General features: G+C 72.7%; 207 protein-coding genes (2 of these 207 cut by a window edge). 114 read left to right on the top strand and 93 right to left on the bottom strand.

Going from position 1 to position 223248, the window contains the following annotated elements; translation table 11 throughout:
- On the bottom strand, nt 1-763 hold the beginning of the coding sequence (locus J3A75_RS28880; protein ID WP_107645313.1) for a DEAD/DEAH box helicase. Its footprint begins 2579 nt before the window's first position; only the first 763 of its 3342 coding nucleotides appear in the window; it begins with the start codon at nt 761-763; the stop codon falls past the left edge of the window.
- Nucleotides 764-1101: 338 nt separating this feature from the next.
- On the opposite strand from J3A75_RS28880, the gene J3A75_RS28875 reads away from it, so the two are divergent.
- Together J3A75_RS28875 and J3A75_RS28870 are read left to right on the top strand one after the other, a co-directional pair.
- On the top strand, nt 1102-3942 hold the full coding sequence (locus tag J3A75_RS28875; RefSeq protein ID WP_012321307.1) for a PAS domain-containing protein: 2841 nt from the start codon (nt 1102-1104) through the stop codon (nt 3940-3942).
- A gap of 101 nt (nt 3943-4043) precedes the next feature.
- The gene (locus tag J3A75_RS28870; RefSeq protein ID WP_012321306.1) at nt 4044-4349 is read left to right on the top strand and encodes a hypothetical protein; all 306 of its coding nucleotides are present in this window, start codon (nt 4044-4046) and stop codon (nt 4347-4349) included.
- 155 nt (nt 4350-4504) lie between these two features.
- Here the strand turns inward: J3A75_RS28870 and J3A75_RS28865 are convergent, their stop codons facing one another.
- Nucleotides 4505-5569, bottom strand: a complete 1065-nt coding sequence (locus J3A75_RS28865; RefSeq protein ID WP_012321305.1) for a DUF2891 domain-containing protein — start codon at nt 5567-5569, stop codon at nt 4505-4507.
- A 213-nt stretch (nt 5570-5782) separates the two neighbouring features.
- On the opposite strand from J3A75_RS28865, the gene J3A75_RS28860 reads away from it, so the two are divergent.
- Nucleotides 5783-6550 carry a CDP-diacylglycerol diphosphatase gene (locus tag J3A75_RS28860; RefSeq protein WP_024828819.1) on the top strand — a complete coding sequence of 256 codons (768 nt, stop codon included), beginning with the start codon at nt 5783-5785 and terminating at the stop codon, nt 6548-6550.
- A 10-nt stretch (nt 6551-6560) separates the two neighbouring features.
- Here J3A75_RS28860 and J3A75_RS28855 read toward each other — a convergent pair whose 3' ends face one another.
- Nucleotides 6561-7088 (bottom strand): ATPase AAA, encoded by a 528-nt coding sequence (locus tag J3A75_RS28855; protein ID WP_012321303.1) that lies wholly within the window; start codon nt 7086-7088, stop codon nt 6561-6563.
- 29 nt (nt 7089-7117) lie between these two features.
- Nucleotides 7118-8020 carry a LysR family transcriptional regulator gene (locus tag J3A75_RS28850; RefSeq protein ID WP_024828820.1) on the bottom strand — a complete coding sequence of 301 codons (903 nt, stop codon included), beginning with the start codon at nt 8018-8020 and terminating at the stop codon, nt 7118-7120.
- 170 nt (nt 8021-8190) lie between these two features.
- Between J3A75_RS28850 and J3A75_RS28845 the strand changes: the two genes are divergently transcribed.
- From J3A75_RS28845 to J3A75_RS28820, 6 genes are all read left to right on the top strand, one after another.
- Nucleotides 8191-9723, top strand: a complete 1533-nt coding sequence (locus tag J3A75_RS28845) for an ABC transporter substrate-binding protein (protein ID WP_071000144.1) — start codon at nt 8191-8193, stop codon at nt 9721-9723.
- Nucleotides 9724-9914: 191 nt separating this feature from the next.
- A complete protein-coding gene (locus tag J3A75_RS28840) occupies nt 9915-10832 on the top strand; it encodes an ABC transporter permease (protein ID WP_012321300.1) in 918 nt (305 codons plus the stop codon).
- A 10-nt stretch (nt 10833-10842) separates the two neighbouring features.
- A complete protein-coding gene (locus J3A75_RS28835; protein WP_071000143.1) occupies nt 10843-11778 on the top strand; it encodes an ABC transporter permease in 936 nt (311 codons plus the stop codon).
- Between the two features lie 60 nt (nt 11779-11838).
- Nucleotides 11839-13260, top strand: coding sequence for a M20 family metallopeptidase (locus J3A75_RS28830; RefSeq protein WP_043074570.1), 1422 nt, complete (start codon nt 11839-11841; stop codon nt 13258-13260).
- A gap of 4 nt (nt 13261-13264) precedes the next feature.
- On the top strand, nt 13265-14869 hold the full coding sequence (locus J3A75_RS28825; protein WP_043074580.1) for an ABC transporter ATP-binding protein: 1605 nt from the start codon (nt 13265-13267) through the stop codon (nt 14867-14869).
- 188 nt (nt 14870-15057) lie between these two features.
- Nucleotides 15058-15408, top strand: coding sequence for a hypothetical protein (locus J3A75_RS28820; protein ID WP_012321296.1), 351 nt, complete (start codon nt 15058-15060; stop codon nt 15406-15408).
- Here the strand turns inward: J3A75_RS28820 and J3A75_RS28815 are convergent.
- The 11 genes from J3A75_RS28815 to J3A75_RS28765 all read right to left on the bottom strand — a co-directional run bounded on the left by J3A75_RS28815 (nt 15381) and on the right by J3A75_RS28765 (nt 28116).
- Nucleotides 15381-15833 (bottom strand): MucR family transcriptional regulator, encoded by a 453-nt coding sequence (locus J3A75_RS28815; protein ID WP_012321295.1) that lies wholly within the window; start codon nt 15831-15833, stop codon nt 15381-15383. The two genes, J3A75_RS28820 and J3A75_RS28815, sit on opposite strands and share 28 nt — an antisense overlap.
- A 227-nt stretch (nt 15834-16060) precedes the next feature.
- Nucleotides 16061-17149 (bottom strand): YeiH family protein, encoded by a 1089-nt coding sequence (locus tag J3A75_RS28810; RefSeq protein ID WP_024828824.1) that lies wholly within the window; start codon nt 17147-17149, stop codon nt 16061-16063.
- Nucleotides 17150-17360: 211 nt separating this feature from the next.
- Nucleotides 17361-18287 carry an ABC transporter permease gene (locus J3A75_RS28805; protein WP_012321293.1) on the bottom strand — a complete coding sequence of 309 codons (927 nt, stop codon included), beginning with the start codon at nt 18285-18287 and terminating at the stop codon, nt 17361-17363.
- Nucleotides 18280-19050 (bottom strand): ABC transporter ATP-binding protein, encoded by a 771-nt coding sequence (locus tag J3A75_RS28800; RefSeq protein WP_012321292.1) that lies wholly within the window; start codon nt 19048-19050, stop codon nt 18280-18282. The genes J3A75_RS28805 and J3A75_RS28800 overlap by 8 nt, the downstream gene beginning before the upstream one ends.
- Nucleotides 19051-19207: 157 nt before the next feature.
- Nucleotides 19208-20347 carry an amidohydrolase/deacetylase family metallohydrolase gene (locus tag J3A75_RS28795; RefSeq protein ID WP_012321291.1) on the bottom strand — a complete coding sequence of 380 codons (1140 nt, stop codon included), beginning with the start codon at nt 20345-20347 and terminating at the stop codon, nt 19208-19210.
- Nucleotides 20348-20480: 133 nt separating this feature from the next.
- On the bottom strand, nt 20481-21497 hold the full coding sequence (locus J3A75_RS28790) for an ABC transporter ATP-binding protein (protein WP_012321290.1): 1017 nt from the start codon (nt 21495-21497) through the stop codon (nt 20481-20483).
- A complete protein-coding gene (locus tag J3A75_RS28785) occupies nt 21494-22504 on the bottom strand; it encodes an ABC transporter ATP-binding protein (RefSeq protein ID WP_029358647.1) in 1011 nt (336 codons plus the stop codon). The genes J3A75_RS28790 and J3A75_RS28785 overlap by 4 nt, the downstream gene beginning before the upstream one ends.
- Nucleotides 22505-22515: 11 nt before the next feature.
- Entirely contained in the window at nt 22516-23490 is a 975-nt protein-coding gene (locus tag J3A75_RS28780) for an ABC transporter permease (RefSeq protein ID WP_012321288.1), read from the bottom strand.
- Nucleotides 23487-24428 (bottom strand): ABC transporter permease, encoded by a 942-nt coding sequence (locus J3A75_RS28775; RefSeq protein WP_012321287.1) that lies wholly within the window; start codon nt 24426-24428, stop codon nt 23487-23489. The genes J3A75_RS28780 and J3A75_RS28775 overlap by 4 nt, the downstream gene beginning before the upstream one ends.
- 317 nt (nt 24429-24745) lie before the next feature.
- Nucleotides 24746-26332 (bottom strand): ABC transporter substrate-binding protein, encoded by a 1587-nt coding sequence (locus tag J3A75_RS28770; protein ID WP_012321286.1) that lies wholly within the window; start codon nt 26330-26332, stop codon nt 24746-24748.
- 506 nt (nt 26333-26838) lie between these two features.
- Nucleotides 26839-28116: a polyhydroxyalkanoate depolymerase gene (locus tag J3A75_RS28765; RefSeq protein ID WP_024828827.1), complete on the bottom strand. Its 1278-nt coding sequence runs from the start codon at nt 28114-28116 to the stop codon at nt 26839-26841.
- Between the two features lie 272 nt (nt 28117-28388).
- Here J3A75_RS28765 and J3A75_RS28760 point away from each other — a divergent pair, with 272 nt between their 5' ends.
- The 5 genes from J3A75_RS28760 to purQ all read left to right on the top strand — a co-directional run bounded on the left by J3A75_RS28760 (nt 28389) and on the right by purQ (nt 31877).
- The gene (locus J3A75_RS28760; RefSeq protein ID WP_012321284.1) at nt 28389-29780 is read left to right on the top strand and encodes an ActS/PrrB/RegB family redox-sensitive histidine kinase; all 1392 of its coding nucleotides are present in this window, start codon (nt 28389-28391) and stop codon (nt 29778-29780) included.
- Nucleotides 29781-29826: 46 nt separating this feature from the next.
- Nucleotides 29827-30426 carry an ActR/PrrA/RegA family redox response regulator transcription factor gene (locus J3A75_RS28755; RefSeq protein WP_029358650.1) on the top strand — a complete coding sequence of 200 codons (600 nt, stop codon included), beginning with the start codon at nt 29827-29829 and terminating at the stop codon, nt 30424-30426.
- 114 nt (nt 30427-30540) lie between these two features.
- Nucleotides 30541-30780, top strand: a complete 240-nt coding sequence (locus J3A75_RS28750; protein WP_012321282.1) for a hypothetical protein — start codon at nt 30541-30543, stop codon at nt 30778-30780.
- Nucleotides 30781-30957: 177 nt separating this feature from the next.
- Nucleotides 30958-31197 carry a phosphoribosylformylglycinamidine synthase subunit PurS gene (purS, locus tag J3A75_RS28745; RefSeq protein WP_012321281.1) on the top strand — a complete coding sequence of 80 codons (240 nt, stop codon included), beginning with the start codon at nt 30958-30960 and terminating at the stop codon, nt 31195-31197.
- Nucleotides 31197-31877, top strand: coding sequence for a phosphoribosylformylglycinamidine synthase subunit PurQ (purQ, locus tag J3A75_RS28740; RefSeq protein ID WP_012321280.1), 681 nt, complete (start codon nt 31197-31199; stop codon nt 31875-31877). Before purS ends, purQ begins: the two co-directional genes overlap by 1 nt.
- Nucleotides 31878-32348: 471 nt before the next feature.
- On the opposite strand, the gene J3A75_RS28735 is transcribed toward purQ, so the two are convergent.
- The 5 genes from J3A75_RS28735 to J3A75_RS28715 form a co-directional block, all read right to left on the bottom strand.
- Nucleotides 32349-34781, bottom strand: coding sequence for a penicillin-binding protein 1A (locus J3A75_RS28735; protein WP_071000141.1), 2433 nt, complete (start codon nt 34779-34781; stop codon nt 32349-32351).
- A gap of 170 nt (nt 34782-34951) precedes the next feature.
- Nucleotides 34952-36211 carry an N-acetylmuramoyl-L-alanine amidase gene (locus tag J3A75_RS28730; protein ID WP_058607190.1) on the bottom strand — a complete coding sequence of 420 codons (1260 nt, stop codon included), beginning with the start codon at nt 36209-36211 and terminating at the stop codon, nt 34952-34954.
- Between the two features lie 136 nt (nt 36212-36347).
- Complete coding sequence (locus J3A75_RS28725) at nt 36348-36911, bottom strand: hypothetical protein (protein WP_071000140.1); 564 nt, start codon at nt 36909-36911, stop codon at nt 36348-36350.
- 193 nt (nt 36912-37104) lie between these two features.
- Nucleotides 37105-37461 carry a phasin gene (locus J3A75_RS28720; RefSeq protein WP_012321276.1) on the bottom strand — a complete coding sequence of 119 codons (357 nt, stop codon included), beginning with the start codon at nt 37459-37461 and terminating at the stop codon, nt 37105-37107.
- Between the two features lie 339 nt (nt 37462-37800).
- Nucleotides 37801-39063: a glycosyltransferase gene (locus tag J3A75_RS28715; protein WP_071000139.1), complete on the bottom strand. Its 1263-nt coding sequence runs from the start codon at nt 39061-39063 to the stop codon at nt 37801-37803.
- A 123-nt stretch (nt 39064-39186) separates the two neighbouring features.
- On the opposite strand from J3A75_RS28715, the gene J3A75_RS28710 reads away from it, so the two are divergent.
- Both J3A75_RS28710 and J3A75_RS28705 read left to right on the top strand, forming a co-directional pair.
- A complete protein-coding gene (locus J3A75_RS28710; protein WP_024828832.1) occupies nt 39187-40452 on the top strand; it encodes a glycosyltransferase family 4 protein in 1266 nt (421 codons plus the stop codon).
- A gap of 114 nt (nt 40453-40566) precedes the next feature.
- The gene (locus J3A75_RS28705; RefSeq protein ID WP_012321273.1) at nt 40567-40743 is read left to right on the top strand and encodes a hypothetical protein; all 177 of its coding nucleotides are present in this window, start codon (nt 40567-40569) and stop codon (nt 40741-40743) included.
- Nucleotides 40744-40773: 30 nt separating this feature from the next.
- Here the strand turns inward: J3A75_RS28705 and J3A75_RS28700 are convergent, their stop codons facing one another.
- From J3A75_RS28700 to J3A75_RS28680, 5 genes are all read right to left on the bottom strand, one after another.
- On the bottom strand, nt 40774-43263 hold the full coding sequence (locus J3A75_RS28700) for a putative bifunctional diguanylate cyclase/phosphodiesterase (RefSeq protein WP_024828833.1): 2490 nt from the start codon (nt 43261-43263) through the stop codon (nt 40774-40776).
- Nucleotides 43264-43357: 94 nt separating this feature from the next.
- Complete coding sequence (locus J3A75_RS28695) at nt 43358-45040, bottom strand: acyl-CoA dehydrogenase family protein (RefSeq protein WP_029358655.1); 1683 nt, start codon at nt 45038-45040, stop codon at nt 43358-43360.
- A 232-nt stretch (nt 45041-45272) separates the two neighbouring features.
- Nucleotides 45273-45479 carry a hypothetical protein gene (locus J3A75_RS28690; protein ID WP_012321270.1) on the bottom strand — a complete coding sequence of 69 codons (207 nt, stop codon included), beginning with the start codon at nt 45477-45479 and terminating at the stop codon, nt 45273-45275.
- 117 nt (nt 45480-45596) lie between these two features.
- Nucleotides 45597-47147 (bottom strand): FAD-dependent oxidoreductase, encoded by a 1551-nt coding sequence (locus tag J3A75_RS28685; protein WP_012321269.1) that lies wholly within the window; start codon nt 47145-47147, stop codon nt 45597-45599.
- A gap of 113 nt (nt 47148-47260) precedes the next feature.
- Nucleotides 47261-48169 (bottom strand): DMT family transporter, encoded by a 909-nt coding sequence (locus tag J3A75_RS28680; protein ID WP_012321268.1) that lies wholly within the window; start codon nt 48167-48169, stop codon nt 47261-47263.
- Nucleotides 48170-48453: 284 nt separating this feature from the next.
- Between J3A75_RS28680 and J3A75_RS28675 the strand changes: the two genes are divergently transcribed.
- A complete protein-coding gene (locus J3A75_RS28675) occupies nt 48454-49341 on the top strand; it encodes a YihY/virulence factor BrkB family protein (protein WP_012321267.1) in 888 nt (295 codons plus the stop codon).
- Between the two features lie 99 nt (nt 49342-49440).
- Here the strand turns inward: J3A75_RS28675 and J3A75_RS28670 are convergent, their stop codons facing one another.
- Together J3A75_RS28670 and J3A75_RS28665 are read right to left on the bottom strand one after the other, a co-directional pair.
- Nucleotides 49441-51216 carry a glucan ABC transporter ATP-binding protein/ permease gene (locus tag J3A75_RS28670; RefSeq protein ID WP_012321266.1) on the bottom strand — a complete coding sequence of 592 codons (1776 nt, stop codon included), beginning with the start codon at nt 51214-51216 and terminating at the stop codon, nt 49441-49443.
- A gap of 466 nt (nt 51217-51682) precedes the next feature.
- Nucleotides 51683-52162 (bottom strand): CAP domain-containing protein, encoded by a 480-nt coding sequence (locus J3A75_RS28665; RefSeq protein WP_059409031.1) that lies wholly within the window; start codon nt 52160-52162, stop codon nt 51683-51685.
- A gap of 186 nt (nt 52163-52348) precedes the next feature.
- Between J3A75_RS28665 and J3A75_RS28660 the strand changes: the two genes are divergently transcribed.
- On the top strand, nt 52349-53458 hold the full coding sequence (locus J3A75_RS28660; RefSeq protein ID WP_012321264.1) for a GGDEF domain-containing protein: 1110 nt from the start codon (nt 52349-52351) through the stop codon (nt 53456-53458).
- Here J3A75_RS28660 and J3A75_RS28655 read toward each other — a convergent pair.
- Nucleotides 53411-56143: a DUF3772 domain-containing protein gene (locus J3A75_RS28655; protein WP_043074558.1), complete on the bottom strand. Its 2733-nt coding sequence runs from the start codon at nt 56141-56143 to the stop codon at nt 53411-53413. The genes J3A75_RS28660 and J3A75_RS28655 overlap by 48 nt on opposite strands.
- A gap of 509 nt (nt 56144-56652) precedes the next feature.
- Here J3A75_RS28655 and J3A75_RS28650 point away from each other — a divergent pair.
- A complete protein-coding gene (locus J3A75_RS28650) occupies nt 56653-57201 on the top strand; it encodes an HNH endonuclease (protein WP_012321262.1) in 549 nt (182 codons plus the stop codon).
- A 16-nt stretch (nt 57202-57217) separates the two neighbouring features.
- Here the strand turns inward: J3A75_RS28650 and J3A75_RS28645 are convergent, their stop codons facing one another.
- From J3A75_RS28645 to J3A75_RS28635, 3 genes are all read right to left on the bottom strand, one after another.
- The gene (locus J3A75_RS28645; protein WP_029358663.1) at nt 57218-57460 is read right to left on the bottom strand and encodes a hypothetical protein; all 243 of its coding nucleotides are present in this window, start codon (nt 57458-57460) and stop codon (nt 57218-57220) included.
- 31 nt (nt 57461-57491) lie between these two features.
- A complete protein-coding gene (locus tag J3A75_RS28640; protein ID WP_024828840.1) occupies nt 57492-58436 on the bottom strand; it encodes an outer membrane protein in 945 nt (314 codons plus the stop codon).
- Nucleotides 58437-58700: 264 nt separating this feature from the next.
- Complete coding sequence (locus J3A75_RS28635) at nt 58701-59693, bottom strand: outer membrane protein (protein WP_012321259.1); 993 nt, start codon at nt 59691-59693, stop codon at nt 58701-58703.
- Nucleotides 59694-59970: 277 nt separating this feature from the next.
- On the opposite strand from J3A75_RS28635, the gene J3A75_RS28630 reads away from it, so the two are divergent.
- The gene (locus J3A75_RS28630; protein ID WP_012321258.1) at nt 59971-60312 is read left to right on the top strand and encodes an MmcQ/YjbR family DNA-binding protein; all 342 of its coding nucleotides are present in this window, start codon (nt 59971-59973) and stop codon (nt 60310-60312) included.
- A 98-nt stretch (nt 60313-60410) separates the two neighbouring features.
- On the opposite strand, the gene glmM is transcribed toward J3A75_RS28630, so the two are convergent.
- The 6 genes from glmM to pal all read right to left on the bottom strand — a co-directional run bounded on the left by glmM (nt 60411) and on the right by pal (nt 67768).
- The gene (gene glmM / locus J3A75_RS28625) at nt 60411-61751 is read right to left on the bottom strand and encodes a phosphoglucosamine mutase (RefSeq protein ID WP_024828841.1); all 1341 of its coding nucleotides are present in this window, start codon (nt 61749-61751) and stop codon (nt 60411-60413) included.
- 69 nt (nt 61752-61820) lie between these two features.
- A complete protein-coding gene (locus tag J3A75_RS28620) occupies nt 61821-62633 on the bottom strand; it encodes a sulfite exporter TauE/SafE family protein (RefSeq protein ID WP_071000138.1) in 813 nt (270 codons plus the stop codon).
- A 405-nt stretch (nt 62634-63038) separates the two neighbouring features.
- Entirely contained in the window at nt 63039-64961 is a 1923-nt protein-coding gene (gene ftsH, locus J3A75_RS28615; protein ID WP_012321255.1) for an ATP-dependent zinc metalloprotease FtsH, read from the bottom strand.
- Between the two features lie 48 nt (nt 64962-65009).
- Nucleotides 65010-66047: a tRNA lysidine(34) synthetase TilS gene (tilS, locus tag J3A75_RS28610; protein WP_043343195.1), complete on the bottom strand. Its 1038-nt coding sequence runs from the start codon at nt 66045-66047 to the stop codon at nt 65010-65012.
- Nucleotides 66048-66136: 89 nt separating this feature from the next.
- Entirely contained in the window at nt 66137-67126 is a 990-nt protein-coding gene (gene ybgF / locus J3A75_RS28605) for a tol-pal system protein YbgF (protein ID WP_012321253.1), read from the bottom strand.
- A 147-nt stretch (nt 67127-67273) separates the two neighbouring features.
- Nucleotides 67274-67768 (bottom strand): peptidoglycan-associated lipoprotein Pal, encoded by a 495-nt coding sequence (gene pal / locus J3A75_RS28600; RefSeq protein WP_012321252.1) that lies wholly within the window; start codon nt 67766-67768, stop codon nt 67274-67276.
- 351 nt (nt 67769-68119) lie between these two features.
- On the opposite strand from pal, the gene J3A75_RS28595 reads away from it, so the two are divergent.
- A complete protein-coding gene (locus tag J3A75_RS28595; RefSeq protein WP_012321251.1) occupies nt 68120-68524 on the top strand; it encodes a response regulator in 405 nt (134 codons plus the stop codon).
- A 116-nt stretch (nt 68525-68640) separates the two neighbouring features.
- Here J3A75_RS28595 and J3A75_RS28590 read toward each other — a convergent pair whose 3' ends face one another.
- Nucleotides 68641-69675: a WcbI family polysaccharide biosynthesis putative acetyltransferase gene (locus tag J3A75_RS28590; protein ID WP_012321250.1), complete on the bottom strand. Its 1035-nt coding sequence runs from the start codon at nt 69673-69675 to the stop codon at nt 68641-68643.
- 74 nt (nt 69676-69749) lie between these two features.
- On the opposite strand from J3A75_RS28590, the gene J3A75_RS28585 reads away from it, so the two are divergent.
- From J3A75_RS28585 to J3A75_RS28575, 3 genes are all read left to right on the top strand, one after another.
- Nucleotides 69750-70817 (top strand): GSCFA domain-containing protein, encoded by a 1068-nt coding sequence (locus J3A75_RS28585; RefSeq protein ID WP_059409034.1) that lies wholly within the window; start codon nt 69750-69752, stop codon nt 70815-70817.
- 93 nt (nt 70818-70910) lie between these two features.
- Entirely contained in the window at nt 70911-71510 is a 600-nt protein-coding gene (locus J3A75_RS28580) for a nitroreductase family protein (protein WP_012321248.1), read from the top strand.
- 145 nt (nt 71511-71655) lie between these two features.
- On the top strand, nt 71656-72453 hold the full coding sequence (locus J3A75_RS28575) for an SHOCT domain-containing protein (protein WP_209650848.1): 798 nt from the start codon (nt 71656-71658) through the stop codon (nt 72451-72453).
- Between the two features lie 90 nt (nt 72454-72543).
- Here J3A75_RS28575 and J3A75_RS28570 read toward each other — a convergent pair whose 3' ends face one another.
- Nucleotides 72544-73569, bottom strand: a complete 1026-nt coding sequence (locus J3A75_RS28570; RefSeq protein WP_012321246.1) for an SIS domain-containing protein — start codon at nt 73567-73569, stop codon at nt 72544-72546.
- A 216-nt stretch (nt 73570-73785) separates the two neighbouring features.
- Here J3A75_RS28570 and J3A75_RS28565 point away from each other — a divergent pair, with 216 nt between their 5' ends.
- Nucleotides 73786-75219 (top strand): FAD-linked oxidase C-terminal domain-containing protein, encoded by a 1434-nt coding sequence (locus J3A75_RS28565; protein ID WP_024828845.1) that lies wholly within the window; start codon nt 73786-73788, stop codon nt 75217-75219.
- Between the two features lie 161 nt (nt 75220-75380).
- On the opposite strand, the gene J3A75_RS28560 is transcribed toward J3A75_RS28565, so the two are convergent.
- The 4 genes from J3A75_RS28560 to J3A75_RS28545 all read right to left on the bottom strand — a co-directional run bounded on the left by J3A75_RS28560 (nt 75381) and on the right by J3A75_RS28545 (nt 79425).
- Nucleotides 75381-75920 (bottom strand): MucR family transcriptional regulator, encoded by a 540-nt coding sequence (locus J3A75_RS28560; RefSeq protein ID WP_012321244.1) that lies wholly within the window; start codon nt 75918-75920, stop codon nt 75381-75383.
- Nucleotides 75921-76313: 393 nt separating this feature from the next.
- On the bottom strand, nt 76314-77534 hold the full coding sequence (locus J3A75_RS28555) for an ABC transporter permease (RefSeq protein WP_024828846.1): 1221 nt from the start codon (nt 77532-77534) through the stop codon (nt 76314-76316).
- 97 nt (nt 77535-77631) lie between these two features.
- A complete protein-coding gene (locus J3A75_RS28550) occupies nt 77632-78126 on the bottom strand; it encodes a DUF4112 domain-containing protein (RefSeq protein ID WP_012321242.1) in 495 nt (164 codons plus the stop codon).
- Nucleotides 78127-78255: 129 nt separating this feature from the next.
- A complete protein-coding gene (locus tag J3A75_RS28545; protein ID WP_209650847.1) occupies nt 78256-79425 on the bottom strand; it encodes an aminotransferase in 1170 nt (389 codons plus the stop codon).
- 335 nt (nt 79426-79760) lie between these two features.
- On the opposite strand from J3A75_RS28545, the gene J3A75_RS28540 reads away from it, so the two are divergent.
- The 5 genes from J3A75_RS28540 (at nt 79761) to J3A75_RS28520 (ending at nt 90161) form a co-directional block, all read left to right on the top strand.
- Complete coding sequence (locus J3A75_RS28540; RefSeq protein ID WP_164891353.1) at nt 79761-79937, top strand: hypothetical protein; 177 nt, start codon at nt 79761-79763, stop codon at nt 79935-79937.
- A 298-nt stretch (nt 79938-80235) separates the two neighbouring features.
- Nucleotides 80236-81618 carry an MdtA/MuxA family multidrug efflux RND transporter periplasmic adaptor subunit gene (locus J3A75_RS28535; protein WP_012321239.1) on the top strand — a complete coding sequence of 461 codons (1383 nt, stop codon included), beginning with the start codon at nt 80236-80238 and terminating at the stop codon, nt 81616-81618.
- Nucleotides 81619-81862: 244 nt separating this feature from the next.
- Nucleotides 81863-84988 carry an MdtB/MuxB family multidrug efflux RND transporter permease subunit gene (locus J3A75_RS28530; RefSeq protein ID WP_071000136.1) on the top strand — a complete coding sequence of 1042 codons (3126 nt, stop codon included), beginning with the start codon at nt 81863-81865 and terminating at the stop codon, nt 84986-84988.
- Complete coding sequence (locus tag J3A75_RS28525; protein ID WP_071000135.1) at nt 84985-88455, top strand: efflux RND transporter permease subunit; 3471 nt, start codon at nt 84985-84987, stop codon at nt 88453-88455. The genes J3A75_RS28530 and J3A75_RS28525 overlap by 4 nt, the downstream gene beginning before the upstream one ends.
- A gap of 170 nt (nt 88456-88625) precedes the next feature.
- Complete coding sequence (locus J3A75_RS28520) at nt 88626-90161, top strand: efflux transporter outer membrane subunit (protein ID WP_209650846.1); 1536 nt, start codon at nt 88626-88628, stop codon at nt 90159-90161.
- 214 nt (nt 90162-90375) lie between these two features.
- Here the strand turns inward: J3A75_RS28520 and J3A75_RS28515 are convergent, their stop codons facing one another.
- Nucleotides 90376-90729: a hypothetical protein gene (locus tag J3A75_RS28515; RefSeq protein WP_199825809.1), complete on the bottom strand. Its 354-nt coding sequence runs from the start codon at nt 90727-90729 to the stop codon at nt 90376-90378.
- A gap of 68 nt (nt 90730-90797) precedes the next feature.
- On the opposite strand from J3A75_RS28515, the gene zwf reads away from it, so the two are divergent.
- A complete protein-coding gene (gene zwf, locus J3A75_RS28510) occupies nt 90798-92324 on the top strand; it encodes a glucose-6-phosphate dehydrogenase (protein ID WP_209650845.1) in 1527 nt (508 codons plus the stop codon).
- Nucleotides 92325-92577: 253 nt separating this feature from the next.
- Here the strand turns inward: zwf and J3A75_RS28505 are convergent, their stop codons facing one another.
- The 3 genes from J3A75_RS28505 to J3A75_RS28495 form a co-directional block, all read right to left on the bottom strand.
- A complete protein-coding gene (locus J3A75_RS28505) occupies nt 92578-93543 on the bottom strand; it encodes a homoserine kinase (protein WP_024828854.1) in 966 nt (321 codons plus the stop codon).
- Between the two features lie 119 nt (nt 93544-93662).
- A complete protein-coding gene (gene ispH, locus J3A75_RS28500) occupies nt 93663-94664 on the bottom strand; it encodes a 4-hydroxy-3-methylbut-2-enyl diphosphate reductase (RefSeq protein WP_012321233.1) in 1002 nt (333 codons plus the stop codon).
- A 136-nt stretch (nt 94665-94800) separates the two neighbouring features.
- Complete coding sequence (locus tag J3A75_RS28495; RefSeq protein WP_063111479.1) at nt 94801-95661, bottom strand: C40 family peptidase; 861 nt, start codon at nt 95659-95661, stop codon at nt 94801-94803.
- Nucleotides 95662-95963: 302 nt separating this feature from the next.
- Between J3A75_RS28495 and J3A75_RS28490 the strand changes: the two genes are divergently transcribed.
- Nucleotides 95964-96296, top strand: a complete 333-nt coding sequence (locus J3A75_RS28490) for a hypothetical protein (RefSeq protein WP_024828856.1) — start codon at nt 95964-95966, stop codon at nt 96294-96296.
- Between the two features lie 79 nt (nt 96297-96375).
- Here the strand turns inward: J3A75_RS28490 and J3A75_RS28485 are convergent, their stop codons facing one another.
- The gene (locus J3A75_RS28485) at nt 96376-97086 is read right to left on the bottom strand and encodes an MgtC/SapB family protein (protein ID WP_053622597.1); all 711 of its coding nucleotides are present in this window, start codon (nt 97084-97086) and stop codon (nt 96376-96378) included.
- Nucleotides 97087-97319: 233 nt separating this feature from the next.
- Between J3A75_RS28485 and J3A75_RS28480 the strand changes: the two genes are divergently transcribed.
- The 9 genes from J3A75_RS28480 to J3A75_RS28440 all read left to right on the top strand — a co-directional run bounded on the left by J3A75_RS28480 (nt 97320) and on the right by J3A75_RS28440 (nt 105510).
- A complete protein-coding gene (locus tag J3A75_RS28480) occupies nt 97320-98357 on the top strand; it encodes an AAA family ATPase (protein ID WP_024828857.1) in 1038 nt (345 codons plus the stop codon).
- 146 nt (nt 98358-98503) lie between these two features.
- Nucleotides 98504-99397: a DUF58 domain-containing protein gene (locus J3A75_RS28475; RefSeq protein ID WP_083374497.1), complete on the top strand. Its 894-nt coding sequence runs from the start codon at nt 98504-98506 to the stop codon at nt 99395-99397.
- Nucleotides 99398-99433: 36 nt separating this feature from the next.
- Nucleotides 99434-99913 (top strand): DUF4381 family protein, encoded by a 480-nt coding sequence (locus J3A75_RS28470; RefSeq protein WP_059410085.1) that lies wholly within the window; start codon nt 99434-99436, stop codon nt 99911-99913.
- Nucleotides 99910-100947, top strand: a complete 1038-nt coding sequence (locus tag J3A75_RS28465; protein ID WP_012321226.1) for a VWA domain-containing protein — start codon at nt 99910-99912, stop codon at nt 100945-100947. Before J3A75_RS28470 ends, J3A75_RS28465 begins: the two co-directional genes overlap by 4 nt.
- Nucleotides 100948-101116: 169 nt before the next feature.
- On the top strand, nt 101117-102046 hold the full coding sequence (locus tag J3A75_RS28460; protein WP_012321225.1) for a VWA domain-containing protein: 930 nt from the start codon (nt 101117-101119) through the stop codon (nt 102044-102046).
- A 13-nt stretch (nt 102047-102059) separates the two neighbouring features.
- Nucleotides 102060-102980 (top strand): tetratricopeptide repeat protein, encoded by a 921-nt coding sequence (locus tag J3A75_RS28455; RefSeq protein WP_012321224.1) that lies wholly within the window; start codon nt 102060-102062, stop codon nt 102978-102980.
- Nucleotides 102974-104257, top strand: coding sequence for a BatD family protein (locus J3A75_RS28450; RefSeq protein WP_024828861.1), 1284 nt, complete (start codon nt 102974-102976; stop codon nt 104255-104257). The genes J3A75_RS28455 and J3A75_RS28450 overlap by 7 nt, the downstream gene beginning before the upstream one ends.
- A 96-nt stretch (nt 104258-104353) precedes the next feature.
- Nucleotides 104354-104821: an EF-hand domain-containing protein gene (locus J3A75_RS28445; protein WP_071000134.1), complete on the top strand. Its 468-nt coding sequence runs from the start codon at nt 104354-104356 to the stop codon at nt 104819-104821.
- 179 nt (nt 104822-105000) lie between these two features.
- The gene (locus tag J3A75_RS28440; RefSeq protein ID WP_012321221.1) at nt 105001-105510 is read left to right on the top strand and encodes a hypothetical protein; all 510 of its coding nucleotides are present in this window, start codon (nt 105001-105003) and stop codon (nt 105508-105510) included.
- 76 nt (nt 105511-105586) lie between these two features.
- On the opposite strand, the gene J3A75_RS28435 is transcribed toward J3A75_RS28440, so the two are convergent.
- Nucleotides 105587-106417, bottom strand: coding sequence for a pyruvate, water dikinase regulatory protein (locus tag J3A75_RS28435; RefSeq protein ID WP_012321220.1), 831 nt, complete (start codon nt 106415-106417; stop codon nt 105587-105589).
- A gap of 499 nt (nt 106418-106916) precedes the next feature.
- Here J3A75_RS28435 and J3A75_RS28430 point away from each other — a divergent pair, with 499 nt between their 5' ends.
- The 3 genes from J3A75_RS28430 to J3A75_RS28420 all read left to right on the top strand — a co-directional run bounded on the left by J3A75_RS28430 (nt 106917) and on the right by J3A75_RS28420 (nt 109022).
- Nucleotides 106917-108083 (top strand): uroporphyrinogen decarboxylase, encoded by a 1167-nt coding sequence (locus tag J3A75_RS28430; RefSeq protein ID WP_043074547.1) that lies wholly within the window; start codon nt 106917-106919, stop codon nt 108081-108083.
- Between the two features lie 10 nt (nt 108084-108093).
- On the top strand, nt 108094-108525 hold the full coding sequence (gene hemJ, locus J3A75_RS28425) for a protoporphyrinogen oxidase HemJ (protein WP_012321218.1): 432 nt from the start codon (nt 108094-108096) through the stop codon (nt 108523-108525).
- Between the two features lie 143 nt (nt 108526-108668).
- Nucleotides 108669-109022 carry a lysozyme inhibitor LprI family protein gene (locus tag J3A75_RS28420; RefSeq protein ID WP_083374403.1) on the top strand — a complete coding sequence of 118 codons (354 nt, stop codon included), beginning with the start codon at nt 108669-108671 and terminating at the stop codon, nt 109020-109022.
- A 34-nt stretch (nt 109023-109056) separates the two neighbouring features.
- On the opposite strand, the gene J3A75_RS28415 is transcribed toward J3A75_RS28420, so the two are convergent.
- From J3A75_RS28415 to hisS, 6 genes are all read right to left on the bottom strand, one after another.
- Entirely contained in the window at nt 109057-109761 is a 705-nt protein-coding gene (locus J3A75_RS28415) for an aspartate/glutamate racemase family protein (RefSeq protein WP_063110122.1), read from the bottom strand.
- A 107-nt stretch (nt 109762-109868) separates the two neighbouring features.
- Entirely contained in the window at nt 109869-110720 is an 852-nt protein-coding gene (locus J3A75_RS28410) for a LysR family transcriptional regulator (RefSeq protein ID WP_071000133.1), read from the bottom strand.
- A 12-nt stretch (nt 110721-110732) separates the two neighbouring features.
- Nucleotides 110733-111725: an ATP phosphoribosyltransferase gene (gene hisG, locus J3A75_RS28405; RefSeq protein WP_071000132.1), complete on the bottom strand. Its 993-nt coding sequence runs from the start codon at nt 111723-111725 to the stop codon at nt 110733-110735.
- Nucleotides 111722-112864, bottom strand: coding sequence for an ATP phosphoribosyltransferase regulatory subunit (locus J3A75_RS28400; RefSeq protein WP_012321213.1), 1143 nt, complete (start codon nt 112862-112864; stop codon nt 111722-111724). Before J3A75_RS28400 ends, hisG begins: the two co-directional genes overlap by 4 nt.
- Nucleotides 112865-113052: 188 nt before the next feature.
- Nucleotides 113053-113295, bottom strand: coding sequence for a hypothetical protein (locus tag J3A75_RS28395; RefSeq protein ID WP_012321212.1), 243 nt, complete (start codon nt 113293-113295; stop codon nt 113053-113055).
- 92 nt (nt 113296-113387) lie between these two features.
- Complete coding sequence (gene hisS, locus J3A75_RS28390) at nt 113388-114935, bottom strand: histidine--tRNA ligase (RefSeq protein ID WP_209650844.1); 1548 nt, start codon at nt 114933-114935, stop codon at nt 113388-113390.
- 121 nt (nt 114936-115056) lie between these two features.
- Here hisS and J3A75_RS37125 point away from each other — a divergent pair, with 121 nt between their 5' ends.
- On the top strand, nt 115057-115185 hold the full coding sequence (locus tag J3A75_RS37125) for a hypothetical protein (RefSeq protein ID WP_281068141.1): 129 nt from the start codon (nt 115057-115059) through the stop codon (nt 115183-115185).
- A 102-nt stretch (nt 115186-115287) separates the two neighbouring features.
- On the opposite strand, the gene J3A75_RS28385 is transcribed toward J3A75_RS37125, so the two are convergent.
- On the bottom strand, nt 115288-115791 hold the full coding sequence (locus tag J3A75_RS28385) for a DUF3429 domain-containing protein (RefSeq protein WP_012321210.1): 504 nt from the start codon (nt 115789-115791) through the stop codon (nt 115288-115290).
- Between the two features lie 424 nt (nt 115792-116215).
- On the opposite strand from J3A75_RS28385, the gene rho reads away from it, so the two are divergent.
- The 12 genes from rho (at nt 116216) to J3A75_RS28325 (ending at nt 127157) form a co-directional block, all read left to right on the top strand.
- The gene (rho, locus tag J3A75_RS28380) at nt 116216-117580 is read left to right on the top strand and encodes a transcription termination factor Rho (RefSeq protein WP_024828867.1); all 1365 of its coding nucleotides are present in this window, start codon (nt 116216-116218) and stop codon (nt 117578-117580) included.
- 413 nt (nt 117581-117993) lie between these two features.
- Nucleotides 117994-118605, top strand: coding sequence for a Maf family protein (locus tag J3A75_RS28375; protein WP_012321208.1), 612 nt, complete (start codon nt 117994-117996; stop codon nt 118603-118605).
- Nucleotides 118606-118616: 11 nt separating this feature from the next.
- Entirely contained in the window at nt 118617-119618 is a 1002-nt protein-coding gene (locus J3A75_RS28370) for a cation diffusion facilitator family transporter (RefSeq protein WP_024828868.1), read from the top strand.
- Nucleotides 119615-120463, top strand: coding sequence for a shikimate dehydrogenase (locus J3A75_RS28365; RefSeq protein WP_058606572.1), 849 nt, complete (start codon nt 119615-119617; stop codon nt 120461-120463). The genes J3A75_RS28370 and J3A75_RS28365 overlap by 4 nt, the downstream gene beginning before the upstream one ends.
- Nucleotides 120460-121098, top strand: a complete 639-nt coding sequence (coaE, locus tag J3A75_RS28360; RefSeq protein ID WP_012321205.1) for a dephospho-CoA kinase — start codon at nt 120460-120462, stop codon at nt 121096-121098. Before J3A75_RS28365 ends, coaE begins: the two co-directional genes overlap by 4 nt.
- A gap of 57 nt (nt 121099-121155) precedes the next feature.
- Nucleotides 121156-121380, top strand: coding sequence for a hypothetical protein (locus tag J3A75_RS28355; RefSeq protein WP_245295827.1), 225 nt, complete (start codon nt 121156-121158; stop codon nt 121378-121380).
- 106 nt (nt 121381-121486) lie between these two features.
- The gene (dnaQ, locus tag J3A75_RS28350; RefSeq protein WP_029360283.1) at nt 121487-122209 is read left to right on the top strand and encodes a DNA polymerase III subunit epsilon; all 723 of its coding nucleotides are present in this window, start codon (nt 121487-121489) and stop codon (nt 122207-122209) included.
- Nucleotides 122210-122398: 189 nt separating this feature from the next.
- A complete protein-coding gene (locus tag J3A75_RS28345; RefSeq protein WP_012321202.1) occupies nt 122399-123610 on the top strand; it encodes an alpha/beta hydrolase family esterase in 1212 nt (403 codons plus the stop codon).
- A gap of 115 nt (nt 123611-123725) precedes the next feature.
- Entirely contained in the window at nt 123726-124616 is an 891-nt protein-coding gene (locus J3A75_RS28340) for a TIGR01459 family HAD-type hydrolase (protein WP_012321201.1), read from the top strand.
- A gap of 234 nt (nt 124617-124850) precedes the next feature.
- Nucleotides 124851-125249 carry a DUF350 domain-containing protein gene (locus tag J3A75_RS28335; RefSeq protein WP_071000130.1) on the top strand — a complete coding sequence of 133 codons (399 nt, stop codon included), beginning with the start codon at nt 124851-124853 and terminating at the stop codon, nt 125247-125249.
- Nucleotides 125250-125256: 7 nt separating this feature from the next.
- A complete protein-coding gene (locus J3A75_RS28330) occupies nt 125257-125997 on the top strand; it encodes a DUF1190 domain-containing protein (RefSeq protein ID WP_024828872.1) in 741 nt (246 codons plus the stop codon).
- Nucleotides 125997-127157, top strand: a complete 1161-nt coding sequence (locus tag J3A75_RS28325) for a glutathionylspermidine synthase family protein (protein ID WP_209650843.1) — start codon at nt 125997-125999, stop codon at nt 127155-127157. Before J3A75_RS28330 ends, J3A75_RS28325 begins: the two co-directional genes overlap by 1 nt.
- 31 nt (nt 127158-127188) lie before the next feature.
- Here J3A75_RS28325 and J3A75_RS28320 read toward each other — a convergent pair whose 3' ends face one another.
- Entirely contained in the window at nt 127189-127785 is a 597-nt protein-coding gene (locus J3A75_RS28320) for a hypothetical protein (RefSeq protein WP_071000129.1), read from the bottom strand.
- Between the two features lie 357 nt (nt 127786-128142).
- Between J3A75_RS28320 and J3A75_RS28315 the strand changes: the two genes are divergently transcribed.
- Nucleotides 128143-129096, top strand: coding sequence for a YiiG family protein (locus J3A75_RS28315; RefSeq protein WP_071000128.1), 954 nt, complete (start codon nt 128143-128145; stop codon nt 129094-129096).
- Between the two features lie 28 nt (nt 129097-129124).
- Here J3A75_RS28315 and J3A75_RS28310 read toward each other — a convergent pair whose 3' ends face one another.
- The 3 genes from J3A75_RS28310 to J3A75_RS28300 form a co-directional block, all read right to left on the bottom strand.
- Nucleotides 129125-129964, bottom strand: coding sequence for a hypothetical protein (locus J3A75_RS28310; protein ID WP_159392771.1), 840 nt, complete (start codon nt 129962-129964; stop codon nt 129125-129127).
- An 8-nt stretch (nt 129965-129972) separates the two neighbouring features.
- A complete protein-coding gene (locus J3A75_RS28305) occupies nt 129973-130440 on the bottom strand; it encodes a hypothetical protein (protein ID WP_024828875.1) in 468 nt (155 codons plus the stop codon).
- A 143-nt stretch (nt 130441-130583) separates the two neighbouring features.
- Nucleotides 130584-131654: a DUF4424 domain-containing protein gene (locus tag J3A75_RS28300; RefSeq protein WP_083374402.1), complete on the bottom strand. Its 1071-nt coding sequence runs from the start codon at nt 131652-131654 to the stop codon at nt 130584-130586.
- Between the two features lie 644 nt (nt 131655-132298).
- Here J3A75_RS28300 and J3A75_RS28295 point away from each other — a divergent pair.
- From J3A75_RS28295 to J3A75_RS28260, 8 genes are all read left to right on the top strand, one after another.
- Nucleotides 132299-132877, top strand: coding sequence for a peroxidase-related enzyme (locus J3A75_RS28295; protein ID WP_071000126.1), 579 nt, complete (start codon nt 132299-132301; stop codon nt 132875-132877).
- A gap of 321 nt (nt 132878-133198) precedes the next feature.
- Nucleotides 133199-135454 carry an ATP-binding protein gene (locus J3A75_RS28290; protein ID WP_029360296.1) on the top strand — a complete coding sequence of 752 codons (2256 nt, stop codon included), beginning with the start codon at nt 133199-133201 and terminating at the stop codon, nt 135452-135454.
- The gene (locus J3A75_RS28285) at nt 135454-135915 is read left to right on the top strand and encodes a response regulator (protein WP_012321190.1); all 462 of its coding nucleotides are present in this window, start codon (nt 135454-135456) and stop codon (nt 135913-135915) included. Before J3A75_RS28290 ends, J3A75_RS28285 begins: the two co-directional genes overlap by 1 nt.
- The gene (locus tag J3A75_RS28280) at nt 135912-137639 is read left to right on the top strand and encodes a hybrid sensor histidine kinase/response regulator (RefSeq protein WP_071000125.1); all 1728 of its coding nucleotides are present in this window, start codon (nt 135912-135914) and stop codon (nt 137637-137639) included. The genes J3A75_RS28285 and J3A75_RS28280 overlap by 4 nt, the downstream gene beginning before the upstream one ends.
- A 216-nt stretch (nt 137640-137855) precedes the next feature.
- Nucleotides 137856-141086 (top strand): PAS domain-containing protein, encoded by a 3231-nt coding sequence (locus tag J3A75_RS28275; RefSeq protein ID WP_209650842.1) that lies wholly within the window; start codon nt 137856-137858, stop codon nt 141084-141086.
- Between the two features lie 131 nt (nt 141087-141217).
- Nucleotides 141218-141823: an SOUL family heme-binding protein gene (locus tag J3A75_RS28270; RefSeq protein WP_071000123.1), complete on the top strand. Its 606-nt coding sequence runs from the start codon at nt 141218-141220 to the stop codon at nt 141821-141823.
- A 255-nt stretch (nt 141824-142078) separates the two neighbouring features.
- Entirely contained in the window at nt 142079-144685 is a 2607-nt protein-coding gene (locus J3A75_RS28265; protein ID WP_071000122.1) for a TonB-dependent receptor, read from the top strand.
- A 209-nt stretch (nt 144686-144894) separates the two neighbouring features.
- Nucleotides 144895-145125, top strand: a complete 231-nt coding sequence (locus tag J3A75_RS28260) for a DUF6894 family protein (RefSeq protein ID WP_024828882.1) — start codon at nt 144895-144897, stop codon at nt 145123-145125.
- Nucleotides 145126-145157: 32 nt separating this feature from the next.
- On the opposite strand, the gene paoC is transcribed toward J3A75_RS28260, so the two are convergent.
- From paoC to J3A75_RS28230, 6 genes are all read right to left on the bottom strand, one after another.
- Nucleotides 145158-147377, bottom strand: coding sequence for an aldehyde oxidoreductase molybdenum-binding subunit PaoC (gene paoC, locus J3A75_RS28255; RefSeq protein WP_012321184.1), 2220 nt, complete (start codon nt 147375-147377; stop codon nt 145158-145160).
- A 3-nt stretch (nt 147378-147380) separates the two neighbouring features.
- Nucleotides 147381-148331 (bottom strand): FAD binding domain-containing protein, encoded by a 951-nt coding sequence (locus tag J3A75_RS28250; RefSeq protein WP_012321183.1) that lies wholly within the window; start codon nt 148329-148331, stop codon nt 147381-147383.
- On the bottom strand, nt 148328-148903 hold the full coding sequence (gene paoA / locus J3A75_RS28245; protein WP_012321182.1) for an aldehyde dehydrogenase iron-sulfur subunit PaoA: 576 nt from the start codon (nt 148901-148903) through the stop codon (nt 148328-148330). The genes J3A75_RS28250 and paoA overlap by 4 nt, the downstream gene beginning before the upstream one ends.
- 268 nt (nt 148904-149171) lie before the next feature.
- Nucleotides 149172-149369, bottom strand: coding sequence for a hypothetical protein (locus tag J3A75_RS28240; protein WP_012321181.1), 198 nt, complete (start codon nt 149367-149369; stop codon nt 149172-149174).
- Between the two features lie 141 nt (nt 149370-149510).
- The gene (locus J3A75_RS37120; protein WP_053622615.1) at nt 149511-151979 is read right to left on the bottom strand and encodes an EAL domain-containing protein; all 2469 of its coding nucleotides are present in this window, start codon (nt 151977-151979) and stop codon (nt 149511-149513) included.
- A gap of 139 nt (nt 151980-152118) precedes the next feature.
- The gene (locus tag J3A75_RS28230) at nt 152119-152586 is read right to left on the bottom strand and encodes an NUDIX hydrolase (RefSeq protein WP_024828885.1); all 468 of its coding nucleotides are present in this window, start codon (nt 152584-152586) and stop codon (nt 152119-152121) included.
- 245 nt (nt 152587-152831) lie between these two features.
- Between J3A75_RS28230 and J3A75_RS28225 the strand changes: the two genes are divergently transcribed.
- Both J3A75_RS28225 and J3A75_RS28220 read left to right on the top strand, forming a co-directional pair.
- The gene (locus J3A75_RS28225) at nt 152832-153305 is read left to right on the top strand and encodes a CYTH domain-containing protein (RefSeq protein WP_071000121.1); all 474 of its coding nucleotides are present in this window, start codon (nt 152832-152834) and stop codon (nt 153303-153305) included.
- 64 nt (nt 153306-153369) lie between these two features.
- Nucleotides 153370-153618: a hypothetical protein gene (locus J3A75_RS28220; protein ID WP_012321177.1), complete on the top strand. Its 249-nt coding sequence runs from the start codon at nt 153370-153372 to the stop codon at nt 153616-153618.
- 42 nt (nt 153619-153660) lie between these two features.
- On the opposite strand, the gene J3A75_RS28215 is transcribed toward J3A75_RS28220, so the two are convergent.
- The 3 genes from J3A75_RS28215 to J3A75_RS28205 form a co-directional block, all read right to left on the bottom strand.
- Nucleotides 153661-154257 carry a hypothetical protein gene (locus tag J3A75_RS28215; protein WP_012321176.1) on the bottom strand — a complete coding sequence of 199 codons (597 nt, stop codon included), beginning with the start codon at nt 154255-154257 and terminating at the stop codon, nt 153661-153663.
- Nucleotides 154258-154502: 245 nt separating this feature from the next.
- The gene (locus tag J3A75_RS28210) at nt 154503-154748 is read right to left on the bottom strand and encodes a hypothetical protein (RefSeq protein WP_012321175.1); all 246 of its coding nucleotides are present in this window, start codon (nt 154746-154748) and stop codon (nt 154503-154505) included.
- A 240-nt stretch (nt 154749-154988) separates the two neighbouring features.
- Nucleotides 154989-155597: a PAS domain-containing protein gene (locus J3A75_RS28205; protein WP_012321174.1), complete on the bottom strand. Its 609-nt coding sequence runs from the start codon at nt 155595-155597 to the stop codon at nt 154989-154991.
- 170 nt (nt 155598-155767) lie between these two features.
- On the opposite strand from J3A75_RS28205, the gene J3A75_RS28200 reads away from it, so the two are divergent.
- The 5 genes from J3A75_RS28200 to J3A75_RS28180 all read left to right on the top strand — a co-directional run bounded on the left by J3A75_RS28200 (nt 155768) and on the right by J3A75_RS28180 (nt 160199).
- The gene (locus J3A75_RS28200; RefSeq protein ID WP_012321173.1) at nt 155768-156073 is read left to right on the top strand and encodes a hypothetical protein; all 306 of its coding nucleotides are present in this window, start codon (nt 155768-155770) and stop codon (nt 156071-156073) included.
- 84 nt (nt 156074-156157) lie between these two features.
- Entirely contained in the window at nt 156158-157729 is a 1572-nt protein-coding gene (locus J3A75_RS28195) for an ABC transporter substrate-binding protein (RefSeq protein ID WP_043074531.1), read from the top strand.
- Nucleotides 157730-158127: 398 nt separating this feature from the next.
- Complete coding sequence (locus tag J3A75_RS28190) at nt 158128-159450, top strand: MFS transporter (protein ID WP_012321171.1); 1323 nt, start codon at nt 158128-158130, stop codon at nt 159448-159450.
- A 131-nt stretch (nt 159451-159581) separates the two neighbouring features.
- Nucleotides 159582-159761, top strand: coding sequence for a hypothetical protein (locus J3A75_RS28185; RefSeq protein ID WP_012321170.1), 180 nt, complete (start codon nt 159582-159584; stop codon nt 159759-159761).
- A gap of 24 nt (nt 159762-159785) precedes the next feature.
- On the top strand, nt 159786-160199 hold the full coding sequence (locus J3A75_RS28180) for a VOC family protein (protein ID WP_012321169.1): 414 nt from the start codon (nt 159786-159788) through the stop codon (nt 160197-160199).
- Nucleotides 160200-160318: 119 nt separating this feature from the next.
- Here J3A75_RS28180 and J3A75_RS28175 read toward each other — a convergent pair whose 3' ends face one another.
- The gene (locus J3A75_RS28175) at nt 160319-161155 is read right to left on the bottom strand and encodes an outer membrane protein (protein ID WP_012321168.1); all 837 of its coding nucleotides are present in this window, start codon (nt 161153-161155) and stop codon (nt 160319-160321) included.
- 425 nt (nt 161156-161580) lie between these two features.
- Between J3A75_RS28175 and J3A75_RS28170 the strand changes: the two genes are divergently transcribed.
- The 4 genes from J3A75_RS28170 to J3A75_RS28155 all read left to right on the top strand — a co-directional run bounded on the left by J3A75_RS28170 (nt 161581) and on the right by J3A75_RS28155 (nt 163547).
- Complete coding sequence (locus J3A75_RS28170; protein ID WP_053622247.1) at nt 161581-162075, top strand: GAF domain-containing protein; 495 nt, start codon at nt 161581-161583, stop codon at nt 162073-162075.
- Between the two features lie 116 nt (nt 162076-162191).
- On the top strand, nt 162192-162341 hold the full coding sequence (locus J3A75_RS28165; protein WP_012321166.1) for a hypothetical protein: 150 nt from the start codon (nt 162192-162194) through the stop codon (nt 162339-162341).
- 209 nt (nt 162342-162550) lie between these two features.
- The gene (locus J3A75_RS28160; protein WP_012321165.1) at nt 162551-162775 is read left to right on the top strand and encodes a hypothetical protein; all 225 of its coding nucleotides are present in this window, start codon (nt 162551-162553) and stop codon (nt 162773-162775) included.
- A 316-nt stretch (nt 162776-163091) separates the two neighbouring features.
- Nucleotides 163092-163547: a MucR family transcriptional regulator gene (locus J3A75_RS28155; protein ID WP_012321163.1), complete on the top strand. Its 456-nt coding sequence runs from the start codon at nt 163092-163094 to the stop codon at nt 163545-163547.
- Nucleotides 163548-163642: 95 nt separating this feature from the next.
- Here the strand turns inward: J3A75_RS28155 and J3A75_RS28150 are convergent, their stop codons facing one another.
- Nucleotides 163643-163846, bottom strand: coding sequence for a hypothetical protein (locus J3A75_RS28150; protein WP_308631011.1), 204 nt, complete (start codon nt 163844-163846; stop codon nt 163643-163645).
- Between the two features lie 176 nt (nt 163847-164022).
- On the opposite strand from J3A75_RS28150, the gene J3A75_RS28145 reads away from it, so the two are divergent.
- Together J3A75_RS28145 and J3A75_RS28140 are read left to right on the top strand one after the other, a co-directional pair.
- The gene (locus J3A75_RS28145; RefSeq protein ID WP_012321161.1) at nt 164023-164271 is read left to right on the top strand and encodes a DUF6894 family protein; all 249 of its coding nucleotides are present in this window, start codon (nt 164023-164025) and stop codon (nt 164269-164271) included.
- Nucleotides 164272-164300: 29 nt separating this feature from the next.
- Nucleotides 164301-164579 (top strand): hypothetical protein, encoded by a 279-nt coding sequence (locus J3A75_RS28140; RefSeq protein ID WP_012321160.1) that lies wholly within the window; start codon nt 164301-164303, stop codon nt 164577-164579.
- A 9-nt stretch (nt 164580-164588) separates the two neighbouring features.
- On the opposite strand, the gene J3A75_RS37115 is transcribed toward J3A75_RS28140, so the two are convergent.
- Complete coding sequence (locus J3A75_RS37115; protein ID WP_012321159.1) at nt 164589-164717, bottom strand: hypothetical protein; 129 nt, start codon at nt 164715-164717, stop codon at nt 164589-164591.
- A 205-nt stretch (nt 164718-164922) separates the two neighbouring features.
- Here J3A75_RS37115 and J3A75_RS28135 point away from each other — a divergent pair, with 205 nt between their 5' ends.
- The 4 genes from J3A75_RS28135 to J3A75_RS28120 all read left to right on the top strand — a co-directional run bounded on the left by J3A75_RS28135 (nt 164923) and on the right by J3A75_RS28120 (nt 168194).
- Nucleotides 164923-165453 (top strand): DUF3016 domain-containing protein, encoded by a 531-nt coding sequence (locus tag J3A75_RS28135; RefSeq protein WP_024828892.1) that lies wholly within the window; start codon nt 164923-164925, stop codon nt 165451-165453.
- A 193-nt stretch (nt 165454-165646) separates the two neighbouring features.
- The gene (locus J3A75_RS28130; protein WP_071000120.1) at nt 165647-166141 is read left to right on the top strand and encodes a ferritin-like domain-containing protein; all 495 of its coding nucleotides are present in this window, start codon (nt 165647-165649) and stop codon (nt 166139-166141) included.
- A 200-nt stretch (nt 166142-166341) separates the two neighbouring features.
- Nucleotides 166342-167832: a sensor histidine kinase gene (locus tag J3A75_RS28125; RefSeq protein ID WP_029361269.1), complete on the top strand. Its 1491-nt coding sequence runs from the start codon at nt 166342-166344 to the stop codon at nt 167830-167832.
- Nucleotides 167829-168194: a response regulator gene (locus tag J3A75_RS28120; protein WP_012321155.1), complete on the top strand. Its 366-nt coding sequence runs from the start codon at nt 167829-167831 to the stop codon at nt 168192-168194. Before J3A75_RS28125 ends, J3A75_RS28120 begins: the two co-directional genes overlap by 4 nt.
- A 155-nt stretch (nt 168195-168349) precedes the next feature.
- On the opposite strand, the gene J3A75_RS28115 is transcribed toward J3A75_RS28120, so the two are convergent.
- Entirely contained in the window at nt 168350-168547 is a 198-nt protein-coding gene (locus tag J3A75_RS28115; RefSeq protein WP_024828895.1) for a hypothetical protein, read from the bottom strand.
- Between the two features lie 48 nt (nt 168548-168595).
- The gene (locus J3A75_RS28110) at nt 168596-172288 is read right to left on the bottom strand and encodes a S8 family serine peptidase (protein ID WP_245372198.1); all 3693 of its coding nucleotides are present in this window, start codon (nt 172286-172288) and stop codon (nt 168596-168598) included.
- 22 nt (nt 172289-172310) lie between these two features.
- Between J3A75_RS28110 and J3A75_RS36705 the strand changes: the two genes are divergently transcribed.
- The 3 genes from J3A75_RS36705 to J3A75_RS28100 all read left to right on the top strand — a co-directional run bounded on the left by J3A75_RS36705 (nt 172311) and on the right by J3A75_RS28100 (nt 175297).
- Nucleotides 172311-172646 (top strand): hypothetical protein, encoded by a 336-nt coding sequence (locus J3A75_RS36705; RefSeq protein ID WP_245295988.1) that lies wholly within the window; start codon nt 172311-172313, stop codon nt 172644-172646.
- Between the two features lie 403 nt (nt 172647-173049).
- Nucleotides 173050-174105 carry a helix-turn-helix domain-containing protein gene (locus tag J3A75_RS28105; RefSeq protein WP_071000118.1) on the top strand — a complete coding sequence of 352 codons (1056 nt, stop codon included), beginning with the start codon at nt 173050-173052 and terminating at the stop codon, nt 174103-174105.
- Nucleotide 174106: 1 nt separating this feature from the next.
- The gene (locus J3A75_RS28100; RefSeq protein WP_071000117.1) at nt 174107-175297 is read left to right on the top strand and encodes a transporter substrate-binding domain-containing protein; all 1191 of its coding nucleotides are present in this window, start codon (nt 174107-174109) and stop codon (nt 175295-175297) included.
- A gap of 26 nt (nt 175298-175323) precedes the next feature.
- Here J3A75_RS28100 and J3A75_RS28095 read toward each other — a convergent pair whose 3' ends face one another.
- The 6 genes from J3A75_RS28095 to J3A75_RS28070 all read right to left on the bottom strand — a co-directional run bounded on the left by J3A75_RS28095 (nt 175324) and on the right by J3A75_RS28070 (nt 181989).
- A complete protein-coding gene (locus J3A75_RS28095; protein ID WP_063111824.1) occupies nt 175324-176697 on the bottom strand; it encodes an LLM class flavin-dependent oxidoreductase in 1374 nt (457 codons plus the stop codon).
- Entirely contained in the window at nt 176697-177935 is a 1239-nt protein-coding gene (locus J3A75_RS28090; RefSeq protein WP_024828899.1) for an SfnB family sulfur acquisition oxidoreductase, read from the bottom strand. Before J3A75_RS28090 ends, J3A75_RS28095 begins: the two co-directional genes overlap by 1 nt.
- A 10-nt stretch (nt 177936-177945) precedes the next feature.
- Nucleotides 177946-179214, bottom strand: a complete 1269-nt coding sequence (locus tag J3A75_RS28085) for an SfnB family sulfur acquisition oxidoreductase (protein ID WP_029361047.1) — start codon at nt 179212-179214, stop codon at nt 177946-177948.
- A gap of 100 nt (nt 179215-179314) precedes the next feature.
- Nucleotides 179315-179968, bottom strand: a complete 654-nt coding sequence (locus tag J3A75_RS28080) for a methionine ABC transporter permease (RefSeq protein ID WP_012321147.1) — start codon at nt 179966-179968, stop codon at nt 179315-179317.
- A 66-nt stretch (nt 179969-180034) separates the two neighbouring features.
- Nucleotides 180035-181189 carry a methionine ABC transporter ATP-binding protein gene (locus tag J3A75_RS28075; RefSeq protein ID WP_012321146.1) on the bottom strand — a complete coding sequence of 385 codons (1155 nt, stop codon included), beginning with the start codon at nt 181187-181189 and terminating at the stop codon, nt 180035-180037.
- On the bottom strand, nt 181189-181989 hold the full coding sequence (locus tag J3A75_RS28070; RefSeq protein WP_012321145.1) for a MetQ/NlpA family ABC transporter substrate-binding protein: 801 nt from the start codon (nt 181987-181989) through the stop codon (nt 181189-181191). Before J3A75_RS28070 ends, J3A75_RS28075 begins: the two co-directional genes overlap by 1 nt.
- 561 nt (nt 181990-182550) lie before the next feature.
- On the opposite strand from J3A75_RS28070, the gene J3A75_RS28065 reads away from it, so the two are divergent.
- The 7 genes from J3A75_RS28065 to J3A75_RS28035 all read left to right on the top strand — a co-directional run bounded on the left by J3A75_RS28065 (nt 182551) and on the right by J3A75_RS28035 (nt 189769).
- Nucleotides 182551-182766, top strand: coding sequence for a hypothetical protein (locus tag J3A75_RS28065; RefSeq protein WP_071000737.1), 216 nt, complete (start codon nt 182551-182553; stop codon nt 182764-182766).
- A 279-nt stretch (nt 182767-183045) separates the two neighbouring features.
- Nucleotides 183046-184269: a metallophosphoesterase family protein gene (locus J3A75_RS28060; RefSeq protein WP_029361051.1), complete on the top strand. Its 1224-nt coding sequence runs from the start codon at nt 183046-183048 to the stop codon at nt 184267-184269.
- A gap of 67 nt (nt 184270-184336) precedes the next feature.
- Nucleotides 184337-185605: an arsenic transporter gene (locus tag J3A75_RS28055; protein WP_029361052.1), complete on the top strand. Its 1269-nt coding sequence runs from the start codon at nt 184337-184339 to the stop codon at nt 185603-185605.
- Between the two features lie 34 nt (nt 185606-185639).
- Nucleotides 185640-186599 carry a DMT family transporter gene (locus tag J3A75_RS28050; protein ID WP_071000116.1) on the top strand — a complete coding sequence of 320 codons (960 nt, stop codon included), beginning with the start codon at nt 185640-185642 and terminating at the stop codon, nt 186597-186599.
- Nucleotides 186600-186611: 12 nt separating this feature from the next.
- Nucleotides 186612-188009: a TAXI family TRAP transporter solute-binding subunit gene (locus J3A75_RS28045; RefSeq protein ID WP_012321140.1), complete on the top strand. Its 1398-nt coding sequence runs from the start codon at nt 186612-186614 to the stop codon at nt 188007-188009.
- Between the two features lies 1 nt (nt 188010).
- The gene (locus J3A75_RS28040; RefSeq protein WP_012321139.1) at nt 188011-189417 is read left to right on the top strand and encodes a CHASE3 domain-containing protein; all 1407 of its coding nucleotides are present in this window, start codon (nt 188011-188013) and stop codon (nt 189415-189417) included.
- Nucleotides 189418-189529: 112 nt separating this feature from the next.
- Nucleotides 189530-189769 carry a hypothetical protein gene (locus tag J3A75_RS28035; RefSeq protein WP_012321138.1) on the top strand — a complete coding sequence of 80 codons (240 nt, stop codon included), beginning with the start codon at nt 189530-189532 and terminating at the stop codon, nt 189767-189769.
- 42 nt (nt 189770-189811) lie between these two features.
- On the opposite strand, the gene J3A75_RS28030 is transcribed toward J3A75_RS28035, so the two are convergent.
- From J3A75_RS28030 to J3A75_RS28005, 6 genes are all read right to left on the bottom strand, one after another.
- Nucleotides 189812-190129, bottom strand: coding sequence for a sulfite:cytochrome C oxidoreductase subunit B (locus J3A75_RS28030; protein ID WP_012321137.1), 318 nt, complete (start codon nt 190127-190129; stop codon nt 189812-189814).
- 23 nt (nt 190130-190152) lie between these two features.
- Complete coding sequence (locus tag J3A75_RS28025; protein ID WP_012321136.1) at nt 190153-191361, bottom strand: molybdopterin-dependent oxidoreductase; 1209 nt, start codon at nt 191359-191361, stop codon at nt 190153-190155.
- 98 nt (nt 191362-191459) lie between these two features.
- Nucleotides 191460-192413, bottom strand: coding sequence for an NAD(P)-dependent oxidoreductase (locus J3A75_RS28020; protein ID WP_209650840.1), 954 nt, complete (start codon nt 192411-192413; stop codon nt 191460-191462).
- Between the two features lie 88 nt (nt 192414-192501).
- On the bottom strand, nt 192502-195000 hold the full coding sequence (locus tag J3A75_RS28015) for a putative bifunctional diguanylate cyclase/phosphodiesterase (protein ID WP_029361435.1): 2499 nt from the start codon (nt 194998-195000) through the stop codon (nt 192502-192504).
- Nucleotides 194990-196411, bottom strand: a complete 1422-nt coding sequence (locus J3A75_RS28010) for a cytochrome P450 (RefSeq protein WP_029361436.1) — start codon at nt 196409-196411, stop codon at nt 194990-194992. Before J3A75_RS28010 ends, J3A75_RS28015 begins: the two co-directional genes overlap by 11 nt.
- A gap of 155 nt (nt 196412-196566) precedes the next feature.
- Complete coding sequence (locus tag J3A75_RS28005) at nt 196567-197421, bottom strand: trypsin-like serine peptidase (protein WP_076730125.1); 855 nt, start codon at nt 197419-197421, stop codon at nt 196567-196569.
- A gap of 368 nt (nt 197422-197789) precedes the next feature.
- Between J3A75_RS28005 and J3A75_RS28000 the strand changes: the two genes are divergently transcribed.
- The 14 genes from J3A75_RS28000 (at nt 197790) to J3A75_RS27935 (ending at nt 210343) form a co-directional block, all read left to right on the top strand.
- Complete coding sequence (locus J3A75_RS28000) at nt 197790-199673, top strand: methanol/ethanol family PQQ-dependent dehydrogenase (protein ID WP_012321131.1); 1884 nt, start codon at nt 197790-197792, stop codon at nt 199671-199673.
- A gap of 159 nt (nt 199674-199832) precedes the next feature.
- A complete protein-coding gene (gene moxJ / locus J3A75_RS27995; protein ID WP_024828912.1) occupies nt 199833-200741 on the top strand; it encodes a methanol oxidation system protein MoxJ in 909 nt (302 codons plus the stop codon).
- A 133-nt stretch (nt 200742-200874) separates the two neighbouring features.
- Complete coding sequence (gene moxG / locus J3A75_RS27990; protein WP_071000113.1) at nt 200875-201462, top strand: cytochrome c(L), periplasmic; 588 nt, start codon at nt 200875-200877, stop codon at nt 201460-201462.
- A gap of 86 nt (nt 201463-201548) precedes the next feature.
- A complete protein-coding gene (locus J3A75_RS27985; protein WP_012321128.1) occupies nt 201549-201839 on the top strand; it encodes a methanol dehydrogenase [cytochrome c] subunit in 291 nt (96 codons plus the stop codon).
- A 147-nt stretch (nt 201840-201986) separates the two neighbouring features.
- The gene (locus J3A75_RS27980; protein ID WP_024828913.1) at nt 201987-203018 is read left to right on the top strand and encodes an AAA family ATPase; all 1032 of its coding nucleotides are present in this window, start codon (nt 201987-201989) and stop codon (nt 203016-203018) included.
- The gene (locus J3A75_RS27975; RefSeq protein WP_071000736.1) at nt 203015-203869 is read left to right on the top strand and encodes a DUF58 domain-containing protein; all 855 of its coding nucleotides are present in this window, start codon (nt 203015-203017) and stop codon (nt 203867-203869) included. The genes J3A75_RS27980 and J3A75_RS27975 overlap by 4 nt, the downstream gene beginning before the upstream one ends.
- A 2-nt stretch (nt 203870-203871) precedes the next feature.
- Nucleotides 203872-204825, top strand: a complete 954-nt coding sequence (locus tag J3A75_RS27970; protein ID WP_012321125.1) for a hypothetical protein — start codon at nt 203872-203874, stop codon at nt 204823-204825.
- A gap of 4 nt (nt 204826-204829) precedes the next feature.
- Nucleotides 204830-205909, top strand: coding sequence for a vWA domain-containing protein (locus J3A75_RS27965; protein ID WP_071000112.1), 1080 nt, complete (start codon nt 204830-204832; stop codon nt 205907-205909).
- Nucleotides 205906-206535 carry an MxaK protein gene (locus J3A75_RS27960; RefSeq protein WP_071000111.1) on the top strand — a complete coding sequence of 210 codons (630 nt, stop codon included), beginning with the start codon at nt 205906-205908 and terminating at the stop codon, nt 206533-206535. The genes J3A75_RS27965 and J3A75_RS27960 overlap by 4 nt, the downstream gene beginning before the upstream one ends.
- On the top strand, nt 206532-207599 hold the full coding sequence (locus tag J3A75_RS27955; RefSeq protein WP_071000110.1) for a vWA domain-containing protein: 1068 nt from the start codon (nt 206532-206534) through the stop codon (nt 207597-207599). The genes J3A75_RS27960 and J3A75_RS27955 overlap by 4 nt, the downstream gene beginning before the upstream one ends.
- A 2-nt stretch (nt 207600-207601) precedes the next feature.
- Nucleotides 207602-208156 (top strand): SRPBCC family protein, encoded by a 555-nt coding sequence (locus J3A75_RS27950; RefSeq protein ID WP_029359226.1) that lies wholly within the window; start codon nt 207602-207604, stop codon nt 208154-208156.
- An 8-nt stretch (nt 208157-208164) separates the two neighbouring features.
- Entirely contained in the window at nt 208165-209118 is a 954-nt protein-coding gene (locus J3A75_RS27945) for a YncE family protein (RefSeq protein ID WP_071000109.1), read from the top strand.
- Nucleotides 209115-209654 (top strand): MxaH protein, encoded by a 540-nt coding sequence (locus tag J3A75_RS27940; RefSeq protein WP_071000108.1) that lies wholly within the window; start codon nt 209115-209117, stop codon nt 209652-209654. Before J3A75_RS27945 ends, J3A75_RS27940 begins: the two co-directional genes overlap by 4 nt.
- Complete coding sequence (locus J3A75_RS27935; protein ID WP_012321118.1) at nt 209651-210343, top strand: response regulator transcription factor; 693 nt, start codon at nt 209651-209653, stop codon at nt 210341-210343. The genes J3A75_RS27940 and J3A75_RS27935 overlap by 4 nt, the downstream gene beginning before the upstream one ends.
- Before the next feature lie 38 nt (nt 210344-210381).
- Here the strand turns inward: J3A75_RS27935 and J3A75_RS27930 are convergent, their stop codons facing one another.
- Nucleotides 210382-210792 (bottom strand): hypothetical protein, encoded by a 411-nt coding sequence (locus J3A75_RS27930; RefSeq protein ID WP_058607828.1) that lies wholly within the window; start codon nt 210790-210792, stop codon nt 210382-210384.
- Nucleotides 210793-210887: 95 nt separating this feature from the next.
- Here J3A75_RS27930 and J3A75_RS27925 point away from each other — a divergent pair, with 95 nt between their 5' ends.
- Complete coding sequence (locus J3A75_RS27925; protein WP_012321116.1) at nt 210888-211184, top strand: hypothetical protein; 297 nt, start codon at nt 210888-210890, stop codon at nt 211182-211184.
- Nucleotides 211185-211199: 15 nt separating this feature from the next.
- On the opposite strand, the gene J3A75_RS27920 is transcribed toward J3A75_RS27925, so the two are convergent.
- Nucleotides 211200-211556 (bottom strand): VOC family protein, encoded by a 357-nt coding sequence (locus J3A75_RS27920; protein WP_012321115.1) that lies wholly within the window; start codon nt 211554-211556, stop codon nt 211200-211202.
- 248 nt (nt 211557-211804) lie between these two features.
- Here J3A75_RS27920 and J3A75_RS27915 point away from each other — a divergent pair, with 248 nt between their 5' ends.
- The gene (locus J3A75_RS27915) at nt 211805-213916 is read left to right on the top strand and encodes a putative bifunctional diguanylate cyclase/phosphodiesterase (protein WP_012321114.1); all 2112 of its coding nucleotides are present in this window, start codon (nt 211805-211807) and stop codon (nt 213914-213916) included.
- A gap of 535 nt (nt 213917-214451) precedes the next feature.
- On the opposite strand, the gene J3A75_RS27910 is transcribed toward J3A75_RS27915, so the two are convergent.
- On the bottom strand, nt 214452-215285 hold the full coding sequence (locus J3A75_RS27910) for an outer membrane protein (RefSeq protein WP_071000107.1): 834 nt from the start codon (nt 215283-215285) through the stop codon (nt 214452-214454).
- Nucleotides 215286-215775: 490 nt separating this feature from the next.
- On the opposite strand from J3A75_RS27910, the gene J3A75_RS27905 reads away from it, so the two are divergent.
- Both J3A75_RS27905 and J3A75_RS27900 read left to right on the top strand, forming a co-directional pair.
- Nucleotides 215776-217296, top strand: coding sequence for a formyl transferase (locus tag J3A75_RS27905; protein WP_071000106.1), 1521 nt, complete (start codon nt 215776-215778; stop codon nt 217294-217296).
- Nucleotides 217297-217380: 84 nt separating this feature from the next.
- Nucleotides 217381-217542, top strand: coding sequence for a YqaE/Pmp3 family membrane protein (locus J3A75_RS27900; protein WP_012321110.1), 162 nt, complete (start codon nt 217381-217383; stop codon nt 217540-217542).
- A gap of 717 nt (nt 217543-218259) precedes the next feature.
- On the opposite strand, the gene J3A75_RS27895 is transcribed toward J3A75_RS27900, so the two are convergent.
- Nucleotides 218260-218868, bottom strand: a complete 609-nt coding sequence (locus J3A75_RS27895; RefSeq protein ID WP_024828921.1) for a glutathione S-transferase family protein — start codon at nt 218866-218868, stop codon at nt 218260-218262.
- 96 nt (nt 218869-218964) lie between these two features.
- Between J3A75_RS27895 and J3A75_RS27890 the strand changes: the two genes are divergently transcribed.
- Complete coding sequence (locus tag J3A75_RS27890) at nt 218965-219711, top strand: helix-turn-helix transcriptional regulator (RefSeq protein ID WP_012321106.1); 747 nt, start codon at nt 218965-218967, stop codon at nt 219709-219711.
- Nucleotides 219712-219766: 55 nt separating this feature from the next.
- Here J3A75_RS27890 and J3A75_RS27885 read toward each other — a convergent pair whose 3' ends face one another.
- The 3 genes from J3A75_RS27885 to J3A75_RS37420 form a co-directional block, all read right to left on the bottom strand.
- Entirely contained in the window at nt 219767-220249 is a 483-nt protein-coding gene (locus J3A75_RS27885; RefSeq protein WP_209650839.1) for a hypothetical protein, read from the bottom strand.
- A gap of 857 nt (nt 220250-221106) precedes the next feature.
- The gene (locus tag J3A75_RS27880; RefSeq protein ID WP_012321104.1) at nt 221107-221316 is read right to left on the bottom strand and encodes a hypothetical protein; all 210 of its coding nucleotides are present in this window, start codon (nt 221314-221316) and stop codon (nt 221107-221109) included.
- 698 nt (nt 221317-222014) lie between these two features.
- Entirely contained in the window at nt 222015-222281 is a 267-nt protein-coding gene (locus J3A75_RS37420; RefSeq protein WP_076730035.1) for a GCG_CRPN prefix-to-repeats domain-containing protein, read from the bottom strand.
- Nucleotides 222282-222631: 350 nt separating this feature from the next.
- Between J3A75_RS37420 and J3A75_RS27875 the strand changes: the two genes are divergently transcribed.
- Both J3A75_RS27875 and J3A75_RS27870 read left to right on the top strand, forming a co-directional pair.
- A complete protein-coding gene (locus J3A75_RS27875) occupies nt 222632-222883 on the top strand; it encodes a hypothetical protein (RefSeq protein WP_024828924.1) in 252 nt (83 codons plus the stop codon).
- 216 nt (nt 222884-223099) lie between these two features.
- Nucleotides 223100-223248, top strand: partial view of a hypothetical protein gene (locus tag J3A75_RS27870; RefSeq protein WP_012321102.1) — the beginning only. The gene runs 205 nt beyond the window's last position; 149 of the gene's 354 nt are visible here — the first part of the coding sequence; it begins with the start codon at nt 223100-223102; the stop codon falls past the right edge of the window.

The raw sequence follows: 223248 nt of genomic DNA, 5'->3' as shown, positions 1-223248 counted from the left end.
GCGCCTCGGGCACGTAGTCGAGGAGCGTCACGAGGCGCGGGTAGTAGCGGTCCAGGCGGTGCTCCTGCCCGGTGAACGGCTCGAAGCTCTGGCCGGAACCGGGCTCCAGGATGATCTCGGTGGCCGGGTCGATGACGAGTTCGTCGGCCTCCGCCACCGAGCGCTGCGAGATCGGGTCGTAGGAGCGGATCGCGGTGACGCGGCCCTCCGCGTGTTCGATCCGGCACGGCCGCGGCGCGGCGGCGGGGAACACCTCCACGGTGCGCCCGCGGACGGCGATCTCGCCCGGCTCGTCGACCCGCTCGTCGAGGATGTAGCCGAGGCGCTTGAGGTCGGCGGTGGCGGCCGCGACGTCGAGGGGGTCGCCGACCCGGAGCGTCACGCGGGCCGAGGCCCAGGTCTCCGGCGGCGGCACGCGCTGCACGAGGGCGGGGGCGGTCGTCAGAACGAAGTCCGGCAGCGCGTTCCGGTCGGTCAGCCAGCGCATCACGGCGGCCCGGGCGCCCATCGTCGCCCGCGACGGCGAGGCGTGGTCGAAGGGCAGGCAGTCCCACTCGGGATAGACCGCGACCCGCGCGTCGGGCTCCAGCGCCCGCAGGGTCGCGGCGAGATCCTCGAGGCGGCGGGCGTCCCGGGCGACGTGCACCACCGGCCCCGGCCCCTCGGCGAAGGCCAGGAGCGCGACCGCCAGGGCGCCGGTGGGCATCAGCGGCGCGTCCTCCAGCCCCTGCTGGGCGCCCGCCTTCGTCCTGCGCTTGGCCATGCCTGATCCGAACCCATCCCGTGTGAGCCGGCAACGCCGCACCCGCCCCGCGGGCTCCCGACCGCGGCGATCCGATCCACAAGGGCCGCGCGGCGCCCGCCGGATCGCGTCGCGCGGCTCCGACGGGCGCCGCAGGACGAGATCCCGGCAGGTGCCCGAAGCCCGGTCGGCCGCACCGGCAAGACTTGGACGGCGACCGTGAAACCGCGCCGCCGCCGACAATTTGAGATGAATGTCGAGTATTGGACGAACGCGGAATGCTTGCGCTGGTCCCGCCGTCGGACGCGTGATGCAGAGTTTCACTAGGGAGAAGCGGGAGCGTAGGCTATGACGACCCCGTGTCGCCGAACGAGACAATACCCCGCCCGTCGGGTTTCGAGCCCCGGCATCCCCAGCGGCTCGCCGCCTTGCGCGCCTACGCGATCCTCGATACGCCACCGGAGCGCGCGTTCGACGAGATCGCCGAGATGGCCGCCCAGGCCTGCGGCACGCCGATGGCCCACATCAACTTCGTCGACGCCGACCGGCAGTGGATCAAGGCCGCGTTCGGCCACGCCGCCCGGACGATGCCGCTCGATTTCGGCTTCTGCACCGAGGCCATGCGCGCGGACGGCGTCCTCGTGCTGCCCGATCTGGCCGCGGAGCCGGAGAGCGCCGCCAACCCCCTCGTGACCGGCGAACCGCACCTGCGCTTCTACGCCGGCGTGCCCCTTGTGACGCCGGACGGCTGGGCGATCGGGACGCTCTGCGTCCTCGACCGCGTCCCGCGCACGCTCACCGACCAGCAGCGCTTCATCCTGATGGCGCTCGCCCGGACGGTGATGACGCAGCTGGAATCCCGGAACGCCGAGGCGGCCCTGCGCCGGAACGAGGAGCGCTACCGCTCGCTGTTCACCTTCATCGATGCCGGCTTCTGCCTCATCGAGGTGAAGTTCGCCGACGGCGACCGGCCCGTCGACTACCGCTTCCTGGAGGTCAACCCCGCTTTCGAGCGGCAGACCGGCCTGCGGGAGGCGGTGGGCCGCTGGATGCGGGACCTCGCCCCCGACCACGAGCAGCACTGGTTCGACCTCTACGGCCGGGTCGCCCTGACCGGCGAGCCGGTCCGGTTCGAGCAGGCCGCCGCGGCGCTGGGCCGCTGGTACGACGTGCACGCCTACCGGGTCGACGGGCCGGCGCGGAACCGCGTCGCGATCCTGTTCAACGACATCACCGAGCGCCGCCGGGGCGAGAACGCGCTGCGGGCCCGCGAGGCGGAGCTCCGGCTGGTCGCGGACGCGATGCCGGTCCTGATCGCCTTCATCGACCGCGACCTGACCTACCGGTTCGCGAACGCCGCCTACGAGACCTGGACCGGCCAGACCCCCGACGCCGTCGTCGGGCGGACCGTTCGCGACCTCCTCGGCCCCGGCGCGTTCGAGGCCCGACGCGCCGGCATCGAGCGGGCGCTCGCCGGTCAGGAGGTCCGCGAGGAGTGGGCCTGGACCTTCCCGAACGGGCAGGCCCGGATCGCCGACACCCGCTACCTCCCGCGCCGCGGACCGGACGGAAGCGTCGACGGGTTCTACGTCTTCGCCCACGACGTCTCCGAGCGGAAGCGGAACGAGGTCCTGCTCCAGTCCCGGGCGGAGCACCTGGAGGCGCAGGTCGCCGCCCAGACCCGCGACCGCGACCGGGTCTGGACGCTGTCGCCGGTGCTGAAGCTCGTCTCGGACCGGACCGGGCAGGTCCAGTCGGTGAACCCCTCGTGGAGCCGGGCGCTCGGCTGGTCCGAGGCCGAGACGATCGGGCGGGCGGCCCTGGACTTCCTCGCCCCCACCGAGCGCGCGGCGGCGGAGGCGGCGCTGCGCCCGCTCTGCGCGGACAGCCGGGTCGAGGATGTGGAACTGTCGTGCCTGACCCGCGCCGGCGACCGGCGGCGGGTGCTCTGGACCGTCGTGCCGGAGGACGGGCTGTTCTACGGCTTCGGGCGCGACATCACCGAGCAGCGCCAGGCCGAGGAGGCCCTGCGCCAGTCCCAGAAGCTCGAGGCCATCGGCCAGCTCACCGGCGGGGTGGCGCACGACTTCAACAACCTCCTGACCATCATCCGATCCTCCGTGGAGTTCCTGCGCCGGCCGGAGCTGGCCGAGGAGCGCCGGCGCCGCTACCTCGACGCCGTCTCCGACACGGTCGACCGGGCGGCCAAGCTCACCGGCCAGCTCCTCGCCTTCGCCCGGCGCCAGGCGCTGAAGCCCCAGGTGTTCGACATCGGCGCGCGCCTGCGCAGCATCGCCGACATGCTCGACTCGGTCACCGGCGCGCGCATCCGCGTCACCATCGACCTGCCGGAGACACCCCGCTACGTGCGCGCCGACGAGAGCCAGTTCGAGACCGCGCTGATCAACATGGCGGTCAACGCCCGCGACGCCATGGACGGGGAAGGGTCACTGATCCTGCGGCTGGAGGGCGACAGCCCGATGCCGCCGATCCGCGGGCATGCCGGCGCGACGGGGCCGTTCGTGGCCGTGCGGGTCTCCGACACCGGCGCCGGCATCCCCGACGCGGATCTGGGGCGGATCTTCGAGCCGTTCTTCACCACCAAGGAGGTCGGCAAGGGCACCGGCCTCGGCCTCAGCCAGGTGATCGGCTTCGCCAAGCAGTCGGGCGGCGACATCGACGTGGCGAGCGCGCTCGGCCACGGCACGACCTTCTCGCTCTACCTGCCGCAGGTCGAGGCCCCCGCCGCGCCGTCCGAGGCCGACCGCGCGTCCGACCGGGCGGCGGAGCCGCGGCGGGGCCTGTGCATCCTCGTCGTGGAGGACAATCTCGGGGTCGGGCGCTTCTGCACCCAGATCCTGGAGGATCTGGGCCACGCGCCGGTCTGGGCGAAATCCGCCGAGGAGGCGCTGGCCGAGCTCGACCGGGCGCCGGACCGGTTCGACGTGGTCTTCTCCGACGTGGTCATGCCGGGGATGGGCGGCTTCGCCCTCGCCCGGCAGCTCCGGACCCACCGTCCCGACCTGCCGGTGGTGCTGACGTCGGGCTACAGCCACGTCCTCGCCAAGGACGACGCCCACGGCTTCGCCCTCGTGCGCAAGCCCTACTCGGCCGAGCAGCTCGCCCAGATCCTCTACGAGACGGCGCAGCGGGGGCGGCAGCCGGCCTCCCGGGCCCGACCCGCCGTCGGCTCCGATTAACAGACTTCGCTAGAATTCATCCGCGGTCTGGACGGCAATATTCCCGCGGATCCGATCCGGCTGTAGTCTATCGCCCATCGACCGCCGGGGCCTCGACCGCCATGCCGCTGACCGGACGTTTTTGGTTCCGCCGGACCTGGACCGGCAAGCTGATCCTGCTCGTCGAGGAGGAGCGCGGGCGCTGGTTCCGGCGCCGCCTCGGCCGCACCCTGCGCTGGCGCGACGCGCGGCTGCTCGACCTCGCCGAGGGGCCGCTGCGGGGGCTGATGACGTTGGAGCGGACCTACCGCGCCGAGTTCGGCCCCGGCGAGCCGCGCCGCCCCGCCGGCCTCGCGGCGGTCCCGGCCGGGCTGGCCCTGGCGCGCGGCGGACCGGAGCCAGGAACAAGGCCGCCCCTGTCGGGTTGACGGGAGGCAACACAGCGACGGCGTCGCTGTGTTGCAGCCCCTCGTGGGCGTTTCCTCCCTAGACTTCCGGACCGTTCTCCCCGGGGACGGTCCTTTTTTTGCTGTCCACCGCCAGTGCTCGACGGAGCCCGCGACGGACAGTTCTCAAGAATCTCTCAGAAAGTCTTCCCGCCGCCCTGGGTGTCGCCCGCGACGGCCTCGAGGGCCAGCAGCGCGAAGGTCGCGAGCCAGTGCTCGCCCATGTAGTCGCCGGTGACGTGCGGGAGGCCCGCCGCGAGGTGCGCCTCCGCGGCCGCGCGGAGTGGCGGCCGGCGGGGATCGTCCGGACCGAGGGACGCGGCGAGCGCGCGGAAGCACCACGCGCGGCTGAGGTTCAGCCCGTCGAGATGGGCGATCTTCCCGTCCGAGCGGTCGGTCACGCGGGCCGGGCGGAACAGGGTCGCCGGCCGGGACGCCGCGAGACCGGGCAGGAACCGGTCGAACCAGGGCGCGAAGCGCGCGGGCGGCAGCAGGCGGCGCATGCACTCCGCCTCGATCAGCGCCGAGGAGAGGAAGTCGTCGCCGCTAGGCTCGCCCCAGGCCGGGCAATCCGCGTCGTCCCCGTACCAGCGGACGGCGGTGTCGCGCAGCAGGGCAATCAGCGCGGCATCCCCGGCGCCCTCCGCGTAATCGGCCGCCAGGCGCAGCGCGAAGGCGGTGTTGAAGTGGGTCCCGACCCGCACCGGGTAGGTCGCCACCGGCAGGAACTCCGCGAATCGACCGACGATCAGCCCGGCCAGCGGCGCCAGGGCCTCGGACCAGCGGCGCTCCGGGAGCGCGGAGAGTTCGTCGGCGAGCTTCAGGAGCCAGCCCCAGCCGTAGGGCCGCTCGAATCCCCGGGCGGTCGGGGCGGCGAAGTAGGCGCATTCCCCCGCCACCGTCCCGGGGGTCAGCTGCGCGTCGAACCGGGCGCGGATCGCCGCGGCCTGCGGGCCGTCCGGGAACAGCCGCAGCACCCGCGCCAGCAGCCACGTGCCGTGGACGCAGGAATGCCAATCGTAGCTGCCGTGGAAGGCCGGGTGCAGGGCCGCGGGGGTGCGGGCATCGGCCGGCCCGGCCAGGACGTGCCCCGGCTTGTTCGGATACTCGCGGCCGACATGGCCGAGGGCGACGGCGGCGAAGCGCGCGGCGAGGTCGGGGGTGAGCGAAGGGGTGAGCGTCGGGGTGAGCGCGGGCGTCATCGCGGCATTCCGGCGGGGACTTGGCTGGGACTTGGCGGGGACTTGGCGGAGGCTTGGCGGAGGCTTGGCTGAGACTTGGCGGGGACTCTGCGACCGCCGGCATAGCGGGTTTCCCGGTGCGGCGTCAGGGCCCGCGGATCCTTTGCCGGCGCGGCCCCGGATCGGCTATCGCGGAGGGCCGGGCCGGACGCGCCGGCCTCACCGGGAGTCCCCATGCGCCGCGCGCCGCCCGCCGCCCTCCTCGTCGCGGCCCTGTCGGCCGCCGCGGCACCGGCCACCGCCGCGCCGGACCCGAGCCGCGACGTCCTGTGGGCGGCCCTGAAGACCTGCGTGCTCGCCAAGCGGCTCGCCAACCGGACCTTCCCGTGCCTCTCGGTCGATCTCGGGGACGGGACGCGGCCGGGCTCGGCGGTCCTGCGCGCGCCCGGCGAGCCGACCCACAGCGTCGTCATGCCGACCGACACCGTGCCGGGCCTGGAGGCGCCGGTCCTGCGCGGGCCGCGGGGTGCGGCCTACTGGCGGGCGGCCCTGGCGGCGCGGCCGCTCGTGTCGGACGCGCTGAAGGGGAGGCTCACCCCCGCGGAGGTCGGGCTCGCGGTCAACTCGGCCCGGGGCCGCAGCCAGGACCAGCTCCACATCCACCTCGACTGCCTGAAGCCGAGCGTGCTGAAGGCCGTCCGGGCGCACGGCCGGCAGGTGCGCCACACCTGGAGCCGCTTCCCGGTGCCGCTGGCCGGCGACCGCTACTACGCCCTGCGCGTGCCGGAGGCGGAGGCCGCGCAGTTCAACCCGTTCGCGGCCCTTCACACCCTGCCGGGCGCCCGGCCCGACCTGCACCGGACGAGCTTCGCGGCGCTCGCCACGCCCCCCGGCGATCCCGAGCCGGGCTACATCCTGCTGGCCTACCGGGCGCCGAGCGCCAGCGCCGAGGACGTGATGGACCATAGCTGCGCCGTCGCGGCCGCCCGGGGCGGCGCCTGAGCGGTCCGGGTCACCGGCTCAGCCCCTCCGCGCGGTAGAAGCCGGCCAGGGCGGCCCCCGTGGCCAGCCGGATCTTGGGCAGGGCGATGCGGTCGAACAGGGCCGCGTCGCGCGCGCGGTTCCCGCGTTCGGTGACGGCGATGTGGCGGATCATCGCCCATTTCACGCTGTCCCGGCCGCCGTCGAGGACGCCAGGCCGGTCACGCACGAACCACGACCGGCGCAGGTAGCGGATCAGGCCGGTGGCGGTCGGGACGTCGAGGAGGATCACGCCCGTCGCCCGCGCCAGACGCTGCGGCAGGCACCGGGCGTAGGTGCCGTCCATGACCCAGCGGGGCTCGCGGATCGCCGCGTCGTGCAGGGCCTGGAACTCCGCGAAGGGCCGCGGCTCCCAGTCGGTGCCCGGCCGGTGGTACAGCCGGTCGAGGTGGACCGGCGGCAGGCCGCGCGCCCGCGCGACGGCGACCGCCAGGGTGGACTTGCCGCTGTTCGACGGTCCCAGGATGCAGAGCCGCGGGCCGAGCGCGTCGAGGGTCACGGCGGCGTCACGGCGGCGTCACGGCGGCGTCACGGCGACCGCGGCGGCGGCAGCGCGTCGAGCAGCTGGCGCAGGAACGCCCGCACCGCCCGGGGCAGCCGCCGGTCGCGCATGGCCTGGACCTTGATGCCGCGGGCGAGGCTCGCCCGGGACTGGATCGGCAGGCTGACCAGCTCGTTGAGGCGCAGGGGCGTCCGGACCGACAGGGCCGACATCAGCGCCAGCCCGCGCGACCGCCGCACGAAGGGCAGCAGCGCCGAGAGCTTGTTGGCGGTCAGCACGGGCTCGACCGTGAGGCCCTCGTGCGCGCAGGCGGCGTCGAAGACCTGCCGCAGGGTCGTGTCCCGGGTCGGCAGGGCGACGGGATAGTGCAGCAGGTCGACGAGGCGCAGGGCCGGTGCCCGCGCGAGGGGGTGGTCGGGGGCGGCCAGCGCCAGCATGTCGACCTGCCCGTCGTAGAGAACCTCGACCTGCGCGGTTGGCGTCAGCGCGAAGGTGATCCCGAGATCGGCATCCCCCGCCGCGACCGTCTGGGTGACCTGGGCCGGGGGCTGGACCGTGACCTCGAAGCGGATGCCGGGATGGTCGGCGTGGAAGGCCGCGATCGCGTTCGGCACGATGTCGAGGGAGAAGCCCTCGGAGCAGGCGACCCGGATCAGCCCGCGGGCGAGCCCTTCGAGCTCCCGGATCTCGGTGACCACCTGCTCGGAGCGGATCAGCACCTGATGGGCGTGCTGCGCCAGGAGCTCCCCGGCCGGGCTCGGCACCATGCCGCGCGGGCGCCGCTCGAACAGCACGCAGTCGAGTTCGGCCTCGAGGTTGGCGATCTGCCGGCTGATCGCCGAGGCCGCGACGTTGAGCTGGGCCGAGGCCGCCGCGATCGAGCCGGTGCGGGCCACGGCCAGGAAGTAGCGCAGGCCCGTGCTCTGCATTATCGTGCTCGATACGCTGTATGGTGCCGCGCACATTGCCGATACGGCAACGCAGCACTCGCCAAATTCTACTTGTTGCGATCCCAGATGCACAACACCATGGCAGGGTGAAAAACGCGGCACCCGCGGAACCGTCCGCCGGGCCTGTCCGCCGCGCCGTCGGAGCCTGCATGCCGCTACGGACTCTCACCCGGGCCGCCACCCTGGCCGCCTCGCTCGCCGCACTGATGGCCGCGCACCCGGCGCTCGCCGGCAAGGCCGACGACACGCTGGTCTACGCCTCCGACAGCGAGCCCGAGAACGTCAGCCCGTACCACAACAGCGCCCGCGAGGGCGTGATCCTGGCCCGGAACTGCTGGGACACGCTGCTGTACCGGGATCCCAAGGACGGCACCTACAAGCCGATGCTGGCGACCGCCTGGACCTGGGTGGACGACACGACCCTCGACCTCACGATCCGCGAGGGCGTGGTCTTCCACAACGGCGACCCGCTCGGGCCGGAGGACGTGGCCTTCACGTTCAACTACGTGCTGACGCCCGAGGCGCGCACGGTCACCCGCCAGAACGTCGACTGGATGAAGTCGGTGGAGGTGACCGGCCCGCACAGCGTGCGCATCCACCTCAAGGCGCCGTTCCCGGCCGCGCTCGAGTACCTCGCCGGCCCGACCCCGATCTTCCCGGCGAACTACTTCAAGAAGGTCGGCCTCGACGGCTTCGCCAAGGCGCCGGTCGGCAGCGGACCCTACCGGATCACCAAGGTCGACAGCGGCCGCGGCGTCAGCATGGAGCGGTTCGACAAGTACTGGGCGGAGAGCCCTCTGGGTAAGCCGAAGATCGGCAAGCTGCAGTTCCGCGTCATCCCGGACGGCGAGAGCCGGATGGCCGAGCTGATGACCGGCGGCGTCGACTGGATCTGGCGGGTGCCGAGCGACCAGGCCGAGCAGCTGCGCGCCGCGCCCAACATCACGGTCCTCAATTCCGAGACGATGCGGGTCGGCTTCCTGCAGTTCGACACGCTCGGTCGCGCCAAGGAGAACTCGCCGCTCAAGGACGTGCGCGTCCGGCAGGCGATCTCCTACGCCATCGACCGCAAGGCGATGGTCGACAACCTCGTGCGCGGCGCCTCCCGGGTGATGAACGCGCTGTGCTTCGTCGACCAGTTCGGCTGCACCGACCAGGGGGTGATGCGCTACCCCTACGATCCGGCCAAGGCCAAGGCGCTGCTCAAGGAAGCCGGCTACGGAAACGGCTTCGAGATCGACCTCGGCGCCTATCGCGAGCGCGACTACGCCGAGGCGGTGATCGGCTATCTCGGCGCCGTCGGCATCAAGGCGCGGCTCAACTACCTGCGCTACGCGGCGTTCCGGGACGCGCTGCGGGCCGGCAAGACCTCGATCGGCTACCAGACCTGGGGCTCGTTCTCGGTGCTGGACGTCTCGGCCTTCGACGGGGTGTATTTCCGCGGTGGCGAGGAGGATCTGACCAAGGATCCGCAGGTAATCGCGGATCTGCAGAAGGGCGACGGCTCGACCGACCCGGAGACGCGCAAGGCCGCCTACGCCAAGGCGCTCCAGCGGATCGCCGCGGAAGCCTACGCGCTGCCGATGTTCTCCTACTCGACCAACTACGCCTTCACGTCGGACCTCAACTTCACCGCCCAGCCCGACGAGGTGCCGCGCTTCTACGCGGCGTCGTGGAAGTGACGGCGGTGGCCGCGGCGCGCCGAGCCCCCTCTCCCGTGCGGGAGCGGGTTGGGGTGAGGGGCCCGGTCAGTCCGGAGAGGTCGCATCCCTCACCCTGTCCCTCTCCCGCACGGGAGAGGGGACCCGCGATCGGTCCGGATGCCGTGAGCGCCGACCGATCCGTCTCCGATCGCCACGAAGGAGCCTGAGCCATGCTGGCCTTCACGGTCCGGCGCGTGCTGGTCGCCCTGGCGGTGGCCGTCACCGTCTCGGTGGCGAGCTTCCTGCTCCTCCACCTCTCGGGCGACCTCGCCACCGCCATCGCCGGCCCGGAGGCCACGGGCCCCCAGATCGCGCAGATCCGCCGGGATTACGGCCTCGACCAGCCGCTGCTGACCCAGTTCCTCACCTGGGGCTGGCGGGCGCTGCACCTCGATTTCGGCAACTCCTTCTATTTCCGCGAGAGCGTGATCGACCTGCTGGCCGCCCGCCTGCCGATCACCCTCTACCTCGGCATCATCGCGCTGGCCGTCGCGCTGTTCGTGGCGATCCCGCTCGGCGTCGTCGCCGCCGTGAAGCGGGACACGTGGATCGACCGGACGGCACTGGCCGTCTCGGTGCTCGGCCAGGCGATGCCGAGCTTCTGGTTCGGCCTGACGCTGATCCTGATCTTCTCCGTCAATCTCCGCTGGCTGCCGGTCTCCGGCAACGCCACGTGGAAGAACTTCGTCCTGCCCGCGGTGGCGCTCGGCTACTACGCGATGCCGGCGGTGATGCGCCTCACCCGCAACGGCATGCTGGAGGTGCTGGCCTCCGACTACGTCCGCACCGCCCGTGCCAAGGGGCTGCCGCCCCGGAAGATCCTGGTCCGGCACGCGCTGCGCAACGCCGTGATCCCGGTGATCGCCCTGTCGGCGGTGCAGTTCGGCTTCATGCTCGGCGGCTCGATCGTGATCGAGGCGGTGTTCTCGCTCCAGGGCCTCGGGCAGCTCGCCTGGGAATCCATCGCCCGCAACGACTTCCCCGTCGTCCAGGCGATCGTGCTGGTGCTCGCCATGATCTACATCGGCCTGACGCTCGCCGCCGACCTCCTGAACGCCTTCCTCGACCCGCGCCTGCGCCAGTCGTGAGGATCCGCCGATGAGCCTCCCCCCCGACACGGCGGCGCTCGCCGCCCCGGCCCTGCCCACGGACGCGCCGGTCGCGCTGGCGCCGGTCCCCTCCCCCACCCGCCTGATCCTGCGGCGGGGCCTGCGCCACACCGGCTTCCTGATCGGCGCCGGGATCCTCGGGCTGATCGTGCTGGCGGCGCTCGCCGCCCCGCTCATCGCGCCCCACGACCCCTACGCGCAGGACGTGTCCCGCCGCCTGATCCCGCCGGTCTGGCAGGCCAAGGGCACCTGGGCGCACGTGCTCGGCACCGACAAGCTCGGCCGCGACTACCTGAGCCGCCTGCTCTACGGCGGCCAGATCTCCCTCCTGATCGGGCTCTCGGCGGCGCTGATCTCCGGGCTGATCGGCACGACGCTGGGGCTCTGCGCCGGCTATTTCGGCGGCTGGGTCGACTCGGTGGTGAGCTACATCGTCACCACGCGGCTCGCCATGCCGGTGGTGCTGGTGGCGCTGGCCATGGCGGCGCTGGTCGGCGGCTCGCTCAAGGTGGTGGTGCTGGTGCTGGGCTTCCTGCTCTGGGACCGCTTCGCCGTGGTGACCCGGGCCGCCACCCAGCAGATCCGCAACCAGGATTTCGTCTCGGCCGCCCGCGCCGCGGGGCTCACGGACCTGCGGATCATCCGCCAGGAGATCCTGCCCAACATCATGAACGCCCTGATCGTCGTGGCGACCCTGGAGATGGCCCACGCGATCCTGCTGGAGGCCGCCCTGTCGTTCCTCGGGCTCGGCGTGCAGCCGCCCCTGCCCTCCTGGGGCCTGATGATCGCCGAGGGCAAGCAGTACATGTTCTTCCAGCCCTGGGTGATCACCATCCCGGGCGTGGCGCTCCTCCTGCTCGTGCTGGCGATCAATCTCCTGGGCGACGGCCTGCGCGACATCACGGCGCCCGAGGCGCGCAATTGACGCCTCCGCCGGGCCAGAGCCGGCCGGCAGATTAACGAAATGTTTCACGGGAAACACACCATGACGCGAGACGCCGCCATCGCGCGCGCCACGGAGGCCTTCGACTCGGGCGCGTTCCTCGCGCTCCTGCGAGAGGCGGTGGCGATGCCCACCGAGAGCCAGGCCCCCGGCCAGGAAGCGGCGCTCCGCGCCTATCTCGACGCCTTCATCGCGCCCCTCGTCGCCCGCCTCGGCTTCGAGACCCCGGAAATCTTCCCGAACCCGGACGGGGTGCACGGCCCGTTCCTGATCGCCGAGCGGCACGAGGGCGCGGACCTGCCGACCGTGCTGATCTACGGCCACGGCGACACGGTGCGGGGCTATCCCGAGCAGTGGCGGGAAGGGCTCGGGCCCTGGGAGATCGTGGTCGAGGGCGACCGCTGGTACGGACGCGGCACCGCCGACAACAAGGGCCAGCACGTCCTCAACCTCGCCGCCCTGGAGCAGGTGATCGCGGCCCGCGAGGGCCATCTCGGCTTCAACGTGAAGCTGCTGATCGAGATGGGCGAGGAATCGGGCTCCCCGGGCCTGCGGCCGTTCTGCCGGGAGCAGGCCGAGTCCCTGCGCTCCGACGTGCTGATCGCCTCGGACGGCCCCCGCCTCAACGGCGAGCGCCCGACCCTCTTCCTGGGCTCCCGCGGCGCCTACAATTTCGAGCTGAGCCTGAACCTGCGCGAGGGCCCGCACCATTCCGGCAACTGGGGCGGCCTGCTGCGCAACCCCGGCACGGTGCTGGCCTCGGCGATCGCCTCGATGGTCGACGCGCGGGGCAGCATCCTGGTGGACGCCCTGCGGCCGCCGCCGATCCCCGAGGGCGTGCGCGCGGCTTTGGCCGACATCCGCGTCGGCGAGGACCCGACCGCGCCCACGATCGATTCCGACTGGGGCGAGCCGGGCCTCACCCCGGCCGAGCGGGTCTTCGCCTGGAACACGCTGGAGGTGCTGGCCTTCAAGACCGGCGATCCGGACGGCCCGCTCAACGCCGTGCCGCCCCACGCCAAGGCGACCCTGCAGCTGCGCTTCGTGGTCGGCACCGACTGGCAGAACCTGATCCGGAACGTGCGCGCCCATCTCGACGCGCACGGCTTCCCGATGATCGAGGTCAGGCCGGCCCGCGCCGCCGAGGTGTTCCAGGCGACGCGGCTGCCGGTGGAGGATCCCTGGGTCGAGTGGGCGCTCCAGTCGATCGAGGCGAGCTCCGGCAAGAAGCCGGCGCTGCTGCCCAATCTCGGCGGCTCGCTGCCGAACGACGCCTTCTCGGAGATCTTAGGGTTGCCGACCCTCTGGGTGCCGCATTCCTACCCGGCCTGCCGCCAGCACGGGCCCGACGAGCACATGCTCGCCTCCGGCACCCGCGAGGGTCTGGCGATCATGGCCGGGCTGTTCTGGGATCTCGGGCAGGATGGCCCGGACATCCTCCGCCGCCGCGAAGCGAGGGCCTGACACGATGAGCGAGCCGGTCGTCCGCATCCGCGATCTGACGATCGCGCTCCCCAAGGGCGCCGACCGCCCGCACGCGGTCGAGGGCCTGAACCTCGACCTCGAGGCCGGGAAGATCCTGTGCGTGGTCGGGGAATCGGGCTCGGGCAAGTCGATGAGCGCCTACGCGCTCACCGGCCTCCTGCCCCGGGCCCTGAAGCCGACGGCCGGCACGATCCTGTTCGAGGGGCGGGACCTCCTGACCCTCGACGAGCCGGCGTGGCGGTCCCTCCGCGGCCGGCGCATCGCCATGGTGTTCCAGGAGCCGATGACGGCGCTGAACCCGGTGATGCGGATCGGCGACCAGATCGCCGAGATGTTCGAGGCGCACAACCTGCTCACCCGCAGCGAGCGCTGGGCCCGGGCGGTGGCGCTGGCCACGGAGGTCGGTCTGCCGAACCCCGAGGAGGCGGTCCGGGCCTACCCGCACCAGCTCTCCGGCGGCCAGCGACAGCGGGCGATGATCGCCATGGCGCTGGCGCTGGAGCCCTCGGTGCTGGTCGCCGACGAGCCGACCACGGCGCTCGACGTCACCACCCAGGCCCAGATCCTCCGGCTGATCCGCGACCTGCAGCGGAAGCGCGGGATGAGCGTCCTGTTCATCACCCACGATTTCGGCGTCGTGGCGGAGATCGCCGACCACGTGGCGGTGCTCCAGCGCGGGCGGCTCGTCGAGTCCGGCACGGCCGAAGCGGTGCTGCGCAACCCCCAGGCGCCCTACACCAAGGCGCTGCTCGCAGCCGTCCCGAGCCTGACGCCGCCGGCGCGCCCTCCGCTCGCGGCGGCCCCGGTCGCCCTGTCGGTCGCCGGCCTGTCGAAGACCTATGCCGGGCGCTCCGGCCTGTTCGGCAAGCCGCGGGTCGTGGCGGCGGTCAGGCAAGTCTCGTTCGATGTCCGCCGCGGCGAGACATTGGGGATCGTGGGCGAATCCGGCTCGGGCAAGTCGACCACGGCGCGGCTCGCGATCCGGCTGATCGAGCCCGACGGCGGCACGGTGCGCCTGGGTGACCTCGACTACACGGCGCTCAAGAGCGGCGCGCTGCGCGACAAGCGCAGCCGCATCCAGATGATCTTCCAGGACCCGTTCGCGTCGCTGAACCCGCGCCGCACCGTGGAGCAGATCATCACGGCGGGGCCGATCGCCCACGGGGTCCCGGCCGCGGAGGCGCGGGAGCGGGCGCGGAGCCTCCTCGACCTCGTCGGTCTCGATCCGAAGGCCGCTGCCCGCTACCCCAACGCCTTCTCGGGCGGCCAGCGCCAGCGCATCGGCATCGCCCGGGCGCTCGCCATGGAGCCGGACGTGCTGGTGGCCGACGAGGCGGTCTCGGCCCTGGACGTCTCGGTCCAGCGGCAGGTGCTGGATCTCCTGGAGGACCTGAAGCAGCGCCTGTCGCTGGCGATGCTGTTCATCACCCACGACCTGCGGGTGGCCGCCACGATCTGCGACCGGATCGCCGTGATGCACCGCGGCGCCATCGTGGAGATGCGGGGCACCGCGGACCTGTTCGCCGCGCCGGAGCACGCCTACACCCGCACCCTGCTCGCCGCGGTGCCGGGGGCGCACGCGCCCTGAGCCGTGCCGGCCCCGGATAGGCCAATCTGGGACGCAGAGACAAGTTTTTTGGACGGGACTGCCCTGTCCGGATCCTGCGAGTTCAGTAGGATAGCGCCGTTGTCGAGGGTGGAGCACCCCGGCGGATCTACGGCTGCACCCGCTATCCGTCCCCGCCCGCACCTCGCACGGGGACAGGGTTATCGAGCGTGTCGATCTCAGACAAGACCGACGACATCCGGCCGAACCGCAAGCGCAGCGAGGCGGATCTGCCGCCGGTGCTGCGCCGCGGGCGCGAGCACCGGATCGTGCGCTGGATCGGCGCCGCCAACCGCAAGGCACAGCGCTCCGCGGAGGACACCGCGCCCGCCTCCGCGGACAACCGCGTGATCAAGCTGAGCTGGGCCGACACGTTCGGCCGCCCGAGCCGGGCCGAGCCCGGCCGGCCCGCTCCGGGCCCCGCACAGGTGCTGCCGTTCCAGGGGCGCCGGAGCGAGACCGCGCCGCGCTCGACCCGGCGCCGCGCCGCCGATCAGCCGCCGGTGCCCGTCCTGCGCTGATCGACGCGCCCGCCGGGCACACCGAGGCCGATCGCCTTCGCGAGGGCGGAGCGCTGCGCGGCGTAGCCCGGCGCGGTCATCGGGTAATCGTCCGGCAGGCCGTAGCGCTCGCGGTACCGCTCCGGCGTCAGGCCGTGGGCGGTGAGGTGGCGTTTCAGGGTCTTGTAGGTCCGGCCGTCGATGAAGCTGACGATGCCGTCCTCCTGGACCGACTTGCGGATCTGGGCCGGCGTCGGCCGCTCCACGGCCGGCTCGGCGGCCGCCGCGGGCGGCTGCCCGTCGAGGGCCGCCAGGGCCGCGTGCACGCTCGCCATCAGCTCCGGCAGGGCCGTCGGCGGAACGGAATTGTTCGAGACGTAGGCGGCGACGATCTCGCCCACCAGCGTGACCAACCTGAGGCTGTTCTCGGGATTCTTTTCAGGCACTGCGGGAGTCCACACAAAGCTTTCGACGACGGTGCCCGCGGTTCCAAAGCAAAAACCGCGTATGTGTCAAGACGGTCTTGACAGAGAGTCGATCTCCCAAATCGCTTCACGGTGCGGGACGGCCGGCTCGCCGGCGCGAAAGGCCTCGGTCACCTGCACAAAGGTGCCAATCGAAGGCCGGTTACAGGGGTCGGGGGCCCGCGCGGCGGGAAATACCGCGCGCGGCGTCAGCCGATCCCGAGGGCGCGGATCAGGGTGAGGCTGAGGGCGATCAGGACCGCCAGGGAGGCGGTGACCGCGAGGGTGACCCGGCCGCCGACCCGGGCCAGGACACGGACGTCGACCCCGAGGCCGAGGGCGGCCATGGACAGGACCGTGAGCACGCCGGCGAGCTGGGTCAGCGGCTTCACCGCCGGGTCCGGGACAAGGCCCAGGGAGCGCAGGGTGGCCAGCGCCAGGAAGCCGAGGATGAACCAGGGCACCAGCTTGGTGAAGCCCGGACGGGACGGCGCCGGCGGCGCCCCCGCCGCCTGCGGCAGACGCGGGGCGATCAGCGAGAACACCACCACGACGGGGCCGAGCATCAGCACGCGCACCAGCTTGACCAGGGTGCCGACCTGGGTCGACAGCAGGCTCACCGGCACGGTCGCGGCCAGGACCTGCGGCACCGCGTAGACGGTCAGCCCCGCCAGCACCCCGTACTGGTTGTCGGTCATGCCGGCGAGGGGCACGAACAGCGGCAGCCCGAGCACCATCAGCACGCCCAGGACGGCGGTGAACGCGATGGCGGCGGCGATGTCCTTCGCCTCCGCGCCGATCACGGGCGCCACCGCGGCGATGGCCGAGTTGCCGCAGATGGCGTTGCCGCAGGCCACCAAGATCGCCATCCGGGCCGGCAGCCCGAGCGCCCGGCAGATCGCCACGCTGGCGGCGATGCCGAGCACCACGGTTCCGACGATGCCGGCCAGCAGCGCCGGGCCCGAGGCGAGGATCGCCCCGAGGCTCAGGGAGGCGCCGAGCAGCACCACGGCGACCTCGAGGAGCTGCTTGGCCGAGAAGGCGATGCCGGTGCGGAACTGCGCCGGGGGTGTCCAGGCGGTTCGCACCGCGATCCCGATCAGGATCGCCAGGACCAGGGCCTCGATATAGGGGTGGCCGGCGACCCGCTCCTCCACCGCCTGCGCGGCCATCGCCACCGCGGTGATCGCCGCGCACAGCCCGATCCCGGGCAGGACCGAGGCGGCCGTGTCCGACCGGCCGCCCCGGTCGGAGCGCGCCGGCGTCGGGGCCGTCTTGGAGGGGGCTTCAGGACTCACGGGATCGGGCTCCGGGGATCGTCGGCGGAGCCTATAGGAAGAAAACGTTCGCCGCACCCGCGCAACAGAGAAGTTCGATCTCTATTCGAGTGCCATGCGAGAAGACACATCTCGGCGTCCGCCGGAGACAGCGACAGGCCGAGCGCTGCCGGAGCGCTCCGCGTCCCCCCGCGGCGACGCGGGCCGGTGTCGCGCACCGGCCCGCCCCCGCTCAGGCCTGCATGCCCCAGCGCTGGACGGTGCGCCGCTCGATCGTCTGGAAGATCAGGTTCTCGACCACGAGGCCGATCAGGATCACGGTGAGCAGCCCGGCGAACACGTTCGGGATGTCGAGCATGTTCTTGTTCTCGAAGATGAACCAGCCGAGGCCGCCCGCCCCGGACGACACGCCGAAGACCAGCTCGGCGGCGATCAGGGTGCGCCACGCGAAGGCCCAGCCGACCTTCAGGCCGGTGAGGATCGAGGGGAAGGCCGCCGGGATCAGGATCTTGCCGATCAGCCGCGGGCCCGAGAGCCCGTAATTGCGCCCGACCATCTTGAGCGTGCGGCTGACCGACAGGAAGCCCGAATGGGTGTTGAGCGCGATCGCCCAGGTCACCGAGTGGACCAGCACGAAGATCAGGCTGCCGTTGCCCAGGCCGAACCAGATCAGCGCCAGGGGCAGCAGCGCGATCGCCGGCAGCGGGTTGAACATCGACGTCAGGGTCTCGAGGAGGTCGGTCCCGATCCGCGACGCGATGGCGACGCCGGTGAGCAGGGTCGCCAGGGCGACGCCGGCGGCGTAGCCCATGAGCAGCACCTTCAGCGAGCTCCAGGCCCGGGCCGGGAGCGTGCCGTCCGCGATGCCCCGGACGAAGGCCTCCACGGTCGCCGAGAAGGTCGGGAACAGGAGGTCGTTGTCGAGGTAGCGCCCGTAGGCCTCCCAGATCCCGGCGAGGAGCACGAGGATCACGACCTTGCGCAGCCAGGCCTGGTTGTAGAGCCGCTCGGCGACCGACAGCGGCTTCTCCACCACGGTGGCGCCGTGGGCGTGGCCGGTCTCGCGCACGATCTCGGGCCGGCCGGACGGCGGCAGGGGCGACAGGCGCGGCGCGGGGCCGGCCAGCGGGGGGCCGCTCAGGGCTTGCGCGCTAGACATTCTCCGCCTCCTGGATCTCTTCCGAGAACAGCATGTGCTGGATCCGGCCCTCGAGCTGCAGCGCCGCCTCCGGCGTTTCGGCGCTGTTGAGCTCGGCCTTCACCTCGCCGGGATGGGGCGAGAGCAGCAGGATGCGCGAGCCGACCTTGATCGCCTCGGGGATCGAGTGGGTGACGAACAGGACGGTGAAGCGCGTGCCCTCCCACAGCATCAGCAGCTCGTCCTGCATGCGCCGCCGGGTGAGCGCGTCGAGCGCCGCGAAGGGCTCGTCCATCAGCAGGATGTCGGGCTCCATCGCCATGCCGCGGGCGATGGCGACGCGCTGCTTCATGCCGCCCGACAGGGTGTGGGGGTAGCTGTCGGCGAACTTCGTGAGGTTGACCTTGTCGATGTAGAGGTTGGCCCGGTCCAGGGCCTCGCGACCTCTCAGCCGGCCCGAGGCCTCGAGGGCGAAGACCACGTTCTGCCGGACCGTCTTCCACGGCAGGAGCTGGTCGAATTCCTGGAACACCATCATCCGGTCGGGGCCGGGCTCGGTGACCGGGCGCCCCTTCAGGCGGATCTCGCCCTCGGTCGGCGCCATGTAGCCGCCCACCGCCTTGAGCAGGGTCGACTTCCCGCATCCGGACGGCCCGAGCAGGACGAAGCGGTCCCCGGGCCAGACCCGGAAGCTCACCCGGTAGGTGGCCGTGACGAGGTGCTCGGGCGTCTTGTAGCGGAGCGTGACGCCGTCGACCTCCAGCAGAGGCTGACCCGTGTCCATCCATCCTCCCTGGCGCCGCGGCTTGGGCCGCGTTTCGCTGAGCGCCGGAGATGGTCCGACCCTCACGGGAAAGTGTATCGGTCAGTCGAAGAGGCTGTAAAGGTCGATATTTTGTATGCGATAGGACCGAGGTCCTCGGGGCGCGATCCCGGCGCGGTCAGGCCGGGTGCCACCACGCCCCGCGCAGCACCACGCCCTCCGCGGTGATCCGCCGGTCGCCCGTCATGTGCTCGCCCCGGGTGTCGACGTAGTCGAACTCCCCGTCCCGCACCGCCAGCACCGTGGCGTCGCCGAGCGCCCCGACCTTCAGGGTCCCGTACTCCATCCGCTTCAGCGCCACGGCGGCGTTCACCGTGGAGGCGGCGACGACCTCGTCGAGGCTCATGCCCAGGCAGAGCATCTTCGACATGGTGGTGACCTGGTCGAAGGCCGGCCCCTCGATGCAGAGCTGGTGCACGTCGGACGAGATCGTGTCGGGCAGGAAGCCGCCGGCCAGCATGGCCCGCGCCGTCTTGAAGGCGAACGAGCCCTTGCCGTGGCCGATGTCGAAGATCACGCCCCGCGCCCGCGCCTCGCGGAGCGCCGGCTTCACGGCGCCCTGGGCCGTGATCGGGGAGTTCGGGAACGGCCGGAACGCGTGGGTCAGCACGTCGCCGGGCCGCAGCATGGCCAGCACCGCCTCGTAGCTCGGCGGCGGCTCGTCGATATGGGCCATCAGCGGCAGGCCGGTCTCCTCGGCGACCTGCAGCGCGATGTCGAGCGGCGCGGTGCCCTGGTCGCCCGAGGCGTGGCGCCCGACCCGGACCTTGATGCCGACGATCACGTCCCGGTTGGCGTCGGCGACCTCGACCGCCTCGCGCGGTGCCATGAGCCGCGGATCCTCGCTCTCGCCGACCATGATGGTCTTCGAGAAGCCGAAGATCCCCGCGAAGGAGACGTGCAGGTAGGCGAGGATCCGCGCCTGCGACCGCTCGATCACGTGGCTGCGGAAGCCGGCAAAGTTGCCGGGGCCGGCGCTGCCGGTATCGACCGAGGTGGTCACCCCCGAGGTCCGGCAGAATTCGTCGGCGTCGATGCCGAGCGAGGTGCCGCCCCAGTAGACGTGGGTGTGCAGGTCGATCAGGCCCGGGGTGACGATGGCGCCGGCCATGTCGCGGACCTGCGTGCCGGGGCTCGCCTGAAGGTCGCGGCCGAAGCCCGAGACGCGGCCGTCCGCGAAGGCGACGTCGCAGATCCCGTCGTGGTTCTGCGACGGGTCGATGACCCGCGCGCCCTTCAGGATGAGGTCGTGCTGCACGAGAGACTCCAGATGTTGGTCGCGGGAATCCGACCCGTCATCGCGCGCGCAGCGAAGCGACCCAGGGATCCGCCACGCTCGGGGACCGCGCGCCGCCCTGGATTGCTTCGCTGCGCTCGCCAGGACGGCGCCGTCAGGCCGCCCGGGCGGGCACGGCCGTGTCGTTGAGGTGGCAGGCGGCGAAGTGGCCGGAGCCCACCGGGTCGAGGCCGGGCACCTCGGTCCGGCAGCGGTCGAAGGCGTGCGGGCAGCGGGTGTGGAAGCGGCAGCCCGACGGCGGGTTGATCGGGCTCGGCACGTCGCCCTTGAGGACGATGCGGGTGCGCCCGGCCCCGGGCTCGGGGATCGGCACCGCCGAGAGCAGGGCCTGGGTGTAGGGGTGCTTGGGCGCCAGGAAGATGTCCCGGCGCGGGCCGATCTCGACGATCTTGCCGAGATACATCACGGCGACGCGGTGGGTCATGTGCTCGACGATGGCGAGGTCGTGCGAGATGAACAGCATCGCGAGGTCGAGCTCGCGCTGCAGGTCGCGCAGCAGGTTGACGATCTGCGCCTTCACCGAGACGTCGAGCGCCGAGACCGCCTCGTCGCAGATGATCAGGTCCGGCTCGGCGGCGAGCGCCCGGGCGATGCCGATGCGCTGGCGCTGCCCGCCCGAGAACTCGTGCGGGAAGCGCCCGAGCGCCTCGCGGGGCAGGCCGACCCGCTCCATCAGGCTGGCCAGCCGGCTCTCCAGGTCGGCGGCGTTGCGGGCCAGCCCGAAATTGCGGATCGGCTCGGCCAGGATCGCCCGCACCCGCATCCGCGGGTTGAGCGACGAGAACGGGTCCTGGAAGACCATCTGGATGTGGCGCCGCAGGGGCCGGAGCGCCCCGGCCGAGAGGTCGTCGATGCGCTTCCCGCCGAGGACCACCTGTCCGGCGGTGGGCGCGTAGAGGCGCATCAGCGCCTTGGCGACGGTGGACTTGCCGCAGCCGGACTCGCCGACGAGCGAGAGGGTCTCGCCGCGGGCGACCGTGAACGACAGGCCGTCCACCGCCTTGAGCACGCGGCTCTGGCGGCCGAGCAGGCCGCCGCCGAGGGCGAAGTGCTTCTTGAGGTCGTTGACCTCCAGCAGGGTGCGACCGGCGGGTGCGGGGGTGGCGCTCATGCCGCGAGGGCGTCCTTCGGCGCGTAGTGGCAGGCGGCGAGGTGGCCCGGCGCCTTCGGCTCCAGGGCCGGCGCGTAGGCGCGGCACAGGTCGGTCACGTCCGGGCAGCGCCCGGCGAAGACGCAGCCCTCGATCCGGCCTTTCAGGCTCGGGACCATGCCGGGGATCTCGGCGAGCCGCGCGTCGGCGCCGTGCTCGACGGCGCCGAGCTTCGGCACCGCCCCCATCAGGCCGCGGGTGTAGGGATGGCGTGGCGACCGGAACAGGTCGCGGACCGGCGCCTCCTCGACCTTGCGGCCGGCATACATCACCACCACCCGGTCGGCGACCTCGGCGACCACGCCGAGATCGTGGGTGATCAGCATGATCGCGGCGCCGACCCGGGCCTTCAGGTCGCGCATCAGGTCGAGGATCTGGGCCTGGATGGTCACGTCGAGCGCCGTGGTCGGCTCGTCGGCGATCAGGAGTTTCGGCGAGCAGGCGAGCGCGATGGCGATCATCACCCGCTGGCGCATGCCGCCGGAGAGCTGGTGCGGGTATTCCCGCACCCGGCGCCGCGGCTCGGGGATGCCGACGAGGGTCAGCATCTCCACCGCCCGCTCCTCGGCCTCCCGGCGGCCGAGGCCCTGGTGCAGCCGCAGGGTCTCGCCGATCTGGCGGCCGACCGTCAGCACCGGGTTCAGCGAGGTCATCGGCTCCTGGAAGATCACGCTGATGTCGTTGCCGCGGATCTTGCGCATGGCGCTGTTCGGCAGGTCGAGGAGGTTCCTGCCCTCGAACTTGATCGCGCCGGCGATGCGGGCCGGCGGCTCGGGCAGGAGCCGCAGGATCGACATCGAGGTCACCGACTTGCCGCAGCCGGACTCGCCCACGATCGCCAGGGTCTCGCCCGACTGGATCGCGAACGAGACCCCGTCCACCGCCCGGTTCACCCCGTCGGGGGTGCGGAAATGGACCTGCAGGTTCTCGATCGACAGGAGGGGGGTTCCGCTCACGCCTGTGCTCATCCCTGTGCTCATCACACGTCCTTCGCCATGCGGGGATCGAGGGCGTCGCGCAGGCCGTCGCCGACGAGGTTCACGGCGAGCACCGTCATCGAGAGGAAGATCGCCGGGAACAGGATGATGTAGAACTTCACCTGCCAGAGGGCCCGGCCCTCGGCCATGATGTTGCCCCAGGACGGCGTCGAGGGCGGCACGCCCGCGCCGATGAACGACAGGATCGCCTCGGTGATCATCGCGGAGGCGCAGATGTAGGTCGCCTGCACGGTCATGGGCGCCAGCGTGTTGGGCAGGATGTGGCGCCAGATGATCGCCGGCATCCGGGTGCCCGTGGTCACCGCCGCCTCGACGTAGGGCTGCTCGCGCAGCGACAGCACCACGCCGCGCACGAGGCGGGCGACGCGCGGGATCTCCGCGATGGTGATCGCGATGATCACGTTCTGGACCGAGCCGCGGGTGAGCGCCATCAGCGCGACCGCGAGCAGGATCGGCGGGATCGACATCATGCCGTCGACGACCCGCATGACGATCCCGTCGAGCCAGCGCACCATGCCGGAGACGAGGCCGACCGCCAGCCCGGCGATCGACGCGAGGAACGCCACCGAGAAGCCGACCAGCAGCGAGACCCGGGCGCCGTAGACCACCCGCGAGTAGACGTCGCGGCCGAGCATGTCGGTGCCGAACCAGTACTGCGCCGACGGTGCCCGGGTGCGCTTGGCGGGCGCCAGGGCGGTCGGGTCGACGGTGCCGAGGTAAGGCGCGAGCACCGCCATCAGGAAGACGATGAGCAGCAGCACGCCGCCGACCACGATGGTCGGGTTGCGGCGCACGTAGGTCCAGACCTTGCCCCGGCGCTTGCGGGCCGGGATGACGTCCGGCAGCGGCGCCGCGACGGCGAGGCCCGGCGGCGGCGGTGCCTTGGGGACGGCCCCGTCGGGCGGATTGCCCGCCTGCGGGGCGCTGCTGGGGAAGGGCGCGACGGTCGCGGTCAATAGCGGATCCTCGGGTCGAGCACGGTGTAGAAGAGGTCGATGGCGAGGTTCACGAGCACGTAGACGAAGCTGAACAGCAGCACGACGCCCTGGATGACCGGGTAGTCGCGCCGCAGGATCGCGTCGACGGTGAGGCGCCCGAGGCCGGGGATGGCGAAGACCGTCTCGGTCACCACCGCGCCTCCGATCAGCAACGCGATGCCGATGCCGATCACGGTGACGATCGGCACCGCGGCGTTCTTGAGGGCGTGGACGAACAGGACCGGCCCCTGCGCCAGCCCCTTGGCCCGGGCGGTGCGCACGTAATCCTGCTGGAGCACGTCGAGCATGGTCGCGCGGGTCACCCGGGCGATCAGCGCGATGTAGACGAGGCCCAGCGTCACCGCCGGCAGGATCAGGTTGGACAGCCAGGGCCACAGGCCCTGCTCGATCGGCGTGTAGCCCTGGACCGGCAGCCAGCCGAGCTCGAGGGCGAAGACGTAGGCCAGCACGTAGCCGACCACGAAGACCGGCACCGAGAAGCCCGTCACGGCGAGCCCCATCACGAGGCGGTCGATCAGGCTGCCGGCCTTCCAGGCGGCGACGACGCCGAGCGGCACCGCCACCAGGATCGCGAAGACCAGGGTGACGAGCATCAGCGAGACGGTGGGCTCCACCCGCTGGCCGATCATGGTGGTGACCGGCAGGTTGGTGAAGATCGAGGTGCCGAGATCGCCGTGGAGGATCTGCCACGACCATTCCCAGAACCGCACCAGGAAGGGCCGGTCGAGGCCGAGCGTGGCGCGGATGCGGGCGACGTCGTCGGGCGTCGCCTGGTCGCCCGCGATGATCGCGGCCGGGTCGCCGGGGGCGAAGTAGAGGAGGCTGAAGACGAACAGCCCGACCACCGCCATGACCGGGATGGTGGCGAGGATGCGCCTGCCGATATAGCCGAGCATGGGTCCTCGCTATCGTGCGGGCGGGCGGGCGCGGCGGGTAGCGCCGCCCCTGCCCTCATCGCGGGGGCCGACATTCACGCGTCCGGGTCGGGCGCCGACGCTGGCGGCGGAGCGCGACGCGCCCCCTCTCCCGTGCGGGAGCGGGTCGGGGTGCGGGATCGGACGCTTCAGGAGCGCGCGCACCGCCGGCGCACGTGCGGGAGAGGGGCCTCGCGCCTCGTCCCGCGGCCGCGTTGCCGAACGCGCTGTCCGAGGCCGGTAGCCCGCCCGAGAGACCGGGCGGGTCGGGCGGCCCGACTTGGCGAGAGCGAGCGCCATCACGCCTTCGACACGCCCCAGGTGAAGGGGATCGGCCCCTTCACGATGCCCGAGACGTTCTTGCGCCACGCCTGGTAGCCGAGGAAGAACCCGGTGGGCACGTAGACCACGCCCTCGCAGGCGGCGGCGTTGACCTTGTCGATGGCGGCCTTCTCGGCGGCCGGGTCGGCGGCGTCGAACCACTCGGCGATGGCGGTCTCGACCGGCGGGATGCTGGGCCAGCCGAACCACGCCTTGTCGCCGCTCGCCCGCACCGCCGGGTAGCCCGCCGGATTGATGCAGTCGGCGCCCGCGTGCCAGGTGTGGAACATGTTCCAGCCGCCCTGAGACGGCGGCGCCTTGGAGGCCCGGCGGGTGCCGGTCGTGCCCCAGTCGGTGGCGACGAAGTCGACGTTGAAGCCCATCTGCTTCAGGAGGTCGGCGGTGATGTCGCCCTGCGCCTTGGTGATCCCCTGGTCCTGCGCCACGACGCAGACCACCGGCTCGCCCTTGTAGCCGGCCTCCTTGAGCAGCTTCTGGCCGAGCTTGATGTCGCCCTTGCCGACATTGCCGCCGCCCGCCTCGCTGTAGAGGGGCGTCCCCGGCGTGAAGAAGCCCGGCAGCTTCTTCCACAGGCTGTCGTCGTCGCCGACGATCGCCCGCATGTAGTCCTCCTGGCTCATGGCGGTCATGACCGCCTGGCGGATCTTCGGGTTGTCGAAGGGCGGGTGCAGGTGGTTCATCCGGAACGACCCGACATTGCCCAGCGGGTCGGCGATATCGACGTTGAGGTTGGCGTTCTTGCGCAGCAGCGGCACGAGGTCGGAGATCGGGTTCTCCCACCAGTCGACCTCGCCGTTCTGCAGGGCCGCCGACGCGGTGGCGGCGTCCGGCATGATCACCCACTCGACCCGGTCGACCAGCATGCGCTTGCCGCCGGCGAGCCAGGAATTCGGCTCGTCGCGGGGCTTGTAGTCGGTGAAGGTCTCGAACACCGCCCGGGCGCCCGGCACCCACTCGTTGCGGACGAACTTCATCGGGCCCGAGCCGACATACTCGGAGATCTGCGTGAACGGGTCGGTCTTGGCGATCCGCTCCGGCATCATCAGCGCCATCGGCGCGTTGGTCTTGCCGAGCGCGTAGAGCAGCTTCGGGAACGGCTTCTTCAGGCGCCACTGGAAGGTCTTGTCGTCGGTCGCCGCGAGGTCGTCCTGGATCCCGCGGATCATCAGGCCGATCGGGTCCCGGGCCATCCAGCGGGTGAGGCTCGCCACCACGTCCTTGGCCAGCACCGGCTCGCCGTCGTGCCACTTGAGGCCGGGGCGCAGCCGGAAGGTCCAGGTCAGCTTGTCGCCCGAGACCTCCTCGGACTCGACCATCTGGCGCTGCGGCTTCAGCTGCGCGTCGACGCCGTAGAGCATATCCCAGACGAGGGTGCCGGCGTTGCGCACCACGTACTGGGTCCCCCAGATCGGGTCGAAATTGGCGAGGTTCGCCTGCGGCACGAAGCGCAGGACCTTGCCGCCCTGCGCGAGGGCCGGCCGCGCGAGCTGCGGCGCAGCCAAACCGAGCGCAGCCGAACCCTTGAGAAAGGTCCTGCGGTCCATCGTCTTCTCCCTGGCGGTGCGGATCTCAAGCATCGGTCGCCGGCCCGCACCTTGCGGGCGAGTTTGAACGGTTCTGATGCACGGGCGCAATGGCCCGACGTGACAACGCGGCCCGGGCAAGCGCCCACGCCGCCGCCGGCCTCGGGGCGACGGCGGCGTGGATGGGGGCTGGGGTGGCGCGGCTCGAACTCACGGGGCGCGTCTCGCAAGCCCCGCGCCAGCCCGACCGTCCCTGCGTTATGTATTCAGGATCGGCGGTCTGTTTCGCGCGCGGCCTCGCGACGGCGCGTCATCCCGGAACCGCCGGGGCGCGGAGGGCCCGCACCGACGGCGGCCCTGGATGTCCGGCTCGCCCGCGGCCCCCGGAAAGACGGGGAGGCGTGCGCGCACAGGCGCGGGCGCGATGCCGGCGCGACCGCGCCAGAAGTGGGAGGGCCGACCGCGCGCCGACTCCGTCCTCGCTCCGCTCCCGCACGGGAACGGGGCGCGTCGTGCCCGGTCCGGGCTCAGCCCACCTGCCGCAGGTGACCGCCCCGCGCGCCCGGCACCGCCTGCATGGCGCGGATGAAGGCCGCGATCCGGGGCGCGATCACCGCCCGGTAGCGCGAGCCGTTGAACACGCCGTAATGGCCGACGCCGGCCTGGAGGTGGTAGGCCTTGCGCGCCTCGGGCAGGTTCGGCGTCAGGTCGAGGGCCGCCTTGGTCTGGCCGACGCCGGAGATGTCGTCGTTCTCGCCCTCCACCGCGAGGATCGCGCAGCGGCGGACGGCGCCGAGATCGACCGGCGTGCCGCGGTGCTTCATCTGTCCCGTCGGCAGGGCGTGGTCGACGAACACGGTCTGCACGGTCTGGAGATAGTACTCGGCCGTCAGGTCCATCACGGCGAGGTACTCGTCGTAGAACTCGCGGTGCTTCTCGGCCGAGTCGCCGTCGCCCGTCACCAGATGGTCGAACATGTCCGAATGGGCGGTGACGTGGCGGTCGAGGTTCATCGCCATGAAGCCCGAGAGCTGCAGGAAGCCCGGATAGACCCGGCGCCACGCGCCCGGGTAGATCGGCGGCACGAGGCTGATCGTGTTCTGCTCGAACCACTTCTGACCGCGCTCCTGCGCGAGGCAGTTCACCGCGGTGGGCGAGCGGCGGGTGTCGATCGGGCCGCCCATCAGGGTCATGGAGGTCGGCACCGCCGGCTCGTCGGCCGCCTCCATCAGCGCCACCGCGGCGATCACCGGCACGGCCGGCTGGCAGACCGCCATGACGTGCAGGTCCGGCCCCAGGACCGCGAACATCTCCTGCAGGTAGTCGATGTAGTCGTCCAGATCGAACTGGCCGGCGAAGAGCGGCACCATCCGGGCGTCGGTCCAGTCGGTGATATACACCCGGTGGTTCGGCAGCATCGCCTCGACGGTGCCGCGCAGCAGCGTGGCGTAGTGACCCGACATCGGCGCGACGATCAGCAGCTTGGGCTGCGGCTCCGCGGGGGCCGCCTGGAACGCGCGGTCGAAGGCGATCAGGCGGCAGAACGGCCGCTCCCAGACCACCCGCTCGGTGACCGGGACCGCCGCGCCGTCCACCACCGTCTCGGTGAAGCCGAAGGCGGGCTTGCCGTACTGGCGGGTGACGCGCTCGAACATCTCGCAGCCGGCGCTGACCGCGCGGGCATAGGGTCCGTAGGCCAGGGGGTTGCCCGGCATCTGCAGCCCGTAGCGGGTGAGGTCGGCGGCGACGCGGGCGGGTGCCATCAGGGCGCGCGCGCCCTCGTACAGGGAATAGGCCAGCAGCATCGTCACCTCGCGGTCTCGGTCCGGCCGCGGGCTTCGAGCCGCGCGACCCATACCCCCTGCAACCCGATTCGGTAGGATAATGCTCCACCCTGAACGCGGGTGGAACATCCCGCAGCTGCGGCGACTTGCCTGTGACCAGATCCGCCGGCGACCCTCCGCCAGCGACGACGTGTCCGGGTCGGCATGCCGGGATTCCCAGCACCGCGTCGTGCGAAGGGAGTCCGCGGGACGCCGCTCCGGCGGCGCCCGTCCGGCGACGCACGATACAGTCTATGCCCGATACCGATCTCAGCGGCCTCGGTCGCGACGCGCGACACCTGCGGCTCGACACCTTCGTCCGCCTGCGCTGGCTCGCCATCACGGGCCAGAGCGCGGCGGTCGTCGGGGCGCAGTTCGGCCTCGGCCTGCCGCTGCCCTTCGGCTGGTGCTTCCTGGTGATCGCCACCTCGTCCTGGCTGAACCTCGCCCTGCGGATCCGCTTCCCGGCGAGCTACCGGCTCAGCGACGATTCCGCGGCGCTGCTCCTCGCCTTCGACATCGTGCAGCTCGCGGCCCTGCTGTTCCTCACGGGCGGGCTCCAGAACCCGTTCTCGCTGCTGTTCCTCGCCCCCGTGCTGATCTCCGCCACCGCCCTGCCGCCCGAGCGGACGCTGGCGCTCGGCCTCCTGGCGGTGGGCCTCGCGACCCTGCTCGCGCTGGTGCACCGGCCCCTGCCCTGGTTCGCGGACGGTCGGATCGAGCTGCCGTTCCTGTACGTCTCCGGCGTCTGGACCGCGATCCTGCTCGGCACCGCCTTCACAGGCGTCTACGCGTGGCGGGTGGCCGAGGAGACCCGGCTCCTCGCCCAGGCGCTCGCCGCCACCGAGCTGGTGCTCGCCCGCGAGCAGCACCTGTCGCAGCTCGACGGGCTCGCGGCCGCGGCTGCCCACGAATTGGGCACACCGCTGGGCACGATCATGGTTGTGACCAAGGAGCTGATCCGCCAGCTCGGCCCCACCGCCTCGCCGGCGGTGGCGGAGGATCTCAACCTGCTGCGCGAGCAGGTCGACCGCTGCCGCGGCATCCTCGGCAAGCTGACCTCCCTCGACGGGGACGGGGCGGGGGCCGGCTTCCTGGAGACGGTGACGTTCAGCCACCTCGTGGAGGAGCTGGTGGCGCCGCAGCGGGCACTCGGCGCCGCCCTCGCCGTCACCAGCACCGGCGAGGGGCCGGAGCCCGCCTGCCGGCGCAACCCGGGCGTCATGTTCGGGCTCGCCAACATCCTCGACAACGCCGTCGACTTCGCCGAGGCCGGCGTCACCGTGGAGGGGCGCTGGACCCCCGACCGCGTCTGGATCGAGATCCGCGACGACGGGCCGGGCTTCTCCAGCGAGGTGCTGCTGCGGGCGGGCGAGCCCTACGTCACCACCCGCAGCCACGACCGGCCGCAATCCGGCGGGACCGTGGGGGCCGGGCTCGGCCTCGGGCTGTTCATCGCCAAGACCCTGATCGAGCGCTCGGGGGCGCAGCTCGCCCTCATGAACGTCGCGGCGCCGGACGCCCACGGGGCGATCGTGCGCGTCTCCTGGGCCCGCCACATCTTCGAGCGCGGCGCCGCGCCGCGACATTCTCCGGAACTCAGTATCCGCGCCCCCCTGCCACCGCGCGACGCCGTACCTATATGAAGGACAGACCAAGAACCCGACGACGAAAACCCGAAAGGAGTGCCGGATGCTCACGCAGCCCGGGGCCTCGGCGGCGACAGACCCCGCCGTGATCAACGATGCCGATCCACTGGCCGCCTTCTCCGACCGCAGCCTGCTGATCGTCGACGACGACAAGCCCTTCCAGACCCGCCTCGCCCGCGCCATGGAGAGCCGCGGCTATCACGTGCAGGTGGCCGACAGCGTCGCGGACGGCGTCTCCGCCGTCGAGGCGCGCGCGCCCGCGTTCGCGGTGATCGACATGCGCCTCGGCGACGGCAACGGCCTCGACGTGATCGCCCGCCTCAAGGAGCGCCGCCCCGAGGCCCGGGGCGTGATCCTCACCGGCTACGGCAACATCGCCACGGCGGTGACCGCGGTGAAGCTCGGCGCCTTCGACTACCTCGCCAAGCCGGCCGACGCCGACGAGATCCACGGCACGCTGATGGCGCAGCCGGGCGAGCGGGCCGACCCGCCCGAGAACCCGATGTCGGCCGACCGGGTCCGCTGGGAGCACATCCAGCGCGTCTACGAGCTGTGCAGCCGCAACGTCAGCGAGACCGCCCGGCGCCTCAACATGCACCGGCGGACCCTGCAGCGGATCCTGGCCAAGCGCGCGCCGCGCTGAGGCCGGACCGCTCCGGCGCCGCCCGGTCGGTTGCATCGCCCCGCCTCTGTGGGCTAGCTGCGCGGGTCCCGGACGGTTCGTCCGGGGCCCGAAATCTTTTCGAGGGCGGATCTCGTGAACGGGCGCAACGCCATCACCATCATCAGCATGATGGTCCTCGTCGGCACCGAGGTGTTCGCCGTGGCAATCGCGGCGGGCTGGGCCATCGCGGGCATCTTCGATCTCGGCGACCGGGTCGGGCACGTCCTGATGGGCCTGTTCAGCCTGTTCGCGGCCTGGATCATGCTCCAGCTCTGGCGCCGGGCGACCAGCATCGAGCCCCTGCGGGGCCCGGCCCCGGCTGCGCATCGCTGAACGAGCGCGCGTGGGCGGGTTCTTCATTCAAGTTGTATCGAACAGCGGAATGATCCCTATGCGTGCGGCGTGTTCGACAGTGCGCCGGCCTTCCTGCTAGAAGCGACCGGCGACGGTCTGTGTGATGTTGTCGCAGGTCACACCCCCGTCCCGGACACGCGTGAGACCCGAAGATCCATGAAAGCCCGTATCATCGTCACCCTGAAGACCGGTGTGCTGGACCCGCAGGGCAAGGCGATCGAGGCCGCCCTCCGATCCCTCAGCATCGAGGGCGTCGACGGCGTCCGGCAGGGCAAGGTCTTCGACATCGAGGTGTCGGCGGTCGACAGCGCCGCCGCTGAGGCGACCCTGCGCGCGGCCTGCGAGAAGCTCCTGGCCAACACCGTCGTCGAGAACTACGCGATCGAGATCCTCTGATGCACGCCGCGGTCGTCGTCTTCCCGGGTTCCAACCGCGAGTCGGACGTCGTCCGGGCCCTGCGGCGCTCCGGCGCGCAGGTGAGCCTCGTGTGGCACGCGGACCACGCGCTCCCCGCCGGCACCGACCTCGCCGTCCTGCCCGGCGGCTTCTCGTACGGCGACTATCTGCGCTGCGGCGCCATCGCCGGACGCGCCGCCGCCATGGACGCGGTGCGGGCCCACGCCGCCCGCGGCGGCCTCGTGCTCGGCATCTGCAACGGCTTCCAGATCCTGTGCGAATCGGGGCTCCTGCCGGGCGTTCTGATGCGCAACATCGACCGGCGCTTCATCTGCCATCGGCAGACGCTCCGGGTCGAGCGCACCGACACCCGCTTCACCAGCGCCTACCGGCAGGGTCAGGTCATCGACGTCTGCGTGGCCCACGGCGAAGGCAACTACTTCGCCGATCCCGAGACCCTGGCGCGGATCGAGGGCGAGGGCCGGGTCGCCTTCCGCTACTGCGACGCGACCGGCGCGATCACCGTGGAGGCCAACCGCAACGGCTCCCTCAACGCCATCGCGGGCGTCCTGTCGGAGACCGGGAACGTCCTCGGGATGATGCCGCACCCGGAGAACTTCGTCGAGGACCTGATCGGCGGGACCGACGGGCGCGGTCTGTTCGACAGTCTGGCGGCCTGAGATCGCCGGGCGAGAACCTGCCTTAACTCCGCATTAAGGTTTTCGAGGCATAAACAGGCATCCAGTGATCTGGATGTCGAGTTGGACATATCCGTCCGCTCTGTTTTGATGCCTCCCTGATGACTCCTCGAGCCGCTCCGTCCGGGGCGGCTTTTTTCTGTGCGCTCGCCGCCGCGCCGGCTGGCCGGGCCGCGCGGAAGCGGCCCGCACGGGCCGGGCAGCCGCGCCGCCTGACCCCTTCGGGGCCCCCTGCGCGGTCCCGGACGGCGCCGGTTGCCGATCGCGGGGCGTTGCCCGGCGATGACGTGTCGAGCGCGCCGTTGCCCCGGATCTGGGACGCCGCCCTCGCGGCCGTCCCCGCATGAGACGCGCGTCCGCTCCGGATCCACAACGCGAGAGCCCAGGCCGGGCGGACCCGACCTGGGCTGAGTGCGACCTCGGCTGAATGCGGGCTGGGCGGGGCGAGCCGCCTCAGTACAGCCCGCCGGCCTGCGCGGCCCGGTCGGGATCGGGCGCGACCGCCGCGGGGGCGGCCGCCTGGCCGCCGCCCGAGGAGGACGGCGCCGAGTAGGAATCCGGCGGCGCGGTGCCGGGCTTGAACGCCTCCAGGATCGTCCCGGCGCCCTCCCCCGAACCGGCGCGGGTGCCGCTCGCGAGGTTGATGCGGATCAGCTTGATCCCCGGCGGCACGCGGAACGGCGTCGGCGGCTTGTCCTTGAGGGCCGTCTTCAGGAACTCCAGGGCGATCGGCGCGGCCAAGCCGCCGCCGGTGGCGCGGTCGCCCAGCGACCGGGGCTTGTCGAAGCCGATATAGATGCCGACCGCCAGATCCGGCGAGAAGCCCACGAACCACGCGTCCTTGGCGTCGTTCGTCGTGCCGGTCTTGCCGGCCAGCGGCTTGCCGATCTGCTTCAGGATCGTGGCGGTGCCGCGCTGGACCACGCCCTCCATGATCGAGACCATCTGGTAGGCGGTCAGCGGGTCGAGCACCTGCTCGGAATCGTCCACCAGCTTCGGCTCGTCCTGGCCCGACCACTTCTCGGCGTCGCAGCCGATGCACTTGCGGTTGTCGTGCCGGTAGATCGTCTCGCCGATGCGGTCCTGGATCCGGTCGATCAGGGTCGGCCGGATGCGCCGGCCGCCGTTGGCGAGCATCGAGTAGGCGGTGACCATGCGCATCACCGTGGTCTCACCCGCGCCGAGCGACATGGGCAGCACCGGCAGCATGTCGTCGTAGACGCCGAAGCGGCGTGCGTACTCGGCGATGAGCGGCATGCCGACATCCTTGGCGAGCCGGACCGTCATCAGGTTCTTCGAGTGCTCGATGCCGTAGCGCAGGGTGTGCGGGCCGCCCGACTTGCCGTCGTAGTTCGAGGGCGTCCAGGCCTCCTGGCCGGGACCGGCCTCGATGGTGATCGGGGTGTCCTGGATGATCGAGGCGGGCGTGTAGCCGTTGTCGAGGGCTGCCGAGTAGACGATCGGCTTGAACGAGGAGCCGGGCTGGCGCATCGCCTGGGTGGCGCGGTTGAACTCGGACTCGTCGTACGAGAAACCGCCGACCATCGCGTGCACGCGGCCCGTATTCGGGTCCATGGCCACGATGGCGCCGGAGACCTCGGGCTTCTGGCGCAGGCGGAACTGGCCGCGGCCGCCGTCCATCGCCTCGACGTAGACCATGTCGCCGGGCTGGAGATTGGCGCGGCCGGCCCAGCGCATGCCCTCGGGGGTGATCACGCCGGTCTCGCGGTCCTTGCCGACCTGGCCGGAGGCCTCGCGCCGGGGCTGCAGGCCGATCTGCACGCCGCCGCCGCCGTTGCCCAGCACCACGGCGAGCCGCCAGGGGGCCACGTCGCCGAGCGCCGGAACCTCGGCCGCCGCCATGCCCCAGTCGCGCCCGGTCAGGTCGACCTTGGTGACCGGACCGCGCCAGCCATGGGCCTGGTCGTAGCGCACGAGGCCGTCGACCAGAGCCTTGCGGGCCCAGGCCTGCATCTTCGGGTCGAGGGTCGTGCGCACCGAGAGGCCGCCCTCGTAGAGCTTCTTCTCGCCGTAGCGCTCGGAGATCTCGCGGCGGACCTCCTCGGTGAAGTAGTTGGCGTTGGCGGCGTTCGGGAAGGCGACGCGCGGGTTGACGCCGAGCGGCATCTTCTTGGCGGAATCCGCCTCCTCCCGGGTGATGTAGCCGTTCTCCGCCATCAGGCGGATGATCTCGTTGCGGCGGTCGAGGGCCGCCTGGGTCTTGCGGTAGGGGTGGTAGTTGTTCGGCCCCTTCGGCAGGGCGGCGAGGTAGGCCGCCTCGTTGATGGTCAGCTCGTGGACCGACTTGCCGAAATAGTCGAGCGCGGCGGCCGCGACGCCGTGCAGGTTGCGGCCGGGCACGATCGTGCCGAGGAAGATCTCGTTGAGGTAGAGCTCGAGGATCTTGTCCTTCGAGTAGGCCGCCTCGATCCGGAGCGCCAGCAGCGCCTCCTTGATCTTGCGGTCGTAGGTCTGCTCGGAGGAGAGCAGGAAGTTCTTGGCGACCTGCTGGGTGATGGTCGAGGCGCCCTGCCGCTTGCCCGACTTGGCGTTGGTCAGGAAGGCGCGCACGATCCCCTCGGGGTCGATGCCGCCGTGCTTGTAGAAGTTCTTGTCCTCGGCCGACAGGAAGGCCGCCACGACGATCTTCGGCATCGCCTGGATCGGCAGGTACAGCCGGCGCTCGCGGGCGTACTCGGCCAGCAGGGAGCCGTCCGCCGCGTGGACGCGGGTCATCACCGGCGGCTCGTAATTCGCGAGGGCGGCGTGGTCGGGCAGGTCCTGGCTGTACTTCCAGTAGAAGTAGCCGCCCACCGCCGCGCCGACCACGAACAGCACCGCGGCGGCGCTGAACAGGATCCCAAAGAAACGGAGGATCAGACGCATCCGGTGTTCCGCTCGTCGCTGGCCCGGCCGAATGCCGGAATCGGCTCATCCGGCGCGTGCACCCCGCGCGCTGCGCGGCCGGCCCCCGGACGGTCCCGTGAGACCCCCTCGGAATGCCGGTTTCGGCGGCCGTGCGACGGGGCGTCGGACGTCCCGTATCGACACTCTATCTATGGTGAAACTGGGGCGGCGGCCGCCGCGCGGCGCGTCGGGGCCGGCCGGCCGAGCGTGGCGCGGTTGGTGAAGAACTGGTCGATCGCCTTGGCCATGGAGCCGGTGACGTCGGCCCGCCACTCCGGCGATTGCAGCATCTCCAGGTCGCGCTTGCTGGAGAGGTAGCCGAGTTCCACGAGCACGCTCGGCACGTCGGGGGAGCGCAGCACCACGAAGCGCGCCTCCCGGTGGGGCTTGGCGCTCATCTTCATCACGGGGGCGAGCTGGCCCATCAGCGTGCGGGCGAAGCCCGACGAGAAGCCCCGCGTCTCGCGCAGGGTCAGCTCCTGCAGGATGTCGGCGATGTCCGGCGGCGCCTCGGCGGCGTCGACGCCCGCGGCGGAATCGGCCCGGTTCTCGCGCTCGGCGAGCTTGGCGGATTCGGCGTCCGTGGCCTTCTCGGAATTGGTGTAGATCGTGGCGCCGCTCACCTGGGGCGCCGCCGAGATCGAGTCCGCGTGGATCGACACGAACAGGTCGGCCCTGGCGTCGCGGGCGAGGCGCACCCGCTCGGCCAGGGGCACGAACACGTCGCGGTCGCGGGTCATCCGGACCCGGTAGCGGCCGCCCGCCTCCAGCTTCGCCACGAGGGCCTGGGCGAAGCCGAACACGATGTCCTTCTCGAACACGCCGCCCACCGCGATGGCGCCGGGATCGGTGCCGCCGTGGCCGGCATCGACCATGATCAGCGGCCGCTGGTCGGCGGGCTCCGGCGGCGCGGCGCGGGCCTGGGCGGGGGCGGGATCGGCGGTAGCGGCGGCCTTGCGGAACGCGTCGCGGTCGGCGCGCTGCAGCGGGATCGTGAGCAGAACCGCGCCGTCGCGCGGCCGCGTCGCGGTCTCGATCTTCCCGACGGTGGCGGGCGCGGTGAGGTCGATCACGATGCGGGACCGCCCGGGCGCGAACAGGCCGTAGCGGAAGCTCTGCACGAGGCCGTCGCGGCGGCTGCCGGTCCCAGAATCGAGCTGGAAATTGACCTCGGGCAGGTCGATCACCGCCCGGTCGGGCCGCTCCATCACGAAGCCGCGGGCCTCCACGGCCCGGGACAGCGTCAGGGTGAGGCGCGTGGTGCCGGCCTGACTCGCGAGGTCGGCCCCGATGGCGACGGCCGGCTTCTCGCCGGTCTGCGCGGCGACCGGCGCCCCCGCCAGCGCCGGCAGGAGCGCGACGGCGAGGCGGAGCCATGCGGAACGGATCAGGCGCGCGCAGTTCGGCATCGGTCCGGTGTCGTCTCCCGTGCCCTCCGTTAAGGCATGGGACCGACTTGGTTAACGGGGGGTTGCCGTCGCCGGTTCGATCCGGCCGGCCTTGTGGCCGGGATGCGACAAGTCCGGGCCTCCCGCGCGCGGCGCCTCAGCGGTACGCGACGACCCGGCTCGCCTGCCCGACCACCGTGACCCAGCAGGTCAGGGACGCGTCGGCGGCCCGCTGGACCTCGCCGACCTGCAGGCGGATGAGGTCGGCCGGCGTGCGGGCGCCCGAGAGCGCTCGCAGATGCGCGACGGCCGCCTCGCCCTCGCCGCGCACGTAGCGGGCGATGATCGAGCCGATCTCGGCGACGTCGAGGCGGTCGGGGGTGAAGACGATGCGGTTCGCGGCCGCGGCGCGGCCCGGACCCGCGGCGGTCACCGGCGGGAGGGCGACGTCGATCGCGGCCTCGGTCACCGGGTCGGACGAGGCTCCCACCGTGCCGTCGGGCGCAGTCTCGCCCGCGATGTCGGACCCCGCGTCAGGCGTCACCTCGGGCGTCACCTCGGCCGGCGGCGCGGCGGCCTCGACGGGCCGGTCGGTCGCCGGGTCGGGCTGATCCGCCGCGACCGGGGCGTCGGCGGCCTGGATCTCGGGGGCGGCCGACGCGTCCTGCAACGGCTGGGGCGTCCCGGCGGGACGGCTCCTCGGTCGACGCGGCTTTCCCATCGCGCGATCTCCTCCTGTCGGCGTCAGCCCGTCCCGACGGACCGGCGGCCGGAGGTCGTGCGCGGCCGGCTCGCCGGCGGTGTCGGCGCCGGGCCCGTGACGCCCGGGCGTCAGAGCGGGGGATCCGGCGGCCCTCGGGTGGCCCACCGGATCCCGATCCTCGAGCCCCGATCGCGGATCGGGGCGGCCGGCCTCAGCGGGCGGCGGCGTTCTGCGCGAGGGCGCCGTAATCCTTCGCCTGGGCCTGGAGAGCGGCGAACTGGCTGCGGACGAACTCGGACTGGAGCTCGAACGCCTCGCGGAGGTCCTTCGTGCGCACCAGCTTCTGGGCGAAGTCGAAGGTCGCGTTGGCGTTGGTCTGGGCGTGATCGAACCCCTTCGCGACCGCGGCGCTGAGGGTCGACTGGAAGGTCTGGCCCGAGGCCTGGACCTGCTCGGCGGCCTTCACGGCGTTCGCCATCATGGTGCCGACGGCGGTCCGGGCCTGATCGACGCTCTTCTCCGCGAAGTCGCGCATCTCGGTCGGGATCTCGAAGTTCGGGGTCTGCATCGATGTCTCCAGCATCATCCTTGGAGCGGGACGCCGCATGCGTCCGCGTTGACGCACCTCTATATGTTGCACTGCAACAAGAAGTCAAGTGCAGGTTTGGGGCGCGCCCGCGGGACCGGAAGCCCGATAAAATGCCGATTCGATGATCTCACGAAGTCGTCCGATCGTGGGCTCGGTCCGACAGCAGGTTGCGACCAAGCTGTGCCATTTACACAGTCAGCTAAGATTGCTGATCGCGGCGGCGACCCGCTTCGCAAAAAACTATCTCGCTGTCCAGGGCGGTGCGAACGGATCGTGAATTCTTCTGGTATGCCAAATATCCCGCACGCGCCAGGACCGTTATTCCAGGGCCAGCGCCGCGGGATGCTGCATCGCACCAGCCGCCGATTCGATCAGACGGGCGTAGAGCCCGCGGAGCGCCGCCGTGTGCGCGCCCAGGTCCATCGGCGCCGCTCGGGCGAGCCGGGCCGCCTCGGCTCCGAGCGCGTCCGCCAGGGCGTGGTCGCGGAGCGCCGTGAACGCCTCGGCGAGGGGCACGATCTCCGGCGCGACCACGAATCCGGTCCGGCCGTGCCGGACCTTCTCGGCGGCGCCGGAGCGGTCGGAGGCCACGACCGGGATGCCGGCCGCCAGCGCCTCGTAGACGGTGAGCGGCCCGGTCTCGTACCAGCGGGACGGCGCGGCGAGCGCCCGGGCGCGGGCCCGGAGCGTCGCCCAGACCGCTTCGGGCCGCTGCCATCCGATCACCTCCACGCCGTCCCGGGCGCGCAGCTCCGCCTCCAGGGGCCCGGCGCCGATGAACAGGGCCGGGAGCCCGGCGGCCCGGGCGGCGTCGGCCACGAGGTCGGCGCCCTTCTCGCGGGTGAGGCGACCCACGTAGGCGATCGCGTCGCCGCGGGCGGGCTCGGCCGTCGGGCCTTCGGGAAGCCGGACCGGATTGTCGACCCGGTGATGCGTCAGGGCGTAGCCGCCGAGGAGGGCGCCCAGCCGCTGCCGGCTGGCGTCGCAGACATGGACGACGTGGAGCGGGCGGTGCCGGCCCGCCCGGCCGACGGCCCGCCGCAGCGTCGCGGCGCGGGCGACGCGCACGGCCTTGTGCACCCGGCTGCGCGGGTCGCAGGGCGCCGCGAGGCACGCGGCCGACAGGGGCGCGAGCCCGCAGGGCTCGGCCCGGTCGAAGCGGTAGTAGACGCCGTTCGGGCAGGCCAGGGCGTAGTCGTGCAGCGTGACGACCAGCGGCACCCCGGTCCCCGACAGGACCGGGAAGATCGCCGGCGACAGGGTCCGGGTCCACTGATGCAGGTGGACGCAGTCCGGCGGCGCGGCGAGGCCGGCGAGGGCCGCGGCGAGGCGGCGGGCGGCGGCCGCGTGCCAGATCCCGGCAGCGGCGGCCCGCGCGGCGCCGAGCGACCAGATGTCGGGCAGGCCGAGCTCGATCCGGCGAATGCCGGCGTGGTCGAGGAGCGGGTCGACGGGACCGGGGATCGCCTGGATGTAGGTGACGGCGAGGCCGGCCTCGGCGAGGCCGCGGGCCGATTCCAGCGCCACCTTCTCGGCGCCGCCGCTGGCGGCCGCGAACTCGGCCAGGATCACGACGTGCATGGTGACCCTCCCGGGGATCGATCGGTCGCGCGCGCCGGGAGGATGGAGCAGACCGGTTTACGAGCGATCAACCGCGGCCGGATACAGGTGTCGGTCCCGGTTCGCAGCGGCGGAAGTCCTGACGTGCACGTCGTCCTCGTCGCAGACCACGCCGCGATCAACGGCGGCCAGGCCAAGGTCGCCATCGAATCCGCCCTGGGCCTCGCCGCCCGGGGGATCCGCGTCAGCCTGTTCGCCGCGGTCGGCCCGGTCGATCCGCGGCTGGAGCCGGCCGGCGTGCGGGTGGTCTGCCTGGATCAGGACGACGTGACCACGGCGCGCAGCAAGCTCGCCTTCGCGGCCCAGGCGATCTGGAACGGGCCGGCCTGCCGCGCCCTGGCGGCGGAACTCGCCGCCTGCGATCCCCGCGACACGCTGGTCCACGTCCACGCCTTCGCCAAGGCGCTGTCGCCGTCGATCGGCGCGGCGCTCCGGGCCTCCGGGCTGCCCTGCCTCTACACGATGCACGAGTTCTTCCTCGTCTGCCCGACCGGCGGCTTCTACGCCTACCCGGCGCAGCGGATCTGCCACCGCACCCCGATGTCGCCCGCCTGCATCGTGGCGAATTGCGACGCGCGCAGCTACCCGCGCAAGGTGGCCCGGATGGTCCGCCACGCCGGCCTCGCCCACGTGGCCCGGCTGCCGGAGCTGTTCGCCCACGTCGTCACGATCAGCGACCTGCAGGAGAGCGTCGTGCGGCCGCTCCTGCCCGGCGGCACCGCCTTCCACCGGGTCGACAACCCCATCGCGGTGGCGCGGGCGCCGGTCCACGACGGCCCGCCGGGCGACTTCCTGTTCGTCGGGCGGATCTCCACCGAGAAGGGCGCGCCGATCTTCGCCGAGGCGGCCCGGCGGGCGGGGGTGCGGGCGGCCTTCGTGGGCGACGGCCCCGAGCGGGCCGAGCTCGCCGCGCGCTATCCCGAGGCGGCGATGCTCGGCTGGCGCGACGCCGCGGCCGTGCAGGCGCTGATGCGGCGGACCCGGGCGCTGGTCTTCCCGAGCGTCTGGTACGAGGGCCAGCCGCTCACCGTCTACGAGGCGCTGGCCTGCGGCGCGCCGGTGATCGTGAGCGACGCCTGCGCGGGCCGCGAGGCGGTGGCCGACGGCGAGACCGGGTTCTGGTTCCGCTCGGGCGACCCGGACGATCTCGCCGCGCATCTGCGCCGCCTGACCGACGACGGCCTCGCGGCCCGGATGGGCCGGGCCGCCCACGAGCGCTACTGGGCCGCGCCCCTGACCCTGGACGCCCATCTCGACCGGCTCGAGGCCGTCTACGGGACGGTGCTGCGCGAGGCCGCCGCCCGCGCGCGGGCCCACGGCCCGCTCGGGCGGCCGCTCGCGACCGCCTGACTTCCCGACCCGCCAGATCGACGCGCGTCCCCGAAAGATCGGAAACACCCGCCCTTCCTCGCGTTGATGCGCACCGGCACCCTTGCGTGCCCCCGTCACGGACGAGCGAGCGACATGGCCGAGACCCACAAGCCGAACGAGACCAAGCCGGGCTTCCAGCAGGGCAGCGCCAAGCCGGGCGACGCCAAGAACCCCGACAACAAGCAGGAGAAGCTGAACGAGCGCCTGGACGACGCCCTGGAGGAGACCTTCCCGTCGAGCGACCCGGTCTCGGTGAAGATCACCAAGTAGGCCCGCGGAACCGGCGCGGGCCGGGCGGCGTCAGGCCGCCCGGTCGTCCGGGACCGTCGCCCGCGCGCGGTCGATCAGGCGGCGGGCCTCGGGGCCCGGGACCGCGCGGCTGAACAGGAAGCCCTGCACCTCGTCGTAGCCCTCCGCGCGGAGCATCGCGAGCTGCTCGGGGGTCTCGACGCCCTCGGCGGTGGTGGCGATGCCGAGGCTGGTGCCCAGGCTCGCCACCGCCCGCACGATCGCCGTGCAGTGGGTGTTCTCGCCGACCTGGCTCACGAAGGAGCGGTCGAGCTTGATCTTGTCGAACGGGAAGCTGCGCAGGTAGCTCAGGCTCGAATAGCCGGTCCCGAAATCGTCCATCGCGATCCGGATCCCCATGGCCCGCAACTCGTGCAGGGTCGCGAGATTGGCGGCGCTGTCGGCGAGGAGGACCGATTCGGTGATCTCCAGCTCCAGGCGCCGCGGGTCGAGCCCCGTGACGGCGAGCGCGCCCCGCACGGTCTCGACCAAGCTGCGGTTGCGGAACTGGATCGGCGACAGGTTCACGGCGAGCCGGATCGTCTCCGGCCACGCCGTCGCCTCGGCGAAGGCGGTCTGCATCACCCAGGCGCCGATCGGCACGATCAGGCCGGTCTCCTCGGCGAGCGGCACGAACTCGGCCGGCGAGACCGGGCCGTGCTCCGGGTGGTGCCAGCGCAGCAGCGCCTCGAAGGCCAGGATCCGGTCAGAGCGGGCATCCATCAGCGGCTGGTAGACCAGCGAGAACTGGCCGCGGGCGAAGGCCTCGCGCAGCTCGTTCTCGCGCCGCCGCCGCGCCTGCACCCAGGCATCCATCTCCGGCTCGAAGCACCGGAAGGTGCTGCCGCCCTCGGCCTTCGCCCGGTACAGGGCGAGGTCGGCGTTCTTCATCAGCGTCTCGGGATCGGTGCCGTCCCGGGGCAGGCAGGCGACGCCGATGCTGGTGCCGATGTGGCAATCCTGGCCCTCCAGGCGGAAGGGCCGGCCGAGCTCGGCGATCACCCGGGCGATCAGCCCGTCGGCCAGCGCCGGGAGATCCATCCCGCGCACCAGGATGGCGAACTCGTCGCCGCCGAGCCGGGCCACGAGGTCGTCCTTGCGCAGGCAGCCGGCGATCCGCTCGGCCGCCTCGCGCAGCAGCGCGTCGCCGACCGGGTGGCCCAGCGTGTCGTTGACGATCTTGAACTTGTCGAGGTCGAGGCAGAGCAGCACCGCCTCCTCGCCGTCCCGGGCGTGGCGGGCGATCGCCTCGCCGAGGCGGTCCCGGAACAGCACGCGGTTCGGCAGCCCGGTGAGGGCGTCGTGGTGGGCCATGTGGGCGATGCGGGCCTCGGCCCGGCGCCGCTCGGTCATGTCGATGGCGGCCTCGAGCACGGCCTGCCGCCCCTCGAACGGCATCGCCCTCTGGAACAGGGAGACCTCGATCGCCGAGCCGTCGGCGCGACGGTGGAGCGAGCCGGCGGCGGGCAGGCCGAGCTCGGTCGCCTCCTCGGCCGCGATGGCGAGGTCGGCCGGCGCCCGGCTCAGGAACTGCTCGCGGCTGTAGCCGTAATGGGCGACGGCGGCGTCGTTCACCGCCAGGAAGCGGTCGCGCGCGTCGGCCACCACCCACATCGGCACCGGGTTGTTCTCGAACAGGAGCCGGAACGAGGCCTCCCGGGCCTTGATGTCGCCGACATCCGTCATGGTGACCGAGAGAAGATCGCCGACGCAGCCCGCCTCGACCTTGAGGTAGAGCGTGCCGCCGTCGGACCGGGGGCGGCTCAGCTCGAAGGCCGAGCGCCCGCCCCGCTCGACCATGGCGGCGAGCGTCGCGATCGTCCGCGCGGTGATCGCCCCGGGGAAGAGCTGGCCCACGCGCTGCCATTGCAGGGCGGCGGCGGGGCGCTCCAGCAGGCGCTCGGCGCCGCGGTTGAGGGCGACGATCTTGAAATCGATCGGGCGGCCCGCGGCGTCCCGGATCGTGCTGAGGGCCAGGATGCCCTGGTCGGTGGCGGTGAACATCGCCTGGACCAGCTCGGTCCGCACGCTCGCCCCGTCGAACCCGATCAGCACGAACGGCTCGCCCCAGCGGTTGCCCAGGGGCACGCCGACCAGGCGGGTCGAGGTCACGACCCCGGCGGCGAGGCGATCGCACCGGCCGTAGGCCGGCTGGCCGGACGCGAGGGCGGACGCGACCATCTCGTCGACGGGCTCGCGCAGCTCGATCGCGAGCGCGTCGACCGGGAGGGTCTCGGCCGACGGCCCCTCCGCGCCTTCGGCACCCTGCGCGAGCCAGGCGCCGAAGGCCTGGCCCGCCCAGAGGATCCGGGCGGCGCGCCCGGCGCGGGTCGTCACCAGGGCGGCCCGGTCGGCGAGGCGGCCGAGGCTCCCGAGAACGACGGCCTCGTAGGACGGGATCGGCGCCCCCGGCGTCCGGCAATCCTGCCAGTGCCGGAGGAGGTTCTTGCCTGTCTGACCGTCGTCGTGCTGCGCGCTCACCGAGCCGCCCCAGTTGTTCACCGGGGGCCAGGAAGCGGGGACTTCGTTTAAGCCGGGTTCATGAGCCGACTTATAATCCCATGTTACGTACTATTCCCCAGTTTTAGCCGAGTCTTCAGGCGGATTCGAGCAGCCGGCGGGCGATCACCTGGGCCTGGATCTCCGCGGCGCCCTCGAAGATCGAGAGGATGCGCGCGTCGCACAGGATCCGGCTGACCGGGTACTCGAGCGCGAAGCCGTTGCCGCCGTGGATCTGGAGGGCGTTGTCGGCCGCCGCCCAGGCGACGCGGGCGCCGAGCAGCTTCGCCATCCCGGCCTCCAGGTCGCAGCGCTTGCCCTCGTCCTTCTCGCGGGCCGAGAAGTAGGTGAGCTGGCGGGCGATGTTGATCTCCACCGCCATCATGGCGAGCTTGTCGGCCACCCGCGGGAAATTCACCAGCGCCTTGCCGAACTGGACCCGCTCCTCGGCGTAGCGCAGGCCGACATCGAGGGCCGACTGGGCGACGCCGATGGCGCGCGCTGCGGTCTGGATGCGGGCCGACTCGAAGGTCTGCATCAGCTGGGCGAAGCCCTTGCCCTCGACCTCGCCCAGCAGGTTGCCGCCCGGCACCGCGAAGCCCTCGAAGGCGAGCTCGTACTCCTTCATGCCGCGGTAGCCGAGCACCTCGATCTCGCCGCCCGACAGGCCCTGGACCGGGAACGGGTCCTCGTCGGTGCCGCGCGGCTTCTCGGCGATCAGCATGGAGAGGCCCTTGTGGCCCTTCTCCTCGGGCTTGGTGCGGACGAGCACCGTCATGATGTCGGCGCGGACCGGGTGGGTGATCCAGGTCTTGTTGCCGGTGATCTTCCAGACGTCGCCCTCCTTCACCGCGCGGGTGCGCAGGCTCGCGAGGTCGGAGCCGGTATTGGGCTCGGTGAAGACGGCCGTCGGAAGAATGTCGCCGCTGGCGATCTTCGGCAGGAAGCGCTGCTTCTGCTCCTCGGTGCCGCCGCACAGGATCAGCTCCGCGGCGATCTCCGAGCGGGTGCCGAGCGAGCCGACGCCGATATAGGCCCGGGACAGTTCCTCCGAGACCACGCACATGGCGGTCTTCGGCAGGCCCATGCCGCCGTACTCCTCGGGAATCGTCAGGCCGAAGACGCCGAGCTCGGCCATCTTCTGCACGATCTCCATCGGGATGTAGGCGTTCTTCAGGTGCCACTCGTGCGCCTGATCGACCACCTCGGCCTTGCCGAAGCGGCGCATCTCGGAGCGGATCGCCTCCATGTCCTCGTCGAGGCCCGAAGCGCCGACGGTCGCCGAGCCGCCGCCGTCGCGCATCAGCGCCACCAGGGCGGCGCGGTTCTCGGGGGTGTTGCCCTCGGCGATCAGGGTCTCGACCGCGTCCGTGCGGTACTGGGCCACCTCCTTGGCGGAGAGGCCGAGCGACCCGGTCAGGCGGACCATCTCGCCCTGACTCATCGGGATGCCGGAGAAGAGCTGGTCGAGATACTCGCCGGCGCCGATCCGGACGAGGAGCGCCTCGATCTCGCCGAACCGGCCCTCGGCCTGGAGTCGCTCGGCGTAGCCGCCGAGCTCGCTCACCGCCTCCGCGTAGGTCGCGAGCCAGGCGAGCCCGTGGGCGGCGTGCTGCTGGCCCTCGAGCTTGGCCGCGTCGATCCGCCCGTCCGTCCCGAGGATCCGCGTGCGGACCCGGCGCGTGGCCTCGGCGGCCAGCGCTTTCGCGCTCTCACCGGCGGCCTTGGTCAGGGACACGAGATCCTGCGGCTCGGTCTGGATGGCGGGGGATGCGGACATGGTTTTCTGCTCGCGTGGCGTCTTCTTGGATCGGGTCTTTTAACCTGTCGCGGTCCGGAGCCGAAGCAGATTTCGTTTGGCTCGTCTTGAACTCAAGTTGAATACCGGGGCTGGCGGGCCGACGCGCGGCCGCGCGAAGTCAAGGCCGGACCGGCGCGCCGACGCGCGACGGCCCGGACACTGATGATCGTGCCTCCAGCCCGCCGAAAGCTGTTCGCGAGACGGCGTCGGCTCAGCGCCTCTGCTCGCACCGGGTCTTCAGGTAGGACCCGTCCTCGCCCTTGAAGCCGGCATTGGCCGCCAGGACCGGCCCCTGGACGAGGCATTCCTGGAGCGTGTGGGCCGGGCCGGTGACCACGTCGATGGCGGTCTCGCGCGAGCAGTCCGGCGCCTGGACGGAGGCGGCGCAGATGAGGGCGACGACGATGATCTGGTTCATGGGGCCTCCCGGCGGGCCCGGCTCTCGAGACGGCGGGCGTCTACCGAAAGAGGGACCGCCGGACCTGGTTCCACCGGCCCGGCCGCGCTGATGTCGCGCTGCTGTCGCGCCGCGGCATCACACCAGGGCGGCGAGATCGGCGCCGGCCTCGATCTGGTCGGGGCCGGGCACGCGGCCCTCGCCCAGCAGGTGGAGGAACGCCGTGAAGGCCGGGTTGCGGCCGATGCTGCAGGCCGCCACCGCGCGGTTCTCGCGGACGTAGTAGGCGATGAAGTCGAGCGCCGCCGGGTCGCCCTGCAGGATGATCCGCTCGAAATCCGGCGCGTAGCCGCCGTAATCCAGGCGCTTGTCGCCCTGGTTGCTCCAGAAGAACGGCGCGCCCGCGAAGACGCCGGTGGCGCCGAGCATCGCCCGGGCGACGTGCGTGCCGTGCTGCTGCGCCAGCCGCCAGTGCTCGATCCGCGCCGTGATGCCGCTGGCGCGCTCCGGGAAGGACGCGATGTCGCCCGCGACCCAGACATTGTCGGCGAGCCTCAGGTCGGCGCCGACCGGGAGGCCGCCGGCCTCGTCCGGCTCCACCCCGGCGACGATCCCGGTCTCCGGCGCGGCGCCGGCGCCGATCAGCACGAGGTCGGCCGGGAGCCGCGCGCCGTCCTCGGTCTCGACGGCCTCGACCGACCCGGTTCCGGCGATCCGCGCGACCGTGCCGGTCACGAAGGTCACGCCGTTGCCGGCGTGGTAGCGCTTCAGCGCCGCGCCCACGGCCTCGCCGAAGCGCTTGGCGAAGGGGATCTCCTCCCGGGACAGGACCGTCACCGACAGGCCGCGCTTGGTCAGGAAGGCCGCCGCCTCCAGGCCGATGAAGCCCGCGCCGATCACCACGACGCGCGTCGCCCGCTCCGCCGCGGCGCTGAGCCGCACCGCGTCGTCGAGGCTGCGCAGGGTCATCACGCCGTCGCGGTCCTTTCCCTCGAGATCCGGCACCACGGCGCGGCTGCCGGTGGCGATCAGCAGCGCGTCGCCGGTGAGCGTGCGCCCGTCCGCCAGCGCGACGCTGCGGCCGGCCGGATCGACCCGCGTCGCCTCGGCCACGACCCGCTCGACGCGGTGGGCGGCCGCGAAGTCCGGCTCCAGCAGAGTCTTCTCCGCGGGCGTCGGCTTGGCCAGGAACTGCTTGGACAGCTTGGTCCGGTCGTAGGGCGGGTGGCCCTCGCGGCCGACCATCGTGATGGTCCCCGCGAACCCGTCGCGCCGGAGGGTGGTGATGCAGGCCACGGCCGCCGCGCCGGTGCCGACGATCAGGACCGTCCCGACCGGGGCCTCGGCCCGCCGCGCCGGGACCGGCTCGGGGGTCAGCGTCGCCACCGCCTCGCCGCCCTCGATCCGGACGGGATAGCGGGTGAGCGCCTCGAGTGCCGGCGGCTCCTCCAGGCCGCCGTCGGCGACCGCGAAGGCCGCCTTGTGCCAGGGGCAGTAGAGCCGGCCGCCGCAGATCTCGCCCTTGGCCAGCGGCGCCCCGAGATGCGGGCACTTCGCCTGGAACGCGCGCACGCCGTCGGCGTCGCGCACGAACAGCACCGCGTCGTCGCCGGCCTTGCCCTCGGCCTTGCCGCCGAGGGGGATCGCGTCGAGGGCGAGGCGAACCTCGCGGGGCTTGTCCTGGTTCATCCTCGCCTCGCGCGGTGCCGGCCCGGGCCGAGCCGGCCCGCGCGCACCAAACCGCGAGGGCGCGAAGGGTTTCCGCGCCTTCCGTCGCAGGGGCGGCGGCCTCAGCGGCGGCCTCAGCCGCGACTCGCCACCGCCACGCCGAGGGCGGCGAGCGCCATGCCGGCGCCCTGCACCGGGGTCAGAACCTCGCCGAACAGCAGGTAGCCGAGCACGGCCGCGACCGGCGGCACGAGGAAGAACAGGGCGGCGACGCCCGCCACCGCCCCCCGCCGGATCAGCACCAGCAGCAGCAGGATCCCCGCGACCGAGTTGACCAGGACCGCCCAGCCGAGGCCGAGCCACAGGGCCGGCGCCGGGTCGAACGCGGTGCCGCCGAAGGCGAGCGCCAGCGGGATGGCGCAGGCCATGCCGCCGACGAACTGGAGGGTCGCGCCGGCCAGGAGATCGACCCGGCCGCCGGTGCGCTTCTGCCAGAGCGTGCCGAGGGTCAGCGCCAGCACCCCCAGGAGGCTGACGGCCAGCGCCGCCGGCGGGATCCCGGACGGGTCCGTGGCGCCGAGCTTCGGGGCGAGCACGAGGCCCGTGCCGACGAAGCCCATGAGGATCCCGAGCGCGCGCCGGCCGCTGACCCGCTCGCCCAGCAGCGGCTGCGCCAGGAGCGCGGTGAGCAGCGGCTGGAGGCTGCCGACGAGGGCCGCGATGCCGGCCGGCAGCCCGTGGCTCACCGCCCAGAAGACGCCCGACAGGTAGACCCCCTGCATCAGGAAGCCCGCGATGACCGGGTCGCGCCATCCTGCCCGGTCCCCCGGCCAGCGCACCCGGGCGGCCGCGGCGATCAGCGCCAACACCAGGGCGACGGCGGTGAAGCGGACGGCCGTGAAGGCGAGCGGATCGACGTGCGGCACCACCGCCCGGGCCGAGATGAAGCCCGTGGCCCAGATCGGGATGAACAGCGCCGGAAGGGCGCCGGACGCGAGCGTCGACGGGCGTGGGAGCATCGGCATGGCCGCCGGACGGAGCATGCCGGCGCGCCTGGCGCAACGGTGATCTCTCCGGCCGGGCGAGGCGCGGCTATGGCGCGGCTATGGCGCGGCTATGGCGCGGGCAGGGCGCGGCCACGGCCGGCGCCGGCGTGGCGCGGACGCGTCACCGGCCGCCGATCGGGACCGGAGCGGGCCGGCGGCGTTGACGCGCGGGTGCCGGCGCCGTTCATCGGCGGGCCTCTCCCCGAGAGGATCGCCCCGAGGATCGCGCGATCGAGGATGGTTGGACACCCGTGAAACCTCTCCGCAGCGGATTACAGGTCATGGGCGTCGCCGCGCAGCGCTTCGTCTCCCACGACGGCTGGGCGATCGCGAGCCACATCGCGCTCTCGAGCCTGACCTCGCTGTTCCCGTTCCTGATCCTGCTGGCGGCGCTGGCCGGCCTGTTCGGCACGCAGTCGCTGGCCGACGAGGCCGGGGTGCTGATCTTCGACGCGTGGCCGCGGGAGATCGCCAAGCCGATCGTCGGCGAGGTCCACCGGGTGCTCACCGAGCAGCGCAGCGGCGTGCTGACGCTCGGCGCGCTGTTCGCCCTGTACTTCTCCTCCTCGGGCGTCGAGAGCCTGCGGGTCGGGCTGAACCGGGCCTACGGCCTGCGCGAGAGCCGGCCCTGGTGGCTGACCCGCCTCGAATCGATCGGCTACGTGATCTGCGGCGCCTTCGCGATGCTCGCCTTCGCGCTGCTCGTGGTGCTGGGGCCGCTGATCTGGCGCAACGTCGTCCTGGTGGCGCCCGGTCTGGAGCCCCTGAGCCTGACGGTGGCGATCGGCCGGATCGCCGTCACGGCCCTGCTGCTCGCGGTCGTGCTGGTCATCGCCCACAAGTTCGTTGCGGCCGGGCGGCGCTCGATCCTGTCGGTGCTGCCGGGGATCGGGGTGACGCTGGTCCTGTGGTTCTTCGCCGGCCTCGGCTTCGGCTACTACCTCGACCGGTTCTCCAACGCCTACGCGTCGACCTACGGGGGGCTGGCCACCGCGATGGTGTTCCTGGTCTTCCTCTACTGGCTCGCCGCCATGTTCCTGTTCGGCGGCGAGATCAACGGCACGGTCATCGCCGCCCGCCGCAGCCGCCTGCAGGCGAAGATGCTGGCGCGCCGGGCCGAGATGGAGGGCCGGAGGGCCGGAACGGGTGCCTCGGGGTCGGGCGCCTGATCCCGAGGGATGCCGGCCCTCACCCGCGCCCGCGCGGGAACAGGAGCGGGGCTCCGCGCGCGATCCCGGCGACGCGGTGCGCCCGGCGGCGGCGCGTCCTCACGCCGCCAGCGCCAGCCCCTCCTCGGCATCCGCCTCGGTCGCCATGAACTGCGCCCGGGCGAGCTCGGCGAAGCGGCCGCCCTCGGCCACCAGCTGGTCGAAGGTCCCGGCCTCGACGATCCGGCCCTCGTGGAACACCAGGATCCGGTCGGCGTCGCGGATCGTCGCGAGGCGGTGGGCGATCACGAAGGTGGTCCGCCCCTCCATCACGGTCTCCAAGGCGCCCTGGAGCTTGCGCTCGGTGGCGGCGTCCAGCGCCGAGGTCGCCTCGTCGAGGATCAGGATCGGCGGGTTCTTCAGGAGCGCCCGGGCGATCGAGAGCCGCTGGCGCTCGCCGCCCGAGAGCGACCGGCCGCGCTCGCCGATCACCGTGTCGAGCCCGGCGGGCTGGCGCGCCATGAAGGCGCTGGCCTGGGCCCGCTCCAGGGCGTCGAGCATCTCGGCGTCCGTGGCGTCGGGGCAGCCGACCTGCAGGTTCTCGCGGATCGAGCGGGCGAACAGCATCGGCTCCTGGAACACCACGCCGATGTTGTGGCGCAGCGAGGCGAGGCCGACGTCGCGGATGTCCATCCCGTCGATCCGGATCGAACCGGCGGCCGGGTCGAAACTGCGGTGCAGGAGGCCGAGCGTCGTCGACTTGCCCGAGCCGGTGGTGCCGACGAGCGCGATCGTCTCGCCGGGCTTGGCGGTGAACGAGACGCCGTCGAGCGCCTGGCGCCTTCCGTCGTACGAGAAGGCGACGTCGTCGAAGGTGACCGCGCCCTCGAACCGGGCGACCTGCCGGGCGTGCGGCCGGTCGGCCACCGCCGGGACGGTGTCGTAGATCTCGAAGAACTCGGCGATCTTCGGGGCCTGCTGGAACAGGCCGTTGACGAAGCCGACCACGTGGTCGAGCCGGGCCACGAAGGCGGTGGCGAGGCTCATGAAGGCCACGACCTCGCCCACCGTGGTGGTGCCGGCCTGGTAGAGCCAGATGCCGGTGACGAAGATCGCCGTCATGGTGATGGTCGCCGACGCCCGGGTCGCCACGTTCGCCAGCGCCCACCAGGACAGGACCGGGATCTGCGCGGCGAGCAGGTTGGTGATGATGCCGCGCATCGCCTCCTTCTCGGCCTTGGCGCGGGTGAAGGACTGGATCACCGCGACGTTGCCGAGCGCGTCGGAGGCGTGGGCGGCGAGCCCCGAGTTGAACGCCTCGACCTGCCCCTGCAGCGTCTCGGTCCGGCGCATCACGAAGGTGGTCAGCGCCGTGAAGGCCAGCACCAGCACCACCAGGATCGAGCCGAGCTGCCAGTTGATGAACAGGGTCATCGGCAGGAGCACGCCGAGCGAGACCAGGGCGACGAGGTGGTCGCGGAAGAAGCCGAGCCACAGCCACGCCATGCCGTTCGTGCCCTCCAGCATCGCCTTCAGGACGCGGCCGGAATGGTTGGCCGAGTGGAAGGCGAGCGGCAGGTCGAGGACGTGCTCGAAGTAGCTCGCCATCGACGACAGGCGGTTGCGATGCGCGAGCCGGTCGGCGTGGAGCGCGATGAACACGCCCGCCGCGATGGTGAAGAAGCCGAACGCCACCCAGGCGGCGAGCAGGGGCAGCATGGTGCCCATGGCGTCGCCGCCGCGCTTGAGATGGGTCAGCTGGTCGATGATCCGGCCCATCAGCAGGGGCTCGGCGAAGGCCGCGATCGCCAGGACCACGTTGGTGACGGCCAAGCCTATGGCCAGCCGCCGCTCCGCCTTCAGAAATCCCAGGACCCGCCCGTACAGACGAACCATCGTACCGCTCCGCCACCCCTGGCGCGGCCCGTGTGACCCGGGTCTCACGCCTTCACAGAGGAGATCCGCGCGGCCGGCATAAGCGCCAGATCCGAGTCAAACCCCTCGTACGAAACGGGTATGCCAGCGCCTGCCTGAACGGGCGATGACGGGCCGATACAGGTTCGAAACAGTCGCCCGCACCGTTGCTTCAGCAAAGTTTCCCGAAGGTTGACGCGGACCCCTCGCGTCCCGGCTGCGAGGGCGGTGCCGCTCCACCCGGAGAGCCCGCCGGATCATCGTCCACGGATCGCGCAACCGGCACCCGACTGCTCGGCGGCGGCGCGGCGCTCGCGCTGATCATGATCGACGGCGGCCGGCCTTCCGGACGACAGATTCGCCTCCGCCGCCGGCAAGGCCGACACCGAGCCGATGGTGCCCCCTCCATGCCCCTCCATGCCCCTCCGTGCCGGCCGGCGGGGCGCCGCTACTTCGCGGTGAGCAGCGCCCAGTAGACCTTGTACTTCGAGCCCGGCGCGTAGGCGGTGGCGATCCCCATCCGGGTCGCCCCGGGCGCCAGCATGGTGGCGTCGTGGGGCGGGCTCTCGCGCCAGCCCGAGAAGGCCTCGGCCAGGGTGTGGTAGCCCGCCGAGAGGTTGGCGTTGACGTTCGCGTAGCCGAGCCGCTCGACGGCGGCCTTGACGGTCTGGGCCCGGCTCGGCCGGTCGGCGAGCGCCATGGCGGCCGCCTCGGCCTCGGCGAGGCGCTGCAACTCGGGATCAACCGTCAGCGGCGCCGCGCCGCGGTTGCGGCGATAGGACGAGATCATGTCGCGGGCCGCCTCGACGTCGACATGCGCGCTGTTGCTGGCGAGCGGCAGGTAGATGCTCGGCAGCGCCGCGCTGCTCGGCGGCTGGGCGGCACAGCCGCCCAGCAGCGCCGCCGACAGCGCGGCCGGGCCGATCATCCGGGCCCCGGTCCTGATCCGGCCGAGCCCGCGCCCCGCATGTCGACCGTCCCGATCGCGTCTCGTCACGACTTACCCATCCCTGCGACGGCCCTGCCGCCCGGGCGGCATATAGGCGTTGCCGGGCGGCCGCGCATCGGACGATTAGGGCTTCCTCAAAGGCCTTGGGTCTAAAACCGCACACCGATGACGACCGCGCGTTCCCTGGCCCTGGTGAAATCGCCCCGCGACCGATCCGTCCGCGGGCGCGCCGACCCGTCGGCCGCGGACGAGGCGGTCGCCGAGGCCGCGGCCGCCTGCGCCCTGCAGCGGGCGATCATCCGCCAGCAGGCCGGCCTGCTGGCGCGGCAGGAGCGGGTCCTGGCGGACGCCGGGATGGGCCTGTGGTCCTGCCGCCTGCACGACGGTGCCCTCGACTGGTCCGGCGGCGTCCACGACCTGTTCGGCGTTCCCCGAGGCGCGGCCCTGCATCGGCCCCGGATCCTGGACCTCTACGAGCCGGCCTCGCGGCGCCTGCTGGAGACGCTCCGGCACCGGGCGATCGCCCGGGGCGGCGCCTTCGCGCTCGACGCCGAGGTGCTGGCCGGAGGCCGGCGACGCTGGATCCGGATCCGCGCCGCGGTCGAGTCCGAGGACGGGCGCCCGACCCGCCTCTTCGGAACCAAGCAGGACGTCACCGAGGAGATCGGCCGGCTGGCCGAGCTGAGCCGGCGCGCCGAGTGCGACCCGCTGACCGGGCTGGCGAACCGCCGCGGCTTCGACGCGCAGTTCGCGGCGCAGTGCGCGGCACAGTTCCGGACCGGGACGGCCGGCTCCGGTCCGGAGCCGCTCGGCGCCCTGCTGCTGATCGACCTCGACGGGTTCAAGCCGGTCAACGACATCCACGGCCACGCGGCCGGCGACCTGTGCCTCAGGCGCGCGGCCGCGCGGCTGGCGGCCGTCTGCCGGGACGCGACCCTCGTGGCCCGCATCGGCGGCGACGAGTTCGCCGTGCTCCTGCGGGCGCCCGTCGACCCGTCCGGGCTGGTCGAGCGCGGACGGCGGATCGTGGCCGCCTTGAGCCGACCGGTCCCGTATCGCGGCCACGGGCTGCGGATCGGCGCCTCCGTGGGGATCGCCGTGGGGACGGCCGCGGGGACGGCCGCGGGCGGCGGCCCCGCCCGGCTGTTCGGGCGGGCGGACGCGGCGCTCTACGCCGCCAAGGACGCTGGCGGGAACACCGTCCGGATCGCCCGCGGCGGCGGCCGGTCAGGCGCCGGCGCTGCGCAGACCGCGGTCGCGCGGGGGCCGGGCTGATTCGCCACCCTCGGGGAGCGCGGCCGGCTGGATGAAGCGGCTGGCGATCTCGCCCATGGCGCTCTGCATCGTGTCGAGGCCCTGCACGGTGACGATGCTGGAGCCGGGCCCGAGCGGCGGGATGAAGCCCGCCTCCGACAGGGTCGCGAACACCGAGAAGTTCAGGTCGGTCACCACCTTCTGGCCGAGGCTCACGTCCACGATCCAGACGAGGAGCTCGAATTCCAGGAACGGGTCGCCGATCTTCTTGAACACCACCCGGGGCGGCGGCTCCTTCAGGACGTCGGCATGGCCCTGCGCGCAGGCCGTGATCATCTCGGCGGCGCGCACCGGATCCTGGTTGCGCAGGACGCTGACCGTGATGCTGACGCGCCCGGTCCGGTCCCCCCGCACCCGGTTCTTGACCACGCCGGAGATCAGGTTCGAGTTCGGCACGATCACGGCCGAGCGGTCGAAGGTCTGGATCTCGGTCGAGCGGACCGAGATCCGCTTCACGATACCCTCGGAATCGCCGATCACCACCTGGTCGCCGACCCGGATCGGGCGCTCCCACAGGAGCAGCAGGCCGGAGACGAAGTTGTTGACGATCGACTGGAGGCCGAAACCGATACCGACCGACAGGGCGCCGGCCACGATGGTGAGCTTCTCCAGGCTCAGGCCGAGATACGAGAAGGCGAGCGCCAGCGCGATCAGGAAGCCGCAATAGCCCGCCACCGTGGTGATCGAGTTGCGCAGGCCGGCGTCGAGGTCGGTGGCCGGCAGGTAGGTGTTCTCGAGCCAGCGCTGCACCCCGCGGGTGATGAACACGCCGACCACCAGGATGCCGATCCCGAAGGCGATGCTGGAGAGCGAGATCGTGACGTCGCCGACCTTGAAGCCGAAGAAGGCCTGCCGGACCGACGAGACGATGTCGGTGGAATCGAGCCCCCAGGGCGCCAGCACGAGGACCGCGGCCGCCAGGAACAGGACGAGCCGGGTCGCGCCCGTCGTCAGGACCGAGATCTGGTTGAGCGAGCGCTTGCGCAGGCCGGTATTGGCCTGGAGCGTGGTGGCGAGCCGCGTCTCGTCGCTGAGCGCGCGGCCGACGAAGATGTCGACGCTCTGGACCAGCAGGTAGAGCAGCACGAGGACGGCCGCGTCCCAGATCAGCTGGTCGATCAGGAAGGCCGCGAAGGCCACGTAGCCGACCAGCGCGCCGAGCCCGATCAGCGCCACCGCGGCCCAGCCCAGGAGCCGGGCCGGCCCGCCGATGCCCGTCGTGGTCTTGGTCGGCACGTAGGGGCCGAAGCAGGCCTCCTCCTCCTGCTCGGTGTCGGCGAAGCGGTGGAGGCCGACCGCGAGGATCAGCGCGGTGGCGACCGCGCCGATGCCCCGCGTGGCGATGGAGATCGGCAGGGCCGCCGAGATCCCAGAGTTCAGCGCCTCGACGGACTTCACCACGGTGATCACCGTGGCGATGCCGACGGCGAGCCGGGTCAGGCGCGTGGCCGCCGCGTCGCTCACCGGGGCGGGCCGCCAGGCCGGCTTCTCGGGGCTGAGCAGCCCGTCGCAGAGGGCCTCCACGAAGGCGATGAAGGCGAGGCCGCCGAGGATCGCGGCGGCGACCGGCAGGAGCCGGGACGGCAGCAGGTTGGTGGAATCGAGGGCGTAGTAGACCGCGTAGGACCCGGCCACGGCCGGCACCGTGCCGAGCAGGATCACCCGCCAGGCGGCGAGCATCACGGCGCGCCGCGACGGATCGGTCTTGGTGGCGTCCCGGCGGGCGCCCTTGGGGGCGATGTTGCGCCGGCCGAAATACAGCGCCACCGAGATCCCGAAGGCGAGGCCCAGGAACAGCAGGTTGGCGAGGCTGCCGTTGCGGGAGAACAGCAGCCCGATATCCGACACGGCGCTCTGCAGGGCGCGCGTGTCCCGGGGCACGTCGCCCATCACCTTGGTCCAGAGACCGGGGCCGACCAGCGGCTGGGAGCGCTGGAGCAGGTCGCGGGTGAAGGATTCGCGGCGGCGGTTCGAGACCCGGTCGACGATCTGGTCGCCCTGCACCACCAGGGAGCGGGCGAGGCGCTGGGTCTCGTCGATGCGGGTGACGGCGGCCTCGCGCTCGGCGCGCTCCGCGGCGACGTCGGCGCTCTCCTGGGTGTCCTTCGGCTTCGGCCCGAGCTGGGCCAGGCGCTCGCGCGCGGCCTCCAGCGGCGCGTCGAGCCGGGTGACCAGGGTGCGGATCTCGTCGGTGACCGTGACGGCGCTGTCGCGGATGGCGTTAAGGTCGACGACCGTCAGCTCCGCGTGGCCGAGCTGCTTCTCGCGGGCGTCGAGCTCGGCCTTGGCGGCGTCGAGCTTGGCCCGGACCTTCTTGAACTGCTCGGGAACCTCGGCCTTCGCGGCCGGCGGGGGCGCGGGCTTCGCGTCGGCCGGTCTCGCGCCGGTCGCCTGCGCGTCGGGTGCCTTGCCGTCCGCGGGCTTGGCCTCGGGCGCGGCCTTGGTGTCGGCGGCCTTGGTGTCCGCAGGCTTGTGATCCGCGGGTTTCTGATCGGCGGACTTGGCGGCGGGCGCCGGATCCTGCGCGAAGGCCGGCAGGGCCAGGGCCGCCGGGGTTGCGAACACCAGCGCGGCGAGCAGGGCGAGGGCGCGGGACGGGCGCGGGGCGCCCTCCGGCTTCCGGGTCCGCGCTGGGATACGATGCATGAGCAACCTCTCGTCGGGCGCGCGGCGGCCGGCCGGAGTCCGGCATCGGCGAATCGGCGGCGATCGGGGACCGGGCGGGCCTCCTGGCGGCCGGGCGCTCTGGGCGAGCAATAGGGCGAAACCGTGCCCCTGCCCACCCCGGACCGGGTCCCGTCTCTGCGAGCCCGCTGTGGGTGCGTCCCCGGGGCTCATCCGGAAAAGCTTCACAAGGGTGTCACGCTGGGATTAGATGAACACCTGATGGACAGGGCCTTTTCGTTGCTACGCGAAAGGGCGCGGCCGGTGGCGATGCCGGCCCGGCCCGGCCGCGTTCCGGATGCTACCGCATCGACCGGCGCCCCCGCGCGCCGGCCCGTCGCCCTGTTGTTCCCTCCGTCTCTCCCGTCAAGCCGTCGCTCCGCGCGCCGGCTCGTCCTGCATCGGCCCCGGGCCGGTTCGGACGGGCCGGCGGGGCGGCGGCATGGTCCCGCGCGTCTCACGCGCTAGAGCTAGTCCGAAGAGTCGCGCCGATGATGGATCTCCAAACCCTCGTCCTCAACGCGGATTATCGGCCGCTCTCGTACAATCCGCTCTCCCTCTGGTCGTGGAAGGACGCCTTCACGGCCCTGTTCCTCGACCGCGTCACCCTGGTGGCGAGCTACGACGTCGAGGCGCGCTCGCCCTCCCGCGCCCTGCGGGTGCCGAGCGTAGTGGCGCTGAAGAACTACGTGGCGCTGGCCCGCAGCCCGGCCTTCACCCGCTACAACATCTACCTGCGCGACGGTTTCAGCTGCCAGTATTGCGGCCTGCGGCTGCCCTCGGGCGGCCTGACCTTCGACCACGTGGTGCCGCGCTCCCGGGGCGGCCTGTCGAGCTGGGAGAACGTCGTGGCGGCCTGCTCGCCCTGCAACCTGCGCAAGGCCAACCGCACGCCGGACGAGGCGGACATGCCGCTGATGACCGAGCCCCGGCGGCCGACGCGCTACGAGCTGCACCACCGGCAGCCCGAGTTCGACCACCGCCAGTACCATCACACCTGGCTCGACTACCTCTACTGGGACAGCGAGCTGGAGAACTGAGGGCGGCGCGGAGGCGTCACCAGGCCGGCGCGCGGCGGGGCGGCTCGTTGTACATCGGGACGTTGAGATTGCGCGGCAGGTAATCCCGCACCAGGACGGGCGGGGGAACGGCGGGCAGCGGGCGCACCCGCACGGTCCGGCGCATCGGGTGATGCGCCTCGCGGCGCTCCGCGAAGGCCGGTCCGTGGACGAGCACGAGACCGGCGAGCAGCGCGGCGCGCGACGTCAGGGGCCACAGCCTCGAGAGACGGTCAATCATGGTCAGGATCCGGCCGGCGCGGGAGGAAGGGTCAGAACTTGACGGCCGCGCCACCCCGGACGGTGTTCAACTGGGCGTTGTGACCGTTGAAGTCCTGGAACCGCACGTACTGGTACTCGCCGCGCACCAGGATATTGGGCGTGATGGCGTATTCCAGGCCGAAGCCGAGGGCGACGCCGCCGATGGTCTTGGTCCGGGCATTCGCGGTCAGCGGCGTCGGCGCGTACGGGACGGTCTGGGCGCCCTGTCCGGCCGGCGTCGAGTTGTTGAGCGGGAAGTTCGGATTGAAGCTCGCGTAGCCGTGCTGGTAGACCGCCGCGGGCTGCCCGGTGGTCAGGGCCTGGTTCGCCGCGTAGGTGGTGGCGCTGTAGCCGTAATTCTGGACCGATACGGTATCGTTGATCGTGACGCGGCCGATCGCGGCACCGGCGGTGACGTAGGGGAGCAGGTTGCCGAACGCGTAGCCGGCGCGGCCCCGGATGGTGCCGTAATCCTCGATCCGCGTGTTCGACGTGCCGAACAGGTTCACCGACTCGGAGTTGCCGGCGGCGGTCGTCATGATCCGGTTGATGCCGTTGGTCGACCAGCTGTTCTGGTCCGTGTGCGTGTAGTCGGCCTCGATGCCGAGGACGATCCCGTCGAACTGCACATTGAAGCCCGCGAAGGCACCGAAGCTGGCCCCGCGCGTCCGCGTGCCGGGGAGCGACAGCATTTTCGAGACGCTGAACTCGGATTCCACGGTGCTGTAAGCGAAGTAATTCGCCAGCGTGGACTGCATCGCGTTGCGCTGCGACAGGCCGCCGGAGGTGAAGCCGCCGTGGCCGCCGACATACACGCCGCTCCAGTCGACCACCGGGGCCGGGACCGGGTCGTAATCGGCGCCGCGCAGGTAATCGTAGTCCAGATCGGCGGCGCGCGCGGTGTTCACGCCGCAGAGACCGAGAACCGCCAGCAGCGGAAAGGTGACGGTACGCATCGGGATCGTCCTGGGACGGAAAGAGACGGATGGCGGATCGAGCCTCGACACGGTGATATGCCGGTAACCTTAATTCTCCGTTGCTCGACTGCGACAGGTCAGTCCCGATCCGGGGATGCCAGTCCCGGCGCGTATTGGGCTGGCCAAAACCGGCCGAGGACCGGCCGAGAACAGACCCGGTCGCGACGGGGCGCCGAAACGCGAAACGGCGCGGAGACCCTCCGCGCCGTTTCGCCTGTCAGTGGGATCGCGGTCGAGGTGCGATCAGTACTTGCGCACCAGCGGGCCGGGGACCGGCTCCGGCATCAGCGGCGGCAGCGGGGCCGCCACGACGCCGCCGAGGTAGTAGCGCAAGCCGATCTTCACGTCGTGCGCCTCGATGTCCTTGATCTTGATCGCCTGGAGGCTGCCGGTGCAGCACGGGACGAAGCCCGGGCCGGTCTCGGCCTTGCCGAGGTTCAGGTAGCGGTAGGCCAGCTCGATCTTCAGCGCGTCGGTCACGTTGTAGGCGAGACCGGCGTGGAGCGCCCAGGCGAGGCTGCCGCTGGTCTTGTCCTTGTAGAACTTGCTGCCGCTGTTGGTGTTGTAGACCGCGTTGCCGTTCGCGTCGTAGACCGGCGCGTAGTTGTAGGAGGGTTGTCCGCAGCCGCAGCCGTAGATCGGGTTCGCGTAATCGTAGCCGTAGGTCGGGCTGGTGAACTGCTGGTTGGTCGAGTAGCTCGAGACGTGGTTGAACGCGTAGCCGACGCCGCCGCCGATGAACGGCGTGATCCCGTACCACGTGCCGAGGTCGAAATACGCGTTGGCCAGAACCACCGCGGAGTCGAAGTTGCCGCTCGACTTGTTCACGCCGTACGACCCGAGCCCGTTATCGAAATCCGGACCCTTGTAGTACTCGCTGCCGCGCAGGCCGGTGGAGTAGCGGTACTCACCGGTGATGTCGCCGCGCAGGAACGGGGTGAACTGGTAGCCGACGCCGACGCCCGCGAAACCGCCGCCGCCGACCGCGTTGCCGAAGGCGCGGTTGGACTCGGCGTAGCCGGTGTAGTCGTAGGCGTCGCTGTAGCGCGGACGGGTGTAGATGCTGGCGCCCACGTCGCCGCGCAGGTACCAGCCGCCGCCGACCTCGATCGGCGGGGGCGGCGGCGGCGGGGGCGGCGGGAGCATCAGATCCGCGGCCGCGGCGAGGCAGGGCGCGCCGACGCTCGCCGCGAGCGTCAGGCTACGCACCAAAGCGTTCAGCTTGGAGCGGGCCATGGAGATTCCTTCACTGGACTCGTGAGCCGGACGCGCGGCGCGCGGTCCCGGGGTACGAGGGCAGGATGGAAGGAACGTCTTAAATCCGGCTTAACGTTAAATGTTAGCCTTGCGCATCCGTTGCCGAGCTGTCGAAACGGGTAACCGGGCGAGACTTGCTTGTTTCCGCCGCGTCGCGCCGCCGGGTCGGCGCAGTTCATCTGTCGGGGAGGGCCGCGTGGGCGACCCGATCGGCGTCGCCCGGCCGCCCGGGCCGCGCGGGAGTTGAGCGATCCGCATGGGGCCCGACGACGTGCGCATCCTGGCGCTGATGCTGCCCGAGGCGGTGGCGGGCGCCCACAGCGGCAACCCGGATTTCCGGGTCGGCGGCCGGGTCTTCGCGACCCTCTGGGTCGAGGAGGCGCGGGTGGTGCTGCGCCTCGCGCCCGCCGATCAGGCCGCCCTGTGCGAGGCCGAGCCGGACCTGTTCGCGCCGCTCGACGGCGCCTGGGGGCGGCGGGGCTGGACCAATCTCGACCTCGACCTCTGCCCGGAAGAGACCCTGCGGGCGGCGCTGCTGGGGGCGTGGCGGACGACCGCACCCGCGGAGCTGCGCGCCGCCTACGCCGACCTAGGCTGACCTAGGCTGACCTGGACCGATCCCGCCCCGATGCGGCGCGCCCGGCCCCCCGGGGGCGGAGCCGGGATTGCGGGCCGGGCCGCTCCGAGGCTCCGGCCTCAGGCCGCCGCGCGGGTGACGGCGTCGACCACCTCGTCGACCACCGCGTTGACGAGGCCGCGGTCGTCGCCCTCGGCCATGACGCGGATCACCGGCTCGGTGCCCGACGGGCGGATCACGAGGCGGCCGGCATTGCCGAGCCGCTCGCGGGCGTGCTCGATGGCGCTGACCACGCTGTCCTCGCGCAGGGGCTCGCCGCTCCGGTAGCGGACGTTCTTGAGGATCTGCGGCAGCGGGTCGAAGCAGTGGCAGACCTCGCTCACGGGCCGGTTCTGCCGCTGCACCACGCTCAGGAGCTGCAGGGCGGCCACGAGGCCGTCGCCGGTGGTCGTGTAGTCCGACATGATGATGTGGCCGGACTGCTCGCCGCCGAGATTGTAGCCGTGCGCCCGCATGTGCTCGAGGACGTAGCGGTCCCCCACCGCCGTGCGGGCCAGGCTCAGGCCGAGGCCGCCGAGGAAGCGCTCCAGGCCGAGATTCGACATGATCGTCGCCACCACGCCCGGCTGCGTCAGGCGCTCGTCCTCCTTCCAGGAGCGCGCCACGACGGCCATGAGCTGGTCGCCGTCGACCACCTGGCCCTTCTCGTCCACGATCAGCACCCGGTCGGCGTCGCCGTCCAGCGCGATGCCGATATCGGCCCGGCGCTCGCGCACCATGTCGATCAGGGCCGCGGGCGCGGTCGAGCCGACATCCCGGTTGATGTTGAACCCGTCCGGCTCGGTCCCGATGGCGATCACCTCGGCGCCGAGTTCCCACAGGGTCTCGGGGGCGACCCGGTAGGCCGCGCCGTTGGCGCAGTCGACCACGACCCGCAGCCCGTCCAGGGTCACCTGCCGCGGCAGCGTGCGCTTGGCGAACTCGATGTAGCGGGCGTGCACGCTCTCGATGCGCTTGGCCCGGCCGAGGTCGTTCGAGCCGGAGAGACGCTTGTGCATGTCGGCGTCGATCAGCCCCTCGATCTCGTGCTCGATCGCGTCGTTCAGCTTGAAGCCGTCGGGCCCGAACAGCTTGATGCCGTTGTCCTCGAACGGGTTGTGCGAGGCCGAGATCATCACGCCGAGATCGGCCCGCATGGAGCGGGTCAGCATCGCCACGGCCGGCGTCGGCACCGGCCCGAGCAGCAGCACGTCCATGCCGACCGAGGTGAAGCCGGCGACGAGCGCGGTCTCGATCATGTAGCCGGAGAGGCGGGTGTCCTTGCCGATCACCACCCGGTGGCGGTGGTCGCCGCGCTGGAACACGAGGCCGGCGGCCTGACCGACCTTGAGGGCGAGTTCCGGCGTGATCACGCCGTTGGCCCGGCCCCGGATGCCGTCGGTTCCGAAATACTTGCGCACCATCACGTCTCCGGCGCCCGGTCTCGCGGACCGGGCACAGCTTAGCAGGTTATCGCGCCCGCCGGCGGCTCAGCGGCCGGCAGAGTCAACGGGGTGCTCCCCGACAAAGGCGGTCGAAATGGGGCGCCCGGCGCGCTGCAGGAGCCGCGGCGCCGAGGCCGAGACCAGCGCGAGGCCCGAGACGGTCAGCAGGCCGAGCACGAGCCGGCGGAAGGCGACCTCGCCGATGCCGAGATAGATCCGGGTGCCGAGCAGCGTCGGGACCAGCATCGCCGGCAGGATCACCGCCAGCATCGGCAGCGTCGCCCGGGTGACGAGCCCCGCGGCAAGGTAGGTCGCCAGGGTCACGCTGAGCATCGCGAGGTTGAAGTTCTGGATCACCGAGCGCTGCACGTCGCGCTCGTAGCGGCGCAGGGTGCACCAGAGGGTCGGCAGCACGCCCGTGAAGCCGCCGAGCCCGCCCATCATCCCGCCGCCGAGACCCACCGCGGCGTCGGCGAGCCGGCCGCCGGCCGTGATCCGCGGCAGGTTCCGGGCGAGGAGCATGGTCGGGCACCAGACCACCAGCAGGAGGCCGAGGAGCATCTTGAACCAGTCGGCGTCGAGCCGCGGCAGCAGGAGGACGCCGAGGGGGATGCCGGCGAGGCCGCCGAGGATGAAGGGCGCGAGGCGCCCGGGCTCGAACCCGCGCCGGACCGAGACCGCGGCGATGACCTGGCCCGTGAAGGCGCCGGAGACGGCCAGCACGGCGGCGAGCTGCGGGTCGATCACCCAGGCCCAGATCGACAGGGCCGTGAGCCCGAAGGCGAAGCCCGACAGGCCCTGCACGAAGCCGGCGGCGACGGCGCCGAGGGCGACGACGAGATAGGTCGAGACCGGCATCGGGATCTGGCTACGGCCTGTGGAACGGTCCTGTGTTTCCGATTCGGCGGACGCCGCCGAGCCTCCGGCCAAGCTGACGACGTCGATCTGCCGACAGGAGGGCCCGTTTGTCAGGGGCGATGCGAGGATGGTCACGCGTCGCGGTCGAACGCCGACGCGGATGAGAGGCCCGACGCGCGCCCTGTCCCGTTCGGGCGAGGGTTGGGGTGAGGGATACGACGGCCCCGGATCGGGCGGACCGTTGCCGCGCGCCCGCGTCGAGCCACCCTGGGGCCGGCCTGATCCCGCACGCCGTCCCCTCCCCCGCACGGGAGAGGAAACCGGCGCCCGATCCGCGTGAAATCCCGGTCCGGCACGAAAAAGGGCGCCTCGCGGCGCCCTCCTCGCTCATCCGACCGCGCGGTCTCAGGCCTGCGGCTGCGGCTCCAGGCCGCCGTCGCTCTCCTTCGGCCGGCCGCGGCCTGCCGAGGGGACCGAGGAGCCCCGGGCCGGGGTCGGCGGCACGTCGCCGCCGTCGCGGATCGGGGGCTGGCCCTTGAGCAGGTTGCGGATCTCCTCGCCCGAGAGGGTCTCGTACTCGAGGAGCCCCTGCGCGAGGGCCTCCAGGTCGTCCTTGTGCTCGGCCAGGATACGGCGCGCCTCTTCCAGGCCGGTCTCCACGAGGCGGCGGACCTCGGCGTCGATCTTCTGGGCGGTCGACTCGGAGACCGACTGCTGCCGGCCCATCGACATGCCGAGGAAGACCTCGTCGTTGTTGTCGCCGTACGCGACGGTGCCGAGCTCGGGGCTGAAGCCCCAGCGTGTCACCATCATCTTGGCGAGCCGCGTCGCCTGCTCGATGTCCGACTGCGCGCCCGAGGTCACCTTCTCGCGCCCGAAGATCATCTCCTCGGCGATGCGACCGCCCATCATGATCGCCAGCCGCGAGGTCATCTGCTCGAAGCTCATGGAGAGCTTGTCGCGCTCGGGCAGCTGCATGACCATGCCGAGCGCCCGGCCGCGGGGGATGATCGTCGCCTTGTGCACCGGGTCGGTGGCCGGGACGTTCAGCGCCACGATGGCGTGACCGCCCTCGTGGTAGGCGGTGAGCCGCTTCTCGTCCTCGGTCATCACCAGGGTGCGCCGCTCGGCGCCCATCATCACCTTGTCCTTGGCGTCCTCGAACTCGTGCATCGTCACGATGCGCTTGCCGCGGCGGGCGGCCAGCAGCGCGGACTCGTTCACGAGGTTCATCAGGTCGGCGCCCGAGAAGCCCGGGGTGCCGCGCGCGATGGTCTTCAGGTCGACGTCGGGGGCCAGCGGCACCTTGCGGACGTGGACCCGCAGGATGCGCTCGCGGCCGGTGACGTCTGGGTTCGGCACCATGATCTGGCGGTCGAAGCGGCCGGGACGCAGCAGGGCCGGGTCGAGCACGTCGGGGCGGTTGGTCGCCGCGATGATGATCACGCCCTCGTTGGCCTCGAAGCCGTCCATCTCCACGAGGAGCTGGTTGAGGGTCTGCTCGCGCTCGTCGTTGCCGCCGCCGAGGCCGGCGCCGCGGTGGCGGCCGACCGCGTCGATCTCGTCGATGAAGATGATGCAGGGCGCGTTCTTCTTGGCCTGCTCGAACATGTCGCGCACGCGGCTCGCGCCGACGCCCACGAACATCTCGACGAAGTCCGAGCCCGAGATCGTGAAGAACGGCACGTTGGCCTCGCCCGCGACCGCCCGGGCGATCAGGGTCTTACCGGTGCCGGGCGGGCCGACGAGCAGCACGCCGCGCGGGATCCGGCCGCCGAGCCGCTGGAACTTCTGCGGGTCGCGCAGGAACTCGACGATCTCCTGGAGATCTTCCTTCGCCTCTTCCACGCCGGCGACGTCGTCGAAGCTGACGCGGCCGTGGGCCTCGTTCAGGAGCTTCGCCTTCGACTTGCCGAAGCCCATGGCGCGGCCGGCGCCGGACTGCATCTGGCGCGAGAGGAAGATCCAGGCGCCGATGAAGACGAGGATCGGCAGCCAGCTCACGAGCAGCTGGATGAACCAGGGGGTGTTGTCGGACGGCGGGCGGGCCGTGATCTGCACGCCCTTGCCCTGGAGCTTGGAGACCAGGCTCGGGTCGTTGGGCGCGTAGCTCGTGAAGTTGCCGCCGCCGACGTAGGTGCCGGACACGTCCTGCCCGGAGATCACCACCGACTGGATCTTGCCGGCATCGGCGTCGTTCAGGAGCTGGCTGTAGGCGATCTCGCTGCCGCCGCCCCGGTGCCCCGGGTTCTGGAACAGGGTGACGAGAGCCAGCACCAGCAGGAAGATGACGACCCACAAGGCAAAGTTGCGAAAATTCGGGTTCATCGATCAATCCCTGGCGTGTGCGACCCCCAGGACGGACCTGCCACGCGGCTATTCCGGTCCATCCGTGCACACCTCGCCAATGTAGGCGGGGGGCTCCCCCTTGCCAAGTAAGTCGGGGGACCCTGCGGCGAGGGCAGCACCTGCGGGCCCGTGCCGGCGCGGCGGCGCCGGGGCGAGGCTCACGGTCCCGCCCGCGTCGGCGGAGACGAGGAACCCCGCCAGGGTGCGGCGGACCGGCTCCCCGCGGCGCAGGGCCGGCAGGAGCGATTCGAGGACGAGGGTCTCGAGGCGCTCGAGGCGGCGCGGCGCCGCGCCGGCCCGGGCCAGGGCGAGATCGAGGCAGCGCAGGGCCACGGCGTCCGGCAGGACCGCCAGGGCGCGCCCGTCGAGGCGCAGCTCCGCGCCCGTCTCCGGCCCGGACCGCCGCGCCCCGTCGAGGGCCTGCTCGGCCGCGCTCCGGAGCGCGGCCTCGTCGCGGGCGGCCCGCTCGGCGAGCCGGGCGAGGCGCGCCCGGGTCAGGCCCTCGCGCTCCAGGGCCGGCCAGGCCGCCCGCAGGCGGCCGCGGGCGAAGCGCGGATCGCCGTTGGCGGGGTCGCGCGCGTAGGCGATGCCGCGCGCCGCGCACCACGCCACCAGGCTCGCCTTCGGCAGGTGCAGGAACGGGCGCCCGAGGGCGAGGCCGGGGCCGAGGTCGCGCTCGGCGCGCATGCCGGCGAGCCCCGCGGGGCCGCTGCCGGCCGCGAGCCGGATCAGCACCGTCTCGGCCTGGTCGTCCCGCGTGTGGCCCGTCAGCACGAGACCGGCGCCGACCGCCTCGGCATGGGCGGCGAGCAGGGCGTAGCGGGCCCTGCGGGCCGCGTCCTGCAGGCCGGTGCCGGGCTTCGCGCCCGCCCAGGTCAGGATCGCGTGGGGCAGGCCCAGCGCCCGGGCGGCGCGGCCGACGGCCTCGGCCTCCGCGCCCGATTCCGGCCGCAGGCCGTGATCCACGGTGGCGACCCGCAGGGACGCGCCGGTCGCGTCGCGCAGGCGCGCGGCGGCGTGCATCAGGGCGCTCGAGTCGGGACCGCCCGAGACGGCGAGGAGCACGCCCCGCCCGCCGCGCGCGGCCGGGTCGAGCCAGGGGCGGAGGGCGCCGAGGACCGGGTCGCCCGCGTCGCTCAGATCGCCCGAGGCGTTCAGGCGCCGCAGCGGGCGCGCTTCTGCTCGCGGGCGACGCCCTGGCGGACGCCGCTGCCGGCATTCGGGAACTTCCGGTCCAGCTCGGCCAGGGTCGCGCAGGCCTGCTCGCGGGCGCCGAGCGCGTTGAGCGTGACGCCGAGCTTCAGCATGGCGTCGGGGGCCTGGGAGGAACGGGCGTAGTCGGTCGAGACCTTCAGGAACTGCTCGGCGGCCTCGCGGTTGCGGCCGCGGGCGAGGTAGCTCTCGCCGAGCCAGTAGGTCGCGCCGGCGACGCGGTTGTCGCGGGGATGGGACTGGATGAACTGGCGCAGGCCCATCTCGGCCTGCTCGTACTGCTTGGCGCGGTACAGCTCGACCGCGGCGTCGTAATCGGCGGCCGGATCGCCCGTCCGGGTCGCCGCCACGCTCTCGGAGGGCCGCGCCGGGATCGCCCCGGTCCGGGCCGGCGGCCGCAGGTCCACCGGCTCGTCGTAGCCGGAGGTCCCGGCCTCCGCGTCCTCCTCGTTCGGCTCGCCGATCGCGCCCTGCGGCAGGCGCTGCGGCCGCGGCGCCGCCTCGGCGGCCTCCTCGGCCTCGCGGCGGGGCAGCGGCGCGGAGGGCTGCGTGCTGCCGAGCTGCATCGGGGCGCCGGGGGCGCCGGGGGCCTGCGACGGGTCGAAGGCGTCGCCGCGCTTGCCGGGGCGGCCGGCGCCCGGGTTGCCGCCGTTGACGGGGCCCGACGGCGCGGGGGCGGCCGAGGGCTTGCCGCCCTTGCCCTCGTTCAGGCGGTACTCGACGTCCTCCTGGAACTTGCGCAGCTGCTCCTTGAGCTGGCGGTTCTCGTACTGGAGGGTCTCGATCTGTCCCGCCATCATCCGGGACTGGTTCTCGATGCGGCCGAGGCGCACCACCAGTTCCGAAGCGTCCTGCGCGGCGGCCGGGTGGCCGAGGAGCGCGGCACCGAGGGCGGTGGCGAGGGCGAGGCGGGTGCGAAGGCGGGCGGGCATGGTTCGGCTGCGGTCCGGTGTCGGCGCGAGGCCCTAACAGATGCGCCGCACCGCGGCAAAACTGCGGCGCGGCCGAAGGTGTGATCGAGAGCATCGATCGGAGGCGGCGGCCCGAGAGCCGCCGCCGGAGCGCGGCCGCGCGGCGGCTTACGCGCCGGCGCCGCGGTCGAGGACGATCACCGCGCGGCGGTTCTGCGACCAGCAGGAGATGTCGTTGCACACCGCCACCGGCCGCTCCTTGCCGTACGACACGGTCCGCATCCGGCTCGCCGCGATGCCGCGGGTGGCGAGGTAGTCGTTCACCGCCTGGGCCCGGCGGGCGCCGAGGGAGAAGTTGTACTCGCGGGTGCCGCGCTCGTCGGCGTGGCCCTCGATGATGAAGGTGTAGCGCGGGTAGCGCTGCAGCCACGCGGCCTGCTTGTCGAGGGTCGCGGTCGCGGTGGGCGTCAGGTCGGTGGAATCCGACTCGAAGAAGACCCGGTCGCCGATATTGACGACGAAGTCCTGGGCGCTGCCGGGGGTCGCGGCACCCGCCCCGAAGGCGGAGGCGTCGGCGAGGTCCTTGTCGTTGCTGCAGGCGCCCAGGCCGAGGGCGGCGACGAGCGCGAGGCCGAGGGCGGCGGCGCGGAAACGCTGGGGCATGGTCTGAAAAACTCCTCGAGCGGTGCCGAAGGCCGGCTGCTGGTCTTCGAGGCGGGTCCGCGTATTCCTGGCGCCGTTGGTAGGCGGGGTTGGTTAAGCGACGGTTCCGCCGCGCGGCGCGGGGACGTGGTGACGGTCCGCACCGGTCGACGGCGTGCGCTGACACACCCGGGACGCGCCCGGAATGCGGCGGCGGCGGGGCGGCGGGCCGCGACGCGGCATTTCGGCCGCCCCGGTTGCGGCGCTGCAACAGGCGCCGGGCCTCCGCCCGGTGACGGGTCCGCGCCGAGCTTTAAGAGATCCTCAACCCTATCGCTCCCTTATCGGCGGGCCGAACACCGGACCTCCCGCATGCGCCCCGCCCAGAGCGTCCTCATCGTCGAGGACAGCTACCTGCTCCTCGAGATCGTCGCGAGCCTGTGCGAGACGCACGGCATCCGGGTGATCGAGGCCTCCACGGGCGAGGCCGCGCTGACCGTCCTGCGCGAGCGGGGCGGCGCGATCGACTGGCTGTTCACCGACATCCACCTGCCCGGGCTGATCGACGGCTGGACGGTGGCCCACGCCTTCCGGGCGATCCATCCGGACCGGCCGGTGGTCTACACCTCGACGGACACGCACGGCCGCAGCGGCGTGCCGGGCAGCCTGTTCCTGCGCAAGCCCTTCCAGATGCAGGAGGTCAACCGCCTGGTCCGGATGATGGTCGAGGGCCTCGGCGAGGCCGGCGCCGACAGCCGGCTCTGCGCGGCGGGCTGAGTCACGGATCCTTCCGACCCGGACCGTCGTCGCGCGCGCGGCGAAGCGACCCCGGGCGGCGCGCGCTCGGCCGGCTGGACGCCCCGGCTGGACACCTCGGCTCCGGGGGGGCGGCCTCAGCCGCCCCGGAACAGCGCGACGATCTCCGGCGCGGCGAGCCACGCCTCGACCCGCGGGCAGGCGAGATCCCCGGGGGGCATCGCGTCGTAGAGGGCGAAGCTCGCCGCGATGAAACCCGTGAGGTCGTAGAGCACCGGGAAGTCGTCGCCCCGCGGCTTGGTCTTGAACAGGTACGAGCCGGTCAGGCCGAAATGCTCGGCGATGGGCGGGTAGATCGGCCAGACCACGTCCTGGGCCAGCTCGTCGCCGAGGTAATCCTCGATCTCCACGGGCTCGGGCGTGAGCCCGTTCTCCCGCAGCAGCCGTCGGGCGATGTCGCCGAGGACGTGGACCTTGGGATGGTTCATCAGGTGCATGAAGGCGCCGCGGCGCGCCCAGCGGGTCACCTCGCGCTCCAGCCCGAAACCCAGGGCGTCGGCCGCGCCGACGAGCTCGCGCACGGCCGGGTCCCAGTGGTCGAGGTAGCCCAGGCGGGCGAACACGTCCTCGCGGAACAGGGTCGCGGTGCGGCCGGCGTCGAGGCCGAGCCGGTGGGCGGTGAGGACGATCGCCGAGTGGTACTGGCCGAGCGGCGACGGCGTCAGCTTCAGGGCGGCGAGGTCCGAGGCCTGCCCGACATAGACCATGTCCGGGTGGAAGGCCGAGAACACGATCGACGGGAACAGCTTGAGCCGCGGGTCGGCCGCCCGCACAGTGGCGGCGTCGCCGCCCGGGATCAGCCCGGCCGGGAAGGCCTGCGAGAAGACGTGGTCGTGGGCGCGCAGGGTCCGGATCAGGCCGTCGACGTGGCCGTGGTCGCGCTTCAGCGAGCCCATGGGCAGGTAGCGGACCGGGCTCTTCGGCGCGAGCAGGCGCATGGCCCGGGCGATGCCCCGCGCCTGGCAATTGCCCAGCACCGCGATGCTCGGCCCGTCGCGGGTCGTGGCGGCGCGGGCGCGGTTCCGCCATGGTGTCGCCCAGGTGGGGGCCCAACTGGGTGTCGAGCGGGTGAACGCGCTGCGGGCGCGCCGGGGCAGGTCGTTCAGGGCCACGTCGCGTGCCGGTGTCAGCGGACGGAACAGCGCCCCCGAGGGCCTGTCGCCGTCGTGAAGAAGAGGGTTCGAAGATGGCGTTGAATCCGTATACGGGTCTACCGGCCGAGCGATTCTGGCGCAAGGTCGTCACCAACGTGCCGCCCTTCGCGGTCAATCCGCACCCGAAGGACACGTTCGTGATCGGGCCGACCGACAAGGTCGCCACCGGCGGCTCCTGCTTCGCGCAGCGGGTGGCCGAGGCGGTGCGCGGCGCCGGGTTCAACTACTACCTGACCGAGCCGCCGACCCCCGGCATGAGCGCCGAGGAGGCCAATGCCCGCCAGTTCGGCACGTTCTCGGCGCGCTACGGCAACCTCTACTACACGCGCCAGTTCGTGCAGCTGTTCGACCGGGCCTACGGCAAGTTCGAGCCGGAGCTGAAGGCGTGGCTGCGCGACGACGGCCGCTACGTCGACCCGTTCCGCCCCACGGTCGAGCCGGCGGGCTTCGCCAGCGAGGCCGAGGTGGTCGCGGCGCGCGACGCGCACCTCGCCGAGGTGCGCCGCCTGTTCGAGACGCTGGACGTGTTCGTGCTGACCCTCGGCCTCACGGAAGGCTGGCGCTGGCGGGCCGACGGCGCGGCGCTGCCGCTCGCCCCCGGGGTCGCGGGCGGCACCTTCGATCCGGACCTCTACGAGTGCGTCAACGCCGGCGCGGCCGAGGTTCTGGGCGACCTCAACGGCTTCCTCGACCGGCTCTGGAGCGTGAACCCGAAGGCGCGGGTGATCTTCACGGTCTCGCCGGTGCCGATGATCGCCACCTACATGGACCGGCACGTGATGGAGTCGAACAGCTACTCCAAGTCGGTGCTGCGGGTGGCGGCCGGCGAGGTGGTCGGCCGGGGCGACCCGCGGGCGGTCTACTTCCCCGCCTACGACATCGTCACGAGCAACGTGAATGCCGGGCGCTACTACAACGAGGACCAGCGCACCATCAACGACGCTGGCGTGCGCCACGTGATGCGCCTGTTCCTGGCGACCTTCGCGCGCGACCGGGTGTCCCCCGCCCCGACCCACGCACCGGTGGACCTCGCCGCGGAGTTCGAGGGCAATGCCGGCGTGATCTGCGACGAGGAGGAGATCGAGCGCAGCGTGGCCTGACAGGGCCTAGCGTGGCGTGGGGTTTGCCTCCGGCCTGGCGTTTCGGGCAGTCTCGGGCGCCCGGGCGCCCGCGCCCTTCCGGAGACGAGTCCCTTGAGCCTGCCCCCGCCCCGCCGCGCCGACCACGACATCGATCCGGTCTTCGTGAAGCGGCACTCGCCCCGCGCCTTCACGGGCGAGGCCGTGCCCGAATCCGAGCTGATGCGGATGATCGAGGCGGCGCGCTGGTCGCCCTCCGCCTACAACTCGCAGCCCTGGCGCTTCCTCTACGCGCTCCGGGGCGACGCCCACTGGGACACGTTCTTCGACCTCCTGGTGCCGGGCAATCAGAAATGGGTGTCCGGCACCGGCGCGATCCTGTTCCTGGTCTCGAACGGGCTCATGAAGGTCGGCGACGAGCTCAAGCCCTCCTACAGCCACTCCTTCGACGCCGGCACCGCCTCGCTGGCCTTCCAGCTCCAGGCGATCCACCAGGGCTGGCACGCCCACGGCATGGTCGGGTTCGACCATGTCCGCGCCCCCGCGGTGCTGCGCCTGCCCGAGAACCACCGGATCGAGGCCGCCTTCGCGGTCGGCCGCAAGATCCCGGAGGCGGACCTCACCGAGGAGCAGCGGCCCCGCGAGACCCCGAACGGCCGCCGGCCGATCACCGACTTCACCATCGCGGGACCGTTCCCGCCGGCCGCCGGCTGAGACGGCCGGAACCCGCTTGCACGACCGGCGATTGGCTCCGCATCGCGACGCCGTCGCAGGCCCGGGGGCGCCCGCCCTCGGGCCCGGGCCGGGGGCCGGCGCCGCGCGCCTCCTGTCCACCCTCCGACGCTTCGGGAGCTGGCTCATGGATCCGTCCGACACCGCCGCGTCCGATCCCTTCCGGGACGACGGGCCGTTCGACTCCGTCTCCGGGCTGCAGGCCGTCGCCGACCGCCACGGGGTCGGCCTGGACGCGGTGCGCCACCTGATCCGGGCCCTGGAGCGCGGCCACGGCACGATGGCGCAGTTCGACCATCCCGATCTCGGCGGGATGGGGCAGTGGTTTTCCGGCGGGATGGTGATGGTCGGCCGGATGTTCGACGACGCGCTGAAGGCGCGGGTCGACGCGCTCTGCACCGAATTGGCCGGGGCGCTCCCGGCGGGCGGCTTCTCGGAGGCCGCGCCCGCGGCGCGCCGGGGCGGCGGCGAGTGGTGGCCGGCCGGCCTCGGGGATCCGGCGAGCACCGGCGCGCAGAACGGGCTGCGCTACGCCTATTTCCCCGACAGACGGCGGCTCGCCGTCGACGCGGGGTCCGGGATCGCGCTCTACGACACCGGCGAGCACCGCATCACCGGCGTCTCTCAGGCGAACGGCAGCCTCGGCTTCACGGGACCGGCCGGGGCCGTCGCCCTCGACCGCCTGCGCCGGATCGAGGCGGAGGTCGCCGCGCCGCGCCAAGCGGACCCGGCCGGGATCCCGGCGAGCGCCGCGTCGCCTATCTCTTCGCCTACCCCGTCGCCCGCCCCTTCGGCCGCGCCGGACCGGTCATCCGCGGACAACGTTCTCGCGACCATCGAGCGGCTGGCCGACCTGCACGCGCGCGGCGTGCTCACCGAGGCGGAATTCGCGACCAAGAAGGCGGAGCTGCTGGCGCGGCTGTGACCGGCGCCCGCTCGTCCGACCCTCCATCCCCGTCCCGGCGCGTCCGGGACCGCCAAGGGCGAGGGTCGGGCCTGCCGGTTCCGGACGGCCTCAGACGATGCCGACGCGGAGCAGGTCGTGGACGTGCACGATGCCCACGGGCCGTCCGTCCGTGACGGCGAAGACCGCCGTGATCAGCCGGCGGTTCATCAGCTCCAGCGCGGCCTGGGCGAGCTTGTGGGGCTCCACCGTCACCGGGTCCCGGGTCATGACCGTCGAGACCGGCGTGTCGAGGAGCGCCGGACCCATGTGGCGGCGCAGGTCGCCGTCCGTGACGATGCCGACGAGGCGGCCGGCCGCGTCCGTGACGCCGACGCAGCCGTAGCGCCGCGCCGCGATCTCGATCAGCACCTCGGACATGAGCGCGGTCTCGTGGACCAGCGGCATGTCCTGGGGGCCGTGCATCACCTGCTGCACGGTCCTGAGGCGGGCCGCGAGGGTGCCGCCCGGATGCAGGGTGTGGAAGCGCGCCGAGGTGAAGCCGCGCCGCTCCAGCAGCGCCACCGCCAGGGCGTCGCCCAGCGCCAGCTGGATCAGGCTGGAGGAGGTCGGCGCGAGGTCGTGGGGGCAGGATTCCCGCACGCGGGGCAGCTCCAGCAGCACGTCGGCGGCCTTGCCGAGGGTGCTCTCGCCGTTGCGGGTGATCGCCACCAGGGGGATCGAGAACCGGCGGCTGAAGCCGACGAGGTCGGACAGTTCCGCGGTCTCCCCCGACCACGACAGCGCGATGATGACGTCGTCCCGGGCGATCATCCCGAGGTCGCCGTGGCTCGCCTCGGTCGGGTGGACGAAGAAGGCGTGGGTGCCGGTGGAGGCCAGCGTCGCGGCGATCTTGCGGCCGACATGGCCGCTCTTGCCGATGCCGCTCACGATGACGCGGCCCTTGCTCTGCAGGATCGTCTGCACCGCCTCCTCGAAGGCCGCGCCGAGCCGGCCCTGGAAGGCCACGCTCGCCTCCTGCAAGGCCGCGATGCCGAGCTGGAGGCTGCGGATCCCGAGGTCGCGGGTGGTGGCGAGATGCGCCGACGGCGCGTCGTAGCGGTCGTCGCGCAGGGCGCTGGAGGCGGGAGCGTTCATCGGTTCCGTTCTTGACCCGTCGTCCGGATCCGGCAGCGGGGGCCGGTATCGGGGAGCGGCGCAGCGAGGCGTCTCCGGCGACGCTAGGCAGCCGTCGTGGTTGAAATGTGACGCGGGGACGACGCAGCGCCGCACTCTGGTTGAAGGCGCGGCCGCCGAGGTCCATGCTGCCCGCACACCGTCCCGCGCCGCGGGCCCCAGGAGGGCACGAGCCCTATGACCATCCGCTTCCCCGATCCCGATCCCGCGATCCTCGCCCGCCGCGAGGCGATCCTGGCCGGCCTCGCGCCCCTGGTGGCGCCGGAGGCGCTGGTGGTGAGCGAGGACGAGCGCCGGGCCTTCGAGACCGACGGGCTGACCGCGTACCGGCAGATGCCGCTGGCCGTGGTCCTGCCCTCCACCACCGCGGAGGTCTCCGCCGTGATGGCCTATTGCCACGCCAACGGCGTGCGGGTCGTGCCCCGGGGCGCCGGCACGTCGCTCGCGGGCGGCGCCATCGCGCAGGCCGACGCGATCATCCTGGGCGTCGGCAAGATGACCAAGGTCCTCGACATGGACTTCGCCAACCGCACCGCCCGGGTGCAGAGCGGCATCACCAACCTCGCCATCTCCGGGGCGGTCAGCCACGAGGGCTTCTTCTACGCCCCCGACCCGTCGAGCCAGCTCGCCTGCACGATCGCCGGCAACATCGCGATGAATTCCGGCGGCGCGCACTGCCTGAAATACGGCGTGACCACCAACAACCTCCTCGGCGTCACCCTGGTGCTCAACGACGGCACCGTCCTGGAGATCGGCGGCCAGCACCTCGACAGCGGCGGCTACGACCTGCTCGGCCTCGTCTGCGGCTCGGAGGGGCAGCTCGGCATCGTCACCGAGGCGACCGTGCGGATCCTGCGCGCGGCGGAAGGCGCGCGCCCGGTGCTGGTCGGCTTCTCGAGGGTCGAGGACGCGGGCGACTGCGTCGCGGCGATCATCGCGGCCGGGATCATCCCGGTGGCGATCGAGTACATGGACCGCGAGGCGATCCTCATCACCGAGGACTTCGCCCAGGCCGGCTATCCCCGCGACGCCGAGGCGATGCTGATCATCGAGGTCGAGGGCTCGGACGCCGAGTGCGACGCCATGCTGGCGCGGATCGAGACGATCGCCCAGGATTTCCGCCCGACCAGCCTGCGCGTCTCGCGCTCGGAGGCGGAGTCGGCCGCGATCTGGAAGGGGCGCAAGTCGGCCTTCGGGGCCACCGGCCGGATCTCCGACTACATCTGCATGGACGGCACGATCCCCACCGGCCAGCTCGGGCCGGTGCTGGAGCGGATCGGGGCGATCTGCGCCGAGAAGGGCCTACGGGTCGCCAACGTGTTCCACGCGGGCGACGGCAACCTGCACCCGCTGATCCTGTTCGACATCAACCGGCCCGGCGAGCTGCAGAAGGCCGAGGCCGCGGGCGACGAGATCCTGAAGCTCTGCGTCGAGGTCGGCGGCTGCCTGACCGGCGAGCACGGGGTCGGCATCGAGAAGCGCGAGCTGATGCGCTTCCAGTACGACCAGGTCGATCTCGAGCAGCAGATGCGGGTCAAGGCGGTGTTCGATCCGGACTGGATGCTGAACCCCGCCAAGGTGTTCCCGCTGGACGGGCGCCTCGCGGCCTGAACCGGGCCGCGCGGCGTGGATGAGCCGGACCGCGCGGCGGGGTCCGGCCGAGGTGCAGGCCAGGACGCACGGCCAGGACGTACGGCCGAGGCGTCCGGAGCGGTGCGGGCGCGGCCGTCTCCGACCGCGCATCCGCCCCCGTCCGGCCCTCGCGGCCGCGCTCAGGCGGCTTCGACCTTGCGGCTCGCCCGGGCCTTGGTCGCGGCGGTCGCGGCCTTGCGGCGGCCGGACGCGGGGGCGGCGGGCGCCTCCTCGGCGGGGGCGGCGGGCTTGTCGCTGGACGGGGACCGGCCCGGCTGGCCGAGGCCGAGGCTCTTGGCGAGCGCCGAGCGCTGCGCCGAGTAGTTCGCCGAAGTGGTCGGGTAATCGGCCGGCAGGCCGTAGCGCTCGCGGTAGGTCTGCGGATCGAGACCGTGCTTGGTCAGGTGGCGCTTCAGCGTCTTGTACGACTTGCCGTCGATGAAGCTGACCAGTCCGTCGGGGCGGATCGACTTGCGGATCTGGGCGGGGGTCGGCCGCTCGACGCTCTCGGTCGCCGGAGCGGCGGGGCCGGCCCCGATCGTGTTCAGCGCCTCGTGGATGCTCGCGATCAGGGCCGGCAATTCGGCCGAGGGCAGCGAGTTGTTGGAAACGTAGGCCGCGACGACGTCCACGGTCCGCTCGATGAAGTCCAATTGCGATGTCGGCGCAGCTTCTGACATTCTCTCATTCCTCGGCACAAATGCCTGATGGGATCCCCACTGTTCGCGAGTTAAGTCAGCGTCCGAAAAATGCAAGCCGCGCCATACAATTATCTGTGATGAGACCGAAGTCTAACTCTGCATCGCGCGGCGAGGCTTACAGGGTATGGTTGCATTGGCGGCACTTAAGGGACACTTCTGAGAGGCTTTATCGGTGTCCGCCCGGCGAATTCTAGTCGCTTCCTCGAAGCGGGTTTTCGCAGCCGGCAGAGACCTTTACGCCCAGGTCGGGGCCCGTCTCTAGACGATCGTATACGGTTGCCGTCCGGCCGTGCCGGGACAATGCGCAATCTTCGTACAGTTGTGCGAAGGCCGGGTGGGGCCCTGCGTCATTTTCGCCACCCGGTCGCGGCCTCAGGCGAAAGTCTTGCGCGGGTCGAAGGCGTCCCGCACCGCCTCGCCGGCGAAGACGAGCAGGCTCAACATCACGGCGATGACCAGGAATCCGGTCAATCCGAGCCAGGGCGCGGTCAGATTGTCCTTGCCCTGCGCGAGAAGCTCTCCGAGGGACGGCGAGCCCGGCGGCAGTCCGAAGCCGAGGAAGTCGAGCGAGGTCAGGGTGGTGATCGAGCCGTTCAGGATGAACGGCAGGAAGGTCAGCGTCGCCACCATGGCATTCGGCAGCAGATGGACCGTCATGATGCGGATGTTCGACAGGCCCAGCGCCCGGGCGGCGCGGACATACTCGAAGTTCCGCGCCCGCAGGAACTCGGCCCGCACCACGCTCACCAGCGCGACCCAGGAGAACAGCAGCATGATCCCGAGCAGGACGAAGAAGCCCGGGGCGATGAAGGCCGAGATGATGATGATCAGGTAGAGGGTCGGGATGCCGCCCCAGACCTCGATGAAGCGCTGGAAGGCGAGATCGACCCAGCCGCCGAAATAGCCCTGCACGGCGCCCGCGACGACGCCGATCACCGACGAGACCGCCGCCAGGATCAGCCCGAACAGGACCGAGATGCGGAAGCCGTAGATCACCCGCGCGAGCACGTCCCGCGTGGTGTTGTCGGTGCCGAGCCAGTGCCAGGGAATGTCCGCGCAGGTGCTGCCGCCGAGCTTCTCGGCGACCGGCTTGCACTGCGCGTCCGTGAGCATCCAGGTGGGCGGCGACGGCGACGGCGTCGGCAGGTCCTCGTTGATCGTGTCGTACGAGAACGGGATCGGCGGCCACAGCGCCCAGCCGTTCGCCGCGATCTCCCGGCGAATCTCGGGGGAGCGGTAGTCGGTCGTGGCGAGGAAGCCGCCGAACTTCTCCTCCGGGTAGTCGACCAGGACCGGGACCAGCCACTCGCCCTTGTAGGACATCACGATCGGGCGGTCGTTGGCGATGAACTCCGCGAACAGGCTGAGCACGAACAGGATCGTGAAGATCACGAACGATCCGTAGCCGAGCCGGTTGCGGCGGAAATTGTCGAGGCGCCGCCGGTTGAGCGGCGAGAGCCGGGCGCGCCGGCCGGCGGCCTCGGGCGGGACCGGGGGCGGCGCCCCCTCGTCCGGCCGCAGGACCAGCGGCTGGGCGCCGGGCATCGGCGCGGGCACGACCTCGCTGTCGCCGGGACGCGTGACCTCGTTCATCCGTGCTGCCTCCCGCGCCGCGCCGCGCGCGCGCCCGCCGCCCCGTGATCCGGGCGGCCCCGCGACCGGCCGGCCGCGGGACGGGGACCGGGGACGCTCAGCCGTCGAGCCGGATCGCGGTGCCGTCGATCTCGGTGGGACGCAGGTTGCCGCTGCGCTCCAGCCAGCGGCGCAGCAGCCGGACGTTGCGGCGGTTGGCCTTGAAGGCGGCGTCGAACAGGTCGCCCGCCACCGGCACCGCGCCGATCAGCCCGTCGAAGGCCACGTTCAGCCCCATCCGGGCCAGCAGCCAGCGTGGCGCCCCGAGGCGCTTCGCCTCGTAGACGATGAAGGACGAGATCACCATGCCGGCCAGGTCGCCGATCACCGGCACGAGGCCGATCAGCGCGTCGAACCCGACCCGACGGTTGATGCCCGGGATGACGAAGGCCGTGTCCATCAGGTGGGCCAGCGTCTCCAGGCGGGCGAGGCTCGCCTCCCGGCCGAGATCCGCCGACAGGAAGGGGGGCCGGGTTCCGGCGCCGGTCCCGCCTCCGGGGAAGGTCTCGGCACGGGCGAAACGCCCGGACTGGGCAGCCTGGGTGAAGTCCATGGTCGGGATCCGTCGGGAAGCCATCGTCCCCAACGATGTGGCCCCCCGTCCGGATCCCCGCAAGGACGGCGCCCGCTCGGCGCGCGCCGCCCGTCGTGGCGTCTCCCATGGCGCCTCCCATGGCGCCTCTCACGCCGCCGCCCCGGGGAGCCCGCGCATGCGGTCGAGCGCCGCATCCAGGGTGGCGTCGTCCTTGGCGAAGCAGAGCCGGACGAGGCCGCGCACGGAGGCGTCCGGGTAGAAGGCGCTCACGGGGATCGCCGCGACGCCGTGACGGGTGACGAGGGCCTCGCAGAAGGCCACGTCGTCGGTGTGGCCCAGCGCGGCGACGTCGACGTTGAGGAACCACGTGGCCTGGGCCGGCAGCACGGTGAAGCCGAGCCCGCGCAGGCCGTCCGCGAGCCGGTCGCGGGACCGGGCGTAGCCGGCCCGCATCGCCTCGAACCACGGGGCCGGCTTGCCCAGCCCGTAGGCCACCGCCTCCTGGAGGTTCGGGGGCGTGGTGAAGGTCAGGAACTGGTGCGCCTTGGCGAGCCCGCGCATCAGCCGGGCCTCGGCCATCACGAAGCCGACCTTCCAGCCGGTGAGCGAGAAGATCTTGCCGGCCGAGCCGATCTTGACGGTCCGCTCCCGCATCCTGGGCAGCGCCATCAGCGGCCTGTGGCGCGCGCCGTCGAACACCACGTGCTCCCAGACCTCGTCGCAGAGGGCGGTCACGTCGAAGCGCTGGCAGTAGCGGGCGAGCAGGTCGAGGTCCTCCGGCGCGAACAGCGTGGCGCTCGGGTTGAGGGGATTGTTCAGCACCACGACCCGGGTCCGCGCCCCAAAGGCCTGCGCCAGCGCGGCCTCGTCGAGGCGGAAGGCCGGGGGCCGCAGCGGCACGATCCGCGGAACGCCGCCCGCCCGCCGGACCAGGGGCAGGTAGGCATCGTACATGGGCGCGAACAGCACGACCTCGTCGCCGGGCTCGATCAGCGCCAGGAGCGCGCCGGCCAGGGCCTCGGTCGCCCCGGAGGTGACCATCACCTCGGTCTCCGGGTCGAGGTCGAGCCCCTGGTGCCGCGCGTAGTGCGCGGCGACCGCCTCGCGCAGGGCCGGCAGGCCCATCATCGGCGGGTACTGGTTCCAGCCGTCCAGGAGCGCCCGCGCGCCCCGCTCTCGGACGTCCGCCGGCCCGGGATCGTCCGGGAAACCCTGGCCGAGATTGATCGCGCCGTGGACCCGCGCGAGCCGCGACATGGTCTCGAACACGGTCGTGGGCAGCGCGTCGAAGACGGGGTTGATGAAGGCGGGCGTCATGCGGCGCCGGGGATCGGGGAGGTCGGCATGGCGGGTCTCGGCATCGCCGGCCCTTAGCATGGCCGCGCAGGGCCGTCGCGCGTCGCGGAATGTGCGCCTTCGCACAGACCCGGTCGCCGAAGCGCGACCGACGGCTGACGAATATTGACATTCATCAGCCGTCTCGTAGGTTCGGGTCACGGCCGGAGCGGCGCACTCGCCGACGGGGCTTCGCCCCCTCGCCCCGTCAGCGGGGTGCCGCTCCGGTCCCCAGAAGGGCCATCGACTTGCGGGTCGGTGGCCCTTTCGGCATGTGCGGCGGCGGCCGCACCGCTCGCCGGCCCCCGGAGACGACGATGCCGCCCTCCTCACGCGCGCTCCTCGGCTGCCTGGTCCTGGCGCTGCTGATCGGCGGTCTCGGGCTAGGCCTGCGCCGCGCCGTGGCCGTCACCCCGGTCGATCCCGCGTTCCGGGCGGTGCTGCGCGCTTATGCTGCACCGGACGCGTCCGGCGGAACCCAGCAACACGAGTGAAACGTCGCCGCCCTAGTGACGGCGCATTGGCCGGGCACCGGTGGAGCGTACCGCGAGGTGCGCGCGCAGCGCGGCCGCGGGCGACCATGTCGCCGCGGTAAGGAGCCGTTCGGGACCCGGACAGCTTTATGGGCTTACGCTCCCGCACACGGGATCGGAGCCGCCGGGTCCCGCGGGATCGGGCGGCTTCAGGACGAGCTTCCGGGACGCGGCGTTCCGGAGGCGGCATGGGGGCTTGGACAGCGAGGGATAGGGTGCCGCCGGTCGCGCTGACGACCGTCCTGTGCTCTAGTCAGGCATGAACGAGAGTTCACCGATCCGGACCGACACGGCCCGCGCCTACCAGCCCGGCGAGGCGCCCGCGCGCGAGGTCCGGACGCGGCGCTTCCGGCCGATCCGCTGGCTCGTGATCCTGGTGCTGCTCGCCGGCGCCGGGGCGATCGGGCACCGCTGGTACGAGGCCCGCACCGACAGGGGTGCCGAGCCCGCGACGGCGCACCGGACCGGCGGCCGCGGCGGCCGGCACGGCGGCTCCGACATGCCGCAGGCGGTGGGTATCGCCAGCGTCACGACCGGCGACATGCCGGTGGTGCTGCAGGGCCTCGGCACCGTGACGCCGCTCGCCACCGTGACGGTGAAGTCGCAGATCAGCGGCTACCTCACGCAGGTGCAGTTCCGGGAGGGCCAGACCGTGAAGGCGGGCGACGAGCTCGCCCGGATCGATGCCCGCCCCTACGAGGCGCTGCTCGCCCAGTATCAGGGCCAGCTCGCCCGCGATCAGGCGCTGCTCCAGAACTCGAAGCTCGACCTGCAGCGCTATCAGACGCTGAACCGGCAGGACTCGATCTCGAAGCAGAACGTCGACACGCAGGCCGCGCTGGTGAAGCAGAACGAGGGCACGGTCGCGGCCGACCAGGCGCTCGTCGACCAGCAGAGGCTCAACATCGCCTACACGCACATCACGTCGCCCGTGGACGGCCGGGTCGGCCTGCGCCAGGTCGACCAGGGCAACTACATCTCGGCCGCCTCCACGGCGATCGTGGTGGTGACCCAGCTCCACCCGATCTCGGTGGTCTTCACCCTGCCGGAGGACGACGTGTCGCGGGTGATGCGGCAGGTGCGGGCGGGCGCGAAGCTCACCGTGCGGGCCTACGACCGCGGCGACGCCCACGAGATCGCCACCGGCCGCCTCGACACGGTCGACAACCAGATCGACACGACCACCGGCACGGTGAAGCTGCGCGCGCTGTTCGACAACGCCGACGAGGAGCTGTTCCCGAACCAGTTCGTCAACGCCAAGCTGACCGTCGACACGGTGCGGGGCGCGACGCTGGTGCCGAATTCCAGCCTGCTCCAGGGCACGCCCGGCACCTACGTCTACCTGATGGACGGGGACAGCAAGGTCACGGTCCGGCCGATCAAGACCGGCGAGACCGACGGCACCACCACCGTGGTGGTCTCCGGCCTCAAGCCGGGCGACCGGGTCGTCACGGACGGCACCGACCGGCTGAAGGACGGCGCGCCGGTGCGGATCACCGAGGGCGCACAGGCGGCTGCGGGTGACGGGAAGGCTGCCGAGAAGGCTGATGGCCGCCCCGGTGCACCGACCGAGGCTGCGGCGGCGGATTCGCAGGGGACAGCGGAGGGCGGTCGTCGGCACCGGCGCCGTCAGGCGCAGTGAGGGGATTGGCCGCGCGCGTGTGCGGCTTCCCCCCCTCTCCCCGCACGCGGGGAGAGGGCTCCGGCGACCTCGTCGTCGCCGGAGCGAGGCGGCAGCCGAAGGTGAGGGGGCTTGGCCGTAAGAGCCTCATCCTGCGGCACCCCCTCACCGCCGCTGCGGTTTCGCCTCCGCTTCCCGCAGGCACGACAAGGTGCCTGCAGGCCTCTCCCCGCCCGTGGGGAGAGGGGAAAAAGGCGGCGCGTCCATGAACCCGTCCCGCCTCTTCATCCTCCGCCCGGTCGCCACGACGCTCTTGATGCTGGCGATCCTGATCGTCGGCGGCGTGTCGTACCTGAACCTGCCGGTCTCGGCGCTGCCGGCGGTCGATTACCCGACGATCCAGGTCCAGACCTTCTATCCCGGCGCCAGCCCGGAGGTGATGACCTCCTCGGTGACGGCGCCGCTGGAGCGGCAGTTCGGCCAGCTCGCCAACCTCAACCAGATGACCTCGCAATCCTCCGCGGGGGCGTCGGTCATCACCCTGCAGTTCAGCCTGGACCTGCCGCTCGACATCGCCGAGCAGCAGGTCCAGGCGGCGATCAACGCCGCCGGCAACCTCCTGCCCTCCGACCTGCCGGCGCCGCCGATCTACGCCAAGGTCAACCCGGCCGACGCGCCGGTGCTGACGCTGGCGCTGACCTCCAAGACCCTGCCGCTCACCCAGGTGCGCGACCTCGCCGAGTCGCGGCTGGCCCAGAAGATCAGCCAGGTGGCGGGCGTCGGCCTCGTGAGCATCTCGGGCGGCCAGCGCCCGGCCGTGCGGGTGCGGTTCAACGCGCGGGCGCTCGCCGCCTACGGGCTCAACATCGACGACCTGCGCACCACCATCACCAACCTCAACGTCAACACGCCGAAGGGCACGATCGACGGGCCGAAGCAGTCCTACGCGATCAATGCCAACGACCAGATCCGCGACCCGAAGGCCTACGACGCGGCGATCATCGCCTACCGCAACGGCGCCCCGGTGATGCTCTCGGAGGTGGCCGACGTGGTCGAGGGGCCGGAGAACACCAAGCTCGGCGCCTGGGCCGACGCGACGCCGGCGGTGATCCTCAACATCCAGCGCCAGCCGGGCGCCAACGTCATCGCGACCGTCGACAAGATCAAGGCGCTGCTGCCCCAGCTCCAGGCGAGCCTGCCGGCCGCCGTGGCGGTGGCGCCGCTCACCGACCGGACCACCACGATCCGCGCCTCCGTGGAGGACGTGCAGTTCGAGCTCGGCCTCGCCATCGCCCTCGTGGTGCTGGTGATCTTCCTGTTCCTGCGCAGCCTGTCGGCGACCCTGATCCCGAGCCTGTCGGTGCCCCTGTCGCTGGTCGGCGCCCTGTCGGTGATGGACCTGTACGGCTTCTCCCTCGACAACCTGTCGCTGATGGCGCTCACCATCGCCACCGGCTTCGTGGTCGACGACGCCATCGTGGTGATCGAGAACATCGCCCGCCACGTGGAGGCCGGCGACTCGCCCCTGGAGGCGGCCCTCAAGGGCTCCCGCGAGATCGGCTTCACCATCATCTCGCTGACCGTCTCGCTGATCGCCGTGCTGATCCCGCTCCTGTTCATGGGCGACGTGGTCGGGCGGCTGTTCCACGAATTCGCCATCACGCTGGCGGCCACGATCGTCATCTCGGCGGTGGTCTCGCTGACGCTGGTGCCGATGCTGTGCGCGCGGCTCCTGAAGCACGTCCCGGAAGCCGGTCACCGCCGCCGCGAGGGCGTCCTCTCCCGCCTCGGCCGGCGCGCCGTCGACGGCACGATCGAGTCCTACGGCCGCTCCCTGCGGGTCGTCCTGAACCACCAGGGCCTGACGCTGCTGGTGGCGCTCGGCACGCTCGGGCTCACGATCTACCTGTTCGCGGTGATCCCGAAGGGCTTCTTCCCCGTGCAGGACACGGGCGTGATCCAGGGCATCACCCAGGCCGACCAGTCGGTCTCCTACGCCGCCATGGCCGAGCGCCAGCAGCGGATGGCCGAGATCGTCCTCAAGGACCCGGACGTGGCGAGCCTGTCCTCGTTCATCGGGGTCGACGGCCAGAACGTCACGCTCAATTCCGGCCGGATGCTGATCAACCTCAAGCCCCGGGAGGAGCGCACCGCGACGGCCAGCGCGATCATCCGGCGGATCTCGGCGGCCGCCGCGAACCAGCCCGGCATGCGGCTCTACATGCAGCCGGTCCAGGACCTGACCATCGACACCGCGGTCTCGGCGACCCAGTACCAGGTGATCCTCGAGAGCCCGAACATCGACGATTTCGAGACCTGGGTGCCGCGCTTCACCGAGGCGCTGGCGAAGTCGCCCGTGGTCACCGACGTGGCGAGCGACCACCAGGGCCAGGGGCTCGCCGCCTACGTGACCATCGACCGGCCCACCGCCGGCCGCTACGGCATCACCCCGGCGACCATCGACAACGCCCTCTACGACGCCTTCGGGCAGCGGATCATCTCGACGATCTTCACCCAGTCCAACCAGTACCGGGTGATCCTGGAAGCCGACCCGAAGCTGCACACGACGCTCCGCAGCCTCGACGCGATCTACCTGCCCTCGTCCACGGCGACCAACGGGCAGGTGCCGCTCTCCGCCGTGGCGCGGATCAGCGAGCGGCGGGCGCCGCTGCTGATCTCGCATCTCGGCCAGTTCCCGGCCACCACCGTGTCGTTCAACCTCGCGCCCGGCGCGGCGCTCGGCCAGGCGGTCGAGGCGATCGACCGGGTCAAGGCCGAGATCGGCCTGCCGCCCTCGTTCCGGGTGGTGCCGCAGGGCTCGGTCTTCGCCTTCCAGTCGGCGCTCGGCAACGAGCTGTTCCTGGTGCTCGCCGCGATCGTCACGGTCTACATCGTGCTGGGCGTGCTCTACGAGAGCTTCATCCACCCGATCACGATCCTCTCGACCCTGCCGTCGGCGGGCATCGGGGCGCTGCTCGGCCTGATGCTGTTCGGGCTGTCGCTCGACATCATCGCGGTGATCGGCATCGTGCTGCTGATCGGCATCGTGAAGAAGAACGCCATCATGATGATCGACTTCGCGCTCCAGGCGGAGCGCGAGGACGGGCTGGAGCCCCGCGAGGCGATCTTCCAGGCCTGCCTCTTACGCTTCCGGCCGATCCTGATGACGACGCTGGCGGCTTTGTTCGCCGCGGTGCCGCTGATCCTGGGCACCGGCGTCGGCTCGGAGCTGCGCCAGCCGCTCGGCATCTGCATCGCGGGCGGCCTGATCGTCAGCCAAGTGCTGACGCTGTTCACGACGCCGGTGATCTACCTGGCGTTCGACCGGCTGGAGCGGCGGATCTCGGGGCGGCGGGGGCCGGATCTGGCGGGCGGCGAGGCGCTGCCGTGAACATCTCCGAGCCGTTCATCCGGCGGCCGGTGGCGACCACGCTGCTCACCATCGGCGTGCTGCTCGCCGGGCTGTTCGCCTTCCTGAAGCTGCCGGTGGCGCCGCTGCCGCAGATCGACTTCCCGGTCATCCTCGTCCAGGCGCAGATGGCCGGCGCCTCGCCCGACACCATGGCCACCACGGTGGCGGCGCCGCTCGAACGGCGGCTCGGCGCCATCGCGGACGTCAACGAGATGACGTCCACGAACTCCCTCGGCTCGACCCGGATCGTGCTGCTGTTCGGCCTGAACCGCGACATCGACGGCGCGGCCCGCGACGTCCAGGCCGCCATCAACGCGGCCCGCGCCGACCTGCCGGCCTCGCTCCGGCAGAACCCGACCTACCGGAAGTTCAACCCCGCCGACACGCCGATCATCATCCTCGGCATGACCTCGGAGACCCTGACCCGCGGCCAGGTCTACGATTCCGCCGCCACCGTGGTGCAGCAGAAGCTGTCGCAGCTGCCGGGCGTCGGCAACGTCGATATCGGCGGCTCGTCCCTGCCGGCCGTGCGGGTCGAGCTCGATCCCACGGCCCTGTTCAACTACGGCATCGGCCTCGAGGGCATCCGCGCCGCGCTCGCCTCGGCCAACGCCAACTCGCCCAAGGGCGAGATCGACGCGGGCGACCGCCGCTACCAGCTCTACGCCAACGACCAGGGCCGCAAGGCCGCCGATTACCGCGACATCATCGTGGCCTACCGCAACGGCGCCGCGGTGAAGCTCACCGATGTCGGGCAGGTGCTCGACGGGGTCGAGGACAAGCGCAACCTCGGCATCGTCAACGGCAAGCCCGGCGTGCTGCTGTTCGTCTACAAGCAGCCCGGCGCCAACGTGGTCGAGACCATCAAGGCCGTGAAGGAGGCCCTGCCGCAGATCACCGCGTCCCTGCCCGGCGGCATCGACATCAAGCTCACCGGCGACCGCAGCGCCACGATCCGCGCCTCGCTCTCGGCCACCGAGGAGACCCTGCTGGTGGCGGTCGGCCTCGTGATCCTGGTGGTGTACGGCTTTCTGCGCTCCTGGCGGGCCACGCTGATCCCGGCGGTCGCCGTGCCGATCTCGATCGTCGGCACCTTCTCGGCGATGTACCTGCTCGGCTACTCGCTCAACATCCTGTCACTCACCGCGCTGATCATCGGCACTGGCTTCGTGGTCGACGACGCCATCGTGGTGCTGGAGAACGTCCAGCGCCACATCGAGGAGGGCAAGCCCCGGCTCCAGGCGGCGCTGATCGGCGCCCGGGAGGTCGGCTTCACGGTGATCTCGATGAGCCTGTCGCTCATCGCGGTGTTCCTGCCGATCCTGCTGATGGGCGGCCTCGTCGGCCGCATCTTCCAGGAATTTTCGGTGACCCTGTCGCTGTCGATCCTGATTTCCTTGGTGCTCTCGCTCACGACCACGCCGATGATGTGTGCCCGGCTGCTCCGGGCCGAGGGGCATGGTCCCAATGGCGAACCGCCGGCCGGCCGCCGGCCGAACCTGCTGATCCGGATCCTGGAGGGCGGCTTCGCCCGGCTGCTCGGCGCCTACGCGCGGACGCTGGAGGTGGCGCTCGCCCATCCGCGCCTCGTCCTGCTGAGCCTGCTCGCCACGGTCGGGCTCAACGTCTACCTCTACATCATCGTCCCGAAGGGCTTCTTCCCCGAGCAGGATACCGGGCAGATGATGGGCGGCATCCAGGCCGACCAGCGCATCTCGTTCCAGTCGATGGAGAAGAAGCTCACGCAGGCGACCGCGATCGTCGGGGCGGATCCGGCGGTCGAGAGCGTCGTCGGCTTCACGGGCGGCCGCGGCACCAACTCGGCCAACGTCTTCGTCGGCCTGAAGCCGCTCAACGAGCGGGCGCCGATCTCGGCCGTGATGGCGCGGCTGCGGCCGAAGCTCGCGCAGGTCGCGGGCGCGCGCCTCTACGTCTTCCCGCGCCAGGACCTGCAGATGGGCGGCCGCCAGAGCTTCGCCCAGTACCAGTACACCCTCCAGGGGGACACCGCCGAGGAGCTGTTCGCCGCCGCCCCGAAGCTGGTCGCGGCCCTGCAGAAGGACCCGACCTTCGCGGACGTGACCTCGGACCAGCAGGAGGGCGGTCTGGAGAGCCGGGTCGTGATCGACCGGGCGACCGCGTTCCGCTACGGCATCACGCCGAACAAGATCGACAACACCCTCTACGACGCCTTCGGGCAGCGCCAGGTCTCGACGATCTACAACCCGCTGAACCAGTACCACGTCGTGATGGAGATCGCGCCGCGCTACCTGGAGACGCCGGAGACGCTCAAGCAGATCTACGTCTCGACCTCGGGCGGCAACGCGCCGGGCTCGGCCACCACCAACGCGGTCGCCGGCACGGTGGCGGCGGGCGGGACCGTCAACACGAACGCGGCGACCGGCACCAGCAGCCCGGGCAGCGGGTCGTCGGCGAGCGCCGCGACCGGTGTCGCCACGGGCTCCGGAGCGGTGGGCGGCTCCGGGAGTTCCGGCGGCTCCGGCGCCGCCGCGGCGGCGGCCGCCTCCGCCAGCACGGCCGACACCGCCTCGAACGCCGCCGCCATCGCGTCCGACTCGGCCCGCAACGCCTCCGCGAACGCCATCGCGGCGAGCAAGGGCGGCGCCTCGTCGAGCGCGCCGGTCTCGGCCGCCAAGGAGACGATGGTGCCGCTCTCGGCCTTCGCGCGGATCGAGCCCGGCAGCGCCCCCGTGCAGGTGAGCCATCAGGGCCTGTTCGTGGCTACCACGATCTCGTTCAACCTCGCCCCGGGCAAGAGCCTGTCGGACGCGACCGCCGCCATCGACCGGGCCATGGCCTACCTGCAGCTGCCCGCCACGATCCACGGCGAGTATGCCGGCGCGGCCAAGAACTACGTCGCCTCCGCGTCGCGCCAGCCGCTGCTGATCCTGGCGGCGATCCTGGCGGTCTACGCGGTGCTGGGGATCCTCTACGAGAGCTTCGTGCACCCTCTGACGATCCTCTCGACCCTGCCGTCGGCCGGCGTCGGCGCGGTGCTGGCCCTGCTGGTGACGGGCACCGACTTCACCATCATCGCGCTGATCGCGGTGTTCCTGCTCATCGGCATTGTGAAGAAGAACGCGATCATGATGATCGACGTGGCGATCGACGCCGAGCGGACCCGGGCGGCGAATCCCGTGGACGCGATCCGGGAGGCCTGTCTCCTGCGCTTCCGGCCGATCATGATGACGACGCTGGCCGCCATGCTGGGTGCCGTGCCGCTGATCCTCGCCAACGGCGAGGGCGCGGAGCTGCGCCGCCCGCTGGGCATCGCCATCGTCGGCGGGCTGATTGTGAGCCAGATCCTGACCCTCTACACCACCCCCGTCGTCTACCTCACCCTCGATCGCCTCCGGCACAGGGTGCTCAACCGGCGTCGGCGCGCCGGGCGGGGCGGAGAAGCGGCGCTGCCGGCCGGAGAGTGATGGTTAAGGTTTCACGTGAAACAGCCGCGGGCCCGGGCGTACCCGAGGGTCCGTCCGATCCGCGTCCTCGTCCCGAGGTGCTGCGTCGCGGCCTCGAAGGAGGCCTGCGGGGATCGCGCGGCCTGCCGGGAGGCTCTTTCGAGGCCTCCGCCACGCTTCGGCACCTCCGGATGGGGTTCGAGGCGGGCGGCGCGCTTGCGACCGATCGTCGGCTTCACGTCCTCGCCGCCCTGCTCCTCGCCGCCCCCCTCATGACCGGCTGCGTGGTCGGGCCCGACTACACCCGGCCCTCCGTGGAGACGCCGCTCGCCTACAAGCAGGGCGGCGTCCGGGAGGACAGCCCGGCCTACGTCGCGGCGCGCAGGAAGGGCTGGCGCGAGGCCCGGCCGAGCGACGCCGTCGAGCGCGGCGACTGGTGGCGGGTGTTCAAGGATCCGGCTCTCGACCGCCTGATCCGCCTCGTCGACGTCGACAACCAGTCCCTCCGGCAGGCCGTGGCGAATTACCGGCAGGCCCGGGCGCTCGTCGCCTCCGCGCAGGCCGCCCTGTACCCGACCGTGATCGGCGCGCCGAGCATCACCCGGACCGGCAGCGGCACCGCCACGCGCACCAACGTGTCGCTGCTGGGCCAGGCAAGCTGGGAGCTCGACCTGTTCGGCGGCACCCGCCGCACCATCGAGAGCGAGGCGGCCCTGGCGCAGTCCGACGCCGCCACGATCGCGCTGACCCGGCTGAGTATCCAGGCCGAGATGGCGGCCGATTACCTGACGGTGCGCTACGCCGACTCCCTCCAGAAGGTGCTCGACGAGAATGTCGAGAACTTCAAGAGAACCCTGGCGATCACCGAGAACCAGTACGCCGCCGGCGTGGCGGCGCGCTCCGACGTAATCACCGCGCAGACCCAGGTGCAGACCATCGAGGCCCAGGCCATCGCGGTGCGGCTGACCCGGGTGCAGTACGTCAACGCCATCGCCACGCTGATCGGGCGCCCGCCCTCGGAGGTGTCGATCCCGGTGGCCGGCATCCCGCGCAACCCGCCGGGCGTGCCGGTGGGCATCCCCGGCGACCTGCTGGAGCGGCGCCCCGACGTGGCCCAGGCCGAGCGCCTCGTCCAGGCGCAGAGCGAGCGCATCGGCGTCGCGGTGGCGGCCTTCTTCCCCACCGTGACGATCTCGGCCCAGGGCGGCATCTCGGGAGCGACCCGCAACGGCCTGCTCTCGGCGGCCAACCAAGTCTGGTCGGTGGCGGCCTCCGGCAGCGAGGTGCTGTTCGACGGCGGCGCCCGCACGGCGGCCCTGCGCTCGGCCGAGGCCGGCTACGACTCGGCGGTGGCCAATTACCGGCAGGTGGTGCTGGCCGCCTTCGCGGAGGTCGAGAACCAGATGGCGGCCGTGCGTATCCTCGGCCAGCAGCAGCGGGCCCAGGACACCGCGGTGGACCTGTCGCGCAAGGCCGTGGAGATCACGCTCAACGAGTACCGGGCCGGCACCCAGAACTTCACCACGGTGGTGACCGCCCAGAACCTGCTCGTGAACAACGAGGTCAACGCCCTCCAGGTGCGGCTGAGCCGCTTCACCGCGGCGGTCACGCTGATCCGGGCACTCGGCGGCGGCTGGGACGTGCGCGCCCTGCCGAGCGATTCCGAGCTGAAGGGTCCGAGCCTGCCGATCGACCGCGGCGGCCAGGCCGTCCGCCCCGACGAGTAGCGGCCGGCGGGCCGCGTGATGGTGCGGCCCGGAGCGTCCAACCCGCACCCTCGTCCTGAGCGGTGACCGTGGTCGTCGTGCAGCGGCTGGACGCTCGCGAGGTTCGCGGCGAGCCCCAGGACCGCGATCGGGATCGCCTGATCGAAGTCGATCGTCACCGCGTGCCGCAGCCGGTCGAGGCTCTCGGCGCCGATCAGCAGGACGATCGGGCCGATCAGCAGGGCGCTGGCGAAGGCGCCAGGTCGCCGAACCTGCCGATGCCGAAGCGGCGATCGTCCGCGTGGCGCCGGGCGAGGTGGTAGGCGAGCGCCGCGATGCCCAGCACCGGCGCGCGGGTCGACAAGCGCCAGCCGTCGGCGCCCAGGGCCATCGAGCCGAGGCACGCGCCGCCGACGATCCCCGCCAATCTCGCGACGGCCGCGAGGGCGGCGACCGCGCCGGTCCGGCGGCGTGGCAGATCGTGCCGGTCACCCGGGAAGGCGTGGCTGTGCGCCCTGGGCTCGACGGAGAGGGTATGCGTGCGGGGTTCCTTGATCCTAGACTCGGCGCGGCATAGCCCGAGGGGCACCGGAACGGGCCCCGCCGCGGCGGGTTGTCAGGCCGGTTTGCTGCACCGCAGTCACACGGGAGTCAGGGATGGCCGAGCCGACGACAGCCCTCAAGGACACGGCAGCCTGCGGCACGCAGCCGGCGCCGCCCTGCACGCTGGTGATCTTCGGGGCCGGCGGCGACCTGACCAAGCGCCTGCTGATGCCCTCGCTCTACAACCTCGCGGGGGCGGGCCTCCTGTCCGAGGGCTTCTCGATCCTCGGCATCGATCACAATGACGGTACCGACGAGTCGCTCCGCGAGAATCTCACCCAGACCCTGGAGGCGTTCAGCAAGGACCCGACCTCGGAGTTCCACGCCGACCACATCGACCCGAAGAGCTGGGGTTTCATCCGGGACCGGCTCCACTACCTGAAGGGCGATTTCAAGAAGCCCGAGACCTACGCGGCCGTGAAGCAGCGGGTCACCGGCAGCGCGGTGTTTTACTGCGCGGTGGCGGCGCGCTTCTTCGGGACGATCGTGGACGGGCTCGGGCAGGCCGGCCTGCTGAAGCAGGAGGGCGGAACGTTCCGCCGCGTCGTCATCGAGAAGCCGTTCGGCTCCGATCTGGCCTCGGCCCGGGAGCTGAACGCCCGCATCCTCCGCCAGGGCGACGAGAGCCAGTTCTACCGGATCGACCACTTCCTGGGTAAGGAGACCGTTCAGTCGATCATGGCGTTCCGCTTCGCCAACGGCCTGCTGGAGCCGGTCTGGCGGCGGGAATACATCGACAGCATCCAGATCACGGCGGCCGAGACCGTCGGCGTCGAGGAGCGGGGCGGCTTCTACGAGCCGACCGGGGCGCTGCGCGACATGGTGCCGAACCACATGTTCCAGCTGCTCTGCATGGTCGCCATGGAGCCGCCGAACTCCTTCGACGCGGAGGCCGTGCGCACCGAGAAGGCCAAGCTCGCCGAGGCCGTGAAGCCGATCCCGCCGGAGGACGCGGTGCGCGGCCAGTACACGGCCGGCACCTCGGAGGGGCGCGACGTGCCCGCCTACCGGGACGAGCCGCACGTCGCGAAGGATTCGGTCACCGAGACCTACATCGCCCTGAAGCTCAACATCGAGAACTGGCGCTGGGCCGGGGTGCCGTTCTACGTCCGCACCGGCAAGCGCATGACCGGGCGACGCACCGAGATCGCCGTGCTGTTCAAGCCGGCGCCGTTCAAGATGTTCGAGGACACGCCCACGGCCGACCTCGGGCCCACCGTGATGCGGATCCAGATCGATCCCGATCACGGGGTCAGCACCGAGTTCAACGTCAAGGTGCCGGGGCCGCAGATGAAGATCGGCCGGGTGCGCTCCGGCTTCCGCTACAAGGACTTCTTCGCCGACCGGCCGAATGTCGGCTACGAGACGCTGCTCTACGATTGCATGACCGGCGACGCGACGCTGTTCCAGCGCGCCGACAACATCGAGGCCGGCTGGGCGGCGGTCGATCCCCTGCTCAAGGGCTGGCCGCAGGCGGAGGTGACATTCTACCCCGCGGGCAGCGCCGGCCCGACGGAGGCCGACGCGCTGCTCGCCCGCGACGGCCGCCACTGGCTGGGACTGGACGGCGAGACCGACTGAGCGGCCCGACGACTCGCTCGAACGCGAGGGTCGGCGGTCCCGCGCCTCCCCTTCCCGAAGCGGTGCGGCCGCCTCCTGCGGCCCAGCCGTCAGTGCGCGCGCAGCGAAGCGATGCAGGGCAGCGCCACGGCGACGGGCGTCGCGCGACCCTGCACGACGCTGCGCCCGCGGTGACGGGGTTTAGGCCCTGTCAAACTGGTCGTGGCAGACGGATCGACCCGGTTGTTCGGCGGGTCGCCGGCTCATCCGCGTCTCAGCCCGACCGCCCGTAATCGCGGGCGTCCCGCGCCTGGCGGTGGAAGGTGAGCCGGCGATCGAATTCCCGCGGGTCCTTCGGCTTCACCAGGGCGCCCGGGGGCACGTTCAGCCAGTCGACCAGCCGGGTGAGCATGAAGCGGAGCGCGGCGCCCCGGCACAGGATCGGCAGGGCCGCGACCTCGGCGGCCTCCAGGGGCCGCACGGCCTCGTAGCCGGCGATCAGCGCGGCGGCCATGTCCCGGTGGAAGGTGCCGTCGGGGTCGAAGCACCACGCGTTCAGGCAGACCGCGAGGTCGTACGCGAAGGCGTCCGTGCAGGCGAAGTAGAAGTCGATCAGGCCCGACAGGGCGTCGCCGATGAAGAAGACGTTGTCGGTGAACAGGTCCGCGTGGATCACGCCGCCCGGCAGGTCCCGGGGCCAGTGCGCCTCCAGGACGGCGAGGTCCGACCGGGTGCGCGCCGCGAGGCCGGGCTCGACCGAATCGGCCTGGGCCTCCGCTTGCGCGAAGAGCGGGCGCCACGCGGACACCGAGAGGTTATTCTCCCGCACCATCGGGAAGTCCCGGCCGGCGGCGTGCAGCTCCGCGAGCGCCCGGCCGAGTTCCCGGCAATGCTCGGCGCCCGGCGCCTTGACCGAGACGCCCTCCAGGAAGCTCACGATGGCGGCGGGCCGGCCGCAGAGCTGACCGAGGGCCTGGCCGGCCCGGTCGCGCACGGGTTGCGGGCAGGCGAGGCCGCGGGCCGAGAGGTGCTCCATCAGCCCGATGAAGAACGGCAGGTCCTGTTCCCGGACGCGCTTCTCGTAGAGCGTCAGGATGTAGGCGCCCTCGGTGGTGTGCAGGAAGAAGTTCGAGTTCTCGACACCCTCCGCGATGCCCTTGAAGGAGAGCAGGCTGCCGATCGCGTAGGCGGACAGGAACTCGGCGAGCGCCGCGTCGGATACCTCGGTGTAGACGGCCACGTGTCTGCGCTCTGATGTCGGAAGTTCGATACGGCAAGGGGCGCCGAAGCGCCCCCGCACAAAGCCTGCCGCGCGCCCCGAGACCGAGGCGTCGGTCCCGCGCCGTCGACCGGACCGCCTTACTCGGCGGCCTCGCTGCGCAGCTCTCGCGGCAGCGGGAAGACCATGTCCTCGATCACCGTCGAGACCGTGTCGACCATCACGTCGTAGCGGGCCGCGAAGGCGTCGATGATCTCCTCGACCAGGACCTCGGGGGCCGAGGCGCCTGCCGTGAGGCCGAGCTTGCGGATTCCCTCGAAGGCCGGCCAGTCGATCTCCTCGGCGCGGAGCACGAGGCGGGTGATCGGGCAGCCCACCCGCTCGGCGACCTCGCGCAGGCGCTGCGAGTTCGACGAGTTCGACGAGCCGACCACGATCAGGGCGTCGACCAGCGGCGCCACCTGCTTCACCGCCTCCTGGCGGTTGGTGGTGGCGTAGCAGATGTCGTCCTTATGGGGCCCGGTGATGTTCGGGAACTTCTTCTTCAGGGCGTCGACGATGTGGCGGGTGTCGTCGACCGACAGGGTCGTCTGGGTGACCCAGGCGAGGTTGTCGGGATTGTCCGGGGTCAGGGCGGCGATCTGCTCGAGATCCTCCACCAGGGTGATCGAGCCCTTGGGCAGCTGGCCCATCGTGCCCACGACCTCGGGATGGCCGGAATGGCCGACCAGCAGCACGTGGCGGCCGCGCTTGTGGTGGATCTCGGCCTCGCGATGGACCTTGGTCACCAGCGGGCAGGTGGCGTCGATCGTGGTCAGCCCGCGCGAATCAGCGTTGGCCGGCACGGTCTTGGCCACGCCGTGGGCGGAGAAGATCACCGGGGCGCCGCCGTCCGGCACCTCGTCGAGCTCGCGGACGAACACGGCGCCCTTCCGCTTCAGGCTCTCCACGACGTACTTGTTGTGCACGATCTCGTGGCGGACGTAGACGGGCGGCCCGTAGATGGCGAGCGCCCGCTCCACGACGTCGATGGCCCGCACCACGCCGGCGCAGAAGCCGCGCGGGGCGCAGAGCAGGATCTCCAGCGGCGGCTTGCCGGCGGTGCCCGGGGCGGGCTCGGGGGTCGCGATATCGGCGGTCATGCGGGGGATGTGGCGAGGGCGGGGCTGTCCTGTCAACAGGACTGGCCCAGGAACCGGGCGGGAAGAGGGAAGCGGAGCCGCTCCGTGGCCCGTCTGTAGCACGATTGCCGCGGCAATGGGACCCGCGCCGGCCCCCTCAGAGCCGCCGGATCCCCGTCACGGCGCCGAAGCTGTGCGCCGCGATGCGGGCGACCGCCTCGGCGAGCGGCTCGGCGGCGACCGCCATGTGGTGGCCGTTGGCGTGGATCAGCGTCTCGGGATCGCCCATCAGCCCGACATGGCCGCGCCAGAAGACGAAGTCGCCCCGGCGCAGGCCCGCGAAGTCCGGGCGCGCGGGGTCGAAGGGCAGCGCCTGCCCGAGGGCCCGCTCCTGCATGTCGGCGTCGCGGGGACAGGGCAGCCCCGCCGCGTCGAGGCAGAGCTGCACGAGGCCGGAGCAGTCGAGCCCGAGGCTGGTGCGGCCGCCCCAGAGATAGGGGGTCCCGGCGAGCCGCGCGGCCGTCGCCGCGTAGTCCGGCGCGCGGGCGTCGACGGGCGCGCAGTGGCGGGCGAACACGTAGCCTCCCGGCGTCTCCAGGTAGGCGCCGGCCTCCCCCGTCGCCGCGAGGCGGGCGCCGAGGCTGAGATGGCCGAGGACCGGCCGCTTCAGGTCCGGCTCGGGATACAGGAAGGTGCGCAGGGCGGTGACGCGGTGCGTCGGCTCCGGATCGACCGGACCGAGGCTGTCGGCCGGCAGGTAGCCGACGTAGCCGTCGCGGGCGAGCTGCACGAAGGCGTAGCCGTCCGCCGCGTCGTAGAGATCGACCGCGTCGCCCAGCAGCGCCTCGGTGTCGAGCCCCGCGTCGGCGGCGGGCGCGCGGCGCAGCGGCGCCGACGGGGCGGTCACCCGCCGCGGCGTGCCGGCGACGTAGCGCGCCGCCGCGACGCGGTCCCGCAGGCGAAGATCGGCGACGTGCGGCCGGGCCGGGGTCAGCCGGGGATCGAGGCTCTCGGTCATGGGCGGATCCTACCATGCCGGGCTGAAGCGCGGGTAAGCGCGGGCCCCGCACGCCGCGCCACTATGACGCACACGGGCGCGCCCGGACCGGGACGGCCGGCATCTGCCCGCGGGATCGCCGCGAGGCCCGGTCGAACGGGCACCGAACGCCCGAGGCTGCACAAGGCCGCGGCAGCCGGCTTCGTATCCGCGTCGGCCGGACGCGAGACATGTGCGGGAGGCGCCCATCACACGTTTTTGATGCACTGCACAACCTGCCCGGAAGGCGCTATGTCTGGTGCATGAAGACTGCGAGTCGCCCCGTGAAGAAGACGCAGAAGAGCTTCGCCGACCTGCCGCCGATCCGCGTCCGCCGCGAGCCGCCCACCGTGAGCGAGGCGGTCGCCGCCGCGCAGGACCTCGCGGACGACGTCGAGCAGCAGGTCGAGATCGCCGCCGGCCTGATGGGCCTGCCGGCCGACGAGGTCCGCCCCCACGTCCTGGCGGCCAAGAAGGTCAAGCCGGAGCGCGCCCCCGAGCGGATCCTGACCCAGGCGAGCCCGAGCCGGGCGCCGCGCACCGTGGTGGTGGAGCGCCGCACGCGCCCGACCGTGGTCATCGAGCGCCGCAGCCGGCCCCTCGACCCGCGCCGCTGACGGCCCCGGGGCACCGCCCCGCCTCACCCACCGGAGGGGGCACCCGGCGGACAGACGGCCCGCCGGCCCTCGACCGCGCTCAGTCGGCGGTCTGCACCGACCACGTGGCGTGGCGGATGCCCGGCATGCGGGCCAGCGCGTTGGTCACGGCGTCGAGCTCCTCGGCCTTCACCGCGCTGGCCGTGAGCGTCGCCACCACGTCGACCGCGCTCTCGCCGCGCTCCTCGATCTCGACGCTGCCGACCGGATAGTTCGCGGCCTCCAGGCGCTCCACCAGCATGTCCTGGGCCGGCCCGGCCTCGCCGGGCGCCGTGGTGACCTGGACCTCGTAGGTCGCCTCGGTGGCGGATTCCCGGATCGGCGCGCGGTTGATGGCGTTCACCAGCGGCCGGAGCGCCGTGTTGCAGGCGAGCACCGTCACCATCACGAACACCGCCTCCAGGGGCAGGTCGGCGCCGCAGAAGGCCCCGACCGCGGCCGAGCACCACAGGGTCGCGGCCGTGTTGAGGCCGCGGACATTCATGCCCTCCTTCATGATCACGCCGGCGCCGAGGAAGCCGATGCCCGAGATCACGTAGGCCACCGTGCGGACGCCCCCGTCCGGGCCGGTCAGGCGCATGCCGAGATCCACGAAGGCGCTGGCCCCGACCGCGACCAGCACCGCCGTGCGCAGGCCCGCGGTGCGCTGCCGGTACTGCCGCTCGGCCCCGATGATCGTGCCCAGCACGAAGGCCACGAGCAGGCCGATCGCGGATTTCAGTTCTTCGGGGAGGGCGGCGTAGCTGGTCATCCACCGTCTCATGAAAGCGGGGAGGTGACGGAACCGTGACACCATGGCCCGGCCGGGACCGGAAAGCGTGTCCGAAGCGGGATTGACGGCCGCACCGGGCAGCGGGCACACCGGCAAGAGCCTGAGGATCCCTTAAGAATCCGGGACCCGGCCGAGGAGACGTGCAGGATGCAGCACACGGCCCAGGATAAGGCCCGACGGGCGGATTCGGTCCGCACCGGAACGTTCTCCGCATGAGCGGCGCCACCAGCGGCGCCCTCGCCGAACGCCGGCCCGACAGCGCGCCAGACCATGCGCCCACCGGCGCTCCCGACGCCGCCCTGCACGGCCGCGTCATGGCGCTGCGCGAGGGGCTGGAGCGCGGCCTGATCGGCAGCGCCGGCCTCGTGGAGCGCCTGCTGATCGGGCTCCTGACCGGCGGCCACCTGCTGATCGAGGGCGCGCCGGGGCTCGCCAAGACCCGGGCGGTCAAGCGGCTCGCCGACGGCCTCGACGGCTCCTTCGCGCGCATCCAGTGCACGCCGGACCTGATGCCGGCCGACCTCACCGGCACCACGGTGTGGCGCCAGGACAGCGGCACCTTCGAGTTCCTGCCAGGCCCCCTGTTCCACGCCCTCGTGCTGGTGGACGAGGTCAACCGCGCGCCCCCGAAGGTGCAGTCGGCGCTGCTCGAATCCATGGCCGAGGGGCAGGTGACGGTCTCGGGCGCGACGCACCGCCTCTCCGACCCGTTCATGGTCGTGGCGACCCAGAACCCGATCGAGCATGCCGGCACCTTCCCGCTGCCGGAGGCGCAGCTCGACCGCTTCCTCCTCCACGTCGTGGTCGACATGCCCGACGAGACCACCGAGCGGGCGATCCTCGACTTGGTGGAGGGCGAGATCACCCACCACGTCGACGCGATGACCGTGCGGCTGTCGCTCGCGGACGTGCGCGCCGCCCGGGAGGCGGCGCTCGCCACCTACGTGTCGCCGGCCCTCAAGGACTACCTCGTCCGGCTGGTCGCGGCGACCCGCACCGACGCGGCCGCCCCGGACCTGCGCGCCATGATCGAGCACCCGGCCTCGCCGCGGGGCACCCTGGCGCTGATGATGGCCGGCAAGGCCCGGGCCTGGCTGCGGGGACGCGACCACGTCACGCCCGAGGACGTCGCGGAGCTGGCCCGCGACGCCCTCTCCCACCGCATCGGCCTGACCTGGCGGGCGGCCGCCGAGGGCCGGACGGCGCGCGGCCTCGTCGGCGAGCTGGTGCAGCGGGTGCGGGCGCTCTGACGGTGTTCGGGTTCGGGCAGGCGCGCCGCAGATCCCCTCCCGCCGCCGCGGGGGAGCTTGGCCCGACCGCCGGGGCCGCCCTCCCCGCCCAGGGGTCCGGGCGGGATCGCGCCGGGCACGGCATCCACCTCTCGGGCGAGGCCCTGATGGGCCTGCGCCACCTCGCCCGGCGGGGCTCCGCGCCCGCCACCCGGACGCTGGCGGGCCTGCCCGGCGGCATCGTCACCCGGCGCCGCGGGCGCGGCTCGGAGCCGGAGGACGTCCGGCTCTGGTCCGAGGGCGACGACCGCCGGTTCATCGACCGCAACGCCACGGCCCGGACCGGGCAGCTGCACGTCCGCACCCACCACGACGAGCGCGACCGCGCCGTGGTGCTGCTCGCCGATTTCCGGCCCGCGATGCTGTTCGGCACCCGGAGGGCCCTGCGCTCGGTGGCGGCCGCCGAGGCCCTGGCGCTGCTCGGCTGGCGGGTCGCCGCCGACGGCGGCCGGGTCGGCCTCGCGGTCGCCTCGGCCGGCGCGCCGACCGTGCTGCGGCCGGCCGGCGGCGAGCGCGCCATGATCGCGGTGACCGGCGCCCTCGCCCAGGCCCACGCCGACGCGCTGGCGGCCGAGACCGGCGCGCCGACCCGCGCGGAGCCGCCCCTGGAGGCGACGCTCGCCCTCGCCCGCGGCCTGCTGCCGGCCGGCGGCCACCTCGTCATCGCCAGCGCCCTGGACGATCCCGGCCCGGGCTTCGACGAGCTCCTGACCCTGCTCGCCGAGCGGATCGCGATCCGGCTGATCCTGGTCAGCGACGCCTTCGAGCGCGCCCGGCCGCCGGGCTACTACCCCTTCGCCCTCGCGGATGGCCGCCGCGGGACCGCGCTGCCGACCGTGCCGCCGACCGTGCCGCCGACCGGGGCCGGGACGGCGGGGGAATCCGCCGAGGCCCGGCTCGCCGCCTACGCCCGCCGCGGCATCGCGGGCGTGCGCCTCGACGTCGAGACCGGCCCGGAGGCCTACGCGCCGCTCATGGAGCGCCTCGATGCGGTGCTGTGAGGCCGGACCCGGCGACCCGATCGGCGGCGCAATCCGATGAATCCCGTCGTGCCCGCCGAGATCCCCCTGTCCCTCGACCAGCTCCGGGGCCTGCACCTGCCCGGCGGCGCCGCGGGCGCCGTGCAGGGCGAGGTCGTGGCGGCGGCCGCCCTGGGCTTCCTCGCCGCCCTGCTGGTGGGGCTCGTGCGCTACGGGCGCGGCCGGGCGCGCGACACCCTGCGCCGGGCGGCGCTCGCCGAGCTCGCCCGGAGCCGCGGCCTCGGCCCGGAGGCGCGCCTCGTCGCCCAGGCCCGGCTGCTGCGCCGCCTCGACCGGTCCCTCGACCGGTCCGGCGGGGCCGGGACCGGGGCGACCGGCGCGGCCTGGGCGACGCGGCTCGACGGGCTGTTCCGGACCGACTTCTTCACCCGGGGCGCCGGCCGGGTGCTCGCCGACGGGCTGTACCGGCGGCAGGATCCCGACCTCGACGCCCTCGACGCCGCGCTCGCCCGCCTGATCGGGCGGCTGCGGGCATGAGCGGCGTCCTGCCCGCGTGGCTCAGCGCGCTCCTGTCGGCCTTCGACTTCGCCGCGCCCTGGGCGCTGCTGGCGCTGCCCCTGCCGCTGCTGGCCGCGCGCCTGATCCCCGCGGAGCCGGAGGGCGGCAGCGGCGCCCTGCGCGTGCCCGCCACCCTGGTGGCCGGGGCGCGCTCGGGCGCCGACCGCGCGGCCCGGGGCCGGCGGCGGGCCCTGCTCACCTGGACGCTCTGGATCGCCCTGGTGGCGGCCCTGTCGGGCCCGCGCCTCGTCATGCCGGCGGCCGCGCTCCCGGCCTCGGGCCGCGAGATCATGATCGCCATGGACCTGTCGGGCTCGATGGAGCGGCGCGACTTCGCCCTCGACGGCGAGACCGTGAACCGGCTCACCGCGGTCAAGCGCGTCGGCACCGACTTCATCCGGCGCCGGGCCGGGGACCGGATCGGCCTCGTGATCTTCGCCGACCAGGCCTACGTGGCGGCGGCGCCGAGCTTCGACACCGCGGCGGTCGCCCGGGCGCTGGACGAGGCGACGATCGGCATCAGCGGCCGCTCCACCGGCATCGGCGACGGCCTCGGGCTCGCCCTGCGCCGGCTGGACCCGCGGGACGCGGGGGGCGAGGCCGCGTCCGGGAGCAAGCCCGGCGAGAAGCCCGCGAAGGCCGTGATCCTGCTCTCGGACGGCGCCAACAATGCCGGCCAGACCGCCCCCAAGGACGTGGCGGAGCTCGCCCGGGAGCTGGGCATCAAGGTCTACACCATCGCGCTGGGCCCCCGCGACATGGCCGACGCCGACGGCGAGCAGGACGTGGTCGACACCGAGACCCTGCGCGACATGGCCCGGGCCAGCGGCGGCGAGGCGTTCCGGGTGCGCACCACCGAGGACCTCGTGCGGGTCGCCGACGCCATCGACCGGCTGGAGGGCGGCCGCGCCCTGGCGCCGCCCCTGCCGCTCCGCCGGGACCTGTGGCCCTGGCCGGCCGCCCTGGCGCTGCTGGCCGCCGCGGCGCTGCTCGCCAGCCGGAGGGGGGCGTGATGGTTCGTTACCGCGCCTGTCCGACCACCCCCTTGATCCCGAGGTGCGAGCGCAGCGAGCCTCGAAGGAGGGCTCCGGACGTCGCGCGTCTGGCTGGAGGGCTCCTTCGAGGCCTCCGCCGCGCTCCGGCATCTCAGGATGCGGTGGTCTGGGCGGGAGCACCCACCCGATGAGCGCCCTCGACGCCGTCGCGCTGCTGCGCCCCTGGTGGTTCCTGGCGATCCCGGTCGTCGCCCTGCTGGCGCTCCGCGCCGCGTGGCGCTCGGCGCCGCTCGGCGACTGGGCCCGGGCGGTCGACCCGGCGCTGATGGCCCACCTCGCCCGGACCGGCGCGGTGCTCGGCGGACGGCGGCAGGCGAACCGCGCCGCGGCGCTCGCGGCCGGGCTGATCGCCCTCGCGCTCACCGGCCCGGCGGTGGAGCGCGCCGACGGGCGCACCTTCCGCAACCTCGACGAGACCGTGCTCGTCGTCGACCTGTCGCGCTCGGTCACCGAGGGCGGCAACCTCCAGGGCGTCCGGCAGGCCGCCGCCGCCGTGGCGGAGGCCGCCGGCACCCGTCCGGTCGCCCTCGTGGTCTACGCGGGCGACGCCTACCTCGCCGCCTCCCCGACCACGGACCGCGACAGCCTCGGCACCACGCTGTTCGCCCTCGACGCCGACACGGTGCCGGACCGCGGCTCCCACCCCGAGCGCGGGCTGGCGCTGGCCCGCCGCACCCTCGCGGAGGCCAACGTGGTGGCGGCCGACGTGGTGCTGATCAGCGACGGCGACGGCGTCGGCGAGGCCGCCACCCGCGAGGCCCGCGCCATCGCCGAGCACGGCTGGCGGCTCCAGGCCCTGTTCGTCCCGACCGACAAGCCGCTGCCGCCCGGCGCCCCGAAGCCCGACCGGACCGCCCTCGACGCCCTGGCCCGGGCCGGCGGCGGCACGACCGCCGACATCGCGACCCCGGGCCCGGTGCTCGACGCGGTCGGGGCCGGCCTCGCCCAGCACCTCGCGGCGGGCGGCTACGGCGTCCTGGCCTACGCGGATCTCGGGCGCTGGCTGCTGCTGCTGGCGGCCCTGCCGGCCCTGCTGCTGTTCCGCAGGAGCGCGTGATGCGGAGCGCCCGATGCGGCTGACCCTCCCCGAGACCGGCCTCGCCGCCCCGCTCCGGGCCGGCCTGCCGCCGCGCTGGCGGCGTCTCGCCCGCGTCGCCGGCCTCGCCCTCGCCGGGATCGGCCTCCTGGCGCTGCTCGCGGTCTCGCAGCCCCGCACCGGCTTCGGCCGGCTGCTGATGGGCCTAGGCCTGCCGGGCCTCGCCGCGGACGTGTTCGTCGATCCGGCCTGGCGCGCCGCCGCGCTCTACGAGGCCGGCCGCTACGGGGACGCGATCGCGCTGTTCCGCGCCGGCGGCCGTCGGGCGAGCTACAATCTCGGCAACGCGCTGGCCAAGGCCGGCGACCTCGACGGGGCGCTCGCGGCCTACGACGAGGCCCTGCGCTTCAACCCCCGCGACGCCGACGCCCAGGCCAACCGCTCGCTGATCGCGCGGATGCGCGCCGAGGTGATCGACCGCGGGCCCGGCGGCGGCATCGCCAACGGCACCGCCCAGTACGGCGCCCGCTACAACAACACCGCCAATCAGGACCAGAACAACGACATCAACGCCGCCTCCAGCGGCGAGGGCCTCGCCGGCAACAAGGAGTCGAACGCCAGCGCGTCGCTGCCCGGCAACAGCAAGGTCGCGCGCCGCGGCAAGGCCGAGCAGCAGTCGATCGACGCCGGCAAGGGCCAGGCCCGGGGCTCGGCCGGCGACGCGGCCGGACGCGGCCGGACCGGCGGCGGCGCCGCCATGGTGGCCGAGGCGCCCGAGCGCGAGGTCCGCCGGGTGACCAAGAGCTTCGAGGCGCACGAGATCCGCCCGGACCGGCTCTGGCTCCAGACCCTGCCGGACGATCCCGGCCGCTATCTCAAGCTGCGCCTGCGCGCCGAGCAGACCCGCCGGGTCGAGGCCGGCACCGCGATTCCCGCCGGGAGCAACCCGTGGTGAGTTTTCTCGGGGTTTCCGGGAGGCGCGTCCGCGCCCTCCTCCTCCTCGCCCCCCTCCTCGCCCCCCTCCCCGCCCGGGCCGAGATCGAGCCGGGCGACCTCACCCTGACGGTGACCGCGGAGCTCAACGGCAACAGCGCCCCCTTCCCCCGCGAGATGGTGCTGCTGAAGATCCACGGGGTCTACAAGCAGCCGATCCTGCTCGAGGAGGTGGTGCAGCCCTCCCTCGCCAACTTCTCCTGGACGCAGCTCGGCCGCGACCACTGGAGCCGGACCAAGCTCGCCGACGGTCAGAGCGCCATCGCGTTCGACCGCACCGTGGCGGTCTTCCCGCACCATGCCGGCCAGTTCACCATCGAGCCGTTCGTCCACAAGCTCACCGTCAACGATGTCGGCGAGCGGCGGGTGGTCGAGGTCCGCTCGAAGCCGATCCCCTTCCCGGTCGCGTCGTGGACCGAGCCCACCGGCGGCCCCGACGCCAAGGAGCCCTGGTGGCTGCCCGCCAAGGACGTGGCGATCACCGACTCCTGGAGCCCGGACCCCGAGACCATCAAGGTCGGCGAGACCACCCGCCGGATCGTCACCCTGGAGGCGCAGGGCATGGTCGCCGAGGGCCTGCCGCCCCGGCCGGTCATGCGCACCCGCGGCATCATCACCTTCGCGGGGCCCGTCACCCGCGAGACCCTGCTGACGCCCTCGGGCCCCGTGGCCCGGGCCACCTACCAGTGGGACGTGAAGCCCGGCGTGCCGGAGATCATCCCCCTCGACGCGATCGCGATCCCGTGGTTCGACACCAACACCCGCACGATGCGCGAGACCGAGATCCCGGCCCGGCAGATCGGCGGCGGCCTGCCCGACCGCGACACCGAGCGGGCGCCCCCCGCGATCCCCTCGCCCCTCGTGGTCGCCGCCGCGGCGCTCGCCGCCTTCGGGCTGGGCCTCGCGCTGATCGGCTTCGGCCTCGGACGGCCGCGCCTGCGCCTCTCCGGTGCGGCGCGGCGCTCCTTACGCGCGGCGGCCCGCGCCGGCGACCCCGCCCGGTTCCGCGCGGCCCTCGACGCGGCCCTGCGGGAATCCCCCGACCTCGCCCGGACCTGGCGGGCACGGCCCGACCTCGCGGCCGCCTTCGCGGCCCTCGACCGGGCGGTCTTCGGCGCGGCGGGCGCTCCGGTCCCCGATCTCCGGGCCCTGTCCCGGACCCTGTCGCGCGCCGAGCCGGGCGAAGCCGCCGCCCCGGCGCCGGAGCGGCTCGCACCGCTCGACGGCCCGGTCCGCTGAGCGCGGCGCGGCTCCGCAGCTCGTGAAGGCGCGGGCGGGAACGCCCGCCGGGATCGTGATTTGGGCTGCCGGCACCGACCGCCACCGGAGATCCCCATGCCCGCGACCCCGCACAGATCCGCCCGCGCCGCGACCGTCGCCCTCGGAACCGTCCTCGGAACCGTCCTCGTCACCGCCCTCGTCACCGCCCTCGTCCTGCCGGCCGCGCTGCCGTCGGCGGCCCTCGCCCGGTCCTCCGGCACCGAGCGCGCGCTGAAGATGGTCGACACCGACCACGACGGCACGATCGACCTCGCCGAGGCCCAGGCCGCCGCCGGCAAGGTCTTCGACGCCGCCGAGACCGACAAGGACGGCACCGTCGACGCCCAAGAATTGAAGGGCCGGCTCAGCAAGAAGGACCTGAAGGCCGCCGACACCGATTCCGACGGCACGCTCGACCGCAAGGAGTACCTCGCCCTGGTCGAGCAGCGCTTCAAGGCGGCCGATCCCGACAACGACGGCACCCTCGACGCCAGGGAGCTCAAGTCCCCGGCGGGGCGCAGCCTGCTGCAGCTCCTGAAGTAAGCCCGCTTCCCGGACCCGTCGCCGTTGCACAGTTCATGAGCAAGTATTATTCCTGTGCAACGGCTCACGTTCTGAGCAGGCATCAATATTTTGCACTATCTTGCGTCATCTGAATTGGCCTCGTAGGTTTCGGTTATCCGAGCGGCAAAGCATCGGGTGAACCACCAGGGAGGAGCGCGATGGCACGCGCCAACGAGGTCAAGGACAGGTTCCGCGCGCGGCTGCAGGCGGCCGACGAGCGCAGCAACGACTTCCGGCGGAAGCTGCTCGAGGACGGGTCCCGGGCGCTTCAGCCCGTCATGGGCGTGCTGAACCTGATGGCCGAGGTCCTCAACGAGGAGGACAACGTGCACGGCAGCATCACCGGCCTCGAGGCGAAGATCGATCAGGACAACTTCATCAGCCTGTGCGCGCAGCTGCGCGGCACCGAGTCCGAGCAGAAGATCAAGATCAAGTACGGTCCGGAACTCGGCGGCAGCAACTACATCTCGGTCTCGGGCCTGAACCAGCGCTACAACGAGCGCCTCGTGCCGGGAGCGGCGAGCTGCTCCATCGGCCGGACGGTCGGCAGCGACATCCAGCTCGACGAGCACCGGGGCGACGAGCTGGCCGAGGTGGTGCGCGAGGTCGTCGAGGACTTCTACGCCGCCCAGATCGAGCAGCGCAGCCACTTCGCCTTCGCGCGCTGAGGCCCGCGGCTCCGCGAACCGACCCGCGGACCGCCCCGGACCCCGCCGAAGGGCTGAGCCCTTCGGAGACCCCGTCTCAGTCCGCGATGAACTTCAGCCGGTGGTCGCGGTAGAGGTCGACGATCGCGGCCGCGGTCTCCTCGATGGAGCGGCGGGTCACGTCGATCGTCGGCCAGCGGTTCTTGGTGAACAGCCGGCGGGACATCGTGATCTCGTCCGCCACCGCCGACCGGTCGACGTAGAGGGACGATTCGTCGGCGTTCAGGCTCGACAGCCGGTTCTGCCGGATCTGCACGATGCGCTCCGGCGAGGCGAACAGGCCGACCACGAGGGGCTTGCGGGCCCGCTCGATCGCCGGCGGCAGCGGCATGCCCGGCACCAGCGGCAGGTTGGTGGTCTTGAGGCCGCGATTGGCGAGGTAGATCGAGGTCGGCGTCTTCGACGTCCGGCTGACGCCGAGCAGGATCACGTCGGCCTCCTCCAGATCGTCCGGCAGGTTGCCGTCGTCGTGGGCCAGCGTGAAGTTCATCGCGTCGATGCGCTTGAAGTACTCGGCGTTCAGCATGTGCTGGGCGCCGGGCCGCGCCGTGGTCTCGGCGCCCAGATAGGCGCGCAGCAGGTCGTGGACCGGCCGCAGGACCGACAGGCAGGGCGAGCCGGTCTCGCGGGCCACCTCCTCCAGCCGCTCGCCGAGATCGCCCCCCACCAGCGTGTAGAGGACGAGGCCCGGCGCGGCCCGGATCTCCGAGATCACCCGGTCGAGCTGCGCGGCCGAGCGCACCAGCGGGTAGACGTGCTCGATCGCCGACACGCCCTCGTACTGGGCGGCGGCCGCGCGCCCGACATTGATCAGCGTCTCGCCGGTGGAGTCGGAGACGAGGTGGAGGTGGAAGTAGCTGCGGCCCATTCCGATCGCCTCTGCGGTCGACCTCTCGGCCGACTGTGCGGCCGCCTCGCGCGGCGCCCACGTTGTCCACCGCCGGCCGCCAGGGGAGTCGATGAGTGTGGATAGGATGCCCCGCCGGGCCGGTCCAGGGCGATCCCGGTGCGCGCTGTCGACTCCGCCGTTCACAGGCAGACGATCGGGACGCGCCGAATCCGGCTCTCTGGACGAATCGGTCGCGAATCCGGCGCCCGTACACGACTCGGCGTTGCCAAGGCGCTGTCGGACCATCCGGTTCTCGCAAGTTGGCGGAAATCCTTTAAAGCCCCGTTAACGGCGCGGCGGCGGGGACCGCCTGTGGACGCTTTTGTGCCCCCGAGATTCGGCCCCCCAAGAGAAAAAACAGACTCCAAGATTCTCTCTTATCTTTTCGAAGGGGCCTGTGTGGGGATCGGCGCGCCTCGACTCGACAGGACGCCCGCCGACGGGCATGCGGGGTGAGGGATACGGGATGGGAGCGACCATGACGGGGACGGAGCGCGAGCCCGAGCGGGAGACGTCCGGGACGACGTCCGAGCGCAAGGTGCTGCGCGTCCTCGAGGGCGAGGCGATCGGGCCGCCCCCCGCCTGGATGATGCGCCAGGCCGGGCGCTACCTGCCGGAATACCGGGCGACCCGCGCCCAGGCCGGCTCGTTCCTCGATCTCTGCTACAGCCCGGACTTCGCCGTCGAGGTGACGCTCCAGCCGATCCGCCGCTTCGGCTTCGACGCGGCGATCCTGTTCTCCGACATCCTGGTCGTCCCCCACGCGCTCGGCCAGGACGTGCGCTTCGTGGAGGGCGAGGGCCCCCGGCTCGATCCCCTCGACGGACGGGCGGCGTTCGCGCGCCTGCGCGAGGCCGGCGACCCGGCGGTGATGAGCCACCTCGCGCCGGTCTTCGAGACCGTGACGCGGCTGCGCGCCGAGCTGCCGGGCGAGACCACGCTGCTCGGCTTCTGCGGCGCCCCCTGGACGGTGGCGAGCTACATGATCGGCGGCCGCGGCACGCCGGACCTCGCCCCCGCGCGGGCGCTGGCCGAGGGCGACACCGCCCTGGTCGACACCCTGATCGACCGCCTCGTCGCCGTGCAGACCGAGTACCTCGTGCGCCAGCTCGAGGCCGGCGCCGACGCGGTGCAGATCTTCGAGTCCCACGCCGGCACCCTGCCGCTTGCCGTTCCGGCTCCCGGCGGCACGGTCGAGCCCGTCGGCGACGTCGCCGAGAGCGCCCTGCCGGGTGCGGCCGCGGCGGACGCCCTCACCCGCTGGTCGCTGCGGCCGATCGCCCGGATGGTGGCGGGCGTCCGCGCCCGGGTGCCGGGGGCCAAGATCATCGTGTTCGCCCGCGGCTCGGGCCTCGACGGCCACGCCCGGGTGGTACCGGAGACCGGCGCCGACGCCGTCGGCGTCGACTGGGGCGTGGATCTGAAGGCCCTGCGGCAGACGGTGCCGGCCGCGACGGTGACGCAGGGCAACCTGCATCCTGAAACGCTGATCGCGGGCGGCGCGGCCCTCGACGCGGCGGTGGACGCGGTGCTCGAGGCGACCGCCGGCCTGCCGCACATCTTCAACCTCGGCCACGGCATCACGCCGCAGACGCCGGTGGCCCATGTCGAGCGCATGCTCGCGCGGCTGCGCGGCCAGGGCTGAGGTCGGGCGCGTGCTGTACGACTGGATCAAGGCCCTCCACGTCATCAGCCTGATCGCCTGGATGGCCGGGATGCTCTACCTGCCCCGGCTGTTCGTCTACCACGCGAGCCTGCCGCCCGGCGCGGAGGCGCAGTCGGCGACCTTCAAGGTCATGGAGCGCCGCCTGCTCAAGGCGATCATGAACCCCGCGATGATCGCCACCTGGGCGTTCGGGCTGGCGCTCGCCTGGATGAGCGGCTTCTACGCGAGCGTCTGGCTGCAGGCGAAGTTCGTGCTGGTGCTGGCGATGTCGGGCATCCACGGCTGGCTCGCCCGGATGGTCAAGGATTTCGCCGCCGACCGGAACACCCGCGGCCACAAGTTCTACCGGGTGCTCAACGAGGTGCCGACGCTGCTGATGATCGGCATCGTCATCCTGGCGATCGTCAAGCCGGGCCTCTGATCCCGGGATCCCGCCATCCTGTGATCCCGTGATCCCGGCCGGCGCCGCCCCAAGCGCCAACCCAGGCGCTTCCCGAAGAGACGCCCGATCATCGGCCGGCCGCGGCGGCCGGAGCCTTTCCGCCGCCGGCCCGTTGGGAGGCCATGTCGAAGCCCCTCATCCGCGCCCTCGCGCTGGCCGCCCTCGCCGCCCCGATCGCCGCAGCCCCCGCCCGGGCCGCGAGCTTCCCGTGCGACAAGGCCGAGGCCCCCGACGAGAAGGCGATCTGCGCGCATCTCCCCCTCAACGATCGGGATGTCGAGATGGCGACCCGGTTCGAGATCCTGAAGAGCGTGCTGCCGATGGGCGGCCAGGCCAAGCTGCGCGACGACCAGGAAGCGTGGCTCAAGGAGCGGCAGGCCTGCGGCGGCGACGTCGCCTGCCTCAAGTCCGCCTACGAGACCCGGCTCAAGGTCCTGCGCGGGGTGCTGGCGGAATTCGCCAAGCAGGGCCCGTGAGGGCGCCCGCTCCGATCCTCTCCAACCCCTTCGCTCAGGCCGCGCGCGGCAGCGCGGCGGCGTCGTCCCGGCAGGCCGCCACGCAGGCGCGCGCCAGCGCCTCGGTGGCGTCCACCAGCAAGCCCGACACGGGACTCCCGGCCAGCGCGATCGGGATCTCCGTGCAGGCCATCACCACCCGGCCGCACCCGGCTTCCGCCAGCGCCCGCGCCTGCGCCTCCAGGAGCGGCGTCGCCTCGGCCGCGCGGTTCGCCTTCACCAGGCGGATCGCCGCCGCGACGGCGGCCTGACCCTCCGGATCGGGCCCGAGGCAGGTGAGGCCGTGCCGCGCCAGCCGGTCCGGATAGAGCCCGGCCCGCAGGGTGCCGTCGGTCGCGAGCAGGCCGATCCGGCCGCCGGTTCCGGCTCCCGCCAGGGTCTCGGCCACGGCGTCGACGATGTGGAGGATCGGCAGGGCCGTCCCCGCCTGCAGCGCCGCGTGCCAGTGATGGGCCGTGTTGCAGGGGATCGCGATCCGGGTGGCGCCGCCGGCCTCGAGCCGCGCCAGGGCGGCGCGCATCGCCGGCAGCGGGTCCGGGCCGGCGCCCAGGATCGCGTCGGCACGGTCGGGGATGTCGACGGCCGAGCAGACCAGGGTCGGGATGTGGTCCTGGTCGCGCCCCGCGGGCGTCGCCCGCACGAGCTTGGCCAGGAAGTCCACCGTGGCCATCGGGCCCATCCCGCCGAGTACACCGAGCATCGCCGCCTCCGACCGTCGCGACGCCCTGATGGGCCGCGGCGGGGCGGGAATCCAATGCCGTGTCGGCACCGGCCATGCCGATCCGGCACCGGGGCGTGCGGCGGTTCCTAGGGTTCGGCCGCCAGGGCGGCGGCCGCGGCCCAGACCGCCTCGACCGCGCCGCCGCGGCCGGCCCGGCGGTACAGCCGGATCTCCAGCGCCGTGCCCGGCCCGGCCGCTACGAGGCTGCCGTCGGCGAGTTCGCGGGCGACGAGGCTCTCGGGCAGCCAGGCGCGGCCGTGGCCCGCGAGGACCATGAACTTCAGGGCCTCCGCCATGGCGTTCTCGTTGACGTGGGCGGCCGCCGCCCCGTCGCCGGCCAGCGCCGCGACCCGGCCCAGGAACGAGTCCCGGGGATAGCCGAGCCCGGGCCGGTCCGCGGCCGGCCCCGGCCGGTGCACGGGCACGAGGCTGTCCCGGCCGATGGCGAGGTGCGGGAAGGCGGCCGGGTCGAGGGGGATCGGCACCAGCGGATGGTGGTAGGTCAGCAGCAGGTCGTAGCCGCCCTCGGCCAGGGCCTGCACGCAGGCGTGGAAATCGTCCGGCAGCAGCCGGCTGCCGAGCGGCCCGGTGCGGGCCTCGACGTCCCGGAACCAGCGCGGGAAGACGGTCAGCGCCAGGGTGTGGAGCGCCGCCACCGACACGGTCCGGGGCGGCGGCCGGATCCGGGCCCGGAGCGCGTCGCGGCTGCCGTGGAGCCGCCGCACGGTCTCCTCGGCGGTCTCCAGGAACAGCCGGCCCTCCGGCGTCAGCGCGGTCGGGTAGGTGCTGCGGTCGACCAGCGCGACGCCGAGCCAGCCCTCCAGCGCCCGGATGCGGCGGCCGAAGGCCGGCTGGGTGACGTGGCGCTCGACCGCCGAGCGCGAGAAGCTGCCGGTGCGCGCGAGGCTCAGGAAGTCCTCGAGCCATTTCAGCTCCATCGCGCGGCGGTCTCAGAGCCGCGCCAGCAGCCGCTCCGCCAGCGGGTTCTCGGCCGCGAAGGCGTAGTCGACCCGCCGCACCGTCACGGCCCGCGCGCCGGCCTCGACCAGGGCGCCGGCCAGCTCGAACACCGCGGCCTCCTTGCAGCGCAGGACGATCTCGCCCTCCGGACCCTGCGGCGCGCCGTAGGGCAGCTCGGCCTCGTGCAGGCCGGCCAGGGTGGCGAGGTCGATCGTGCCGCTCTCCGGCAGGGCGGCGCGCACCTCCCGGGTGGTCCGGGCGCGCTCCTCGGCGGCGATGCGGCCGAGCACGGTGCGGAGCGCGGCCCGCTGGCCATCGCCCCAGGGGGCCTTGAGCGAGGCGACGAGGTTCGCCTCCGAGCGCAGGATGATGCCGTCGTCCAGCACCTTGAGGGCGTTGGCCGAGAGCGTCGCCCCCGTGGTGGTGATGTCGACCACGATCTCGGCCGAGCCCGCGGCCGGCGCCCCCTCGGTGGCGCCCAGGCTCTCGACGATCCGGTAATCGGCGACGCCCTTCTCGGCGAAGAACCGGCGGGTCAGGTTCACGTACTTGGTGGCGACGCGCAGGCGCCGGCCGTGACGGGTCCGCATGCCGGCCGCGACCTCGTCGAGGTCGGACATGTCGCGCACGTCGATCCAGGCCTGGGGCACCGCCACCACCACGGTGGCGTTGCCGAAGCCGAGCGGCGTCAGCAGCTCGACCTGGCCGCGCACGTCCGGCAGGGTCTCGCGGATCAGGTCCTCGCCGGTGACGCCGAGATGGGCGGCGCCGGAGGCGAGCTGCGCGGCGATCTCGGAGGCCGAGAGGTAGCGCACCTCGACGTCGGGCACGCCGATGAGCTTGCCCCGGTAGTCGCGGGCGCCGGCGCCCTGCGCGAGCTTGAGGCCCGCGCGGCCGAAGAACGCGCTGGCATTCTCCTGCAGGCGACCCTTGGACGGGACGGCGAGGATCAGCGGCATGGCGGCCGCGTCCGAGGCACTCATCGGCCGGCTCCCGCCACGCGCTCGATCCAGAAGGTGCAGCCGACCGCGGGCAGCGGCGCCGGGCTGCCGAGATGGCCGAGCAGGCCGTCGTAGCGGCCGCCGCCGACCAGGGTCGGGCCGTCCCGCTCGGTCACCTCGAAGATGAAGCCGGTGTAGTAGTCGAGGTTGCGGGCGAAGCCGCCCTGGAAGCGGAAGCGCTCGATCGGCAGGCCGCGGGCCGCGATGAAGCCGGTGCGCTCCTCGAACAGGTCGAGGGCGGCCGCGAGGGCGTCGTGCCGGATGCCCGCGTCGGCGACGAGCGCCCGCAGGTCGCGGGCGGCGGCGTCCGGGTGGCCGGCGATCGCCCGGTAGCGGTCGAGGAGCGCGCGGTTCTCGGCGTTGAGCCCGGCCCCGCCATGGGCCTGCGCGGCGGCCTTGGCGAGGAAGCGCTCGGCGATCTCGCCGGCGCTGCGCCCGCCCACCGCCGAGATCCCGGCGATGGCCAGCACGTCCTCCACGAAGGCGCGTACCCCGCGCGGGTCCTGGCCCTGGATCGCCGCCAGCAGGCCCGCGTGGGGATCCTCCGGACGGGTGCCCTCGGCGCCGTTGGTCACGGCGTCCAGCGAGCGCCCGGCGGCGAGCGCCCGGAGCGTCCGGCGCTTGGCGGCGGGCGGGACCGCGAGCCCGTCGAGGAGCGCCACGGTCAGGCCCATGTCGCCGAGCCGCACCGCCGGGTCGGTCCGGCCGAACAGCGCGAGACCCTCCAGGGCGAGGCCCAGCACCTCGGCGTCGGCCGCCGGCGTGTCGGTCCGCCCGATCGACTCGATGCCGGCCTGGAAGAACTCGTCGGGCTCGTCGGCGGCGAGCCGGAAGACCGGGCCGCAATAGCTGTAATCGGCCGCCTGCCCGTCGGCTTCCGCCCGGTGCAGGCGGCAGACCGGAATGGTGAACTCGGGCCGCAGGCACAGCTCGGCGCCGCCCGCGTCCTGGGTGACGAAGATCCGCCGGCGGATATCCTCGCCCGACAGTTCGAGGAACGGCTCCAGCGGTTGCAGCACCGGCGGCGTCACCGGCCGGTAGCCCGCCGCCGCCAGATGCGCGGAGAGCCGCGCGCGCGCCGCGTCCCCCGCCCCCGTCTCGCCCGCCTCCGGTCGTGTCATCGCGATCCACCTCGCGGGGCAATCCACCTCGCGGGCGCTCTGTAGCAACCGCGACCGGACTTGGCGACACTCGGCGCGGCGAGACGTGCCGCGGCGCCGCGCCGGCGCGCCGCGCAGGACTGCGCAGTCCCGCGCCGGGACCCGCTATCCGCTACGGAATCAAGGACGTGACCGGCCTCAGAGCGGCCTCAGAGCGGCCGGAGGCTGCCGAGGCGCGCGCCGCGCGGGCGCCGGGCCGGCTTGCGGCGGGCGAGCACGGTCAGGGCGGGCGCCCCCGCGATCCCGGCGCTCAGGATCGGCGCGCTGCCGGTCCCGGGCGTGGCCTGCGCGACGGCGCTGGGCAGCCGGCCGAGGACCGGCCGGGCGGCCCAGACGGGTCCCGCGCCGGCGCAGATCAGGCCGGCCGACAGGACGAGGATCTTCGCGCGCATCCCGACATCTCCGCGGCACCGACCGACGACAACGCCGCCGGAGCCCCTGCGTTCGACGCGCGGTTCGGGGCGCGGTTCGAACCGCGCGTGTCTCAGATCTCGGTTGACGGAAAATGCCGGCTCAGCACGGCGCGGACCTGCGCCACCAAGTCGGCCTCGGGACACGAGACCTGCGCGGGCCGCGCCGCCTTCCACTCGGCGTTGCTGGCGATGGACTCGGCCGCCTGGGCGCCCGCGATCAGGTCCTTGATCTGGACCTCGCCGGCCAGGCGCTCGTTCGAGCCCTGGATCACCGCCACGGGCGCGCGGCGGCGGTCGGCGTACTTCATCTGCGCCTTCATGCCGGCGGCACCGAGGTAGAGCTCGGCCCGGATGCCGTCGGCGCGCAGGAGCGCGACGAGCCGCTGGTAATCGGCCATGTTCTCCCGGTCGAGGACCAGCACCACCACCGGCCCGGGGGCCTCGGCACCGGCGATCAGGGGGCTGCCCACGAGCTGGAGCGCCGAGAACAGCCGCGAGACGCCGATCGAGAAGCCGGTGGCCGGCACCGGCTCGGCCCGGAACCGCCCGACGAGGCCGTCGTAGCGCCCGCCGCCCGCGACCGAGCCGAAGCGCACGGTCTGGCCGTCCTCGTTGGTGACGGGAAACGTCAGCTCGGCCTCGTAGACCAGCCCGGTGTAGTATTCGAGCCCGCGCACCACGCTCGGATCGGCCCGGATCACGTCGTGGCCGTAGCCAGCGGCGGCGCAGAGGCGCATGATCGCGTGCAGCTCGGCGATGCCTTCCCGGCCGGTCTCCGAGTCGCCGACCGCGTCGTGCCAGCCGGCGAAGAACTTCTCCCAGAACGCCACCTTGTCGGCGCCGTCGCCGGCATCCGCCTGGAACGACACGTAGGCGAGGATCCGGCCGATCGCCGCCGCGTCGAGGCCCGCACCCTTGGTGAAGTCGCCGCTCTCGTCCTTGCGGCCGGACCCGAGCAGGTCGCGCACCCCGTCGACGCCGAGCCGGTCGAGCTTGTCGATCGCCCGCAGCACGGTGAGGCGCTGGCCGGCCTTGTCGGGACCGGCGAGCCCGATCGCCTCCATGACGCCGTCGAGCACCTTCCGGTTGTTGACCTTGACCACGTACTGGCCGCCGAGCCCGAGCCGGTTCAGCGTGTCGGCCATCAGCATGCAGGTCTCGGCATCGGCCGCGACGCTGCCGGCGCCGACGATGTCGGCGTCGAACTGCATGAACTGGCGGAAGCGGCCCGGCCCCGGCTTCTCGTTGCGGAAGACGTAGCCGGCCCGGTAGCTCCGATAGGGCTTGGGCAGGGCGTCGTAGTTCTCGGCCACGAACCGGGCCAGTGGCGCCGTCAGGTCGTAGCGGAGCGACAGCCACGCCTCGTCGTCGTCCTGGAACGAGAACACGCCGGCGTTCGGGCGGTCGAGGTCGGGCAGGAACTTGCCCAGGGCCTCGGTGTACTCGACGAAGGGCGTCTCTAGGGCCTCGAACCCGTAGAGCTCGAAGCTCTTGCGGATCGTCTCCAGCATCCGGCCCTGCGCGGCGATCTCGCCGGCGCGGCGGTCGACGAAGCCGCGCGGCAGGCGGGGCTTCAGGGTGTCGGCCTTCTCGGCCTTCGGGGTGTCGGGCTTGGACATGGGTGCATTCGCTTCTCGCGGACCCGGAATCCGGGTCCCGCATCGAATCTTCGATCGTCTCCGGCGGGCGGAGATCCTGCGGCCGGGCTCTAGAGCATGCCGGGCGAAAGGGGAATTCGGTTTGCGGGCTCGCCCGGCACCCGACCATCCCGGGCAGGACGGCGCCGTCGCCCTCGCGAGCGGAGCCATCCAGGGCCGCGCCGCGCTGGTCGAGGTCGCGCGGCCCCGGCTCACCTCGCTGCGCCGGTGACGACGTGTGGGGCGCGTCAGCCGACGCGTCGATGCGGGAACCGTGTCGGACGGGCGCCGCGCGCCGCGCACCGGACCGGGGCGCGGTTCGCTCGGCGAGAACTCAGTACGGCGCGGTCAGCTTGAGCCAGAGCAGGGCCGCGAGACTCACCACGGCGATCGGCATCTGCAGCGGGCGCAGGCGGGCATGCGACAGGGGCACCTCGCCGGCGCGCGCCGCGATCGGATCGAGGATCCCGATGGCGGCGTAGCCGAGGATCAGCATCGCGAGCGCCGGCACCGCCTTGCCCATCACCGCCGCGAACAGGCTGCCCAGCCCGAGGCCGTAGAGGACCAGCATGGTGACGATCTGCGACACCTGCGGCCCGCCCTCGGTCCGGAAGCTGACGCCGCGGCGCACGCCGGCCAGGAACAGCAGGATCGAGGCGGCGTAGAGCAGGGTGAACAGCGCCACGAGGTAGTCGAGGGGCTTGCCGTTCAGCCACCACGCCACGGCGGTGCCGACGGCGATCGGCAGCATCGGGCCGAAGCCGAAGACGATCTCGAGCCAGGGAATCCGGCGCGGCTCGTGCGTGGTGAGGGTGCGTCCGGTGGCGTCGTCGCGCATGGCGGTCTGGGGGAACTCTCGATTCGGCGGTCTGCTGCGCCGCAGCACCGGGACAGGGAACGGCCGCGCGTCGGCCCGGTTCCGAGAGACGGCCCGAGCTCGGCGCGACACGTCCTGTGTAGCGCCGGCACGGCCCTCCCGCGAGGCCCTGCCGGTCGCCCGGCCCGTCGCCGCGCCATCGGGATCCCGGTCCACCACCCCGGGCCCTTGAGTGCGGGCGAAAAAGGCGTTATCTGTGTGGGGCCCTCATCACAAGGTCTGCGCCGCAGCGCGCCCGTGAGCCGCGAGGGTCCTGCCTCATCGGTTTCGCCAACCTGACCCCGGGCCCCTCGCCGCAGCGCGGCCCGCTCTCCGGTGCCCATCCCCCGGGCACCTGGCACTGAACCGGCCCTCCCACCTACTCCGTCGGTCTCAAGATACCCCCATGACGCCAAATCCCGACGCCCTCGCCGACGACATCGAGACCGCGGAGTCGGCCGATGTGTCCGCCGATCGCCCCACCATGCCGGCCGCCCTCGAGGGCGTCCGCGAGGTCAAGCTCCAGGACCTCAAATCGAAGACGCCGACCGACCTGACGGCCTTCGCCGAGGAGGTCGAGGTCGAGAACGCCTCGACCATGCGCAAGCAGGAGCTGATGTTCGCCATCCTGAAGCAGCTCGCTGCCAAGGAGGTCGAGATCATCGGGTCGGGCACCGTCGAGGTGCTGCAGGACGGCTTCGGCTTTCTGCGCTCCTCCGACTCGAACTACCTGCCCGGCCCGGACGACATCTACATCTCGCCGACCCAGATCCGCCGCTTCGGCCTGCGGACCGGCGACACCGTCGAGGGCCCGATCCGCGGCCCCAAGGACGGCGAGCGCTACTTCGCGCTGCTCAAGGTCAACACGATCAACTTCGAGAACCCGGAGAAGATCAAGCACAAGGTCCACTTCGACAACCTGACGCCGCTCTTCCCGACGAAGCGGTTCAAGCTCGAGCTGGACAACCCGACCAAGAAGGACTTCTCGCCGCGGATCATCGACATCGTGGCGCCGATCGGCAAGGGCCAGCGCGCCCTGATCGTGGCGCCGCCGCGCACGGGTAAGACCGTGCTGATGCAGAACATCGCCCAGTCGATCACCCTCAACCACCCCGAGTGCTACCTGATCGTGCTGCTCATCGACGAGCGGCCCGAGGAGGTCACCGACATGCAGCGCTCGGTGAAGGGCGAGGTCATCGCCTCGACCTTCGACGAGCCGGCCACCCGCCACGTGCAGGTCGCCGAGATGGTGATCGAGAAGGCCAAGCGCCTCGTGGAGCACGGGCGCGACGTGGTGATCCTCTTGGACTCCATCACCCGCCTCGGCCGCGCCTACAACACCGTGGTGCCGTCCTCCGGCAAGGTGCTGACCGGCGGTGTCGACGCCAACGCCCTGCAGCGGCCCAAGCGCTTCTTCGGCGCGGCCCGCAACATCGAGGAGGGCGGCTCGCTCTCGATCATCGCCACGGCGCTGATCGACACCGGCTCGCGCATGGACGAGGTGATCTTCGAGGAGTTCAAGGGCACCGGCAACTCCGAGATCATCCTGGACCGCAAGGTCTCCGACAAGCGCATCTTCCCGGCGATCGACATCACCCGCTCGGGCACCCGCAAGGAGGAGCTGCTGGTCCCGCCGGACTCGCTCAAGAAGACCTACGTGCTGCGCCGCATCCTCAACCCGATGGGCGTCACCGACGCGATCGAGTTCCTGCTCGACAAGCTGCGCCAGACCAAGAGCAACAGCGACTTCTTCGACTCGATGAACACCTGAGGCCATCCCCGGTCGCGGGCATCACCGCCGTCCTCGCGAGCGGAGCGAAGCGATCCAGGCAGCGCCACGGTGGTGAGCCGCGCGCGGCCCCGGGTCACGTCGCTGCGCTCGCCATGACGACGCGGGCGGCCTCCGCCGCGCTCCGGCACCTGAGGATAGAGGAGAGGCTTGGACGTCGGTTGCGCCCGCCGCGCGGAACGCCGCGACGCCTGTCCCGCAGCGGCACGAAACGCGATTCCGGCCCGATCGGGCCGTTGACCTTCCCCTAACCGGTCCCTGCCAGGATCATCACCGGGCGCCAGGTTGCGTATCGGCGCCGCGACAGCCCCGCCGCCCGGTCGATCCCGGCGGCGGGGCTCGTCGCAGCCCAGCGCGCGTCTTGCACAGATCCCCGGATCCGTGACACTGGCGCGATGCCCCGCTCGCCCTGGACCGGTCCGCAACCGCTCCTCCTCGCCTCGACCAGCCCGACCCGGCGCCTCCTGCTGGAGAGCGCCGCCCTGCCGGTCGAGACCGCGTCGCCCGACGTCGACGAGCGCGCCCTGGAAGCGGCGCGCCCCGGCCTGTCCCCGCCCGACCTCGCCCTTGCGCTCGCGCGCGCCAAGGCCGAGGCGGTGGCGGCACGCTTCCCGGGGCGGATCGTGCTCGGCGCGGACCAAGTGCTCGATTGCGACGGCACGGTGTTCCACAAGCCGGCCGATGCCGAGGCCGCCCGGGCGCAGCTCGCCCGTCTGTCCGGCCGGACCCACGCCCTGCATTCCGCCGTGGCGCTGGCGGGGGCGGTCGCGGACGCCTTCGTGGAGACCGCCCGGCTGACCCTGCGCCCTCTCGATGAACGGGCGATCGCGGCCTATGTGGACTGCGCTGGCGCGGAGCGCGTGCGGTCGAGCGTCGGCGGCTACCAGCTCGAAGGGCCGGGGATCCACCTGTTCGAATCGGTGGCCGGGGACCACAGCACCGTGCTGGGCCTGCCGCTGCTGCCGCTCCTCGCGCGGCTCCGCGCCGCCGGCTACTTGGCCTTCTGAGGGAAAAGCTCTTGGCCGGACACGATCATTCGCACGGCGGCCACGGGCACGGGAGCCATGCCCACGGAAGTCATGCCCACGGGGGCCACGCCCATGGCGGCCTCGGCGGCCACGCGCACGCGCCGAAGGATTTCGGCACGGCCTTCGCCATCGGCATCGTGCTCAACACCGCCTTCGTGGTGATCGAGGCGGTCTACGGCTATCTCAGCAACTCGATGTCGCTGGTGGCCGATGCCGGCCACAACCTGTCGGACGTTCTGGGCCTCGCGGCCGCCTGGATCGCCGCGATCCTGGTGCGCCGCCGCGCGAGCGCGCGCTTCACCTACGGCTACCGCGGCTCCTCGATCCTGGCGGCCCTGTTCAACGCCGTGTTCCTGCTCATCGCCATGGGAGCGGTGATCTGGGAGGCGCTGGTCCGGCTGGTCCACCCGGAGCCCGTCGCGGGCACGACCGTGATGGTGGTGGCCGCGGTGGGGATCCTGGTCAACGGCCTCACCGCGTGGCTCTTCGCCAGCGGCGCCAAGGGCGACATCAACGTCCGCGGGGCGTTCCTCCACATGGTGGCCGACGCCGCCGTCTCGGCCGGGGTCGTGGTGGCGGGCCTCGTGATCCAGCTCACCGGCCTCGCCTGGCTCGACCCGGCGGTCAGCCTCGTCATCGCCGCCCTGGTGGTCTGGGCGACCTGGGGCCTGCTGCGCGACAGCGTGGCCATGTCCCTCGACGCCGTGCCGCCGGAGATCTCCCCGGACGCGGTGACCGGCTTCCTCCTCGAACGGCCGGGCGTCGCCGGCCTCCACGACCTGCATATCTGGCCCATGAGCACCACCAGCGTCGCCCTGACGGTCCATCTCGTGATGCAGGAGGGTCATCAGGCCCACCGCCTGCCCGGCAACGGCTTCCTCACCGACACCGCCGAGGGCCTGCGCGCCCGGTTCGGCATCGGCCACGCCACCCTCCAGGTCGAGGAGGCCGGCGGTCCGGCCTGCCGCCTCGCGCAGGATTGCGCGGCGTGAGCGTCGCGACCCCCCGCGCCTTCGTGGTCGGCCACCCGATCGCCCACTCGCGCTCGCCGCTGATCCACGGCCACTGGCTCGCCGTGCACGGGATCCCGGGCTCCTACGAGCGGCTCGACGTGCCGCCGGCGGCGTTCCCGGACTTCGTCCGGGGCCTGCCGGATTCGGGCTTCCGGGGCGGCAACGTCACGATCCCCCACAAGGAGGCGGCCTTCGCGCTGGCCGACACCCTGACGCCGCGGGCCCGGGCGATCGGCGCGGTCAACACCCTGGTGGTCGGGCCGGACGGCCGGATCCGCGGCGACAACACCGACGCGCCGGGCTTCTGCGCCCATCTCGACCACAGCCTGGGCGCGGCCTGGCCGGAACGCGCGGGCGGCACCGCCCTGGTGCTCGGCGCCGGCGGCGCGGCGCGGGCGGTCGTGGTCGGGCTCGCCGAGCGCGGCCTGCGGCGCGTCTGGGTCGCCAACCGCACCGCGGCCCGGGCCGAGGCGGTGGCGGCGCTCGCGCCGGGCGTCGGCGCGGCGCTCGCCTGGGACGACCTGCCGGCGGCGCTTCCCGGGACCGGCCTCCTCGTCAACACCACGTCCCTGGGCATGAAGGGCCAGCCGCCCCTCGCCGTCGACCTGTCGCCCCTCCCGGCGGACGCGGCCGTGGCCGACATCGTCTACGCGCCCCTGGAGACGGCGCTCCTGGCGGCGGCGCGCCGGCGGGGGCTCGCCGCCGTGGACGGGCTCGGCATGCTGCTGCACCAGGCGGTGCCGGGTTTCGAGGCGTGGTTCGGCCCGCGCCCCGCCGTCACCCCGGAGCTGCGCGACCGGATCGTGGCGGACCTCGCCGGATGATGCCGACGGCCGGATCCGGACCCGTCATCCTCGGGCTCACGGGCTCGATCGGCATGGGCAAGTCAGCCACGGCCCGGATGTTCGCGGAGCGCGGCGTCCCGGTCCACGACGCCGACGCCGCCGTCCACGCCCTCTACGGGCCGGGCGGCGCGGCCGCGGCGGCGATCGGCGCGGCCTTTCCCGGCGTGCTCGGCGCGGACGGCGGCGTCGACCGGGCGCGGCTGCGCGCCGCGGTGCTCGGTTCGCCGGACCGGATGGCGGCGCTGGAGGCCATCGTGCATCCCCTGGTCCGGGCGGCCAGCGCGGAATTCCTGGCGCGGCACGCGGCGGCGGCGCTGGTCGTCCTCGACGTCCCGCTCCTCTACGAGACCGGCGGCGAGGACCGCTGCGACGCGGTCGCGGTGGTGAGCGCCCCGCCCGAGATCCAGCGCGAACGGGTGCTCGCCCGACCCGGCATGACCGAGGCGGCCCTCGCGGCGATCCTCGCCAAGCAGATGCCCGACGCCGAGAAGCGCGCCCGGGCGGATTTCGTCATCGACACGGGCCGGGGTTTCCCCGCCGCCGAGGCCGAGGTGGCGCGGATCGTCGAGCGCCTGACAACGCCCCGTGCGAAGCCGCACGCCGGCAACGGATGACGCGCTGGGCGGATTGAATATCTGCGGTTGCGTTCCGGGGGGAACACGAACTGCGGGATGGACGTGATGGCGCGGCGCTGGGGCGGGATCGATCGCGTTCGGTCAGGCGGCATCCGGGCCGCAACCCTCCTCGCGCTGCTGGCGGCTGTGCCCGCGCAGGCCCAGTACGCCGCCAGCTGCCCGCCGCCGAAGAAGGTCGCGGCCGGTGCCTGCGTCACCGCCTGCCCGGGCGGCTACGAGGACCGGGGGCCGGTCTGCGTCTACCGCAACACCTCCCGCTAGGCGGGGCGGTCGACGGGCGATGGACGGGGACGGCCGTGCAGGGCGGGTTAACCGTCCGGGCTTATCCGGCTAGGGTCCGCCCCCATCCCCGCGAGCCGCGAGACCCATGCTGCGCGAGATCGTCCTCGACACCGAGACCACCGGCACGGAGGCGAAGGGAGGCGACCGGCTGATCGAGATCGGCGCGGTGGAGCTCCTCAACCACATCCCCACCGGCCGGACCTTCCACCGCTACTGCAACCCGCAGCGCCCGGTCTCCGAGGGCGCGTTCAACGTCCACGGCCTGTCCGACGCGTTCCTCGCCGACAAGCCGGTCTTCGCCGAGATCGTCGGCGAGTTGCTGGCGTTCCTGGCCGACGGGCGGCTCGTCATCCACAACGCGCCCTTCGACGTCGGCTTCCTCAACATGGAATACGCCCGGCTCGGCGCGAACGCCCCGCCGCCGATCCAGCTGGAGGACGTGGTCGACACCCTGCCGATGGCCCGGCGCAAGCACCCGGGCGCGGCCAACAACCTCGACGCCCTCTGCGCCCGCTACGGCATCGACAACACCCGGCGGACCAAGCACGGGGCGCTCCTCGACGCGCAGATCCTGGCCGAGGTCTACGTCGAGCTGCTCGGCGGCAAGCAGACCAGCCTCGGGCTCCTGGAGGCCGAGAAGGCTGCCCCGGCGGCCGGATCGGCCGCCCTGGCGGCGGCCCCGGCGGCACCCCGTCCCTACCGCAGCCGCCTTACGGATGCGGAGCGCGCCCGCCACGACAGCTTCCGCGCGAGCCTCGGTCCCGCCGCGATCTGGGCCGACTACATCGGCGCGGACGATCCGGTCTGATCCGCCCGCCGGAGCCCCCGCTCCGTGCGCGGCACCGGCTGTTGCCGCATCGCACAGGGGCGTTTAGTGCAATGCACAAAACGCCGTCGGCGCACCATCTCTCGGGATGGCGGGGGCTGGTCCACGCGGTGGCACGGGCGTGCCGGGTCCGGCCGTGACGGAGATGCTGAGGCAGTGAGGCGCGCACGCATGACCGAGGATTTCGGCAGTCGCGACGGACAGCGCGACGACAGGACCGGCCCGTCACCCTTCGCCGACATGATCGAGGCCACCCGCCTGACCGGCCTGGGCCGGCTCGAGGAGGCGACCGCCCTCATCCAGCGCAGCCTCGGGGGTCAGAAGCCCCCGCCCGCCGATCCGTCGGCCGCGCCGCAGCCTGCCGCCGAGACGCGGAATCCCGCGGCGGAGTCCGGGACGCGGATGCGCGAGGTGGTGGGGCAGGTCGTGCGCGGGCTCGCGCCGGTGCTGAAGGGCCTGGGCAACCCGCTGCGGCCGCCGGCCCCGCCGCCCGCCGACCGGGCGGGCGGGACCGGGGGCCGCTTCGTGGCGCTGACCCACGCCGAGCCCGCCGGCACCCGCGAGTACAAGCTGTTCATCCCGAGCCACCCCGACCGGCCGGCGCCGCTGATCGTGATGCTGCACGGCTGCACGCAGAATCCGGACGATTTCGCCGCCGGCACCGGCATGAACACCCTCGCCGAGCGCGCCGGCGTGTTCGTGGCCTACCCGGCCCAGAGCCGCCAGGCCCACGCCCAGCGCTGCTGGAACTGGTACGAGCCCCGGGACCAGGGCCGCGGCGCGGGCGAGCCGGCCATCATCGCGGGCCTCACCCGCGCGATCATGGCGGAGCACGCGATCGACCCGGCCCGGGTCTACATCGCCGGCCTGTCGGCGGGGGGCGCCGCCGCCCTCAACATCGCCCGCGCCTACCCGGATCTCTACGCCGCCGTCGGCGTGCATTCGGGCCTCGCGGCCGGCTGCGCCCGGGATCTCGGCTCGGCGCTGATGGCCATGCAGGTCGGTGCACCGGGCCTCGGCGCTCCGACCGCCTTCGGCACCCCCGCGCCCGCCGCCCGCGTCCCGACGATCATCTTCCACGGCGAGGACGACGGCACGGTGAGCGTGCGCAACGCCGACCAGGTGCTCGCCCAGGCCAAGGTCGCCGGGCTGACGCCCCGGTCGGAGACGTTCGAGGGCCGCGGCCATCCCTTCACCCGCACCCGCTACCGGGACGAGGCGGGCCGGGTCGTGGTCGAGGATTGGCGGGTGCGCGGCGCCGGCCACGCCTGGTCGGGCGGCCGCCCCGACGGCAGCTACACGGATCCCGAGGGGCCCGACGCGTCCCGGGCGATGCTCGACTTCTTCGCCGAGCACCGGCTGGGACCGGCGCGGCGCCCGTGAGGGATTTCCGGCTGCCGCGCGCCCCGGCGGGTTGTCAGGGCGCGGCCCTGATGTATCGCAGGGCTCTGCCCTGCCCCCACAAAAGGTCCCGGACCTTTTGAATCCAGGACCGTCCATGACCAGCACCCCCGCACCGATCCCGACCCTCCAGGGTCTCGCCGAGGTCGCCGACCGGTACGACCTGATCCTCTGCGACGTCTGGGGCGTGCTGCACGACGGCCAGACGGCCCACGGGGCCGCCGGCGAGGCGCTGATCCGGTTCCGCGACCTCCCGGGCGCGCGGCCGCGCCGGGTCGTCCTCGTCTCGAACGCGCCCCGGCCCGGCGACGGCGTCGGCCGCATCCTCGACCGGTTCGGCGTGCCGCGGGAGGCCTACGACGCGATCCTGACCTCGGGCGACCTCACCCACGACCTGATCGCCGCGCGCCCGGGCGCGCGGATCCGGCATCTCGGTCCCGAGCGCGACCTCGGCATCTTCCAGGGGCTCGACCTCAGCCTCGTCCCGGAGACGGAGGCCGACCTCGTCGTCTGCACCGGCCTGTTCGACGACCGCAGCGAGACCCCGGACGATTACCGGCCGGAGCTGGAGCGCCTGGCCGCCCGCGGGCTGACGATGATCTGCGCCAATCCCGATCTCGTCGTGGAGAGCGGCAACCGCCTGATCCCCTGCGCGGGCCTGCTCGCGGCGGCCTACGCGGAGATCGGCGGCCCCGTGGTGTACGCCGGCAAGCCGCACCGCCCGGTCTACGAGGCGGCGCTCGCCAAGGGGGCGGCGCTCACCGGGGCCGCGGTGGATCCGGCACGGGTCCTGGCGATCGGCGACGCGATCCGCACCGACATCGCCGGCGCCCGCGGCTTCGGCCTCGCGAGCCTGCTGGTGGCCCGCGGCATCCACGCGGAGGAACTCGGCGTCACGGCCGCGCATCACCGGCTGGGCGACGTGGCGGAATGGCTCGGCCGGCAGGCGGTGCATCCGGACGCGGTGATCGAGCGGCTGGTCTGGTAGCGCCCGACCCGCCGACGCGGGCCGGCCTCGCGCGTATTGCCGCCAGTCTAACCCTCTGAAATCCGCGACAAGCTTGACACCGCGCGGGAAATTGCGTGCATTCGCGCGTGTGAATCGGTCCCGCGCGCAGCAATCAGCCCCGACATCCGCTTCGCGTGCCGGGCGATTCGACCGGAAGACCTGTCCGGTCGCGGCGCGCGCGACGATCGGGGCCGGCGAGACGGCGGGTCTTGCGTGACCCTGGTCTTTGGACTGCCCGACTTCCTGCTCTATCTCGGCACTGCGGCCGGGCTGATCGGCCTCTACCTGCTGATCTACACCCTCGCCACCGCGCACAACGAGCTCGCGCTGATCCGCCGGGACGTGACGGCGGCCGCCGTCGCGCTGGGCGGGAGCCTGGTCGGCTTCACCCTGCCGCTGGCGGTGGCGATCTACAACGCGGCGTCCCTGCTCGACTGCCTGGTCTGGGGGCTGATCGCCCTCGTGATCCAGATCGCGATCTACTGGCTCGTGCGCCTCGCGGTGCCGGACCTGTCGCGGCGCATCGAGGAGGACCGCGCCGCCGCCGCGATCCTCCTCGGCGCGGCCTCGCTGGCGGGGGGCGTCGTGAACGCCGCCTCGATGACCTATTGAGGGGCCGGTGACGGAGACCGCGCCAGCTCCCGACGCGGCCCCCGATGCTGCCGGCCGCGCCGCCGGCGGGTCCGCGACCGGCTTCGCCGCCGCCCGCCGCTCCAAGCGCTCGGCCGCCGTGTCTCTGGTCCTGGTCGCGGGCGCCGGCGCGGCCGCCCTGACGCTCGGCGGCCTCGACCCGTCCCAGCGGGAGGAGGAGGCGCTCGTCTACGGGACGCTCGGCGCCTGCATCGCCCAGCAGCTGCGCGGCGCCGAGGCCTGCATCGCCGCCTACACGAGCGCGCAGGAGACCTACGCGGCGACGGCGCCGCGCTACGAGACCGAGGCCGATTGCCAGCGCCACCACGGGACCGGCGGCTGCACGCCGGGCGCGCAGGTCACGGAGGCCGCGCGCGGCCGCTACCTGCCGGTGATGGCCGCCTTCATGATGGGGCGGACGGACGCGCAGGACCTGCCGGTCCAGCCGCTCTACCCGCACGCGCCCGAGGAGGAGCGCGACGAGGCCGGGACCGCGACGGCCGGGCACAGGGGCGGCTACTGCACCGGTGCGGGCGGCCGGGTCGCCTACGCGGGCGGCGCCTCGCGGGTCCACGTCCCCGCCTCGGTCGCCCGCACCGCGAGCACGACGAGCACGACGACGAGCACGACCCCGCGCACGGTCAGCCGCGGCGGCTTCGGCGGCACCGGGCGGGCGACGGCGTTCTCCGGAGGCTCGGGCGGCCGCGCGGGCGGGTTCGGCGGCGGCTGATGCGCCGCGTGCCGATCCCGGAGCGGCCCGACTGGCGGCTCCACGCCGCGCGCGCCGGCTTCACCTTCCACACGTTCGACGGCGCCCCCTACTGGGACGAGAGCGCCTACTACGCCTTCAGCCTCGCGGAGATCGAGGACGCCATCGAGGCGCCGAGCGCCGCGCTGCACGACCTCTGCCTCGCCTTCGTGGACCGGGCGGTCCGGGACGCGGCGATCCTCCGCTCGCTGCGGATCCCGGAGCACGCCTGGGACGCGATCCGGGCGAGCTGGGCGCGGTGCGATCCCAGCCTGTACGGGCGCTTCGACTTCAGCTACGGCGGCGACGGGCCGGCCAAGCTCCTGGAGTACAACGCCGACACGCCCACCGCCCTCTACGAGAGCGCGGTTTTCCAGTGGCTGTGGCTGGAGGACGGGCTGGCGCGGGGACGCCTCCCCGCCGGCGCCGATCAGTTCAACACCCTGCACGAGGCGCTGGTGGCGCGCCTCGCCGCCGTGGCGCCCCCGGAGGGCGTCGCCTTCGCGGGCTTCCCCGACGCGCCGGAGGATCGCGGCACGCTGGCCTATCTCCAGGACTGCGCGCTGCAGGCCGGCCGCCCCGCCCCCTTCCTGCCGGTCGAGGCGATCGGGCTCGCGGAGGACGGGCGCTTCGTGGACGCGGCCGGCATCCCGATCGGCTGCCTGTTCAAGCTCTACCCGTGGGAGTGGATGTTCGCCGACCCGTTCGGCCGGGCGGTCGGCGCGGCGGCGACCCGCTTCCTGGAGCCGCCCTGGAAGGCGGTGCTCTCCAACAAGGGGCTGCTGGCCCATCTCTGGGCGATGGCGCCGGGCCATCCCAACCTGCTGCCGGCCTTCTTCGAGGAGGACCCGGCCAAGGCCGCGCTGGGCCGGAGCTTCGTGAGGAAACCCCTCTACGGCCGCGAGGGCGCCAACGTGCTGATCGTGCGCGACGGCGCCGTCGCGGCGCGCGACGAGGGTCCCTACGGCGGCGAGGGCTACGTGCGGCAGGCCCTGGCCGCGCTGCCCGATTTCGACGGCCGCCGCGCGCTGGTCGGCAGCTGGATGGTCGGCGACCGGCCCGCCGGCCTGTGCCTGCGCGAGTCGGACGGCCTCATCACGACCGACCGGGCCCGGTTCGTGCCGCACCTCATCGCGCCGTGACCGGGTGCGGGTCGCGGGTCCGGGTCGCCTGTCACCGGTCCAGCGCCGCGAGCTCCCGCCGCATATTCGATCGCGCGGGCCCCTCCAGCTCGGCCCGGGCCCGGTCGGTGACGAACAGCGGCCGGCCGGACTCGAGGGTCCCCCGCAGGAAGGCCGCGCGCCCCCGCCGGTAGGCGGCCGCGCCCACGAACGGGACGAATTCCCGCGCCACGCCGGTGGCGTAGCCGTCGTAGGCGGCCGGCGCCGCCCCCAGGATCGCCATGTCCATGTCGAGGAAGACCGCGACGTCCGCGGCGAGCGCGGCCGGCAGGCCGTCCGGGACGGCGTGCCGCTCGGTCGCCAGGATCATCGTCTCGGCCGCCGCCAGCGCGGGCGCCGGGACCGCGCCGTCCAGCAGCGCCCGCAGGAGCGCGGCGCTGCGGCGCTCGTTGTCCGGGGCGCCCGGCCGGTAGACGGCGTCGTGGAACCAGATCGCCAGTTCCACCGCGTCGGGATCCCGGACCGTCCCGCGGCGGGCGCGGAACGCCTCCAGGAGCGCGTCGATATGCGCTTGGCCGTGATAGACGCGATGCGGCTCGGCCAGCCGGGCGCGCAGGTCAGCCAGGATGCGGGGATGGCCGTCGAGCATCGGCCGATCCTCTACCCGATCCGCCTCCGCGGGACGAGGCGGGATCGCGCCGCCGGTGCGGGGCGTCGCGGGCGCGCCGGGACGACCGGACGATGCGGCCCAGCGGCTGTCCCGGCCCGGTCCCCGGGGGCGGGCTTCCGGACGCCGCGATAGACGTTCCCGGCCTTGACCTCCGACATCGCGCGAGATCATCGTCCCGGTGGCGATGATCGGGGATGTGATCGTCGATCTCTCCGATAAACGGTCGCTGTCGATCCCGTGAGATCTATTGGGCGCGATCGACCCGATCCCGCGTCTGGTCTTCGCGCAGATCGCCGGCTACACGGGAACAACCCATCCGGAGGATCCCCCGCGCCCATGAGAGCGACGACCCTGAGAACGACGACTTGGTTGATGCTGGCGACGCTGCTCGCGGCCGCCCCGGCCCGCGCGCAGGCCCCCGCCCCGTCGCCGGCGGGGCCGACGACCAAGCCCGAGAGCGACCCCGCGCAGGAGACGATCCGCAAGCTCAACGCCTATGTCGGCCTCCTCAACCGGACCCTGCGGGCGCAGGAATCGCTCAGCCGCTATCAGAGCTGGGTCAACATGAAGACCGGCCCGACCGGCCGCGAGCGGACCATCTACGGCCTCTACGGGCTCTACGACGTGCGCGGCGAGATCGCGAAGGCGGAGGCCGCGACGGCGCAGCCGCCCGCGATGCCGGACCTCGACGGCGCCGTGAAGAGCTACATCGCCGCCTATCAGGCGCTCGCCCCGACGGTCACCGAGGCGGAGGGCTACTACGAGCGGCAGGATTACCGCGCGGACAAGATGGAGCAGGGCAAGGCGCTCCACGCCAAGCTCGCCGTCGCGGGGCCGGCCTTCCTGGCGGCGCGCGCCAGGGTCGAGGCCGCGCTGCGGGTCGAGAAGGAGAAGAGCGACGCGCTGGAACTCGCCGCCCTCGAGGCGCGGGAGGGTCGCAAGGCGCGCTGGCACGTCGCGAACGTGATGACCGCGTGCCGCAAGGTCATGGACCTGCTGCCCACCGACGCCGAGCCGGTCGTCGAGATGGCGGCCTTCGAGGCCGCGCTCGGGCGCTACGCCGCCGCCGTGAAGGACATGGACGGGTACAGCGCCGCCAACCCGAACTCCTTCCACGTGTTCGAGAGCCGGCCGCGCGCGCTCCTGGGCAAGCTGCGCGAGTTCGACGCCAAGCTCGCCAAGGCCAAGGGCGACGCCCGGCGCGGCGCCGGGCGCGACGTGACCTGGATCGTGAACGACTACAACATGATGGTGTCGACCGCGCAGACGGCCACGACCTTCTCGCGGTGACCGGAGGCGCCCGGGACCCGGGGCGCCGTCAGCGGGTGCTCCGGGCCGGTTCCGTCGGGCGCAGCGAGGTCGCGGCCGCCGTGACGGCCGCCCGCCACCGCGCCTGCTCGGCCGCGGGGTAGCGGACGCGCAGGGTGACGAAGGCGCCGCCGCGCCCGCCCGCCAGGAGGGTCTTCCGGTACAGGATTCCGGCCGCCGTCGTGCAGGAGAACACGATCCAGCCGGGCTTGCGCGCCGCGTATTCGGGCGGCTGCCGCAGGCAGGTCTGCCGATCCGCGGCCACGACGGCGTCGAGATCCTGGTCGCGCGCGGCGTTCAGGCCCGACACCGTCAGCTGCAGGTGGCCGTCGGCCGAGTGGAAGGCCTGCCCGTCGCCGTTGTCCGGCGGCGGCTCCGCGACGAGGTCGGCGGGCACGTCGACGGAGAAGCCGAAACGGGCGTTGACCACGTGCCGCAGCGCGGGCGTGTCCGACAAGGCCCGGCTCCAGTCGCGCCGGACCCGCGCGATCCGCGCGGTGTAGGCGCGCGTCAGGCAGGCCGTGTCCGGGCAGGTGTCGCGGACCCGCGCGCGCCAGCGCGCGTGGTCCTCGCCGAAGGTGTCGATCGCCTGGCCGGTCTCCCCGTCGACCCCGCGTGTCTCGCCCACGATCCTGTCGAACAGGCGCCTGAGTTCGTCGTCCAGCCGCGTCAGGGCGGGGTCGGCACAGATCAGCGTCTCGACCCTGCCCCGATTCCCGGCGCAATCCGGGGCCGCCCGGGCGGAGGGGACGCCCGCGCCCGCGCCGAGGCCGAGCGCCAGCACGCGCAGCACGGCCGGCCATCGCGGCGGCCGCGCGGTCGCGCGATGCGCGCGCGGGGTGCTCGGCACGGCCGCGCTCACAGGCTGTCATCCTCGATCCTGACGAGCGTCCAGCAGGCCGCCCGGCGAAACGTGTAGGTGATCTGCAGGCCCGTATCGGGCTTGAACAGCTTGACGCGCATCGCGTCGGCCCCCGCGGCGCTCAGCGCCTGTTTCAGGCCGTCGGTCTTCTGCGTCCGGAGGCTCGGCATCAGCGGGAAGCGCAGCGCGTCGGCGCCGAGCATCGTCGTCACCGGCTTCGGTTCGGGCTCGGCCTCGGGATCGATCGTGTCGCTGCGCAGGGGCACGGCGACGAACGCCTTCTGGACCGCGACGTCGTCGGCGAAAGCGGCCAGGAAACCCGGGAAGTCCCGCGCGGGACAGGCCGGCGCCGCCTGGGCGCCCACGGTGCCGAGCGCGGCGAGCGCGCCGACGAGGCCCGGTCGGAGGATCGATCGGACGCCTGATCGCGCGCTCGGGCGCGCCGGACGAGCTTGGATACGCACGGAATCCCTCCTGTGGCGGTCTGGACGTGATCGGCAGTACAATCTCGGCCGGCACGGGCCGTCGGGTCTGCGCGGCGCGGGATCCGGGTCGTCGCGGCCGGCCGCCGGGCCCGCCGGATCCGGGCAGCGTGGCGCGCCGCCGCTCATCGGCCCGCCGTGGTCTTGAGCAGCAGGACGTCGATGTCGCGCCGGGGCACGTAATCCGTCGCGACGCTCTCGAAGGTCGTCGGGCCCGTCTTGCGGACGCCGGTGCCGCAGAACGACACGAGCGTCGCGGGATCGCCCTTGTCCACGGTCAGCTTGAACGTGCCGATCGGCCCGGCCCAGTTGCCGCCGGAGGTGATCACGTAGGACAGGTACTGCTCGAAGGCCTGGATTCCCCGCCCGCCCGCCGCCTCGACCCTGCGGGCGAGCGCCTGGGCCGCCTTCAGGAAGGCCGCGTCCGTGCAGTATTTCCGCGCGTACTCGGCCCTCTCGTCGGCGCCCTCGGTCGCGGTACCGAACGACAGGCTGGACAGGCCGCCGAGGCCCGGAACGTAGCTCTGCCGGACGACGACGTCGCGTCCCGCCGGGAAGATCTGCCGGCGCCAGAACTTCGACCGCAGGGTCCAGACCGGGAATAGGCTCGTCGTGCCGTTGCCCATCTCCTGGGCCTCCAGGAGGCCGTCGGCCACGAGGCGGCGGCGCTGATCCTCGCTCAGGGCCGCCAGAGCGGCCTCGGTGGCCTCGACCGTCGGGACGAGGGGGATGCCGAGGCTCCTCAGCCGCCCGGTCACCTCGACCTCCGGCTTGCCGGCCGGCGTGACGAAGGCGCGCTGCTCGACCTGCGAGTCGACCGGCCGGCCGTCGACCTCGGTGGTGAAGCGGAGGAAGTTGTCGTGCTTCGGGTCGGCGATGTTGAGCATCGCGTCGGGACCGCCGGATATGTCGGGCATCGGGAACGCGATCGTCGTCTCGACGTCCCGGTCGGTCAGGTTGTGGAAGCGGTAGGCGATCCGCACCGCCTTCTCGGACAGGAAGAGGTCCTCGGAGACGAGGGCGATCCGGTCCGTCTTCTCCAGGACGAGGCCGCCGGCCGCGAGGGCCGCGACGCTGTCGTCGGCCCGGACCGGACGCGGCAGGGCCGTCGACAGGATCGCCGGTAGGAACGCTGGCAGGAGCGCCGGCAGCAGCAGGGCGAGGCGCGGGGTGCGGGGCGTGGCTGGGGTTCGCACGGCTGTCGGGCTCGCTGGTTGGATCCGTCGGTGCGGGGGCGGCGCGGGCTTCGGAAGGTCCGGAGGCCTACGCGGCCCAGGGTGGGTCCCGGCGCGGACACCGCTCGCCCGGGCGCGACACGGGCTTCGATCCGCCGCCCCGCGGCAGCGACAGCTTCGTCCAGACCGTCTTCCGTCGCGGCACACCGGTCCTCCCCGCGGCGCGCCGTCGCGCGCCATCGAATCCCGGCCGGACCGGACGGAAGCTTTCGGGCAGAGTTGAGGCCGATCGCGAGGGCCGTGTCAGGTCGAGGCCGCGAGAAAGCACCGCCGTCAGCGAGACGCGTGGATCCCTAAGCTCCGCGTCGCGGGCTTCGTCCCCGCCGTGACGGGGCGATACAGGCCCGCGCGGCGCCACGAGCGGCAACGGTTATTCTCGAAGATCGTCGCTCATGAGCGATCGAAGGTATTCACGTCCCGGTTCTGCTGCTGAAATAGACCGGCGTCTCGCGCTGTTCCGGTCGTAAGCGCGCGGTCCGGTCCGCGGTCCGGCCCGCGGCCCCGCTCGATTGCGTCGGCGGGACCGTTCGGTCTATCGGCTGACCGGGACGGCCGGCGGCCTCGGGCGCCGGCTCGATCTGCGACGATCTGCGAGGAGCGCGCCCGTGTCAGCCGAAGACGCCCCGATCGGCCGCTTCCCGATCCCCCGCCTGGAGACCTTGCCGGACGACATCCGCGCGCGGATCGAGGCGGTGCAGGAGAAGTCCGGCTTCGTCCCGAACGTGTTCCTGGTGCTGGCCCACCGCCCGGACGAGTTCCGGGCCTTCTTCGCCTACCACGACGCCCTCATGGACAGGCCGGGCAACCTGACCAAGGCCGAGCGCGAGATGATCGTCGTGGCGACCTCGGCCATCAACCAGTGCCAGTACTGCGTGATCGCCCACGGGGCGATCCTCCGGATCCGCGCCAAAAATCCGCTGATCGCCGATCAGGTGGCGATCAACTACCGCAAGGCCGATATCACCGACCGGCAGAAGGCGATGCTCGACTTCGCCATGCTGGTCAGCCAGTCCGCGCACCAAGTCGGGGAGGCCGCGTTCGCGGCGCTCAGGGCTCACGGATTCGACGACGCGGATGCCTGGGACATCGCCGCCATCGCGGCCTTCTTCGGCCTGTCGAACCGGCTGGCGAACGTCACCAGCCTGCGCCCCAACCCGGAATTCTACGCGCTGGGGCGCGGCTGACGGCGCGGCGTCCCCCGCCGCCGGCGAGCCGAGCGCGGGTCCCGATCGTTCGCGCGGCCCGGATCTCGCGATCCAGACCCCAGGGGTGCCGCTCCCCGCAGGCTCGGCGCCCTGGGGCATCGCCGGAGCCCCGCCGTGCGACCTGGCGTCGCGCGCGCGAGGCGGATGAGACGGCTCCCGCCTCCTGAGCCCGGCCCGGACGGCGCGCGCGGACGGGGCGGGCCGTCCCGACCCGTGCTTTAAGCCTATAGGAGCGGCCCGGTTCGGCTGTTAACACGCGTTAAACTCTGCGACTGACCCGGTGAGGAGGCGAATCCCGGCTTGAACCTTCGAAGCGGCGCGGCCCCGCGTCTCGACCTGAGCGCGTGCGATCGCGAGCCCATCCACATCGTCGGCAGCGTCCAGCCGCACGGGTTCCTGCTCGGCCTCGAGGCCCGGTCCCTCACCATCGTCCAGGCGAGCGCCAACGCCCCCGCGGCGGCTACGGTCGGAACCGTGCTCGACGCGGCCCTGCCCGACCTCGCGGCCGTCGTCCGCCACCATCTCGCGGCGGCCGAGCAACAGGACGGCGCCCTCTATCTCCGGACCGTGACGCTGGAGACCGGCGGCGGCCGTCAGGCCTACGAGGTCGCGGCTCACCGGGTCGACGATCTCGTCGTGCTGGAACTGGAGGAGATCGACGCGGCCGCGGCCGAGATCGGCGTCGACGTGCTCACCCCGCGCCTGCGGGCCTTCGTCGAGCGCCTGCAGACCGCCCGCACCGTCGAGGACCTCTGCCGGTTCGTCGCCGAGGACATCCGCCAGATCACCGGCCTCGACCGCGCCCTGGTCTACCGGTTCGACCGCGACTGGCACGGCACGGTGCTGGCGGAGGCCGGCAACGGCGTCCTGCCCTCCTACCTCGACCTGCGCTTCCCCGCCTCCGACATCCCCGTCCAGGCGCGCGAGCTCTACCGCCGGAACCGCCTGCGCATCATCCCCGATGCCGGCTACGTCCCCGTGCCGATCCGGCCGGCCACCACGCCCTCCGGCAAGCCGCTGGACCTCAGCCAGTCGGTGCTGCGCTCGGTCTCGCCGGTCCATGTCGAGTACATGCGCAACATGGGCACGATGGCGTCCATGTCGGTGTCGATCCTCGTGGACGGCGGCCTCTGGGGCCTGATCTCCTGCCACAACCGCACGCCCAAGCGCGTGCCCCTGCAGGCGCGCAACGCCTGCGACGTGCTCACCCAGATCTTCGCCCTGCAGCTCTCGGCCCGCGAGCGCGGCGCCCAGTCCGAGAAGCGGCTGGCGCTCGGCGCCGTGCAGGCGCGCCTCCTGGCGTTCATGGCCGAGGAGGACAGCTTCGTCGACGGCCTGCTCAACCACCCCGACGACGTCCTGGCCCTGGTGGACGCGACCGGCGCCGCGGTGGTGACGGCGGACCGCTGCCGGCTGCTCGGGGCGACGCCGGCGGAGCGGGAGGTCCGCGCCCTCTACCGGTGGCTGTCCGAGCGCGACGATTCCGAGGAGGTCTTCGTCTCCGAGGCCCTGTCGGAGGCGTTCCCGGCCGCCGCCGCCTTCGCCGAGCGGGCGAGCGGCCTCCTGGCGATCTCGGTCTCGAAGAAGTACGCGAGCTACATCCTCTGGTTCAGGCCCGAGGTCGTGCGGACGGTGAAGTGGGGCGGCAATCCCGTGAAGGCCGTCCGGCCCGATCCGGAGGGCGGACCGGACCGGCTGCACCCGCGCAAGTCGTTCGAGATCTGGAAGGAGACCGTGCAGGGCCGCTCCCTGCCCTGGTCCGACCCGGAGGTGGAGGCCGCCAAGGACCTGCGCGCCTCGGTGCTCGGCATCGTGCTCCGCCGGGCCGAGGAGCTCGCCGCCATGAGCGAGGAGCTGCAGCGCTCGAACAAGGAGCTGGAGGCGTTCTCGTACTCGGTCAGCCACGACCTGCGCGCGCCGTTCCGCCACATCGTCGGCTACGCGAACCTGCTCAAGACCCGCGAGGGCGCCCAGCTCTCCGACAAGGGCCGGCACTACGTGGAGACGATCATCGAGGCGGCCTTCTCGGCCGGCACCCTGGTCGACAGCCTCCTGAGCTTCTCGCAGATGGGCCGGCACGCCCTCAACAAGGTCTGGGGCGACATGAACGCCCTGGTCGAGGAGGTCCGCCGGAAGGTTCTGCGCGACGTCACCCCCGACCGGACCCTCCGCTGGGAGATCGCGCCGCTGGGCCGCGCCTATGCCGACCCCGTCATGCTGCGGCTCGTCATCGAGAACCTGCTGTCGAACGCCGTGAAGTACACCCGCGGCACCCCGGAGGCGGTGATCGCGATGGGCAGCCTCCCGCCCCGGGAGGGCGAGGCGGTCTACTTCGTGCGCGACAACGGCGCCGGGTTCGACATGGCCTACGTCGACAAGCTGTTCGGCGTCTTCCAGCGGCTGCACCGGGTCGAGGAGTTCGAGGGCACCGGCATCGGCCTCGCCAATGTCCGGCGCATCGTCGAGCGCCACGGCGGGCGGACCTGGGCCGAGGGCAAGCTCGGCGAGGGCGCCACCTTCTACTTCACCCTGCCCATCCGGGAGGAGGCGCACTGATGGCGGGACTGAAGCCCATCCTCCTGGTCGAGGACAATCCGAACGACATCGAGCTGACGCTGGCGGCGCTCGAATCGAGCCAGCTCGCCAACGAGATCGTCATCTGCCGCGACGGCGCCGAGGCCCTCGACTTCATCTACCGGCGGGGCGTGCACGAGAAGCGGCAGGCCCAGGATCCCGCGGTGGTCCTGCTCGACCTCAAGCTGCCGAAGGTCGACGGCCTGGAGGTGCTCGCCAAGATCAAGGGGGACCCGGTCACCCGCCAGGTGCCGGTGGTGATGCTGACCTCGTCCCGCGAGGAGACCGACCTGGTGCGCTCCTACGATCTCGGGGTGAACGCCTTCGTGGTGAAGCCGGTCGCCTTCGAGGAGTTCTTCGCGGCGATCAAGGAGATCGGCGTCTTCTGGGCCCTCCTCAACGAGCCGCCGCCGTACCGGGGAGGCTGGCCATCGAACGCGTGATCGGACCTTCCGCGGGTCCGCTGCGCATCCTCCACCTGGAGGACAGCGACCTCGACGCCGAGCTGATCGAGGCCGAGCTGGAGAGCCTCGGGCACCCGGTCGCGATCGAGCGGGTGATGACCCGCGACGCCTTCGCCCGCGCGGCGGTCGCCGGCCGGCACGACCTCATCCTGGCGGACTACGTCCTGCCGACCTTCGACGGCGTGAGTGCCCTCGGCATCGCCCGGGCGCAGTGCCCCGACACGCCGTTCATCTTCTGCTCGGGCACGCTCGGCGAGGATGTCGCGGTCGAGGCCCTGAAGAACGGCGCCACCGACTACGTCGTCAAGCAGCGCCTCGACCGCATGCCGCGCACGATCGTCCGCGCGCTGGCCGAGGCGCGGGCGCGCGCCGACAAGCGCGAGGCCGAGGCCGCCCTGCAGGCGCTCAACGAGACGCTGGAGGTGCGCATCGCCGAGCGGACCCGGGAACTCGCCGCGGCCAACGAGGCCCTCCAGGCCCAGATCGTCGAGCGAGAGCGGGCGGAGGACGCCCTGCGCCTCGCCCAGCGCCTGGACGCGGTCGGCCAGCTCACGAGCGGCGTCGCGCACGACTTCAACAACCTGCTGACGGTGATCGCCGGCAACATCGAGTTCCTCGAGAGGGTCGTCTCCGACACCCGCTCGAAGCGCCGCCTCGCCATGATGCGCGGGGCCGCCGAGCGCGGCGCCCGGCTCACCGCGCAGCTCCTCGCCTTCTCCCGGCGCCAGCGCCTGGAGCCGACGCCGGTCAGCCTCAACCAGACGGTCGCGTCGATGCGCGACCTGCTGCAGAGCTCGATCGGCGGCGCGGTCCGCATCGAGACGACCCTTCAGCCCGACCTGTGGCCGGCCCTGGTCGACGCCACCCAGATCGAGCTCGTGATCCTGAACCTCGCCATCAACGCCCGCGACGCGATGGCGGTGGGCGGCCGGCTCGCCATCGAGACCGCCAATGTCAGCGTCACCGGGGCGCCGACGCGGCCCGAGCAGCCGGCGCCCGGCGCCTACGTCATGGTCGCGGTGAGCGACACCGGCACCGGGATGACGCCGGACGTGCTGGCGCGGGTGTTCGAGCCGTTCTTCACCACCAAGGAGGTCGGCAAGGGGTCGGGTCTCGGGCTCGCCCAGGTCTACGGCTTCGTCAAGCAGTCCGGCGGCGGCATCCGCATCGACACGGTCGCGGGCGAGGGCACCTCGATCAAGGTCTACCTGCCCCGGGCCGCGGAGCCCGAGGGCGCCGTGCCCCGCCTGCCGGTCGCGGCCGAGGCCGCGCGGGCGCACCCGCCCGGAGGCGGCCCCCGGCTCCTGGTGGTCGACGACGACGCCGAGGTGCGCGAGGTGACGACGACCCGCCTGATCGAGGCCGGCTACGCGGTGCGCGAGGCGGCCTCCGGCCTCCAGGCGCTGGCCGCCCTGGAGGCGGATCCGGGCGTCGACCTCATCGTGATGGACTTCGCCATGCCGGGCATGAACGGGGCCGAGACGGCCCTGGAGGTCCGGAAGCGCTGGCCGGCGCTGCCGGTCCTGTTCGTCACCGGCTTCGCCGACACCAGCGCCCTGACCAAGGCCGGCGCCGTCGGCACCGACGCGATCGTGCTGAAGCCGTTCCGCGTCGGGGAACTCGAGGGCAAGGTCGCCGCCGCCCTGGCGGCCCGCCCACCGGCGCAGCTCCGGCTGATCTCGGGCCGCGACAGGAGCGCCTGAGACGTCCTGAGGGCGTCCTCCACACGGGTCGCGGCGTTCGACGGGCCCGACTTGATCGATGCAGTTGCACAGGCCCGCGCGCTGGGGCACCGATGGCACTGCGGGCACCGTACGGCCCCTCCGCGCCGGCGCGAGGCCGCCCTGTCAGCCGGGCCCCGCGGCCGGAACGGTGGCGCCAGGCGGAGCGCTGCCCATCGCGGAGCCTGTCCCTGTCCCATGTCCGAGACCGTCAGGACCGCGGATCTGCCCTTCCTCGCGGAGGGCGGCGCGATGGGCGCGCGGGTGCGCGCCCACGACTGGTCCGGCTCGCCGCTCGGGCGGCCGGAGCGCTGGGCGCCGTGCCTGCGGGCGACGCTGAGCCTGATCCTGGGCTCGCGCTTCCCGATGTTCGTGGCGTTCGGGCCCGACCTCGTCTTCCTCTACAACGACGCCTACGCGGAGATCCTGGGCGACAAGCATCCCGCGGCGCTCGGCGCGCGCTTCCGCGACGTCTGGCCGGAGATCTGGCCCGAGATCGGGCCCCTGATCGACCGGGCGCTCGCCGGCGCGGCGACCTGGTCCGAGAACATGCCCCTGACCATGAACCGGCACGGCTACGACGAGCCGACCTGGTTCACCTTCTCGTACGCGCCGGTGCGCGACGAGGCCGGCCGGGTCGCCGGCCTGTACTGCGCCTGCACGGAGACGACCGGCCGCGTCCTGGCCGAGGCGCGGCTGCGGGAGACGGAGGCGCGGATCCGCGCGCTCGCCGACCACCTCCCGGGCGGCTACGTCTACCAGCTCGCCATGGCCCCCGACGGCGCGGACCGGCGCTTCCTCTACGTGTCGCAGGGGTTCGAGCGCATGACCGGCGTGGCGGCCGAGGCGGTCCTCGCCGACCCGGCCGTCGCCTACGACCTGATCCTGCCGGAGTACCGCGCCGGCCTCGCCGAGGCCGAGGCCGGCGCGATCCGCGACCTCGCGCATTTCGACGTCGAGGCGCCGATGCGCCGGCCGGACGGCACCCGCGTCTGGACGCGCATCATCTCGGCGCCCCGCCGCGTCGGCGACGGCCTGGTCTGGGACGGGCTGCACCTCGACGACACGGTGCGCCACCGGACCGAGGAGCAGCTGCGGGAGAGCGAGCGGCGCCTGCGGCTCGCGACCGAGTCGGCCGAGATCGGCCTCTGGGACGTCGACGTCGTCGCCGACACCCTGTTCTGGCCGGCGCGGGTCAAGGCGATGTTCGGGATCTCGGCCGACGTGCCGGTCACGATGGCCGATTACTACGCCGGCCTGCATCCCGAGGACCGGGAGGCCACGAGCGCGGCCTTCGCCTCCGCCCTCGATCCCGACCGGCGCGCCCTCTACGACGTCGAGTACCGCACCGTCGGCAAGGAGGACGGCGTCGTGCGCTGGGTCGCCGCCAAGGGGCGCGGGATCTTCGAGGGCGGGCGCTGCGTGCGGGTGATCGGTACGGCGATCGACGTCACCGCCCGCAAGCAGGCCGAGGAGGCCCTGCGCGCCAGTGAGGCGCAGTTCCGCGTCCTGTCGCAGGTGCTGCCGAACTTCGTCTGGGCGACCGACGCCGGCGGGGCGGCGGACTGGTTCAACGAGCGCGTCTACGCCTACGCGGGCCGGGAGCCCGGCACCCTCGACGGGGCGGGCTGGCGGGGGATCATCCACCCCGACGACCGGGACCGGGTCGACGAGGAATGGCGGGCGGCCGTCCGGTCGCGGGCCGACTACCAGTCCGAGTACCGCCTGCGCCGCGCCGACGGCGCCTATCGCTGGTTCCTGGCCCGGGCGCAGCCGGTCCGGGCGGCCGACGGCGCGGTCACCCGCTGGGTCGGCACCAGCACCGACATCGACGACCAGAAGCGGCTCATGGCCGAGCTCGTGCGCTTCAACGTGACCCTCGAGCAGCGCGTGGCCGAGCGCACCGCCGAGCACGACCGGGTCTGGCGCAACTCGCGCGACCTCCTGGTCGTGGTCGGGGCCGACGGCATCTTCCGCGCGGTCAACCCGGCCTGGCAGACGATCCTGGGGCACGAGCCGGCCGAGGTGGTGGGCCGCAGCTTCCTGGATTTCGTCTGGCCGGAGGATGCGGGCCCGACCCGGGAGGCCCTCGACGCCGCCGCGGCCGCGCGCGACCTGACCGATTTCGAGAACCGCTACCGGCACAAGGACGGCACCCCGCGGCTGATCTCGTGGCGCACCTCCGTCGAGGGCGCGCACGTCTACGCCTACGGCCGCGACGTCACCGCCGAGAAGGCCCAGGCCGAGGCGCTCCGGCACGCCGAGGAGGCCCTGCGGCAGTCGCAGAAGCTGGAGGCGGTGGGGCAGCTCACCGGCGGCGTCGCCCACGACTTCAACAACCTTCTGACGATCATCCGCTCGTCGGTGGACTTCCTGCGCCGTCCCGATCTGGCGGAGGAGCGCCGGTCCCGCTACCTCAACGCCGTCTCGGAGACGGTGGACCGGGCGGCCAAGCTCACCGGCCAGCTCCTCGCCTTCGCGCGGCGGCAGGCGCTGAAGCCCGAGATCCTCGACGTCGGCGCGCGGCTGCGCAGCGTGGCCGACCTGCTCGACACGGTCACGGGCGCCCGCATCGCGGTCGTGACCGAGCTGCCGGACCAGCCCTGCTTCATCCGGGTCGACCTCAGCCAGTTCGAGACCGCGCTGGTCAACATGGCGGTGAACGCCCGGGACGCCATGGACGGCGCCGGCACGCTGACCCTGCGCCTGCATTGCGGCGCGGCGCTGCCGCCGATCCGCGGCCATGCCGGCGCCCCCGGCCCGTTCGCGGCGATCGCCCTCACCGACACCGGCACCGGCATCGCGCCGGACGTCCTGACGCGGGTGTTCGAGCCGTTCTTCACCACCAAGGAGGTCGGGAAGGGCACGGGCCTCGGCCTGTCCCAGGTCTTCGGCTTCGCCAAGCAGTCCGGCGGCGACGTCGCGGTCGAGAGCGCGCCCGGCCGCGGCGCCACCTTCACGCTCTACCTGCCGCAGGTCGAGCCCGAGGCGTCCTGCGCGGCCGCCGCCGCGGAGGCGGCCGCGCTCGATCCCGGCGGCGCGGGGCAGCGCGTGCTGGTGGTGGAGGACAACATCGAGGTCGGCCGCTTCGCCACGCAGATCCTGGAGGATCTCGGCTACGCGACGACCTGGGCGGCCAATGCCGAGGAGGCGCTGGATCAGCTCGGGGCCGACGGCGCGGCCTTCGACGTCGTGTTCTCCGACGTGGTCATGCCCGGGATGGGCGGGATCGCGCTGGCCCGGCTCCTCCGGCGGCGGATGCCGCACCTGCCGGTGGTGCTGGCCTCCGGCTACAGCCACGTCCTCGCCCAGGAGGGGATCCGCGACTTCGAGCTGCTGCCCAAGCCCTACTCCGCCGACCAGGTCTCGCGCGTGCTGCGCAAGGTCGTCGGCGCGCGGCGGAGGCGGCCGAGGGGCGGGCAGCCCTGATGAGGCTGGGCGCTGCCGGGACAAGCGGAGACCTGACGCCGCAGCCGGGCGGCGACGGGCGGTCCCGGCGCCATGTTCCCGCGGGAGGTTCCGCGCGCGGGGGAGACGCCGCGCCCGCCCCCGGAGGTCCCATGGACAGGGTCATGTACGCGCTCGTCACCCTAGCGGAGGCGGTGCTCGGGATCTTCGGCGTGCGGGCGCTCTACGAGCAGCCCGCCTACACGGTCGTCGCGCGCCTCGACCGCGGGGTCGAGATCCGGTCCTACGCGCCGCGCCTCGCGGTCGAGACCGACGCGCGCGGCCAGGGCGACGGCGACGCCTTCGGGCGGCTGTTCCGCTACATCACCGGCGCGAACCGGGCGGGCGACCGCATCGCCATGACGGCGCCGGTGGAGAGCGGCGGCCGGCGCCTCGCCGCGACGGTCCCGGTGGAGCAGGACGGCACCGGCACGATGCGGTTCTTCCTGCCGCGCGCGGTGGCGGCGGCCGGGGCGCCGGCGCCGACCGGGCCGGGGGTCCGGCTGGTCGAGCTCCCGGCCGAGCGGATCGCGGCCCTGCGCTTCTCCGGCCGCCTCACCCCGGAGGCGCGGGCCGCGCAGGCGGCCATCCTCGCCGCGGTCCTGGCGGCGGCCGGCCGCGCCCCGGCCGGCGCGCCGTTCGTCATGGGGTACGACCCGCCCTTCGCGATCCCGTTCCTGCGCCGGAACGAGGTCGCCGTCCGCCTGCCGCCGCCGTGAGCCCGGGTCCGATCCTGTCGGCCGGTCTCATTGCGCAATCGTCCCGGTTAGTCCTTCACAATAGTCCCGAAGACTTGCGCCAATCTTCGTCTCTTGTTGTCTTTGTGCAACAGACCGCACCATTCACGCATTCAGGTCGTCCCCGACAGGGATTAAACAGAATGTGAATTGAGGTCCGGACCCGACCCGAGATCAGTGAGGCTCTCGCAGCCGACGAGAAGCGGCGCGTGCCTTGAATCCAGGTTGGGGGAAGATATGCGTGCCCTACGAGGCAGCTTGATCGCGTCCGCGGCGCTGTTGCCCGGTGTCGCGCAGGCTCAACAAGCCGTCACCCTCGGTGAGATCAGCGTCGTCTCGACTTCGCCGGTGGGTGCGGGTGGCGGCACGTCCAGCGGCGCCGAGAATCTCAATACCGTCGCCCAGGCCGCGCCGACCTTGCCGGTCCCGGCCGGCGGGGTGCGCCTGCGCGGCTCCGAGCAGCCGCTCAACAAGATCCCCAGCACCGTCGAGACCGTGACGGCGCGGCAGATCGAGGTCGATCAGGGCACCGACAACGTGATCGCCACGCTGGCGCGGCGGACGCCCGGGGTGAACCTCAACGACTCGCAGGGCAACGCGAACCGGGTCGACCTCAGCTACCGCGGCTTCACGGCCTCGTCGGTCCAGGGCGTGCCGCAGGGGCTGGCCGTCTACCAGAACGGCGTGCGCATCAACGAGGCCTTCGGCGACATCGTCAATTTCGACCTCATCCCCCCGCAGGCGATCCAGCGCATCGACGTCGTCACCGGCAACCCGGTCTTCGGCCTCAACGCCATCGGCGGCGCGGTCAACATCCAGATGAAGAACGGCTTCACCTGGCAGGGCACCGAGATCTCGGCCTGGGGCGGCTCGGACGCGCGCACCGCCGGCTACCTGGAGTACGGCAAGATCTCCGGTCCCTGGAGCTTCTACTTCACCGGCGACGGCCTGAACGACCGCGGCTGGCGCTACCAGAACCCGAGCACGATCGGCCGCCTCTACGCGGATCTCGGCTACCGCTCGCAGGATTCGGAATTCCACCTGATCGGGCTCGCCGCCCGCAGCTTCTACGGCGCCGCCGCCGCCACGCCGGTGGACTTCACCCATCTCGACCCGCGGGCGATCTTCACCTACCCGCAGACCCAGACGACGCAGGTCGGAACGCTCCAGCTGACCGGCCGGGTCGACATCTCACCGACCTGGGACCTCGCCGGCAACGCCTATTACCGGCGCTTCAGCGAGTTCTACGTCGACGGCAACCAGGGCAACTTCGAGAACTGCAGCAGCCGCAGCAGCTTCCGGGGCTCGCTCTGCTACCAGGACGACGCGTTCAACGTGAACGCGCCGCCCACCAGCCAGGTGGCGGCCCGCCGCGCCTACGCCAACCAGTTCGCGATCCTCGGCCTGAACAACCAGACGATCCCGTTCCTGCGGAACATCCCGTACGGCACGATCGACACGACCCTCACCGAGGCCGAATCCTACGGCGGCTCGCTCCAGGCCGCCAACCGCGACCGGATCTTCGGCCTGAACAACGCCTTCGTGGTCGGCGGCAGCGTCGACGCCTCCACCTTCGCGTTCAAATCGTCCAGCCAGCTGGGCGTCATCAACCCGAACCTGTCGATCACCGTCGACCCGAACAACCCGTACTACGGCACGATCCCGGGCCTCGGCACGCCGGACATCCGCACCCTCGGGGCGATCGGCCTCGCGCCGAGCAACGTCAGCGGCTCGACCCTGTATCTCGGCCTCTACGCCACCGACACACTGGACGTGACCGACCGGCTGTCGCTGACCGGCGGCTTCCGGCTCAACTACGCGCGCATCCAGACCCGGGACCAGACCGGCTTCGCGCCGGACGTGACCGGCGCCCACGAGTACACCAAGGTCAACCCGCTCGCGGGCCTGACCTACCAGTTCGACCCGGCGCTCAACCTCTACGGCGGCTACTCGGAATCGAACCGCGCCCCGACCCCGCTGGAGCTGTCCTGCTCCAGCCCGACCCAGCCGTGCCTGCTGCCGAACTCGCTCGTGGCCGATCCGCCGCTCAAGCAGGTCACCGGCCGGACCTACGAGGCCGGTTTCCGCGGCGTGATCCCGGCCTTCCTGTCGGGCGGCGCCCTCACCTACAAGGCCGGCGTCTACCGCACCGACCTGTCCAACGACCTCTACCAGGTCGCCGTCGCCGGCAACGCCGCCCGCGCCTACTACATCAACGTGCCCGCGACCCGGCGCCAGGGCATCGAGGTCAGCGCCGAGTACGCGGTCACGCCCGACCTGCTGATCTACGCCAACTACGCCCTGGTCGACGCGACCTTCCAGTTCAACGCGACCCTCTCGTCGCCCAACAACCCGCTGGCGAGCACCGGCGCGGCCGGCGGCGCCGCGGGCGGCGACGTGATCCCGAACGGCGGCATCCGCGTCCGGCCGGGCGACAAGATCCCGCTGATCCCCGACCACCAGATCAAGGCGGGCTTCGAGTACAGCATCACCCCGAACTGGCGCTTCGGCCTCAACGTCTCGGCCTTCTCGTCGTCCTACTACCGGGGCGACGAGTCGAACCTCAACCGCAAGCTGCCGGCCTACTACGTGATGAACCTGACGACGAAGTATCAGGTCAGCAAGAACCTAGAGATCTTCGGGCTGATCACCAACCTGACCAACAACCGCTACGCCACGTTCGGCACCTTCGCGGAGACGGGCGCGGTCGCCGGCAACCTGTCGATCAACGACCCGCGGACCACGACCCTGGCGCAGCCGCTCTCGATCTACGCCGGCCTGACCTACCGGTTCGGGGCGGATCCGGTCCCGATGGCGCCGGAGCCGATCATCCGGAAGTACTGAGCCCGTCCGAGGGGGGAACGACGGAGCGAGGGGCTGCGGGATCCGCGGCCCCTCTTCCGTTTGAGGCATCGCGTCTTCGCGCCCGGACGATGAGCCCGGACTTTCAAACCCAGATGAGTGCGGCGGCCGACCCGATCTGTATCCCTGATCGGCCATCGGCGAGGCTTGCGGGCGCTCCCGTCCCGGTCATTCCGATCCCGGAGACACCCATGCCGCGCTACTTCATCGACACCGTCGACCACGTCGCCGTCCGGGACGACGAGGGCACGGTCCTCCCGGACCGGGCCGCCCTGCGGGACCTGCTGCGCCGGACCCTGACGGCGCTCCTGCACGACGAGGGCGAGGAGACCGGGGTGAACGACTTCACCGCCCGCGCCTACGACGAGGACGGTCGCCTCGTGATGCGGGCCCGGGCCAGCTTCCACGTCGTGGACCCGTAGGGGACGCCCGGCAGGACGTCCCCGCGCCCCGGTCAGGCCGCGTCCGGCATGCGGTCGAGGAGCTTGTCGAGGGTGATCGGGTAGTCGCGCACGCGGATGCCGGTGGCGTTGTAGATCGCGTTCGCGACCGCGGCGCCGACCCCCGAGATGCCGAGCTCACCCACGCCCTTGGCCTTCATGGGTGAGGACATCGGGTCGACCTCGTCGAGGAAGATCACCTCCTGGTGCGGGATGTCGGCGTGGACCGGCACCTCGTAGCCGGCGAGGTCGTGGTTGGCGAAGAAGCCGCGCTTGGTGTCGACGGCGAGCTCCTCCATCAGGGCCGCGCCGGTGCCCATGACCATCCCGCCGATCACCTGGCTGCGGGCGGATTTGGGGTTGAGGATGCGCCCCGCCGCGCAGACCGCCAGCATCCGCCGCACCCGGACCTCGGCGGTGTCGGCATCCACCGCGACCTCGACGAAGTGGGCCCCGAAGGTCGAGACCTGCTGCGTCTTCGAGAACTTGCCGAACTCGATCGCGTCCTCGGCCACCAGTTCGCCGTCGGCGGCGGCCTGGGCCAGCGGGATGGCGCGGTTGCCGGCGCGGACCTCGCCGTCCTCGAACACCGCGTCGGTGGCATTGAAGCCGAGCTTCTGCGCGACGGCCTCCCGCAGTTTCACGCAGGCCGCGTAGACGCCCGCGGTCGACGAATTGGCGCCGAACTGGCCGCCCGAGCCCGACGAGACCGGGAAGTCCGAGTCGCCGAGCCGCGCCACGACCCGGTCGAGGGGCACGCCCATCATCTCGGCGGCGGTCTGCGCGATGATCGTGTAGCTGCCGGTGCCGATATCGGTCATGTCGGTCTCGACCGTGACCGTGCCGTCGGCCGAGAGCCGCACCCGGGCGCCCGACTTCAGCACCATGTTGTCGCGGAAGGCCGCCGCCATGCCGTGCCCGACGAGCCACTGCCCCTCCCGGACCTGGCCGGGCTTCGGGTTGCGCCTGGCCCAGCCGAACCGCTCGGCGCCGAGCTTGAGGCAGCCGACGAGGTCGCGGTGTGAGAAGCGCAGGTCCGGCTGGGTCGGGACGACCTGCGTGTCGTTGCGGATGCGGAACTCCACCGGGTCGAGGCCGAGCTTCTCCGCCATCTCGTCCATGGCGACCTCGAGCACCGCCAGCCCCGGGGCCTCGCCCGGCGCCCGCATGGCGTTGCCCTCGGGCAGGTCGAGACGGGCGAGCTTCATGGCGGTCAGGCGGTTCGCCCCCGCGTAGAGGTACTTGGTCTGGTTCACCGCCGTCTCGGGGTCGCCGTCCGGCAGGTTGCCCGACGTGCTCTCGTGCGCGATCGCCGTGATGGTGCCGTCCTGGGTCGCGCCGATCCGCACCCGCTGGATCGTGGCCGGCCGGTGCGTGGTGTTGTTGGCGATGAGCGGGCGCGTCAGCGCCACCTTCACGGGCCGCCCTGCCGCCTTCGCGGCGAGCGCCGCCAGCACCGCGTCGGCGCGCACGAACAGCTTGCCGCCGAAGCCGCCGCCGACGTAGGGCGCGTCGAGCCGGACCTTGTCCTTCGGCAGGCCGAGCATCTTGGCGAGGCTGCCGTGGCCCCAGCCGATCATCTGGTTGGCGGTCCAGAGCGTGACCCGGTCGCCGTCCCAGGCCGCCGTCGTGGCGTGCGGCTCCATCATGGCGTGGCTCTCGTCGGACGTCGTGTAGGTCGCGTCGAGCGTCACGGGCGCCTGCGCGAAGGCGCCCTCGAAATCGCCGACCCGCTCCTCGCCGTCGCCGCCGCTGCCCTCGCCGCTGTCGGCCGGGACCGGCTCGGCGGTCTTCGCCGCGGCGGCGAGGTCGAACGCACCGGCCTCGGGGGCGTAATCGACCGTCACCAGGAAGGCGGCCGCGCGGGCCTGCTCGAAGGTCTCGGCCACCACCACGGCGATCGCCTGGTGGTAGTGCTGGATCACGTCGCCGCCGAACAGGTAGGCGACGTTCATCACGCCGCGCTCGATCCGCGGCGTGTCGAGGGTGGTGACGACGGCGACGACGCCGGGCGCCTGCCGGGCCGAGGCCGTGTCGATGCTGCGCACCCGGCCCTTGGCGATGGCGGAGCCCAGCACGTAGCCGTAGGCGGCGTCGGGGGCCGCGTCGTGGCGCTCGTACGCGTAGGGCGCGGTGCCGGTGGTCTTGTACTTGCCGTCGATGCGGTCGGTGGGCCGGCCGACGACCTTGAGGCGGTCGATCGGGTTCGGGCCCGCGGCGGTGTCGAACTTCATGGCTCAGGCCCTCGCTTGGTTGAGCGCGGCGCCGAGGGTCCGCTCGGCGAGCTTCAGCTTGTAGGCGTTCTCGTGGGTGGGCGCGGCGTCGGCGAAGACCCGGTCGGTCACGGCCCGGGCGCCCTTCGGGAGATCGGCCTCGGCCGCCTCGACCCGCCAGGGCTTGTGGGCGACGCCCCCGAAGGCGACGTGGCCCGTGCCGTCCTTGCCCAGGATCGCCGCCACCGAGACCAGCGCGTAGGCGTAGGAGGCGCGGTCGCGGACCTTTCGGTAGATGTGCGTGCCGGCGACCGGCTTCGGCAGCGTCACGGCGGTGATCAGCTCGCCGGGCCCGAGGTTCGTGTCGCGCTGCGGTTCGTCGCCAGGCAGGCGGTGGAACTCGGCGATCGGGATCTTGCGCGCGGCGCCCCCGGCGTCGATCGTCTCCACGGTGGCGTCGAGGACGCGCATGGCCACCGCCATGTCGCCCGGATGCGTGGCGATGCAGGCCTCGCTGGCGCCGATCACCGCGAGTTGCCGGCTCACACCGTCGAGCGCCGAACAGCCGGAGCCCGGCTGGCGCTTATTGCAGGGCTGCGCGGTGTCGTAGAAGTACGGGCAGCGGGTCCGCTGCAGCAGGTTGCCGGCGGTGGTCGCCTTGTTGCGCAACTGTCCCGAGGCGCCGGCGAGCAGCGCGCGGGCGAGGACCCCGTAATCCTTGCGCACCCGCGGATGGGCCGCGAGGTCGGTGTTGCGCACCAGGGCGCCGATGCGCAGGCCGCCCTCTTCGGTCGGCTCGACCGCGTCGAGGCCGAGCCCGTTCACGTCGACGAGGTGGCGCGGCGTCTCGATCTGCAGCTTCATCAGGTCGAGCAGGTTGGTGCCGCCGGCGATGAATTTGGCGCCGGGCGTGGCGGCGACGGCGGCGGCCGCCTCGGCGGGCGTGCCCGGGCGCTCGTACGTGAAGGACTTCATGCGCGGCTCCCGGCGACTTCGGTGATCGCCTCGACGATGTTGGAATAGGCGCCGCAGCGGCAGAGGTTGCCGCTCATCCGCTCGCGGATCTCCGTCTCGGTCACCTGCGGGGCGGCGCCGAGATCCGCCGTGACGTGGCTCGGGATGCCGGCCCTGATCTCCTCCAAGACCGCGACGCCCGAGCAGATCTGGCCCGGCGTGCAGTAGCCGCACTGGTAGCCGTCGTGCTTGACGAAGGCCGCCTGCATCGGGTGCAGGTGGTCCGGCTGCCCGAGGCCCTCGACGGTCACGATCTCGGCGCCCTGGTGCATGATCGCCAGCGTCAGGCAGGCATTGATGCGCCGCCCGTCGACGATCATCGTGCAGGCGCCGCACTGGCCGTGATCGCAGCCCTTCTTGGACCCGGTGAGGTGCAGGTGCTCGCGCGCGGCGTCGAGCAGGCTGGTGCGGGTGTCGAGTTCGAGCGTGCGCCGCTCGCCGTTCACCGTGAACGTGACGGTGGCGAGGACCGGTGCGTCGGTCCGCGCAGGTCTGGCGCCCGGGTCCTGGGGCGCGGCTTCAACTCCCAGCATCAAGTCTCTCCGGTTCAGATTACAGAGGCGCGGACGGGATCCCGGTTTCCGGGCCCGGTGCCGACGGGCACCCCGCTCCGGCGGGACACCCGGCGGGCTCGTCCGGGACACACCAGCACCCTGGATTGGCTCCAAGGTAGAGCCCGCGCCGGCGATCGTCAGGGGGGCCGCGCGGCCGGGGCACGAATAAGGGGGCAGGCCGCGCCGGGGCGCCCAAACGAAAGGGCCGACCCGAAGGCCGGCCCCGATCGTCGCGCTGAGGCCCGGCCTACTCGGCCGCGGTCATCTCGGCGGTGTAGTGGCCGCACCAGTCCTGGGCGGCGACCACCGGCCACAGGCCCTTCGACTCGGGCGCGGGCTGGCTGACCGGCGGGTTGAAGCGGCACAGGCCGGCATCGTTCTGCGCGACGGCGCCGTTGCCCTTGTGCTCGTCGAAGAACCGGCAGGTCTCGCACTTGGCGTTCATGGTCAGGCTCCTGTGAGGCCGGCGGCCCGGGGGCCGTCCCGGCGAGGGACGAGAGCTTGGACCTTAGAAGTGATCCAATCTGCGGGGCCAACGTCGGAGGGTTCCGGCGGGTTCCCGGCCGCGGCGGCGGGGCGCTCCCGCTCAGCCGGCGGCCGCGAAGGCCGGCTCGGCCGGGGCGGTGGCCCCGGAGGCCCCGGAGGCCCCGGCGGGACCGCCGACCGCGGCGGCGTAATCGGTGATCGGGCGCGGCCTGCCGAACAGGTAGCCCTGCATCTCGCCGCAGGCCTCCTCGGTCAGGAACTTCATCTGCGCGTGGGTCTCGACGCCCTCCGCGACGACGCCCATGCCGAGGCTGCGGCCGAGGCTGAGCACGGCCCGCACGATCACGGCGGCCTGCGGCCCGGTCCCGAGCTGCGCCACGAAGGAGCGGTCGATCTTGAGCTTGTCGAACGGGAAGGCCTGGAGGGTCGCGAGCGACGCGTAGCCGGTCCCGAAATCGTCCATGCTGATCCGGATGCCGTAGCTCTTCAGGCGGCGGAGGATGCCCACGGCCCGCGCCATGTCGTTGATGATGATGCTCTCGGTGACCTCCAGCTCCAGGCGGTCCGGCGACAGGCCGGTCTCCGCCAGGATCGCCAGGACGGTCTCGGGCAGGTCCGGCTTCTGGAACTGGCGGGGCGAGAGGTTGACGGCGACCTTCAGGGGCTGCGCCCACTGCGCCGCCTCGCGGCAGGCCTCGCGCAGCACCCAGTCGCCGAGCGCCACGATCAGGCCGGTCTCCTCGGCGAGGGGCACGAACAGGTTCGGCGAGACGCTGCCGCGCACCGGGTGGGTCCAGCGCAGCAGCGCCTCGAACCCGACGAGCGCCCCCGTGTGGCCGTCGACCTGCGGCTGGTAGTGCAGGCCCAGGGTGTTGTCGTCGAGGGCCTGGCGCAGGTCGCGCTCGAGCACCCGCCGCTCCTCGGCCTCCTCGTCCATGGCGGGGGTGAAGATCCGGTACGTGCCGCGGCCCTCGGCCTTGGCCCGGTAGAGGGCGAGGTCGGCGCGGCGGTACAGGGGCTCGGCGTCGGTCCCGTGCTCGGGCGCCAGCGCGATGCCGACGCTCAGGCCGACGCCGACGCGGTGCCCGCCCACGCTGAACGGGCTGTCGAACAGCGCGATGAGGCGCTCGGCCAGGGCGCCGGCCTCGGCCGCGCCGCCGGCGGAGAGCACGGCGAACTCGTCGCCCCCGAGCCGGGCCACGGCCCCGTCCCCGGCGATTCCCCGCAGGCCGGCCGCCACGCGCCGGAGGAGCTCGTCCCCGGCCTGGTGGCCGAGGCTGTCGTTCACGCTCTTGAAGCCGTCGAGGTCGAGGTACAGGACCGCGCAGGCGCCGCCGCGCTGGACGATGTCGGCGAGGCTGCGTTCGAGGGTCTCGTGGAACAGCGCCCGGTTCGGCAGGCCGGTGAGCACGTCGTGGCGGGCGAGGCGCGCCACCTCCGCCTCCGCGGCCTTCCGCTTGGTGATGTCGGTGAAGGTCCGCACGAAGCCGCCATCCGCCAGGGGCACGGTGCGGACCTCCAGCACGAGGCCGTTCGGCCGCGCCCGCTCGTGAACCTGCGTCTGCCCGGCCTCGCCGCGCTCGATCCAGGTCCGGATCGAGCGGTCCGGGCGCCGGCGCTCGCGGCGGCTCGCCTCGTGGCGCAGCACCGCCCGGTAGCTCGGCCGCGCCTGCATCATCGCCCGCGGCAGGTCGAGGAGCGCCAGTGCCCGCTCGTTGCACACCCGCACCACGCCGCCCGCGTCGACCATGATGAGGCCCTGGTCCATGCTGTCGAGGGTGGCGTCGAGCAGCAGGGTCTTCTCGCGCAGCATGCGGCCCTGCCGGGCCAGGGCGACGTTGATCCGGCGCAGATGGTCCAGCATCAGCGTCAGCGCCGCGAAGGCCAGGATCACCGCCATCATGCCGGCGATGCCGGCGGCCAGGACGCCGCGGGCGAGGCCGAGCTGCGGGACCGCCAGGGCCGGGTCCGGCACCACGCGGGCGGCCGCCATGGCCAGGAAGTGCAGGACCGCGATGGCGAGGGTCAGGACGGTCGCGGCCGCGAGCCGGGCCCGCGCGCCCGCGCGCCCGACATGGATGGCCATGCCGGCGGCCGCGAGCCCGCAGCCCGCCGCGATCGCCGTGGCGGCCAGGGCCGGGTCCCAGGTGAAGTGCCCCGGCAGCCGCACGCCGGCGATGCCGAGGAAGTGCATGCAGGCGATGCCGATCCCGAGCGCGAGCCCGGCCCCCGCCCCGGCCCAGCGCGACGGCATGGCCCGGGCGAACAGGAACGCCACGGTGGCGGCCGCGATCGCGACGATCAGCGAGAGCAGGGTCGTGCGCGGCTCGTAGCCCAGCACCACGCCGGGATCGTAGCCCAGCATGCCGATGAAGTGCGTGCTCCAGATCCCGGCCCCGATCGAGAAGCCCGACGCCAGGAGCCAGACCGGCCCGTACCCGTCGGCGCGGACCTGGACGCGCTGCTCGAGCTTGAGGGCGACCGCGCAGGAGATCCAGCACACGCAGGCGGCCAGGGCGACCACCCAACCGGTATGTTCCTCGGTCAGGCAAGCGAACGCGCGATACATCGAGGTGCCCCGCCCATCTTCGACGGCGGGAACCTTAACCTGCGGATACTAATCAGAAGTTGCATCGCGCCCGGGCGCCGATCGGCCTCGCGATGCTGGCCCGGCTCTCACGGGCGCCGCGACGGGCCGCCCGCGCCGGTCAGCCGCGCTCGCCGCGAATCTCGACCGGCCGCGTCGCGAAATCCGTCAGGAGTTCTTGGAGCTCGTCCTCGTGGACGAGGCGCGCCGCCTCCTCGGGCGGGAACCATCGCAGCGTGCGCTGGGCCTGTTCCGGCCAGCGCTCGTGCTGGGCCTCGACCCGAAGCGGGTAGACGCGCACCATGCAGGGGAAGGCGCGGCCGTGATCGAAGCGCTTCTGGTAGTGATACCGGCCGACCGGGTTGGCGGCGATCTGCCCCTCGAGCCCCGCCTCCTCGTAGGCCTCCCGCTCGGCGGCCTGATGGGCCTTGCGGCCAGCCATCGGCCAGCCCTTCGGGATGATCCAGCGCCCCGTGTCCCGCGAGGTGATCAGCAGAACCTCGATCCGTCCGTCCGCGCCGACGCGAAACGGCAGGGCCGCCACCTGCTTGAGCGGTTTGACCTGCGCCTTCCGGAGCAGCTTCTTCAAATTCGGCCGCTTGGATGCCGTCTTCAGCGGTGACCTCGGGGATGGAGGGGGGCGGGATTTCTGATGATGCTTGTGCAAGCGACGGACTCCTCACGCTTTTACATAAGTTTAACAGGATCGCATTGCAGCCCACGCGCATTGGCACCGAGCCATGCCTGTAACGCTGTGCTCATCCCCGCCTGCCGGCTTGTCTCGGGCCGGCTTGTCGGCGAAGGCTGACGCGGCAACCGTCCACGAGGCGCGGCATGGCTGTCGAGATCGAGCGCAAGTTCATCGCGAACCCGTCGGTTCTGGCGCTGTGCCGGGCGGGGACGCCCCTGGTTCAGGGCTATCTCTTCACCGACGCGGCCAACACAATCCGGATCCGCCGGGCCGGTGAGCGCGCGCTCATCACGTGGAAGAGCCCGCGCCGCGGCGCCAGCCGGGACGAGATCGAGTTCGCCATCGCGCCGGAGGACGGCGCGGCGCTCCTCGCTACGGTGCCGCCGGACCGGCGGCTCGAGAAGACCCGCTACCGGGTCGCGCATGCCGGGGCGATGTGGGACGTCGACGTGTTCGGCGGGGAACTCGCGGGCCTGATCCTGGCCGAGATCGAACTGGAGCGCGAGGACCAGCCGATGGTGCTCCCCCCGTGGGTCGAGCGCGAGGTCACCGACGACGCGCGCTACCGCAACTCGCGGCTGGCCGCCGGACCGATGCCGGAGCGGCAGGCAGCCTAGATCCGCGCCGCGTCCGGCGGGTCCGCCCGGTTGAACATCCGGGGACACCCGCCGTTCTAACGGGATGCCCCGGACCCTGATCACCTGGACGCAGGACGAGACTGCCGGCGTGCCGCTCCCGCGCTTCGTCGGCCGGGTCGGGGCGGTCGTCGTGGGGATCTGCGCCTACGACGGATCGAGCCGGTTCTGGACTTGGTGGAGCCCGCTGGCCGAGGACATCTGGGGCCACGGCCAGGACGCCGAGGGCGCCCGGCAGGGCTGCGAGGCCTGGCTGCGCGGATGGCTCGAGAACTTCAGGCCGTTCTTCACCTGACGATTCGGGCCGCGGCGGGCCGCGGCGGACGCGACCGGGCCGTCAGCGCATGAACTGCGGAAGGCGCCGCTTCCAGCGCTCGCCGAGCCGCAGCTCGTTCGTCCGCCGTCCTGCCGTCGACCGCGGCGACGGCCCCTGACCGGTCGCTTGGCCCGTCGCCTGGCCCGTCGCGGCCGGCGGGATGCCGGCGGGCGCCTCGTCCACGGGCGGAGCCGGCAGTGGGGCGGGCGGCGCGGCCGGGCGCGGCGGCGGTGCCGTCGGCCCCTGCGGGAGCGCGTCCCGCGCGGCCGCGCGCGGCCGTCCGCGCCGCGCCCGCGGCGCCGGGACGGTCTCGGCGGCGGGTTCCGTCACGGCATCGCCGGCGGCTTCGACGACCGGCTCGACCGGGACATCGAACATCGGCATGAGGCTCGGCAGGACGCGGCGCACCGGTGCGTCCGGCACCTTCCGCTCCGGGCGCGGCGCCGGCGCCGCCTGGGGGGCGGGCGCGGGCGCGGGCGGCTCGAGGGCAGCCTGCGCCAGTTCTGGCCACAGGATCTTGTCCGGGCGCGGTCGCGCCTCGGTGGCAGTCAGCGTTGTGCGGGCCGAACGAGTCTGCTTGACTTCGACCATGAACGGTCGCGCGCTGCGGCGCTTCATGTAAGATGATCCTCGGAAGCATTCGAGCCCGCACTTCGGCGGCACGAACACACCGAGGTTAAGCCTGATCTCGGCCGTTGTCCAGAAAGACGACGTCGTACTGGTCGAATTTCTCTTTAGTCGAGATCGGCCGCGGTCCTTTCCAGGCCTCGGGTCGTGAAACGGAAGTCGTGTACGCCCGAGCACCGCCCGGGCACGGGGTGATCTGTTGCGGGACGGGCGCCGCGCGATCAGGTCTCTCGCGATCAGGCGGCCCGCGCCTGCCCGTGTGCCTGCCCGTGTGCCGGGTGGCGCCGCAGGGGACCGGGCGCTCCGAACAGGGACTGGTACAGCGCGGCCGGCGTCCGGGCCTCGCCGCTGCCGTCCGTGATCGTCACCTCGGCCATGCCGGCCGCGATCAGGCTCATGCCCTGATCCAGGGCGGTCAGGACCGAGGCGTGCTGGTAGGCGAACCGGCGCGCGGACAGGCGTGCGGTGACGGTGAAATGCATGACGACGATCCCGGAAATCCGAATCCCGCCGGGGTTCGGACGGCAACGGCGCGCGCGCGGCACGCTCGGGTGAGGACGGGGCTCCGGCAACGCCGCTGCCGGCATCCGGTCCCGCACCTGCTCGCCGCCAATAAAGTCGTTATCTTGACGAAAGCTTGTTCGTCCCCGCTTTGCACGGAAAAAGGCCGATCACTGTCGGTGCGGCTCCAGTGTTTGCCGCCGCTCCGCCGCGGTCAAGCTTCAGTTCAGGAGCCGGCGCCGCTCGGCGACCTGCCGCCGGGCCAGCCGCCGCCCCAGCGCCATCAGCAGCGCGTCCGCCTCGGCCTTCAGGGCCGGATCGCCCAGCGCCGCGAGGGCCCGCTGCGCGGCGAGGGCGTGCTCGACCGCCCGGTCCAGGGGCGTCTCGCCGGTGCCGGGCGCGGCCGCGCCGCCGGTCTCCTCGCCCGCGCGCAGCGCTGTAATGTCCACGAGGATCCCGCGCCCGCCCGTCGGCCGGCCGTCACGGTCGCTGGTGAAGCGGCCGCGCGCCAGGACCCAGCGCGTCCGGCCGTCGACGGAGATCACCCGGTACTCGGCGACGTAGGAGCTCCCCGCCGCGACGCTGCGGCGGACCAAGCCGACGACGCGGTCGCGGTCGTCGGCGTGGATGGCCGCCTCGTAGTGTGCCATCGGGATCCCGGCTTCCGCCTCGGTCGGGTCGACCTTGAACAGGAGCGCCACCAGGGCGTCGACCCGCACGCGGTCCGTCGCGGGATCCCACGCCCAGTGCCCGATCATGTCGGCGGAATCGAGCGCGATCTGGAAGGCTTCGATGCAGGTCTGACCGACGGGCGCGCGGGTCTTGGGCATGGCGATGGGCGTGTGCGGTTCCGAGCCGGTCGGTCTACGGGGACGGTAGCTGCAACCTCAAGAGTTCTTTGACGCATTTATGCAACTGTTGCGTGCTGGCCACTCGCGTGCCGATGGTCTTCTGTATTATGAATGCTCAAGCCAGCCCGCGCGCCAGAGCCTGACCGCCGATGGGATCGAAATCACCTGTCCGGGGCAGATCCTCCGGGGATGCGGCGCCGGAGGACGACCTGTTCCAGCGCTCCGCCCCGCCGCACGCGCCGGGGGCCGGGCGGCTGCTGCAGCGGATCGCCGAGGCGCTGCAGGTTCCGGCCGCCTCCCTGTACGGCCCGCAGGGTGCGGAGCGCGGCGCCGCCGTCGCCGGCGGGCGTGCCGACGAGGCCGACGCCCTGCTGCACGCCTACAGGCGCATCGATGATCCCGAGCTTCGCCGCCGCGTCCTGACCCTCGTGCAGGATCTGGCGGCGGCACGCTGACCGGCGCGCCCGTGACGCGCCCGTGACGCGCTTGGCCCGCCACGTGCTAACCTCTGCGGGACTGCAACGCTTGGGCGAGTCGGCATGCTGAACAGACGATCCTTCATGGCCCTGTCGGGCGCCGCCCTCGCGGCACCGGCCCTGGCGCAGGGCGGCGCCGCCCGGACGCTCAAGTTCATCCCGCAGGCCGACCTGACGGTGCTCGATCCGATCTGGACGACCGCCTACGTCACCCGGAACCACGGGCTCGCCGTCTTCGACACGCTCTACGGCACCGATGCCGGCTACGCCGCCCAGCCGCAGATGGTGGCGGGCCACACGGTGGAGAACGACGGCAAGCTGTGGCGCCTCACCCTGCGGCCCGGGCTGACCTTCCACGACGGCAGCCCGGTGCTGGCCCGCGACTGCGTCGCGAGCGTCGCGCGCTGGGGCAAGCGCGACGCGATGGGCCAGACCCTCATGGCCTACACGGACGAGCTCTCGGCCCCGGACGACCGGACGATCCAGTTCCGGCTGAAGAAGCCCTTCGCGCTCCTGCCGGACGCGCTGGGCAAGGTCGGCTCCTCGATCTGCGCCATCATGCCGGAGCGTCTCGCCAGGACCGACCCGTTCACGCAGGTGACCGAGATGGTCGGCAGCGGCCCGTTCCGCTTCAAGGCGGACGAGCGCGTGGTCGGCGCCCGGGTGGTCTACGAGCGCTTTGCCGGCTACGTCCCCCGCGAGGGCGGCGAGCCGCAATGGACCTCGGGCCCGAAGCGCGCCTTCGTCGACCGGGTCGAGTGGCACGTCATCCCCGATCAGGCCACCGCCGCCTCGGCCATGCAGACGGGCGAGATGGACTGGTGGGAGCAGCCGCCGGCCGATCTCGTCCCGACCCTCGGCGGCCTGACGACGCGGATCACCGATCCGACCGGCCTGATCGGCTGCCTGCGGATGAACCAGCTCCAGCCGCCCTTCGACAATCCGGCGATCCGGCAGGTGCTGCTGAAGGTCGTCGACCAGACCGACTTCATGCAGGCGGTGACCGGGACCGATCCCAAGCTGATCCACGTGCCGACCGGCTTCTTCTGCCCGGGCCTGCCCATGGCGAGCGATGTCGGCCTCGACGTCCTGACGCGCAAGCGCGACTACGCGGGCGCCAAGGCGGCGCTGGCGGCGGCGGGCTACAAGGGCGAGAAGGTGGTGCTGATGGGCGCCTCGGACTTCCCGAGCCTGAAGGCGCTCGCCGACGTGGCGGCCGACATGCTCACCCGCGCCGGCTTCAACGTCGACTATCAGGTCATGGACTGGGGGTCGGTGGTGCAGCGGCGCGCCAAGAAGGAGCCGGTCGCCCAGGGCGGCTGGAGCGCCTTCTGCACCTTCTGGGCCGGGCTCGACCAGGCGAATCCGGCGGTCAGCGCCTTCCTGCGCGGGACGGGCCAGAGCGCCGCGATCGGCTGGCCCACCAGCGAGAAGATCGAGGCCCTGCGGGACCAGTGGCTGGACGCCCCGGACACCGCCGCGCGCAAGCGGCTCGCGGGCGAGCTCCAGCAGCAGGCCTTCGTCGACCTGCCCTACCTGCCCCTCGGGCAGTACTTCAACCAGACCTCGTACAAGCCGTCCCTGACCGGTGTCCTCGACGGCGTGCCGGTGTTCTGGAACGTCAAGAAGGCCTGAGGGCGAGGTCTGTAGGCGGTGCGAGCGGTCGAGAGACGCCCGCGCCGCCCGTCGTTGCGGGCGCAGCGAAGCAGTCCAGCGGCACCGCGCCCGCGGATGCCGGGCTGCCCCGGGTCGCTTCGCCGCCCCCTCGACAGATCCGCGCCGTTGAAGCCCGGCGGCGCTTCCCAGCCGCGGCGGCCGCGGGTTAAGCAGGGTCGGCACAGGTCACGACCAGAGATGACCGGCCCGCGAGGAAGCCCGAGACGCCGCGCCTGCCCGCCGCCCGCCCGCGCGGCGGCGCCCGGCGCCGTCCCGCCCCGCGCGGGCCCGGCCCTGACCCGGAGACGTGACCTGGATCGACCCGGACCCCCGCGGGGGCCGGCCTGACCCCGAGACACGCCGCGAGGATAGGCCCGATGACAGGCTCCTTGGACGAGGCCGCCCTGGAACGCTCGGCGATGCGCAGGATCGGCTGGCGGCTCGTGCCGTTCCTGATCCTCGCCTACTTCGTCTCCTTCCTGGACCGCGTGAATGTCGGCTTCGCGGCGATCCAGATGAACCACGATGTCGGCCTGTCGGCGACCGTGTTCGGCTGGGGCGCCGGCATCTTCTTCCTCGGCTACTTCCTGATGGAGATCCCCAGCAACCTGATGCTGGAGCGCTTCGGGGCGCGGCTGTGGATCGCCCGGATCATGGCGACCTGGGGGCTGATCTCCGCCGCCATGGCGCTGGTGCAGGGGCCGTGGTCGTTCATCGGCCTGCGCTTCCTGCTGGGGCTCGCCGAGGCCGGCTTCTTCCCCGGCGTCATCCTCTATCTCACCTACTGGTTCCCCTCCGCCTACCGGGCGCGGATCATCGGGATCTTCATGATCTCGATCCCGATCTCGTCGTTCCTCGGCTCGCCGATCTCCGGCGCGCTGCTCAACGTGACGGGGCTCGGCCTCGCCGGCTGGCAGTGGCTGTTCATCCTCGAGGGCCTGCCGGCGGTGTTCCTGGCCGTGGCGGTGCTGTGGTTCCTGCCGGACGGGCCGCGGGACGCGGCGTGGCTGCCGGCGGCCGAGCGGGACTGGCTGGAGCGGCAGCTCCGGGCCGAGGCCGCGCGCAACACCCGCCGCGGCCAGCCCGCGAAGCCGCCGCTCTGGGACATCCTGCGCGACCGGCGGCTCGCCCTCTTCGCCGCCATCTACTTCGGCTCGACGGCGAGCAGCTACGGGCTGTCGTTCTGGACGCCGCAGATCGTCAAGAGCTTCGGCCTCGGCAACGTCGAGACCGGGCTCCTGAACAGCATCCCGTACGGGTTCGCGTCCCTCGCGATGGTCCTCTGGGGCCGGCACAGCGACCGGACCGCCGAGCGGCGCTGGCACCTCGCGCTCTCGTTCCTGATCCTCGCGCTGGGGCTCGCGGGCGGCACGGTCCTCTCGGGGCTCGGCCCGGTCGTGGCGGCGCTGACGATCGCCGCCATGGGCGTCTACATGCTCAAGGGCCCGTTCTGGGCGCTCGCGACCGAGCAGATGCCGCCCGCCACGGCGGCGGCGAGCATCGCGGCCATCAACGCGGTCGGCAATCTCGGCGGCTTCCTCGGGCCCTACCTGATCGGCGCGATCAAGGACGGGACCGGCAGCTTCACCTTGAGCCTTCTGCCCCTGGTGATCTTCGCCCTGCTCTCGGCCGCCCTGTCGCTGGTGCCGGGCCGCGCCCCGCGTCCGGACCAGGGCACGCCGCGGCCGTCGACCGTCTGAGCCCGGCCGGGCGGCGAACCGAGGCCGGGACCGGCCGGTTGGCTCCGGTACAGCCGTCGCCCGGCGCGGGGCCGATCCGGACCGGATCGGGGCCCGCGGGCCGGGCGCGGCGATGAGCGGGAGCCGGACCCATGAAGCTCGACGACGCCTTGCGGGACGCCATCCTGGCGGAGCTGACGCGCCAGGCCGAGGCGGAGGATCCCGCGCCGCAGGTCGACCTGTCGGAGCCGGGCTACGCGCGGATCTCGGGGCGGATCGACCTCGAGGCCCTGCTGATGGTGATCGCCGGCGCGGTCGCCGGCGGGCCGTGACCGAGTCGCCGCCGGGAGATCGCCGTGCCCCAGCTCAACGCCATCCTGGAGACGGCGCTGTACGTCGCGGACCTCGACCGCGCCGAGGCCTTCTACCGCGACACGATGGGATTGCGCTGCCTCTTCACCGACTTCCGCATGCGCGCCTTCGACGTCGGCGGCCGCGGCGTCCTCCTGCTCTTCCCGGAAGGCGGGTCCCTGCAGCCGATCGAGACGCCGGGCGGTCTCATCCCGCCCCATGACGGCCGCGGCCCGGCCCATATCGCGTTCTCGATCGACGCGGACGCCCTCGCGTCCTGGGAGGATCATCTCGCGGCCGCCGGCGTGGCCGTCGAGGGCCGTACCCGCTGGCCGCGGGGCGGCGTCAGCGTCTACTTCCGCGACCCGGACGGGCACCTGCTCGAGCTGGCCACTCCCGGCCTCTGGAAGGGCTACTGAGGCGGCGCCGGGCCGCGATCCGGCCGCCCGAACGGCGACGGGGCCGCCTCCTCTCGGAAGCGGCCCCGTGCGTGTTCGGTCCGCCGCGACGGTCGCGATGCGACCGTCGCGGTGTGGTCTCAGTACGAGCCGAACTTGTAGTTCAGGCCGGCGCGGACGACGGCGAACTCGTCGGAGCGGCGGCCGATGCCGCTGTAGACGACCGGGAAGTTGTTGGCGGCGTTGATGACGAACGCGCCCTGGTTGCGGGTGTTGCGGTCGAGGTTCACGTACAGGCCTTCCACCTTCAGCGTCACGGCCGAGGAGCGGAAGAAGTTCAGGAACGAGTCGGTCGGGAGCGCGTACTCGATGCCGCCGCCGACGGCCCAGCCGGTGCGGAAGCTGTCGTTACCGGCGTAGCCGCCGAAGGAGCGGTCGGCGCTGCCCGAGCCGTAGGCGAAGCCGCCGGTGCCGTACACGAGGGTGCGGTCGAAGGCGTAGCCGAGGCGGCCGCGCACGGTGCCGAAGAAGTCGAGGCTGGAGAGGCCGCGCGGGTCGGTGAGGTAGTAGCCGGGGGCGACGGCGCCGGAGACGAAGGCGTTGTTCCGGTTGCGGCCGAAGTCGAGGTACTGGGCGTCGGCCTCGACGCCGATCACGACGCCGGAGCCCGGGGTGATCTGCCAGTTGTAGCCGATCTGGCCACCGCCGGAGAAGCCGTCCTGGCTGCGGTTGCGGAAGGAGGCGACGGTGCCGGGGGCGGCGTAGGGGAAGGGCACCGCGAAGGTGTTGCCGGTGTTGCGGTCGCTGGCGTCGAAGGCGTAGCCGGCGTTGATACCGAAGTAGGCGCCGGTCCAGGTGAAGACCGGGACGGGGGTGAACACCGGCGGCGGGGCGGCGCGGCGCGGCAGGTCGGCGGCCGAGGCGGCGCCGGTCAGGAGGGCCGTGGCGGCGCTCGCGAGAAGAAGCTTCTTGATCATCTGGTCCTCTGTCTCCCGTTGGACGGGATGTGTGCGGGGCGGACAGGACGTCAGGATGTGCCGGCGCGATAGTGCATCGTTGCAACAGCGCCGGCGGGGGTCCCGAGCCGGTGGGTCGGAAGGTGCGCTGGAGCACATCATCGCGGCCTCGTGATCCAATGGTGCGGAACTATTTCGAGACTTCTGTCACGGCGTCTCGCCGTGGCGGCCAATATGCGGTGGCCGGTTCCGCTCATCTCCGCGCGGTGACCTGCAATCTCCGCGTGGCCGCTCGCCATCGGCGGGCCGCTTGATCCAGGTTGTTGCCCGCGGTGTCGGCGCTGGCCAGGCTCGAGCGCCGGTTGATTTCGGGTGACGGCGACGTCGCGCGGCGGCCCCACACGCCCTGTTGCTCGCTGGATCGGAGTGCGCGCGCCGCGTCCGCCATGGATGAACGCTTCCTGGATCCTGCCTCGGGTCTGGCTCTGGCCTGTCGCCGTCTGGCGACCGCCTGCTCCCTGGAGGAGATGGTCGCGATCCTTCGCGAGACGGCACGGGCGATCGCCGGATCCGACGGGATCGCGGTGGTGCTGCGCGAGGGCGACGCCTCCTTCTACGCCGCCGAGGACGCCATCGAGCCGCTGTGGCGCGGCCGCAGGTTCCCGCTGACGTCGTGCATCTCGGGGCACGCGATGCTGGACGACGCCACCCTCGTGATCCCGGACATCGAGTCCGATCCCCGGGTGCCGGTCGCCCTCTACCGCCTGACCTCGATGCGCAGCCTCGTGATGGTGCCGATCGGCTCGCCCGAGCCCGTCGCCGCGCTCGGCGCCTACTGGTGCGCCTCGGTCATCCCGGACGACGCGACGGTCCGCCGGCTCGAGGCGGTGGCCCGGCACGCGGCGGCTGCCCTGGCGCGAATGCGTCCGGCGGGGTCGTAGCGGTCGGGGCCGCGCGGCCCGGCGACGGCGCCGGGATCCGGCCCGCGGCGGGATCGATCGGCCGTCCCGGCCGTTCCCCGCCTCCAGGCCCCGCACGGAAGACCCAGACCCGCCACATGAAGCGCCTCACCCTCATCGGCATCTTCGTCGTCCTGCTGCTCGCCATCGTGGCGATCGCGGCCACGTGGTCGAAGGTCACGCCCGTCAATCCGGCGGTCGCGCCGGACACCTCGGCGACGCCCAATCCCACCGGCGAGCGGAAATGAGGCCGCGGTGATCCAGCGCCCGGCACGCCGCGCCTGACCGGGGACCCGCCGGGGTCCGTCGGTCCGGAGGCGCCCGCATCCTCCGGGACGGACGGGGTCGGCCCGCACCGCGGTCCCGGCGCCCGGCGGCGCGGCGGTCCTCCGGGGAACATGCGGTGGCCACCCGCCTTCCCTACACGAGGGGCCGCGAGGCCGGTCGGGAGGGACCGATGGGACAGGATGTCGACGCCGCGCGCGAAGCCCTGGGAACGGTCCCGCCGGGCCGGCCGCTAGCCCCGGAGAAGCGGCCCGACCCGGCCGCCGGCGGCAGCGGTCCGCACGCGCCGGGACCCGTGGATCCCGGACCCGACGCGGCGCCGGAGAGCGGCGGCTACGACACCCGGCCGCCCGCGCCGCAGCCGGATAACCGGAAGGGCGGATACGGGGCCGGCTGAGGCGCTCGAATTCCCTCTACCTGCCCATCGCGTTCGCTGCCGGGACGCGCCGCTCGTCGGAGGCGTCCGCGGACGCCCGGCGGCGCTCGCCGGCATGGCCCGGGGCTGTCGCGCCGGCATCCGGATCGCCCGCGACCGGGGCGCCGAGATCCTCCGCGATCCACGCGGCGGGGCGACGGATCGCGCGCCCGGCGGCGTCCGCGCGGCGCGGGAAAATCTCGAGATATTCGTCGAGTCTTCGTTCTATATTTACGCTGTTTAAACCCTTGCCGCGCCCAAACCGTAGGAACGTAAATCGCTTGCTGAAAGTCCGATCATGAATGAGACCTTCGATGAGACTTCCAACACCTTGGCCGCGATGACCGCCGAGCTTGTCGCCGCCTACGTGTCGAACAATCCGGTGCCGGCCGCGGAACTGCCGGCGCTGATCGTGCGGGTGCACGGCGCGATCAGCGGGCTCGTCGCCGGGACGCCGACGGCGGCCGGCGCGGCTCCGCAGGTCGAGGTCGAGAAGCCGAGCGCGACCCAGATCCGCAAGTCGGTCCGGCACGACGGGATCGTCAGCTTCATCGACGGCAAGCTCTACAAGACGCTGAAGCGCCATCTGGCCAGCCACGGCCTGGACCCGCGCAGCTACCGCGACAGCTACGGCCTGCCGACCGACTATCCGATGGTCGCCCCCGGCTACGCCGAGCAGCGCTCCGCCCTCGCCAAGGCGATCGGCCTGGGCCAGCCCGGCGCCATGGCGCGGCGCGGCGGCTCGGACCGCTGATCCCCGACAGGCCTGTCGCCGCCCGGCGGCGACACCGCCGCCGGCGCGGACCGCCGCGCGGGCGCCGGTGAGCGCCGGTGAGCGCCGGTGAGCGCTCAATCCCCCGGGCCTCCGTGGCGCCGCCCCGGACCTCCGCTCGTCTCGGTGCGGCCGCGGGCGTAGCCCAGGGATACCAGACCCCCCTGCCGGGCGAGGCGCCGCTCCAGCGCCTCGAGATCGACCAGCGCGTCCGCGATGGCGGCGACGAGGGCGGTCCACGCGTCGCCCCGCGCCGCCCGACGATAGGCGACGGCGATCATCTCGGCCTCCCTGAGACGAATCTCCGCAGGGGCCGCGTCGGGATCAGGGTGCATCGCCGCTCGAATCCGTATAGAACATATCACGAACAAAGCGCATCGATGCGGCGGGTTCAATCGCCGATGCGCCCTGTTTCCGGATCGCGGTGGAGTGCTGTGGATTGATCGAGAGAAGCGCAATGCCGACGCGGCTTTACCGTTTCCACTGCACGGACGGCCACGAGCTGGTGACCGACCTGCGCGGCAGCCGGTTTCCCAACGCGGCGCAGGTGCGCGCCCACGCCGAACGGGTCGCGCTCGCGCTGATGGAGCGGGTCGTGGAACGGTTCGACTGGTCGGGCTGGCAGGTCGAGGTCTACGACGCCAAGGGGCGCCGGGTCTGGATCCGGGCCTTCCCGGACGTGAGCGTCGACAGGCGTGCCGCCTGAGACCGGCGGCCGCGCAGTAGGAGAAGCAGATGGCGTTCAAGCCGAAATCCGCCGCCGAGACCAAGGCGCGCGATCTGGGGCTCGCCCTGGCCCGGATCGCCGAGGAGGCGGGCCTGCCGGCCCATATCGGCGTCGACCGCTTGCGGCGCGCCAGTCCCCGGCTGACCCCGCTGGCGGTGGGTCAGATGGTGCGCCGGGAGCGGGACACCGTGGAGGCGACCCTGGCCGAGCGCGGCCTGACGCTCGTCGACTATTCCGATCAGGGACCGGGTCGCGGGATGGAGTTCGTCATCGACGCGGCGGCCTGAGCGGCGCGGTCAGGCCGTCGCCGGGCGGCTCCGCAGAAGGCGGCCGATCAGGCGGAACGGCAGGAGCGGCAGCTTGAACAGCGCCGTGACCACCAGCACCGCCACGACGGTGAGAAGCGCGAGAACAGAGTTCATCATGCGCGTCGGACTCCCATGACCGGCTCGCCCCTCGGGCCGGGAACGCTACGAGGCGCCCGGAACACGGCGAGACTATGAACGCGCGGGAGCCATTCGGTCGCAGCCGTCCATGCGCGCGGGGCCTGGGATACCGGGCTCCGTTCGGGCGGTTCCATCCGGCAGGCCTGCCGGGGGCGGGCCCGCATCGGGCGGAGAGGAGTTCGGTATGCGCACGCGTCTCGCCGCAGGATTGGCCACGCTCGCGGTCGCGACCCTGCTGTCGGTGACCGGGCCGTCCGCGGCCCCGGTTCAGGCACGGGGACAGGTGAACGTGCGCTACGCCGCGCCGGACCGGTTCACCGATGCCGAGAACCGCTTCGGCTCCGGGCAGCCGCTCCGGGTCACGCTGGCCGAGTTGACCCGGATCTTCACGGATCTCGGCGCGGCGCGGCTCCGCCCGGATGAGCGCCTCGACATCACCGTGCTCGACGTCGACCTCGCCGGCTTCGACCGGCCCGGCTTCGCGACCCCGACCGGCCTGCGGGTCGTGACGGACGCCACGCCGCCGCGGATCCGCCTCGCCTACAGCCTGCGTCGCGGCGGTCGCGTCGTCGCGCAGGGCGAGGACACGGTGACGGACATCAACTTCCTGCTGACGTCTAACCCGCGCTTCTCCACCGGCGGCCTCTACTACGAGCGGCAGATCCTGCGCGACTGGTTCGCCCGGCGCTTTCCGGAGCCCGCGGGCCGCGGCTAGAGGCCCTCGGCCGGCCCGACGACATCCTCGGTGAGGGGGCCGGACCGGCACCGGGCTGGCACCGGTCCCCGGCCGGAGGAGCCCGGCGGGGCCGCGGCCGTCCATGGCGGCGCCCGGGCCGGATCGGTCCGGCGGCCCGGAACAGCGCCCGGCCCCCCGGGTTCGCCGGGCATCGCGGACACAGGAGGCGACGATGTCGGGACCCGACAGCCTGAAAGAGGTCTATCTCGACGAGATGCAGGATCTCTGGTCGGCGAACGACCAGATGGTCCGGGCCGTGCAGGAACTCGGCGGCCAGGTCAGCGACGCCAACCTGAAGCGGATGCTCGACCGCTCCGTGGACGGGATCCGGAAGCACACCGACGTGCTGAAGAGCCTGATCCGGGCCAATGGCGGCGAGCCCCGACCGGAGCCCTGCAAGGGCATGGAGGGCCTCGTCGCCGAGGCGCTGAAGCACGGGATCAAGGCGGCCTCGCCCGACCCCCGTCTGCGCGACGTGGCGATCATCGCGCAGTATCAGCGCATGTCGCATTACGGCCTCGCCGGCTTCGGCTCGGCGGCCGCCTACGCCAAGGCCCTCGGCCGCACCGACGACGCGTCCAAGCTGAAGCAGGCGGTGGACGAGATCTACGAGGGCGACGCGGCCGCGAGCCAGCTCGCCGAGGCGGTGGAGCGCGCCGCGGCCTGAGGAGGCTGCGGGGCGCGGGATTCGGTCATCCGAACTCGGCGGGCCGGGTCGGCACCGACCGGTCCCCTACCGGGCACGGGGGCGGTGTAGTAGCCTGGGCGTGACCCGCCCGCCGGGACGGCCACTCGGCAGGTCGCGGAACGGGCTTCCGCATCCGCGCTGCGCTCGCCCGAGCTGGAGCCTCACGAGTCGGTCACCGCATGAGCGAGGCCTGCATCTTCTCGGCCGGCTGCAGCGAACTCGCCGACCTCGTCCGGACCTACGACTGGGCGGAGACGCCGCTCGGTCCCATCGCCGGCTGGCCGCGGAGCCTGGTCTTCGCGGTCAGCACGCTGCTGCAATCGCCGGTGCCGATCGTGCTGCTCTGGGGCGAGGACGGCATCATGATCTACAACGATGCCTATTCGAGCTTCGCGGGCGGGCGCCATCCCGCGCTCCTCGGCTCCAAGGTGCGCGAGGGCTGGCCGGAGGTCGCCGACTTCAACGACAACGTCATGCGCGTCGGCCTGGCCGGCGGGACGCTGTCGTACAAGGACCAGGAACTCACCCTGCACCGCTACGGCCGGCCCGAGCGGGTCTGGATGAATCTCGACTATTCGCCGGTCTTCGGCGAGGACGGGCGCCCCGCCGGCGTCATCGCCATCGTGGTCGAGAGCACCGAGCGCGTGCTGGCCGAGCGCCGCCTGCGCGCGAGCGAGGAGCTGTTCCGCACCCTCGCCCAGGGCATTCCGCAACTCGTCTGGCGCGCCGCGATCGACGGAGCCTGCATCTGGTCGAGCCCGCAATGGCAGGCCTATACCGGGCAGACCGACGCGACGAGCCTCGGCTGGGGCTGGCTGGAGGCGGTCCATCCGGGCGATGAGGCGGTCGCCGAGGCCGCGTGGCGCGAGGCGCCGGTGAGCGGCCACCTCTCCTTCGAGCACCGGCTCCGCAACGCGGCCGAGGACCGCTTCTGCTGGTTCCAGACCCGGGCCGCGCCGGTCCGCGACGCGCAGGGCCGGATCGTCGAGTGGCTCGGCACCTCGACCGACATCGACGATCTGCGCCAGCTTCAGGAGCGGCAGCAGGTCATGGTCGCCGAATTGCAGCACCGGACCCGCAACCTGCTCGGCGTCGTGCGCTCCATCGCCAAGCAGACGATGGCCCAGACCGGGCCCGGCGAGACGTTCCGGCAGCGGTTCAACGACCGCCTGTCCGCCCTGTCCCGGGTTCAGGGCCTCCTCTCGCGCTCCGACCAGGAGCCGATCACGCTCCGCTCCCTGATCGAGACGGAACTCGCCGCCCTCGATGCTCCGGCCATGCAGGCGCGCATCCGGCTCCACGGGCCGGTGGTGCGGCTGCGCAAGGCGACGGTGCAGACCTTCGCGCTGGCCCTGCACGAGCTCGCCACCAACGCGCTGAAATACGGCGCGCTCACCACCGCGCACGGGCGCCTGAGCGTGACGTGGCGGACCTACAGGGCGGACGATGGCGGCGGCCGGCTGCTGGTGGAATGGGTGGAGGAAGGCCTCGTCCGCGGACCGGAGCTGGCGGACGCGGTGCCGCGGGGCGGCTACGGGCGGGAGCTGATCGAGCACGCCCTGCCCTACGCTCTGAAGGCGACGACCAGCTACGAACTCGGCGCAACGGCGCTACATTGCTCGATCAACATCCCGCTCCCCGAGGGAGAAGCCGCAGGCAGCCCCGCATGACTCCGAAACCACGCGCGCTGGCCGGCAGGCGGGTCCTGCTGGTCGAGGACGATTACTTCATCGCCGTCGATCTCAAGTCCGGCTTCGAGGAGGGCGGCGCCCAGGTCCTGGGCCCTGTCGCCAGCGTCGACGAGGCGCTGGCGCTGATCGCCGGCACGTCCGAGATCGACGCCGCGGTCCTGGACATCAACCTGCAGGACGAGCTCGTCTACCCCGTGGCCGACGCGCTGCGCGCGCGCGGCGTGCCCTTCCTGTTCGCGACCGGCTACGACCCGGTCGCCGTACCGTCGCTCCACGGCGCCGTGGCCCTCTGCCAGAAGCCGATCGACCCGCAGATCGTCGCGCGCGCCCTGTTCGGCTGAGATGACCGGTCCCGCCGGCGGTGTGAGGTCGGCGACGCGCCGGATGTTTCCCGTGAAACATCGTCGCAGGCACATCGTCCTGCGCTGCCGCCCGTGCGGATCGCGGGGGCGCTGACCCCGATCCCGCGGTGACGTCACGGGCGGGGTGGCGGCCGTCAGCGATCCCCGAAGAGGCGCACGATCGCGCCGGCGAGCAGCCACAGGCCCCGCAGGAGCCACCAGAGCAGCCGGCCGACCTGGACCAGCAGCTCGACGGCTTCGAGACCGTCGACCAACCGACGGAAGAGGCCGGGCCGGCGGGACGCCGGCTCGGCCTCGATCGGCGGCTCATCCCGGCCGTCTTTCCCGCCCATGCACGCCTCCGGAGCCCGGCACCGGCCGGGGATGGGCGGCGCCGTTCCTCACCACGCGGCCTGGAGGCCGGCGGTGAACACCTGCGCGGTGGCGCCCGGGCGGACGTCGCCCGTGTAGCCTACCGACAGCTGCACGCCCTCGGCGACCGCGCCCGTCAGGCTCACCCCGAGGACCGCGCCGTCCCGCCCCAGCGCGCTCGTCCGGCTCAGGAACCCCGCCCCGAACAGGTTCGACCGGACCAGCGCCGCCGTGTCGGCCAGCTCGTGCGCCCAGTACGCCCGGCCCTCCAGCCGCAGGTCCGGGACGCCCGCGAACGCCCAGCTCGTCACGCGCCCGCCGACCAGGCTGCGCGCCGCGTCGAGATCCGCCACCGCGAACCCCTGGCCGCCGAAGCCCTGGTTGACCAGACCGCCCCGCTCGGACACCCGGCCCCGCGTCAGCCGATCGTAGCTGAAGCCCACCTCCGGGACGAGGTCGACGGGCAGGCCCACCGCCAGCGTGTAGCCGGCAAAGCCCGACACCCCGCCGTTCCAGCCCGACGACAGCCCGCTCGCCTGCGACACCGCCGTGCCCAGCGCCACCGTCCGGTCGACCCGGCCGTCGGCGTACGACACCCCCGCCGTGCCGCGCAGCACCACGGCGCCGAGCCGCGTGCTGGCGTACAGCGTGCCGCCGTAGCTGTCGGTGGTGAACCGGCCCAGCCCCGCGCCCCGCGACGTGCCGCCCTCGCGCAGGTAGCTGAACGCCGCGCCCACCTGGGTGTCCGCCCCGACCTGACGGTCGACGCCCATCAGCAGCCCGCCCGCGTCGAACCCGGCGCCCGTGGCCGCCCGGTCGCCAGCGCGCGCGCCGAACCCGTACAGCGCGTCGGCCCAGACCCGGCCCTCGCCCACCGCCAGCGGCGCCGCCGCCGCCCCGGCGCCGCCGCGCACCTGCAGCGCCGTCCGGTTCGGGCCCGGGCCCGGATCGCCCGCGCTGAACGCGCCCGCGCCGCCGCCCAGGCCGCGCTGGTGCCGGTCGATCGTGTCGGAGAGCAGCCGGCGCGCGGCGAGGTCGGTCATCACCGCGTCGCCGTAGCTCTGGCCCGACAGGCTCGCCAGGCCGCCCGGCAGGGTCGCCGGGTCGGCCGCGTAGAGCGGGTCGTACACCCGCGCCCGCGCCGCGTCCGGCCGCGTGCCGGCGGCCGGGCGGGCGAGGTCCAGCGCCGCGCCCACGGCCCGGGCGTTGCCGGTCTGGGCGAGGCCGAGCCCGGCGAGGTTGCCGTAGGCGGCGGGGGTGACCACGAGGTCGAGGCCGGTGGCGGCGTAGAGCGCGTCGAAGCGCGTGCCCGCCGGCAGGCCCGCCGCCGGCTGGGCGAGCCCGGTGAACGAGCCCGACAGCCCGGCTTGCGCGGTGAGCACGCCGAAGCGCTGGCCGAGCGCGGGGGTGAAGCTGTTGCCCGCGTTGCCGGTGATGCCGCGCAGCTCCGGCACCAGGGTGCCGCTGGCCGAGACCGTGCCGGTCGGGCCGAGCGCCAGGAGGCGGGCGTAGCTGCCGGCGCCGGTGCCGGTGCCCGGGCCGTCGATGTCGAGGCCGAGGCTGCTGCCGGGGTTGAACGCCACCGGGCCGAGGACGGTGAGCGTGCCGGGGGAGTTGCCCGGCCGCAGGGCGCCGGCGACCGTGACCGGGGCCGCGATGGTGCCGATGCCGCGCAGGGTGCCGGCGGCCGCGACGGTGACCGGCGAGGCCCAGAGCCCGTTGAGCGACAGCGTGCCGGCCTGGACGGTGGTCGGGCCGGAGAACAGGCCGAGGCCGGTGAGCGTGAGCGTTCCGGGGCCGGCCTTAGTCAGGCTGGTCGGACTGGCGGTCTCCAGGATGGCGCCGGCGTAGGTGGAGGCGGCCGCGTTGGAGACCGTGAGGGCGCCGTTGCCGAGGACCGCGGAGGCCGGACCCGCGAGGTCGGTGAGCGTGAAGGCGGTGCCGCCGAGGTCGAGGGCGCCGGTGTTGGTCAGGCTGGTGAGCCCGGCGAGCGGGCCGGTGATCTGCACGAGGCCGGTGTTGGTGAGCGTGCCGTTGAACTGTCCGGACAGGCGGGCGACGCCGGTGTTGGTCAGGTCTGTGGTGAGGGTGCCGTCGCTGGCGACGAGGCCGGCATTGCTGAGGCCGCCGGAGGCGGTGAGGCTGGCGGTCTGGGCGACGGCGACGAGGCCGGCATTGGCGAGGGGGCCGGCGAGGCTGTAGCTGCCGCCGCCCGTGACGGCGAGGGTCGCGCCGGCGGCGTTGGCGAAGGTGCCGGCGCTGGTGACGGTCCCGGACACGGCGAGCAGGCCGGCATTGTTGGCGATAGCGCCGTCGATGCGGCCGGCGCTGGCGAGCACGGTGCCGGCATTGGTCAGGCCGCCGCTGATGGTGCCGCTGGTGGCGAGCGTGCCGGTGTTGGTCACGCCGCCGCCGATAGCGCCGGTGTTGAGCGCCAAGCCGGCATTGGCGACTCCGCCGGAGACGGTGCCGGTGTTGATCAGGAGGCCGGCATTGCTGACGGTACTCTGGGTCCATCCGGCGTTGATGTAGGTGCCGGCGCCCTGGACAGAGACCGGCGAGGTCAAGCTGCCGGTGGCAGACAGGAACAGGGTACCGCCGGCGACGGTGGTCGGTCCGGCATAGGTGTCCCTACCGGCGAGTTCGAGGGTACCGAGGCCGACTTTGGTCAGGCCGCCGACTCCGGAGATGTCGTTGGCGAAGCGGCCGTAATAGGCCTGTCCGTTGTAGGTAGTGTTGACCGTCCAGTCGGAGGTGAACTGGCCAGGCCCGTCGATGGCCTTGCCGAGGTTGAGCAGGCCCCAGCCGTAGACATCGTTCGGCCGATCCGCGGGTCCGTCACCGAGATGGGTGGCGGTGGTGAACATCGTCTGGGCAATCTGCGGCGCGGTCAGGAACGGGAATGCCTGACGCAGAACAGCGGCCGCACCCGCCACGTACGGCGCCGCATACGATGTACCATCGTCCGATGCAAAAATTCCTCCGGGCTTTGTCGAAACGACATCTACTCCAGGAGCAGAGATACACCAATCCGCTGCAACGCCGCAGAAATTACTAAATGAAGCTATATGACGCTGCTCGTCAACAGCAACTACTGCTACAATGTATCCGGAAACGCTTGAGAAATCGATTTCACTCTGATCAATCTTGGTCAGATTAGGGTTTAGATTTTCGACATATCTAATATTTCCATATTGATCTATCTCGTTTCGGGGGTTAATACCTATTGCTTCATTGTAAAATTGATAGACACCACTTGTAGAATTAGCTGGTTTAATATAGGGTAGAATGGCCGAATCGCTGGGACTCTGTGCTGAGTTGGGCTGAAGAGATCGGTCGTTACCGGCAGCAAATATAAACAGCATATCCTTTGAGGCGCCTCTCTGTATTGCCTCATATTGCACCAATTGGTCAGAGTAATTGTACATTTGATTCGGAACAGGTTCGATTATATTTTTAAAATTAAAACCATAGCTCCCATTTAGAACACGCGCGCCATTTTGAGTTGCGTAGTCGATGGCGGCCGTAACTTCAGTTGCGGTTTGTGAGTTGCGGATGAATAGTAATCTGCTGTCGAATGCGACGCCCATCATCCCTGCGTTGTTGCGTGCAGCCGCGATTATACCAGACACGAACGTGCCATGCCCGATAGCATCGTCAGTAAGATCAAGTGAAATTTGCCCACCGGCAATCGATCGAGAAAGCGAAGACAGCTGCCCCAAAAATTCGGGATGGTATCGATCGATGCCGCTGTCGATGACAGCAACCGTTACGCCGAGACCGGTGAAGCCGCGTGCATACGCGGTCGCAGCATTGATTGCTCCCAAGCCCCAACCGCGCCTGTATTCGGGCGTGTCGAACTGCGCCGCGGTCAGGGGAACGCCAAAGGCATCGAACGTCGAAGGCGAGCGCGCCGGCACGGTCTGCGCCGCCACAGGTCCGAGCGCGAGCGCGAGCGTCGCGAGCGAGCTGCCGACCAGCAATCCCAGGCGCACGGCACCGCGCCGCCGCGTTCCGCCGCCCGCGCCCGTGCTCGGATCACAGGATCCGGTCGTGTTCTCTACGTCGCTATACTTCTGAATCACTGAAATGACCCCCGCCATGTCCGTTTCGGACTTTGCGAGGGGCATAGAAAACGCGACCTTAACGGACTATCGCAGGGCTGCCACAGTCGGGGCCGCGCGCGACATTCTGGTACGGCAAACCCCCATTCTGGGACGGAAGGAACCGTCCGGCGGCTCGCGTGTCAGGATTGATCCGAAAGCTGCGCCCGCGGCGCCCCGATCCGGCGGCCCCCGCGTCGAATCGCACGCCGCCGCGACAAACGACAGTGTACAGCCGCTCAGGTCGGCGGGAGACAGGGGGACTGTCCGGGTGGACACGGCTAACGTGCGGGATGACCGGACCGCGTTGCCACGCGTCAACTTGGGGCAGGCCCTCGTTCTTCATCGGTCGTGCTCACAGCAGGTGTCAGGCTCTACGTATGTCTTCCGAAGAGAGAAACCGGGACCCGGACGCGGCACCGGCCGGGGGTGAGGCGCCGGGCGGCGAGGTCGCCTGCCTGCGGTTCGAGCCGCCGGAGGATCGAGAGGCGCTCGGCCGGGCGTGGCAGGATCACCTCGCGCCGATCTTCGACGTGAGCTTCCGCCCGGAGACCGACCTCACCGTCCCGATCGCGATGCGCAGCTACCACCTCGGCGACCTGCTGGTCGGCGACGTTGTGGCGCCGGCCCACACCCTCGTGCGGACCCGGGAGATGATCGGCCAGCAGGGCCTCGACCACATCCTGCTGCAGTTCTACCGGCGGGGGCAGAGCCGCGTGGAGACCGATCAGGGCACCGGGCCCGTGAACGAGGTCCAGTGCATCGTCTTCGACCTCGCCCAGCCCGTGCGCATCGTGGCGGGCGCCGTCGACGCCACGAACGTCGTGATCCCCCGCGCCCTGCTGGAGAAGCAGGGCTGCCACCCCGACGCCCTGCACGGCCGCCCCCTCGACCACGACGGCGACCCGTTCGGGCGGCTGGTCCACAACTTCGTCGCCAACGTGGTCGCCTGCGGCGACCTCCTCGACCGCCGCGAGGCCCTGGCGGCCTCGACGGCGATCACCCAGCTCTGCGCCAGCTGGCTGCGCGGGCAGGAGGAGGGGCGCCCCGCGCAGCACCAGGACGTCCGGATCCGGGTCCGCCGCCTGGTCGAGGCGGAGCTCGGCAACCCGAAGCTGACGCCCGCCCTGATCGCGACGCGGCTCGGCCTGTCGCGCTCGACCCTGTACCGGCTGTTCGCCCCCAACGGCATCGTGGCGTATATCCGCGACCGCCGCCTCATGGCGGCGATGCGGATGCTCGTGCGCGACGATGCCCCCAAACCCCTGCGCGTCTCGCAGGTCGCCTTCGCGGTCGGCTTCTCGGACGAGCGGACCTTCCGGCGGGCGTTCAAGCGCCGGTTCGGCTTCATCCCGAGCGACGCGTCCCAGCGCCTGGACACCGGCCCCGAACCCGCGCCCGGCGCCGTCCTGCGCAACTGGATCGAGAGCCTCTGACGTGCCGGGCCGGTCCGCCGGACGGCGGCGCGGCGGCGCGCCCGCTCGCGTCCTGTCCCTCTGTCTGTCCCTCTCCCTGTGTTTCGCGGCCGCCGCGCCGCTCGCCGCGGCCCCCGTCCGGGCCGGGACCGCGGACGCGGCCCCCGCGCTCCGCACCGGCGAGCCCGAGACGTGGCGGGTCGCGACGCATCCGGTGCCGCCCCTGGTCATGGACGAGGACGGCCGGCTGCGCGGGTTCAGCATCGATCTCTGGAACGCCGTCGCGCGGGAGCTCGGCGTCCGGACGGCCTATGTGCGCGTCGACGACCTGCCGGCGCTGTTCGCGGCGGTCTCGGACGGGCACGCGGACCTCGCCATCGCGGCGGTGTCGATCACCGCGGAGCGCGAGCGGCGGTTCGACTTCTCGGTCACGATGCTGGAGACCGGCCTGCGCATCGCCGTCCGGGCGGAGCCGGACGCCACCGGCTCGGCCACCGCGCGGGCCCTCCGGGCGCTCCTGAGCGACGCGGCCTTCCTGCAGGTCCTCCTGGGGCTCGCCGCCCTGATCCTGGCGGTGGCGGCCCTGGTCTGGTGGCTCGAGCGGCGCCACCCCGGCGGCATGGCGACGCGCTCGGGACCGGCGCGCGGCTTCGCCCACGTCGTCTGGTGGGCCCTGAGCAGCCTCGCCGCGCAGGCGGAGGAGATGCCGCGCAGCCCCCTGGCGCGGGCCGTCACGGTCGTCTGGCTGTTCACCTGCATCGCCCTGGTGGCGTGGTTCACCGCGGGCCTGACCAGCACGGCCACGGTGGAGCGCCTGCGCGGCGCGGTCAACGGCCCGCAGGACCTGCCGGGCAAGCGGGTGGGCACGGTCGCCGACACCACCTCGGTCGCCTACCTGGCGGACCATTTCGCCACCCCGGTGAGCTTCGCGACGCTGGAGGCGGCCTGCGCGGCCCTGCAGGCCGGCACGGTCGCGGCGGTCGTCTACGACGCCCCCGCGCTGGGCTACTACGCGACCCGGCCCGGCCACGAGGCCCTGCGCCTGGTCGGGGGCGCCTTCAACCGGCAATCCTACGGCATCCTGTTCCCGGCCAACGATCCCCGGCGCAAGCGCGTCAACCAGGCCCTCCTCGGCCTGCGGGAGGACGGCCGCTACGACGAGATCTACGGCCGCTGGTTCGGCTCCGAGAGCGGCGAGTCCCAGGGCCGCTGATCAAGGCCGCTGATCAAGGCCGCTGATCAGGGCCGCTGAGGCGCGCCGCGGTAGGCCTCGGCCGGGTGGCGGGCGGGCAGCCGGTCCCCCTGGCCGAACAGCTTCGCCCGCAGCGAGCCCTCGGCGTAGGCGGTCTTGTAGAGGCCGCGATCCTGCAGCTCCGGGATCACGAGGTCGATGAAGTCGGAGAAGCTCTCCGGCACGACGATCCGGCTGAGGTTGAAGCCGTCGACCTCGCCCTCCGTGATCCAGGCCTGGAGTTCGTCGGCGATCGTCACCGCGTCGCCGGTGAGCACCGCGTAGCGGCTGCCGAGCTGCAGCTCGGCCAGGAGGTCGCGCTTCGTCAGCCCGCGGCTGGCCGCCGCCGCGGTGGCCGACTGGATGGCGTTGCCCGGCGCGTAGGGGATCGGCTCGTCGAGGCCGTAGCGGGCGAAGTCGATCCCCGTGGAGGCGGAGAAATGCGCGAGCCCCGCCTCCGGGCTCGCGTAGGACAGGTACTCGTCCCGCTTGGCCTCGGCCTCCGCGCGCGTCCGTCCGGGGATGATCGCGAGGCCGACGAACACCTTCACGTCGTCGGGATTCCGGCCCGCCGCGACCGCCTCGGCCCGGATGGCGCGGACGGATTCGCGGGCGGTGGCCGGGTCGCGGGCCGAGATGAACACGCACTCGGCGTGGCGGCCCGCGAAGGCGCGGCCGCGGCCCGAGGCGCCGGCCTGGTAGAGGACCGGCGTCCGCTGGGGCGACGGCTCCGACAGGTGGTAGCCCTCGACCGCGAAGAACGCGCCCCGGTGGGTGACCTTGCGGATATGGGCGGGATCGCTGAACACCCGGGCCGCCCGGTCGCGGCGCACGGCCGCGTCGTCCCAGCTGCCCTCCCAGAGCCGGTAGAGCACCTCCAGGTACTCGTCGGCGTAGTCGTAGCGCCGGTCGTGCGCCGGCAGCGTGCCGCCGCTCTGGGCGCGGTGGGCGCTGTCGAGGTAGCCGGTGACGACGTTCCAGCCGATCCGGCCGCCCGTCAGGTGATCGAGAGTCGAGAGGCGCCGGGCGAAGGTGTAGGGCGCCTCCTGGTGGACGTTGATCGTCACGCCGAAGCCGAGATGCTCGGTCACCGCCGCCATGGCGGAGATCATCACGGTCGGGTCGTTGACCGGGAGCTGCACGGCCTCCCGGGCGGTGACGTCGATGCCGCCGCCGTAGACGTCGTAGACGCCGATGATGTCGGCGATGAACAGGCCGTCGAACAGGCCGCGCTCCAGGAGCTTCGCCTGCTCGGTCCAGTAGGACAGCGTGTTGTACTCGGCCGAGCGGTCGCGCGGGTGGGTCCAGAGCCCGTGGTTGATGTGGCCCGCGCAGGTCATGGTGAAGGCGTTCAGCAGGATCTGCTTCGTCGCGGCGGCCATCAGAGCGCTCCGTGCCGGGGCGGCTGCCGGCCGTCGAGGTGGTAGGCGCCGATCCAGTGGTACTTCCACCGCACCGGATCGTGCAGGGTGTGGGTGCGGACGTTGCGCCAGTAGCGGTCGAGCGCCTCGGCCCGGTCGGTGGCGGAGGTGCCGCCGAGCTCGACGAGCTTGTTGGCCGCGAGCAGGCCGGCCCGGTGGCTCGCGGCCCGGGCCTCCGCCACCGCCACGGAGGCGGCCGCGACGCTGTCGGCGTCGGGGGCGGCCTGGGCGGCGTCCACGTAGCGGCCGGCGCGCGCCAGCAGGGCGTCGGCCGCCGCGAGGCGCACCTGGACGTCGCCCAGCGCGTGGAGGGTCAGCGGATCCTCGCTGGCCCGGGCGACGCCGGAATCGATCCACGGCCGGGCGCGGTCCCGCACGAGGGGCAGGGTCGCCGCGAAGGCGCCCGCGCCGATGCCGAGATCGATCCCGGCGTGCAGGATCTGCGCGAAGGGGCCGATCGCGGTCGGCCGCTCCAGCGAGGCCTGGAACGGCACCACCCAGTCGGGCTCCACGGCGACGCGCTCGAACAGGACCGAGCCCGAGCCGGTGAGCCGCTGCCCGAACCCGTCCCAGTCGTCGACCAGGGTCACGCCGGGCGCGTCCCGGGGGACGAAGACGAGGTAGGCGACCGCCCGCCCCTCCTCCTCGGCGCTGGCCAGGGTGGGGATGCGGTGGGCGTAGAGCGAGCCGGTGCAGTAGTATTTGCGGCCCTCGACATACCAGCCGGCCGGGTCGCGCACGAGCCGGGTGCGGCGGGTGTGGTCGCGCGCGCCGATCTCGGCCAGCGCGTTGCCGAAGCGCTCGCCCGCCAGGACGCGGCCGTAGAGGGCGCGCTTCTGGGCCTCGGTGCCGCCGTTGCGGAGCACCTCCAGGGCGTAGAAGTGGTTCTGCGGGATCTGGCCGAGGGAGCCGTCCGCCGCGGCGATCCGGGCGATCACCTGGGCGACCGTGGCGCTGTCGAGGCCGGGGCCGCCGTACTCCCTCGGCACCGTGATCGCCCAGAGGCCGGATTCGGCGAAGCGCGCGATCTCGGCGACCGGCAGACGGCGCTCCAGGTCGCGCGCGGCGGCGGCCTCGGCGAAGTCCTCCGCCAGCCGGTCGGCGACGGCGAGCGCCGCGGCGGCGTCCGGAAGGACCGGCACCGGGCGCGGCGGCGCGGGTGCCTGCGTGTAGGCGGTCTCGTGGGGCTGGAGCGGCATCGCCCGGTCCTCAGTTCCACTGGTGCCGGGCGGGCAGCACGCCGTTCAGGGCGTGGTTGCCGAGGAGGTGGTACTTCCACCGGACCGGGTCGTGCAGGGTGTGGACCCGGGCGTCGCGCCAGTACCGGCCGAGATTGTACCCGTCGCGGGTCGCCGAGGCGCCGGCGAGCTCGAGCAGCCGCTCGGAGGCCTCCAGGGCCGCCTCGGTGGTCAGGATCTTGGCCTGCGCCACCGCCACCGAGGCCTCGGCCGCGCTCTGGGCGGTGACGGGGGCCGCGGCGATCCGGTCGAGCGCCCTTCCGGCCCGCGCCAGGACCTCCTCGGCGGCGTGCAGGTCGACGGTGAGCCGCCCGATCTCGCCGAGGATGTGGGGATCCTCCGCGACGGTCTCGGCGGTGAAGGGATAGGGCCGGGTCCGGGTGCGCAGGAAGTCGAGGGCGGCGGCGGCCGCGCCCCGGGCGAGCCCGGCGTCGATCGCCGCGTGGATCAGCTGCGAGACCGGCCCGAACAGGCCCGGGCGCCCGGCCAGGGGCGCGAGGTCGATCGTCAGATCCGCCTCGACCGGGGCCTGCGCGAAGATCACGGTGCCGCTCGCCGTGGTGCGCTGGCCGAAGCCCTGCCAGTCGTCCGCCACCCGCACGCCGGGGGCGTCCCGGCGCACGAAGACCAGGAGCGGGCCCCCGTCGGGGCCGACCGCCCGGGTCGGGATCCAGTGGGCGAAGAGCGCGCCCGTGGAGTAGAAGCGCGTGCCGCTGAGCCGCGGGCCCTCCGGCCCGGCGGTCAGCCGCGTGTCCACGTTGGTGATGGCCTTGCCGTTGCGGGCGGGGCCGGCATTGCCGATCCGGTGGCCGGCGAGCACGTCGCGGTAGATCCGCGCCTGCTGGGCGGGGCTGGCGGCGGCCGCGACCAGCGCCAGGACGCCGAACTGGTTCTGGGGGATCTGCGCCGCCGAGCCGTCGGCGGCGGCGAGGATCGCGAAGACCTCCGCGAGCGTCGCGTGCGAGACCCCGGCGCCGCCATGGGCGCGCGGCACCGTGATGCCGCCGAGCCCGCTCTCCGTGAAGGCCGCGATCTCCGCCCAGGGCAGGCGCCGGTCCCGGTCGCGCTCGGCCGCGCCCGCCGCGAAGACCCGGGCCACGGCCCGCGCGGCCGCGAGCGCCTCGGCGTCCGAGCGGATCCGGTGCGGCGGCGACGGCGGCGGGGGCAGCGGTGGGGGCAGCGGCGGGGTCAGCGGCTCGGCCGCCCCGTCGGCGGCGGATTCGTCCACGTTCAGGCTCATGTGTGCAGGCTCACGGGTTCAGCCTCACGGATTCGGCCTCAGGGATGCGGCCTCACGGTCGGACCGCCGCGAGCCGGGCGCGGGCCGGGGCGCGGGGCCGTCAGCGGGCCCGGAGCCGCCGCACCGCGGTGTCGCCCGCGAACTGGACCACGCACACGAGGGCGATCAGGATCGCGATCACCACCACCATCACGGTGGTGTCGAAGCGCTGGTAGCCGTACCGGATCGCGACGTCCCCGAGGCCGCCCGCGCCCACCGCGCCGGCCATCGCGGAGGCGCCGATCATCGCCACCACCGTGATGGTGAAGCCGGCCACGATGCCCGGCAGCGCCTCAGGCAGGAGCACGTGGGCGAGGATGTGCCGGCGCCGGCAGCCGATGGACTGGGCGGCCTCGATCAGGCCGGCATCCACCTCCCGCAGCGACACCTCGGCGATCCGGGCGAAGAACGGGGTCGCGCTCACCGAGAGCGGCACGATCGCCGCCCAGACGCCGATCGTGGTGCCGGCCACCAGCCGGGTGAACGGGATCAGCGCCACCAGCAGCACGATGAAGGGCACGGCCCGGAAGCCGTTGACCACGGTCCCGACCACCCGGTTGGCCACCGGCGCCGGGAAGATGCCGCCGGGCCCGGAGGTGACGAGGAACAGCGCCAGGGGAATACCGGCGAGCACGGCGATCCCGGCCGAGACCCCGACCATGAGCGCGGTGTCGAGGAAGGCCTGCCAGAGGCGCTCGATCATCTGCGGTGACATGGCGGGTCTCCGGGTTCGGGGTGCGGGGCGGTCGGGGTATCGGGTGGAGAGCGGTGCCGCATCGCCTCACCCCACCGCCGCGTCGGCGGGGACGTAGCCGACCCGCTCCACGTCGTCGCCGAGCGCCCGCAGCCGCGCCTCCGCGCCCGGATCCTCGGCCGGGACGGCCACCAGCATCCGGCCGACCGCGTGGCCCTGGATCCGCTCGATGCCCGCCTGGAGCAGCCGCACCGGCGCCCCGGCCCCCGCGAGGCCCGCGAGGTCGAGCGCGGCCCGGCCCGAGCAGGTGATCCGCAGGATCGCCCAGCCGCCCGGCGCGGGCAGCGACTGCAGCCGGGCCGCCAGATCCGGCGGCAGGCCGCGGGTCAGGGGTTCGAGCAGCGCCCGCGTGGTCGGGTGCTCGGGCGCCCCGAAGACGCGCCAGACCGGCCCGGTCTCGACGACCCGGCCGCCCTCCAGCACCACCACGTCGCTGCAGATCTCGCGGATCACGCTCATCTCGTGGGTGATCAGGATGATGGTGATCCCGAGCCGCCGGTTGATGTCGCGCAGCAGGTCGAGGATCGCCAGCGTCGTCTCCGGGTCGAGGGCGGAGGTCGCCTCGTCGCAGAGCAGGATCTCCGGATCGCTCACGAGCGCCCGGGCGATGCCGACCCGCTGCTTCTGGCCGCCGGAGAGCCGCGACGGGTAGGTGTCGGCCTTGTCCTCCAGGCCGACGAGGCGCAGGGCCTCCGCGACCCGCGGGCCGATCGCGCGCCGGGGGACCCCCGCGACCGTCAGCGGCAGCGCCACGTTCTGCCGGACGGTCTTGGCCGCCAGCAGGTTGAAGTGCTGGAAGATCATGCCGATGCGCCGGCGCAGGGCCACGAGCCCGTCGGTGTCGAGGGCGTCGATCGGGGCGCCGTCGACCAGGACCCGGCCCGAGGTCGGCGCCTCCAGCCGGTTGACCGTGCGCAGGAGGCTCGACTTGCCCGCCCCCGAGCGGCCGATGATGCCGAAGATCGCGCCGGCGGGGATCGCGAGGTCCACCCGGTCGAGCGCCGGCACCGGCCCGGCGGCGGAGCGGTAGGTCTTCGAGACGGACTCGAACCGCACCGTCCCGGCCTCCCGGCCGGGCGCGGCGGCAGGGGCCCGGGCGGCGGTCGCCGCGCCCGGGCCTACCCGTCCGGCCGCGGCCGGCGTGCCCGGATCGCGCAGGCTGTCGAAGATCAGGCCGACCATCAGTTCTGCCAAGCCAGCAGGTAGAGCTTGTCGCTGTTGGCGAAGGACTTGCGGATCTGCTGTTTCACGGCCTCCGAGTTCTGGAAGAGCGTCACGAATTTCCGGATCACGGGGTCCTCCTTGCGGGCGGCCTTGGTGACGAAGCTCACGGCGAAGCGCCGGTCCTCGATACCGGAATAGATCAATCCGCTGGTCGGGTCGAAACTGCCGGCCGCCACGATGAAGTGCGGGTAGCCGAGGGCGAGGTCGACGTCGCCGGTGATCCGCGCCAGCTGCGGCCCCTCGACCTCGGTGAAGCGCAGTGTCTTCGGGTTCTCGACGACGTCGTCGAGGGTGCCGAGGAAGCCGACACCGTCCTTCAGCTTGATCAGCCCGGCCTTCTGGAGGAGCAGCAGGCCGCGGCCCTGGTTCACCGGGTCGTTGGCGATCGCCACCGTGCCGCCCACCGGGATCTGGTCGAAGCCCTTATGCTTCAGGGAGTACAGGCCGATATTGGACAGGATCCCGAGCCCGACGATGTCGAACGCGTAGCCCTTCTGCTTGGCGGCATTCTCCATGAAGGGGCGGTGCTGGAAGAAGTTCACGTCGATGTCGCCGGCATCGAGGGCGACGTTGGGCGTCGTCCAGTCGCTGAACTCGACCACCTTCACGTCGAGGCCCTCGGCCTTGGCCTCCCGGGCCGCCACCGTCACGGCGTCGCCGTAGGCGCCGGGCACGACGCCGATCCTGAGGGTCTCCGCCCCGGCCGGCAGGGCGCCGAGGCTGAGCGCCGCGACGGCGAGGAGACGCAGGAACTTCATCGGGCGGGACTCTGGCGGGAATGGGCGGGGGCAAGTCCGGCGGTCGGGCCGTGACGGATCGCTCCGCATCCGAAGGCAAGATCGGGAAGCATGCGGGAACTATCCATCAGGTCGACAGGCGCCGTCTCACGCGGAGGATCGTCTCGCGTCAGGTTTAGATCAGCCCGACCCGCCCCGAAATTCCAAAGATCTTCGCTCGACGACACGAACGATCTCCCGATTCCCCCGAACCGGAGATGCGAATGCTGCGCGCTCCGCGAGGCGCCGTTCCGGCCCCGTCGCGCGGGGCGTCCGGTCGCGGGGACGCGGCGCCCGGCCGGGTCTCGGGCGGGCGAGCGGGCGGCCGAATACAGGTCGGTCCCGCACGCGGGGCACCGGAACACGCCTTGTCGGACCGGGTTGAACCTGCGATTATCCAGTCATCGCAACGGCTTAGTGAAGATCATGCTCTTCCGCGAGCACTCCGCGAACGAAACCTTCTCCGACGGCCGCGATCCCGGGGATGAGCCTTCCCGGATCGGGGAGATACCCCGCGGCCCGGTCCCCGCGGCTCGGTCCGGCATGGCCGACCCGGCCGACCCGGCCGTCGCGCCGGGCGACGAGGTGGTCTTCGACCGGCTCGACCTCGCCGAGATCCTCGGGATCTGGCGCCATGCCCGCGGCCGGGTCGTGGGGCTCCACCGCCCGTGGGGCGCGGCCGCCACCGTGGACGTGAAGTTCGAGGGGCACGAGACCCTGGAACGCTACCTGCCGGACCTGTTCCGGCGCGCGCACTGAGCGGCGGGTTCACCGGCTGACAGCGCCGGGCACTGTCGGCTGAGACGACATCGAGTGTCTGCTTTCACGACACTTCCGATCGACCGGCCGCGGATCGGGCCGGCGCTCACGAAAATGTAGGGTCCCGCCGGCGCGCGCCCGCCCCCGGGGCTGGAACCCCGCCGTCTCCGAAACGTCGGGCCGGTCGCGAGCGCCGCGGCCGATTCCCGGCCGGGGTGGACGAGCCTGTCCGGGGGGCACGATGGCTCAGGGCAATCATAGACCGCGCGCGGGCGCGCCATGACGGCGAGCCACGGCGTGTTCGCCTTCGCGCATATCGGCGACCTCCACCTGGAGCGGGCCTCCGATCCCCACGCTGCCGACCTGCGGGCGATGCTCGCGGAGGTGGCGGGGCTGCACGGCCGCGGCCTCGTCGACTTCGCCTACCTGCCCGGCGACCTCGCCGAGGACGGCCGGGCGGAGCAGTACGCGGTCCTGCGCGAGGCCCTGGACCGGCACCCGGACCTGCCGGTGCGCCTGATCGCCGGCGACCACGACCGCCAGCACGGCACGATGGCGGATTTCGACGCCCTGTTCGCCGCGGTGGCGGGCAGCCCGCGCGGCGGCGGCCACGCGGCGCGGCGCCACGACCTGCCGCGCCCGCGCGACCCCGTCTCCGTGACGCACTACTACTTCGCCGAGACCTGGGCGGGCGTGCGCTGCCTGTTCCTCGACATGGTCAGCCCCGGCTACGGCCAGAAGGGCTTCGGCCTCGACTTCCGCCTCGGCCCCTGCCAGCTCGCGTGGCTCGGCGAGGAGCTGGCCCGGGCCGGGCGGGAGGGCCTGCCCTGCGCGGTCTTCGCCCACACCTATCCGGACGATCTCCGCGTGCCCGACGAGCGGGCGGCGCTCGCCGGCCTGATCCGCCATCACGGCGTGCGCCTCGTCGAGATGGGCCACACCCACTACAACGAGCTCGCCCCGGACGGGCGCACCCTCTACGCCGCGGCCCGCTCGGTCGGCCAGAACGAGGACGGCTCGGTCGGCTACGCGGTCGCGGCGATCGACGGTCCGGTGACGAGCTGGCGGTTCAAGCCCCTCGACCGGGCGCTGCCCTTCGTGATGATCACGAGCCCCGCCGACCGGCGCCTCGCCACGGCGCCCCTCGACGCCGCCGACGGCGCGATCTCGGTGCGCGCGCTCGTGCTGTCGGACCGGCCGCGGGCCGCGTGGCGCTGTCACCTGCGCGTCGATGGCGGCCCGGCCCACCCGATGGTGCCGGACGGCCCCCGGACGGTCCATGCCCGCATCCCCTGGCGCGACGGCGCGCGCCGCCTCGCCGTCACGGTCGCGGACGGCACCGGCCGCACCGACACCGAGGTGATCGAGCCGGTGGGCCGCAGCTTCGTCCCGCCGCCGGCCCCCGACCGCCCCGGCAGCGACGCGTCCCGGCTGCCCGCCTGGCCGCAGAAGGGGCTCCGGGGCGACCAGCTCGGGCCGAACCGCAACGGCCGGGACTGGTAGCCGGTCCCGACCGAATCGCGGCACACCGCACCGCACGATCCACCCCACCAGAGGACCACCGCAACCGATGGGCGCGCTGACGCTGACCCCCAACATCGCGACCTGGACGATCGCCGCCCTCGCGACCCTCGGCGTCATCCTGCGGCCGTTCTCGTGGCCGGAGGCGATCTGGGCCGTGCTCGGCGCGGGCGCCCTCGTGGCCCTCGGGCTGCTCGCCCCGGCCACCGCCTGGGACGGCGTCCTGAAGGGGACCGACGTCTACCTGTTCCTCGTCGGCATGATGCTGATGTCGGAGGTCGCCCGGAAGGAGGGCCTGTTCGACTGGCTCGCGTCGATCGCCGTGCGCGCCGCCAGGGGCTCGGCGACCCGGCTGTTCACCCTCGTGTACCTCGTCGGCACCGCCGTCACGGTGTTCCTGTCGAACGACGCCTGCGCGGTGGTGCTCACGCCCGCCGTCTACGCGGCCACCAAGGCCGCCAAGGTGGAGAACCCCCTCCCCTACCTGTTCATCTGCGCCTTCATCGCCAACGCGGCGAGCTTCGTGCTGCCGATCTCGAACCCGGCCAACCTCGTGGTCTTCGCCGAGCACATGCCGCCGCTGGTGCGCTGGCTCGGCCTGTTCGCCCTGCCCTCGCTGCTGGCCATCGCGACGACCTACGCGGTGCTGCGGCTGACCCAGGCGAAGACCCTGCGCGGGCAGCAGGTCGCGACCGACGTCGAGGCCGTGGCGCTGTCCCGCACCGGCCTCGTGGCGGGGATCGGCATCGTGGCGACCGGCGGCGTGCTGATCGCCGCCTCGGCGCTCGGCCTCGACCTCGGCCTGCCGACCTTCGTGGCCGGCCTCGCCACCACGGTCGTCGTGCTGCTGCTCAAGCGCGGCGGCCTCGTCGAGGTGGCCAAGGACGTGTCGTGGAGCGTGCTGCCGCTGGTGGCCGGGCTGTTCGTCCTGGTGGAGGCGCTGGAGAAGACCGGCGTGCTCGCCATGCTGGCGGACCTGCTCAAGGGCTACGCCCACGCCGCCCCGGAGGCCACCGCCTGGGGGGCGGGCGGCCTGGTCGCGGTGCTGTGCAACCTCGTCAACAACCTGCCGGCCGGGCTGATCGCGGGCGCCGCCGTGCAGACCGCCCACGTGCCCGAGAAGGTCGCGGGCGCGATCCTGATCGGCGTCGACCTCGGGCCGAACCTGTCGGTGACGGGCTCGCTCGCCACGATCCTCTGGCTCACCGCCATCCGCCGCGAGGGCCAGGATGTCGGCGCCTGGACCTTCCTCAAGCTCGGCCTGCTGGTGATGCCGCCGGCCCTCGCGCTGGCGCTCGCCGGCCTGCTCCTCGTCTGACCCTCCCTCCCCGCCAACCCGAAGGTCCGCGCGCGTGACGGCTGCCCTCCTCTATCCCTTCATCCTGGTGGCGGGCGCGCTGCAGGCGATCGGCAACGCCATGAACGCGCAGCTGCGCGGCCGCATGGTCAATCCGTGGCTCGCCGCGACGGTGTCGTTCCTGCCGATCGTCTTCGTGTTCACGACCCTGTTCCTCACCATGCCGACGCCGCTGCCGAGCCTCGACTCCTTGAGCAAGATGCCCTGGTACGCGCCGCTCGGCGGCCTGGCCGGCGCGGTCGCGGTGTTCGGCGGGCTCGCCTTCATCGACAAGGTCGGCGCCGGGCCGTTCAACGGCCTGACGCTCACCGCCAACATCCTCACCTCCCTGGCCATGGACGCGCTCGGCCTGTTCGGCCTGCAGGCCGCGGGTTTCAAGCCGATGCCCTGGCTCGGCGGCCTGCTGATGGCGGTGGGCGTGACCTTCATCGCGCGCTCGGGCGGCAAGAGCGACGGCGGCGAGGGGCAGGGTGAGGGGCACGGCGAGGGGCACGGCGAGGGGCACGGGATGTCGGGCAAGCTGCTCTACCCGTTCATCCTCGTGGCCGGCGCCCTGATGGCGATCGGCGTGGTCTGGAACGCGCAGCTCCGCGGCGCCCTGGAGAACCCCTGGCTCGCCGCGACGGTCTCCTTCGTCCCGGTCGTGTTCGTGTTCGCGCTGATGTTCCTGCTGCGGCCGTCGCCGCTGCCGACCCGGGACGACGTCGCGGGCGTCCGCTGGTGGATGCCGCTGGCCGGCCTCACCGGGGCGGTGGCGGTCTTCGCCGGGCTGCTCTTCGTCGACAAGGTCGGGGCCGGCGCCTTCAACGGCCTGCTGATCACCGCGAACCTCCTGACCTCGGTGGCACTCGACCATTTCGGCTGGTTCGGCATGAAGCGGGTCAATGCCGGGCCGCCGCGCCTGATCGGCGCCGCCCTGATGGTCGGCGGCATCGTGCTGATCTCGCTGTTCTGAGCGCCCGGGCCGATGGCGACCCTCCCCGCCTGGATCCTGCGCCGGGAGACCCTGCTCCTGGCCGGGGCCGCCCTCCTGGGCGCGGGCGGGGTCGCGGCCTGGGTCCTGCTCCAGGCGACGGTCCTGACCATCGCGGTCGCGCCGCGCGACGGCACCGAGCCCGGCCTGATCAAGGCCTACGCGGACGCGCTCGACGCCGCGCACGAGAAGGTCCGGCTGAGGATCCTGTCCTTCGACGACGTGCGCGAGAGCGCCGCCGCCCTGCAGGACGGGCGGGCCGACCTCGCGGTGGTCCGCCCCGACGTGCTGCTCCCGACCAACGGCCTGACCCTGGCGATCCTGCGCGACCAGGCGATGGTCATCGCCTCGCCCGAGCAGGCCGGGATCACCAGCTTCCCGAAGCTCGCCGGCAAGCGGCTCGGCATCGCGGCGCACCGGGACGCCGATCTCTGGCTGCTCCGGAATCTCCTCGGCTATTACGGGCTCACCCTGGAGGAGGCCGCCGGCCCGGCCCGGGACTCGGCGGTCCTGCTGGTCCCGGTCGACCAGGAGGCGGTGGCCGCCGCCTTCCGCGAGCGGCGGATCGACGCCTTCGTCAGCATCATCGCGCCCTCGGCACCCAAGGCGCTGGCCCTGGTCTCGGCCGTGCAGGGCGTCGCCCGCGGCGGCAAGGTGGCGTTCGTCGCCGTGGAGGATGACGGCGCCGTGATCGAGCGCTTCCCGCGGCTCCAGGCGGTCACGGTCCCGGGCGGCCTGTTCGGCGGCCGGCCGAAGCTGCCGGCCGACGACGTGAAGACGGTGGGCGCCTCGTACCGGCTGATGGCCCGCGCCTCCCTGAGCCGGGTCGTGGCAGCCGACGTGACCCAGCAGCTCTTCGAGAAGCGCACCGCCGCCGCGCAGGCGACGGACGCCGCCGAGTACGTCCAGGCCCCGGCCTACGACACGACCGTGGCGGCCACCAGCGCCCGGATCCCGATCCATCCGGGGGCGATCGACTACTACGAGCGCGACCAGCACGGCTTCATCGAGCGCTACGGCGACACGCTCTACCTCCTCGGCGCGCTGGCGGGCGGGCTCGTCTCGGTGCTGGCCTGGATCCGGCAGCGCCTCGCCGGCCTGCGCCGCGAGCGCATCGACGAGATCATGGACCGGCTCCTGGAGATCGCCGGGCAGGCCCGGGCGCTGCGCGACCCGGCGGCGATCGAGGCGCTCACCGTCGAGGTCGACGCGCTGGCCATGGACGTGGTGCGCTACGCCCGGGCGCGGGAGCCGGACACCCGGACCATGTCGGCGGCGTCCGTCGCCATCGACACGGCGCGGGCGACCATCGCGGATTGCCGGGCGCGGGCGGCCGGGGACGGGGGGCGGACCGGGCGCGCCGTCCGGCTGCACGGCGCGGGCGGGGCCTGACATGTCCGCTCCAGCCACCGCGCCCGCAGCGGACGGGAGCGAGGCCGCGACGCGTGCCTCCGTCCGGGCACGCGTCGCGGCGCGGGTGCAGCGGTCCCTGCGCTCGCGCACCGTGGCGTGGATGACGGTGGGCCTCGCCACGATCCTGGTGATGACCGCCATCGCGCTGGGCGCCTTCGTGTACCAGCAGCGCGGCGTCGACGCCGTGCGCCACACCGTGGCGGTGGACGGGCGCCTCGCCCGGGTGCTGTCGGCGGTGCAGGACGCCGAGACCGGCCAGCGCGGCTACCTGCTCACCGGCGACGCGGCCTTCCTGATGCCCTTCACCGAGGGGCGGGTGAACGTCGACCGGCAGCTCGACCTCCTGCGCGACCTCGTCCAGGACGATCCCGACCAGCGGGGCGAGCTCGACACCCTGGCCGGGCTGATCCGCCGGAAACTCGACGAGCTCGGCGCCAGCGTCGCCCTCATGCGCGCCGGCGACGGCGCCGCGGCCCGCGCCTCCGTGGCGGACGGGCGCGGCAAGCAGGTGATGGACGCGATCCGCGACCGCGTGCGCCGCATGGAGGCGCACGAGGCGGACCGGATGGAGCGGCGGCAGGCGACGGTGTCGCGGATTGCCCTGGCCATCTGGGTCATGGTCGGCGCCCTCGCCGTCCTGTTCGTGCTGTTCGCCGCCTCGGCCCTGCGGGAGGCGACCCGGCGCAACCGGCTGTCGCGGTTCCTGCCGCAGGAGCTGGTCCTGCGTCTCGCCGACGGCGACGGTAGCCTGAAGGCCGGCCGCCGCCAGCAGGCCGCCATCGTGTTCGTCGACATGCGCGGCTCGACCACCCTGGCCGAGAGCCTCGATCCGCACCGGCTCTCCGAGTTCCTGTCCGCTTTCCGGCGGCGGGTGACGCGCCTCGCCCGCCTGCGGGGCGGGGTGGTCGACAAGTTCATCGGCGACGGCGCCCTGGTGGTGTTCGGCCTGCCCGAGCCGCGGCCGGACGATGCCGCCCGCGCCCTCGCCTTCGCCCAGGACCTCGTCGCGGTGATCGCCCGCTGGACCGACAGGAGCGGGCCCGCGCGGACCGTGCGCATCGGCGTCGGGGTGCATTACGGCGAGGTGTTCTGCGGGATCATCGGCGAGGCGGCGCGCTACGAGTTCACCGTGCTGGGCGACGCCGTCAACGTCGCCGCCCGCCTCGAGCAGGCGACCAAGCTCCACGGCGTCCCGATCCTGGTCTCGGAGGCCGCGCGCCGCGCCGCCGGGGCGCCGGCCGAGGCGTGGCGCGAAGTCAGCCGCGAGCCCCTGCGGGGACGCCGGGAGCGCATGGCCTACCACACGCCCGCCGATCCCGGATCGGCCGGATCCGACCCCCATCGGGAAGAAGATATCGCGTCCTCGGCGGTCGAAGCGGCTCTCTGAGAAGAACCTGTCTGTCACTGAGACCGGATGGAGAACAAGCATCTCCACGCGCGGCGAAATTCGAAAGACGCCTCCATTGCGAACGGGCCGGCCGAGCGCGACATTCGTCACCATGCGCAGCGCCTCCGAAAACCAGTCGCCGGCCTTCGATCCGTTCGGCGAGCCCGTCGCCGACGGCGTCGCCCGCGCCTGCCCGGCCGCCACGGCCGGCGACCGCACGGCGCGGCGGGTCGGCGGTGCGGTGTTCTGGACCCTCGCCCTGGCGATTCTGGCCGGGCGCGTCTACGCCTACGATCTTCCGGCCGTGCAGGCCGTCGCCTCGCACGCGGCCCAGGCGCTCGCGCTGCGCTGACGCGGCGGGATCGGGCGTCCGTTCGAGCCGCCCGTCCGACCCTCAGTAGGTTCTGGCCAGATAGGCGGCGATCGCGCCGGCGTCGGCCTGCTCGATCGGGGCGTGGTAGGCCTTGATCATCTTGGCCACCTCGGCATCCCAGAAGGCTTTCCCGCGCCCGGGCGGCTGCGTGGCGATGTAGTCGACCGAGTGGCAGGTCTGGCAATTGGCCTGCGCCGCCTCGTAGCCCGCGGTCAGGCCCCCGTCCGTCGGGGGCCGCAGCTGCGCGGTCGGATCCGGAAGCGTGTAGGTCCGCGGCGCCGCCCAGGCCGCGCCGGCCGTCAGACCCGCGATCACCGCGCCGAGCACGAGCGCCCGCATCCCGTCGGTCCTCCCGTTCGCGCTCACGCCGCCCGCACCCGGGTGGTCTCGACGCCGTTGCGCATGTAGCCGGACGGGTTCCAGCGCGACGTCGTCGGCTGGGTGCTGCCGTCGTTGGCGGTGGCCCGCACCCGGATCGCGTGGGCGCCGGGCGTGAGCGCGGTCGCGAGCGACCAGGTCCGGAACGCGTAGGGGCCGAGATCCCCGCCCAGCGCGGCCCGAGTCCAGGTGGCGCCGTCGTCGGTCGAGACCGCGACCTCCCTGATGCCCGAGCCGCCGTCGAAGGCGATGCCGCGCAGGGCGACCGGACCGGCCTTCACCTGCGCGCCGTCGGTCAGATTCGTCAGGAACGACCGGACATTGAGGCGCCCGATCGGCACCGTGGCGGCGGCCGCCTGACCGGGCTCGGTGCAGGCGCAGGCATTGTCGGGGATGCGGTAGGCGGTCTTCATGAAGAAGCCCTCGAAGGGCTTGTCCAGCACCGTGACCGTGTCGAGGTGCTTGACCCAGTAGGTCCCGTAATAGCCGGGCACGACGAGGCGGAGCGGGTAGCCGTTGAGCCAGGGCAGATCCGCGCCGTTCATGCCCCAGGCGAGCAGCACCTGCCCGTCGCCGGCCTGGTCGAGGGTCAGCGCCTTGGCGAAGTCCGGCGTCTCCGGCAGGACCGGGCGGTCGAGCCCGTTGAAGGCGACCTGCACGGCCCCGGCCTTCACGCCGGCCCGATCCAGCACGGTCCTCAGCGGCACGCCGGTCCAGCGGGCGCAGCCCATGGCGCCGTTGGCGAGCTGGCCGCCGGCCATGCGCGGCTCGAAGAAGCCGCGGGAATTGCCCGAGCACTGGTTGACCGCGACGATCTCGGTCCCGCCGGGCAGCGCCTTCAGCTCCGCGAGGCTGAACGAGGCCGGCCGCTCGACGTGGCCGCCGACGTTCAGCCGGAACGCCTCGGGATCGATCTCCAGGGGGATGTCGGCGAGGTGGTAGCGGACGAAGAAGGCGTCGTTCGGCGTGATCGCGCCCGCGTCGAAGACCGCGAACGGCGTCTCCAGCTGGGGCGGCCGGGCGGTGGTCTGCAGCAGCGGCCGCTTGCCCGGATAGGCCACGAGCGGGCGCTCGCCGTTGCCGAAGGGCAGCTGCGCCGCCTCGTCGGCGCGGGCCGGCCGCAGGCCGCTTCCCGCCGCCAGGGCGCCGAGGGCGGCGCTCTTCAGGAAGGCCCGCCGTGCCGGATCGGTCATCCTCTGCTCCTTCCCGGCCCGCACCGGACGTCCCGGTCCCCGCGCGGCCGGCTCCCGTGGATAGCCCGCTCCGGCCGAAAGGCCCAGATCCCCCGCATTCAGCGCTCCGTGAGGTGTCGGCGCACGGCCGCGGCGGTGACGGCGGAGACGCGCACGTTCGATTCCCGGGTCACGCCGGCGATGTGGGGCGTCAGGATCAGGTTGGGCACGCCCGCGAACACGGCGCCGGCGGCGGCGTCGAGGGGCTCGCGCTCGAACACGTCCAGCGCCGCGCCGCCGAGATGGCCCGAGCGCAGCGCGGCGGCCACGGCCGCCTCGTCCACGATGCCGCCCCGGGCGGCGTTGATCAGGATCGCGCCCGTCGGCATCCGCGCCAGCGCCGCCGCGTCGATCAGGCCGCGGGTCGCGTCGGTGAGCGGCACGTGCAGCGAGAGCACGTCGCTGCCGGCGATCAGCGCGTCGAGGGCGGTCCGTTCCACCGGGCCGGAGGCCGGGGTCCAGGTCTGGGTCCAGGCCGGGTCGTCCGCGGCCACGAACGGGTCGTGGGCGGCGACCGCCATGCCGAGCGCCGCCGCCCGCCGGGCGGTCTCGCGGGCGATCGCGCCGAAGCCCACGAGGCCGAGGCGCTTGCCGGCGATCTCGCGGCCCATCAGGGCGTTGCGCGGCCACGCGCCGGCGGCGACGGCGGCGCTCGCCCCGTAGGCGCCGCGCAGGAGCAGCAGCGCGGAGGCGATGACGTACTCGGCGACCGCGCCGTCGTTGGCGCCGGTGGCCGGGTAGATCGCGATGCCGCGCGCCCGGCAGGCGGGGAGGTCGATGTTGTCGAGGCCGACGCCGAGGCGGCCGACGACCGTGAGGTCGCGGGCGGCGTCGAGCAGGGCGCCGCGGACCTGCGTCCGGTTGCGCACGATCAGGGCGTCGGCCCGGGCGGCGGCGGCGGCGAGGTCCTCCGGCCGGTCGACGAGGCCGGGATCGTACACCACGTCGAGGCCGGCGAGCTCGGCCGCGATCGCGGCCTCGTCCATGAACTCGCTGATGACGACCTTGGGCATGGCGCGCCTCTGTCCCGGTTCCGCGTGGTCGTCCCCCGCTAGAGCCGTTGGCACCCGCGTGGCAACCCGGATCCCGGCCCTGCCGCCCTCAGGCGACCGCGCGGACGGCCCGCTCCGCCGGGAGCGCCGTCCGGGGCAGGCGCTCGATCAGGCCGGGGATCTCCTCGGGCGGCCGCGCCGGGCTGTACAGGAAGCCCTGCGCGCTGTTGCAGCGCCGCAGCCGCAGGAGCTCGGCCTGCTGCTCGGTCTCGACGCCCTCCACCGTGACGTCGATGCGCAGGTCGCGGGCGATGACCATGATCGCCTCGATCACCGTCAGGCATTCGGGGCGGCTGCTCAGGTCGCGCACGAAGGCGCGGTCGATCTTGATCTTGTCGACCGGGAACTGCGTCAGGTAGCTCAGCGAGGAGTAGCCCGTCCCGAAATCGTCGAGGGCGATCCGCACCCCGAGCGCCCGCAGGGCGCGGAGATTGTCCAGCACGTGCGGCGTGTTGGCCAGGAAGATCGACTCGGTGATCTCGATCTCGAGGCGCTCCGCCGCCAGGCCGGTCTCGCTCAGCACCGCCGCGACGTCGGCGAAGAAGTCGGGCCGGCGGAAATGGACCGACGAGATGTTGACGGCGACGCGCAGGCGCGCCGGCCAGGTCAGCGCCTCCGCGCAGGCCCGCCGCAGGGCCCAGCGCCCGATCGCGAGGATGAAGCCCGTTCCCTCGGCGATCGGGATCAGCTCGGCGGGCGAGACGGGGCCGAGACCGGGCCGGGTCCAGCGCAGCAGCGCCTCGCAGCCCACCACCTGGCCGTCCTGCAGGCCGACCAGCGGCTGGTAGTGCAGCGCCATCTCGCCGTCCGCGAGGGCCTGCCGCATCGCCTCGTCGAGTTCGTGCCGGCGCTGGACGCGCACCTCCAGGTCGCGGTCGAAGCCCCGCCAGCGCCCCTTGCCGCCCTGCTTGGCGCTGTAGAGCGCGAGGTCCGCCTTCCGGAGCAGGTCCTCGGGCTCGGTCGCGTCCGCGGGGGCGCAGGCGATCCCGACGCTGACGCCGATCTCCGCCCGGACGCCGTCGATGAGGTAGGGCTCGCGCAGGACCCCGATCGTGGCCTCGGCCAGGGCCCGCGCGGCCGCGCCGTCCCGGCCGCGCTGCAGGATCGCGAACTCGTCGCCGCCGAGGCGGAACGCCTGCGCGTCGGCCGGGAGCAGCGCGCGCAGGCGATCGGCGACCTGCCCCAGCAGGGCGTCGCCGGCGGCGTGGCCGATGCTGTCGTTGACGGTCTTGAAGCCGTCGAGGTCGAGGTAGAGCAGGCTGACCGTCGCGTCCGGAGCCTGTGGCGAGGTCTGCGCGGCGGCCGCGCAGACCTCGGACGCGACGTCGTGGAACATGACCCGGTTCGACAGCCCGGTCATCGGATCCCGGGTGGCCAGGTAGGCGATGTGCGCTTCCGCCCGTCGGGCCTCCGTCACGTCGGAGCCGACACCCCGGAAGCCCGCGAAGCGCCCCTTCTGATCGAGGAACGGCTTGCCGCTCAGCCGGAGCCAGCGCCGGCCGGCCGGCGTGTCGACGGCGATGAGGTGCTGGTGGAAGGCGACGCCCCGCCGGAGGCGGTCCAGCAGGTCGGCGCTCTGATCGGCCTCGGGGGAGATCTCGGGCGAGATCTCGGGGGAGCCCTTGGGCGAGGCCTCGGCCCGGCCGGCGAGCAGCGCCGGGAACGAGGCGTGCTGGAGTGTCCGCACCGGGCAGGCCAGCACGTCCGCCATCCGGGTGGAGACGTGCTGGAACCGCCCGGTCCCGTCCGTCTCCCACAGCCAGTCGCTGGCATTCGCCTCGAAGGCGTTGAGCAGCAGCCCGATCGTCTCGCTCTGGTCCCCGACCCGCACGCGGTCGAGGATGCGCTGGCGCGACAGGCGGCTCATGCGCCTCACGCTCGTCACCACGAAGATCGCGTAGACCGCGAGCAGGAAGCCGAGGCTGAGCGCGACCGGCTCCCCGGACCGGGCCAGCCCGACGAAGCTGCCGACGATGACCGGGACCGCGAACAGGTACGAGACCGACAGGAGCGGGCCGACCACGTAGGCGTCCGAGATCAGGCCGGTCACGATGGCGACGACGAGCAGCCGCGCGTCGCCGCCGGAGGGGGCGAACAGCACGACCGGCAGGGTCGCCCAGGCGAGGCCCAGGGCGAAGGCCAGGCCGGCGGAGATCCGGCAACCCCACCGGACGGTGGCGGCCGAGGCGGTGTCGCCGTGGGTGCGCCAGTAGAGCCAGGTCGCGTAGGTCGCCGCCGCGATCAGCACCGCGACCACGGCGAGCAGGCCGAGGAGGTAGGTGTGCGAGGCCGAGCCCCAGAAGAAGTACGCGACGGCCAGCGCGATGATCAGGTGCGTCACCGCCGAGTAGGTGGCGAGCTTCAGCGTCTCGTCGAGGAGCCCCGCGCGCACCTGCAGGCGGTAGCGGTTCGGCAGCGCGTCGTCGGCGTCGGGACCGCAGAGGCGGCCGAGCAGCGATGCCGCGCGGCCCGGCCAGGATCTCCGCCGCGCGGTCGGCTCGATCGCGCCGGGCGGGCCGGACGCGTCCGCGGTCATGTCAGGCGACATGGCCGGCCCCGGGGCGGGGCGCGACCCTCATCGTCAGGCCGCCCTTGGGCCGCAGGGTCACGCGGAACTGCGCCGCCGGCATCTCGGCCGTCACCGGCCGGAGGCGGAAGGCGGGCAGCAGCGTCGCCAGGATGACGAGGCACTCGGTCAGGGCGAGGCTCATACCGATGCAGACCCGCGGGCCGGCGCCGAACGGCAGGTAGGCGTAGCGGTCGCGCGCGGCGGCCCGCTCCGGCGCGAAGCGGTCCGGGTCGAACGCCTCCGGCCGGTCCCAGAGCAGCGCGTGCCGGTGCAGGGCGTAGACCGGCACGTGGACCGACTGCCCGGCCGGCACGACCGTGTCCCCGAGCCGGACCGGGGCCCGTGTCCGCCGCACGATCAGCGGCGCCGGCGGATAGAGGCGCATCACCTCGAGGAGCACCTGGCGGGTGTAGGGGAGCCGGTCCGCGGCCTCGGGATCGGCGGCGAGATCGTCGCCGAGGCGCGCCATCTCGGCGACGACGCGCCGCTCCACCTCCGGGTGCTCGGCCAGGACCCGGAAGGTCCAGGCCAGCGCCAGGGCCGTGGTCTCGTGCCCGGCGGACACGAAGGTCAGCAGGTTGTCGACGAGGCTCGCCTCGGGGAGCGGCGCCCCGGTCTCCGGATCCCGCGCCTGCAGCAGGAGGCCGAGGAGGTCGGAGCCGGGCTCGCCGCGGGCCCGGCGGCGCGCGATCGTGCGGGCGACCTCGCCGCGCAGGTAGCGCACCGCCTCCGCCCCGGCCCGGGCTCCCGGATGCGGGACCCAGCTCGGGGCCCGCAGCATCTCCAGGGCGATCTTCCAGCTGGTCTGGCCGAGATAGGCGTCCATCGCGGCCCCGAAGGGCTCGACCTCCAGATGCGGATCGCCCGAGACCATCGTGGCGACGATGACGTCGAAGGCGGTGCGCATCATCTCGCGCAGGATGTCCCGCTCGGCCCCGGCCGGGTCGGCGTCGCGCCAGCGCGCCCGCGTCGCGGCGGCGGCCCGGGCCATGGCCGGCACGAAGCTCCGGACCCGGTCCGGGCGGAACATCGGGATCGCGGTCCTGCGCTGGCGGCGCCAGTGGGCTCCGTCCGCGGTGAGGACCCCCGCGCCGAGGGCGGGGGCCAGCGCCCGCAGCATGAACGGCTCCCGCTCCAGCGCCTCGGCCTGGTCGACCATCAGGCTGCGGATGTGGCCGGGATCGCAGACGTAGGTGGTCCGCTGGCCGAGGAAGCGGGTCGTCACCAGCGGTTGTGTGTAGATCTGCCGCGGCCAGGCCTCGATCAGGCTGCCCAGCATCGTGACCAGCACGGATGGCAGCGCGACCGCCTCGGCCACGCCCTCTGCCACGGCCGCCGCGAACGGCGGCCGTCCCGGCGCGCAGACCCTGAACGTTCCGACAGCGGGCATACCGGCTCCCTCGCGGGACCAGATTCGTGGCTCAACGTTAAGTTTTGCCGTGCCGGCGCATCGCCGTCGAGAACTTCGCCCGGGACAGGTCCGGAAATCGCCGCCTTGCTTACCGGGGGCTTACCGGAATTCCCGCGCAAGTCCGGCGGCCCGCGCTAGCGGTCCCGGGTCTCGAGGGCCCGAGCCTTGAGGGCCTCGTGGAGCCGGCCCTCGATCAGCAGCGCCGAGCCGTAGTGGAACTCGATGTCGAAGGCGTGCCGCTGGTTCATCGAGAGCGACGCGCTCTGCATCGCGATGAGACGGCCCTCCGCGTCGAACAGGCCCGAGCCCGATCCGCCGTAGCCGTCGTTGCAATCGTGGCGGGCGCGGCGGATCGCGCCCTCGCTCGGCGGATCGATCCGCCGGACGGCGCAGGATTCCCGGCTGCTCTGGCCCCGGTAGTTCTCGTGCCCGGCCGGTGAGACCATCGTCACCGGGAGCGTCAGGTCGCCGGTCGGAAGGGTGGGCGGGTCCGGGATCGGCTGCGGCCGCGCCTCGGCCGGCTCGGAGAGGCGCAGCAGCGCCCAGTCGTCGGTGATGTGCAGGCGCCGGGCCTCGGGCTCGACGCCGAGTTCCAGGACGTCGGGCACGAAGGCGTAGTTCCGGCCGGCGATCTGAAAGTAGCAATCGGCGACGGTTCGGGTGACCTCCAGTTGTCGATTGCGGAAATTGTGCGCGTTCATCAGCACGAGGGACCGGCTCCCGATCAGCCACGCGGCGGCGGCCTTCTGGGGGATCCCGTCCGGGCGCCGGCACCACAGGACGCCTGCGCCGGGAAAGCGGTCCAGGTCGGCCCCCGTCAGTTCGCGCCGCCCGTCCTGCTGATAGAGCGCCGCGAGACGGCGTTCCCCGCCGGTCCCGGGCGCCGGGGCCGGGGACGCCGGGCGGGCCGCCAGTCCAGCGGCGAGCCCGGCCGCGAGTCCGGCCGCCAGCGCCAGAGAGCGGGCCGCGCAGCCCGTGACACGACCCATGGCGTCCTCCCGGAACGGGTCGGCGGACGGCTCGGGGCCCGCACGCCCGCACATCGCTCCGGCCTGTCTGGGGTGAAGGCCGGCTCGCGGTCAAGGCCCGCGTGATCTTACCAGATCTCCGGTGTTCTGTTGCCGGATCATCCCGAAAAGAAATGTTTCGTTTTGCAAAGACACGCATTACAAGCCGTGCGAATAATCAAGCGGCGCACAACGATAATAAGTCTTTTATAAGCTCAGCGAATACTGGAAACAGCCCGGATATCGCGACGCTAGAGACGGATTTGTCGGTGAAAGTCGTGTCGCCGTCGAATGAACACCACGATGACTGTGAGGCCAAACGGCGTGGCAGTCCGGCGAGGAGACGCAGGATGATCAGGCTCCGGAATTCCGTCTCGGCATTGGCGATCATGGCGCTCGCGCCGGTCGCCATGGCGGGCGTGGCGCAGGCCAACGACAAGCTCATCGAGAAATCGAAGAGCGACGAGAACTGGGTGATGCCCGGTAAGAACTACGACTCGAACAATTACAGCGACCTGACGCAGATCAACAAGAGCAACGTCAAGCAGCTCAAGCCGGCCTGGACGTTCTCCACCGGCCTGCTCAACGGCCACGAGGGCGCGCCGCTCGTCGTCGACGGCGTCATGTACATCCACACCTCGTTCCCCAACAACACCTTCGCCCTCGGCCTCGACGATCCGGGCAAGATCCTCTGGCAGGACAAGCCCAAGCAGAACCCGGCCGCGCGCTCGGTGGCCTGCTGCGACCTCGTCAACCGCGGCCTCGCCTACTGGCCCGGCGACGGCAAGACCCCGGCGCTGATCCTCAAGACCCAGCTCGACGGCAACGTCGCCGCCCTCAACGCCCAGACCGGCGAGACGGTGTGGAAGGTCGAGAACTCCGACATCAAGGTCGGCTCGACCCTCACGATCGCCCCCTACGTGGTGAAGGACAAGGTGATCATCGGCTCCTCGGGCGCCGAGCTCGGCGTGCGCGGCTACCTGACCGCCTACGACGTCAAGACCGGCGCGCAGGTCTGGCGCGCCTACGCGACGGGCCCGGACGAGGACCTGCTGCTCGCCAAGGACTTCAACATCCACAACGCCCATTACGGCCAGAAGGGCCTCGGCACCGCGACCTGGGAGGGCGACGCCTGGAAGATCGGCGGCGGCACCAACTGGGGCTGGTACGCCTACGATCCGGGCACCAACCTGATCTACTTCGGCACCGGCAACCCGGCGCCGTGGAACGAGACCATGCGTCCCGGCGACAACAAGTGGACGATGACGATCTTCGGCCGCGACGCCGACACCGGCGAGGCGAAGTTCGGCTACCAGAAGACCCCGCACGACGAGTGGGACTATGCCGGCGTCAACGTGATGATGCTGTCCGACCAGAAGGACAAGGACGGGAAGATGAGGAAGCTCCTCACCCACCCGGACCGCAACGGCATCGTCTACACCCTCGACCGGACGGACGGCACGCTGGTCTCGGCCAACAAGATCGACGACACCGTCAACGTGTTCAAGTCGGTGGACCTGAAGACGGGCACGCCGGTGCGCGATCCGGAATACGGCACCCGGATGGACCACCTCGCCAAGGACATCTGTCCCTCGGCGATGGGCTACCACAACCAGGGTCACGATTCCTACGATCCGAAGCGGCAAGCCTTCTACATGGGCATCAACCACATCTGCATGGATTGGGAGCCCTTCATGCTGCCCTACCGGGCGGGTCAGTTCTTCGTCGGTGCGACGCTGAACATGTATCCGGGCCCGAAGGGTGACCGGCAGAACTACGAGGGCCTCGGCCAGATCAAGAGCTACAACGCCATCACCGGCAAGTTCAACTGGGAGAAGATGGAGCGCTTCGCGGTCTGGGGCGGCACCACCGCGACCGCCGGCGACCTCGTCCTCTACGGGACGCTGGACGGCTTCATCAAGGCGCGCGACTCCGACAACGGCGACCTCCTCTGGAAGTTCAAGCTGCCGTCGGGCGCCATCGGCTACCCGATCACCTACACCCACAAGGGCACGCAGTACGTCGCCATCTACTACGGCGTCGGCGGCTGGCCGGGCGTGGGCCTGGTGTTCGACCTCGCCGACCCGACCGCCGGCCTCGGCGCGGTGGGCGCCTTCAAGAAGCTCGCCAACTACACCCAGATGGGCGGCGGCGTGATGGTGTTCTCGCTGGACGGCAAGGGCCCGTACGACGACCCGAACGTCGGCGAGTACGCGCAGCACGCCGCCAAGTAACGGCCGCCCGCACCCCGCCCGCATCCCGTCGGCCTCCGGCCGGCGGGGTTTCGGGATCGGATCCCGACGCGCGGGGGGCCCTCCGGCGCCCCGCCCGTCCCCGGACACGCCATCCAGACACGCCATCAAGAAACGCTTCGACAACAGGGATCAACGTCCATGCCGCGCCCGCGCGCCCGCATCCTGGCGGCCCGTCTCGCCGCCGTCCTGACGCTCGCCGCCCTGGCCGCCGGGCCGGTGGCGGCCCAGGAATCCGAGGCCCAGGCCATCCAGTCGGAGCCCGGCAAGGCCCCGCCCGCGCCGCCGGCCGACCCCGCGACCCTGCGGATCTGCGCCTCCGAGAAGCAGCCGCCGCTCTCGATGAAGGACGGCTCGGGGCTCGAGAACCGCGTCGCCGTCGCCGTCGCCGAGGCGATGGGGAAGAAGCCCGTCTTCGTCTGGCTCCCGAAGCCCGCGATCTACCTCGTCCGCGACGGCCTGGAGAAGCGGACCTGCGACGTGGTCGTCGGGCTCGACAGCGACGATCCGCGGGTGCTGACCACCCGGCCGTACTACCGGAGCGGCTACGTCTTCATCACCCGCGCCGACAAGGATCTCGACGTGAAGTCCTGGTCGGACCCGCGGCTCAAGACCCTCGACCACATGGTGGTGCCGTTCGGCTCCCCCGGCGAGGCGATGCTCAAGGATATCGGCCGCTACGAGGAGGACATGGCCTACCTCTACTCGCTGGTGAACTTCCGCTCGCCGCGCAACCAGTACACCCAGATCGACCCGGCCCGCATCGTCAGCGAGGTCGCCACCGACAAGGCCGATGTCGGCGTCGCCTTCGGCCCGGACGTGGCCCGCTACGTCAAGGAGTCCCCGACGCCCCTGCGCATGACGCTGGTCCCGGCCGACACGGTCGGCAGCGACGGCCGCAAGGTCCCGCAGGTCTTCGACCAGTCGATGGGCGTGCGCAAGGACGACGAGGCCCTGCGCAAGGCGCTCGACGCCGGGATCGAGAAGGCTCGGCCGGCGATCGCGGCGATCCTCAAGCAGGACGGGGTGCCGGTCGTCGCCTCGAACTGAGCTGCGCCCGCCCCGCCTCCGCCCGGCCCGGCGCGACCGGGCCGCCGACCGAGACACCGCGCCAGACACCGCCCCAGACATCGACCAGACGTCGCTCGCGACGTCGATCAGGACATCAGGACCCGCTCAACAGATGCTCATCGTACGTTCGGCCCGCGTCGCCCTTCTCACCCTCGCCGCGGCGATGCCCGTCGCGGCCCGCGCGCAGCCCCAGTCCGGCTCGCAGACCGGGATCGTCTTCCGCAACACCATCACCGGCGAGGCGATGGACACGGCCGAGGGCAAGCCGGGCGGGCGGGACACGCAGGCGGTCAAGACCTTCTTCCAGACCGGCAAGAATCTCTACATCGACGACAAGTCCTGCCTGCGCAACGGCGAGAGCCTGTTCCTGACCTCGTGCTCCGGCTGCCACGGCCATCTCGGCGAGGGCAAGGTCGGGCCCGGCCTCAACGACGATTACTGGACCTACCCGGCGAACACGACCGATGTCGGCCTGTTCTCGACCCTCTGGGGCGGCGCCAACGGCATGATGGGCCCGCACAACGAGGATCTCAATCCCGACGAGATGCTGCAGGTCATCGCCTGGATCCGTCATCTCTACACGGGTCCGGTGAAGGATGCCGAGTGGCTCACCGACGAGCAGAAGAAGACTTACAAGCCCTTCAAGGAGGGCGAGACCTTTGCCAAGGACGTGCCCGGCCAGTGCAAGCCGCTGGACTAGCCGCTCTCGGCAAGTCGCGCCCCGCGGGAGACGGGGCGAATTCACGGCCCGACCGGCCGCCCGAGGAAGAGACGGAGGAATCTACGATGCGCACAGTGATCACGGCGGCGATGCTGATCGCGGGGGCGGCCTTCGCGGTGCCGGCGCTGGCCTATGACGGGCAGACCTGCAAGGCGCCCGGCAATTGCTGGCAGCCGAAGCCCGGCTTCCCCGAGAAGGTCGCCGGGACCAAGTACGATCCCAAGCACGACCCGAAGGAGGTCAGCAAGCAGGCCGAATCCATCAAGCAGATGGAGGAGCGCAACAGGAAGCGGATCGAGAACGCCAAGAAGACCGGCAAGTTCGAGTACGACGTCGCCAAGATCTCGTCGAACTGATCGCGGCCGGTCCGACCGGCCCGGGGCCGGCCCGCGCCGCGGCGCCGGCCCGCAGCGACGCTCGGCACCGCGCGCCGCACCGACACGCCGCACCGTTACCCGGCGCCGCCGCTCCGGCGCCCCGCCCGACACCGCAGGCACCGCCTCATGAACACCCTCCGTCCCGGAGACACGATGCTCACCGACTGGCGGGCGGCGGCGGCCCGCTTCGAGGCGGAGGTCGCCAAGGCGGTTGTCGGGCAGGAGCGGGCGATCCGCCTCGCGACGATCGCGATCTTCGCCCGCGGCCACGTGATGCTCGAGGGCGATGTCGGCGTCGGCAAGACCACCCTGCTGCGGGCGGTGGCCCGGGCGCTGGGCGGCGCCTACGAGCGCGTCGAGGGCACGGTCGACATGATGCCGACCGACCTGATCTACCACACCTATCTCGGCCCCGACGGCCGGCCGCGAGTCGATCCCGGCCCGGTCCTGGCCCGGGCCGAGGATCTCTCGGTGTTCTTCTTCAACGAGATCAACCGGGCGCGGCCGCAGGTGCACGCCCTGCTGCTCCGGCTGATGGCCGAGCGCAGCGTCCAGGCCTTCGGCCGCACCTACACGTTCCCGAACCTGCAGGTCTTCGCCGACCGCAACCGCGTCGAGCGCGAGGAGACCTTCGAGCTCCCGGCCGCGGCCCGCGACCGCTTCCTGATGGAGATCGGGCTGGAGGCGCCCCGGGACGCGGCGGTGCGCCGGAGCCTGGTCTTCGACCCGCGCTTCCACGACACCGACGCCCTCGTCGGCGCGGTCGCGGAGGGCGTGCTCGACCACGCCCGGATCGGCGGCATCGCGGCCGCGATCCAGCACGCCGTCCGCGCGGAGCCGTCGATCGAGGCCTACGTGGTGGCCCTCTGGGACGCGCTGGTCCGCCCCGCGGAGGCCGGGATCCGGCTCCCGGGCCTCGACACCGCCACCCTCGTGCAGGGGGGCGCCTCGCCGCGCGGCGTCGCCTTCCTGGTGCGGGCCGCCCGGGTGCGGGCGTGGCTGGAGGGCCGCGACTGGCTGGTGCCGGAGGATGTGCGGGCGGTCTTCACCGAGGTGATGGCCCACCGGGTCTTCCTCGAGCCCGTCCACGAATTGCAGCGCGGCGCGATCGTGCCGGCCCTGTGCCGGGCCGCGTTCGAGACGGTGCCGGCGCCGTGAGCGACCCGCGCACGGCCGACATCGTCTACCTGCCGCGCTGGCGGCCGCGCGGCAGCAGGGCCGGTCTCCACCGGGGGCGCGACGCCGGCGGCGCCGGCCCGTTCCGCGATCAGGTGCCGTTCCTGCAACTGCCGGATGCGCGCCGCATCGACCTGCGCGCGACGCTGCGCGACCCGTTCGAGGGCGTGCATGTCCGCCGCTTCGAGGCGCGGACCGCGGTCGAGACCTGGGTCCTGGTCGATCTCTCGGCCTCGATGGGCTTCCGCGGCACGGCCGACCGGGCGCGCCTCACGGGCGATCTCTGCCGGGCCCTGGCCGTCTCGGCGACCCGGATCAGCGACGCGTTCGGCCTGATCGGCTGCGACGAGACCCTGCGCGACGACCTCACCCTGCCCGCCACCCGCCACCGGGGCGCGGCCGTGGCCGCCGCCGAGCGGGTCGCGGGTGCGGAGCGGGCGGGGCGCGGCTGCGCCGGCATGCTCGAGGCCGCGCGGCGGCTCGCCGGGCGGCCGAAGCTCGTCTTCCTCGCCTCCGACTTCCGCTGGCCGGAGAGCCTGATCGCCCGGGTCTTCGCCGCCCTGGCGCCGCACGACACGGTGCCGATCCTGCTCGCCGACCCCGCCGAGGCGGAGGCGCTGCCGGCCTTCGGCCTCGTCGAACTCGACGATCTCGAGGGCGGCGGCCGCCGCGTGGTCCTGCTGCGCCCGAGCCTGCGCCGGGCCTGGATCGCCCGGGAGCGGGACCGGATCGCCGCCCTGGAGCGCGCCGCCGCGCCCTTCGCGCGCCGGGTCTTCCGGCTCGCCGGGCGCTTCGACGCCCAGGCGCTCACCCGCCACCTGCTGACGACCTGAGCATGGGCGCGCGCGGTCCCGCCCTCCTGCTGGCCGGCCTCCTCGCGGGCGTCCTGGCCGCGCCCCTCGCCCTGACGGCCGGCACGGCCGCCGCGCAGGTGCGCTCCGTCGAGGTGCGCAGCAAGCGGCCCTTCGGGATCTTCCTGGGCGACCTGGTCGAGGCGCAGGTGGAGATCCTGGCCGATCCCGACTTCCGGCTGCAGCGCGCGACGCTGCCCCGGCCTGGTCCGGTGACCTACTGGCTCGACCTGCGCGCCGTGGCGGTCGACGAGGCCCCGGTGGCCGGCGCCCGTCGGGTGCGCCTGCGCCTGACCTACCAGAGCTTCTACGCCGCCCTCGACGCCCGCACCCTGGAGGTGCCGGGCTTTCCCCTGACGCTGGCGAGCGAGGCGGCGACCGGCCTCACCACGGCCGCCGTCCAGGTGCCGGGCTGGAGCCTCGGCGTCTCGCCCCTGCGCGAGGTGCAGCCGCAGCGGCGCGAGGATCCGGCCGAGTACCTGCGCCCGGACGGAAGCGGCGGGCGGATCGATCCGGCACCGGACGTCGCGGCGGCGGCCGGCCTCGGCGCCCTCGCCGGCCTCGCGGCGCTGGCGCTGGCGCACGACCGCGCCTGGGGGCCGTTCCGGCAGCGGCCGGGCCGCCCCTTCGCGGCGGCGCTGCGCGCGCTCCGGCGGCAGGCGGGGGGCGAGCCCGATCAGGCCTACCGGGCGGCGCTGCTGGCCCTGCACCGGGGCCTCGACGAGACCGACGGAAGGCGGGTGCTGGCCGACGATCTCGGCGCCTTCCTGGCGCGGCACGGGGCCTTCCGGGGCCGGGCGGCGGAGCTCGCGCGCTTCTTCGAGGCCTCGCGCCTCGCCTTCTTCGGCGGCCAGCTGCCGGCCGCGCGCGCGGCCTGGCCGCTGTCCGAGGCCGAGGCGCTCCTGGCGCGCCTCGCGGCGGCGGAGCGGAGCGCGTGAGGCCGTGACCGATCTCCTCCCCCGCCTCGGCGCGACCGATCCCTGGGTCCTGTGGCTGCTGCCGCTGGCGCTGCTGCCGCTGGCCCGCTCGGCCCTGCGCCGGACGTCCGTGCCGGCGGTCGCCGCCGCGCCGGCAGACCCCCTCTCGGCTTGGCTCGGCCGCACGCTGACGCTCGCCGGCATCCTGGCCGTCGCCGGCCTCATCGCGGCCCTGGCGGGCCCCTACCGGACGGGCGCGCGGATCGAGCGCCTCGGCATCGGCGCGCAGGTCTCGCTGCTGATCGACCGCTCGGGGAGCATGAACGAGACCTTCGCGGGCCGGCAGCCCTCCGGCGCCGAGGAGTCGAAGGCCGCGGCCTCCCGGCGCCTCCTCGCCGATTTCGTCGGCGCGCGGGCGCACGACCTGTTCGCCGTGACGGCCTTCTCCACCGCGCCGATGCTGGTCATGCCGATGACCGACCGCCACGACGCCGTGCGGGCGGCGATCGCCGCCATCGACCGGCCCGGCCTCGACTACACCAATATCGGCCGGGGCCTCGGCATGGCCCTGTCGCAGTTCGGAATCGATGTCGGCGCCTCGCGGGTGCTCCTGCTGGTCTCCGACGGCGCCGCGGTGATCGACCCGCGCGTCCAGGACCAGCTGCGCGCCGCCGTCGCGCGGATCCGGCCGAACCTGTACTGGCTGTTCCTGCGCACCAAGGGCTCGCCCGGCATCGCCGACCGGCCGGCCGGCGAGGACACGCCCCAGGCCGCGCCGGAGCGCCATCTCGACCTGTTCTTCAAGAGCCTCGGCGTGCCCTACCGCGCCTTCGAGGCCGAGGGCGCCGAGGCGGTGGCCGCCGCCATCCGGCAGATCGAGGCCCTGGAGCGGGACCCGATTCCCTACGTCGAGGAGCGCCCGCGCCGGGACCTGACCGGGCTCGCCGCCGCGCTCGCCGCGCTCGGCCTCGCCGGGCTCGTCCTCGCCAAGCTCGCGGAGGCGGACCTCGCGGAGGCGGACCCCGCGGGGGCGCCGGCGGATGCGGAGACCGCGGCGGAGACCCCGACGGAGGCCGCGGGCGCGGCGGCGCGGAGGGCGGCATGAGCGCCGGCGCCCTCCTCGACGGCCCGGCCCCGCGCCGCGCCGCCCGCGCCCGCCACGGCGCCGCCGCGGCGTGGCGCCGGGTCCGGCCGGCCCTGCTGGTCGCCCTGCCGCTGGTCCTCGCGGTCGCCGCCCTGTGGTTCGCCGTCGCGGGCTGGAGCGCCGCGCGCGACGACGACCGGATCGCCGCCCTGGAGGCGGGCCGCGACCGGCCGGTCGACCCGGACGCGCGGCCGGCCCTGCTGACGGCGCGGATCGGCTTCCTCGCCGCCCGGGACCGTCTCGGCGAGACCGAGCCCCTCCTCGACGCCCTCGACCGCGCCGGCGCGGTGCGGGAGGCGGCCCGGGCGCGGTACGTCATCGGCAACGCGCGGATGCGGCAGGCCTTCGCGCTGATCGGCCGGGGCGACCTCGACAAGGCCGCGCCCCAGGTGACGCTGGCGCGGCAGGATTACCGCCGCGCCCTCCAGGCCCGGCCGGAGTTCTGGGACGCCAAGTACAACCTCGACGTCGCCTCGCGCCTCGTGCGCGACTACCCGGAATTCGACCGCAAGACCGGGGACGAGCTGCGCGCCGAGCCGAAAGCGATCTGGACCGACATCCCCGGCCAGCCGCGGGGCGGCCCGTGAGCCCGCGGCGCGTCCTTCCCCCCGTCCTGCCCTCAGTCCTGCCCCCTCTCGTCGCCCGCAACCTGCGCGACGGGCGGTTCCGCGCCCTGGCGGCCGCCCTCGCGCTGGCGCTGGCGGCCCTGGTCGCCCCGCCGATCCCGTTCACCCGCACCGGCGTGTCGGTGCTGGCGGTGGTCGACATCACCGGCAGCATGGCGGTGCGCGACTATCCCGCCGCCGCCGGCTCCGTGAGCCGGCTCGAGACCGTCAAGGCGGCGCTGCGGGCGATGCTGCCCGACCTCCCCTGCGGCTCGCGGGTGGCGCTCGGCCTGTTCACCGACCGCAGGCCGTTCCTGCTGTTCACGCCGGTCGAGGTCTGCGCCGACTTCGCGCCGCTGGACGGCGCCATCGCGGCCCTCGACCCGCGCATGGCCTGGGAGGGGGACAGCCGCGTCGCGGCCGGCCTGTTCCGGTCGATCGCCATGGCGGGGGAGATCGACGCCGACCTCCTGTTCGTCACCGACGGCCAGGAGACGCCGCCCCTGCCCGCCTCCGGCGGCCCGACCTTCGACGGCGAGGCCGGCGCGGTGCGCGGGCTGATCGTCGGCGCGGGCGGCTACGGCCTGTCGCCGATCCCGCGCTTCGACGATCGCGGGCGCGAGACCGGCTTCCTCGGCGAGAGCGACGTCCAGCAGGAGAACCGCTCCGGGCCGCCCCCGGCCGACGCGGAATCGCGCGAGGGCTACAACCCGCGCAACGCCCCCTTCGGCGCCCAGGCCGCCCACGGCACCGAGCACCTCTCGTCGGTCCGCGAGCCCTACCTGAGGCGCCTCGCCGCCGAGACCGGCCTCGGCTACGTCCATCTCGACGGCCCCGGCGGCCTCGCCGCCCCTCTGCGCGCCGCGGCGACGCCGCGCCCGCTGCCCGGCCGCCTCGACCCGCGGCCCGCCCTGCTGGCGGCGGCCCTGGGGCTGACGCTCCTGGCCCTCCTGGCGAGCCCCCTCGCCCGTGCCCTTCGCGCGCTCCGCGGGCGCGCGGCCCACCTTGCTCCAACCCCTGCTCCGACCGGAGCGATCAGGACCTGACCATGCGGATGCCCCTCGCCCTCGTCCCGGCCCTCGTCCCGGCCCTCGCCGTCCTCGGCCTCGCCGGCGCGGCGCTGGCCCACGGGCCGACGCCGCAGAAGATCGACCAGTCGATCACCATCCAGGCGCCCCCGGACGCGGTCTGGAAGGTGGTGGGCGATTTCGGCGGTATCGGGCGCTGGCACCCCGACGTGGCCAAGGCCGAGGCCAGCGGCGGCAATGTCGAGGGCACGACCCGCCGGGTGACCCTCAAGGCCGGCGGCACCCTGGTCGAGGGGCTGGACGAGTGGCTGGCCGACGGCCGGACCTACTCGTACCGGATGTCCGACCCGGACCTGAAGGCGCTCCCGGTCTCCTCCTACTCGGCGACGCTCACCGTGACCCCCGACGGGACCGGCTCCAAGGTGTCGTGGATCGGCCGCTTCTACCGGGGCGACACCGGCAACGAGCCGCCGGAGAACCTCAGCGACGAGGCCGGGCGCGCGGCGATGAACCGCTACTTCGCGGACGGTCTCAAGGGCCTGAAGGCGGCCGTCGAGGGCCGGACAACCCATTGAGGCCCCGCATGCGCCACCTCCGGCTGATCGCGACGCTCGCGGTCGCGGCCGCCGCCGGGACCGGCGTTGGGATTGGTGTCGCGTCCGCGGCCGGCGACCCGGTCTGGGTCGTCAGCCAGCAGGGGGCCGAGCTGGCGCGGGTCGAGGCCGGGACCGTGGCCGGGCGGATCCCGCTCGGGCCGGCGCCGGTGGCGGCGGCGGCCGACCGGGCCGGCCGCCTCTACCTGACCCACCCCGACGGGCGCGCCGTCACCGTCGTCGCGCCCGGCGAGCCGCCCCGCCGCCTGCCCGTCCCCGGGCAGGCCTTCGGCCTCGCGGTGAGCCCGGACGGCGCCCGCCTGTACGTCGGCGACTGGTCGGGCGACCGCGTCCTGCGGATCTGCGCGGCGACCGGCGCCGTCGAGGGCGCCGCGGCGGTGGGCCGCGACCCGGCCCACCTCGTCCTCGACCGGCGCGGGCGGCTCTACGTCGCCGATCGCGAGAGCCGTCAGGTCAGCGTGATCGACACCGGGACCATGGCCCGGGTGGCCGTCGTCCCGACCGGCGAGGCGCCCTTCGCCCTGGCGCTCGCTCCGGACGAGGCGAGCCTCTACGTCGCCAACGTGCGCAGCGGCGATCTCACGGTGATCGACACGGCGACGCTGCGGGCCCGCGCCACGGTTCCGGCCGGCCGGATGCCCTACGGCGTCGCGGTCACCGGGGACGGCAGCCGCATCCTGGTCACCAACCAGCACGCCGCCGCCGTGACGGTGATCGACGCGGCCCGGCTCGAGATCGTCGCCACCGTGGCGGTGGGACCCTATCCCGAGGGCATCGCGGTGGCCGGTCCGCGGGCCTACGTGGCGAACTGGTTCTCGGACGATGTCTCGGTGATCAATCTCGCCACGTGGCGCGAGACGGCGCGCATCAAGGTGGCGGAGGGCCCGCGCGCGGTCTTGGCCGTCGGGGAGCCCGCGCGATGAGCCGCGCCGGCCGCATCCGCATCCGCATCGCGTCCTGCCTGGTCCTGCTGGCCCTCGGCGCCTGCGACCGCGGGTCGGACGAGCGCGCGGACGAGCGCGCGGACGAGGCCGGCGCGGTGGTCGCCACCACCGCCGAGGGCACCCTGCCGGCTTGGCTCGCGCCGACCGACGGGACCGACCCGGCCCGCTGGCTCGCGGGACGCGAGGCCGGGAAGGCCCTGCCGGCCGACGATCCCCGCGTGCGCGCCATGGCGACGGCGCTGGCAGGGGCCCGCGACGGCTTCATCGAGGACCCGCGCATGATCGCCAACCGCACCGTCCAGCTCGGCCAGATGCTGGCCGAGGCCGGCACCGGCGAGGGCTACGGCGCGATCCTCGACGGTCTCGGCGGCATCGCGGCGGAACGCGGCCGCCGCAAGAGCCTCTACGGCGAGATGTGCCAGCACTACTACAACGCCCGGATGCAGGGGGCCGACCACGCGGCCGCGCTGGCCCGCCTCGCCGCCCCGCACCCGGCCCGCGAGGGGACGCCGTGAGCGCCGCCCGGGCCTCGGCCGACCGCCCGGCGGGGCGGGACGGTCCGCGCGGTCTCGACGCGGTGCTGATCGTCGACGACCACCCGGTCGTGCGGCGCGGCTTCCGCCACCTCGCGGAGGATGCCGGCGTCCGGGCGGTCCACGAGGCCGCGGACGTGGTGTCCGGCTACCGCACCTTCCACCGCCACCGGCCCGGGCTGGTGGTGACCGACCTCGGCTTCCGCGACCAGGGCCTGTCGGGCCTGTCGCTGATCCGCCGGGTGCGGGCCCTGGAGCCGGCGACGCGGATCCTCGCCTTCAGCATGCACGACGACCCGGTGATCGTCGCCCGCGCCATCGAGGGCGGGGCGCACGGCTTCGTCCTGAAGGACACGGCGGTGACGCGCTTTCACGAGGCGCTGGCGACCGTCTCGGCCGGCCGCAGCTACCTGCCGCACGAGGTCGCGACCAAGATCGCCATGCTGAATGCCGGGCTCCTGGAATCGCCCCTCGCGCGCCTGACCGCGCGGGAGGTTCAGGTCCTGTCGCTGCTGGGGGCGGGCAAGTCCAACGAGGCGATCGCCGACAGCCTGTCGATGAGCCAGCGCAGCGTGTCGGCCGTCGTCTCGGGCATGAAGCAGAAGCTCGGCGCCGGCAGCCTCGCCGACCTCCTGCGTATCGCCCTGTCGCGGGACGGGCGCCCGGTGTGAGGACGGCCGCCGTCAGCGCCGCATACAGCGGGCCGGGGCTACCGCGGCACGACCAGGCCGGGAATGATCGATCCCTGCGGCCCGAACGTCGCCTCGGCCTTCCGGCAATTGGCCGCGACGTCCTTCTGGTAGGCCGCGATGTAGCGGGTCGCGGTCAGGTGCAGGTCGCCGGTCTCCAGGCTCGCGGCATCGACGCCCAGGGCCTCGACGGTCTGCTTGAGGCGCGCGGGATCGCTCCGCAGGCCGGGGCATTCGAGGTTCACGAAGCCGGCGAGCCCCGCGAGCTTCGCCGCCTGATTGCGCCGCGGATCGGCGGCCGCGGGGTCCTGCGCCTGCATCGGGGGCTGTGCCTGGGGCTGAGGCTGCGCCGCGGTCTGCGCCTGAGCGTGTGCCGTCAGAAGACCCAGGAGGCCGGCCGAGACCAGGCCGGAAAGACGGACCGCGCGCATCGCTTCTCCCATCCCGTCGCAAGAGCAGCGCGTCCGTCGACCGTCACCGCTGCGCAGAGTTACGCAGTTCTACGCCGCAGGATCGGAGATTTACAATGCAGACCAAGCTTATAATCGTCTTAGTGGCCCTGGCGTGCGCGATCCTGCCGGCGGACGCCGCCCGCCTGACCGTGGACGACAAGGCCTCGCTGTGGCCGCGGGCGAGCGCGACCGACAAGATCGATTTCTCGACCCGGATGGGCCGGGCCTTCCGCACGCTGTCGCCCAAGCTGGACGCGGCGTACTTCATGCGCTGTCTGGAGGAGACCGCCAATATCGGGGACACCAAGGATTTGCGGCTCGAGGAGATGGTGCGGACCTGCATCTCCCTCGTCCGGGACGAGGCCGAGTGAGCCGCCGGCCCGGCCTCACGCGAGATGGGCGACGATGTTGACCAGCCGGTCGAAGGGGTCGCGGACGTAGAACCGCTCCACGCCCCAGGGCTCCCGGGCCGGGCCGTACAGCACGGGCAGGCCGGCCCGCCTCACGCGGGCGAGGACGTCCGCCAGGTCGTCGACCTCGACCGAGATGTCGGGAACCGGCGTGCCCGAGCCGCCCGCGCTGGCCACGCTGATCTGCGGCGTCGCCGACATCCCGGGGGCCGCGAAGGTCAGGATCCAGCCGTGATCCATGACCACCTCCAGGCCGAGCACGTCCGCGTAGAAGGACCGCGCCGCCTCGACCTGCGTCGCCCGGATGTTGGTGACGATCCGCCTCACGGCCATGGCCCGGTCCCCGCTGCGCGCCGCCCCATCAGAGGGCTCCGCGGGCGGTCCGGCAAGGGCCGGGACGGCGCGCCGGGAGCCCGTGTCCCGACCACGCCGCGGTTCGCCGCCCGGAAATGCACGCAGCGATTGAACACAGGTCCTCCGGAAAGAATCCGGAAAGCTCCCCGATGGTACCGTCCGCGCCGGTGGGAGCTCGCACCGTCCAGCAGAATGTTCGCTCAGGCGGACGATTGGGATCCCCGGGTATGAACAGTGGGACGGTCGCGCTGCGGGAGAAGGCGAAGCTCCTCGACACCGTTCTCGACGCCATGGATCAGGGGCTGATGATGATCGACGCCGACGGCGTCGTTCAAGTCTGTAATGCCCGCGCCCTGGCGCTGCTCGACCTGCCGCTGGCCCTGATGCGGTCCCGCCCGACCTTCGAGGCCGTCCGGCAATACCAGATCGCGCAGGGGGAGTTCGGGAAGGCGAGCGAAGCCCTGCAGCGCTGGGTCGCCGACAGCGGCCTGGAGCGCCGCGCCCACACCTACGAGCGCGAGCGCCCCAACGGGACCGTGCTGGAGATCCGCACCGTGCCGCTGCCCGACGGCGGGGCGGTGCGGACCTTCACGGACATCACCGCGCGCAAGCGGGCCGAGGAGACGCTGCAGGTCAGCGAGACGCGCCTCGCCCTGGCGCAGGACGCGGGCAGCGACGGGCTCTGGGACTGCGATCTCACGACCGGGGAGGCGTGGTCCTCCGACCGCTGGTGGGGGGTTCTGGGCTACGAGCCCGGCGAACTGGCGAGCCACGCGCGGACGTGGCGGGCGCTGCTCCACCCGGAGGATGCGGGCGCGGCCGAGCGGGCCCTGGTCGAGCACCTGAGCGGGCGGGCGCCGACCTACGCGTCCGAGCATCGCATGCGCCGCAAGGACGGCTCCTGGGCCTGGATGATGACGCGCGGCAAGGTGGTGGCGCGCGCCGCCGACGGCCGCGCGCTGCGCTTCATCGGCACCCAGATCGACATCACCGCGCGCAAGGCCGCCGAGGGGCAGGTCGCCCACATGGCGCGCCACGACGGCCTCACCGACCTGCCCAACCGCGCCCTGTTCTACGAGCGGCTGGAGATCCGGCTCGCCGACCTGCACCTGAACGGCGGCGCCTGCGCGGTGCTGTGCCTCGACCTCGACCGCTTCAAGACCGTCAACGACAGCCTCGGCCACGCGGCCGGGGACTTCCTGCTCCGGGCGGTGGCCCATCGGATCCGCGCGGTGCTGCGGGCCGACGACATGGTGGCGCGCCTCGGCGGCGACGAGTTCGCCGTACTGGTGGCCGATGCGGACGACCCCGCCCGCGCGGAGACCTTGGCGGCCCGCCTGATCGCGGCCGTCCAGGCGCCGATCCCCTTCGGCAAGCGGCGGCTGAAGGTGGGCCTGAGCGTCGGCATCGCCCAGGCGCCCAGCCACGGCTTCGACAGCGAGACGCTGTTCCGCCGCGCCGATCTCGCCCTCCACCGGGCGAAGACCGAAGGCCGGAACACCCACCGGGTGTTCGAGCCCGCGATGGACGAGGCCGAGGCGGCCCGGCGCGACCTGGAGCGCGACCTGCGCCAGGCGATCGAGGGCGACGAGCTCATCCTGTATTATCAGCCGCAGGTGAGTACCGGCACCGGCCGGCTGCTCGGGTTCGAGGCGCTCGTGCGCTGGGAGCATCCGACCCGCGGCCTCGTGCCGCCGAATGCCTTCATCCCCCTGGCGGAGGAGAGCGGGCTGATCCTGCCGCTGGGCGAGTGGGTGCTCCGCGCCGCCTGCCGGGAGGCGGCCCGCTGGGCGCACCCGCTGAAGGTCGCGGTGAACCTGTCGCCGCGCCAGTTCCAGCAGGCGGATCTGCCCGAGCGCGTCCTGGCCATCCTGACCGAGACGGGCCTGGCGCCGACGCGGCTCGAACTCGAGATCACCGAGACCCTGATCATCAACGACATGGCGCGGGCGCTCGGCATCCTGCGCCGTCTGAAGGCTTTCGGCGTGTCCATCGCGATGGACGATTTCGGCACCGGCTACTCGTCGCTCGCGACGCTGCAGGCCTTCCCCTTCGACAAGATCAAGATCGACCGGTCCTTCGTGGGCCATGTCGAGGTCAGCCCGCAGGCGGCGGTGATCGTGCGGGCGGTTCTGGGGCTCGGCCGCAGCCTCGGGATGAGCGTCGTGGCGGAGGGCGTCGAGACGGACGCGCAGATGCGCTTCCTGGCCGCGGAAGCGTGCGACGAGGCCCAGGGCTACCTGATCAGCAAGCCGCAGCCGATCGAGCGGTTCGCCGAGCAGATCGACGCGCCCGAGACCTTCGTGCCGCCCGGCCGCCCCGACGCGGCCGTCGCCTGAGGCGCGCCGCGCCGCTCCGGCGGCCGGACGACAGCCCGAACGCCCGGACGATCGTCGCGGTCGCGGCGCGGGCCCCGGCGGCGGCCGTGCCGCCGCCTCTGTGGCACGGCCGCGACACCCGCCGCCGACGGCCTGTGGATGGCGCGCCCTGCCCCCGATCCGTCAAGGTTCGGATGCCAGCGTGACCGCGCACCTCCGATCCGGCTCCCTCAGCTCCGCCATCCCATGTTCGCACAGCCCCACGCCCTCATCCTCCGCCATCGCGAGCGCGCCGCCGTGCTCATCTCCTCCGCGCTGTTCCTGGCGGGCGCCCTGCCGCTCTTCTGGGCGATCGGCTGAGGCCCGAGCGCGGGCCGGCAGGACGTCTGGCGGCCGCGAGCCGTCGACCTTCCGCGTCGCCGCGCTCGCGAGCACCGGCGGCGCCGGGCCGCGATCCGGCCGCCCCGAACGGCGACGGGGCCGCCTCCTCTCGGAAGCGGCCCCGCGCGTGTTCGGTCCGGCGCGACGGTCGCGATGCGACCGTCGCGGTGTGGTCTCAGTACGAGCCGAACTTGTAGTTCAGGCCGGCGCGGACGACGGCGAACTCGTCGGAGCGGCGGCCGATGCCGCTGTAGACGACCGGGAAGTTGTTGGCGGCGTTGATGACGAACGCGCCCTGGTTGCGGGTGTTGCGGTCGAGGTTCACGTACAGGCCTTCGACCTTCAGCGTCACGGCCGAGGAGCGGAAGAAGTTCAGGAACGAGTCGGTGGGCAGGGCGTACTCGATGCCGCCGCCGACGGCCCAGCCGGTGCGGAAGCTGTCGTTGCCGGCGTAGCCGCCGAAGGAGCGGTCGGCGCTGCCCGAGCCGTAGGCGAAGCCGCCGGTGCCGTACACGAGGGTGCGGTCGAAGGCGTAGCCGAGGCGGCCGCGCACGGTGCCGAAGAAGTCGAGGCTGGAGAGGCCGCGCGGGTCGGTGAGGTAGTAGCCGGGGGCGACGGCGCCGGAGACGAAGGCGTTGTTCCGATTGCGGCCGAAGTCGAGGTACTGGGCGTCGGCCTCGACGCCGATCACGACGCCGGAGCCCGGGGTGATCTGCCAGTTGTAGCCGATCTGGCCACCGCCGGAGAAGCCGTCCTGGCTGCGGTTGCGGAAGGAGGCGACGGTGCCGGGGGCGGCGTAGGGGAAGGGCACCGCGAAGGTGTTGCCGGTGTTGCGGTCGCTGGCGTCGAAGGCGTAGCCGGCGTTGATACCGAAGTAGGCGCCGGTCCAGGTGAAGACCGGGACGGGGGTGAACACCGGCGGCGGGGCGGCGCGGCGCGGCAGGTCGGCGGCCGAGGCGGCGGCGGTCAGGGCCGTGAAGGCGGCCAGCGAGGCCAGGAGCTTGGTCATGTCGGTTCCCCGAATGTGTGATCTGGCGGCGTAGCTACCGATCACCGGGGGAAATGGCTGTAGTTTTGAGGTCACACCGCCTGTCGAAGGCCCGAGATGGCGGAGTAAATCGTCCGTCAAGACGCGTTCGAGCGGGGAAATACAGCGCGCTTTACGCGGGCGAGCGCGATAACAACGCGGCGGCCTTTTGGTTGCATCGAGATCTACGGTCGACGCCGGCTGTGACAAGCGTGCCACACCCGGCGCCGGGGGACCGCTGGAGGGTCCACGGCCATCCCGATCGATCCCGCCGCCGATCCGCGCAACCCGGCAAGGTTCCGGCAATCTCCGACCGCCGCGAGAGCGGATCTCGGCGCGCGGAACCGGGCCACGCCTCCGGCTGCCCGCAATCTCCGAGTCCCGATCCGGAGTTATGACTCCTGTTACCACCGGGAAAATAGATGGACTCGACAGTCGTCTTGACCGACCGCGCGAGGGGAACCGGGGCGCCATGCATGTGAGAGTTCGCCTCGACGGCGCGAACCCGCGGCGCTGGCACGTCGCGCTGCTGAACCGGCTCTCCGGCCTGCCCGGTCTCGCGGCCGTGAGCGTCGACGCCGCGCCCGGTCCGGACGGTTGGCCGGCGCAGGCCGACCTGCTGTTCCGGCTGGAGGCGCTGATCTTCCGGCTGGCGCCGAACGGGTCGCGGCCGGTGCCGCCGGCGGATCTCGCGGCCTGGAGCCGGCCCGCGAGCCCGGACCTCGTGCTCGACCTGTGCGGCGACGCGGTCGCGCCCTGCCCGGTCTGGCGCGTGGCCTACGACGGCGGCCTCGGCGAGACCGGCCTGCTCGCCAGCCTGCTCGCGGGCCGCGTCCCGCAGCTCGAGCTCCTCGAAGGCGGCACCGCCGTCGCCGCGGGCCGCCTCGGCTCGGACTACCGGGGTTCCATCGCCCTCTCGTTCGAGGACGCCCTGACGCGCACGGCGACGATCGTCGCCGCCGCGCTGCGGGACCGGTTGGCCGGCCGGCCCGGCGCGGCGACGCCCGCCGCGGCCGCGGCCGTGCCCGTCCGCGCGGTGCGGATCCCGGTGTCCCGTCCGGCGCGGCTCGTCGCCCGGAGCCTCGTCGGCCGCCTGTACAGGCTGTGCTACCACGCCCCGCACTGGCGCACCGGGTGGCGAGCCCTCCGCGGGCCGGACCTCGTCGCGCTGGGCCGCCATCCCGCGGACGGCTGGCAGGTCCTGCCCGACGACGGGCGGCGCTTCTACGCCGACCCGTTCCCCCTGGCCGTCGACGGGACGACCCACGTCTTCGTGGAGGAGTTCCCGCACGCGACCGGCAAGGCGATCATCTCGGCGGTCCGCTTCGGAGCGGACGGGCCAGAGGGGCCGCCCGTCCCGGTTCTGGAGGAGCCGTACCACCTCTCCTACCCGTTCGTGTTCGCGCGCGCGGGCTCCGTCTGGATGGTGCCGGAGAGTTCCGCGGCCGGCACGGTCGACCTCTACCGGGCGACGCGCTATCCGGGCGGCTGGGTGAAGGAGGCGACGCTCCTCTCCGGCGTCGTCGCGAGCGACGCGACGCTCCTCGAGCACGGCGGCCGCTGGTGGATGTTCGCCACCGTTCGGGACGCGCCCGTCGGCGCCCCGCCGGGATCGGGCTGCCACCACGACGCGCTGCATCTCTGGTCGGCGCCCGACTTCCGGGGGCCGTACGCGCCGCATCCGGCCAATCCCGTGCTGGTCGACCCGTCCTTCGCGCGGCCCGCGGGCCGGATCGTCGCGCGCGACGGGGCACTGATCCGGCCGGTCCAGGATTGCGCCCACGGTTACGGCCGCGCCCTGTCGCTGGCGCGCATCGACCGGCTCGATCCGGAGGGGTTCGCCCAGACCATCCTCAACCGGATCGAACCCGGCCCGGCATGGCCCGGCAGCTGTCTCCACACGCTCAACGCCGGCGGCGGGATCGAGTGCATCGACGGTTCCGGCCGGGCCTCGCGTCTCCGGGCGCGTCTGAGCGCGCGGTCCGGCGCCTAGGCCCGGCCGCGGCCGGAGCTCGGCCGTCCGGAACCAGCCGCCGCGATCCGGGTTCGCTCACGAACGCGGAGACCCGTCGCCCCCATGATCATGATCCTCATCTGCTTCCTCGCGCCGTGGCTCGCCATGTTCCTGCGCGGAAAGGTGTTTCAGGGCATCCTCTGCATCATCCTCCACCTGACGATCATCGGATGGATCCCGGCCACGATCTGGGCCCTGGTCGTCACCCGCAGGGAGGCGGCCTGATCGACGTGACCGGGCCGGCTGCGGACCTCGCCGCCGGCGGCGGCCGCCGGCGCGGCGCGGCCGACATGCGCGGCTCCGCGACGCTGTCCGGACCCCGCACGTGAGAACGGCGGGGCTCTCACCCCGCCGTTCACGCAGTCCGTCGCTTCGGCAGCCCCGAGGGCCACCGCGCCGCGCGGCTCAGAAGCCCATCAGCACCCCGGCCGAGCCGGTCACCGTCATCGCGAGGCCACCCAGGAAGGCGCCGATCATCGCGTAGGAGAAGCCCTTCAGAACCATGTCGTGCACGCCTTTCATCGAGCAGCGGGTCTCGGGCGAGACCCGGGATCACCATCTGCAACGATGATGCCGGATCGGCCGGGCGCGTGCGGTGCGAAGAGTCACGCTGCGCCGCGGAACCGTTCGGCGCGGGTTCAGGCTGCCCCGGTGAGCGGGACAGCCGCCGGGCGCATCTCGCTCACGCGAAATGCGTCGGCAGGCTGAGGGCCTGCGCGTAGGTCACGAGGGCGATGGCGCCGGCGATCAGGGTCGCGACCAGGGTGATGCGGTTCGTCCAGGTCATCGTCGTCTCCATCGGGTTCGCGACCGTGCTCGCGGTGTGATCCCGATGTACGCCCGAGCTTTCAGGCCCGGCGTGTCCGGGAACACCTGCGGTCGCCGGTGCCGTCCGGAAGCGTCGCCGCGAGCGCGCCGCCACGGCCGCGCTCTCGGTCCGCGCTAGGCGGATTGCGGTCCCGACGCGCCGTCCTTCGCCGCGCCGCGCCGGGCGGCCGGGCGCGCCCGGCAGCGTTCCAGATAGGCGTCGAAGGCCGCGCTCGCCGGGAAGGCCGTGCGGCCGAAGCCCAGCGCGCTGCCGATCAGGATGTCGGCGCCGGAGAACCGGTCGCCCATCACGTAGGGGCCGCGCGCCAGGGCGGCTTCCAGGCGGCGGACCACCGCCTCGTGGTTCCGGCGCTTCTGCGGCGATCCCGCGAGTTCGCCCGTCAGGCCGGCGAACAGCGCCGGCTCGAACTCGGCGACGTACCAGGCCAGCCACGTCAGGTACGCGCCGCGCTCGGGAGTGCCGACCGCCGGGGCGAGACCCGCTTCGGGGAACGTCTCCGCCAAGTAGAGCACGATGGCCTGGGACTCCGCGATCAGCGCGCCCGCGTGCAGGACGGCCGGGACCCGCTTGTCGGGATGCGGGTTGGCGTCGTCCGGCACACCCTCGCCGGTCATGGGCCGGAAGATCGAGACCGGCGCGATGGTGTAGGGAACGCCCAGCTCCTCCAGCAGCCAGACGATGCGCGAGGAGCGCGATTGCGGGGCGTGGTACAGCGTGATCATGGCGCGGTTCCTGTCGTCACGGCGCGCGGGATGGCCGTGGCGGGAGGACTTGTAGGGACGCCCTGCTGACAGCATTCTGTCAGCAGGAGTCGGACGATGCGTCGCGCGGACAGACTGTTTCAGATCATCCAGATCCTGCGGCGCTCCCCGCGCCCGGTGACGGCCGCCGAGATCGCCCGGGAGCTGGAGGTCTCGGTCCGCACGGTCTACCGCGACGTCGCCGACCTCGTCGGCCAGCGCGTGCCGATCCAGGGTGAGGCCGGGCTCGGCTACGTGCTCGGCGCGGCGTTCGACATGCCGCCGCTGATGCTGACGCCCGACGAGATCGAGGCGGCCGTCCTCGGCGCGCAGTGGGTCGCGGGTCGGGGCGAACCGGTCCTCGCCAAGGCGGCGCGCGATCTCATCGCCAAGATCACCGCCGTGGTGCCCGAGCGCCTGCGCCCGTTCATCGCCGATCCGTCGATCGGCACGCCGACGGCCTTCGCGCAGGCCGCGGACGGGATCGACGTCGCCCGCGCGCGGGCCTGGATCCGCGAGGGCCGCAAGATCCGCATCCAGTACCGCGACGTCCGCGGGGATCCGAGCCAGCGCGTGATCTGGCCGGTGATCGTCGGGTTCCTCGATGAGGCCCGGATGGTGGCGGCCTGGTGCGAGCTGCGCGGGGCGTTCCGGCACTTCCGCACCGACCGGATCACGGATGCCGAGTTCCTGGAGGAGCGGCACGGCGTCCGGCCGGCCGTCCTGCGGGCGCGCTGGAAGCGGAGCCTGTCGGACCGACAGGCGGCGGGCCCTTCGCCGCCGGCCGGGGAAGTCCCGGGGACAAGCCCGGCTGCCTTATCCTGAGAGGCACCGGTCGGTCTCGCCGGCGCGCATCCGTCGCTGCGGGCCGACCCTCGGGTCAGCTCTTGAAGCCCGTCGCGCAGTGCTTCGGCTCCAGCGCCTTCGCGGCGCCGCTGAGCCGGAAGGCGGCCCGGCGCCCGTCCGCGAGGGCCACGATCATCTGCTTGGACGCGCGGAGCCGCGACCACAGCGCGGCGAATCGGTCCGCGCACGCGCGGCAATCGGTGAGGATCATGCCCTGGGCATCCGTGTCGAGCTGCAGGCGCTCGCCGTCGGTGAGCACGTCGACGGTCGAGCGCGGCGGCGGGGCCGTGCCGGCGATCTCGATGAAGATGCTGGTCCGCTTCGCTTCGCCTTCGCCGGTCGCGCCCTCGTCGCAGCTGATGTTGACGCTGCTGCTCGGCCCGCTGCGGACGATGTACTCGACGTAGCCCTGGCCGCTCCCCACGGTCCAGTTGCCGTAGACCTGCGCCGACGCCGCGTTGCCCGACAGGCAGGCCGCCGCCACGAGGGCGCCGCGCAGAGAACCGCCGATCATCATGGACACCTGCTCCCTGAGTGATCCTGGATGGCGCCCGCCGATCCGGGAGCCGGCGCGCCGGAACGGCCGCCGGCGCAACGGGCCGCGCGCCCGAGGTTGCCGGCGGCCCCGGGAGGGCTCGAACCTACGGCCTGCCGCTCGGAAGGCAACGGCGTGCTGAAACGGGACAGGCTGCATTCCGACAGGTTCGCGGTATGCCTCCACACGGACACGATTGGCAGATTCCGCCTTGTCGGAACGGCAAACGCGCCTTCGACGCGCTGGCTGCCACCGGATGCCGCCAGATCCTGGCAGCCGCACCGCCCTGTCCCGTTCTGCAGCCTGGGACGGGACCGCTATGTCGCACGTCATCAGCCTGCCGACGGGCCCGCTGGCCGAGTGCCGGGGTGACGCGTAGTCCGAACAAGGCAGAGGACATCGCTGGCCCTGCCGCGCTCTCGATGCGCGGTGGGGCTTTTCCCGTTCGTTCGAGGCTCGGGCGATGGCACCCTGCGAGCAGGCCGCCTTTGTCGCCGGCATCGAGACCGCGCGCCAAATGGCCCGCGGCGAAAGCTCAGACGAAGTGCGGCGGCAGGATCATGACCTGTGCGTGCATGATCAGGCTCAAAGCCACGGCTGCCGTCACGACGGCGTCGGCGAAGCGGTTCGTCAGGGTGATGGGCTTGGTCATCGCGGCCTCCCTCGTCAGCTCGGCTGTTTCGAGGCGGCCTTATGGTCAGGCCGGATGTCGCGACGATTGCTCCGATTGTTGCGTCCAGGAGCGGGAGCCGGAAGAGCGACGCGGGGCGCCCCGTCCGGCCAACTTGCTCGGGCGGACTGCGCCGCGAGGCTCGAAGCCTGCGCGCAGACCTGAGCGATCACACTTCGGTCTCACGCTTCACGACCGCGTCCGCGTCGGTGCCCTTCTGCGTCAAGCCGACTTCCGGGCCATCGACTGGATCCGACGGCGCTTTAGGGCTGATCGGTGGAAGGGATTGTTGCTCCGCACCGACCTTGGCCCAGCGCTCGGCATCGTACTCGGTGCTGGCGAGATCCTGCGTGTTCGAGGTGCGTGGCTTGTCGGACATGGGACGCTCTCCGTGTTCGGGAGTAACACAGCGAGCGTCAGAGTAGGTCCGAGCGTCGCACCGACGACGAGATGGCCGCGGGCGAGGCGGGCGGAGCGGTGCTGTGATCTGCGTTGACGCGGCACACGAGAACGGCGGGACGCGCACCCCGCCGCTGATCGTGTCGCTTGTTCTGCCGGCGGCTCAGTCTCCGACCCGGCTCGGGGGCTCAGAGGCCCATCAGCACCCCCGCGGAGCCGATGACCGTCATGGCAAGACCGCCCAAGAAGGCGCCGATCATCGCGTAGGAAAAGATCTTCAGAGCCATGCTGGGCAATTCTTCCGTGCGGCGCGAGGCTGTGTGTCAGTCCCTGCAGAGCCGTCTGACGGGAAGATGCCCGATCGCCGGGGTTTGTGCGGTGCGAGAGGGCACGTTGCACCGCGGAACCATTCGGCGGGGGTTCAGCGACGACGCCCATCGCGGCTGCCGCCGACGCGCTGCGGCGCCTCGTCGTGAAGGGTGAGCGCGAGCGTAGCGCCACCGCGAAGTCCGTACGGGCGCGGGGATACCGCTGGACCGACACACTGGCGCCAGCCGCTACCGAGACCCTCGACGTGCCGGGCCGCCCCTACCTGCCGGCGCAGTTCGATGAGGTCACCGAGCGTCGCCGAAGCGCGCCGCGCCGGATGCCCCGGCGCGGCAGTAATCTTAGTATACCTTAGCGGCAGATACGCCGCGGCCCGACCGGGGTCCGGCGCACGAAGCAGTGCGGACCGGGCCGGAAGCCGCGGGCGATCGGGCGGCATCGACCGAGGGGGCCACGAGCGAAGCCGGGACCGCAACCCATAGCAGCGTTGGTGACGTGGGCGTCGCCCGCGATGGTTCCAGCACCGATCGGCGCAAGAGGTGCAGCGCTGGCTGCGGATGCGAGGCCGAGACCGCCAACGAGAGCGGCTGCAGCGGCGAGCATCTTCAGGTGCGACATGGTCAGACCTCCTGTGGTTGAGCCCCAGGCCGCGGGGACGACCAGCGGGCGTGCGCTGGTGCCACAGAAAGGGTGAACGAGACGTCACCCGGCTGCGGCAGGCCGAGCGTCGCGCCGCTGTCGAGTCGTGCTGGCGGGAATCCTTCCTCGGCCGGCCCGTCTCTACAGCGGGCTGACGATCGGTGCTGACCTCGCTCGCACCGCCTCGGCAACGGGCTTCCTGACCGAGCTGATACAGGTCAGCCGATGCCTCGCGCCGGACGCAGCCGAGCGTCGATCGGCGTCGATGGGCGTCGGTCGGCGTCGGCCTCATCGTGGCGGGTCTCGTGACCGGATAGGTGCCGCGCTCCATGCACGGCAACGCCACAGTCCAGCGTGCCAAGGCCCATGTCGCGGCTGACCTCGGCGAGCCGGGCCTCGACCCGCCCCCGCTCGCAGCCGCGGTCGGCATGCTGGCTTACGACTGCGGCCTCACCGACCAGGCGCATTTCGCTCGCCGCTTCAAAGATCGCTTCGACAGAAACCCCCGTGACGACCGGCGCGCGCAGGACGGACGCGCAACGGGTCGCGTCCGCTTCCCGGCTGTCGTTCTCGTCAGCTGAGTGACTGGGGCGGATCGGTAGGAGACAATCGGCTTTTCCGGCAGTCCTTCTCCGAGGCGTATCAGCCGCTTACGGTCAAACCCTGCCGTTCGGACCAGCGCTGCCCGGTCCATGCGACACCGATCGAGGGACACGGCGCCCCCGCGCAGCGGTTGTTCAGTCTTACGACACCGCATCGGGAGACGCCCGGCGTACCGGTGCCGCGAGGCATGCAGCATGATCCTCCGTTCCGAGACCCCGCCGTCCCCCGGCAGCATGCCCGTAGAGGCTCCTCCCGCCTCCTCCCGCCCGACATCGGCGATGCTGAAGGCGGACATCGATAGCGGCGCGACGGGCGACAAGGTGAAGGCCTATGATCCGGGGCT

It is taken from the genome of Methylobacterium sp. PvP105 (assembly GCF_017876975.1).
In the GTDB taxonomy this organism is placed as follows: Bacteria; Pseudomonadota; Alphaproteobacteria; order Rhizobiales; family Beijerinckiaceae; genus Methylobacterium; species Methylobacterium radiotolerans.
Note: the sequence above shows the minus strand (reverse complement) of the source record. Positions and strands in the feature narration are given on the sequence as shown.

What these genes read in the sequence shown, in the direction of transcription:
- zwf (WP_209650845.1), top strand. Translation starts at nt 90,798, where the DNA reads ATGGCCGAGCCGACGACAGCCCTCAAGGACACGGCAGCCTGCGGCACG.
- J3A75_RS27940 (WP_071000108.1), top strand. Translation starts at nt 209,115, where the DNA reads ATGAGCCGCGCCGGCCGCATCCGCATCCGCATCGCGTCCTGCCTGGTC.
- J3A75_RS28015 (WP_029361435.1), bottom strand. Translation starts at nt 195,000, where the DNA reads ATGTCGCCTGACATGACCGCGGACGCGTCCGGCCCGCCCGGCGCGATC.
- J3A75_RS27905 (WP_071000106.1), top strand. Translation starts at nt 215,776, where the DNA reads ATGCATGTGAGAGTTCGCCTCGACGGCGCGAACCCGCGGCGCTGGCAC.
- J3A75_RS28445 (WP_071000134.1), top strand. Translation starts at nt 104,354, where the DNA reads ATGCCCGCGACCCCGCACAGATCCGCCCGCGCCGCGACCGTCGCCCTC.
- J3A75_RS28240 (WP_012321181.1), bottom strand. Translation starts at nt 149,369, where the DNA reads ATGAACGCCAAGTGCGAGACCTGCCGGTTCTTCGACGAGCACAAGGGC.
- J3A75_RS28075 (WP_012321146.1), bottom strand. Translation starts at nt 181,189, where the DNA reads ATGGTCGGCCTGATCTTCGACAGCCTGCGCGATCCGGGCACGCCGGCC.
- J3A75_RS28805 (WP_012321293.1), bottom strand. Translation starts at nt 18,287, where the DNA reads ATGTCTAGCGCGCAAGCCCTGAGCGGCCCCCCGCTGGCCGGCCCCGCG.
- J3A75_RS28225 (WP_071000121.1), top strand. Translation starts at nt 152,832, where the DNA reads ATGGCTGTCGAGATCGAGCGCAAGTTCATCGCGAACCCGTCGGTTCTG.
- J3A75_RS28650 (WP_012321262.1), top strand. Translation starts at nt 56,653, where the DNA reads ATGATGGATCTCCAAACCCTCGTCCTCAACGCGGATTATCGGCCGCTC.
- J3A75_RS28790 (WP_012321290.1), bottom strand. Translation starts at nt 21,497, where the DNA reads ATGAGCGCCACCCCCGCACCCGCCGGTCGCACCCTGCTGGAGGTCAAC.
- J3A75_RS28840 (WP_012321300.1), top strand. Translation starts at nt 9,915, where the DNA reads ATGCTGGCCTTCACGGTCCGGCGCGTGCTGGTCGCCCTGGCGGTGGCC.
- J3A75_RS28200 (WP_012321173.1), top strand. Translation starts at nt 155,768, where the DNA reads ATGGGATCGAAATCACCTGTCCGGGGCAGATCCTCCGGGGATGCGGCG.
- J3A75_RS28345 (WP_012321202.1), top strand. Translation starts at nt 122,399, where the DNA reads ATGACCGAGGATTTCGGCAGTCGCGACGGACAGCGCGACGACAGGACC.
- J3A75_RS28195 (WP_043074531.1), top strand. Translation starts at nt 156,158, where the DNA reads ATGCTGAACAGACGATCCTTCATGGCCCTGTCGGGCGCCGCCCTCGCG.
- J3A75_RS36705 (WP_245295988.1), top strand. Translation starts at nt 172,311, where the DNA reads ATGCCGCTGTCGATGACAGCAACCGTTACGCCGAGACCGGTGAAGCCG.
- J3A75_RS28140 (WP_012321160.1), top strand. Translation starts at nt 164,301, where the DNA reads ATGGCGTTCAAGCCGAAATCCGCCGCCGAGACCAAGGCGCGCGATCTG.
- J3A75_RS28145 (WP_012321161.1), top strand. Translation starts at nt 164,023, where the DNA reads ATGCCGACGCGGCTTTACCGTTTCCACTGCACGGACGGCCACGAGCTG.
- J3A75_RS28550 (WP_012321242.1), bottom strand. Translation starts at nt 78,126, where the DNA reads ATGGACTTCACCCAGGCTGCCCAGTCCGGGCGTTTCGCCCGTGCCGAG.
- J3A75_RS28005 (WP_076730125.1), bottom strand. Translation starts at nt 197,421, where the DNA reads ATGGGTCGTGTCACGGGCTGCGCGGCCCGCTCTCTGGCGCTGGCGGCC.
- J3A75_RS28690 (WP_012321270.1), bottom strand. Translation starts at nt 45,479, where the DNA reads ATGAACCAGATCATCGTCGTCGCCCTCATCTGCGCCGCCTCCGTCCAG.
- J3A75_RS28485 (WP_053622597.1), bottom strand. Translation starts at nt 97,086, where the DNA reads ATGACCAGCTACGCCGCCCTCCCCGAAGAACTGAAATCCGCGATCGGC.
- J3A75_RS28760 (WP_012321284.1), top strand. Translation starts at nt 28,389, where the DNA reads ATGCCCGATACCGATCTCAGCGGCCTCGGTCGCGACGCGCGACACCTG.
- J3A75_RS28465 (WP_012321226.1), top strand. Translation starts at nt 99,910, where the DNA reads ATGAGCGGCGTCCTGCCCGCGTGGCTCAGCGCGCTCCTGTCGGCCTTC.
- J3A75_RS28730 (WP_058607190.1), bottom strand. Translation starts at nt 36,211, where the DNA reads ATGCCGAACTGCGCGCGCCTGATCCGTTCCGCATGGCTCCGCCTCGCC.
- J3A75_RS28495 (WP_063111479.1), bottom strand. Translation starts at nt 95,661, where the DNA reads ATGACCGAGAGCCTCGATCCCCGGCTGACCCCGGCCCGGCCGCACGTC.
- J3A75_RS28135 (WP_024828892.1), top strand. Translation starts at nt 164,923, where the DNA reads ATGCGCACGCGTCTCGCCGCAGGATTGGCCACGCTCGCGGTCGCGACC.
- J3A75_RS28400 (WP_012321213.1), bottom strand. Translation starts at nt 112,864, where the DNA reads ATGACACGACCGGAGGCGGGCGAGACGGGGGCGGGGGACGCGGCGCGC.
- purQ (WP_012321280.1), top strand. Translation starts at nt 31,197, where the DNA reads ATGCACGCCGCGGTCGTCGTCTTCCCGGGTTCCAACCGCGAGTCGGAC.
- J3A75_RS28735 (WP_071000141.1), bottom strand. Translation starts at nt 34,781, where the DNA reads ATGCGTCTGATCCTCCGTTTCTTTGGGATCCTGTTCAGCGCCGCCGCG.
- J3A75_RS28585 (WP_059409034.1), top strand. Translation starts at nt 69,750, where the DNA reads ATGGCGTTGAATCCGTATACGGGTCTACCGGCCGAGCGATTCTGGCGC.
- ispH (WP_012321233.1), bottom strand. Translation starts at nt 94,664, where the DNA reads ATGACCGCCGATATCGCGACCCCCGAGCCCGCCCCGGGCACCGCCGGC.
- J3A75_RS28695 (WP_029358655.1), bottom strand. Translation starts at nt 45,040, where the DNA reads ATGTCCGCATCCCCCGCCATCCAGACCGAGCCGCAGGATCTCGTGTCC.
- J3A75_RS27950 (WP_029359226.1), top strand. Translation starts at nt 207,602, where the DNA reads ATGCGGATGCCCCTCGCCCTCGTCCCGGCCCTCGTCCCGGCCCTCGCC.
- J3A75_RS28090 (WP_024828899.1), bottom strand. Translation starts at nt 177,935, where the DNA reads ATGCCGCTCCAGCCCCACGAGACCGCCTACACGCAGGCACCCGCGCCG.
- J3A75_RS28250 (WP_012321183.1), bottom strand. Translation starts at nt 148,331, where the DNA reads ATGAAGTCCTTCACGTACGAGCGCCCGGGCACGCCCGCCGAGGCGGCC.
- J3A75_RS28175 (WP_012321168.1), bottom strand. Translation starts at nt 161,155, where the DNA reads ATGATCAAGAAGCTTCTTCTCGCGAGCGCCGCCACGGCCCTCCTGACC.
- J3A75_RS28165 (WP_012321166.1), top strand. Translation starts at nt 162,192, where the DNA reads ATGAAGCGCCTCACCCTCATCGGCATCTTCGTCGTCCTGCTGCTCGCC.
- J3A75_RS28555 (WP_024828846.1), bottom strand. Translation starts at nt 77,534, where the DNA reads ATGAACGAGGTCACGCGTCCCGGCGACAGCGAGGTCGTGCCCGCGCCG.
- J3A75_RS28775 (WP_012321287.1), bottom strand. Translation starts at nt 24,428, where the DNA reads ATGCTCGGCTATATCGGCAGGCGCATCCTCGCCACCATCCCGGTCATG.
- J3A75_RS28570 (WP_012321246.1), bottom strand. Translation starts at nt 73,569, where the DNA reads ATGAACGCTCCCGCCTCCAGCGCCCTGCGCGACGACCGCTACGACGCG.
- J3A75_RS28285 (WP_012321190.1), top strand. Translation starts at nt 135,454, where the DNA reads ATGGCGGGACTGAAGCCCATCCTCCTGGTCGAGGACAATCCGAACGAC.
- J3A75_RS28325 (WP_209650843.1), top strand. Translation starts at nt 125,997, where the DNA reads ATGCGCCGCGTGCCGATCCCGGAGCGGCCCGACTGGCGGCTCCACGCC.
- J3A75_RS28575 (WP_209650848.1), top strand. Translation starts at nt 71,656, where the DNA reads ATGGATCCGTCCGACACCGCCGCGTCCGATCCCTTCCGGGACGACGGG.
- J3A75_RS28660 (WP_012321264.1), top strand. Translation starts at nt 52,349, where the DNA reads ATGACGACCGCGCGTTCCCTGGCCCTGGTGAAATCGCCCCGCGACCGA.
- J3A75_RS27985 (WP_012321128.1), top strand. Translation starts at nt 201,549, where the DNA reads ATGCGCACAGTGATCACGGCGGCGATGCTGATCGCGGGGGCGGCCTTC.
- J3A75_RS28190 (WP_012321171.1), top strand. Translation starts at nt 158,128, where the DNA reads ATGACAGGCTCCTTGGACGAGGCCGCCCTGGAACGCTCGGCGATGCGC.
- J3A75_RS28720 (WP_012321276.1), bottom strand. Translation starts at nt 37,461, where the DNA reads ATGCAGACCCCGAACTTCGAGATCCCGACCGAGATGCGCGACTTCGCG.
- J3A75_RS28825 (WP_043074580.1), top strand. Translation starts at nt 13,265, where the DNA reads ATGAGCGAGCCGGTCGTCCGCATCCGCGATCTGACGATCGCGCTCCCC.
- J3A75_RS28475 (WP_083374497.1), top strand. Translation starts at nt 98,504, where the DNA reads ATGGGCCTGCGCCACCTCGCCCGGCGGGGCTCCGCGCCCGCCACCCGG.
- J3A75_RS27890 (WP_012321106.1), top strand. Translation starts at nt 218,965, where the DNA reads ATGCGTCGCGCGGACAGACTGTTTCAGATCATCCAGATCCTGCGGCGC.
- J3A75_RS28430 (WP_043074547.1), top strand. Translation starts at nt 106,917, where the DNA reads ATGACGGGGACGGAGCGCGAGCCCGAGCGGGAGACGTCCGGGACGACG.
- ftsH (WP_012321255.1), bottom strand. Translation starts at nt 64,961, where the DNA reads ATGAACCCGAATTTTCGCAACTTTGCCTTGTGGGTCGTCATCTTCCTG.
- J3A75_RS28545 (WP_209650847.1), bottom strand. Translation starts at nt 79,425, where the DNA reads ATGACGCCCGCCTTCATCAACCCCGTCTTCGACGCGCTGCCCACGACC.
- J3A75_RS28725 (WP_071000140.1), bottom strand. Translation starts at nt 36,911, where the DNA reads ATGGGAAAGCCGCGTCGACCGAGGAGCCGTCCCGCCGGGACGCCCCAG.
- J3A75_RS28030 (WP_012321137.1), bottom strand. Translation starts at nt 190,129, where the DNA reads ATGCGGGCGCTCGTGCTCGGCGCGGTGATCGCGGGTCTGACGGCCGGC.
- J3A75_RS28065 (WP_071000737.1), top strand. Translation starts at nt 182,551, where the DNA reads ATGGCCGACCCGGCCGACCCGGCCGTCGCGCCGGGCGACGAGGTGGTC.
- rho (WP_024828867.1), top strand. Translation starts at nt 116,216, where the DNA reads ATGACGCCAAATCCCGACGCCCTCGCCGACGACATCGAGACCGCGGAG.
- J3A75_RS28060 (WP_029361051.1), top strand. Translation starts at nt 183,046, where the DNA reads ATGACGGCGAGCCACGGCGTGTTCGCCTTCGCGCATATCGGCGACCTC.
- J3A75_RS28715 (WP_071000139.1), bottom strand. Translation starts at nt 39,063, where the DNA reads ATGCACGTCGTGATCCTGGCCGAGTTCGCGGCCGCCAGCGGCGGCGCC.
- J3A75_RS37120 (WP_053622615.1), bottom strand. Translation starts at nt 151,979, where the DNA reads ATGTATCGCGCGTTCGCTTGCCTGACCGAGGAACATACCGGTTGGGTG.
- J3A75_RS28835 (WP_071000143.1), top strand. Translation starts at nt 10,843, where the DNA reads ATGAGCCTCCCCCCCGACACGGCGGCGCTCGCCGCCCCGGCCCTGCCC.
- J3A75_RS28705 (WP_012321273.1), top strand. Translation starts at nt 40,567, where the DNA reads ATGGCCGAGACCCACAAGCCGAACGAGACCAAGCCGGGCTTCCAGCAG.
- J3A75_RS28770 (WP_012321286.1), bottom strand. Translation starts at nt 26,332, where the DNA reads ATGGACCGCAGGACCTTTCTCAAGGGTTCGGCTGCGCTCGGTTTGGCT.
- J3A75_RS28645 (WP_029358663.1), bottom strand. Translation starts at nt 57,460, where the DNA reads ATGATTGACCGTCTCTCGAGGCTGTGGCCCCTGACGTCGCGCGCCGCG.
- J3A75_RS28070 (WP_012321145.1), bottom strand. Translation starts at nt 181,989, where the DNA reads ATGAAGTTCCTGCGTCTCCTCGCCGTCGCGGCGCTCAGCCTCGGCGCC.
- purS (WP_012321281.1), top strand. Translation starts at nt 30,958, where the DNA reads ATGAAAGCCCGTATCATCGTCACCCTGAAGACCGGTGTGCTGGACCCG.
- J3A75_RS28415 (WP_063110122.1), bottom strand. Translation starts at nt 109,761, where the DNA reads ATGCTCGGTGTACTCGGCGGGATGGGCCCGATGGCCACGGTGGACTTC.
- J3A75_RS28120 (WP_012321155.1), top strand. Translation starts at nt 167,829, where the DNA reads ATGACTCCGAAACCACGCGCGCTGGCCGGCAGGCGGGTCCTGCTGGTC.
- J3A75_RS28125 (WP_029361269.1), top strand. Translation starts at nt 166,342, where the DNA reads ATGAGCGAGGCCTGCATCTTCTCGGCCGGCTGCAGCGAACTCGCCGAC.
- J3A75_RS28040 (WP_012321139.1), top strand. Translation starts at nt 188,011, where the DNA reads ATGTCCGCTCCAGCCACCGCGCCCGCAGCGGACGGGAGCGAGGCCGCG.
- J3A75_RS28220 (WP_012321177.1), top strand. Translation starts at nt 153,370, where the DNA reads ATGCCCCGGACCCTGATCACCTGGACGCAGGACGAGACTGCCGGCGTG.
- J3A75_RS28215 (WP_012321176.1), bottom strand. Translation starts at nt 154,257, where the DNA reads ATGAAGCGCCGCAGCGCGCGACCGTTCATGGTCGAAGTCAAGCAGACT.
- J3A75_RS28680 (WP_012321268.1), bottom strand. Translation starts at nt 48,169, where the DNA reads ATGCTCCGTCCGGCGGCCATGCCGATGCTCCCACGCCCGTCGACGCTC.
- J3A75_RS28385 (WP_012321210.1), bottom strand. Translation starts at nt 115,791, where the DNA reads ATGCGCGACGACGCCACCGGACGCACCCTCACCACGCACGAGCCGCGC.
- J3A75_RS28440 (WP_012321221.1), top strand. Translation starts at nt 105,001, where the DNA reads ATGGCACGCGCCAACGAGGTCAAGGACAGGTTCCGCGCGCGGCTGCAG.
- J3A75_RS28635 (WP_012321259.1), bottom strand. Translation starts at nt 59,693, where the DNA reads ATGGCCCGCTCCAAGCTGAACGCTTTGGTGCGTAGCCTGACGCTCGCG.
- J3A75_RS27910 (WP_071000107.1), bottom strand. Translation starts at nt 215,285, where the DNA reads ATGACCAAGCTCCTGGCCTCGCTGGCCGCCTTCACGGCCCTGACCGCC.
- J3A75_RS28860 (WP_024828819.1), top strand. Translation starts at nt 5,783, where the DNA reads ATGCGCCGCGCGCCGCCCGCCGCCCTCCTCGTCGCGGCCCTGTCGGCC.
- J3A75_RS28470 (WP_059410085.1), top strand. Translation starts at nt 99,434, where the DNA reads ATGAATCCCGTCGTGCCCGCCGAGATCCCCCTGTCCCTCGACCAGCTC.
- J3A75_RS28410 (WP_071000133.1), bottom strand. Translation starts at nt 110,720, where the DNA reads ATGGAGCTGAAATGGCTCGAGGACTTCCTGAGCCTCGCGCGCACCGGC.
- J3A75_RS28865 (WP_012321305.1), bottom strand. Translation starts at nt 5,569, where the DNA reads ATGACGCCCGCGCTCACCCCGACGCTCACCCCTTCGCTCACCCCCGAC.
- J3A75_RS28315 (WP_071000128.1), top strand. Translation starts at nt 128,143, where the DNA reads ATGAGAGCGACGACCCTGAGAACGACGACTTGGTTGATGCTGGCGACG.
- J3A75_RS28435 (WP_012321220.1), bottom strand. Translation starts at nt 106,417, where the DNA reads ATGGGCCGCAGCTACTTCCACCTCCACCTCGTCTCCGACTCCACCGGC.
- J3A75_RS28870 (WP_012321306.1), top strand. Translation starts at nt 4,044, where the DNA reads ATGCCGCTGACCGGACGTTTTTGGTTCCGCCGGACCTGGACCGGCAAG.
- ybgF (WP_012321253.1), bottom strand. Translation starts at nt 67,126, where the DNA reads ATGCCCGCCCGCCTTCGCACCCGCCTCGCCCTCGCCACCGCCCTCGGT.
- J3A75_RS28355 (WP_245295827.1), top strand. Translation starts at nt 121,156, where the DNA reads ATGGACGTGATGGCGCGGCGCTGGGGCGGGATCGATCGCGTTCGGTCA.
- J3A75_RS28035 (WP_012321138.1), top strand. Translation starts at nt 189,530, where the DNA reads ATGCGCAGCGCCTCCGAAAACCAGTCGCCGGCCTTCGATCCGTTCGGC.
- J3A75_RS28160 (WP_012321165.1), top strand. Translation starts at nt 162,551, where the DNA reads ATGGGACAGGATGTCGACGCCGCGCGCGAAGCCCTGGGAACGGTCCCG.
- J3A75_RS28055 (WP_029361052.1), top strand. Translation starts at nt 184,337, where the DNA reads ATGGGCGCGCTGACGCTGACCCCCAACATCGCGACCTGGACGATCGCC.
- J3A75_RS28480 (WP_024828857.1), top strand. Translation starts at nt 97,320, where the DNA reads ATGAGCGGCGCCACCAGCGGCGCCCTCGCCGAACGCCGGCCCGACAGC.
- J3A75_RS28520 (WP_209650846.1), top strand. Translation starts at nt 88,626, where the DNA reads ATGGGGTTCGAGGCGGGCGGCGCGCTTGCGACCGATCGTCGGCTTCAC.
- J3A75_RS28275 (WP_209650842.1), top strand. Translation starts at nt 137,856, where the DNA reads ATGTCCGAGACCGTCAGGACCGCGGATCTGCCCTTCCTCGCGGAGGGC.
- J3A75_RS28115 (WP_024828895.1), bottom strand. Translation starts at nt 168,547, where the DNA reads ATGGGCGGGAAAGACGGCCGGGATGAGCCGCCGATCGAGGCCGAGCCG.
- moxJ (WP_024828912.1), top strand. Translation starts at nt 199,833, where the DNA reads ATGCCGCGCCCGCGCGCCCGCATCCTGGCGGCCCGTCTCGCCGCCGTC.
- J3A75_RS28530 (WP_071000136.1), top strand. Translation starts at nt 81,863, where the DNA reads ATGAACCCGTCCCGCCTCTTCATCCTCCGCCCGGTCGCCACGACGCTC.
- J3A75_RS28535 (WP_012321239.1), top strand. Translation starts at nt 80,236, where the DNA reads ATGAACGAGAGTTCACCGATCCGGACCGACACGGCCCGCGCCTACCAG.
- paoA (WP_012321182.1), bottom strand. Translation starts at nt 148,903, where the DNA reads ATGCTGGGAGTTGAAGCCGCGCCCCAGGACCCGGGCGCCAGACCTGCG.
- J3A75_RS37115 (WP_012321159.1), bottom strand. Translation starts at nt 164,717, where the DNA reads ATGATGAACTCTGTTCTCGCGCTTCTCACCGTCGTGGCGGTGCTGGTG.
- J3A75_RS27970 (WP_012321125.1), top strand. Translation starts at nt 203,872, where the DNA reads ATGGGCGCGCGCGGTCCCGCCCTCCTGCTGGCCGGCCTCCTCGCGGGC.
- J3A75_RS28420 (WP_083374403.1), top strand. Translation starts at nt 108,669, where the DNA reads ATGTCGAAGCCCCTCATCCGCGCCCTCGCGCTGGCCGCCCTCGCCGCC.
- J3A75_RS27895 (WP_024828921.1), bottom strand. Translation starts at nt 218,868, where the DNA reads ATGATCACGCTGTACCACGCCCCGCAATCGCGCTCCTCGCGCATCGTC.
- J3A75_RS28560 (WP_012321244.1), bottom strand. Translation starts at nt 75,920, where the DNA reads ATGTCAGAAGCTGCGCCGACATCGCAATTGGACTTCATCGAGCGGACC.
- moxG (WP_071000113.1), top strand. Translation starts at nt 200,875, where the DNA reads ATGCTCATCGTACGTTCGGCCCGCGTCGCCCTTCTCACCCTCGCCGCG.
- paoC (WP_012321184.1), bottom strand. Translation starts at nt 147,377, where the DNA reads ATGAAGTTCGACACCGCCGCGGGCCCGAACCCGATCGACCGCCTCAAG.
- J3A75_RS28655 (WP_043074558.1), bottom strand. Translation starts at nt 56,143, where the DNA reads ATGCATCGTATCCCAGCGCGGACCCGGAAGCCGGAGGGCGCCCCGCGC.
- J3A75_RS28130 (WP_071000120.1), top strand. Translation starts at nt 165,647, where the DNA reads ATGTCGGGACCCGACAGCCTGAAAGAGGTCTATCTCGACGAGATGCAG.
- J3A75_RS28320 (WP_071000129.1), bottom strand. Translation starts at nt 127,785, where the DNA reads ATGCTCGACGGCCATCCCCGCATCCTGGCTGACCTGCGCGCCCGGCTG.
- J3A75_RS28665 (WP_059409031.1), bottom strand. Translation starts at nt 52,162, where the DNA reads ATGATCGGCCCGGCCGCGCTGTCGGCGGCGCTGCTGGGCGGCTGTGCC.
- J3A75_RS28205 (WP_012321174.1), bottom strand. Translation starts at nt 155,597, where the DNA reads ATGCCCAAGACCCGCGCGCCCGTCGGTCAGACCTGCATCGAAGCCTTC.
- J3A75_RS28025 (WP_012321136.1), bottom strand. Translation starts at nt 191,361, where the DNA reads ATGACCGATCCGGCACGGCGGGCCTTCCTGAAGAGCGCCGCCCTCGGC.
- J3A75_RS28080 (WP_012321147.1), bottom strand. Translation starts at nt 179,968, where the DNA reads ATGTCACCGCAGATGATCGAGCGCCTCTGGCAGGCCTTCCTCGACACC.
- J3A75_RS28375 (WP_012321208.1), top strand. Translation starts at nt 117,994, where the DNA reads ATGCCCCGCTCGCCCTGGACCGGTCCGCAACCGCTCCTCCTCGCCTCG.
- J3A75_RS28210 (WP_012321175.1), bottom strand. Translation starts at nt 154,748, where the DNA reads ATGCATTTCACCGTCACCGCACGCCTGTCCGCGCGCCGGTTCGCCTAC.
- J3A75_RS27930 (WP_058607828.1), bottom strand. Translation starts at nt 210,792, where the DNA reads ATGCGCGCGGTCCGTCTTTCCGGCCTGGTCTCGGCCGGCCTCCTGGGT.
- J3A75_RS27945 (WP_071000109.1), top strand. Translation starts at nt 208,165, where the DNA reads ATGCGCCACCTCCGGCTGATCGCGACGCTCGCGGTCGCGGCCGCCGCC.
- J3A75_RS28595 (WP_012321251.1), top strand. Translation starts at nt 68,120, where the DNA reads ATGCGCCCCGCCCAGAGCGTCCTCATCGTCGAGGACAGCTACCTGCTC.
- J3A75_RS27875 (WP_024828924.1), top strand. Translation starts at nt 222,632, where the DNA reads ATGCACGGCAACGCCACAGTCCAGCGTGCCAAGGCCCATGTCGCGGCT.
- J3A75_RS27920 (WP_012321115.1), bottom strand. Translation starts at nt 211,556, where the DNA reads ATGGCCGTGAGGCGGATCGTCACCAACATCCGGGCGACGCAGGTCGAG.
- hisG (WP_071000132.1), bottom strand. Translation starts at nt 111,725, where the DNA reads ATGAGTGCCTCGGACGCGGCCGCCATGCCGCTGATCCTCGCCGTCCCG.
- J3A75_RS28830 (WP_043074570.1), top strand. Translation starts at nt 11,839, where the DNA reads ATGACGCGAGACGCCGCCATCGCGCGCGCCACGGAGGCCTTCGACTCG.
- J3A75_RS28785 (WP_029358647.1), bottom strand. Translation starts at nt 22,504, where the DNA reads ATGAGCACAGGCGTGAGCGGAACCCCCCTCCTGTCGATCGAGAACCTG.
- J3A75_RS28085 (WP_029361047.1), bottom strand. Translation starts at nt 179,214, where the DNA reads ATGAGCCTGAACGTGGACGAATCCGCCGCCGACGGGGCGGCCGAGCCG.
- J3A75_RS28640 (WP_024828840.1), bottom strand. Translation starts at nt 58,436, where the DNA reads ATGCGTACCGTCACCTTTCCGCTGCTGGCGGTTCTCGGTCTCTGCGGC.
- J3A75_RS27900 (WP_012321110.1), top strand. Translation starts at nt 217,381, where the DNA reads ATGATCATGATCCTCATCTGCTTCCTCGCGCCGTGGCTCGCCATGTTC.
- J3A75_RS28270 (WP_071000123.1), top strand. Translation starts at nt 141,218, where the DNA reads ATGGACAGGGTCATGTACGCGCTCGTCACCCTAGCGGAGGCGGTGCTC.
- J3A75_RS27880 (WP_012321104.1), bottom strand. Translation starts at nt 221,316, where the DNA reads ATGTCCGACAAGCCACGCACCTCGAACACGCAGGATCTCGCCAGCACC.
- J3A75_RS28185 (WP_012321170.1), top strand. Translation starts at nt 159,582, where the DNA reads ATGAAGCTCGACGACGCCTTGCGGGACGCCATCCTGGCGGAGCTGACG.
- J3A75_RS28265 (WP_071000122.1), top strand. Translation starts at nt 142,079, where the DNA reads ATGCGTGCCCTACGAGGCAGCTTGATCGCGTCCGCGGCGCTGTTGCCC.
- J3A75_RS28010 (WP_029361436.1), bottom strand. Translation starts at nt 196,411, where the DNA reads ATGCCCGCTGTCGGAACGTTCAGGGTCTGCGCGCCGGGACGGCCGCCG.
- J3A75_RS28340 (WP_012321201.1), top strand. Translation starts at nt 123,726, where the DNA reads ATGACCAGCACCCCCGCACCGATCCCGACCCTCCAGGGTCTCGCCGAG.
- J3A75_RS28850 (WP_024828820.1), bottom strand. Translation starts at nt 8,020, where the DNA reads ATGCAGAGCACGGGCCTGCGCTACTTCCTGGCCGTGGCCCGCACCGGC.
- J3A75_RS28455 (WP_012321224.1), top strand. Translation starts at nt 102,060, where the DNA reads ATGCGGCTGACCCTCCCCGAGACCGGCCTCGCCGCCCCGCTCCGGGCC.
- J3A75_RS28170 (WP_053622247.1), top strand. Translation starts at nt 161,581, where the DNA reads ATGGATGAACGCTTCCTGGATCCTGCCTCGGGTCTGGCTCTGGCCTGT.
- J3A75_RS28260 (WP_024828882.1), top strand. Translation starts at nt 144,895, where the DNA reads ATGCCGCGCTACTTCATCGACACCGTCGACCACGTCGCCGTCCGGGAC.
- J3A75_RS28755 (WP_029358650.1), top strand. Translation starts at nt 29,827, where the DNA reads ATGCTCACGCAGCCCGGGGCCTCGGCGGCGACAGACCCCGCCGTGATC.
- dnaQ (WP_029360283.1), top strand. Translation starts at nt 121,487, where the DNA reads ATGCTGCGCGAGATCGTCCTCGACACCGAGACCACCGGCACGGAGGCG.
- hisS (WP_209650844.1), bottom strand. Translation starts at nt 114,935, where the DNA reads ATGTCCAAGCCCGACACCCCGAAGGCCGAGAAGGCCGACACCCTGAAG.
- J3A75_RS27980 (WP_024828913.1), top strand. Translation starts at nt 201,987, where the DNA reads ATGAACACCCTCCGTCCCGGAGACACGATGCTCACCGACTGGCGGGCG.
- J3A75_RS37420 (WP_076730035.1), bottom strand. Translation starts at nt 222,281, where the DNA reads ATGTCGCACCTGAAGATGCTCGCCGCTGCAGCCGCTCTCGTTGGCGGT.
- J3A75_RS28685 (WP_012321269.1), bottom strand. Translation starts at nt 47,147, where the DNA reads ATGAACCAGGACAAGCCCCGCGAGGTTCGCCTCGCCCTCGACGCGATC.
- J3A75_RS28765 (WP_024828827.1), bottom strand. Translation starts at nt 28,116, where the DNA reads ATGCTGCTGGCCTATTCCCTGTACGAGGGCGCGCGCGCCCTGATGGCA.
- J3A75_RS28800 (WP_012321292.1), bottom strand. Translation starts at nt 19,050, where the DNA reads ATGGACACGGGTCAGCCTCTGCTGGAGGTCGACGGCGTCACGCTCCGC.
- J3A75_RS28000 (WP_012321131.1), top strand. Translation starts at nt 197,790, where the DNA reads ATGATCAGGCTCCGGAATTCCGTCTCGGCATTGGCGATCATGGCGCTC.
- J3A75_RS28630 (WP_012321258.1), top strand. Translation starts at nt 59,971, where the DNA reads ATGGGGCCCGACGACGTGCGCATCCTGGCGCTGATGCTGCCCGAGGCG.
- coaE (WP_012321205.1), top strand. Translation starts at nt 120,460, where the DNA reads ATGATGCCGACGGCCGGATCCGGACCCGTCATCCTCGGGCTCACGGGC.
- J3A75_RS28460 (WP_012321225.1), top strand. Translation starts at nt 101,117, where the DNA reads ATGAGCGCCCTCGACGCCGTCGCGCTGCTGCGCCCCTGGTGGTTCCTG.
- J3A75_RS28670 (WP_012321266.1), bottom strand. Translation starts at nt 51,216, where the DNA reads ATGGTTCGTCTGTACGGGCGGGTCCTGGGATTTCTGAAGGCGGAGCGG.
- J3A75_RS28395 (WP_012321212.1), bottom strand. Translation starts at nt 113,295, where the DNA reads ATGCGCGCGAAGATCCTCGTCCTGTCGGCCGGCCTGATCTGCGCCGGC.
- J3A75_RS28675 (WP_012321267.1), top strand. Translation starts at nt 48,454, where the DNA reads ATGGGCGTCGCCGCGCAGCGCTTCGTCTCCCACGACGGCTGGGCGATC.
- J3A75_RS28020 (WP_209650840.1), bottom strand. Translation starts at nt 192,413, where the DNA reads ATGCCCAAGGTCGTCATCAGCGAGTTCATGGACGAGGCCGCGATCGCG.
- J3A75_RS28155 (WP_012321163.1), top strand. Translation starts at nt 163,092, where the DNA reads ATGAATGAGACCTTCGATGAGACTTCCAACACCTTGGCCGCGATGACC.
- J3A75_RS27925 (WP_012321116.1), top strand. Translation starts at nt 210,888, where the DNA reads ATGCAGACCAAGCTTATAATCGTCTTAGTGGCCCTGGCGTGCGCGATC.
- J3A75_RS28565 (WP_024828845.1), top strand. Translation starts at nt 73,786, where the DNA reads ATGACCATCCGCTTCCCCGATCCCGATCCCGCGATCCTCGCCCGCCGC.
- J3A75_RS28150 (WP_308631011.1), bottom strand. Translation starts at nt 163,846, where the DNA reads ATGATCGCCGTCGCCTATCGTCGGGCGGCGCGGGGCGACGCGTGGACC.
- J3A75_RS27885 (WP_209650839.1), bottom strand. Translation starts at nt 220,249, where the DNA reads ATGATGATCGGCGGTTCTCTGCGCGGCGCCCTCGTGGCGGCGGCCTGC.
- J3A75_RS28045 (WP_012321140.1), top strand. Translation starts at nt 186,612, where the DNA reads ATGGCGACCCTCCCCGCCTGGATCCTGCGCCGGGAGACCCTGCTCCTG.
- J3A75_RS27960 (WP_071000111.1), top strand. Translation starts at nt 205,906, where the DNA reads ATGAGCGCCGGCGCCCTCCTCGACGGCCCGGCCCCGCGCCGCGCCGCC.
- J3A75_RS28105 (WP_071000118.1), top strand. Translation starts at nt 173,050, where the DNA reads ATGTCTTCCGAAGAGAGAAACCGGGACCCGGACGCGGCACCGGCCGGG.
- J3A75_RS28540 (WP_164891353.1), top strand. Translation starts at nt 79,761, where the DNA reads ATGCCGCCCTCCTCACGCGCGCTCCTCGGCTGCCTGGTCCTGGCGCTG.
- pal (WP_012321252.1), bottom strand. Translation starts at nt 67,768, where the DNA reads ATGCCCCAGCGTTTCCGCGCCGCCGCCCTCGGCCTCGCGCTCGTCGCC.
- J3A75_RS28095 (WP_063111824.1), bottom strand. Translation starts at nt 176,697, where the DNA reads ATGGCCGCCGCGACGAAGCAGATCCTGCTGAACGCCTTCACCATGACC.
- J3A75_RS28620 (WP_071000138.1), bottom strand. Translation starts at nt 62,633, where the DNA reads ATGCCGGTCTCGACCTATCTCGTCGTCGCCCTCGGCGCCGTCGCCGCC.
- J3A75_RS27915 (WP_012321114.1), top strand. Translation starts at nt 211,805, where the DNA reads ATGAACAGTGGGACGGTCGCGCTGCGGGAGAAGGCGAAGCTCCTCGAC.
- J3A75_RS28845 (WP_071000144.1), top strand. Translation starts at nt 8,191, where the DNA reads ATGCCGCTACGGACTCTCACCCGGGCCGCCACCCTGGCCGCCTCGCTC.